This window comes from Nibrella viscosa (assembly GCF_039541875.1).
Taxonomy (GTDB): Bacteria; Bacteroidota; Bacteroidia; order Cytophagales; family Spirosomataceae; genus Nibrella; species Nibrella viscosa.
The window spans coordinates 115,343-346,028 of record NZ_BAABHB010000003.1 but is presented as its reverse complement, the minus strand read 5'-3'; the positions used below and the strand labels follow the sequence as shown (position 1 = coordinate 346,028).

Sequence of the window (230,686 nt, the reverse complement as noted above, 5' to 3'; positions counted from 1 at the left end):
ACCTCGACATTGAGCCGGAGCCGGACGGTGTGCTGGAAACCGCCGATGAATTCATCGACTGGTTTAACCAGTACCTGCGGCCCATCGGCATCGAACGGCTGAACGCCATTTTCGGCATGACGGTAGACGAAGCCGAAGAAGCCCTTCGCGAACACGTGCAGTTGTGCTACGATGTCTGCCATTTTGCCGTCGGTTTTGAGCGCCCGGACGAGGTGCTGGATAAGCTGAAGAAGAACAAGCTTCGGGTCGGCAAAATCCAGATCAGTGCGGCCCTGAAGGCAACCTTTCCGCCGGACAAAGAAGGCCGGGAACTGCTCCGGCAGGAGTTCACCCGGTTCAACGAGCCGACGTACCTACACCAGGTTGTCGCCACGAACGCAGCCGGCGAACTCTCCCGCTACCCCGATCTGCCCGAAGCGCTGGCTGCCTTTGGCCCGGCGCATGCCGAATGGCGGTCGCACTTCCATGTGCCTATTTTCGTATCGGATTACGGCCGGTTGCAATCCACCCAGTCAGATATCGCGGAGGTTCTCCGGCTCCAGAAAGAACAACCGTTTACCGAACAACTGGAAGCCGAAACCTACACCTGGGAAGTCCTGCCCGAAGGCTTGAAAATGCCCATCAACGACTCCATTGTGCGGGAGCTGAAGTGGGTTTTGGAAGAAATGAATAATGAATAATGAAAAAGACTGTCGTCATTGATGTAGTAGGCTTGTCGTCATCGCTGATTGGTGAGCATACGCCTTTCCTGAAAAACTGGGTAGCCGGCAAGAAATTGTCTACCATTGACCCCATGCTTCCGGCCGTTACTACATCGGTACAGTCTACCTACGTAACAGGCAAGTGGCCGGGCGAACATGGCATTGTGGGTAACGGCTGGTACGATCGCACCGACAGCGAGGTAAAGTTCTGGAAGCAGTCGAACAAACTGGTGCAGGGCGAGAAAATCTGGGACAACGCCCGCAGGCTGAACCCTTCGTTCACCGTCTCGAAGATGTTCTGGTGGTACAATATGTACGCCACCGCCGATTTCTCGGTAACGCCCCGCCCGCAGTACCTGGCCGACGGCCGCAAAATGCCCGATTGCTACAGCCACCCCGCCGACCTGCGCGACCGGCTGCAACAGGCCCTGGGTACGTTTCCTTTGTTCCAGTTCTGGGGACCGGGGGCCAATATCAAATCGACGCGGTGGATTGCCGATGCCTCTATGCTGGTAGATCAGTGGCATAACCCCACGCTGACGCTTATTTACCTGCCCCACCTGGATTACTGCCTGCAAAAGTTCGGGCAGAACAACTCGAAAAACAGCCGGGAACTGGGGGAGATTGACGATGTCTGCCGTGACCTGATTCAGTACTACGAAAAGCAGGGAGCCGAGGTGATTGTCCTCTCCGAATACGGCATTACCAACGTCAGCCGGCCCATTCACCTGAACCGGGCCTTCCGGGAAGCGGGTTTACTTCAGATACGCGAGGAGCGTGGCCTGGAACTGCTGGATGCCGGAGCCTCGCGGGCGTTTGTCGTGGCCGACCATCAGATAGCGCATATCTACATCAATGATCCTTCCTGCACAGCGCAGGTCCGCGCCCTTCTGGAAAAAACGCCCGGCCTTGAACTCATCCTGGACGAAGCCGGCAAGCGTGAGCACCACATCGACCACGAACGCGCCGGTGACCTGGTTGTCATGGCCGATGCCGAAAGCTGGTTTACCTACTACTACTGGCTCGACGATAGCAAAGCACCGGATTATGCCCGTACCGTAGAGATCCATAAAAAGCCTGGCTACGATCCCGTGGAGATGTTTATGGACGAAGCCAACCCAATGATCAAGCTGAAAGCGGGCTACAAGCTGATGCGCAAAAAGCTGGGCTTCCGCTACCTGATGAACGTCATTTCGCTGGATGCCACGCTCATCAAAGGCTCCCACGGCCGCATCGGCACTGCCCCCGAACACCACCCTGTTTTCGTCAGCAACCACTCTGACGGCAAACCTTTATCCGCCATAGATGTATACGGCCGGATATGGGAAATGATGGGCACTGGGGTGTTGGAGGGCAGCAAACAAATCGTAAAATAAAATGTATATTTGAGAGTAGGGGTAAGCATAAGTTAATATGCTTTCGAGCACAACATTTCCAACAATGAACACAATCCGTATACATGTAAATAAGCAAATGGATGGATACTCGTTCAGTATTACGCCGACCATCCGTGCATTTATAAAAAAACTACTTCCAAATGCGCATCCTGCTAATACTGTTTTTGTAAGCTACGATACAAAAAGTGACTTTGAAGTTTACGTGGACAAACTTGAGAATCACATCTATCCTGCACTGTTAGGGGTTAATGATGAGAGTGATTTGAAGAAGTTAGACGAAGTTCAATTTGTTGATACACAAACAGGAACTATTCTACACAGAGTAACGCCACGTGACGAAAAAGTTTAACCAGTATTTAGGAAAAGCGGGACATCTAACCATCATGTCCTAGTTTTTAATGCTCGGCTGGAACGTTGCTATTCCCGAAGTTGATACCGGTGACGACATTTTCGTAGTCCAGGACGATAATGGAACATTAAGGAGAGCACAGGTTAAAACGTCAACGTCTACCAGAAGAGAATCAGGGTTTAGCGGAAAATTCAATGTTTCCTTAAAGAACCTCCGTAATATTACAACTATTCTTGTTCATTATGTTTTTATTGTCAGGCATAACGATGAATGGACAAAACCAGTGATTATCCGTCAGGATTATTTACTGGACCATTTTGAAGCTAATCATGTCGGCTCTGAAGCAAACGGCAACTTAACTTTTTACTTTTCTTACGCGGGTGGGCGGGTTGAATGCTCAGGCCAGGACTTTACAAAGTACGTAAAAGACTTTTCTGATTTCCCTCAGCTATATCATTAATGCAATAAGTAATATAAATCCGCTCACTAAGAGAATTTAAAAAATAAGACGAAGACTGAGCACCCAACGGAAAACCATTCGATGCTGTGCAATTTATGCGAGAGCCGCGTAACAGATTGAACCAAACGTTAACTAAATTGGCCAAAGCTGAAATAGTTGATTACTTCAACAAGCGTAAAACAGAATCGACAGTAAAGCCTGGCGCATAACGATGATCTGGCGCAATTACGGATGAATGAATACAAAATGCCCCATACCCTACCACACCCTTTCGTCGGTAGCCGCCAATTACAGGTTACGGATGAATCCAATGGCCCTTCCTTTCCCGTTTTAGTCCACTATCCTACGCATACCCCCTCAGCACCAACCGCGTTTGGGCCGTACACGATGGATGTAAGTCCAGAAGCAGCGGTTAGCAAGGGACGGTTTCCGCTCGTAATTATTTCCCATGGTAATAGCGGCTCGCATTTGCTGTACCGGACCATCAGTATGCATCTGGCGCGGCATGGGTATATCGTGGCAATGCTGGAGCATTATGGCAATAACCGCAACGACAACTCCTTAGGGGATAAAGTCGAAAATCTGCAATACAGGCCCAGACACCTCAGTATGACCATGGACGCGCTACTTGCCGACGAGACAGTTGGCAGGCAGATCGATTCAGATAAGATCGCGGTAATTGGTCACTCCTTCGGTGGGTACACAGCGCTGGTAGTGGCAGGAGGGCAACCCTGGACCCGGGCCGGAGAACCGGTAGCCGTTCAGCATGATTTCCGGGTCAAAGCTCTGGTGCTGATGGCCCCCTCTGCGGGTTGGTTTAATGCACCGAATGCATTGGCCAGGGTAACGGCTCCCATTCTTTTGCTCCAGGCAGAGCACGATCCCTATACCCCGGCCTGGAACGCCGATGTAATTGTCAATGGCGTTCCTGATTCGTCGCAGGTAACTGTACGGGTGATTGAGAATGCCGGGCACTTTTCGTTTATAAGCCCGTTTCCGCCGGCGATGCAGAACCCAAACTTTCTCCCCGCTACCGATCCGCCCGGCTTTGACCGGGAGCACTTTCATACCCGGCTTCCCGAAGACATCCTTCGTTTCTTAAACGACAAGTTACAAGGCTTCTCTTCGGAAGAAAATAGTTAGTGGCCTAAATTTTTCAGCCTCTGGAAAGGCAATCTGCCCTTATTTTGGTTAATTAGTAACTGGTTGCCTGCCTGGTCCCGGTTAACGAATCAGCCGATGAACCACGCAACTATTTAACCAATCAACGAGGCATATGAAGCGTTTTGGTATCTTCCTCCTGACGCTGCTGTCGGCCTGTAGCACGACGCAGCAACTGCCCCAGAATACGCCCAACGATGAAGGCGAATACTACATGCCCTCTGGGGTGCGGGAAGTCGCCCGGAAGCGCCTGCTCCCCGACCCTACCAATGGCCTGGGACAAACCAATGACCCCAGCATCCGGGTGAACGACATTCGCCTTACCAGTAACTATACGGTGCTGTATATGACATACAGCAACAACGGCCCTTATTCCTCCGGTGCCAGCAGTATCTCCTTCCGGCCAGATGCTAAACTGGTAGCCGCCGACGGTGTTCGGACCTACTCGTTTGTCAAGGCGGAGGGGATACCCCTGTCGCCCCAGGACCGCTCGGTTCATGCGGGCGACAAGGTCGACTTTGTGCTGTATTTTAAACGGCTGGACCCCGATGTGCAGGAATTTGCCATGTTTGAGTGCAAAAGCGAAGAAACGGTCTCGTGCTGGAATGTGGTCAATATGAAAGTCAGCAGCGCCGGCTCGCCCACCTCAACACCCAAATAGCGGTTAGCGCTTCAGGAGTTTAAAGGCAATATTCCAGTTGTTTTGGGTCATAGCCAGACTAATCCAGAGGGCCGTCAGTTGTTCGAGCAGGCCAAACTTATCGTTTCCACCCACATCATAACAGTTACCAAAACCAGCGTCTTTGGCCAGTTGCATGGCAACCTCTTTGCCTTTCTGGCTGTCACCCGCCATAAACATATCGACACCCTCTCCGTTGTATACCGGATCGAGCATGTTGACGTAGCCGGTCGTGTTAAAGCACTTCACTACGTCTTTGCAGTTGGTCCAGTCCAGCAGGGCTTCCGTGGTATTGTTATAGGGCTCGGGGCGGGTCTGCAGTGAGTTCATGGCATCGATAATGACTTTCTGGCTAACGTCGCCCATAGTCTCCACGAGTTCTTTAGTGCCCTGCGGATAAATAGCAATCAGTACCACCGCTGATTGAGCCACAGCCTCCGGAATGGAATGGGCCGAAATGGCCGCTGCCGTCTCCAGGTCTTCTTTTCCTTTGTACGATTCAGGGTTCCGTACCCCTAATCGCACAGTATGGCCGGCTTTAGCCCAGGCCTGGGCCAAAGCACCGCCAACATTTCCAGTACCAATTACAGCGATATTCATGTTTTTTAAAGGGAATGATGGGAAGAAGGAGTTAAGAGTTATGAATTAAGAGTGAAGAGTTGGGCTTGCGCGAGCTAACTCTTCACTCTTAATTCATAACTCTTAATTCTTAAACGAGTTGTGCCTCTACGCTGATTTTGGCGTTCAGCAGTTTGGAGATGGGGCAATTCTTTTCGGCATTCGCTACCTGCTCATCAAACTGCTCCTGGCTCACGCCCGGCACACTAGCCTTCAGCGTCAGGTGCGAGTTGGTGATGCTGCCGTCTTCGAAGGTAAGGTCGCAGCGTACATCAAGGTAGTCGGGCGGGAAGCCGATGCCGCTCAGGTTGAAGCTGAGCTGCATGGCAAAACAACCGGAGTGGGCAGCCGCTACTAGTTCTTCCGGATTGGTACCCACCCCATCGGCAAAACGGGTGTTAAACGAATATTGAGTATCCTGCAAAACAGTACTTTGTGTAGTGAGTTTACCGTTACCGTCTTTGCCGGAGCCTTCCCAGCGGGCAGTTGCGAAGCGTTTGAATTTCATAAATCGAATTGGGTTTGAACATAAAATCAGATCGCCATAAAGCGCACAGCAAATTAAAAGAAAGCGCAACACAAAAGTAGTACCGCTTACGAAAGTTGCGTAAAGAGTGCATTGATTACGTAAACAGGCAAGAAACTAATCCTCAGCACCCTATTGTTCTTTCCACCAGTGAGGATACATAGTGACTACGGTGAATGTTCCCGGTGACACACTAACCCGTTCTGGATTCACCAGACCGTCAAAATTCCGTATCTTTGCCCCTCAATTTATTATCTCTGCTACCTTACGGGATGCCGTCCAGATGAACTACAAAGAGTATAAAAACCTCGACTACGCACAAGTCGCGGCCGAGGTGCTGCAACATTGGAATGAGATACAGGCGTTTGAGCAGTCCGTCGCGCTCCGCGAAGGAAAGCCTACGTTTACTTTTTACGAAGGTCCGCCGTCGGCCAACGGCAAGCCAGGTATTCACCACGTCATGGCCAGGGCTATCAAAGATATTTTCTGCCGGTACAAAACCCTCCAGGGCTTTCAGGTAAAGCGCAAAGGAGGCTGGGATACACACGGCCTGCCCATTGAGCTACAGGTAGAAAAAGAGCTGGGTATCACCAAAGAAGACATTGGCAAAACCATTTCCGTTGAGGAGTACAACCAGAAATGCCGCGAAGCCGTGATGAAGTTCACCGGTATGTGGGACGACCTCACCATGCGCATCGGTTACTGGGTAGACCTCGACAACCCCTACGTTACCTACCATAACGAATACATTGAATCGCTCTGGCAGTTGCTGAAGCGGCTGTACGACAAAGGGCTGCTGTACAAAGGCTACACCATCCAGCCGTACTCACCCAAAGCCGGCACCGGCCTCAGCTCCCACGAACTGAACCAGCCCGGCACTTACAAGGACGTGAAAGACACGACAGTGGTGGCGATGTTTAAGGTGAGAGCAACTGAGAAATCAGAAGCACTCCTAAACGCAAGTGCAGGTACCCCGGCCTACATCCTCGCGTGGACGACGACACCCTGGACCTTGCCCGCCAACTCGGCGCTGACCGTTGGTGCCAACATCGACTATGTGCTGGTGAAAACCTTTAACCCGTACACCCACGAGCCGGTGCATGTCATTCTGGCTAAGGCACTGGTGGGCCGCTGGCTTCCGGAGAAGGGTAAAGACGGCGATTTCGAGGGATATCCAACCAGTGATAAGAAGCTCCTTCCCTGGAGCATTGTGCAGGAGTTCAAAGGGGCTGACCTGGCCGGCATCGAATACGAGCAACTGTTGCCGTATGTGCAGCCCGAACAGCCGGCATTCCGGGTGCTGGTCGGCGATTTTGTCACGACCGAAGATGGTACAGGGGTGGTGCATACCTCACCAACCTTTGGGGCGGATGACTTCCGGGTGGCGCAGGCCAACGGCATACCCCCCATCATGGTTAAGGACGAGACCGGCAAAGAAGTGCCCATCGTAGACCGGCAGGGGCGCTTTGTCAAAGAAATTGGCGAATTCGGCGGGCGGTATGTGAAGGAGCAGTACTATACCGACGACGAGCAGGCTGACCCGGACTTTAAACCGACGGATGTCTTGCTCGCCATCAAACTAAAAGAAGAAGGCAAGGCGTTCCGGGTGGAGAAATACGAACACCCTTACCCGCACTGCTGGCGTACCGATAAGCCGGTGCTGTACTACCCGCTCGACAGCTGGTTTATCCGCACTACGGCCGTCAAAGACAAGCTGGTCGAACTGAACAAGACCATCAACTGGAAGCCGGAAAGCACCGGAACCGGTCGGTTCGGTAACTGGCTCGAAAACCTGGTCGACTGGAACCTGAGCCGCAGCCGCTACTGGGGTACGCCCCTGCCTATCTGGCGCTCCGAAGCCGGCGAAGAGGTTTGTATTGGCTCGGTGGCGGAACTGGTGTCAATGAGCGAAAAAGCGAATGAGCAAATGAGTAAATGGGTCGCTCAGGGCAAGACCGACTATCAAGCCTATATCGATAAGAACAGCGCGTTCCTGGCTGCTTATGCCGATGGCACCTATGACCTGCACCGGCCGTATGCCGATGAGCTTTACTTCATCTCGGACACGGGTAATCTGATGCAGCGCGAGCCGGACCTGATCGACGTTTGGTTCGATTCGGGGGCGATGCCGTATGCGCAGTGGCACTGGCCATTTGACGGGCAGGACACGTTTGAAAAAGCGTTCCCGGCTGATTTTATCTCGGAAGGTGTCGATCAGACACGGGGCTGGTTCTTTACGCTCCACGCCATTGCCGGTATGCTGTTCGATTCGGTAGCGTTTAAAAACGTTGTATCGACCGGGCTGGTGCTGGACAAGAACGGCAACAAAATGTCGAAACGGCTAGGCAATGCTGTTGACCCATTTGATACGCTGGACAAATACGGTCCCGACGCTACGCGCTGGTACATGATTACCAACGCCGAACCCTGGGATAACCTGAAGTTCAACATCGACGGCATTGGCGAAGTGCAGCGGAGATTCTTCGGTACGCTGTTTAACACGTACAACTTCTTCGCCTTGTACGCTAACCTCGATAAGTTTCAAACCAACGGGACAAGGACCATACCCGTTGCCCAACGGCCGGAACTGGACCGCTGGATTTTGTCGAAACTCCAGTCGCTGATTCTGGAAGTAGAGCAGCAGTTCGATGAGTATAACCCGACCAAAGCAGGCCGGGCCATTCAGGATTTTGTGAACGATCAGCTATCCAACTGGTACGTCCGCCTGTCGCGCCGGCGCTTCTGGAAAGGCGAGCTGACAGCCGACAAGCAGGCCGCTTACGAAACGCTGCACGAATGTCTGGCTACGGTGGCCACGCTGATGTCGCCCATTGCGCCGTTCTTCGCCGACTGGCTGTACGGCAACCTGAACGCCAACAATGAGCAGGCAGCGTCTTCGGTTCACCTGACGGACTTCCCCAAAGCGGATCGGAGTCTGATCGACAGCAACCTGGAAACGTCCATGGAACTGGGCCAAACCATCAGCTCCCTGGTTCACTCGCTGCGGAAAGGCCATAAGATCAAAGTTCGCCAGCCGCTGACCCGGATTCTGGTGCCGGTCTTGAACGAGACGACCCGGCAGCAGATTGAACACGTTGCGCCCATTATCCAGTCGGAAGTTAACGTGAAGGCGGTTGAGTTTATCGACGATACGTCGGGCATTCTGAAAAAGAAGATCAAGCCCAACTTCAAAGCGCTGGGCCCTAAGTTTGGCAAGCAGATGAAAGACGTAGCAGCCGCGATAACGGCCATGTCTGACGAAGACATCCGGGAGTTGGAAAAAGTTGGCAGTCGGCAGTTAGCGGTGGGCAGTATTGAGTTGGGAGATGTAGAGATTCTGACGGAGGATGTACCGGGCTGGATTGTTGCCAGTGAAGGTGGCATTACGGTTGCCCTCGACATTACCATCACCGACGACCTGCGCCGGGAAGGTATCGCCCGCGACTTTGTCAACCGGATTCAGAACCTGCGCAAAGACCAGAACTTTGAGGTAACCGATAAGATCAACATCCAGCTTGAGAACAACAATGTCGAGTTGGCCGAAGCTATCGAAGCCAACAAGCCGTATATCTGCCAGGAGGTTCAGGCCCTATCGCTGGATTTGGTTAGCGACCTTAATGGCCGGAGCGCCGGACCGAACGCTACCCGGAATGGATATTCAGAGATTGAAATGGATGAGTTTCTGCTGAAGGTGAAGGTTGACGTAGCCTAAAAGCGGAATTTAAAACGTAAAAGCCTCTGGCCAATGCTCGGCCAGAGGCTTTTTTGTGTAAAGCATTCAAAGAAGGAAGTTTTACAGCATCTATCGGCTGTTTCGGTCGGCGACCAGACTGGTGTCTTTCGCGGGTTCAGCCGATAAATACCGGGTCAGCAGGGACGCGTAATACGCATTGCCGTATTCAGACCAATGTCCATCGCAACTGATGAATAAGTCTGACACATCTTCCTGTTTGTCCGTTGCCGCCAACAAGTCCAGAAGCTGAACCTGCTGCTCCCGGCAGAACGAGGACAGCTCGTTGTACAACCGGCTCGTCGGGCGTTTTTCCTGACCAAACCGGATAAAATCAGACTTGATAGGGATCAGCAGCACCAGTACTTCTTTATCGCCGGCCTCTTCCCGAATCTGTTTCAGAGAGTATTTCAATTTGTTTAGTTCCTCCGCTGAGTAATCATAAAAGTAAGAGGGCATCAGATCACTCGTTGGTTCTCCGCCACGCTGCCGATAATAATTCACAATATTGAACCAGTACGTATAGGCTTTCAGAAACTCGTACAGCTTATAAGAAGTTGTTTCAATGGTCTGTTTCTGCTTATCCGGCGTAAAATCGGATTGGTTGACATCCGGCAGCGAGTAGGCCAATTCATACTTTGGATAGGTCCCGTTCCAGAAAGGCCGGTAGTGGGCATCCCCAAAAGCAACTTTATCATCCACAAAGTCATTGGCCGGCAGCACGCCAACAATAAGTCTATTGTGCGCAAACTGCTTAGCCAGGTGCTTGTATACCAGGTAGTACTGAGTAGGCCCAAAGCCGCCTGAGGTGGCAAAGTTCAGGCACTCTGCTCCGGTCTTTTTCTCCAGCAGGGTAGAGAACCGATCGGCTTCTTCAACACCAAAGCCCTCCATAAACGAGTCGCCAAGCACAACAATCCGGTTGGTATCACCTGTTTTTGTCCGCTCCCGATCACGCGCCCCGTACGAGTTGGTGACGTAATTGATCCGAAAGCAGGTATTCTGATAGTGTGTTCGGACGGAAGGCAAATGCCAGACGCCCCACTCCGGATTAATATCGGCAAACGGCGGTATCCAGGTACGGTCATACTGAGTGGGGGTAAACGACGGTTTACGGGCCGGTATGTAGCCGGTCTGGATCACGGCCCAACTGGTTACTTCGATCAGAACATAACAAACAACAATATTGATAATAGCTATTTTGAAAAATGCCCTCATATAACAATCGAAAAGATCCGCCTGCGAGTGGTAATAGACAGGTAATCAAGGGCGTACCTGCCTACTCCTATCGGCCTGGATTCATAAACAGAGTGTCCGTAGATTACTCCTGCAGTAACTTGTTTCCGCACAGGGTCAAAGGTAGGGGTGACTTCCGGAATTAACTATAGCTTTCGGTAGGTTTTATCACCCCCCGAATCATTGTAGGAATAACTCAGCGTAAGGCGGTCGGGGCAGATGCGGAGCAGCGGCAGGTCGGTGGCACTGGGCACAGCGGTGCCGTTCAGTTCTGTCAGGTGCAGATATAGGGTGGCTTCGCCCGGAACATCCTGGATGGTGTACCGTTGGGTGGCCAGCAATTGGCCGTTGCGGTAAGACTCAACGGTGCCTCCTGGGTTAAACACCAGTTCCTCCGAATACCCTGCCGACTGCGGGGTTTCGATCCGGGGGGCGGTCATACCCCGTAAAAACGTATAGGTCTGCTCCCATTGCCAGCGACCCAGAATTAAGGGGTTAGCCTCAGCCGCGGTTTTTACAAAATCGTCACAGGAAATCCGTTGCGGCTCTGCGTCTTTGCGCCGGCAGGCCCCTCCCACCAGCCAGCATATTGCCAGTATAATCCATAAATTTTTCATAGCCGGAAATCAGTACGCTCTCTATTATACTACGCTGATTTCCGGAAATAGTTGGACAAACCGGCAACTTTTCTGCCGGACCGGGGCTTACAGCCGGTGTGCCGCCCGGTAATTGACCGCCCGGCACACCGGCTGTACCGGATAACCGGCTTACTTAACCAGCAGTTTCTTTACCTGCCGGCTACCTTCACCCAGCACCCGGATAAGGTAATAACCCGGCGACAACCGACCCAGGGCCACTTCTTTTTCCGGACTCGTGAGCGTTAGCTGAACCTGCTGCAAGGACCGGCCCTGAAGATCGGTCAGAGTCAACTGCACCTCCTCGTTTGGCCGGAAACCTATAAACTGCAGCGTCAGCGCCCCCTGCTGCCCGTCAACCGGGTTCGGGTATATGCGCACATCTGGTCTTCCTGCTGCCAGGCTTCCCGGCGTTAAGCCAACACTTTCCCGGGCGGTAGCCGAACTGGCCAGGTAAATCTGATCCAGATAAAAGACAGGTTGCTTAGTTGAACCAAGTCCCTCCTGAAAGTACAGGTCACTCAGAGCGGCCGGATTACCAAGTACCGACAGCGGAACGGTGACCAACGTCCAATTGTTTTTGGGGATCGTCAGCGAATACACATTGCTGTTGTCGCTGTTCATTTTTACGGTGATTTTCTGCCCACCCTGTTTACCGCCGTTCACCCAGAACTTCAGATGCGAGAAGCTGCTCAGGCTCACCGGCGAGTCGGTATGCAGGTATAAGCCGCCCCAGGCCTGGGTATACGTAACCGAAATAGACCGGCTGCCGCTCTGCACAAGTGAGGTATTGCTCAGATTTCGGGTGGTGCCCCACGACCAGTCGACCCATCCCGTTTTCAGCGCATCATCGTAGATCAGGTAGGTACTGGCCGACACACCGGTTACTGTTACGCTGGTTGTGGCCGTGCTGGAACAGCCGTTCAGGCCGACCGTCAGCGTGTAGGTACCTGCGGCTGCGGTTGTGACGTTAGCAATTGAAGGGTTCTGGACCGTGGCGGTCATGTTATTAGGTCCCTTCCAGGAATAAGCGGCTCCGGTTCCGGCGGTAGCGGCAAACAGATTCAGCGTCTGACCGGCAGCCACCGGGCTGTTGCTCGACGCAGAAGCCGTTGGTACCGGACTCACCAACACCCTGGTACTGGCCGTATAACGGCTGCCATTGCTGGTGGCGGTAACTGAATAGGTGCCCGATAGCGCCGTAGTGGCGTTCGGAATCGTCGGATTCTGGACAGTGGCCGAAAAACCGTTCGGGCCGCTCCAGGTATACGTGATTGAACCACTCAGGTTAGCTGGGGTAGCGGTCAGATTCAGGGTCTGACCGGCACAGATAGGGCTGTTGCTCGACGCGGTCAGGGAAGGCTGCACGGGGGCCGGTTCTGCAAAATACGAGGAAAGAAACACATAAGCCGCCTGGTAGTAAATAGCGGGTTCTGTCACCTCCCACGAGGGGTCGGGATAATCGGCATTCCAGGCGGCAAAAGCTTTCATCGGCGGATTTCCTTTGGGGGGAGTAGTGGTACCACTGTAGTTCTGGTTTGGCCCACCCACCACGTAGCCGGGAGCCGCCCCAAACTGCGAGCCGGGGCCGTCATACCGGGCCGAACCGTTGCGGAACCAGCTATGGTAAAACTCTTCGATGTTCTTATCACCGCCCACATTGGCTCCCCGGCTGCCCATATTGCTCAGGTATACCCACGACAGCGGATTACGGCCGTGGAAATAGTGCAGATACTCTTCGGCAATCTCCCGGTACAAACTGTTTTTAGCCGAATTTACACTGGCCTCCAGGGCTATAACCGCCAATTGCCCCCAGCGGGCTTTTAACTGGTTAGACCCCCAGGTGTAATGACCGGTCCACATATACGCCAGATAAGGGTCATCTTTCCGGGTGTAATACGGCTCATGAAACCAGTCCATCGTTGTTTTGAGCGTATTTTTCAACTGCGAGACAATAGTGGTATTAGCCCCAGGCGTTGCCCAGTAAATGATAAATGCCTGGTTAAGATCCCAGCAGACAGAAGGGTCCATGTAGCCGTTCGATAAGGGGTGAAAGCCGTTCTCGCTGGTGGCAGTGGTGTTGTTGTAATTGCTCTCGAAATACGTTTTGTATTTAGCCGTACCGGTAGTGCGAAACAGTTGGGCGGCTGCCAGAATCCGCAATCGGCGGTCCTGGTTGCTGTTCGAGCCGGCATCGGCGGCCGCCATCGATGCACCGTCGGTACCCGTTGAAGGACTAATGTTCGGATTATTCTCCAGGTATGTCCAGGCATTCTCGGCGGCTGTCTGCAACGTAGTGGCATAGTTCGGGAACTGAGTCCCGTAGGCACCGAAAACCCGCGAGGCATGGGCCATAATGGCCGCAAACGTAGCTGTCGACCAGGTGGTAATGTTCGTGTAATAACGCGGCTGGGTATCCGTCGAGGGGTCATCGGTACCATTACTGTAGCTGGTTACGGCTACCCGGTTGTGTACCCCGCCATTGGTAGCCTGCATGCGCAGCATCCAGTCCAGTTCCCACTTCAGTTCATCCAGCACATCGGGTACGCCATTGCCCGACTCCGGGATGTTGGTAGCGTCGATAAACGCATTCGGCCGTAGTTCATAGGCCATCAGGAGGTCCCACATCGGACCGGCCAGAAACGGAATGTATTTGTTGTAATCGCCGGCATCGTACCAGCCGCCGGTCACGTTGCGGGTAGTACCCGATTGAGCCGAGCTTGTATACAACAATGCATTGGCATCCTGGCTGTGAGCCAGCGGGTGGGTCCAGTTGCCTCCGTACTGGGCAGGTATGGCCGTACCGCTGCGCTGGTAGTAAAACACTTTCACGGCCGCCTGCAAAACAGGTCCGTAGATATTGTCGCGGATTTCGAAGTCGTAGGAGCGCAGGTTGCGGGTGGGGTCATAGATATGGTATGTACCGGGCGTGGTGACGCTGGTAAAATCACCGTGCCAGGCCTTATCGCCCGAATCGGTATGGGTGTTTCCGCTGTTCCAGATGACGGTGGTGCCGGTGAAGACCACACTGTTATCGGCCGACCGACGTACCTGAAACTGACTGCCGGGCGTATAGGTGTTGCCGCTGTTCTGACCCGAAACCGGATTGGCAAAAACAACGGTTTTGCGGGCATTGGTACGCCAGCCAAACTGGTCGACAATAATCTGCTGGGTGATTGCCTGCGCCCAGACAGACGCCGTTCCCAGCCAGGCCAGGAGAAAGAAACCGACACCGTGGGCGATAACAGCCCGTAATGTAGCGGATAGAGAGAACATATAGACGGGGAGATCACTTGATGTTATTAAACCGGCTTAAATGTAAATTCTTGTGGATAAAGTACCAAGTCGTTTGTCGATAAATCGGGGCGTTTATCACAGACAGGGCCGGCCATAAATATATCTTTCTGAGAGGCTTTGCAGATTCGGGCCAACTAATACCTTTACGCACGCAACTAGCATGGTATCACCAATGAAATTTCGTTACTGGCTGGGCAGCCTTCTGCTTGGTCTTACACTTCAGGCCGCCGGACAATCGGGGCCGGCTCTGGTGCGGGGGCCGTATCTCCAGGTTATTACGCCTACCTCTGTGGTTGTCCGCTGGCGAACCAGCCTTCCAACCGACAGCCGCGTTTTTTTTGGACGCACCAGCGGTTCGATGACTCAGCAGACTACCGACGCAAAACTAACGCAGGAGCACATTATTACCCTTACCGGTCTGCAACCCGCCACCACGTACGCCTATAGTGTAGGGCATGCCGGCAACAAAGCCGGCGACTGGCCGGCCTATCAGTTTAAAACCGCTCTCCCCAAAGGCAGTACCGCTCCCTTCCGGGTGTGGGCGCTGGGCGACTTTGGCATCGGTAGCGAAAATCAGTTGGCGGTTCGGGATCAGTATCTTAACTACACCAAAAGCCGCCCTGCCGATCTGTGGCTCTGGCTGGGCGATAACGCCTATTGCTGCGGGCGAGACAACGAATTTCAGCAATATGTGTTCGATGTCTATCCGCGTTCGCTGTTTGGAACCACCCCCGTTTGGCCAACTCCCGGCAACCACGACTACCACGATGACGTCAACGACTTTTCTATCGATTATTACAAACTATTTAGCATGCCACAACAGGCTGAGGCTGGTGGTGTTCCCTCCGGCTCCCAGGCTTACTATTCCTTTGACTATGGTAATGTGCATTTTATTTCACTGGACTCCTTTGGCAACGAAGCCGGTAAGCACCGCTTGTATGACACCACCGGAACCCAGGTTCAATGGCTGAAACGGGATCTGGCAGCCAATCAGTTGCCGTGGACAATTGTGTTTTTTCACCACCCGGCCTACACCAAAGGGTCGCGCAATTCCGATACCGAAGAGGAACTTGTTCTGATTCGCCAGAATCTGCTGCCCATTCTGGAGCGGTACAACGTGGATCTGGTTCTGAACGGCCACAGCCATATTTACGAACGCACCTACCTGCTCAAAGGGCATACCGGGGCGGCCGGCACTTTCGACCCGGCGAAACATATCGTTTCGGCCTCTACCGGACGTTACGACGGTTCTGTCAATTCGTGCCCCCTGGTGAAAGGACAGGGTACAGTGTATGTGGTAGCCGGATCGGGGGGAGCCCTTAGCTGGCGGGCTACCGATTATCCGCACCCAGCCATGGTGTATGCCAACCGGGATATTGGCGGTTCGCTTATTCTGGATATGAACGACAACCGGCTAAACGTTCAGTGGCTCGCCACCGACGGCGTGGTTCGGGATCAGTTTACCATGCTTAAGAATGTGAGCAAGACCACGTCGACAACAGTGGCGTTGGGTGATACCGTGCGGCTAACGGCGTCCTGGCCGGGTCAGTATAGCTGGTCGGAGGGGCAAACAACTCGCTCGGTAGTTGTCCGACCTCCTGCTCCCGGCACCTACCGCTATACCGTAAAAGACCAGCAGGGTTGCCTGCAGGATGCGTTTACCGTAACCGTTGGTGCCATAACAGGGTTGGAGCCGCAACCGGAAGAAGCGGTGCTGGTCTATCCGAATCCGGCCACCGACCAGATCACGGTGGAACTACCGCTGAAGCAGCCGGCCGACATCATCCTTCGCCTGACCGACCCGACGGGCCGGCTGGTATACCAGGCAGGCTATAAAGCAACAACTCAATCCCGCTACCAGGTTCCGCTCCCTCAGACTACCGGGCTATATGTGGTTACGGTTCAGCTTGGGCAGCGGACCATTACCCGAACGGTGATGCGCAGATGAGGTTTGAGATTCGCCGGGTATATAATTTAGGTAAAGAAGCGCTTTCACCAAACCTGCCCAACCCCAAACAGCAGCACAAACAGCAGCGTGGTCATGGCCAGTTGGCCTAAACGGGGGTTCAGTTCCGCCGGTTGCCGGTGAGTTGCTACTTTATAACCGTTCAGGATAAAGAGGGGAAAACTGAGCAGATAAAGCCAGTCGAGGTAGCTGTTCCAGCCGGTCAGCAGCGTGTAGGCAACGGCGCAGGCCATACCGGCAATTAGCAGCGACCAGTGGTAGCCCGTTGCCCGCTGCCGGCCCAGCCGCACCGGAATAGACCGCTTGCCGGTTTTGGCGTCGGTTTCTATATCCCGGATATTGTTTACGTTTAACACGCCGGTGGCAAACAGCCCAACGCTGGTGGCCGGCAGCATGGTGGCAAAACTAAAATAATGCGTATGCAGGAAATACGTACCCAACACGCCAACCCAGCCGAAGAAGATCAGGACGGCAATGTCGCCCAGACCACTGTAGCCGTATGGTCGTTTGCCATTGGTGTAGGCAATGGCTGCGCCGATACTGAGCAAGCCCAGCCCTAAAAACAGGTAAAACGTCTCGGGCGAAGCGTCCCAAAAAGCTTCGACCAGCAGCCAGATGCCGGATATCAGCGCCAGCAGGGCCGTCACAACCATTCCCCACAACATGGATTTTCGGGTAATCAGCCCGGTAGCCACCGCCCGCTGCGGACCAACCCGCTCGGCGGTGTCCTTACCCGAAACCGCATCGCCGTAGTCGTTGGCGAAATTGGAGAGGATCTGCAAAAAGATGGTGGTCAGGGCAGCCAGCATAAAAATGCGCTGATTGAACTGCCCCGCAGCCAGCGCCAGAAAACTCCCCAGAATAATACTGGCCAGCGCCAGCGGCAACGTGCGCGGCCGCGCAGCTGCAATCCAACTTTTCATGAAGTTTGTAGTTTGTAGTTTGAGGTTTGTAGTTGAAGATGCGTCAGCCTAACTTTAAACCGCCAGGCGGCCCCGCTCAAACCTCAAACTTCAAACGAAATTAAATGCCTACCGCTTTCTTAAACTCCGCATCGGTGGGTTTGACCCCGGAAGCAAAGAAGTGGGTTAACTGACCGTTTTCGTTAATAACGTACTTGCAGAAGTTCCAGCTCGGGGTCTTGTCGTTCCAGCCGTTCAGCGACTTGGTCGACAGCCACTTGTACAGCGGGTGCTGGCTGTCGCCGGTTACGTCGATCTTCTCGAACATCGGGAAGGTTACGCCGTAGTTCTTCTGGCAGAAGGTCGCAATATCTTCGTTGCTGCCCGGCTCCTGGCTCATGAAATTGTTGGCCGGGAAACCCAGCACCACAATCTTGCTGCCGTGCTCTTTGTAAAATTTCTCCCAATCGGCATACTGGGGGGTGTAGCCACATTTAGAGGCTACGTTCAGAATGACTACTTTCTTTCCTTTAAACCCACTCAGGGCCACCGGCTTGCCGTCAATAGACTTCATAGTAAAGTCATACAGCGTTTTGGCCGGGGCCTCGGCATTGGTCGGACGGGCCAGCACTTCTTTTTTGTTGCCAAAGACATGGCCAAGCAAGGTGGAAATCATAAGGACAGCGGATACAAGCAACAGGGCTCGTTTCATACGGTTAGTGTTAAAATTGTTTTTGGAGTAAAGCTACGGCCATTCATGTACCGTTGACTCAGTTGCATCAACAAAGTGTCCTACATTTTTGTTGGCACGTCGATACATAATAACCCCATTGCTTTCCGGATCGTTTCAGCTACCACGGTTGACAAAGCCACCCGGTTTAGTTTTTTACCGTCATCCGGCTCCGACAGAATAGATACTTCTGCGTAAAACTGGTTGTAGGTCTTGGCGAGTTCGTAGGCGTACTGCGCCAGGTAGGAGGGCGCGTAATCGGTACCCGCTTCGGCCAGGCGCTGCGGGTATTGGCTCAGCAGGTAGATCAGTTGCTGTTCGGTCGGGTGCAGGTCAACCGCCGGCAAGGCGTTTGCCGGCCGAATGCCTTGCTGTTCGGCCTTCCGCAACACCGAACAGATCCGGGCGTGGGTGTACTGGATAAATGGCCCGGTATGGCCCTGAAAATCAACAGACTCCTGCGGGTTAAAGAGCATGCGCTTTTTCGGGTCTACCTTCAGCAGAAAATACTTCAGGGCACCCATTGCCAGCATATGGTACAGCGTACGGGCCTCGTCACTGTCGAAATCCTCAATCTTGCCCAGGTCGCGGGTCCGGGTTTCGGCCGTGTCGTACATCTCCTGAATCAGGTCATCGGCATCAACAACTGTTCCTTCCCGCGACTTCATCTTACCGCTGGGCAGGTCTACCATACCATATGAGAGGTGGTACAGTCCATCGGCATAGGAACGGCCCAGCCGGCGCAGAATGGCAAACAACACCGCAAAATGGTAATCCTGCTCGTTACCCACTACCCAGATATAGCGGTCGTTATGGAAATCTTCGTACTTCAGGTCGGTGGTACCCAGGTCCTGCGTCATGTACACCGAGGTACCGTCGGAGCGCAGCACCAGCTTCTGGTCCAATCCTTCGTCGGTCAGGTCGATCCAGACGGAGCCGTCGTCTTTCCGGTAAAAAACGCCTTTTTGCAGCCCCTCCTCAATCACATCTTTGCCGAGCAGATAGGTGCTTGATTCGTAATACGTCTTATCAAAGCCGACGCCGATTTTCCGGTAAGTTTCGTTGAAGCCGGCATACACCCACTCGTTCATCTGCTTCCAGAGGGCAACCGTTTTATGGTCGCCCTGCTCCCATTTGCGCAGCAGCGCCTGTGCTTCCAGCATCAGCGGAGCTTTTTTCTCCGCTTCCTCTTTCGCCATTCCGTCCACTACCAGTTCCTCAATCTGCTGCTTATACGCCTTATCGAACAAGACATAGTATTTGCCGATAAAATGATCGCCTTTCAGCCCCGCCGACTCGGGCGTTTCGCCGTTGCCGAAGTGCTCATACGCCAGCATCGATTTACAGATGTGAATACCCCGGTCGTTGACCAGGCAGGTTTTCACCACATCGTAGCCGTTGGCTTTCAGGATTTCGGCTACCGAAGCACCCAGAAAGTTGTTGCGCAGGTGGCCCAGGTGCAGCGGCTTATTGGTGTTGGGCGACGAAAATTCCACCATCACCGACTGCCCTTTGGCCGGCAGCGTACCAAATGAAGGGTCCTGCAGAATGCCATTCAGGACATCGAGCCAGACCGCATCGGCAATGCTGATGTTAAGAAAGCCCTGCACCACATTGAAGCGGCTAACCATAGGTGAATGCTCCTGCAGGTAGGCTCCAATGGCCTGCCCGATCTCAACGGGCGATTTGCGGAGTGTCTTCGTAAGCGGAAACGTAACGAACGTATAAAGTCCTTCAAATTCTTTTTTGGTGGGCTGTAAGGCTACCTCATCGGGTTGTTCGACCCCAAAAAGGGTAGCAATGGCCTGTTGTATATCCTGTTTCAGTTGCGCGTGTATATCCATTCGGCTGTGGCCTGATTTCCGGCTGCAAAAGTAGCGGAAAACCGGCAACTCCGGTAAATTACCGGCCGGTTTGCGCAACCTTTATGTTGTTTTACCGTTTGAAAGGATAGACGGACAAGTTTGTAAATCACCGGCCATTGTGTACATTTAAGCAACTCATTCAGATTACAGTATGTCTCCATCGAAGGTCATCGGATGGTTGCTGGTGCTAAGCCTGCTGCCGGCACTTGTCTGCGCACAACTGGCCCACTCCGTCCGGCTTGAACTGACCACTAATCAGAATATAGAAGAATCCTTTGACGTAACCCCGCTGGCCCGGCAGGGTGTCCTGGTAACCGTACGCCGGGGTGATTATTACGACACAACCCCCGCCCGGTTTCAGTTTAGCAAATACGATACTGATCTGAAACCCCTGTGGACTACAGAATACAAACAGGACCCGCGCTTTGAGCCAACCCTGTCGTACCACAACGACCATTATCTGTACTGGCTCTTTCGCGAGAAAGAGTCGGCGGCCATTCAGGTAAGCCGGCTCAGTCTGGACGACGGCCTGATCGAACACTTTCAGGGTGAGCTGATCTCCCAAATGGACATGCAGCATTTTAAGGTGCTGGGCAATACGGCTTACGTAGGCGGGTACTACCGCAACCGGCCGGTGGTGATGACGTTCTCGTTCTTCGACCGTACCAACCGGGTGCTGCCAGGTCTGTATACAAACCATCTGGAAATCAACAGCCTGGAAATTGATGAAACCCGCCAGGAAGTACACGTACTGGTGCATTCGCTCCGGCGAAACTGTCAGTTCTCCATCCGCTCGTATTCATACGAGGGAAAGCCACTCCGTACCGTTACCTTCGACGGCTCGAAGTACAGTCTGATTTCGGGTAAGCTGGTGCCCGCCGGCGATAATGAAATGCTCCTGGTAGGAAATTATTCAACCGACTGTACCCCTTATTCGCAGGGCATTTACGTCACCCGCATCAGGCCCGGTGAACCGGGGCGGCCGGATGCCGTTACGGTTCATACCAACGACATTCGGTATATCGAATTCTCGCAGTTGCAAAACTTTTTTAACTACCTGAAGCCCAAGCGTCAGGAGCGATTACTGGCCCGGGTTCTGAAAAAGAAAGAAGAAGGGAAAGACGTTAAGTTCCGCTACCGGCTGCTGGTACACGACCTGATCCCGACCAAAGACGGGCTCACCCTGCTGGCCGAGGTGTATTACCCGCAGTACCGGGGTACCTCGCTCCCCTATTCCGGCGGCATGATGCGCTCGACCGACCGGTATTTTGAGGGGTATCGCTACACCCATGCCTTTCTCTGCGGGTTCGATAAGCAGGGAAAACTGCTCTGGGACAATTGCCTGGCCATCCAGAACCTGAACAGCCCCGAACTCACCGAGATGGTGCAGGTATCGCAACAGGGTGATCTGATGGTACTGGCCTACCCGCAGGATGGCGAGATTCATACCGAGGTAATCCAGGGCAGCAAAGTACTGAAACCGCGCGAGAACTATACGCTGAAGACCAATTCTGATAACGAGAAGGTGCTGTATTCCACCCACGAAAATTTGGCGGCCTGGTACGACCATTATTTTCTGGCCTGTGGTTTCCAGAAGATTGGTGAAAAAGGATACAGCGGTTCACCCCGCGAAGTGTTCTACATCAATAAGCTCAACTATAGCCTGACCGATTTGCAGAACGGCCCGGCTACCGATGCCACTCCCGCTAAAAAGAGAACCGCCCCCAACGGAGCGTCGGGCCGGCAGTCTAGCCGAAAAACTTCCGGATCAGAACAATAATCAGGTTCAGCAGGATACTCAGTACAATGCAGGTCACAATCGGGAAGTAAAAGCCACCCCCGTTGCGGCCCTCCACCCGAATATCGCCCGGTAGCCGGCCGAGCCAGCCGAATTTATCGCCGAAGAAGAAAACGACAAGTCCGATCAGCACCACCCCGGCACCAATCAGCATTATGAGTTTGCCAATCGAAGGACTCATTGAAGCAGCACTAAAGCTTGATTTGTCAATATACAATCTAACGGCTACAACCGCAACTTGGTTTGTGTACAGACAAGTTGTTCCGTTCCGGATCCCGAGATTTCAAAACTTGCCGTACCTTTGCGGGTTATAAACGTATGATACCAACCGCCCGCGATACTGCTTTTCTGCTCCGGCAGGGGAAACTGATTGGACTGGCCGACGAAACCGGCTGGTCGGTAGCCGCCGATCCGATCAACGATGCTGCCGTAGAACGCCTGCTGCAACTGCACCAGGGTACCCCCGGTGCCTTACCCCTGACGGTGCTTATCGACAAAACCGATCTGCTGGGCATGTATGTGCAGAACGTGCCGGAGGTGGCCTGGGACATTGTGGAGTTTGCCGAAAAGCCGCTAACGGTCTTGTACGGGCCGGGCAAGAATTTGTCGCCGGTATTGCTGAACCAACAGACTACTATTGCGGTTCGACGGGTATTGCAGGCCGACGTGCAGCGGCTCATCAACAGCTTTGGGCGGGGGTTGCTGACCCTGTCGTTTGAAGCGGCCGCCCTGCCTCCGGCCGCCGTTGAACTTACAGTCGGCACCTATGGCACGCCGGCCACTCCCCTCCGGAAGCCCCGCATTATGCGGCTGGGCGTAAACGGAGAACTTGAATTTATCAGGAAATAATGAATTTCGCAGATACCTTACATACAAATCCTATTTTTGAACAGATTGGCAGGCAGGCGGCTGCGCTCCAGGTGCAGGCGTATGTGATCGGCGGTTTTGTGCGCGATCTGGTGCTGAAACGACCCTCCAAAGACATTGATGTGGTTTGCCTGGGCAGCGGCATCGAACTGGCCGAAGCAGTCGGGCGGGCGTTCGACGTGCCGGTTACGGTGTTTAAAAACTTCGGGACGGCCATGCTCCAGGTCGATGACTGGGAGGTGGAGTTTGTGGGTGCCCGCAAGGAATCGTACCGCGCCGACTCCCGCAAGCCTATCGTGGAAAACGGAAGCCTGGAAGACGATCAGAACCGCCGGGATTTCACCATCAACGCCATGGGCATCAGCCTGAACGAAGGGCAGTTTGGCCAGTTGCTCGATCCGTTTGGCGGATTGGCCGATCTGAAGCGGAAACTGATCCGGACACCCCTGGAGCCCTCGATTACGTTTTCCGATGACCCGCTACGAATGATGCGGGCTATTCGCTTTGCCTCTCAGTTAAACTTCGACATTGAACCGAACACCTTCGACGCCATCATTCAGATGAAAGACCGGATCGGTATTGTGTCGAAGGAGCGGATCACCGAGGAGCTGAACAAGATTATTCTGTCGCCCACACCGTCCTACGGCTTCAAGCTGCTGTACCATGCCGGCCTGCTGGAACAGATCTTTCCGGAACTGCTGGAGTTGAAAGGGGTGGAGACCGTTGACGGCAAAGGCCACAAAGATAACTTTTACCATACCCTGCAGGTACTCGACAACGTAGCTACCCGGTCCGACGATTTGTGGCTGCGCTGGGCGGCCATCCTGCACGATATTGCCAAACCGGCCACCAAACGCTTCGACCCGAAGGTGGGCTGGACCTTTCACGGTCACGAAGACCTGGGAGCCCGCATGGTGCCCACCATCTTCCGCAATCTGAAACTGCCGCTGAACGAGAAGATGCGGTTTGTGAAGAAGCTGGTCCGGCTGCACCTGCGCCCCATCGCGCTTGTCAAGGAAACCATCACCGACTCGGCCCTCCGGCGGCTGCTGGTCGAAGCCGGCGAAGATCTGGAAGCCCTGCTGGCCCTCTGCCGCGCCGACATTACCTCCAAGAACTACGAGAAGGTACAAAAGCACCTGCGGAACTTCGATAAGGTGGAGCGGAAGCTGCACGATTTGGAACAACGCGATAAACTGCGCAATTTCCAGCCCGTAATCACCGGCGAACTCATTATGGAGACCTTTGACCTGAAACCCTCCCGCGAGGTGGGCGAGATCAAAGAAGCCGTACGGGAGGCCATTCTGGAGGGAACTGTACCTAACACGCTGGAAGCAGCCTACCCCTTTATGGTGGAAGAAGGCCGGAAGCGGGGGCTGGCGGTGGTGAAAGAGTTAACCGTGGGTAGTGAGCAGTAGGCCGTTTGCCCTGGGCAGAACAATCAAAACAGTATATACTTCTGACAATGGATAATAGCAGTTTCCGGCGCTTTTTTGGCGCTCTCCTGACAATTCTGGGTATGATTGTCGTTCTTTTTGCCTGCGTGGCTTTCCTGTCTGACAACAACCCCATTCTGGGTATGCGAATTACCAAGTGGGAGTCGCTTTTCCCTTTCTTTGTCGGTTTGGTTTTTCTGCTGTCGGGCATTAACCTGATCCGGCAGCTTTAAGCAGCTACGGCACAACCTGAGCCGCTACCAGCCAGTCGTACGGATTACGCGGTTCGGGCAGACCATTGGACAGAATTCGGAGATACATCAGATGCAGGTGCGTGGGTGAGCGGGTTTTAAAGGCATTGAAGCCCGTTCGTCCTACTTCAGCAATTTTCTGCCCGGCATGTACCCATTGCCCTGGCAAGACATCTACCACATGGTTGTGGGCGTAATAAAACAAGCCGTGCTGCACCGGATCATAGATCCAGATCCAGTTGCCACCCCGGTACTCGCTCCCCGGCTGCCAGGCAGTTTCTATTCCAATAACCAGACCGCTGCTCATGGCAAGCACATCAACCGGCTGCCCGGTTCGGTCGTCGATATTGTCCTGGTCCCGGTCACGCACAAAAATATCCTGGGCGGGGTGACTTCCCTGCACCGTAAAGTCGAACAGGTCGAAGCCGCGGGCGCGGTAGCCTTCGCCCCGCGTTCCGCCAATAGCAGGAGCCGAATAGCCCCGTAACGGAAACACAAACGACGCTGCCGGCTTTGCCAGGCTGTCCGAAGCGGCACTCATCAGACTGTCGGCCTGGACCGGAACGGGAGTTGGGTAGCGATTTTTCAGCGCCTGCATGATGGCACTGAAACGCGCACGAGCCGAATCAGGGGCGATTCGCTGCTCCCGAATCTGGGTGTACAGCGTCTGAAAATCCTGACAAAGGCCATAAACCGTCTGCTCCTGATAATTAGAAAATCTGACCTGAGCCGATGCGATCTGAACGCTCAGGAACCATACTGCTATCAGGCAGGGTAACCGATGCCTGACGAAATCTGATGCTGCCATCAATTATTTACTGCATTTAACCCCAAACCTACAGAATGCTGCGCCTTTATAGAAAAGCCAGGTTGTCTTGTAAAGCAGGAACCTCTTCAGACCGGCCGCTGTGCTTAAAATTGAGTACCGTCCGGACAGGTAATGCGGTAGAAGGTATAGAAGAGACTAATGCCCGTATAGGTGTAATGATCCTTGCGGGCCGGGTTGCCCTGTAGCCGTTTGTCAGTAGCCGTTGCGTCGCCCAGACCATCCAGATAATCGTTGTTGGTGAAACGGGTGCCAAACTCAAACCCCACACTCCAGGGGAGTTTAAATTCATATTTAACCCCAACCCCAAGCGGGTACGCTATTTTTCCGGCAAAGCCTTTCTCCCGGTTTACCCGGTCGCGGGGGCTTACGGCATAAAGCGCTACCCCACCAAAGACATAGGGCGTCCAGTTCTTTATCTTCCGAAGCGGCCGGTAATCCAGAAAATTATACTCCAGGTCAATACCGGCCTCGGCTACATTGGTTTTGAACTGGTAATCTCTGGCTTTCTGAAACGGATCACTTGAGCGCCGGTCGGCGGCTCCGAACTGCCCAATCAGCCCACTCGCCCGCAACGACAGCGAGGGAGTAGCGTTGTATCGTAAAAATAACTGACCAGCCGGCCGGTAAAAAAGCGGGTTCATGGCGGGGGCCACATCTCCCTTATACAACAGGCCTCCCAGACTACCGCCCAGCTCTAGTTTCTGCGCCTGAGTAGCCACACTGATAAAAAGCCCGGCTACGATAAGCCAGGCTGTATTGTTTGCCGATAATTTCACGCTTGCTTGGTCTGTTGCGTCAAAGATAATACCAATATGGGTTGATTAGCAATTCTTTTAGAAGCCAACCCGTGGCTTTCGCATCTATTTAATGGGCGGACACTTAATTCGGCCGGGAATAATGTAATGAATCTGAAAGCTGGTCAGCAGGTACGAATCCTGCAGCATTCCCTTGGCACCCCGCCCCGACTCCGCAGCCGTGCTGCCCAAAGCGGCCGTTGCCTGCGCAATACCGGCGGTTCGGTCTCCTTTGCCTTTCCGGGCAGGAATTGGCTCACCACTTCTGTTCGATAAATCCTTTGCTAACTGACTCTGGAGATCCGCCGGATTCGGATAGGCCCCTCCTACATCGTCCAGGTAGTCGGAAAAGGTGTACCGATACCCTATTTCGGCTGCCAGATCAAAGTTCTCGTTCAGTTTATACCGTACCCCAATACCAACCGGTATCGCCAGTGTAACCAGCGAGTAAGGCTTCGGGTAACCCGGCTGCCCCTGCCCTTCGGTACCCAGCGGCTGCAATTTTACCCACTGCTGGGGCTGGTCAGGCTGGGTTCCGGCCCCAACCGGTGTACGGGCTTCCGGACTGTGGGCCAGCAATCCTAACCCACCAAACAGGTAGGGCGATAGTTTTACCCGCTGGTTCGATGTCCGTCCATCGCCAATGATCTGGTAGATACCTGTGATGGCAAACTCTTTCAGATCATTGCGGAAATGCAGGTTGCGTAAATACTGCACGGGGCTGCTGCCGGCATCGTTCCTGTTGAACGTGTAATCATCGCCCGAAATACGAGCCCAGGTAAACGAAGCCCTTGCCGCAAAATTGGGCGTAAACTGCCGGGTATAGGCCAGCCCGACATTCCAGCGGGGCATGATAAACGTGGATTTTAGAATTTTCCGGTAACCAGCCAGGTCGCCATAGTAATGCGCTGACCCCACGCCGATGCCGACCTTGGAGTACGGCAAGAATTGCTTATTCACCTGACGCTGCGCGAATCCTTCCTGCGCGTTTCCGCCCAACAGCAGCGCCGTCAATACACCTGATGCAACAAGGTGAGTATGTTTCATAAAATTTTGTAGGTCCTGTTTCCGTAACGCAAATCCGGCTATAGAACCGGCCTATTCACGAAACGGCTGAGATTTTGATTTATTGGCAAGAACTGCTTTAAAATTAGCGAGCCGTCAATTTCGGATGTCGAAACCCCAGTTCAGTTTGCTTCGCAGCGTATTGAGAAAATTATCTTCGTTGAGTTTTACCAGGCGGGCACCAAACTTTTCCTTTTGCACACTCAGCCGGGTCGACACATCTACCGTTCGTGACCGTGAATCCAGGGCGGCCAGAAAACTACCGCTCCGGCTTTCGACCTCAAACGATAACTGGCAGGTATCCATCACAACCATCGGCCGGACGTTCAGGTTGTGGGGGCTAACGGGCGTCACAATAAAGTTGTTGGTATGGGGCAGCAGCACCGGCCCTCCGCAGCTTAAGGAATAGCCGGTGGAGCCGGTAGGTGTTGAGACAATCAGACCATCGGCCCAGTAGGAGTTCAGAAATTCGCCGTCGATATAGGTATGCACCGTAATCATCGATGAGGTTTCGGTGCGGGTGATGGTAAAGTCATTGAGCCCAAACGGCAGTCCATCAAACACATCCCGGTCCGACTGAACGCTGACCAGAGAACGTTCGTCAAGCGCGTAGTGATCGTGAAAAAGGGCGTGCAGCATGGCGCTGATGCCACTTGGCGAAACCGTTGCCAGAAAGCCCAGGCGACCGGTGTTGATACCGACAATAGGTGTCTGGCGGGCACCAACGTGGGTAACTACCTCCAGCAGGGTCCCGTCTCCACCCAGGCTAAAGGCAAAGTCGGCGTCGAAAACACCCTGGGGCGTATAATAGGTATGCTGGCTACTGTGTTCAATGCCGGCCGATTCGAGTACCTGCCGATAGCTATGAGAAAGTTGTACTTCAACGTGTCGGGAGGCCAGTTCATCAAACATTTCCTGGATAAATGGCTTTGCCGGTTCGGAGAAGGCACGTCCGTGAATGGCAATTTTCATAAGATAATCGTTAGTCGATAGTCGTTAGTCATCAGTCGTTAGTATACAAGATCCACCAACGACTAATAACTATCGACTATCGACTATTACGTATTCAGATACCGGAGCAGCAGGTCGAGCCGCTCCTGGTCGATACTTTCAATGGGCACATTGGCAAAGGCCGCTTCAATATGGTATCCGAATCGCTCAAGGGTAGATACCACAGGAGTAATATCCCGGCGGTTCAGTTTCAGGGTCAGGCGCGAGCGGTCGGGCATTCCATAGGCCGCGCTGGCAAAGTAGCTGCCCACAATTTTGATGTTGTTCGATTCGACCAGGCGGCTGATTTCGGCCATGGAATAATCCCGTTCGTCGATGTTCAGCACCAGAATTGCACCAACCTCCTGCACACCAAGCTCCTGGGCAAACTGTTTCAGCAGTTCATTGGCAGACACGCTACCGATGAATTCTTTAATGTCGCTGATCACCGCGATCACCTCCAGGGGATTTTGCAACACCAGGCTGAGCATTTCCAGCAGGTGCTGATTTTCGTAGACATACACCTGCTCGTACAGGCGCATGACATCACTGAGTGGCCGTTCGTCGTCGGCAACATCCAATAACAAATCTTCGCTTACCAGTCCCTTATACGCTCCCTGATCAGTCACGGCTAGCTGCCCGATGCGATGTTCCTGCATCCATTCCAGCGCTTGCCCGACCGTATCGGTCAGCTTCAGAGCCGGCAACATCGGATCAATGAGTTCGGCAGCAAGCATACTCTTCGACAGTAAGTATTTTTGTATGTCAGAAAACTAAGAAATATTTACCTTAGTTCACAAATATTATCCAAAATTCTTACTACTGCCAAAACACTATCGATTTACATCGTCAGGCAGTGGTAAGGGCTCTTTCGTACATTGGATGCTTTTCGAGCCAGTTCAGAAGCAGTTTATTAAACCGGCCGGGATGTTCCATCATGGGAGCATGACAACACTTATCAATAAAATACAATTCTGTATTGGGTATTAACCGGTCAAACTCATAAGCAACTTCGGGAGGGGTAATGGTGTCATTCAGGCCCCACACCAGTAAGGTGGGCACCTTAATCTTCGGGATGTCTCTGGCTACATTGTTTCGCTGAGCCGATTTGGCAATGGCCACAATCCGCATGCAACTGGGAATGCTGCTTGTGATCTCGAACACTTCGTCGATGAGTTCTTTCGTGGCCACCTTGGGGTCATAAAAGGTATAAGCCACCCGCTCGGCAATATAATCGTAGCTTCCCCGCTTTGGAAACGAGCCACCCATCGAGTTCTCGAACAGGCCCGAACTACCCGTCAGCACCAGCCGCTTCACCATGTCCGGGTGTTTTAAGGTATACAGAATGCCAACGTGGCCACCCAGCGAGTTACCCAGCAAGGTCAGATTGTTCAGGTTTTTAAAGGCAATAAAGTCTTCGATAAACGCAACCAGTCCTTCCAGACCGGCTTCTTTGATCGGCATGGTGTAAATAGGCATGACCGGAATAATCACCCGGTAACGGTCCGAAAACCCGTTAATTACGCCATCCCAGTTGCTCAGGGCGCCAAAGAGGCCATGCAACAGCAACAACACCTCACCTTTTCCTTCATCTACGTAGCGAAATCCCGCTTCCTCACGAACCTGATAATTCATAATGCTCGAAGACTTACAGTACTGTTTCTTTTAAACCTGAACCTATTACAAAGGTTCTAATTTTTAGCAAATTAATACAATTTTTCACTAATTCAAACCCAAAGTCAGTTAAAGCTGCTTCAGGGTGGAATTGAATCCCCCAGAGCGGCAGCGACTGATGCCGCAGAGCCATAACTTCATTCTCGCGGGTGGCGGCCAGCATCTCCAATTCTGCCGGCAAATCGGTCACCAGCAGGGAGTGGTAACGCGTAACGGTAAACTGATCAGGCAAGCCGTCAAACAACGGATCAGCGACCAGCACCCGAATTGCAGACAGTTTACCGTGCATTGGCTTAGCCGCCCTGACAAGTTTAGCCCCGAAAAATTCGGCCAGTGCCTGATGCCCCAGACAAACCCCCAGTATGGGCAACTTTTGGTGGTAATACGCAATCACATCCATCAGGTAACCGGCTTGCCGGGGTGTACCCGGTCCGGGCGATAACACAACGGCGTCGACATCCTGCCTATACAGCAGCAACGGCGACTCGTCATTACGAACAACCTGGCAATCGGCTCCTGCCTGCTGGAGGTAATCCACCAGCATATAGGTAAAGGAATCCTTATTATCAACCACCAGAAGTTTCATGCCTGTGCCAGGTTGTAACCCGCCGTAAAAATAACAAAATCTAAGAAAAAGAAATCATTGATTTATTTAACTTCCTGATTATGAGTTTATTATTTTTTTGTTAACTATGTTAAAGTCAATTTTTCTAAAAAAAGTACTAAATCTTTCATTTGTCACTGATCTTTAGGGCGGCTTGCCCGGAACTATTATTTTTGAGACCAAATCCAAGCAGGTGTCTCTTATGTCTCCGAAATTCCCTGTAGTTATCATTGGTGCCGGTATGGCCGGCCTGACCTGTGCCGTTTACCTGCAGCAGGCCGGTATTGAAGCGCTTGTGCTGGAAGCCTCCGACGGGGTGGGCGGACGCGTCCGTACCGATATTGTAGAGGGTTTTCGACTCGATCGGGGCTTTCAGGTGCTGCTGACTGCCTACCCGGAAACCAAACAGTTGCTTAACTACGCAGCCCTGGATCTGCAGGCGTTCCGGTCAGGTGCCCTGATCCACCACGAAGACCGATGGATGCGGCTGATTAACCCGCTACAGGAGCCACAAAGCGTTTTTCAGACCCTTGTATCGCCCGTGGGTACCCTGCCCGATAAGCTGAAAATTGTGGAACTTATCCGGCGGGTGCATGGCCTTTCTACCCACGATTTCTTTCAGCAACCGGCTACCACTACCATTGATTACCTGGTTGACTTCGGCTTTTCGGAGGAAATGATCGTGCGCTTTTTCCGGCCATTCTTCGGCGGCATCTTTCTGGAAGATGCGCTGCACACCTCCAGCAACTTCTTCGAGTTCTGCTTCAAGATGTTTTATTCCGGCGACGCAGCGGTCCCGGCTCTGGGTATGGAACAGATACCGCTTCAACTGGCCGGTCGCCTGAAACCGGAGCAACTCCGGCTGAACACAGCGGTTGAACAGGTTACCGGCAATCAGATCACCTTATCGGCCGGCGAAACCCTGCAGGCGGGTACCATTGTGCTGGCCGTTGATGCCGCTCAGGCAGCCCGGCTTTTGAATCTGTCCGTTCCTACCGAAGAAGCGTTCAATCATACCACCTGCACGTATTTTGCCGCCAATCGCTCGCCCAATCAGGAGCGGCTGCTGATCCTCAATACAAAACGATCGTCGCCTGTGCACAACATTGCCATTATGAGCGACGCAGCTCCCACCTACGCGCCCGACGGGCAGACGCTGATTTCGGTGAGCACCCAGGGAGTAGAGATTATGGATGAAACCCGGCTAACCGAAAATATCCGGAAAGAGATGGTCGACTGGTTTGGCAACGATGTAAAAACCTGGCGGCACCTGAAAACCTACCACCTGCCCCACGCCCTGCCCGACTACGGCCCGAACGCCGTTCACCTCCCGCTACGACTCGCCGATAACCTCTACCAGTGTGGCGACCGCACCGCTTACCCCTCCCTCAATGCCGCTATGCAAACCGGCCGCGAAGTAGCAGAGCTGATAGTGAAGAGTTAAGAATTAAGAGTTATGAGTTAAGAGTTAGCTGGCGCAAGTAATTTATAGCCGCTGGGCGGCCCCATCATCACTCATAACTCTTAACTCCCTATCTCCATCCCTCCGGAATGTCGCCTGGCAAGCGGCCGGTTGGCGCATACACCGCTCGACAATCACCCTGGGGGATAATAATGGTACTCAGAAAACCCCGGACCTGTGGCCGGTACGTTTCTTCGCCCTCAATGCGGCTGCGGGCCACCACTACCGCCGACGCCCCGAAATAGCCCAGCGCCAGATCGTCCGGATCAGTTGTGTTGACAACATTGCCGGTGATGGGTGCCGGCAGCGGATCGAAAATGGTGCCGACGCGGGTCTGCTGCTCACCAAAGCGCTTCCAGAACTGATAGGCCTCACGGGTCAGTGAATATTGCCTTACCTCAAACAACTGCGGACCCGTGGCAAAGACCAGCGACTCCATGATGAGTCGTTTCTGAACCGTATTGCCGTTGACAAGCTGATCGGAAGAGATGTTGACCGTTCGGATGGTCACCGGCACCCAGCACCGATCATTGCAGATATCCCGGCTAAAAGGGGTACACGGAGAACCCGTAGAGGGCCTGAGGCTGTAAAAAAGACCCTCCCACCGGTAAAAATTCGGCTGGTCAGCCGGGTCTTTGGTATCAATGTAGACCCGGTAGCGGTAGGGCGTTTGTACATTATCGGTGCTGATAAATTCGGAATAAACGGTATCAATAGCCGGTACCGGCAGCATCTTTTCTGGCCGGGACATATAGCGCTTGCCGTTGGGCAGAGTTACCGACAGCGTATAGGTACGCCCAACCTGGCCGACAAACGATGGATCGGTTGTCTGGTAATAGCCCGGCTGACCAGTGATGCCGATCAGCCCGGTCGACTGCCCGGCATCGTCCCGGATGGTCACCACGGCATTAGAGATTGGCGTTTCTTTAGGACGCAGACTTATATTCTCAAAGGCACCGGTATAGGTTAGCCTAACCATATACGGAGGGGACTCATTGGTGATCGTTCCCTCTACCACCAGTTGCGGTTCGGCCTGCCGGATGGGCAACTGCACTTCATCGACGCAGGATAGCAGGATTCCCGCCGGCAATAGTCCGATAAGTAGCCACTTTTGCATAGGCCGATCAGAGATAAAAGTTATAGGTAATTGACGGAATCAGGGTGCCAAACACCGCCAACCGGTACGAACGGGTCTGCCCCAAACTGCGGGTGAAGTAGATAGAATACGGATTTTTTCGGGCATATAGGTTGTAGATGCCCAGATTCCAGATACTATACCGCGTTTGCCGGTTGTTGCGCCGGGTATCCTTGGAAAACGAGACATCGAGCCGGTGGTAGTCCGGTATCCGGTCGGCATTACGGCGGGAATAATTCAGCACCGGCTCCTCATTGAATGAATACTGCCCATCGGGGTACGTAGCCGGAATACCCGTGCTGTACACAAAATTAGTTGAGAAGGCCCAGTTGTAGGGCAGCGCCCACCGCGCCTGTAGATTCAGTATGTGCGGCCGGTCGATGGTGGCCGGATAATAGGCTCCCCGGTTGATCTGTAGTTCGCTGAACGTTGTCTGCACCGCCACCAGCGACCGGGCGTAGGCGTAATTGAACTGCCCCGTAAGCCGGCCTTTGCTGTTGCCGATGCTGAACTCAATGCCGTAGGCCCGGCCTTTTGCCGGCAGCAGATCGGTTTCCAGCGTGCGGTTGAGCAGCAGCGTGGCTCCGTTCCGGTATTCAACCAGATTACTCAGCGAGCGGTAATAGGCTTCCAGGCTTATTTCAACGGCATCGTCACGCAGGTTCCGGAACAGTCCCACGGCAAATTGGTCGGCAACCTGATTGGGCACGTACTGGTCGCTGACCTTCCAGAAATCGATGGGCGTAATAGCCGTGGTGTTGGAGATCAGGTGAATGTATTGCCGCAGCCGGCTGTAGTTAACTTTTAATGAAGCTGCCGGGCCAAGCTGCAGCCGCATCCCCAGCCGGGGCTCCCAGCCGCCATACGACTGTACAGGCTGATTGGCGGCATAGCGCACAGAATCCGTAATCGTTTCCGGCGACCGGGGTACAGTAGCCTCATACCGATACACCGTCTGCGGCCCTACCTGGCTATAGAGCGAATACCGCAGACCAGCCTGCACCGTCAGCGCTGGACCCACCACCCACTCCGTTTGTACGTACAGACCGCCCTCACGGGCATATTCCGGCTCGAGCCGCTGCGGATTTACGTTCGATTGGTTGCTGGTGGGTTGCAGGTTGCCTTTCTGCACCTGATACAGAATACCGTTGGTACCCACCTGCAGGCGGTGCTTCCGGGCCAGGGTATAAAACAGGTCGGCTTTAACTTCCCGATGACGGATGTACGAATTCAGCCGGAAGGTAAGCCCTTCGTCCAGGCCGTCGATCTGGTACTGGTAACCGCTGTAGAGAGCATTGACGTTGAGTTGCAGATTCGGCCGGAGCAGGCTGCTCCACCGTAACGAAGCCACATCTGACTGCCAGCCGTAGAGCGTATCGCCCGGAAACCGGAAGCTATCCTGACTGCGGTAAGCCGATAGCGATACCGTATTCCGGTCGTTGGGGGCATATTGCAGCTTTATGTTGCCGTCGTAGAAAAAGGCCCGGCTTTGCCTGACGCTATTGGTCGGAAACAGGCGCATGATGTAGGTAGGGTAAGCGATACGCCCACCAGCCAGTAACGTCAGTTTTTTGGAGATGGGGCCATCTACCAGCAGCCGGGTGCTGACAGGACTTACGCCACCCGACACCCGCCAGCCTTCGCGGTTACCGGCGCGGGTGTTCATCAGCAGCAGTGACGACGCCCGCCCACCGTACTGCGCCGGAAAACCGCCTTTAAACAGATTGACGTCCTGCACCGCATCGGCGCTGACGCTGGTAAAGAAGCCCAGCAAATGCGAGGTATTGAATAGCGGAGCGCCGTCGAGCAGCACCAGGTTCTGATCGGCCCGCCCACCCCGAACGTTGAAGCCACCAGCTCCTTCCCCGGCAGTGGATACCCCCGCCTGAAGCGTGAGCGCCCGCAGAATGTCCGGCTCTCCCAGCACTACCGGCATCTTTTTCAGTTGCGGCATACTAAGCTGAATCTGGCTCATGCGAACGCTCTGGACATTTTGCCCCGGCTCTCTGGCCCGGATCTCTACCTCATCCAGCTCAAAGACCCGGCCGGCGATGCGGAAAGTAACGGTACGGTCGCTGGTCAGCGTCACGTTCTCGCGGCCCGACACATAGCCTACCGCCGTGATATTAACCGTAAAGGTACCGGCACTTAGCAGCAGCGAAAAGCGGCCCGATGAGTCGGTAGCGGTTCCGGCACCGGTCTGCGGAACGTACAGCGTGGCACCCGGCACCGGTTTGCCGGACACCGACTCCAGCACTACCCCGCGCAGTTCGTAGCGAGACTGGGCAGCGGCCGTTATTGATAAAGCCAATAAAGCAAACAGATAAACAGATTGAATCATAAGGTGTGGCTCGTAGAGGCAACCGGCTACCATTACCTCCTAAAGGCGAAAGGTACTAAAGAACACCTGAAGAGTCTTTGCCTTACACTAGATTTACACCTTATGCCCGCACAAGCGGAGCGGATCCCCGGCTTACCGCCGGTTTAGCTTAGGCTGCCCAAAAGTGACTGAGCCATTGCCAGCCCCGACAGATAAGCGCCTTCAACATTGCCGATGCCAAAACCATCGCCCCCGAACAGCAGCGGATTTGGGGTATTAGCGGCCAGAAACGTTTCCGGGTGCCGGTGTTCGGCGTTACTGTACCGCCACCGGTGTACCTGCACAGAGTCGACGCTGTCGGCGGGTAGCCACTCACGCAGGTGGCTCACTAGTTGCTGCCCGACGCTGTTCAGATCATCTTCCAGATGAGCCTGGCTGTAGGGGTGGCTGGCGTGGATCGTGACCGACGACAGATTGGGGGAGATTCCTTTCTGATAGTTATCGGCCACCCAGGCTATCGGCCCCTCGTCAAACTTAAGATACCCCGGTGCCGGTATGCGGCTCGGCCGGTTCAGCAGCGCCATCACCGCCAGACACGGTTGATAATTTATCTCCTCCAGTACCGCAAGGCCGGTGCTGGTCAAATCAATACTGCTATCACGAAGTAAGGTCAACGCCTGCGGAGCCGGTACGGTAATCAGCAGCGCATCGGCCTGATACAACGTCCCTGCTTCGGTTTCTACCTGCCAGCCGCTGGCCTGGGCCACCAGCCGGTTAGCTCGCTCGCCGGTACGGATGTCCAGGCCGCGGGCCAGGTATTTGGCAATGGCGTTCATGCCGTCGGTGCCAACGTAGCGCGGGTGCTGAAAGTGGCCCGGCGCTTCTTCCAGATGCCACTCCTTTACCAGCCCAACCTCCATCCAGTTGCCCACCTCGGCCTGAAATACGGGGATTTTAGCGGAGAAATACTGGGCACCGTGGTCGGCGCGGCCTTGCTCAATCCGGCGGGTAGCCAGCCGCCCTCCTACCCCGCGTCCTTTATCGAGCAGAGTGACAGTAACGTTATGGCGGGTTAATTCGCGGGCGGCCGTCAGTCCGGCCAGCCCCGCTCCGATAATCAGTACAGAATGCATAGAAAAAAGCCGGTCATCCGGCCGGCATAGGAGTGCGTTACGGAAAGTTTTATTTTTACCGTCAACAACCTGATGAAGCAGATTGTTAATCTTTTCATGCGACAGAATGTTCTGATCCGGTATGTTTTACCCCTGCTTATTGCGCTTCCTCTTGGCTATGCCCTGATATATCCGGAAATTCTGCGCTGTCACCTGATCGGCTACTCCCCCCGCTTTATGCCGCTGGCTGATACCACCCGCCGGATTTACGTCAGCGCCGGTACGCCCGTTTCGCAGCAAAAGCAACTGCGCCAGAATGTTCGGCTAGCCCACGAACGGCTGCGCCGGTACTGGCATCCGCTCGAAGGGCAGGCCGTGCTTATCTATTGCCGTACCCAGGAAGACTACATTCAATACTGCGTTGGCGGAGAAGGTGCGGGGTGCAGCCTGGGCACCCCCTGGGGCACTTCCTTTCTGGTATTAGGACCGGATGGCAATAATGTGGATGTGATCGCACACGAACTCTGCCATGATGAATTATTTGCCCGGTTAGGCTGGCTGACGGTGAAACGGCAGATTCCGCAGTGGTTCAACGAGGGGCTGGCCATGATGGTCGATTATCGCTTCACCCCGCCCAACCATTCCGGATCGATAAACCGCGTGCAGCGCTACCGCGACTTTCGGGACGAATGGCTCTACTATACGCACGGACGGCAACGGGTGGTGGCCCTGACCAACCTGGAAACGACCCGCGATTTTTTTGCGGGCACGTACCGGCAGGTCATGCTGGCGTATATGACCGCCGGTATGGAGGTTTCGCGCTGGCTGATGTGGGTAGGACCGCAGGGGGTAGCGCAGTTGACGGAAACCGTGGCCGATGGGTACGATTTTCCGGAGGTCTATGTGCGGCTTGAGAGGCAGGCCCGTAGCCGCAAAAAATGATTGCGGTCAGGCCGGCCCGGCACGACGTGTTACTGAATAGCCATCTCATGCGAGGTGGCGTAGGCCTTGCCAAAATCGACCTTCTTCACCTGACCGGCTATGTAGCGCATACCCTGGAAGATATGCTGCACAAAGGTCGGGTCCTGGTAGTCTTTCTTGTCGTGACCGAGGGCGGTACACCAGGTATAGCCGCCATCGTAGTTGTAGTACCAGGCCGCCGGGTATAATTCGGTGTATGTACCCCGGTTCTGGTTTATTTTTTCGGCATCGGCCGGGTTAAGCACTGTCAGGTCGTGGGCCATGATAACGGTAGGGCCGGGTGACATTTCCTTGGCAAAGTAGCATTCATCTTCTTTCTCCCAGACTTTCGGCAGTCCTTCCATCGACGGGTGACCGGGGTCGAGTACGTGGACTTTCAGCTGCTGGAAACGGGGGTGCCAGGCAAACGTACCACCCAGCATACGCTTGAACCAGGTCCAGTTCCGCTCGGTACCCATGACCGAGTGAATGCCCACAAAGCCACCGCCGGCTTCGATGTACCGCCGGAACGCCAGCCGCTGTTCGTTGGTGTCGAACACATCGTTGTTGGTGCTGGGAAACACCAGCATGGTGTATTGCTTCAGGTTGGCCTCGGTAAACACCGCCGGTTGGTCGGACACCTCAACGCTGAAGCCGTGCTCCTGCCCCAGTTTCTGAATAGCGGCTACGGCAAAGGGAATATTGTCGTGAACATAGCCCTTGCCGTTTTTGGTGTACACCAGCACTTTCACTTTTTTCCAGTTAACCGGTGCCTGCTTCTGCCGGCTGGCTACCATTGTCAACAGGCAAAGTCCGAGCAGTACAACGGTGAAAAGTCTAGCCATTACTCCTTTATGCTTTAAGGTTGATTTTTTGGGCCTGCTGCTGGGCTTTCAGAGCCAGTTCGGTAGCCAGGAAGCAGTGTTCCTGCGACATGGCCGTTTCGGTCCGGTTCACCACATCATCCACAAGCTGTTCGCCGTAGGGCAGCGGCTGCTTGCTGCAATCAATGTACTGCGTTCCCTTATTGTCGACCAGAAAGAGGTGGTTACCGCCATCGCGGCCGGCAATATCAATATTCTTGCGGATCTCGATGTAGCCGTCGGTGCCGAGAATGGTCAGTCGGCCGTCGCCCCAGGTTTTGAGCCCGTCGGGCGTAAACCAGTCGACGCGGATATAACCCATACCGCCGTTACCGCGCAGCATGACATCGCCAAAATCTTCAAATTTAGGATACTGCGGATGGTGTACATTGCCCACCTGCGAAGCAACTACCTGGGCCTGGCTGGAGCCGGTAAAAAACAGATACTGATCGAACTGATGGGAGCCAATATCGCAGATGATACCGCCGAAGCGCTGCCGGTCGAAGAACCAGTCGGGCCGGGTGCTGGTACTCATTCGGTGTGGACCCATTCCGATGGTCTGGATTACCTTGCCGATGGCACCCGCCTTCACCAGTTCGCCGGCTTTTATGGTAGCCCGGTTTTCCAGCCGCTCACTGTACATGATGGAGTAAATGCGCTTGGTCTCTTTCTGCACCTTACGCACCTGCGCCAGTTGGTCAAGCGTGGTAATGCCCGGCTTATCAACCATATAATCTTTACCGTGGCGCATCACCTGAATACCCAGCGGAGCCCGCTCGTCGGGAATACCGGCGCTCAGAATAAGCTGGATGCTGTTATCCTCCAGCACCTCCTTTTCGCTGCGAGCCTGTTTTGCCATCGGGAAGCGCTTGGCAAACGCAGCCGCCAGATCGGGCTCTTTAGCATAAAACGAAACAAACTCACCGCCCCCGCGCCGTACTGCTTCCACCTGCGAATTAATGTGTCCGTGGTTGATGCCGATGACACCGAACCGGATACGGTCCGCTTTGGGCGTTTGCCCGAGGCTGCTCACGATGGGTTTGCTGCCATAGACTTTAGGGGTTGCGGAGACTTCGGGCAGGGTCGACAAGGCGACCAGCCCGGCGGCTGTAGTGACGGACTGTTTCAGAAAGTCCCGCCGGTTGGCTTGGTCTTCTTTCATGTGTTTGGGTTGGTTAGGGGGTAATCTTATTTCCCACTCGCCGTGTTCTGACCCTGCTTGGCCAGTTCCAGCGCACGCGTGGTGGTGTAATACTTGGCAATCATATTGGGTACTTCCCACTCCGGTAGTTTGCCTGCTTTCAGGTATTTCAGGAAGTTTTCCATTACCCGTGCGAAGTGGGCTTCGTGGCCTTCCTTATACGATTCAGGAATAATCACCTCCCAGCCCTTTTCCAGTTTTTTCAGTTCCACACCGGGGTACTTTTGCTGAAGCGTTTTCAACGATGCCGCCAGTTTGGTGTCATAAGCGGCACCGCCCGCAATCGGCTCAATGTATAACGTCGGCTTATACTGCTGCTCGGCTCCCTGCCGGATAATCAGGTTGGCTTTGGTACCGCGCATTATGGAGTAGTGCGTATCGCCGGCCCCTTCGGGTGCCTGATACGCCCAGATGACGGATACTTTGGCGTTGACACCCCGAACCTGGTAGTTGATCTCGCCGTTGCTGTAGACTTTCAGCACGCCATCCGGTCCTACGTCTTTTTTGAGGTAGTCCGGATAGCCGTTAAGCTTCGTAATGGTGTTGAACTGCTCGCGGGTCATGTCGGTAGTCCACCGGCGGGCATCGGTCAGCCTGATGTCCTTCTTGTAGTCGATGATTTGGTTGGGGAAGCACTCCCACTGAACCAGATCGACCAGGTGCGTGGTCACGTCGACAATCCCCTCTCCCTGCTGGGCCACATCCATAAACCAGGCCGGGCGCGTCAGCACACTGCCGGAAACGTATTTGTAGAAGTGGTGAACGCTCTCCTTCGTCACAGCCGGGTTGTCGGGCGTTCCTTTTTCCAGCGTCCCGAACACGTCCGGCAGCATGGAGAACTCCCGCTGCAGCAGGGTCGAAATCTCGAACCGCTCGGTCATGATGTCGTACAGCATCACTTTGTTTTTGGCGGCTACGGCAAAGGCATCTTTGAGCTTATCAAAATTACCGGCATTAATTACCATCGGCTTATCGGCCAACACGTTAAAACCGGCCGCTACCGATCGGTGAATGTAATCGGTCTTCAGCCGGTTGTTACCGGCCATTACCACTACATTGCCGGCCTTGCCCGCCAGCATTTTTTCCATGAAGTCATTGCCCGTGTACACCTTCTCCTGCCAGGTCGTTGGGTTCTCCCGCCGACTGTTATAGCTCAGAATCCGGTCGAGGTGCAGTTGCAGATCGGGGCCGGCGGGTGTGTATACATGCACCAGCGGGTCTACATCCGGGTACATACTCTTCTGCACCAGAGCCGCGTGGAAGTGGCCAGGGTCGAGCGTAATCAGTTTGACAGGCTTAGTGGCTGCCTTATTCGGCACCTGCGCAGACAGCGACGTAGAGACGATAGGCATGACTAACAGAGCCGCCACAGACAAAAACTTCATAGGTTGTGCTTGGTTGTTATTTTACTTTGCTGCTGGCCACGGCCTTAATCGCATACGGTGTCCGCTGCGGCCGCGACAACAGTTTATTGGCTTCGGGATCGTTCTTAAATACTTCTTTCTTCGGATCCCAATATAGTTTCCGGTTCAGCTTCATGGCCGCGTGGTGCAGCAGACAGGCGGTGCAGGAGCGGTGACCTACCTCGGCTGGGGCAATCGGCTCTTTACGGCTCACAATGCTTTCCAGCCAGTTGCCGTGGTGCTCTTTGCTGACCGGCAAATGAATTTCGCTGGGGCCAATTACGGAGGTAAGCAGTTTCGGATCGCTGGCGTCCAGCTTTTTGGCGGCCTGCTGCTTCGCCACCGGATCACTGGCTGTTACCGAAGCATCCCCGCGTGATACAAAGATCCAGCCATTAGTACCTTCAAACCGGATGCCGTTGGGCAGTTCGTTGCTGACGATCATGTGAACGCCGTTTTCATACAGGGCTTCGGTCTGGAAAATGCCGTGTACATCCCACAGCCCTTTCTTCGGAAAGTCGGCCTTACCCCAGATTTCCACGGGGCCGGTGTATTCGGTATTCATGGCCCAGTGGGCGCAGTCGATATGATGCGAGCCCCAGCCGGTAATCATACCCGCGCCAAACTGCTCGCAGCGCAGCCAGCCCGGCCGGTCGTAATCGGCCTGCGGGTGTACGCGCTTTTCGGTATAATACACCTCCGGCGTAGTACCCAGCCACATATCATAGTTGAGGTTTTTCGGGATGGGCATTTCCGGCTCCTCGTCGCCCGAGGGGTCACCCGGTAAGCCGACATACACTTTCTTCAACTGCCCGATGCGGCCGTTGCGCACCAGTTCGGCCGCGTAGCGGAACTGCTCCGACGACCGCTGCTGACTGCCCACCTGCATAATCCGGCCTGAGCGCTTCACGGCATCGGCCATGGCCCGGCCTTCCGAAATGGTCAGCGACGCGGGCTTCTGCATATACACATCCTTACCGGCCTCCACCGCATGAATGGCAATGGGTGCGTGCCAGTGGTCGGGCGTACTGATAAGTACCGCGTCCACATCCTTGTTCTGAAGCAGTTCCCGATAGTCGGTGTACACCCGAACACCGTCGTAATCCTTACCGGTTTTCTTCGAGTATACGCTGTTGACCAGCGTTTTGGCATCGTTGGCGCGCTTGCTGTCTACATCGCAGACCGCCATAATCAGGGCGTTATCGTACCGCCATACGCCCGGCATATCATGCGTGCGGGAGATACGGCCGGTGCCGATAGCGCCGATATTGATGCGGTTGCTGGGTGCATTTTTGCCAAAAACGGAGGCCGGCACAATGATCGGGAACCCGCTGAGGATGGCCGTGGACAAGGCCCCTTTGGCGGCCGTGTTCAGAAAGTCTCTTCTGGAAACACCTGTTTTTTTTTCGTCTTGCATGAGTCAGGATGTTAGGGTTCAGATCGGTTTAGTGCCCAAAAAAGCACCGAAAAGCCGGTAATCTACTCGTACGTGCGTTGGTGTCAGGCTACCGGCGATACCGGTTCCGGCGTTTGAGTGCCCGAGAAGTTGACCAGTTTAAACTTCGGCACCAGGAAGTGCATAATGCTCCAGGCCGTCAGGTAGGCAAAGCCACAAATAATGAACATGATGTAATAGCCTGTTTCAATATGGCCCTGGCCCTTGTAATAGTCGAACAATTGACCAGCCAGCCGGGCGATAAAAATACCGCCGAAGGCCCCGGCCATACCGCCAATCCCCGTTACCGAAGCAACGGCCCGGCGCGGGAACATATCCGATACGGTCGTGAAAATATTGGCGCTCCAGGCCTGGTGAGCCGAGGCTGCAAAGCCGATTATCAGCACCGCCAGCCAGAGGTTCATGCTACCCAGGTACTGGGCAAACACCACCGGCAAGGCACATAGGGCGTAGATAAACATCGAGGTTTTACGCGCCCGGAACACCGGAAAACCTCTCTTGATCAGGTTCAGCGGCAACCAGCCCCCGAAAACACTGCCTATACTGGCTATCGTATACACCAGCGCAACCGGCAGGGCCATGTCTGTACCCTGAAGCCCATATTCAGCTTTCAGGAACGCCGGTAGCCAGAACAGATAGAACCACCAGATGGGGTCGGTCAGCAGCTTGCCGAAAAAGAACGCCCAGGTCTGACGGAAGGTCAGCAGCCTGAACCAGGAGACTTTTTCGCCTTTGGCGGCTTCTTCCTCCATCCGTTCTTCTACATCGCTGTTGATATAATTCAGTTCTTCGGTTGTCACGTTTTTGTGCCGGGCCGGCGTGTCGTAAATGGTCAGCCAGAGCACCAGCCAGATAATACCGGTAGCCCCCGTCAGGATAAACGCCCACTGCCAGCCCCAGTTGGTGGCAATAAACGGCACCGTCAGCGGGGCCAGAATAGCACCCACATTGGTACCGGAATTAAAGATCCCCGTGGCCAGCGCCCGCTCTTTTTTGGGAAACCATTCGGCCACGGTCTTGATGGCGGCCGGGAAGTTACCGGCTTCACTTAAGCCAAGAGCAGCCCGCGCAATCCCGAAGCCAAAGGTGGTTTTGGCCAGGGCAGTAGCCATGCCTACAATACTCCATAAGGTCAGTGAAATAGCGTAGCCGGTTTTGGTGCCGACCTTATCAATGACCCGGCCGATACCTAGCATACCTAAGGCGTAAGCCGCCTGGAACACAACGACCAGATTGGAGTAATCCGTTTCGGTCCAGTTAAAGTCTTTCTCCAAATTGGGTTTTAAGAGACTGATAACAACCCGGTCGAGGTAATTTATGGTTGTCGCAAAGAAGATAAGACCACAAATCGTCCAGCGGTATGAGCCAATAGATCGTGATGTCATAAATGAGGTTGGTTACGTACTGTATAAAAAAGAGACTGAAGTGCTGAACTACCCGGACTAAACACCGGAGAAAATATGAAAACCGCCGTCGACGCAGATTACTTCGCCACTGACAAACCGTGAGGCATCGCTCAGCAGCCAGATCAGGGTGCCAATCAGTTCGTCGGGTTCGCCGAAACGTTTGTAGGGTGTGTTGCGGATAACGGCCTCACCCCGGGCGGTATACGTGCCGTCTTCGTTGGTGAGCAGCCGCCGGTTCTGGTGCGTGACAAAGAAACCGGGGGCAATGGCGTTCATGCGAATCCTGTCGCCGTAGCGCTGCGCCAGTTCTACCGACATCCAGCGGGTAAAATTATCGACAGCCGCTTTGGCCATCGAATAGCCCAACACCCGTGTAATAGCGGTCTGAGCCGCCATAGACGAAATATTGACGATGCTACCCCCTTTTTCGGTCAGGTGCTTACCGAAAACAACCGTGGGCAGAATAGTGCCGTAAAGATTGAGATCAAACGCCTGCTTCAGCGCGGGCAGGTTGACCTGGAAAATATCCTGATCGGGCCCAATCACAGCCTGCGGAATATTACCGCCCGCTCCGTTGACCAGGCCATCAATACGGCCGTAGGTTTTCAGGATTTCCTCGCAGGTCTGATTCAGTTCGTCTTCGTTGAGCACATCGGCCTGTATGAACAGCACATCACCACCGGCCTGCCGCAGTTGTTCGGTCCGCTCCTCGCCCACTTCGCGGTTGCGGCCCAGCAGCACCACGCGCCCGCCGGCTTCGCAAATGCCCTGGCAAAACGACCCACCCAGGATGCCGGTACCGCCCGTTACGATAATCACTTTTTCCGCCAGGCTGAAAAGGCTGCTAAGCCCGCTACCCGACGTTTTTTCTGATACTTTATTCATTGAACTGCCTGCTTATTTACTGTAAAGACAGCAAGCCGCCAGAAATACCTTAGTTAACCGGAAGTTTACACGAATATCACACGTCAGCTTATCCCTTTAGCTACCAGATACCCCGATGTACCGGCCAGTCCAGGTCCGGGATGCGTTGAGGCTCCGATGTGAAACAGGTTGGAAAAAGGCGAATCAAGGGTCAGATGAATCACAAAATCACCCCGACCGTAACGGTATTCTCTGGCTTCGCGTCTGATGCCGGGCTTTACCGGCGCTTCGCTTATCAGCAGGCGCGTACAACTGTATTGACCATATTACCGTTGCCGGGCGTATGCCGGTTGACCTCAGCGATGGTTTTCTGGCGGTCCGTAAAAAAAATGATGCTCTTCGCGTCGTCCGGAGACTTACCTGGCATACTAGAGGCTGTGGGTGCCGGAGTATTCCGATACCGTAAGCCATTAGCGGTCAGCTCCTCTTTAAACTTTATGTAGGCCGGCCCCGTTACGAACATCGTGTGGTAGGCAGACAGTATATCTGTTTTGAAGCCTGGGAAAACGGTTTCTTCCGTCAGAATATTTCCTCCGAGCCAGTCGTTTCGTTCAAAAATGGCAACGCTCTTGCCCTGTCTGGCTAAAACGACACCGGCGGTGAGGGCATTGACACCGCTGCCGATGATGACATCGTATGCGTTCATGAGCTTCGTGTAGTTGACATGGTATTGCAATAACCCCGCCCATTATCCGACGCAGCCTTTTGCCTATTAAGCGGACCTGACTATTGAGGTAAACCGAAGCAAATCCCCTTTTAGCCTATAGATTTATCGAAATTTTTTTGACCAATTTTCCGGCTTTCACATATCTACCTAACCTGCTGTTAATCAATTAGTAAACAGATACACAAAAAAGATTTAAGTGTAATTCACTACCGAAGTCTTGTGCAAGTTAGTCTTCATGTGTTTGGCTCGCCGGGAATCCGGGCCTAGTTTTGGGGACCGTAACCTGACTTAATCTATCATTGAAGGCGAGAAAACTACTCCTGTCAGCCTTGACGGCTGCTTGTTTGTCCGCGTCTGTTCAGGCCAAGCCAACGACGCCCCACGTAACCAAATTTGCCCACAAGTATGTGTCTGTACGCTACGTCTGGGGCGGCTCTACGCCGAGAGGCTTCGATTGCTCCGGTTTTACCAAATACTGCTTTCAACGTTTTGGTATTCGATTGCCGCGTGCGAGCTGGGAGCAGGGAAAAATGGGGACACCTGTAAAAAAAGAAAAAGCCAGACCGGGTGATCTGATCTTTTTCAGGGGAAAGATCAATAAAGGCAGCCAGATCCAGCATGTCGGTATCATTACAGACGTTGACAGAGGGCGCATCCGGTTCATCCACTCCATCACCAACAAGGGCGTCCGGTACGACTGGCTGAGTGTCAGCTACTACCAGAAGCGAATGCTGGGGATTCGCCGGGTTCTCAAGGTCTGATAATTCAGGAGAGTGTCAGCGTTGTCCCGGCATTACCTTCTTTTACAGCCTGCACAACCTGATCGGCGTGGCAGATGATGACCTTGGCCACGCCATTGCGCAGGGCCTTGAAGGCATTGTCGAGCTTGGGTATCATGCCTTTGCTGATGATGCCGGCGGTTTTGTGCGACTCGTACACCTGGGGTGTCAGCGACGAGATTACGCTGCTATCATTGGCCGGGTCCAACAGCACTCCTTTTTTCTCAAAGCAGTATACCAGCGTGACCGTGTTCTTGTGAACCATATCGACGGCAATGGCCGAAGCCATTGTATCGGCATTGGTGTTGAGCAGATTACCTTCCTCGTCATACGTCAGGGGCGCAAAAACCGGCACCAGGCCCTGCCGCAGCATATACTGAATCTGCCCGGAATCGATTTCGACTATATCCCCGACGAAGCCATAGTCGATTTCGCCGACGGCCCGTTTTTTGGCCAGCACCGTACTGGCATCAGCTCCGGTCAGGCCAATGGCGTTCACCTCCAGCGCCTGGAGTTTGGCCACAATCTGCTTATTGACCAGGCCGCCGTATACCATTGTCACCACATCCAGCATAGGCTGATCAGTAATACGCCGGCCCTCGACCATCGTAGTAGGTACGCCCAGCTTTTCGGCCACCTGCGTGGCAATCTTCCCCCCCCCGTGAACCAGAATCTTGTGGTCCCGTATCTGAGCGAAACTGCTCAGAAACTGGTTCAGGGCCCCAGGCTTGTCGATGACGTTACCGCCAATTTTAATGACTGTAAGATTATGCATATCGAAGCGATGTACGCTGAATCAAACGTTGTGGCTTCAGCTATTCCATACCGTGTAAAAGCGTTTTCAGCACCGCCTGCGCCGACCACTCCCGGTTGGCCGCCTGTTCTATCACCAGCGACTGCGGACTATCCAATACCTCATCGGTCACTTTCATATTCCGGCGTACGGGCAGGCAGTGCATAAACTTACCGTTATCGGTCAGTCGCAGCTTGTCCATGGTCACCATCCAGGTGGGGTCCTGCGTCAGCACCTGCCCGTAATGGGTATACGACGACCAGTTTTTGCCGTAGATGAAATCGGCTCCCTCAAAGGCTTCGTTCTGGTTGTGCGTCACGAGCGCATGGCCAACAAACTCCGGAGCCAGTTCGTAGCCTTGCGGATGCGTCACCACCAGCTCGACATCCATATGGTTCATCCACTCGCAGAACGAATTGGCTACCGCCTGCGGCAGTGGTTTGAAGTGCGGTAGCCACGTGAGTACCACCTTCGGCCGCCGTTTCACTTTAAATTCTTCAATGGTAATGCAGTCGGCCAGCGATTGCAGCGGATGCCGGGTGGCCGATTCCAGGTTGACGATGGGTACACCGGCGTATTTTTGGAACTGGGTCAGCACCTGCTCGCGGTAGTCTTTTTCCCGGTCCTTCAGTTCGGCAAACGCTCGTATGCCGATCATATCGCAGTACCGGCCGATCACAGCGGCTGCTTCTTTGACGTGCTCGGCTTTGTCGGCGTTCATAATAATCCCTTCTTCCATTTCCAGACCCCAGCTATCCTGCCCGACGTTCATAATCATGACGTTCATGCCGAGGTTTTGGGCAGCTTTCTGGGTACTTAGCCGGGTGCGCAGGCTGGAATTGAAGAAGATCAGGCCAATGGTCTTATTTTTACCTAAGGCCTGATCGGCGAAGGGGTGCTTTTTGACATACAGGCCTTCGTGGATGAGGGCGTTCAGATCGGTGACGTCGGATATAGAGGTGAAATTGGTCATTTATTTTTAACCGCAAAGGCGCTAAGGTGGGCGCTAAGTTCGCAAAGAAAAATTACAGGTTATTGGCTAATGGGCGGATGCCGTCTTTTATCAAGGCTACATTGAAGTTGATGAGCAGGCCGAGTTTGCAATGGGATAGCTTTAAATAGGTGATTAGTTGAGCAGTATGTACATCGTTGAGTGCGTCAACGGCTTTTAGTTCGATGATAACTTTCTGGTTTACCAGTAAATCGACGCGATAGCCAACATCCATTTTGATGGCATCATAATACAGAGGCAAGCCTTTCTGCCGCTCAACAGACATTCCCGCGTTGATTAGTTCATATGCCAGGCATTCCTCATAAGCCGATTCGAGCAAACCCGGTCCCAACGCCTTATGCACCTTAAAAGCATAATTAACCACAACACAAGCAATATCATTCTCTCCCATCTTCTCTTTTCTTTGCGACCTTTGCGCCCCCCTTCGCGTCTTTGCGGTTAAAAGTTATAGCACCACTTTTACTTCTTTACTTAAAGCCTCCAAAAACAGATCAGCCTCCTCATTCCCAATCGCCAGAGACGGCAGCAACCGGATTGTGTTTTTGCCGGCCACACCTGTAAAGATATGATGCTCGAACAGTAGCGTATTGCGCAGCGTCTCCACCGGAAAGTCGTACTCGATACCGATCATCAGCCCCCGGCCACGCAGTTCTTTATAGCCGCCGATCTGCCGGATACCATCCATCAGGTAGTCACCCATCCGGGTAGCATTCGTCATCAGTTCTTCGTCCTTCATAATATCCAGCACGGCAATAGCCGCCGTACAGGCCAGGTGATTGCCGCCGAAGGTGGTACCCAGCAGGCCATAGCTCGCTTTGAATGTCGGTGAGATCATAACCCCGCCAATCGGAAAACCGTTGCCCATGCCTTTAGCCATCGTAACCAGGTCCGGCTCAATGCCGCTGAACTGGTGCGAAAAAAAACGCCCCGACCGGCCATAGCCGCACTGCACCCCGTCCAGAATCAGCACCGCGCCGGTCTGGTCACAGCGCTGCCGCAGCGCCTGCAAGAACTCGTCGGTGGCCACATGAATCCCCCCCACGCCCTGGATACCTTCAATAATGACGGCGCAGGTCTCCTCCGTAATAGCCGCTTTAGCTGCTTCCACATCATTATACGGCACAAACTGCACATGCTGATTAAAATTGACCGGAGCCACAATGGCCGGGTTGTCGGTAGCCGCTACGGCCCCGGCAGTACGGCCGTGAAAGCCTTTTCGGAAAGCCACCACCTGTGTCCGGCCGGTATGAAACGATGCCAGTTTCAAGGCGTTTTCGTTCGCTTCGGCCCCGGAGTTGCACAGGAAGAGCGCAAAATCGGGGTAGCCTGAGAGTGCCCCCAGTTTATCAGCCAGTTCCTGCTGCTGCGGAATCTTTACCGAATTGGAGTAAAACGATATTTGCTGCAGCTGGTTGGTCAATGCCTGTACATAGCGCGGGTGCGTATGGCCAACGGAGATCACGGCATGGCCCCCGTAGAGGTCCAGATAGCGGTCGCCGTTCCGGTCCCACACATAACTTCCCAACGCCCGTACCGGCTCAATATCGTATAGCGGATATACATTAAATAATTGTGACATGACTTTGATAGCTTTCGCCGTTTAAGAGGATGGCAGCGACTGCCAAATAATCCTGCAAGTTTACTCAATAACGGGCAATTAGATTGTTAAAAACAAAAAAAACGGCGTAGCGGCTGTCCCGAAGGAAAGCCACTACGCCGTACTCGAAAATCAATACCAGTATTGGTTTGTCGGGCCTGTTAGGCTTAGGTTGCTAAGCCATATTGATCAGGCCGAGAACGATAAATACCACACCGGCGATACCAGCAATTGACGACAACCACCATAGGCCCGGAATCAAAGCCAGAACAATAGCAGCCAGCAGCAGGATCAGACCGATACGGATGTTTGAGTTCAACGCCTTGGCTTCATCAGGCGCTACTTTATTCTTGATTTTCTTATCGATCTTCTTCAGCAACATCTTCTCCACCATATTCAGCTTCTGGGGAGCGTTGCTTGCCTGCGGTGCCAGCGCGTTCTTCTCAGCGGCAGCAGTCAGCAGATTTTGTACTTTTGCCATCCGCTTTTCCAGCTTCTTATTGGCAACAGCCTTGTTCTCTACCGAGGCCAATGCTTCAGTTTGTACCGGAGCGGCTACCGTAGCCGACTCTGTTATTTGAGCTACCTGTACCTCGTCCTGCACCGGCGTTACCACAGCCTCAACTTTCTGGGCGTGGAAATTCTCGTGCTGGGTTCTCTGGAACGTAGCGTAGGGGCGGCTGCAGGCACTCAGTAAAGCGGCTGTGGCGAGGGCAAAAAAGGCATTTTTAGTCAAAGTTCTCATGCTACACATGGTTTTTTGGTTGGACATTGATTTTTTGCATGAACGCCTAAACATACACTTTGTTAGAAACAAATGAAAAAAACAGATAAAAAACTGAGTTAACGAAAAACCCGGCCTGAAATCAGGCCGGGTTTTTCATCTTCTTCCCGTATTTAGTCACTTAGAAGCAGACCTACGCCACTGACTTTAGCAGGTGTAGCGTGGACTTCCCGAACTTCTCCATCGCGTACTGTCGCGTAATGGTAAATTCCTTTGTATCTTCATCGGAGGGCAGCTCAAACATGGCATCGGTAATGATGGATTCGCAGATGGAGCGCAGCCCTCTGGCACCCAGTTTGTACTGCATGGCCTGGTCGACAATATACTCCAGCGCACTATCATCCCAATACAGTTTGATACCCTCCATATTAAAGAGCTTTTCGTATTGCTTAGTCAGGGCGTTACGCGGCTCGGTCAGGATACGAAGCAGCGCATCCTGGTTCAGCGGCTCCAGGTAGGTCAGCACCGGCAGGCGGCCGATCAGTTCCGGAATCAGGCCGAACGACTTCAGATCCTGCGCAGACACATACCGCATCAGGTGGCCTTTCTCAAACGTTTCGTTCAGCCGGCGGTCGCCGGAGAAACCAATAGGCCGGGTGTTGATTCGCTTGGCAATGTGCCGGTCGATACCATCGAAGGCCCCCCCGCAGATAAACAGAATGTTTTCGGTATTCACCGCAATCAGTTTCTGGTCAGGGTGTTTGCGACCTCCCTGGGGCGGCACATTCACCACCGAACCTTCCAGCAGCTTCAGCAACGCCTGCTGCACACCCTCTCCGCTTACGTCGCGGGTGATGGATGGGTTATCTGATTTGCGGGCAATCTTATCGATCTCGTCGATGTAGACGATGCCGCGCTCGGCAGCTTCTACATTATAATCGGCCGCCTGTAGCAAGCGGGTCAGAATGGTCTCTACATCTTCGCCCACGTAACCGGCTTCAGTAATCACGGTCGCATCGGCAATGCAGAATGGTACCTGCAGAATTTTAGCAACGGTCCGGGCGAGGTACGTTTTACCGGTTCCCGTCTCGCCCACCATGATGATGTTCGACTTTTCAATTGTCACTTCATCATCGGTTTTAGGCTGCATCAGGCGCTTGTAGTGGTTATATACCGCCACGGTCATCACTTTTTTAGCCTCGTCCTGACCAATGACGTACTGATCCAGGTATTTCTTCATCTCAATAGGCTTGATCAGATTGAACGAGGCCTCGGCCGTGGTTTCATTCTGACGCGGCTTTGTTTCCTCCAGCACTACCTGGTGACCTTGCTCAATGCAGTAGTTGCAGATGTGGGCATCGATTCCCGACAGCAGCAGGACTACTTCATTTTTACGTCGTCCGCAGAACGAGCAGTTAATTTGTGGCATTCTATATAGAATTTATAAGCTGGTTCAAAGTGCAAAAATAAACCGGGTTTACCATCTATTGTTGCAGTTGGTATAACAAAAAAATACGACCCAAGTTTCCCCAGGTCGTATTGGAAGAGTAAATTTATTATGCGGCATACAGTTTACCAAACCGATTATGTCGTAGCAGGGCGATCCCGGCGCAGTACTTCGTCGATCAGGCCGTATTCTTTAGCCTCATCGGCCTTCATCCAGTAGTCGCGGTCGGAGTCTTTCTCGATCTGCTCAAAGGTTTTGCCGGTATGCTGCGCCAGAATATCGTATAGCTCGCGACGCAGCAGCACAATCTGCTTGGCCGTAATTTCGATATCGACCGACTGACCCTGCGCCCCGCCCGACGGCTGGTGAATCATAATCCGGGCGTGCGGCAGCGCCGACCGTTTGCCGGCCGCACCACCCGCCAGCAGCACGGCACCCATCGAGGCCGCCAGACTGGTACATACGGTGGCCACATCAGGCCGGACGTACTGCATAGTATCGTAAATACCCAGACCGGCGTATACCGAACCGCCGGGACTGTTGATGTACATCAGGATATCTTTCTTCGGGTCGGCCGACTCCAGAAAAAGTAACTGCGCCACCACAATGTTGGCAATGTTATCGTCGACGCCCATGCCCATAAAGATGATCCGGTCGGCCATCAGACGCGAAAAAACGTCGACCTCGCGGAAGTTCATCGGCCGCTCTTCGATCACGGCGCGGGTCATGTTTTCAACGGTGTGGTTTACGTAACCGTCCACCGTCAGGCCGTTCATGCCGAGGTGATGAACGGCGTATTTGCGGAATTCCTGTCCGTAATTCATGCTTGCGTTCTCTAGTTTTATTTGGCAACGAAAATAGACAAATGTTGGTTAAACATATAGTTTCGACAAAAATGCATGATCCTTACAGAAATGCTTGTCGGCATGAGTTAAGATTTTATCGACTGGACTTGAGATGAAGACAAAAACCACCCACCGCTCACCCGGCGAACGCATCCGGCGGCTGCGCCTGCAACGGGGTTATTCTCAGGAGAATATGGCCGATCTGCTCAGCCTGTCTACCACCGCCTACGGCGATATTGAGCGCGGCAAAACGGAACTGACCCTGAGCCGCTTAGAGCAGATTGCAGACGTACTGAACCTGTCGGTAACCGAGCTACTGACCGAAGAGGCCATCACGGCCCAACCCGTAGAAATAATTGATAACGAAGTACGGCACGAACTGGAGACGCTCCGGCTAAAGCTGGAAAAGCAGCAGGTAGAACTGGATAAGCTCCGGCTGGAGGCCGAGCACTGGAAGCGTAAATACGAAGAGCGCGTTATGCTGGACCTGGTGCGGGCCATCGGTACCGATGTAGAGCAGCCACGGGAACGGGAGCGAATCGGATTTAAATAATTCGTTTAAAACGATAAACACTTACGCAAACAGGTCCGCGACCGTAAACTGGAAATCTGGCAGCACAGGGGACGCAGAGATTGTTTGCTGGCCCTTAATTACCGTAGAATCGTCGGGTGACGTGTAGGCATAAATTTTCTGATGTTTGGGAACAATGTACCAGCCCAACTGCGCTCCACCGTCGAAATAATCCTGAATCTTATCCAGCACTTCCTGGTGACTCTCCGAGTCTGACAGAATTTCGATGGCAAACAGCGTATTGACCCGCTCACCCCGCCGGATAGCCTGCCATTGCTCTGCCGTGAAGTAGCTGAGGTCCGGAATGCGCTTGCGGGTGGCGTCTACGTATGAGTCCAGTTCTGGATACAATATATGCTTTTGCTGATAGGCATTCGTTTGGGTAAACCGGCGGGCCAGAAAATCGGCAATGTCGATCTCATCCTGTTTCATGGATTTTGGAATGATGCGCCCCCGGACGAACTCGAAGCTACCGTCGTTACCGGGTTGCTTCTGCCACTGCTCAAACTCCTCGACAGTTTGCAGATGCGTCGGCAGGGCGGGGTTGGCGGCTGGATTTGAGATCATGGCGATTTTCCGGTTGAGTTGAGCTATAAAGATACCAAATTCCCTCACATGAGTTGCTATCCAGCCTTACGCACGATAAGCGATCTATACAACGAAAAGATGTGAAAAAGAAAGGGCCAGCAGAGATGCTGGCCCGGACAATTAGCGGTTGTTATTCGCTGCGACGAGTTCTTTAAACTCATCCAGCGTTACGGTCTGCGGCTGAAGCTCCACCTGCGTTTTGGCGTATTCGATTACTTTGTCGTCGTACACGCGGTTAAACATGTTGGTATAGTTCTGGCCGTTGCTCTTGTCATCCATCAGGTAGTTACGGGCAATACGGTCGATGGTTTCGTTCATCTGACTATCGTCACCGTAGAAACCAAACTGCTCGCGCACCATCTGGCGGGTTACGCCCATTACCTCTTCAAATTCTACCTTGATGTCGGCCTGCTCGGCAATCTTGTTCTTGATGAGCTGCAGCTTCACCGATTTAGTGAAATCATCGTACTGCTCTTCTATCTGCTCCGGCGTAAACTTACCCTCGTTCACTTCCAGCAGCCACTGCTTCAGAAACTCATCGGGCAGCGTAATAGGGATATTCTCCAGCAGGGTTTTCTCAATAGTAAAACGCAGCAGCGTGTTGGCTTCGCGCTCGTAGTTATTTTTGATAATCTCCTGCACCCGCTCGCGGAACTGCTCTTCGCTCTCTACATTGCCCGGTCCTAGCACCTTATCAAAGAACTCCTGATTCAGGTCGGCCGGTTTGTTGCGGGTGATGTCTTCGATGGTGAAGATAAATTCGCCCTGAAGGTCGGCGGCTTCTTCCTGCTTAATGCCGGTTGCCAGCGAGCGGTCTTTCTCATCCGGAAACGCAGCCTGAATGTCGAACGTGATGGTATCCTCTTTTTTCTTACCGATAAACTGTGGCAGGGCTTCCTGGGCTACTTTGTTCAGCGGCAGGGCGGTTTTGGTCGAGAAAGGCTCGCCTTCGGCCCGCGCCTGGGTCAGTTCACCGTACAGCATATCCCCTTCAGCCGATTCGTCGGCATGTTCGTGGCCGTGAAACTGGTTCTGCAGGTTGGCAATTGTTTCATCTACCTCCTGAGTACCGGCTTCAATCTGGTAGTTGGGCACGGCCGGTAGCTGGTGGAAATACACCTCGAAATCGGAAGCCAAACCGAGATCATACTTAAACTCAAACTCCGACTGGTTATCCCAGTCGATGGTATCGGCCTGCTCACGGTTGGGAATCGGGTCGCCCACTACCTGTAATTTATTTTCGCGGATATAGCTGCTAACGGTCCGGCTGAGCAGGTTGTTGATCTCATCGACCAGGATGCTCTTGCCGTACATTTTCTGAATCAGCGAAGCGGGCACTTTGCCGGGGCGGAAGCCCTTCATGGCCACCTTACGGCCGTAATCTTTCAGCTTTTTATCGACCTCCGGTTTATAATCTTTCGGTGTCAGTTTGATCTTCAGCGACGCGTTGGTTTCGCTGGCTTTTTCTAGTGCAATATCCACAATCGTAACCGTTTAAAATGATAAAGAGTGAATGAGCGAATGAGTGAAAGAATGGCATTTGTGTTCGCTCTTTCACTCTTTCACTCTTTCACTCTTTGGGTACTTTGTACGGGCGGAGGGACTCGAACCCCCATGCCTTGCGGCACCAGATCCTAAGTCTGGCACGTCTACCAATTTCGCCACGCCCGCTTTTTAGGTTGGCAGCAGGCAGTTTGCAGTCGGCAATTGCCCTTCTGCTTTTTCTCAGTAATGGGGTCAGTCTTAATCTGCCTATTGGCAACTGCCAACTGTCTGCTGAGTACTGCCTACTAAATTTCGGAGTGCAAAAGTAAAAAGAAGTTCGGACAGCGCAAAACATAGTTCCCTACCTTTTTATTTTTTACCGTTTAGTAATTGGAGCCCCGATTTATTTGTTATATTGGTAATACGTACAACAGAGACGCCAGTCTGAATGACCTACCCTATGAATACAACTGCGGAACCCGTTATTGATTTCGAACAGGAGCGCAGAGAAATCTTGAAACGCTACCGGCGTCTGCTCAGGGCGGCCAAACCCCTGCTGAAAGATAACGACGCCAAGCTCATAAAGAAAGCGTTCAATACGTCACTCGACGCGCATAAAAACATGCGTCGGCGCTCAGGCGAGCCGTATATCTACCACCCACTGGCGGTGGCGCAGATTGCCGTTGAGGAAATTGGCTTAGGCACCACTGCCATTGTGGCGGCCCTACTGCACGATGTTGTTGAAGATACCGATACCACCATTGCGGATATCGAACGGATGTTTGGGCCGAAGATCGCCAAGATCATTGACGGCCTGACCAAAATATCCGGCATTTTTGAATACGGCACCTCGCAGCAGGCAGAAAACTTCCGGAAAATGCTGCTGACGCTGTCGGACGACGTTCGCGTGATTCTGGTCAAACTCGCCGACCGGCTCCACAACATGCGGACGCTGGACTCGATGCCCCGCGATAAGCAGTTGAAAATTGCCTCGGAGACCATTTACATCTACGCCCCGCTGGCACACCGGCTGGGCCTGTACGCGATCAAAACCGAGCTGGAAGATCTGTATCTGAAGTATGTAGAGCCCGACACGTATAAGGATATCGCCCGGAAGCTGCGGGAGACAAAAGCGGCCCGGGATAAGTTTATTGCTAAGTTTATTGAACCTATCGAGCGAGACCTGGCCGAAACCGGTATGTCGTTTGTCGTCAAAGGCCGCCCCAAATCAATCTACTCCATCTGGAATAAGCTGAACAAGCAGAAAAAGCCTTTTGAGGAGATCTATGATCTGTTTGCGGTACGGGTTGTGGTTGATGTGCCGCAGGAGAGCGAGAAAGCGGCCTGCTGGCAGGCATATTCTATCGTAACGGACCATTACAAACCCAACCCCGACCGGCTGAAAGACTGGATCAGTACACCTCGTGCCAACGGGTATGAATCGCTGCATACCACCGTTATGAGCAAATCGGGGCAGTGGGTAGAGGTGCAGATTCGCTCGGCCCGCATGAATGAGATTGCCGAGAAAGGATATGCTGCCCACTGGAAGTATAAAGGCAACGACACCCAGACCGGACAGGGTATTGAGACCTGGATCAGTCAGGTGCGCGAAATGCTGGAAACCGCCGGGCAGGGTGACAAAACGGGGGCCATTGAGTTTCTGGACGATTTTCGCAGTAACCTCTACAGCGAAGAGGTCTTTGTTTTTACACCGAAAGGGGATCTGAAGGTACTGCAACGGGGAGCCACCGCCCTGGATTTTGCCTTTGAAATCCATACCCAGATCGGTGCCCGCTGCATGGCCGCCAAGGTGAACAATACGCTGGTGCCGCTCAGTCATGTCCTGCATAATGGTGATCAGGTCGAGATCATTGCCTCCAACAAGCAGAAACCCAACGAAGACTGGCTCCGGTTTGTGGTGACCTCTAAGGCCAAGACCAAGATCAAAGACCTCATCAAGGAGGAGAATAAGCGGTATATCACCGACGGCCGCGATATGGTCGCCAAAAAGCTGAAAACGCTGCGGGTGGATATGTCCAACGAAACGCTAAATCAGCTTCGGGCTTACTTTGGCTCCAAAACGGTCAATGACTTTTTTTACCGGGTTGGTAAAGGCCACGTTGATGTTCAGGAACTGAAGAAGTTCAAAGCCGATAAGGACGCGAAAGAAAACCGCCAGAACAAGATCAATACCGATGCCATTCAGGACGGTAAGACGTTTGAAAAGGAGCTTAAGAAAATTCACGGTGAGCGGGCCGATGCCGATATGCTGCTCATCGGCGAGGATATGGACAAGATCGACTATACCCTTGCCCGGTGCTGCAACCCCATCTCCGGCGATGATGTATTCGGCTTTGTAACCGTCAACGAAGGTATCAAGATTCACCGCGTCAGTTGCCCCAATGCCGTCGAGCTGATGTCGAACCACGGCAACCGAATCATAAAGGCCAAGTGGACGTCGCAGAAAGAACTGGCATTTCTGGCGGGCCTGCGCATTACAGGCACCGACCGCGTGGGGCTGGTCAACGACGTGACACGGGTCATCAGCAATGAACTGCACATCAACATGCGTTCTATCACCATCGACTCCAAAGACGGGGTTTTTGAGGGTATCATCAAACTGTATGTGCACGACACCGGCCACCTGGAGACCCTGATGGGGAAACTGGAGCGGGTGAACGGTGTTTTTGAGGTGGTCCGGTTTGATTAACCCAGGTAAGAATTGGCCCTCTGCTCTTTGCTGACTAATTTTGTGTTTTAACCGAGATTGATCATGCCTGTGCCGAAAGAAGAAAATCTGGCAGCCGCTAAGAAGATATTTACGGCGTATCTGGAAAACAAGGGGCTTCGGAAAACACCGGAGCGCTTTGCCATTCTGGAGGAGATTTACAACCGCGAAGACCACTTCGACGTGGATGAATTGTATATCTCCATGAAAAACAAGAAGTACCGCGTCAGCCGTGCCACCGTATACAATACGCTGGATGTGCTGGTCGACTGCGACCTGGTGACCAAGCATCAGTTTGGCCGTAACCTGGCGCAGTACGAAAAATCCTACGGCTACAAGCAGCACGATCACCTGATCTGCACCGACTGCCATCAGGTGATGGAGTTCTGCGACCCACGGGTACAAACCATCCAGACGATGGTGGGCGATATGCTGAAGTTCAACGTCATGCACCACTCGCTGATCTTCTACGGAAGCTGCGTCCGTAACAATTGCGAAAACCGCCAGCGGTACGGCGACCATCAGGCGATGCCGGCCGCTATGTCGGAGCGGGGAGAAGCGTAGCCTTCAGATTGAACACAACAGGCGTATGGCGAAGGCTAAAGCGAAACGCATGTGCTAACAACAAAGATTCTTATTTTAAAACATGGTAGATGTATTACTTGGCCTCCAGTGGGGCGACGAAGGTAAGGGTAAGATTGTAGACGTACTGGCTCCACAGTATCAGGTGGTGGCCCGTTTCCAGGGTGGTCCCAATGCCGGCCATACGCTGGAGTTTGAGGGTTTCAAACACGTATTGCACCAGATTCCGTCGGGTATATTCCGAAACGATATTCAGAATATTATCGGCAACGGCGTGGTACTCGACCCGATTGTGTTTAAACGGGAAATAGACGGTCTGGCCAAGTTCAACCTCCATCTGCAACAAAACCTGCTGATTTCGAAAAAGGCCTCCATTATTATCCCAACGCACCGGCTGCTCGATGCGGCTTATGAGCAGGCCAAAGGCGCGTCTAAGATCGGCTCTACGCTGCGGGGTATCGGCCCAACCTACCAGGATAAAGTAGCCCGGCAGGGGCTGCGTGTCGGCGATATTCTGTCGGCTAACTTCCGGAAGAAATACGACCAATTGGTAGCGACGCACAAGACCATTCTCGATCACCATCAGTTCGATTACCAGTTGGTACTGCCCCAGGCCGAAGAAGAGTTCTTTGCTGCCGTAGACTTCATGAAGCAGTTCCAGCTGACCGACAGTGAGTACGCCATCAACAACGCGTTGAAGGCCGGCCAGAAAGTCCTGGCTGAAGGGGCACAGGGTTCACTGCTCGACATTGACTTCGGCTCATACCCCTTTGTGACCAGTTCAAACACTATGACGGCCGGTGCCTGCACGGGCCTTGGCGTAGCCCCCCGGCAGATTGGCGACGTATACGGCATTTTCAAAGCGTACTGCACCCGCGTAGGCAGCGGCCCTTTCCCCACCGAATTGCTGGACGACGAAGGCGAGCGGATGCGGCAGGAAGGGCGGGAATTCGGCTCCACTACCGGTCGGCCCCGCCGGTGCGGCTGGCTCGATTTGCCCGCGCTGAAATACGCCATCCTGATCAACGGGGTAAGCCAACTGGTTATGATGAAGGTAGATGTACTCAATATTTTTGAGACCATCAAGGTCTGCACCCATTACCGCCTGGCCGACGGCACCCTGACCGAGCAGTTCCCTTACGACCTGTGTGATGCCGATGTAACGCCGGTTTATAAAGAGTTCAGAGGCTGGCAGACGGCGCTGACGGATTTTCACTCCTTCGACGAAGTGCCGGCTGAACTAGCTAATTACATTGGCTTCCTGGAAGAATCACTGGGCCTGCCCATCAGCTTTATTTCTACCGGCCCAGACCGCGAAGCGATCATTCACCGGGAGGCTGTCGTGTAGTATACCCACTCAGTGTCAAAAGGTTACAAAAGCTGCCGCAACATGGGGTAGCTTTTGTTTTTTTCAGAAAAATACTCAGGTAATGCTTGAAAGTAGCTTACATTTTTTTGTAACTTACCGGCGACACCACCTTATTTAAGCCTAACCTACTATATGCTACCTAAGAACATCGGCTTCATCGACCAGTTGGTGCGAGGGCTTATTATTGTTGATCTGCTTATTCCCTGCCTGCTGGGCATCGTCTCCGGACCGCTTCTTTACCTGTTCGTAACCCTGTCGGTTGTGCTGGGCTTTAGCTGTCTGACCGGCTTTTGTCCATGCTATGGGGCCTTTAAATTTTCGACCCGGCGCGAATGGGATTAGGCGCCAGCCGGCTGTACTCACCACGCACTGCCCTGCTTATTTCGGTAAGCGGGGCTTTTTGTTGGCTGAAAAATCATCGGTATTGCTTATTTTTGACCTACGCGTACACACATGATGACCTTACCAGATTCTCCTGATAGCTTGTTTGACCGCCGGGGCTTTTTGCGCAAAAGCGTTCTGGCTACCATGGCCGGCCTGCTCGGCACCGATATTGTCTTTGCCGGCCGGCTTCCCAAAACGTACCTGCCGCTGGTGTTTGATGGTAACCCCATGCTTGCCAAACACAAAGACATGGTTGTGCTAAACGATAAGCCCTGGAATGTGGAGGCTCTACCCCATCTGCTGGATGATGCCGTTACGCCAGCCGATAAAATGTTTATCCGCAACAACGGCCTGATGCCAGAGAAGATAGATCTGAGTACCTGGTCACTGACCATCAACGGCGAGTCGGTAAAGGCCCCAAAAACATACAAACTCAGCGACCTGAAGAAGCGCTTTAAGCCCTACATCTACCAACTGGTGCTGGAATGTGCCGGCAACGGCCGGGCCGGTTATGTGCCCCAAACGGCCGGTAACCAATGGACCGATGGTGCCGTAAGCTGCGCCGAATGGACCGGGGTCCGGTTGAAAGATGTGCTGGCCGATGTTGGTCTGAAAGACGATGCCGTTTACATCGGCTACTACGGTCGAGACCTCCACGTGAGTCAGGACCCCACCAAGCCCGTGATTTCGCGGGGGGTTCCGATGCGCAAAGCGCTGGAAGACGAAACGCTGATTGCCTGGGCCATGAACGGGCAGGATATTCCGCTGGCGCACGGTTTTCCCTTGCGGCTGGTCATTGGCGGCTGGCCGGCATCGGCATCGGGCAAATGGCTGCACACGATTTCGGTGCGCAATAAAGTACACGACGGTGCTAAAATGACCGGCAAAAGCTACCGGGTGCCTATCAACCCTGTTGAGCCGGGGGTTGACCCGCCGGAAGATCAGTTCAGGATCATCGAGTCGATGCCGGTGAAGTCACTCATTACGTTTCCGAAAACCGGGGCCATGCTGAATCAGGGGCAACCGCTAGCTTTGCGCGGCCATGCCTGGGCGGGCGACCGCAGCGTAAAAGAAATGTACGTTTCCTACGATTTTGGTGCTACCTGGCAACGCTGTGATCTGAAGTCGGCCAAAAACCGGCTGGCGTGGCAGCACTGGTCGGCCAATGTGAAGCTGCCGCAGAAAGGCTATTACGAAATCTGGGCGCGGGCGGTAGACGAGACCGGGGTTTCCCAGCCAATGGTGATGCCACAGTGGAACCCGGAAGGATACATTAATAATGCCTGTCACCGGATTGCAGTGAAGGTGGTTTAACCTAAGAATAATGAATGCATAATGATGAATGATAAATGGTGGGGAGCTTTGGTGCTGATGGGGTGCCTGATGGTATTCTCAGGGTTTGAAACGGCGGTACCCTCTGGCTCGTCGGCTGTGGCTATGGCGGATAGTCTGCAGAAAGATCCGGATACGGGACTGGTAATAGCCGAGCAGTTGAACGTGGTTAAGGCGCATTGCACCTCCTGCCATTCGAGCAAATTGATTCTGCAAAACCGCTTCACCCGCGACGGCTGGAAAGAGAAAATCCGCTGGATGCAGCGGACGCAGAACCTGTGGGACCTGCGCGATTCGGAGCCGGTGGTGCTGGACTACCTGGCAAAATACTACGGCCCGGAGCAAAAGGCGTTCGACGGTCGCCGAAAACCGTTGCAGGCTGTTCAATGGTATACCTTATAGTTGATGTCGAATAAAGCATTTTACCAGGCGCTGTACCAGAACGACCAGCTATTCCGGCTGAACGAAGCGCCTATCCCGGTCAGGGTAGCACCGGAACTAGTGACGCTGCCGGCGGCAGAAGCCGTTACGGCCAAGCCGGAGCCAGTTGCGGTGCCGGTCCGGTCCACCACTACGGCCACTGTTGAACCAGTCGCCGAGCCAGTAAAGGTGATTATACCGGAGCCGATGGATGTACCAGCCGGCATCGCCGAAAAAGTAACGGCGCCCGCTCAGCCGGTTGCGCCAAAAGCGGTACGGACCGTGCCGGCCACTCCATCCGTAAACCAGAAAGTCCTGATTCTGGTGGATGAAGATTTAACGCCGAGTGACCACCTGTTTTTGGAGAAAATTCTGAAAGCCGTCAATCTGAACCTGGAAGGGGCCGAATTGTACAATCTGCACAACTCCCAGCCGTCTGAGATCAAGGCCATGCTGCAGGGTAAGCTAATCAACCACTTCTTTACCTTCGGGGTGCCGTTCAGCCAGATACACCTAGACATTATGATGGACCGCTACCATCCGGTGCGGTTCGAGGGCATTACTTTCATGATGGCCGATTCGCTGCCGGCCATTGAAGCCGATAAGGATCTGAAGAAGCGATTGTGGGGAGCCTTGCAGCGGATATTCTTTAAATCATAAGCGAAAGAGCGGTGCAACAGTCGCCCGCTCTTTCGGGCTACGCGCCACGCTCTTTCACTCTTTTTCATCCTGCATGACACAACCACCAGACGCCCCGCCAGCCCCCGGTCTCCGCAAAGTTATTACTACTATCCAGCTCTGGGCTATTGGCGTCGGGCTGGTTATCTCTGGTGAATATTTTGGCTGGAACTACGGTTGGGCCGTGGCCGGCACTATCGGCTTTCTGATTGCTACCCTGCTGGTGACCCTCCTGTATATTGCCTTTGTTTTTAGTTACACCGAACTCACCACTTCCATTCCGGATGCCGGTGGTCCCTTTGCCTACGCCTTCCGGGCCTTTGGACCCATTGGCGGTTTTCTGGCCGGCTTTGCCACCCTGGTTGATTTTCTGATGGCTCCGCCCGCCATTGCGGCCGCGCTTGGGGCTTACACGCATTTTCTGAACCCGGATATTCCGGTGCTGCCGGTGGCCGTTGCCACGTACATCGTCTTTATCGGCGTCAACATTCTCGGCATAAAGGAATCAGCAAATCTATCGGTGGTCGTGACGATTCTCTCGGTAGTCGAGCTGCTGGTGTTTATGGCCCTGATTTTCCCGTTTTACAAGACTGAAAACTTCCTGGCGCATAACGAGACCTTCACCGTCGGTGGCATCTTCGCGGCCCTGCCGTTTGCCATCTGGTTCTATCTGGCCATTGAAGGGGTGGCGATGGTGGCCGAAGAGGTAAAAGACACCCGTAAAACTATTCCGCGTGGGTATTTGCTGAGCATAGCTACCCTGGTCCTGCTGGCGCTGGGCACCATGCTGCTCACCGGGGGCGTCGGCGACTGGCGACAGCTCAGTCAGCTCGATTACCCCTTGCCCGAAACGCTGGCGATGACAATGGGCCGCCAAAGCCACTGGTCCAAACTCTTTGCCAGTCTTGGTTTGTTCGGGCTGATTGCCTCATTCCACAGCAATACCATCGGCTACTCCCGGCAGATCTATGCCCTGGCCCGGAGCGGATACCTGCCGGCGTTTTTATCCAGGATTAGTAGGCGATTCCGGACGCCCCACTGGGCCTTGATTGCCGGCGGTCTGGTCGGTTTTCTGGCGCTCTTTACCGGCTCAACCGACGAGATTATCATTCTCTCGGCACTCGGGGCGGTGGTGATGTATATCATCAGTATGCTCAGCCTGTTTGTATTGCGGAAGAAAGAACCGAATCTGAGCCGGCCTTTTCTGGCTCCGCTATATCCCTGGGCTCCGCTGGTGGCCCTGCTGCTATCGGCGGTTTGCCTGGTGGCCATTATCTACTACAATCCCAAACTAAGCCTCTTATTTGTTGGTTTACTGGTAGTATCGCTGATTTTGTTCCTGCAAATCGGCGTTCAGAACCGGGAAGTGAACGTGGAGATAAATGAAGAATGAACCTCTTACTAAAGCAATATTTCTACATATTTAGGAGTTCTACAGTAATAGTTTTTTGATTCGACCGAATAACGCTGCCCGCTTATGGCATTGTTCAATAAATTGTTGGCTCCGTTTCGAAGGAAGGAGCCTGTTTCCGATGTAGCCTCTGCTTCATTCCTGCCGGAACCGGTCTCGTCAGGCTCGGCCACGGCCGGCGTTTCCCCGCAGCCGCCGGCTCTTCCGGCTATACCGACGCCGGTGGCCGAAGAAATTCCGGCCTGGCTGGAAGATGAGGATTTGCTCCGCGACGAAGGCGTAATTTTTGGTTTATCGGACGCTAAACCGGAAGAGAAGATTGCCGCCATCCGGACGTATTTCGTACACCGTTGCGCCGATCTGGAACGGGATATTGACCGCTTTAACGAAAAAATTGGGGAGATTAATCTGTTCATCGAACAGAAGGAAAACCGCATCGGCGAACTCGACCACCGGCGGCACGAACTGGCCGGTCAACAGCCCGGCGAGCACCACTTACCCCGCACCCTCATTGGCCTTGGCTTATCAACGGTCATGTGCGTCGGCAATTTCTTCCTGATCGACGAAACCCTGCGCCCGGCCTTTGAGCAAAGCCGACTGATTTCGGTGGGTGTTTTTCTGGCGGGTATGTTCAATCTGTTCAGCCGAACGTCGTTTTTTCACGAGAGCGGCTCACCCGCCACTCGCCGGCGGCTGCTGGAAGAAGTAGGCTTACCTCTGGCGGCTGCCTTGTTTGTGTTTGCCCAGGCGGTACAACGGCAACCGTTTTTGCAGGCCGTAGCCTTGCTGCTTTTTGTGTTCTTCCTGTTTTTGCTGTCGGGTAAACTGCTGCTCGGCACGCTCACAATCTTGCGCAACGACCTGCGTACCTCTTTCCGGAACAAACAGTTGAAAATTGAACAGCAAACCCGATCGGCACAGTGGGACACGGAGATTGACACCCTCCGGAAAGAGATTGATGAGCTACGCGTGCAGAAATGGCAGATCATCCCCGAACTGAACCGCGCCGAGGCTGAGCTCAGCCGTATGAACGCCAAACGCGATATGCTGATCAAACTCTTCGAAAGCGAATACAACCTCGCCCGCACGCTTAAAACGCAGCTAACCGAACGGCAACGGCAGGCAATTTTACGAGGACGTTAAAAAATGTTTCAGGTTTCAGGTTCCAAGTTTAACGAAGCAGCAAAGCAACATGGAACCTGAAACTTGGAACCTGAAACCTGAAACTTATGGAACAGGACAAACAACCGGTCAATCACTTCGATTTTCAGCACGGCTATACCAGCGGTCTTGAGGGAGTGACCCGCGATACATACGAAGGATACCTATCGAGCCAGGTCAACCACGAATGGCTCACGGAGCGTATCGATGAGAAGCGCCATGAACTGCAGCGGCTGGAACAGCAGGTGAACGAAACGACGGTCAACCGGAAGTCGGCCTACAACCAGTTGCAGGAACACATTCTGAAGCTCAGCGTCCAGTCGAAGCGGGTGGAGCGGCTGGAGAAAGACCGCGATGCCATTGAGAACGAGCAACTCTCGCTCCGGGAGCGCCGGTCGAAGGCTTCTCCGGATTATTCGCTACTAGCTGGTCTGTTGTTCCTCGTAGCGGGTATTTCTTTTCTGGCCGGTGACCTGATTATCTCCCACGAGATTGTCGCTTATGCGCTGAACATCCGCAACAATATGGAAGCCTGGGCCTTTGCGGTCGGCCTGGCGATGGTTTCCATCCTGCTGAAACCCGCTTACGACCGGCTCATCGAAAAGCCTTATCTGGAAGAACCCGAACACAACCGGACCAAGTATGAACGCTTTAAGGTGGCACTGGCTATTTTCTCGGTGATTACGCTGGCCATTCTGGGCTGGTTCCGGTACGAAGCCTACCGCACCGATCAGATGAAATCGGCGATCAATAAATCGATCCGGCAGTTGCAGATGAACGGGGCACCGGTAGACCCAACCACGGGTGTACAGCAGTACGACCCGGCGCTGCTCAACAAAATTGAACGGCAGTTGCAGGAATCTGACGCCCTGAACCAAACCCTGGTGAGCAGCCCCTTTGCCCTGCTCTCGTTTGTGCTCAGCGGTATTCTGTTTGCGTTGGCGGGAGCGGTCTGCCTCGGTATTGCCCTGCCGGTACTGCAGGCCTTCTGGTTCCGGTGGTTACAGGCCGACATCCGGCTCTGGAAACTGCGCCGACGCATGAAGCGGGTTATGCGGGAACTGACACCCGCTGAGCAGGAACTGGCGGCCCAGATCACCCGAAAAAACGTGCTGGAACATGAACTCGACCTGCTGCCAAACCTGGATGCCCTGCAAAAGCAGCAACAAAGCGTTATAAGTGAACTGAACCATCTGCTGGCAGAAAGCAAACTAGCCCGCGCCGACAGCCGCATTGCCAACTACAACGATGGATTCTCAAAAGGCGAAGTGGCTCGTACGGCCATGACTGATGAAGAGTATCAGCAGTTCCGCAGCGGCTATTTTACTACTCAAAACTTAGCGAATAAGGCGAAAGCCAATGCATCAGAGCGGTCGGTAACAATGAACTCATCGCGGAACCGCGGTCTCCGGCCATACCAGGCCATCCGGAAATTCATTGCCGATGATTTTGAACAGGGAGAACGGGACGAGTAATGCTAAAAAACAACTCCCAATGCTAACCCACCCAGAATCAGCCAGTATGCCGGAGTGCGGGTAAACTCCAGCAGTAGAATAGTAGCCAGCACAACGGCAACGGAGGGCCAGTGCGGGGCCATGGGTTCAAACAGGGCGACTGCCGCAGCGGCCGTGAGCCCCGTACTGGCCGCATTGATGCCTTCCAGCGACGCCCGAACAGGGCGATATTGCTTCAATTGGCCCCAGAACCGGTAAACAAAAAAGATCAGAAACGTGCCGGGCAGAAAAATGCCGGCCGTAGAAACCAGACTGCCCAGAAGCTGTCCGTGAAAACCATCGCCCCGCATCGATAACGCCCCGATATACGAGGCAAAGGCAAAGACCGGCCCCGGAATGGCCTGCACCAGCCCGAAGCCCGTCAGAAACTCCTCGCGGGTCAGGTAATGTTTAAAGGCGACAAATTCGTTATACAAAATTGGCGTTAAAACCTGCCCTCCCCCAAAAACGAGGCTACCGTTGCGGTAAAAGTTCTCGAACAGGCGCACGGGCAGCAAGCGGGTAAAGTGCCCCAGCAGAGCCGCCACAATCAACACCCCCAGCCAGAGAAAAAAGTTGGCCCACTGAATACGCAGGGGCGTTTTGGCCATCTTCTCCTGCTTCTGGTACGTCAGGCCCGTAATCACGCCCCCGCAGGCAATTACAATGGGCGTCATATACGGCGACCGGAAGATATAAGCCGCCAGGGCCGCCACCGCCGTCAGCAGCAGCGTAAGCCGGTTGGTAACTACCTTTCTGCCTATACGATACCCCGCCACAATGAGCAACCCAACCGCCATAGGCTGAATAAACCGCGCGAAATGAAGCGACAGGTGGTGGCGTTCGAGGTAATACACGCCAATGGCCGCAGCCGTCATAATCAGTACACTGGGCATTACCCACACCAGCAGGCTGAGGTAGGCCAGATTGGGGCCGCCAATTTTGAAGCCGATAGCCGTTATGGTCTGCGTAGAGGTGGGTCCGGGCAACACCTGGCAAAGGGCGTAGAGTTCCAGCAGTTCCGCTTCGGTCAGGTACCGGCGTTTGGTGACCAGGCGGTCGAGCATCATCGCCAGATGAACCTGCACCCCGCCAAACGTTGTTACGGCCAGCACGAAAATATCCTTCAGAAAAATGAAGTAGCGGATACGCCGGACCGGGACAACAGGCTGTGGTGACGGATAAATTTGCATAGGAGGAGCCTACAGCACAAGCTCAGAGACGGGTTCAGGAATAAAATGAATCAGCGGTGCGAAGCTTGAGCTTCGCACCGCTGCGCCGTGGTAGCTACTGCTTTTTCAAGCCTAATTCAATCAGCCGCTCATTCAGAAACTCGCCGGCCGTCATGTCTTCGTACAGTTTGGGATGGTCTGAATCAATACAACTTTCCAGACAGGTCAGGTCCATATCCCCCCGTGGGTGCATAAAGAACGGAATCGAATACCGCGAGGTATTCATCTTCTCCCGCGGTGGGTTCACCACCTGGTGAATCGTTGATTTCAGTTTGTGATTGGTCAGCCGGTCGAGCATATCGCCAACGTTGACGATTACCTGATCGGGCAATGCCGTGATGGGTATCCACTTGCCGTCGCGACGCAGTACCTCCAGGCCATCGGCACTGGCCCCCATCAGCAGGGTAATCAGGTTAATGTCGCCGTGCGCGGCCGCCCGTACGGCGCCTTCCGGCACCAGGTCCGGATTCAGCGGGAAGTAATGCAGCGCCCGCAGGATGCTGTCGCCGTTCTTTACTTTGTCCTCAAAATAATCTTCGGGCAGTTCCAGATAGAGCGCAATGGCCCGCAGGAGGGTTTTACCGGCATTCTCCAGGGTGCGGTACGTCTCCAGCGTCAGTTCAGTGAAGGCCGGGTATTCGTCCGGCAGCACATTGGCCGGCATCTCACCAACCGGCTCCGGCTGGCCTATATGGTAAAATTCTTTCAGGTCGGCTACCTTAAAGCCCTTAGCCGTCTCTTTTCCTTTGCCGATGTAACCGCGCTGTCCGTGCAGTTCCGCCCGTTCGTACTTCTTTTTAACATCGTCGGGAGCCGAGAAGAACTCTTTTACCGCTCCGTACAGTTGATCTGTCATTTCCTGGGTCAGGCCGTGATTCTTTATCGCCACAAAGCCGATGTTATTGAAAGCCGCCCCTAATTCCTGCACAAATCTGGCCCGTCGTTCCGGGTCACCCGACGTAAAATCCGCCAGATCAAGCGACGGAATTTCGTCATACAACCTATTGTCAATCATACTCTGAAGTGTTTGCGCAAAGATACAAAAAAGACACGGTCCGCCGTTACGGTTGAACCTTAGACGTAGAATGTTAGACGGCTCCGCATGGAACTACCCAAATGTCCAACATCCAGCGTCTAGCGTTCTACTACCGCGCATTCGCGAAATTCTGGCCGATCTTATTCCAGTCGAACACGTTCCAGGCTGCCGTCACGTAGTCGGCCCGACGGTTCTGGTACTTCAGATAGTAGGCGTGTTCCCATACATCGAGACCCATGACCGGTGTTCCTTGCTTATCGGCCAGTTTCATCAGCGGGTTGTCCTGATTTGGGGTAGAAACGATGTCGACGCCGTTGCCGTCGCGAATAAGCCATACCCAGCCGGAGCCGAATCGGCCGGCAGCCGCTTTAGCCCATTCCTCCTTGAATTTGTCGAAGGAGCCGTATTTCTGATTGATGGCCGTGGCCAGTGCCCCCGTGGGCGTTCCTCCGCCCTTGGGTGATAGGATAGTCCAGAAGAACGCATGATTCCAGTGCCCGCCCCCGTTGTTGCGAATAGCCGCCGGGGTGCTGCTGCTGATGTTCTTCACCAGATCATCGATCGACATTTTAGCCATATCGGTACCAGCAACGGCCTTGTTCAGGTTATCGACGTAGGCTTTATGATGTCTATCGTGGTGAATTTCCATGGTCATTTTGTCGATATGCGGCTCCAGGGCACTCGCATCATAGGGTAAGGGAGGCAATTTAAACGGGCCTTCGGTCTGAGCGGGACCAAAACCCAAGGATTGAAGGGCGGTTAAACCCAACGAAGCGCCAAAAGCCAGTTTCAGAAATTCACTACGGTTCATGAGGGTATTTTTGTTTGAAGGTAAGATAATCCGGTTTTCCTAAAAACAACGCATTGTTTACCGCTTTGTTTTCTGCCGCAAAATAAGGGTAAGTTTTAGAAAAAAGGCCGGCAAGTTGCCGGCCTGTATATTATTCGTAAGCGATTCGGCTGAGGATACTGCGGCCGAGGGTGACTTCGTCGGCGTATTCGAGGTCACCGCCGATGGGAATACCACGGGCAATGGTCGAAATCTTCAGCTTGAAGGGCCGTAGTTTCTTTTGCAGGTAGAAGGCCGTAGTGTCGCCCTCCATGGTCGGGCTAAGCGCCAGAATCACTTCTTTCACCTGTTCATTCTCTACAGTACTCAGCCGCTGCACCAGCGACTCGATATGCAGGTCGCTGGGGCCAATACCCTCAACGGGAGATATAATGCCGCCCAGTACGTGATACAAGCCTTTGTACTGGGCCGTGTTCTCAATAGCGAGTACGTCGCGGGTATCTTCTACGACGCAAATGAGCGAATTGTCACGACGGGGATTGGCGCAGATCGTACACAGATCCTCGTCGGAGAGGTTATGACATTTCCGGCAGTATTTTACCTTCGTCCGCATGGCCACCAGTGTGTCGGCCAGGGCCTGCGTCTGCTCCTCATCGCGTTTCAATAAGTGAAGCACCAGTCGCAGGGCCGTTTTCTTTCCGATGCCCGGCAACTTTGCCACCTCATTGACCGCTTCTTCTATCAGTCTGGACGGAAACTCCAAGGGATTTTTTGAATTAAGAGTTATGAGTTAAGAGTTATGAATTATAAAGAGCGTGCAGCAGCAATAACTCTTAATTCTTCACTCTTAACTCTTAATTAATTTAGCACTTCGGCGGAGATGCCACGGCGGCAGATTTCGTTGCGCATAGGGACGAGTTCTTCCCAGGAGCCGTTCTTAACCGTGCATTTGCCCCGGTAATGAATAATCAGGGTACACTGCTCGGCCTGCTCCGGTGTGTGAGCACATACGTCGATGAGCGTATCGATGACGTGGTCAAACGTATTCACATCGTCGTTGAACACGACGAGATTATATACGTCTGTTTCAATCACTTCATCGAGTACTTCTACGTTGGGATCTTCAAAAGGTTGCATCAGACCGAAAATTGTATTTGTTTAGCAAATTTACGAAAATCTGACCGCTTTCGGAAGCCGTTTTCCGTTATAAAATAACCCCATTCCGGGCCAAAAAGTTGCCCAGCCTCCTATGAATACCTCCATTGCATTAACTATACTGATCGCCTACTTTGCGATGCTGATTGCCATTTCGTACTATACATCGCGGGGAGCCGATACCCAGACCTTCTTCACTGCCAACCGCCAGTCGCCCTGGTACCTGGTGGCGTTCGGGATGATTGGCACCTCGCTCTCGGGGGTTACATTTATCTCGGTGCCGGGCGCGGTGGGTCGTATTCAGTTCTCGTACTTTCAGGTCGTATTGGGCTATCTGGTCGGCTATTTTGTGATTGGTACGGTACTCATGCCGCTGTACTACCGGCTGAACCTGATTTCCATCTACGGCTACCTCCAAAAGCGGTTCGGCTATTGGGCGTATAAAACCGGTTCGGCGTTCTTTCTGCTGTCACGCACAGTGGGCTCGGCGGTGCGGCTGTACGTGGCGGCCGGGGTCCTGCAACTGGCTATTTTCAACAACCTGGGTATTCCGTTCGAGGTGTCGGTGCTGATTACCATCGGTCTGATCTGGGTGTACACCTTCAAAGGCGGTATCAAGACCATTATCGTTACCGATACGCTTCAGACCACTTTTCTGGTAACGGCCGTTATCCTGACCATTATCCTGGTTACCCGTGAGCTGAACTTCTCCTTTGGCGAAATGGCCAGTGCGGTGCAGAACAGCGGCTACTCGCAAATTTTTTACTGGGACGCCAACGACCCGAAAAATTTCTTCAAGCAGTTCTTTGCCGGGGCGTTTATTGCCATTGTCATGACCGGCCTCGATCAGGACCTGATGCAGAAAAACCTGACCTGCAAGAACATCGGCGAAGCGCAGAAAAACATGTTCTGGTTTACGGTCACGCTCACCATCGTCAACTTCATGTTCCTGTCGCTGGGTGCCCTGCTCTACCTGTACGCCCAATCCAGGGGCATTGCCATCCCCGAAAAAACGGATGATCTTTACCCTATGCTGGCCCTCGATCACTTTGGTTTTCTGGTAGGAATCACCTTCCTGCTGGGTATTACGGCCGCCACCTACGCCAGTTCCGACTCGGCGCTGACGGCCCTGACCACCGCCTTCTGCGTTGATTTCATGAACATAGAGAACCGGCCGGAATCGGAGCGATCCCGCATTAAAAACCTGGTTCATATTGGGTTTTCGCTGCTATTCTACCTGGTTATCATCGTGTTCAACCAAGTCAATACCAAAGAGGTTATCACGGCCGTTTTCGATCTGGCGGGGTACACCTACGGGCCGCTGCTGGGCCTGTTTGCTTTCGGCATTTTCTCGAAGCGGCCGGTGCGCGACAACCTGGTGCCGTTTATCTGTATAGCCTCACCCTTTATTACCCTGTTCATCAACAACAATTCGGCCGAGTGGTTCGGCGGCTACAAATTCGGATTTGAACGGCTGATGCTGAACGGTCTGATTACGTTCATTGGGTTATGGGCCGTTTCGCGGAAACGGACGTTAGAGCCGGTAGCGGTGTAAACACGTAATGCAAAAAAGTAGCCGTAAAGTCATATTTTTCGGAAATAGCTGCTATCTTTGCTAAGCTGGTGAAGGTGTGTAGTCGCCAACAGGTTTATGAAGCGAGTTTTATCCATCGGATTACTGGTGTTGCTGGTCTACAACATGCTCGGGTACGCGGTAGTACTCGTCAGCGTGTGGTGGCAGGAAGAGCACGAGCTTTCCGAACGGGTAAAGGTGTACCAATCGACCGACCATCTGGTTGAGTTTCATATTCCGCTGAAACAGCACCCTTCCGAAGCCGCTCTGACCCGAAAAACCGATCAGGGTTTTAAATACCGGGGCAGCTACTACGAAATTATCCGGGCCGAAGTTTCCGGTGATACGCTGCACATTACGGGGTACGAAGACCCGCATTACTCCTTCTGGCAGGATGACCTGCTAAGTTTTATTCAACGGGAAATTACCGGCTCCTCCGACACGCAGAAGAAGACGAATCAGTTGCTGAAACTGCTGCTGAAAGAGTATTTCCGGCCAGATACCCTCATCTGTCCAACGCATTATGCCGGACATATAGAGAACTCTATTTCCGTCTACAACGCTTCCCTGATCACCACTTCGATACGCCCCCACTCGCCCCCACCCAGACAGGTTTGTTAAGCTGATTTTTGGGGTACTCCTGTACTCTTCCGACTCGTCGGTAAGAGGCTAACTGTATGCATTGCAACAGGTGGGTTTACCGTATGGCTTTATCGATGTACGCTACTCATCATCAGGCAGCGGCAGCGTGGCTATACTCTACAAATAAGCTTTTCAACTTTCCATCGATTTTCTGTTTATGAAACCGATATATACCAGTTTACTGGCTTCAGCAAGCCTGTTACTTCTTCAATTATCAGCCTCGGCACAGGGCTGCGTGGCCGTACGCCACATGAGTTGTGCCGCACCGGGTGGAGCCGCTACGTCCGCCGATTTCTTTAAACAACGGACCGGTCACTGGCAGATCAACATGGGCTACCGGTACTTCAAATCGTTCCGCCACTTCAGAGGTGACAAAGAAGAGCACGAGCGCCTGGAGCAAAACACAGAAGTAATCAACCTGTCACATGCCGTTGACCTCGGCATCAGTTACCTGGCTACTACCCGGCTGTCATTCTCTGTCAATTTGCCTATTCAGTACAACGACCGGTCGTCGCTGTACGAACACTACGGGAATTCCGTAACGGCCAATCCCGAGCAAAAGCGTTTTCATACCGGGTCGCAGGGTATTGGCGATATGCGGATTTCGGCATCTTACTGGCTGGTAAATCCCTATAAGCTGCCGAAAGCCAATGTAGCCCTGGGCTTAGGCGTTAAACTGCCTACTGGAAACTATGCTGTGACCGACGATTTCCACAAGCTCGACAAAGAAAAGCGGGATTACGTGGTGAATAAACCAGTGGACCAATCCATTCAGCTCGGCGATGGTGGTGTAGGTGCCAGTTTAGAAGCACAAGGCTATGTACAGGTAGGTAAGCATTCGACCGTTTACTTCAATGGTTTCTACCTTTTTAATCCCCGCGAGACCAACGGTGTGATTCGCAATCCGGAAGCAACTACCATCGACCTCGTAACCGGCTCGTTTTCGGTAGCCGACCAGTTTGCCGCCCGTGTCGGTTTCAGCCAGTCCGTATCCGCAATACCCGGCCTGGCGCTGATGCTGGGGGGTCGGGTTGAGGGCGTTCCGGCGTATGATGTGTTCGGTGGCAGTAAAGGGTTCCGGCGGCCGGGGTATATTATATCGGTAGAGCCGGGCGTGGCCTACATGAAGGGTAAATATTCAGCCGCGCTTACGGTGCCTATAGCTCTGTATCGCAACCGCATCAAGAGCTACGCCGACCGGCTCGATCCGCAGGGATTACGGCATGGCGATGCCGCTTTTGCTGATTACCTGGTTTCGGCCTCCTTCAGCCGTTGGTTCTAATTGTTTACCAGCCGAGCGGGTGTCATCAGCCAAGTCTGCAGGCACCCGTTCCTGCTCACCTACTTGTCAATACTTATGAAGTACATAAAAAATCACATGGCCATAGCCGCCATGTGCGTATCGTTACACGCCGTCGCGCAAATGCCGACCGACGCTATTTACATGCCGCGCAAAACAGCCTGTGTGGCCCTCATTTACGGCAAAAGCCATTGGAATCAGTATTGGGAAAACACCCTTAAGCGGGATAATCTGAACATTGGCACACATACCACCCAGTCGGTGATGCTGATGCCGGCCATCGGCATCACCAACCGCTTCAACCTCATCCTGAGCCTGCCGTACGTCTGGACCCAAACCAGCGCCGGTAACCTGATGGGCCAAAAAGGCATACAGGACCTGGCGGGCTGGCTGAAATACAAGGCGGTGTCGGTCGGTGGCTTTTCGCTGAACGCCCTGGCCGGGGCCTCCATTCCGGTGAGCAACTACGTACCGGATTTTCTGCCGATGTCGATCGGGTTGCAGAGCCGCACCGTGACCGGTCGCCTGCTGGCCAATTATACGCATCGGCAAACCGGCCTGTATCTGACCGGTCACGGCAGCTATATGTGGCGCAGCAACATCCGCATCGACCGGGATGCCTACCAGGCCGACAACCGCATCTACTATACCAGCGAAGTACGGGTGCCCAATGCTGTAGATATGGGTGTACGGATCGGAATCCTGCGCTCGAAGTGGCAGACCGAACTGTGGGCGGAGCGCTTTGCCTGCACCGGTGGCGACAACATCCGCCGGAACGATATGCCCTTCCCAACCAACAACATGCAGGCCACTTCGGTGGGCTGGTACGCTAAGATACAGCCCAAAAACATCGGCCTCAATGCTCGCATCGGTTACGTCACCAACGGCCTCAATGTAGGCCAGAGCACCAGCTACATGCTCGGTCTTCTGTATCAGATCAACGGCAAATAACCTCCTCTAAACCGCAGCCGGCGCCGGCAGGCATAGGCTGCATTGACCTGTTTCCTTATGAAAAGACATACAACTTTACAAATACTGGGTGGTCTGGCGATGGCCTTGTCCCTCAGCCTGACGGCCTGCGATAAATCGATTGAAGAGCCGCTCCGCGTCGGCTATACACCCGCCGGCGCCGACGAAAAAGCCGGCACCTGGAAAACCTACATCCTGACCTCCCCCACCGCTGTAAGCGTGGCAGCCCCAAAGGCCGTAACCTCGGCGGACTACCAGGCAGAACTGGTTAGCCTGAAGCAGCAGTCGGCCAGTCTGAGCCGCGAGCAGCAGGAAGCGGTAGTGTACTGGGGTGCCGGTGCCGTGTACCGCTGGAACGAGATTGCCCGCGAACTGGCTGCCCGTTACAACCTGGCCCCGGCCTCTACACCCGACGGCAAGTATCCCGTGCCGGATGCCGCCAACCCGCTGGCTGATCCTAAGTTCCCCTTTGCTAATCCGCCCTACACGGCGCGGGCGCTCGCCTACCTGAGTGTGGCGCAGTACGATGCGCTGGTGTCGGCCTGGCATTACAAATACCAGTATAACCGACCGGCTCCGTCACGCACCGATGCCGCCATCCGTGCAGCCCTGCCAGTGTCGCAACTTCCCGCCTACCCCTCCGAAGATGCCGTAGTGGCAGCCGCGTCGGTCACCATCCTGAAAGCCATGTTTCCGGGGGAAGTTCCGTACCTGGAAGCGAAACTGCAAGAGCACCGCAACAGCCGCCTGTGGGCCGGCATGAACGTGGAGAGTGATTTGACAGCCGGTCTGGAATTAGGCAACGCCGTAGCCGCCAGCGTAATGGGTCGCGCCCGCACCGACGGCATGAGCGCGTCCAACAACCAGACCGTTACAACCGCCATGATTGAAGGAGCCAAAGCCATGGGACTGACCGAAGTATGGAAAAGCCAGGAATTGCCCGTCCGCCCCCCCATGCTGCCCAACTACGGCGCGGTGCAAACCTGGAACTTCGACCGGGCCACGGCTATCAAACTGCGGCCGCAGGCCCCGCCGGCCATCGGTAGTGCCGAGTATAAAAAGGCGATGGACGAATTGCTCGCCATCGCCAAAAACCAAACTCGTGAGCAGGCCCGGATTGCCAACTACTGGGCCGATGGCGCGGGCAGCTACACGCCCCCCGGTCACTGGCACCGCATAGCCGCCAATGCCGCCCACGACGCCCGGTACAGCGAGGTACGCATGGCCCGGACGCTGGCGCTGGTGGGTACTGCACTGATGGATGCGGGCATATGCTGCTGGGATACCAAATTTTTCTATTACTACCCGCGCCCGCAGCAGATGGATGCCCGTATCAAAACATCGGTTGGCCTGCCTAACTTCCCGTCGTATACGTCCGGCCATTCTACGTTCTCGTCGGCAGCCGCCACCGTATTGGGATCCATCTTCCCCCAGCAGGCCGAGGCTTTTGCTGCGAAAGCTTTGGAAGCATCCAACTCCCGGATTTATGGTTTAATCCACTACCGATTCGACTGCGAAGCCGGGCTGACCTGCGGCCGCAACATTGGCAGCTACGCCGTAGCGCGTGGCAAAGCCGACGGCTCTGGCTTGTAATTAGCTGACCTACAATCGTATACACCAGAAAAAGACCGGCCTAATCCGGTCTTTTTCTGTTACCAACAATTTGAAATTGTGCCCTAAAACAAATTTTTACCGAACAATGACCGGCCCAGGCAGTTCCTTAAACAAGGAAAAGTCATTCTGTTACTTCAGGTAATGATATTATTGTAATTTCGCTCCGAATGCCGGTGAGCGTTACCTCCTGATGGCCCGCCCATTCGCCGATTGCGTCAACCTTGTCCTTACTGTATACTATGCCAACCATAACCACTCCGTCTACCATTAAGCATACTACGGTTACATTCAACGGCGCTGATATTCCTTTCGACGGGCAGAAACGCGTTGTCATTGAACGGGTAAGCCCGGAAATCGACAAAGGTCGCTACCCCATAAAAGCTGTGCCCGGTGAGCTTATTTCCGTTGAAGCGGACATTATTACCGACGGCCACGACAAAATAGCCGCCCGCCTGCTGTACAAACACAACGCCGAACAGCAATGGACCGAGGTACCCATGACACTCATCAACAATGACCGCTGGGGGGCCACATTTACGGTCGAAAAGCAAGGGCGGTATCTATATACGATTGAAGCCTGGGTCGATCATATTGCCTCCTGGCAGCACGAGATCATCCTGAAGATTAAAGACGGGCAGTACGTCAACAGTGAGTTGCTGGCCGGTGTGCCTTATGTAGAGGGCATGGCGCAGCGGGCTAAAGGTGACGATAAAAAAACCCTGAAAGCCATTGCCAAACTGTTTAAGGACAAAAATCAGTACGGCGATGCCATCGCCATTGCGCAAAGCCCACAGTTTACCGAGTGGTTCAACACTTATCCGGAACGCCAGCACCCAGCCCGCCACGAACCGATACTGGGCGTGGAGGTAGACCGGGAAAAAGCCGGTTTCAGCACCTGGTACTGTTTGTTCCCGCGTTCGGCTTCGCAGGAGCCGGGTCGCCACGGCACCTTCCGGGATGTAGAGATGTTACTGCCCCGGATTTCCGGCATGGGCTTCGATGTGCTGTACCTGCCCCCAATTCACCCCATCGGTACCACCTTCCGGAAAGGCAAAAACAACTCGGTAACCTCCGCACCAGGTGAGCCGGGCGTTCCCTACGGCATCGGGTCTGAACTGGGCGGGCACACGGCCATTCATCCCGACCTGGGAACGCTGGATGATTTTAAACACCTGGTGGAGCGGTGTAAAGAGTTTGGGATGGAGGTGGCTATGGACCTGGCTATTCAGTGTTCGCCCGATCACCCCTGGGCCAAAGAGCATCCGGAGTGGTTTAAAAAACGACCCGACGGTACGATCCAGTATGCCGAGAATCCACCGAAGAAGTACCAGGATATTTACCCGGTTTATTTTGAGACCGACGAATGGCGGAGTCTCTGGGAGGAACTCAGGCACGTGATGCTGACCTGGGGTTCGTGGGGCGTTCGGATGATTCGGGTAGACAACCCGCACACCAAGCCCTTCGCCTTCTGGGAATGGGTCATTGCCGAAGTCAAAAAGGTGTACCCAGACATGATTTTTCTGTCCGAGGCCTTCACCAAACCGAAGGTGATGCAGGAACTGGCCAAGCGTGGCTTTGCGCAGTCGTACACCTACTTTACCTGGCGCAACACCAAGCTCGAACTGGAGGAATACCTGACGGAACTCACGCAGACGGACATGAAATATTACTACCGTCCGAACTTCTGGCCCACCACCCACGACATTAACCCGTCGATCCTGCAACAAGGCCACGAGCCGCAGTTTCTGATCCGGTATTTTCTGGCGGCCACGCTATCGGCCAACTACGGCATTTTTGGACCGTCGTTCGAACTGATGGAGCACGTACCCATTCCAGGCAAGGAAGAGTACCTGAACTCCGAAAAATACGAAGTCCGGCATTGGGACTGGAACGAAACCAACAAACTAACGTACCTGATCTCGCTGGTCAACCGTATCCGCAGAGAGAACCCGGCGCTGCAAAAAACCAGTAACCTGCATTTCTGCCGCGTCGATGACGATGCCCTGATGGCTTACCTGAAGGTGGACGGCACTAACCGGCTGCTGATGGTGGTGAATATGGATGCCTACAACCGCCGGGCCAATATGGTGCAGGTACCGATCTGGCAACTGGGCATTCCCGACTGGAAGGAGTACACCGTTCACGACCTGCTGACGGGTGCCTACTACACCTGGCGGGGCGAGTGGAACTACGTAGAGCTGGACCCATACGTATTGCCCATGCACCTGTTCCGGATAGAGGTATATTAACCCGACGTTATCTCCTAAACTCGCCGACCGATATGAACGACATGGCTGTAACGAATCTGACCAGCACCCACGTCTGGACCGACCTGCAAAATGACCCTGAGCTGATTCAGTCTCTGGAAACGGCCGTACTGCCGCCCTATATCAATACCTGTCGCTGGTTTGCCGGCAAAGCCCGTCAGCAGGAAGCATTCCGGATACGGGTCGTACACGAAATTGGCCTGAAAACGTCTGTAACCTACCTGCTCATTATTGAGGTTCGCTACGCCGACGGCGAAACCGAAAATTACCAGTTGCCGCTGTCTTTTGTAGAGACCGACGGCCCCAACGTTCCGGAAATTCTGCCGAAGGGCATTATTACGGTAGCCTATTTTAACCGAACCCGTGGGCTGTTGGTCGATGCTATTTACGACGAGCGTTTCCGGCAGGCATTGTTTCAGCACCTGGTCAACCAGGACTGTCTGGCGCAAGCGGAGGGTCAGCTCTGCTTTTACCGGGGGCGTGGGCTGGCCGGCGAAGACATGAAAGGCCAGATTACCAACCGGGTGCTGCCCGTCGACTCCAGCAACTCGGCGCTGGTGTTCGGGGAGAAATACTTTATGAAGCTCTACCGCAAGCTGTTCCGGGAAACCAACCCGGAGGTAGAGATGGTCAGCTTCCTGACTGAGCAAAGCAATTTCCCATACATACCGGCGTATGCCGGCAGCATCGTCTGGCAGCGCGATGATGCGAATGCTGCGTCGAACGGACGCGCCAGCGAAACCGATGTAACGCTAGGGCTGATGCAGCGCATGGTGCCGAACGAAAAAGACTGCTGGGACAAAACCGGTGATAACCTCAACGATTTTTTGTTTGCCGTACCGACCCGCCATTTCTCCATTAAGGAAGATGTGTTTGATATGGTGGAGACCCTGGGCCGGCGGACGGCCGAGATGCACCTGGCCCTCTACGAACCCGATGCCGAGCCCGCTTTTGCCCCGGAACCTATCACCGGCGAGTACCGTGAATTTATTATTGGCCGCATTGAGCACCTGCTCGACCGCCGGTACAATCTGGTAATCGACAACTACACCAAACTGGACCCTCAGGCGCAGCGGCTGGCGTGGATCTTTATGGAAGCCAAAGAGCTCATCGACCAGTTTATTACCGAGTTCCGGACCCGGCCGCTGGAGTCACTTCGGATTCGTATTCACGGCGATTACCACCTGGGGCAGATTTTATCGACGGGGCGGGATTACATCATTCTCGATTTTGAAGGGGAACCCGAAAGCAGCATCTCCGATCGAAAGATCAAGCATTCTCCGCTGAAAGATGTAGCCGGTATGATTCGTTCGTACCACTATGCGGTTAGTGCCAAGCTGTTCAACAGCGTCGAAACGGCGCATATTGATCCGACCCACCTCCAACGAGTGTCAAATCGTTGGTTCAAGCTGATCCGCGATACCTACATGGACGCCTATCTGGAGACATTCGGGCATCCGCACCCCTTATTTAAGGATAACAGCGAAGTGAATTTCCTGCTACTGGTGTATCTGCTGGAGAAAGCGGTGTACGAACTTGGTTACGAAATCAGCTACCGACCGGCCTGGGTCAAGATTCCGCTAAACGGCATTGTGGATGTAATCCGGGAGATTGAAAAACTGGCGCTGTAAAAAATCAGTTAATCCAACTGGAGATTTTCTCTAACTTCGACCTCGAACCTCTAAAAGAACTATTGGCAAACCCATATGGCGAAACGTAAATCCACAGAATCAACTCCTGAGGAACCTAAGGTGGCCAAAGCGTCCCGTTCCCGTAAGCCAAATACGGCTACCCCGGCTGCGGTATCCGATATTCCAACCATTGAGACTTCCCCTATGAAAAACGATTCGCTACCCGATTATGCATTGGCCCCCACCCGTGAACCAGCGGCCTATTCAGGCCCTTCGGTGCAGGGGTACACCCGTTTCACCGATTTTGACATTTACCTGTTCCGCTCCGGCAAGCACTATAAATTATACGATAAATTAGGCTCCCATGTAGTCGAACACAACGGCGTTGTCGGTACTTATTTCGCCGTTTGGGCTCCCTCAGCCAAATCGGTCTGCGTGATCGGAAACTTCAACGGCTGGAACAAGTCGAGCCATCCGCTATACGTGCGCTGGGACAGTTCGGGCATCTGGGAGGGCTTTATTCCCAACATCGGCCGGGGCGAAGTCTATAAATACTTTATCCAGGGTGAGCATGGCAACTACTTTGAAAAAGGTGACCCCTTCGCGCTTTGGTGGGAGACCCCGCCCAAAACAGCCTCGGTTGTCTGGGATACCTGGTACGAATGGAAGGATACCGACTGGATGGAGAGCCGCCGGGAGCGCAACGCCCTGAACAAGCCCTTTTCTGTATATGAAGTCCATCTGGCCTCGTGGCGACGCGATCCGGCCAACCCCAAGCGCATTCTCTCGTACGGCGAAATTGCCGATGCCCTGGTGCCTTATCTACAGGAACTGGGCTTTACCCATGTTGAGTTTATGCCGGTGATGGAATTCCCATACGAGCCATCATGGGGGTACCAGATAACGGGCTATTTTGCGCCCAGCAGCCGATTCGGACGTCCGCAAGACTTTATGTATCTTATCGAGCGACTGCATCAGGCCGGCATTGGCGTAATTCTGGACTGGGTACCCTCCCACTTCCCCGGCGACGCTCATGGCTTATACCAGTTCGACGGCTCGCATCTGTACGAGCACCCCGATAAACGTAAAGGCTATCACCCCGACTGGAAGAGTTACATTTTCAACTACGGCCGCAACGAGGTTCGGGCGTTTCTGATCAGCAATGCCCTGTTCTGGCTCGACCGCTACCATGCCGACGCCCTCCGGGTCGATGCGGTAGCCTCCATGCTCTACCTCGACTACTCCCGTAATCATGGCGAGTGGGAGCCCAATATCTTTGGCGGCCGCGAAAACCTGGAAGCCATTTCGCTCTTCAAAGAACTGAACGAGACCATTTACCGGGAGTTTCCCGATACTCAAACCATAGCCGAAGAGTCGACGGCCTTTCCCGGCGTATCGCGACCGGTCTTCACGGGGGGGCTCGGGTTTGGCATGAAGTGGATGATGGGATGGATGCACGATACGATCCAGTATTTTGAGCGGGATCCCTTCTACCGACTTTACCATCAGGATAAGCTCACCTTCAGTACGGTATACGCCTTCACCGAAAACTTTATGCTGCCGCTCTCGCATGATGAGGTGGTATACGGTAAAAAATCGCTGATCGGGAAAATGCCGGGCGATGAATGGCAGCGGTTTGCCAACCTGCGAACCATGTTTACGTATATGTTTACGCACTCCGGCACAAAACTGCTGTTTATGGGGGGTGAATTTGCCCAGACGTCGGAATGGAAATACGACGCCAGCCTGGATTGGCACCTGACTGAATACGAACCCCACCAGGGCATCATGGCTTGTCTGAAAGCATTGAACAAACTTTATCGGCAACAGCCGGCTCTTTACGAGCGTAGTTTTACGGCCGACGGCTTTGAGTGGATTGATACCACCGACCGGGCGCATAGCGTGTTTACCTACGCCCGCCTGGGCGATACGCCCGAGGAGGTAGTGGTTGTGATACTCAATATGACCCCCGTACCGCACCACCACTACCGGATTGGCGTTCCGCTCGCCGGCACCTGGACCGAACTCTTTAACAGCGACGCCAAAGACTATTTTGGCAGTGGTATGCTAAACAGCGGACCCTTAGTTACAGAACCCCAGAAATGGCATGGTAAAGCCCAGTCGCTCAGCCTGACGCTTCCCCCGCTGGCGGGTGTTGTATTAGGCTATCAGCGTAAAAAATGACCAGCACTGTATGCTGCCGGATAGGGGGAGCGGGCTACATGGCCCCGGCCTTCTGTTGGGCAGCATACGGCGTTTTGTTTACCCGCTTCCTCTTATTTTTTTGCCCACCGTCTAATTCCGGTTAATTTTGCCCGGTTCGTATCGACATACCTATTCATGAAACAAAGTTTTCTGGCGCTGTTTTTTCTGCTCACTTTTCAACTGCACGCCCAATCCCTGGTTTCTTCCCGAATTGCCGCCGGTGCCGATGCGCAGGTCGCCTTTGGAAAAGGCACCATTGCCCCATCGGTCAGCTACTTTCAATTGCTGAATGTGGGGCCCAAAAATCAATTCTCGGTTGGCTGGACGGCTCGCTTTGGTACCTTTTACGGCAATAACCTTGACTATATAACTGCCCCGGCCCGGTTGACCAGGGGAAAAACCGGGTTGTATGCGCTGAATGCACCGCTGATCGAAGCTAATATTGATACTATGCAATTTGGGCGGGCAACCCTTACCTCCCTTAATTTTGGCCTGCGGGCTCAGGTGAATATCGGCATTGTGCAGATCGGGGGGAGCGCCGATATTTTCGGATTGGCGTTTAGCAGTAACCGCCGGGGCCTGTACCGATCCTCCACCGGCCGGTTTGTCCGGCAAACCTCCCTGGCTACTGATACCCTGTCGTTGCAGGGAGCCTCTGTAGCGGCCGTGGCACCACGTTTCAACGCCCGATTGCTGGGCGACAATAACGGCGGTACGCTGGCTACCGAAGTGTTTGTCCGGGTAACAATCAGTCAGCGGGTATCGGCCAAAGTCGGTTATCAGTGGATGATTACCGAAATGAAAGCCTACACCCTCAACATCAGCGATAACAACGACCGGTTCCGCAACCGCATGGGAATGCCCTACATTGGTCTTACATTTCCCTTCTTCAACTAACCTACTCTTAATTCTTAACTCTCCACCGGCTTCAGGTCAAAATAAGTCTCAAAAATGGCCTCGCCGATCTCGTTGTTGCGGGTCTGGAACTGATCGAGGTATTGGTGCAGCCCAATTTTGAAGATGTCGGCCGATTCGGTAAATTCAATTTCCGACCGCAGTTTACTGAGCTTTTTTTCGGCCGGGTTGGTGAAGCCGGAGGTAATTACATTGCCGCCAATTTCGTACAGCGACAATTCGGCCTGGCGGATCGAATGCTCCACCGCCCTCGGAAACAGCTTGTCCAGGATCAGGAACTCAACAATGCAGGCCGGCGTGAGTGACGGATACTGCTGCCGGTACATATTGTAGGCGCTGACCGACTTGAGCACGGCCGTCCAGATCATCAGGTCCAGGGTTGAGCCTACGCCATCGGCTTCGGGCAGCAGCGTAAAATATTTTACATCCAGAAAGCGGGAGGTTTTATCGGCCCGTTCCAGAAAGCGGCCCAGCCGCCCGAAATGCCAGGCTTCGTTGCGGGTAATGGTGGCGTCGATAATGCCGTAGAAAAGCTGCACTCCAGCTTTGATCTCGGTAAAGAACGACTGCATCCGGTTCAGGTTCCACTCGACCTCCGGTGCCGAGTCCCGCACTTTCAGGTAGAACTGGTTCAGGTGCTCCCACATATCTTTGGATATGGTTTCGCGTACGGTGCGGGCGTTTTCGCGGGCGTTGCCGAGGCAGCTGATAATAGAGTTCGGATTCCGCTTATCAAACGTCATAAACTCCAGCACATTGTCGCGGGTAGGCTCCTGGTAGTATTCATGAAACAGGTAATTGTCGGCGGTGGCAATCAGCAACGGCTCCCACTGCTGGTTGACGCTGGGCGGCAGATCGAGGGCCAGGTTAAAATTGACACTCATAAAACGGGCGTAATTTTCGGCCCGTTCAATGTAGCGATTGATCCAGTAAATCGAGTTGGCAACGCGGCTCAGCATAATAAACAGAAGTAGCTTTTAACAAAAATATGGTTAAAAGCTACTTCTCCAAACTAATCGTTGGCCAATTAGGCCAATTACCAGATTATTGCCGCCATTTACTTACTAAATACAACTTTTTCTTTTTCCGGTACAAGCTTGCCTAATTTGGTAATAGTCACCTCCGTAAAATCATCGATCACCCAATCGGCACCTTTCAGTTCGTCGGCAGTATGCGTGGTTGTGAGCACCACCACCTTCATGCCGGCCGCCTGAGCCGCTTCTACGCCGGCTTTGGAATCCTCAAAAACGATGCACCGCTCGGGTGGGAAACCGAGTTTACGCGCTGCCTTCTGAAAGACTTCCGGAGCCGGTTTCCCTTCCTTAACATCCGTATCGTGTACAAGGTGGGGGAAATACTCGCCTAAGGGAATGTGTTCAAAGACAAAATCGATGTTCATCTTTGGTGCCGACGTCGCCAGCGCCATAGGAATATCTTTTTCCTTTGCTTTTTTGAGGAAGGGCATCAGCCCCTTTATTGGCTTCAGTTTGGGTTCGAACAACTCCTGGAAGATTGACTCCTTCTCGCGGGTTAAGGCATTTATTTTCTGTGAACTTATATCGTCGCCGAAGAAGTGCTTCATAATATCAGGATTCATTCGGCCCGACACATAATTGACAAAATCCTCATCGGTCATCTCAATATTGTGTTTGGCAAAGAACTGCTCAAAAGCTTCTTTATGCGTGGGGTTACTGTTGATGAGGGTACCGTCCATGTCGAAAATCAGGGCAAACGGCTGCGCGTTGTTCTTCATAAAAATGAGGTATGTATGGTGCATTAAACTGCTTACAATATGAATAGGTTGCGTATAAAACGAGTAAATTAGCTGGTGTTTTTCGTTTTTACGTAGCTATGAGATATCACAAAACCCTACTTCTGTCGATTACGCTGCTGGCGGCTTTCTTCACAGCCGCAGCCAAACCCAAACCCGATACGCGCTTGTATGAAATGCGCATTTACCATCCTAATCCGGGTAAATACGAAGCTATTGTTGACCGGTTCCGCCAGTACACCCTGAAAATCTTTGAGAAACATGGTATGGAAAACATCGGTTACTGGACGCCCACCGACACCAGCCGCAAAGAGCTGATTTATATTCTGGCTTACCCCAACCGCGAAGCGCGGGATGCAGCCTGGAAAGCCTTTTCTGGCGACCCAGCCTGGAAAGAGGTAGTCCAGAAAACCGAAGCCAACGGTAAACTGGTTGCTAAAGTGGATCAGATCTTTCTGACGGCTGCCGATATCTCGCCCGAAATTAAGACCCAGAAGGGCTCTACAGATCGGGTGTTCGAACTTCGTACCTACTCGGCCGCTCCGGGCAAGCTACCTGATCTGCTCAGCCGCTTTCGCAACCATACCATCGACCTGTTTAAGAAACATGGCATGAAAAACATCGGCTACTGGCTGACGGAAAAGCCCGACGAAACCGGCCAGTCGAAACTGGTGTATATCCTGGCTCACCCGAGCGAAGCCGCCGGCAAGAAAGCCTTCGATGAGTTCCGGAACGACCCGAAGTGGGTAAAAGCCAAAGCCGAATCAGAGAAAAACGGCCCGCTGACCAACAAAGTGGAGTCTGTATACATGAAAGCTACCGACTACTCGCCGATGCAGTAAGGCAACTTTCGCCCGAACTGAATGTTCTGTATTGTAACGATCTGCCGTTAAGCAACAGGAGGCAGTCGCGACAGATACAGAACATTTTTGTTTATTGTTAAGACCTTACAGGAAACGCTATGACAGAGTCGATAACTGCTGCATCAGCCAGAGTTTGCCAACGGATCAGGTTCCGGCCTATCTGATTTACGAAACACTCAACGGCAGGCCCCTTTACTACAGGGGCTATAAAGAGGTATTGGCTAATCAGAAAACACCCGGCGAAATCATAGGAAGCAGCGACATACAATCAATCTTAGTGTTTTTGTTGAGTGGTTTTCTATACACCCACATTGACCGCAAACAGTATTTAGTTGCCACAAATGAGCCAGGGCTGCATATTGCGACAGGTAGTAATCTTTCCAATGATATTGCTATCTACGCTAAAAGCGAGGTTACTATAAAAGGTAAATTTTTCGACATTCCACCTAAGGTTGTCATTGAGGTAGATATAAAAAGATGAATGATAAATGGGCTGACGCGTCTTTACGCTCCTCCGAAGCGATTCATTCATCGTTCATCATTCCTATTGATACCCCCGCGCCTGCAACTGAAACAGCTCGGCGTACCGGCCGTCGTGCTCCAGCAATTCTTTGTGGCTGCCGATTTCGAGGAGTTGACCACCTTCCAGCACCAGAATCCGGTCGGCCATGCGGACGGTGGAGAAGCGGTGGGAGATAATAACCGACGTTTTGCCTTCGGTCAGCCGGGCGAAGCGCTGAAATACTTCGTACTCGGCGCGGGCGTCGAGGGCCGCCGTGGGTTCGTCCAGAATCAGGACCTGCGCTTCGCGCATGTAGGCCCGGCCCAGGGCGACCTTCTGCCACTCTCCGCCCGATAACTCAACACCTTTGGCAAAGCTCCGGCCCAGCACCTGCTCGTAACCACCCGGTAGTTTGGCAATCACAGAATCCGCCAGACTTCGCTGCGCCGACTCTTCAATGCGGGGCTGGTTGGTGCGCTCGTCGATGTCGCCCACGGCAATATTGATCCCCGCCGACATTTTGAACCGAACATAATCCTGAAAAATAACGCCCACGTTGCGCCGGAGGTCATCGAGATCGTAGTCGCGCAGGTCGCGGCCGTCGAGCAGAATCCGCCCTTCGGTGGGGTCGTATAGCCGGGCCAGTAGTTTGACCAGCGTGGTTTTGCCGGCCCCGTTTTCACCCACCAGCGCGAGTTTTTCACCGGCTTCCAGTTTGAAGCTCAGGTTGCGCAGCGCCCACCGCTCAGAGTTGGTGTATTTGAATCCGACGTTCTCAAACACGAATCCTTCCCGCACCGGCTGCGGAAACGGCAAGGCCCTGGCCTGCGAATCAATCAGCGGTTTGATGTTGAAGAAATCAAACAGATCCTGCAAATACATAGCTTCCTGCGTGAGGCTGCTGAACTGCAGCAGGATACCTTCCAGCGACGAACGCACCTGCCGGAATGAGCCGGCCAGAAACGTCAGATCGCCAATGGAGATAGCACCACCTACCGCCCGCGCTACAATCCAGACGTAGGCACCATAATACCCGGCCGTGCCGAGCGCCGTCAGTACTGTTCCCCACCCCGCCCGGTTAATGGCCAGCGTCCGGTTTTTGAGGTAATACTGCCAGGACAAAGCACGGAAGCGGCCAATCAGAAAACCCGACAGACCAAAGATCTTTACTTCCTTAGCCGTTTCATCGCTGGCCCCTACATAACGCAGGTAATCGAGTTCGCGCCGTTCGGGCGTCCAGCTCCGCGACAGGGAATAGCTTTTCTGGTTGAAATAATTATCGCCGATAAACGAAGGGGTCACGGCAACGAATAACAGGAGCAGCAGCCACGGATTGTATACCGCCAGACCACCGGCCAGGAATGCGACCGAAATAATCTCCTGCACCTGCCCAAATACCTGCGAGAGCAGAAACGACCGGCCGGTGGTCTGCCGCCGGGCACGTTCAAGTTTATCGTAAAAGGTAGCGTCTTCAAACTGTTCCAGGTCCAGCGTAGCCGCGTGTTCCATCAGCCGCACCGAGGTCCGATTGGTTACCAGGTCGCCCAGCAGTCCGTCGAGCAGCGAGGTGGCCCGGCCCAGCGCTGTTGAGAGAATAGCGAGCCCAAATTCGGCGGCTACCAGTTTCCACAGGTAGGTGGTATCACCGGCTCCCGAAAGCCCGGCCAGCCGGATGACCTCATCGATAATCAGCTTGCCAATATACAGCACAATGGCCGGCATAGCCGCCCGCACCAGACGGATCAGCGCATTGCCGATGAAGAGCCCCGGTGAGGTCTGCCATACCATTCTGAAGAAAGCCGGCAGATTACCCAGCGCGCTAAATCGCTCCCGCCACGAGAGGTCTGGTTTATTCGGGTCAGTAGAAGTAGTTGTTTGAGGATCAGGTCGTGTAGCCGCTTTTGCCATACCTCTGTTACAATAGCGGCCTAAAATTGGTTCGTTCCTGCGCAAGCCGTTAGAACCTTACACCAACTTGTAATTCCGGTACTCCCCTACCCGCCAACCGGTTACTGCCTCAACGATACTCAGCACACGGTTTTTAAATGATAGTTTCTTTTGCCGGATATCGTATTGAAAATTCCAGTTGGTGCGGTTGATGCGCTCCTGCATAACCTGCGGGTGCTGCCCGGTAAATAAAGCGAGGGAGTCGATGCCGCTATAGTCAAAATCCTTCAGCTCCTGCCGGACCTGCTCCATCTGCTGGTCGGTATGCCAGTAGCGCCCGAAGTTACTCAACTTACCGGCCTGTTTCTCCGGCGGCTTCACCCAGCCGTAATGATGCATGTACGCATCAATCAGCTTAACGTTCAGCTTCCGGTTGTCGCGGGTTCGGAAGCCCTGCGCGTCGCGGTAGGCGACTACATTGCCGGTATTACGGACAATCCGGACTTCGCGCCGGTACCACTTTCTCGAATCGGCCACGTAGCGGTACGAGCCGTAGAAGTGCCGGTACTTAAACAGCAACCCTTCTACCTGCGGCTGATCGAGATACTGCGCCATTGCCCGGCGCACCTCAGGCAGGTATTCTTCCGGCAGCACTTCGTCGCCCTGGATGTAAAATGCCCAGTCGGCATCGGGCGATATGGCAGCAAGTGCTTTGTCGGTCTCTACCGCCAATACCCGGCCACCTTCCCGCAGCGTATCATCCCAGACGGTCTCGATAATTCTGATTTTAGGCGAGTTAATGGCCTGGATGAGCGCCAGGGTAGCATCATCGGAGCGGCCGACGGCAATCACAAACTCATCACAAATCGGCAGGACAGACAGAATGGCTTCAACAATGGGGTAATCGTATTGAATAGCGTTACGGATAAAGCTGAAGCCGGCGACTTTCATGAGCAGAAACAAACACGTTACAAAAAGACAAATCTACAAGGTTTTGTCCGTTCATGACCGCCACCACCGGGTAAACTGCTGCGCACTTCGCTCAAACCTGTTCAACCGGCTGTACCGTACGGTCCAGTACGGCTGCCCGACGGCCCCAAAGCTCTGGTAAAATCCGGCGATGGATGGCTTGTCGGGACTTTCAAAGTCGAAGAGTAACGGCTGACCAGCTTTTTCCTGTAATAGCTGGTCGATCAGCAGGGTTCGGGCGTTGCCGTGCCGGCCGGTAGCGGTAGCCGCGTTGAACAGGTAAACAATTCGGTGGCCCTCCTGCACAAAGAGGACACCAGCTTCAATGACACCGGCCCGGCGGGTGTACCGGAGGGTTGTTAGTCCCCGGCTGCTCAATGACCGATAGAGGGTTCGCAGGCGGTCGTACGCCCAATCGGCTACGGTGCCGGGTATGGTATCGGCATGGTTCTGCCGGAACATACGCAGCAGAGGCTCAATATCGTAATCATCCGTAACCGTCCAATTGGCGGCTTCGGCCCGACGCAGGTTCAGTTGGCGGTCACGGTTGTAGTGTTGGCGGATCAGGGCATAGTCGGGTGAAAGATCCAGTACGTGGGTATAGTGCTGCTGTAGCTGAAAATCCGACCGGTCGGGCGGAGGCTGAACCGTGGCATAAATCGAGCAATACCGAAAATGCTGCTGCATGGCCTCCCAAAAAGGCATTACCGCGCCCTGCCCAAATACGCCCAGAAACTGGCAGAAGAGTGGTTGATGGACTACCCACCGACCAAATTTCCGGCGCAACGGCACCGGCATTACCGCCTGATACGCCCCGGCATGCCCCGACACAACGAACCCTGTCCAGCGCCAGGCCACACAATCCAGATACCACGTATAGCCATACATCACCCGCTGCGGTGACTGCTCCACGCACCGGTTCCAGGCAGCATCGTTGATTTCGGAACGGGGGAGGAGTTGGATGTTCACAGTAGGCAGTTCTCAGTAGGCAGATTGCCTACTTAAAATACGCTTTCAGCTTCTCAATAGCCTCGCGGGTGGCCGGATTCTCGTTAATCATGTCGTTGACGGCCTGGATGGCATGAATAACCGTACTATGGTCGCGACCCCCGAAGTGGTAGCCGATCGACTTCAGCGGCAGGCCCGTTTTCTCCTTCGCCAGAAACATACCGACCTGACGCGGATACACCAGTTCCCGTTTCCGGCTCTTCGATTTCAGATCTGCTACGGTTACCCCAAAAAAGTCGGCCGTTACCTCCTGCACCGTATCAATGTTGATCTCCTTATCCGAATCAACAACAATGTTCCGCAGGGTCGTTTTGGCCAGTTCCAGGTCGATCTCCCGGCGGTTCAGCGAGGCCTGGGCCATGAGCGAGACAATGACGCCCTCCAGTTCGCGCACATTGGTATTGATACTGTGGGCCAGGTATTCGATCACGTTATTGTCGATATACACCCCTTCGGCCTGTAGTTTTTTCTGGATAATGGCGATGCGCGTTTCCAGGTCCGGCTGCTGCAGATCGGTTGTGAGTCCCCATTTAAAGCGGGACAATAAACGATCCTCCAGCCCACCCAGATCGCGGGGTGAGCGGTCGGAGGTCATTATGATTTGCCGGCCCGACTGATGCAGGTGGTTGAAGATGTGGAAGAAAATCTCCTGGGTCTTCTCTTTTTTCTGGAGAAACTGCACATCATCGATCACCAGCACATCTACCTGCATGTAAAACTGGGTAAAGTCGCGCAGCGAGTCGGTTTTAATGGCATTCAGGAACTGGTTGGTAAACTTCTCCGACGTTACATACAGCACAAACTTATCAAGGTTGTTGTTTTTGATGTAGTTCCCAATAGCCTGCACCAGGTGCGTTTTGCCCAACCCTACCCCGCCGTAGATCATCAGCGGGTTAAATGAAGTCACCCCCGGCCGGGTCGCTACGGCATAGCCGGCATTGCGGGCCAGCCGGTTGCAATCGCCTTCTACGTAATTATCAAAGGTATACGTTGGGTTGAGGTACGAATCCAGGGTGAGCGAATCCAGATCTTTCAGCTCAAACGGGCTACGCAGCAGGTCGGGGCTTACGTTGTCGGGCTTGGCCGTCTGGGTCGATTTGGTGGTCGGCACGTTCACCGTCAGCGGGCGATTCTGTTCATTGCCCTTATCCACAATAATGGAGTACTCCAGCATACCGTCCCGGCCAATGGCCTGGTCGAGCGCCTTCCGCAGGATATGCACAAAGTTATCCTCCAGCCACTCATAAAAGAATTGGCTGGGCACCTGGATCGTCAGCACCTTATCGTTCAGCCGCAGGGGCACGATTGGCTCAAACCAGGTCTTGTAACTTTGCTCGGGAATACTTTCCCGGATGACGTGCAGACAATGATTCCACACCGTCCGAACTTCACGCTGCATTACGGTTTGTGCGGGTACATTCACAGTGAACTTCGCTTATGCGATTTCGCAAAAGGGAGACAAAAGTAGGAAAAAATCCCGCATAGCAAACGGGTTCCCGTCCTACCTTTAGTTAAAAATAGAGGGAAAATCTGAACCAGTCAACGCAATTTTATAATCCCTTCGAATAATACAAGGTCCTTTATCAAACGGTAGGAACAAACCTGCTTTGGAAGCGGAAAAGAGAAAGCGTAATTTTACAAGCCTATCAATACCGCTACGTATGAGCCTGCTTCTTGCCGATTTATTTCCGCCCACCGATAAGGCCCAATGGCTGGCGCAGGTCCAAAAAGACCTGAAAGATCCCACCCTTTCGGCCGAAGCTATCTACGAGGGCCTGCGCCGGCCCACGCCCGAAGGTTTTCGTGTAGAGCCGTATTATACGGCCGAAGATCTGGAGGCTTTACCCCTTGCTGAGTTACAGGCAGCCCAGAAAAAACAGCCCGGCTGGCTGAATACGCCCGAACTCCGGGTGCAGGACGAAAAAAGCGATAATACTACCCTACGGGACTGGCTCAGCCGGGGGGCCGATGCCCTGCTGCTCGATCTGGCAGACAGGCAAGCGAATGGAACCGACCTCACCCGGCTGCTGAACGGCATCAAACTGAGCAACACCCCGGTATTCTTTCGCGTTACCGGTGCCGCTACCGACTGGCTGACGGCCCTGCAGCAAGTAGCGCCGTATCAGCTCAAAGGCGGTTTGCTGACCGACCCGCTCGCCCACTGGACCACCACCGGCCAATCCTACGCGCACGGCCTGACCGCTGTTGCCGAAGCCACCCGGCTCTCGGCCGGTTCTCCGCAGTTCCGCACCCTGACCGGCAGCAGCCAGGCTTTCCATAATGCCGGGGCTACCGCCACGCAGGAACTGGCCTTTTTGCTGGCCTCTCTGGCCGATACCTACGACCAACTGACGGATGCGGGCTTGGCGGTTGAGCAGTTGGCGGCCAAAACAATGCTGTCGGTCCCGGTGGGCACCAGCTATTTTATAGAGATTGCCAAACTCCGGGCGTTGCGGGTTCTGTACAGCCGCTTCCTGGCCGCCTATATCAATGCTAACCCCGCCCCCTGCTACATTCACGCGCAGACATCTGTCTTTTACGACGCCACCGCCACGCCCTACACCAACCTGCTCCGGGCCACCACCGAAGCGATGGCGGCAGTCATTGGCGGCTGCGATGCCCTCACCGTGCATCCGTATGATACGGCCTTCCGGCAACCCGACGAGTTCTCGCACCGGATTGCCCGCAACGTATCGATCCTTCTGAAAGAAGAATCGCACTTGGACAAAGTAGCCGACCCGGCCTCCGGCACCTATTACCTCGAACGCCTGACCCATCAGTCGGTTGAAACTGCCTGGACATTATTTCTGGAGATAGAGCAGTTGGGAGGATTTACGAAAGCCTTTGAGCAGGGCTTTGTTCAAGAACAGATTCAGCAGGCGTACCAGGCCAAGGTAGATGCAGTACAAAACGGCCGGGTACTGGTCGGGGTAACTAAATTCCGTTTTGATGAAGCGGCTGTCGAAAAAACAGAAAAGCCTTCTGCTCCCGCTCAGACAGACAACATCCCGTTATTGCCTGACCGACGATTAGCGAATGAGTTTGATTAGTTTCAAGTTCCAGCTTTTAGCAGAACTGCCCGGCTGAAACTTGAAACATGAAACCTGAAACTTAACTATGCGCCCTGACTTCATCAACGTACAGCCCCCTAAACCAGCACCGGCTGAATCGCCGGCACCCTCTACCCCCTACCGAACAGCGGAAGGCATCAAACTCAAGCCCCATTACGAAGCCGCCGACCTGAACGAAGCCGAACACCTGCACTATGCCGCCGGTATTCCACCGTTTCTGCGGGGACCCTACGCGTCTATGTACATTCGGCAGCCGTGGACCATCCGCCAGTATGCCGGCTTTTCAACCGCTGAGGAATCCAATGCTTTTTACCGGCGCAATCTGGCCGCCGGGCAGAAAGGACTTTCCGTTGCTTTTGATCTGGCGACGCACCGGGGCTACGACTCCGACCACCCCCGCGTAGTGGGCGATGTGGGTAAAGCCGGGGTCGCTATCGATACCGTTGAGGACATGAAGCTGCTGTTCGACCAGATTCCGCTCGACCAGATGTCGGTATCAATGACCATGAACGGGGCCGTGATCCCGATCATGGCGTTTTACATTGTAGCGGCCGAGGAGCAGGGCGTACCGCCCGAAAAGCTGTCCGGCACTATTCAGAACGACATCCTGAAGGAGTTTATGGTGCGGAATACATACATCTACCCGCCCGAACCCTCCATGCGCATCATCGGCGATATTTTTGCGTTTACCAGCCGCCACATGCCGAAATTCAATTCCATCAGCATCAGCGGCTACCACATGCACGAAGCCGGCGCCCCCGCCCATATCGAGCTGGCCTACACGCTGGCCGACGGACTGGAATACATCCGGACCGGCTTGCGGGCAGGCATGAGCATCGACGATTTTGCGCCCCGGCTGTCGTTTTTCTGGGGCATCGGCATGAATCACTTCATGGAAATTGCCAAGATGCGGGCCGGTCGGTTACTCTGGTCGAAGATTGTGAAGCAGTTTGCGCCAAAGAACGCCAAATCGCTCGCCTTGCGGACCCACTCCCAGACTTCCGGCTATAGCCTGACCGAGCAGGACCCGTTTAACAACGTTACCCGCACCTGCGTTGAGGCCCTGGCAGCCGCCCTGGGCCATACCCAAAGCCTGCACACCAACTCGCTGGACGAAGCCATTGCCCTACCCACCGATTTCTCGGCCCGCATTGCCCGCAATACCCAATTGTACCTCCAGCATGAAACCGACATTACCCACGTGGTCGACCCCTGGGGGGGATCCTATTATGTGGAGTCGCTCACCAAAGAACTGGCCGAAAAAGCCTGGGCGCTCATCGAAGAAGTGGAGCAGTTGGGGGGCATGACCAAGGCCATCGAAACCGGCCTGCCGAAATTACGCATTGAAGAAGCGGCCGCCCGCAAACAAGCCCGGATCGACGGTGGCAAAGACGTTATTGTGGGTGTAAATCGGTACCGACCCTCGTCTGAACGAGCCATTGACCTGCTGGAGGTCGACAATCAGGCTGTAAGGGAGGCTCAAATCCGGCGGATAAAAGCCGTCAGGGAAAAAAGGAGTCAGCAGAAGGTAGAACAGGCATTAGCGGCTATTACCGAAGCTGCCCTTACCTCAACGTCAAACCTATTATCTCTTGCCATTGAAGCTGCCCGACACCGGGCTACGCTGGGCGAAATCTCAGACGCTATGGAAAAAGCCTTTGGCCGGCATAAGGCCACCATCCGGGCCGTATCCGGCATCTACTCCGCCGAGGTATCCGACGACGAAAACTTCCGCATCGCCCGCCAACTGACCGACCGCTTTGCCGAACTGGAAGGCCGCCGGCCGCGCATTCTGGTTGCCAAAATGGGCCAGGACGGGCACGACCGGGGGGCGAAGGTCATTGCCACCAGCTTTGCCGATCTGGGCTTTGATGTGGATATGGGACCGCTGTTCCAGACGCCCGAAGAGGTAGCCCGGCAGGCTGCAGAAAACGATGTACACATCATTGGGGTATCCAGCCTGGCCGCCGGGCACAAAACGCTGGTGCCGCAACTGATCGGGGAACTCCGCAACATTGGCCGTGACGATATTATGGTCATTGCCGGGGGCGTAATTCCCGCGCAGGACTACCAATACCTCTACGATGCCGGTGTGAAAGGCGTTTTCGGCCCCGGCACGGTTATTTCGGTGGCAGCCCAGAAGATTCTGAAGGAGTTGATGCCGGAGTTGAACGAAGAGTCGGCAGTTGACAGTAGGCAGTAGGCAGGAGCGGATTTGGGATGGAGCAGGCTTTTTCGTATTTTTAGCTTATTTGCCAATCATGACGAACTTCATTGGGAACCGGGTTGCCGATCTGCTGGATGCTCCCGACGCGAAACTAATAATTGAACGGGTACAAGCCATCCTAAACGACGAGGAACAACGTCGTAAAGAATTCCGGGAGTGGCTGCGCGACGATTTTAAAGCCGAATTTATCAACGGTGAGGTGATTATGCATTCCCCGGCGAAACGTCGGCATTTAAATGCAACCGATAATTTGGCGACACTGCTCCGGATATTTGTTAATTTACATGAGCTAGGTGAAGTAAACACTGAAAAAGCGCTTGTGACTTTGACCCGCAACGACTACGAGCCGGACATTTGTTTCTGGAATGTCAAAACCGCTGAGGCCTTTCATGATGATCAGATGGAGCATCCGGCCCCCGACCTGGTTGTTGAAGTGTTATCCAAAAGTACAGCAGAACGGGACCGGGGTGTCAAGTTTGAAGACTATGCCGCCCATGGCGTAAAAGAATACTGGATTATTGACCCCACCCGCCAAACGGTTGAGCAGTACCAGTTAGACGAAGAGTTTATGGCGTTTGAATCAGTCGCCACGCTGACCATTAAAGAGACTATTATCAGTAAAACAGTATCCGGGTTTCAGATACCAGTGCGAGCCATTTTTGACCGGAAAGTCAACCTGACCGTTTTGCAGGAACTACTGAACCGGTAAACTCTACTTCTTTACAAACGGCAACGCGCCACCCGTCTAAACTGGTGGCGCGTTGCCGTTTCAGGAGAGTACTCTTTAGTTTTTGGTTAGTACACTATCCGGCAGCACTTTTACGTCCAGACCGGTAGCTTTTTTCAGCAACTCCCAGTTGTTGCGGCCATCGGCGTAGGCGGGGTTCACAAGCATCGACTGGTTGTAGTAATACGACGCCAGTTGGTACTTCCCCTCATTCTGATAAATCACACCCAAATTGTTATAAGCCGGGGCATAGTTATTGGCCGCCCGGATTGTCTGCTTGTAATAATACACGGCCGAATCCCGATTGGGGGTAATCTTCTGAAAAACGTAGGCCATCGAGAAATAAGCCTCGCCAAAGTTCGGGTAGATCCGGCACGACTCCTGCAGGTGATTCAGGGCCAGCCGGGCGTACTTACCGGCATCTTTATCAAAAACGGTGTAAGCCGCCTGCGCCTTCTGAATGGAGTCTGCCTTGGTCCGGGTACGCAGCACCATACCTGTAGAATCTGCTTTGGCCCGTGTTTTTACACCCTTATCAATCCACTCGTTGGCAACGTGCCGCTGCACCTGGCAGCTTTTCGGGGCATTCAGCAGGTCTGTGTTAAATAAGGTAAAATTATCTTTCCAGGCTTTATTCCGGTCCACCGTTTTAAACGAATACAAACCAAATACCACCACCACCAGCGCCAGCATGGGCGCATACCGCACCAGCGCCGGCCGGGGCGTGTCTGTTTGGGTACTCTGCAGGCGGTCAAACAACTTTTTCAGCGCCCAGACAAAAATAATGGCAAACGCCAGGGTAGGCGCATACAGAAAACGTTCGGCCAGGATACCACCCCGTGAGAAGATAAAGCCCAGGGCCGGTACCATAGTCACAAAAAACCAGTACAGCCCGAAGCCCCATAGGGTGCGCCGACGAAAACCAATCCAGGCGAGCCAGACTAATACGAGAAAGGTGAGAAAGCCGGTCAATACCATAACCCCCGATTTTTCGGGTGGGATTACATTGTAGGAGTAATCGTACACCAGTGGGTGCGGAAATACCAGCAGCCGAATGTAGTACAGCAGGAATTTAAAGGTGGTAGGCACCTGCGTTTTGGTCATGGCATAGGGATAATTGGCCCAGTCCATCGGCGGATTGCCGCTCAGCGTGCCAATCATCATCTTCTTCTGGAAAAAGAACACAGCCGCCACCAGCAGGAACGGCCACAGGCTCAGCAGCGACCGCCAGACACTCCGCTTGGCAAAATAATACTGCATGGCCGGCAGCAGCGCCAGACTCACAATGGATGTTTCTTTAGACAGGAAGGCCAGGTAGAGCGTGACCGAAGCGGCCGTTATCCAGATGGGTTTATCTGTTTCCAGATACCGCCAGTACATCAGCAGCATAGAAATAATAAACAGAAAACTCATAATTTCGTCTCGGCTCTTGATATTGGCTACCACCTCGGTATGAATCGGATGGGCAATGAACAACAGGCCGATCATAAACGCCATAATGGTTCTGCCCGACAGCCATTTTTGCAGCAAAATACCTAAAACCAGCCCGGTTAAGCCATACAGCACCGCATTGACGATGTGGCTGATTGAAGGGTCATTTTTAAAATACTCCTGCTCAATGGCGAAGGTAATCAGCGACAGCGGCCGGTAGTATCCGAGAGAAATGTTACTGAAGTGCCAGAACTCTACTTTCCACAGATCGGGAATACCCTCCAGCCCTTTCTGTACGAACAGGTTCTGGCTGATAGCCGCAATATCGTCCAGTACGTAGCCGTGTCCGAATGTGTTGATGTATAAAGCAAATGCGACAACGGCCAGAATTGCCGAGGGCCACCAGGAAACCGGCCGGGTTTCTATCGGCAGGTCGGGCTCCGAAGGCGGGGCAGCCGCTTTGGTGGCAGTAGGCTGGGGCCGAACCGGGGCGGTACGAACACCGGCAGGTCGGGAGACTGTCGGCACACCCGTAGAGGACGAGTTGGGAGCAGGTTTAGCCGTTTTGGGGAGTTGCTTTTTTTTAGACATAAAAACCAGTACTATCCGTTCTTTCTGCAAGATTTGTGAACCCTTCCGAATATTCCGGGTTCAGAGTTTATCTTTCTGTTAATCTTTTTGCTATGGTAACGAGAGTCATCAACAAATTTACGCATTCTTACGCAATTGTCAGCGTACTCGTGCTGTCCGGCTGGTTATATAGTTGTTTACCCGGCCCGGCCACCCGCCCGCCCAGCACCAGTACGGGTACCTCCTCTACCCAACCGACCCGCGATGACAATCTGGCCCTGGGCAATCCCAGCCGCGCATCAACCAGTGATCCCGACAATTACCTGATGGTGAAGCCCGGTTATGTGCTATCATATAACCGCAGCCGGGGCATTGCCAACTGGGTAAGCTGGCACCTCAGCGAAGCCTGGAAGGGAAGCGGCACCCGCAGCAATGATTTCCGAGCCGACCCCGCTATGCCCTCCGGCTGGTATGCCGCTAAAACATCCGATTACACCAATACCGGCTTTGACCGGGGCCACCTCTGCCCTTCCGACGACCGCGACGGCTCACAGGAAGACAATAGTCTGACGTTTCTGATGACGAATATTGTACCGCAGGCTCCCCGGCATAACCGCGAAGTCTGGAAAAACCTGGAGGATTATACGCGCACCTTACTGACCGGCAACAACGAAGTATACGTGATGGCGGGCACACTCGGCACGGGCGGAACAGGAGCCAACGGCCCGCAAACGGCTATCGCCAACGGCAAAATTACCGTACCGGCCTCGCTTTGGAAGATCATTGTGGTCCTACCCACCGGCTCCGATGATGCCCAGCGGGTATCGACCAATACCCGCATTATCGCCGTTAACATCCCCAACACACAGACGGCCGCTGATAAACCCTGGCGCAGCTACCTGGTGAGCGTCGACGAACTGGAACGCCTGACCACTTACGATTTTCTTGCGAATGTACCCGTAGAGGTGCAGCGGGTCATTGAAGCGAGGGTGGATGGGAGTATCTAAAGCAGAAGCGGGATGCCGGCCGGCATCCCGCTTCTGCTTTAGGTTACAACTGCGGTATCCGCAGGACCTGACCGGGGTAGATGAGGTCAGGGTTTTTAAGCATGGGTTTGTTGGCTTCAAAGATGACACCATACTTCATGGGGTCGCCGTAGTATTTCTTGGAGATTTTAGACAGCGTATCACCGCTTTCTACCGTATGGAACTGAGCCTGCGGCTGCTGCGGCTCAGCTACTGTCAGCCGGTTGTCTACGGTTGCTACCCCATCGACGTTACCCACGGCAAGCGCAATCTTTTCGGCATCTTCGTGCGACTGTACCTCGCCTTCAAGCACTACCGTATCACCGGCTGTTTTTACCGTCAGTTTGTTGTAGCGCAGGCCCAGTTGTTTGACGTGGTTCAGCAAAGCGCCTGCCCGTAGCGGCTCCACCTCAGCCGATTTTGCCGGATCATTGGCGGGGGCCTGCGGCTCTTTATTCATAACTTTTTCACCGACTCCTTTTAGAAACGTAAGAAGACCCATAATTGCATTGGTTTAAAGATACATGAAGAAAATGGATAGCAATCAAGAAAATTCAATTGAAACATACAACCGGGCCGGGCGGCTATTGTTAGCCTATCCTATTGTAAGTATCAGACCAAACCCCTAAAACATTGTATCCAGCACAGGCAGGTAGCCTTTTCGACCGGTCTCAAACCAGCCCATTCCTTTTATATTACAATTAAATTATTATTAAACATAGGCATTGCCAATCGGTTAGGCATACTCCTATGCTTCCAATAAGGAAGTGACTATGGAACAGCGATCAACACGTAATCTTCATCCATTTTCTGGAGCCGGTAACGGAGGGTCCGGCTGCCGCCGGTTGGTTCGGCATTGCTGTCGCCGGGAAGGTAGATAGGAAACTTGCGGAAGAGATACGGCTTTTGTACCCAGATGCTATCGTGGCCCATATAGCCATTGACGGCAATACTCTCCCAGTTGACCGGAAAAATGTCGCCTTTGTTACTAGCCAGAAACTGCCAGCCATACACGTTGCCGAACGAACCGCTGCCGTAACTGGTCGTGTATATGTACAACTCCGGAAAGCGGTTGTTATCCAGGTCCGCTATCTCGGCATCAACCACAATACCGTCTGTTTCAATCCAGATATTTGTCAGTAAAACCACACCCCGATAAGCCCGAATGTTGAGATCCCGGATTGGACCACTCCCCCCGGCGGTTATGACAAACGAATAGGTATAGTAACGCAGCGTATCTTTATAATCGACAGACCGATAGGCGTAGGTGTCCTGTGCCTTCCCAGGGTTTGTTAACAGCAACAATACTACCAGTCCACCCCAAAATACGTTTAGTGGCATTGCCCATATTGGTTTTCCAAATATAGAAATAGAAATCAAAAAGCCAGCCCGAAATCTCCATTCCCACTTCTCAAATCGTTTACAGCCTGTCGGCCTTAGCGCCTATCCTTGTCTTTATTTAACTTTGCCTGCCATAACAACGGGATATGGAAAAAACCCTGCTGGTCATTGCCGGCCCTACCGCCGTGGGCAAAACGACCCTGTGTGTTCGTCTGGCAAAGGCGTTACAAACCGATGTTGTCTCGGCCGACTCCCGCCAGCTCTACCGTGAGTTGACCATTGGCACCGCTAAACCCACACCGGCCGAGATGGATGGTGTAGTGCATTATTTCATCAATTCACATTCCATGGCGGAGCAGGTTAGTGCCGGCGATTATGAGCGGGAAGCCATGGCCCTGCTGCGTAATCTGTTTCTGGAAAAAGACATCGTGATTTTATCCGGGGGTACCGGCCTGTATATCCACGCCCTATGCGTTGGTCTGGACGATATTCCGCAAATTGACCCTTCGTTCCGTGAGGAGCTTGAGCAGCGGCTTGTTACGGAGGGGCCGACTCCCTTACAGGATGAACTGCGCCGGCTGGACCCGCTATACGCGCAAACAGCCGACCTGCAAAACACGCAACGCGTAATCCGGGCGCTGGAAGTGTGCCTGGCAACGGGGCAGCCATTCTCATCGTTCCGGCGGCAGCAAACCGCCGAACGCCCCTTCCAATCGCGGCTGGTGGCGCTCGAACGCCCCCGCGACGAGCTATACGCCCGTATCGATCAGCGCATGGACGCCATGCTGGACGCCGGGCTCGTCGAGGAAGCCCGCGCCCTGCTGCCCTACCGCCACCATAATGCCTTACAAACGGTAGGCTACAAAGAAGTATTCGGCTACCTGGATGGTGCCTATGACTACAACGAAATGGTACGCCTGCTCAAGCGCAACTCCCGACGCTACGCCAAACGCCAGCTTACCTGGTTTCGGCACCAGGGCAACTACCAGTGGTTCGCTGCCGATGACCTCGCCGGCATTCTTCAATTAGTTAAGAGTTAAGAGTTAGCTGGCGCCCGCTCCTTAATTCTTAACTCTTAACTCCTAAATCGCCCGGTAGGCCAGGATGCCGCCGGTGAGGTTGCGGACGTTGTTGAAGCCGTTCTCTTCCAGAATTTGCTGGGCGCGGGCACTCCGGGCACCTGAGCGGCAATGCACAACAATTTCTTCATCCTGAAGGCCATCCAGTTCATCCATCCGGTAGGGCAACTCACCGAGCGGAATCAGCTCGCCCCCGAGATTATCGTCGGCATATTCATTAGGCTCCCGTACATCAATCAAATGCACTTTTTCTCCCTGGTCGAGCCGGTCTTTCAGCTCCTGTACTGTAATGTCCATGTTTGAAGTTTAAGGTTTGAGGTTTGAGGTTTGGAGTCTGTAGTTGCTACGCCTACAAACCTCAAACTACAAACTATTTCTGAATAACTAATTTCTGGACGACCGTCCGCTGCCCATCCGAGAGCCGAAGGAGGTAAAAGCCACTGTTGAGGTGACCCAGATCGGCGGTTCGGCGGCCAGACGCGGTTGGGATGCTGTGGAGCAGGCGACCGCTCAGATCCAGCACATCCAGGCTGCTGATTGTGTCGGTATCCCACCGAATAGCGCCGGCTGTCGGGTTCGGGTACACCTGCATCGAAACAGGCGGCTCGTCGCGACCGGTTACAACCAGGCTGGCCGTACCACCCATCACCGGACGTATCATCGGCACTCCCCGGATTTCGGAATAGGCCTCCCATCGGCTGCTCAGATTAACCAGCACCTGACCACCAAACGGACTGTTGCGGTCAAAGCCGATGGGTATGGGTGTATCGTTTACCTGCGTAAAAATAATGTAAAATGTATCTTTTACCGCTACGGCATTATCAAACGTAAAATCAACAAACCCATTACGAACAGTAGGGTATTTTACCGTAAAGGCTTTCTGGTAAAGCGCCCGGCTACCCGGCGCACCCCGCTCGTTTGCGTATACGCTGAGGGCAAACAACTGACCCGTCTGGTCGGTCTGGTACGGCAGAAAACACAGGCGAACGCCGGTGACCGCGTCCGGCTCGTTGGCAACAAACCGCATAGCCACCCGCGCCTGCCGCTGGTTTGTCTGAATACCGATTTCGGCTGATCCATCATCGTACGCATAGTAGTTGTCCAGCACAACCTGCCCGGAGATGGTGTCGTTCATACGCAAATTAATGGTTGGAATCGACGGATTCTGATCGTCGGTGGTCAGCACGTCGAAGGTATACCGCAATACCGCCCGGCCGGTAGCGGGTACCCCGGTCAGCGGAGCCGGGCGAATGCGCTTAGCCTGTGAACTCAGCGAGGGAATCAGCACCGACAGGGGCTGCGGTTCGTCCTGTATAGTACGGCCGGTTACCAGTTCCCGGACACGGAAGCGGAAAGTCGTAAAATTGAAGTTGTTGAACAGGTTGTTGATGTCGGTCGTGACCGAGTCGGCGGTTTCGGCAGCCGGGTTAGCCAGGTACTGGCGCAGTGGCATGGCCGTGTATCGCTTCAGGTACGAACTTACCGCCTGCCGGGTCGCAATATCCCTGATATACCGGTCGAACCGCGACCGGCTCCGGTTCAGGTAAATATAGTCGAGATGCCAGGAGTCAAACGCTCCGACCTGGCGATCGAAAGACTGAAAGCGGAACTGAAAACCGGCGTGTAAATACCTCAGATCGGTAACGGCCACCAGCGTTTGGGTAAAGTTGTTGTTCAGTATGCCCCCGCTTTCTTTCCAGACGGTGCGCCACTGTCCGTCGCTCCCCCGAAACTGCAGGCGGAGCGAATCTTCAACGTCGGGGAGTTCGCCCAATCCTTTGCGTTGCCAGTAGAAGCTCAGGTACACCGAATCGGCCGGGGTATAGCCGCCAAGGTTGATAGGCCGCGACATCAGGGTATCTGTGGGGCCGTTAGCGGCAATGGGCACCCTGTTGAAGTTATACGGCCGGCCGCTGGCGTTAAGCCCGTCGAACGTAGCCACGTTAACCGACGGGTGATTGATCGGCATTGTATTGTTGATGTAAACGCCACTGCCCGGCACCCACCGCGCCGGATCGGGTCCGTTGGGCGATGTTGAAAAGTCGTCAAAAAATGGCAGGCTGAGCGGCTGCTGACTCCATGCCGGCGGGGCTGTGGCGGCCAGGAACAGAAACAGCAGTCCGCCACAAAGCATACCCTGCCGGCTCAGCCGTCCGGCAAGGCGTTTATACGGTGGACCAAACGGAAAAAGTATCAACATAGGTGGCGACAGCCTGCTCATTGTTCGTTTTCAATCGGCCCGACAACCCATAAGTCAACGGTTTCACCAACGCGGATGCGGTCACCGGGCCGGGGTTCCGGTTTCTGCCGGACCACCGTTCCCACTTCTTTATCGGGATCGTCTACGGAAATGACCGCCCCGATCTGGAGATTAGACCCTTTGATAATGAGCCGGGCTTCGTCGAGTGGCTTACCTATAACGTTTGGCACCTCAAACGTGGTATTGCCGAGGCCGTCGCCGAGTACCAGATCTATTTTCGCTCCTTTCGGAACGGGTGTACCGGGGCCGACCTCCTGGCCGTTGTACAACTGCTGAAGCACCGAGTTCTTCGCCAGATCGGGCTTGTAGCTGATCGTGCCCAGATCAAGCCCGTTCGACCGCAGAGCCAGTTCCGCGCTGCGCTTGGTCAGGTCGACCAGTTTCGGCATCGGCACCATAGGGGCGGTCAGCTTGGTAACGGTCACATAAATCTTACGACCTTCTTTAACCTTGGCACCGGGGCGGGGATACTGCGTGTATACCGTCAGCGGTTCCATGCCGGCTACATAGGTGCAGTCACTGACTTCGTAGCGCAGATCACGGTCGTTCAGCAGCGCCTTCAGTTCATCGACACTCAGACCCGATAGTTCCGGTACGGTGATGGTTTGGCCGTGATTGGTCGTAAATGGAAGATAGACAAAGAAAAATCCCAGAAAAAGTACGGCCAGCAGCGCCAGAACAATGCCGATATGAGTCAGCAGATCGCTGGCTCTACGGGTGCTTATATTTGCCATTCGGTAGCAATGTCTCCATGTAAAGCTATACTATTAACGCAGTAGGGGCGCTCAGCGGTATTGCTCCAGCATTTTTTTGATGTACTTCCCTACTATATCAAATTCCAGATTCACCTGATCGCCGGCCTGCAAATCGCGGAAGGTCGTATGCTCGTAGGTGTACGGGATAATCGTCACCCGAAAGCCGGTCGGCCGGGAGTCGAACACGGTCAGGCTTACACCATTGATGCAGATAGACCCTTTTTCGACGGTGATATTGCCGGCCTTCGGGTCGTATTCGAAATCGAACAGCCAGCTTCCGGTCTGGTCCTGAACCTGGGTACAAACACCCGTCTGATCGACATGCCCCTGCACGATATGGCCGTCAAAACGCCCATTGGCCGGCATACACCGCTCCAGGTTCACCAGGCTACCAGGCTGTAGCCGCCCCAGATTCGTTTTCTTCAGCGTTTCGTCGACCGCTGTAACCGTGTAGATCTCACCGTCGACGGCTGTAACCGTCAGGCAAACTCCATTATGGCTGACGCTCTGGTCAACCTTCAACTCATGCGTTATGGGCGACGCAATATGAAAGGTAAGGTTAGTACCTTCCGACTCTATATGCTGCACCGTTCCCACCGCTTCTACAATTCCTGTAAACATATACGTATTCCTATAAACCAGAAGGGCTGCCCCTTTCCGCAACAACAGACAATCCTTTTCTGCCGTTCATTCTGCCTACTGCCTGCTGCCGACGGAAGACTTCCTCACCATCTCGTGCTTCACCACATACGGTGGCAGCCCGCTCTGCATCATAAACAGTTTACCGAGGTACTCGCTCAGCATTCCCAGAAACAGCAGTTGCAGGCCGGCCAGCAAAAATACGGCCCAAGCCACAATATACCACCCCCGCACCGAAAACCAGCCGGCCGCTGAGCTAATCAGCAAGCCGAAACCCACCAGTATACCTAACAGAAACAAACCGGCTCCTACGAGCGTAAAAACGCGCAGTGGCCATACAGAATAGCCAATCAGCACGTTCAGAAACAGCGAAATCAGCTTTTTGAGGGTATAATTGGACTGCCCCTCCTGTCGGGGATGGTGGGGCACTTCTACGCTGCCGACGTTTCGGGTAGCCCGGAAAATCAGCCCGTCGATATACGGATACGGCCCCGTATACCGGATGATCTCCTGTACTACCTCATACCGGATCAGCTTAAAACTAGACAGGTACAGTTCGTCTGGTTTACCAATCAGGTGCGTAGCCAGCCTGTTGAGCAGCCGGCTGCCGGCATTCCGGAACCAGGCATGCTGCTTGCGGGCGTACCGGCTATATACTACATCATACCCACCCGCATCGGCCGCATCAACCAGCGTCAGAATAGCCTCGGGCGGATTCTGAAAATCATCGTCGATAATAACGATATACTGCCCGCTTACGTAGTTCAGGCCACACAGCACCGCATTAAACTCCCCGAAGTTCCGGCGCAGGCCAATAAACTGCACATTGGCGTAGCGGTGGGCCATATCCATACAGACGGCTTCGGAGCGGTCGCGGCTGCCGTCGTTGACCAGCACAATCTCGAAGGCATCTCCGCTCAGGCAACCCTGCAACCGGGCCACCAGCGGAGCCAGCGTTTTTTCGCTGTTGAATACCGGGATGACAATGCTCAGTTTCATGACCTCAGGCAGCATACCCGTTGATGGTGTCAATGATGTATTGGACCTGCGTATCCGTTAAGGCCGTGTTCAGGGGCAGGCTCACGACCTCTCGATGCAATTGGTCTGAAATGGGTAACGACAGGTGGGCGTAGGCGGCATAGGCCGGCTGCTTATAGGGAGCCACCGGATAATGCGTATCGGTACCAATACTCCGCTCGTGCAGGTAGTTCCGGAATGCATCACGCTGCGGGTGCCGTATAACAAACAGGTGCCAGACATCGTCAATAACCCCATCAGCCGGCGGTAACAGCACATCGGGATGGGTGATACCGGCCAGATAGCGGCCAGCCAACTGCCGCCGTCGGGCGTTTTCGGCATCCAGATAAGGCAGTTTAGCCGATAATATGGCGGCCTGCACCTCATCGAGCCGGCTGTTGAAGCCGACGTAAGCGTTGCGGTATTTCTGACCGGAGCCATAATTCCGGAGGTAGCGGAGCCGCTCGGCCAGGGTATCATCGTTGGTTGTAATGGCTCCGGCATCACCCATAGCCCCCAGGTTTTTGCTGGGGTAGAAGCTGAATCCGGCGGCATCCCCCAGATTACCGGCTTTCTGGGTCCGGTATACAGCCCCCTGCGCCTGGGCGGCATCTTCCAGCACCTTCAGACCGTACCGGCGGGCCATGGCCGTGATCGGCTCCATATCGCAGCACCGGCCGTAGAGATGGACCGGCAAAATGGCCCGCGTCCGGGCAGTCAGCACAGCTTCTATAGTTTTAGGGTCAAACACATACGTTGTCGGGTCAGGCTCTACAAATACCGGACTCAGGCCGGCATGGGTAACGGCCAGGACCGAGGCAATATAGGTATTGGCGGGCACGATCACCTCACTGGCAGGCGGAAAGTCCCAGGCTTTGAGCACGAGCGTCAGCGCATCCAGTCCGTTGGCAACCCCGATGCAATGCCGGGTACCGCAATACCGGGCAAAAGCCGCTTCAAACCCGGTCACCTCGTTTCCTAAAATATACCATCCCGACTGAATGACTCGTTGAACGGCCTGCGCGATCCGCTCAGCATGGGGCGAATTGACGGCTCCCAGATCCAGAAAAGGGATCATAGCGACGTAGCCAGTTGCGAATTGGGATAAGGCTCATAGATATAATCGGCTTTATCATAACGTTCGTTGGAAAGGACGAGCAGAATGGCGTTTTCGGTGAAACTATCCATGATATGCCAGTCTTTGGGCTCCAGCACCAGACAGGTACTGGGGTTATCAAGGACAAAGGTTTGTTCCCGTACTCCATCATTCGAGTACACCCGGCAGCTACCCGCCAGGCACATCAACGCATTCCACGCCTTGCGGTGGCGGTGGCCCGCGCGGGTTGCATGCTCGGCCCCGTAGATGTAGAAAGCTCGTTGTATAGTACCAGGAATGGTATTCTCAAAGACCGTTAAAGATCCCGATTCAGAGGAAAACGTCTTTAGTTCCAGCAATTTAGCCATACAAACAAAGTAAAGAATATTCTCAAACCCTTAAATGTTGATGCAAGAATGGATATTTGTCACCGATCAAGTAATATTGACCCATTTACTGATTGAGAGAATGAACAAAAAAAGTCATTTTTTCTGAAAGGTTTAGCCCGGTCAGAATCTTTTACATATTAATAAAAAATACCTGATTTTTTTTACCCTGTTTAGCCTATGTTTCGCAACAGAATTTTTCAGATTGGATTACTGCTTACGGTGCTGGTTGTCTTATACTTCATTTTCTTCGATGGGGGGGGCTCAGGCTCGTCCGGCAACGGCTCCGAACGAATTGATCCTGAGTCCTACCGCCGGCAGGTGACGGAGGAACGACAGAAAAAAGATGAGTACTTCCGTACCAATTCGGCCTCGCCCCTGTCCGATAAAGCGGCATTCAATGGCCTGACCTACTACGCGCCCGACCTCACCTATCGCGTATCGGCGCGGGTGGAGCCGTTCGCCGATAAATCCCAGAAGCTGATCATCCGGATGACAGACGGCAGCGAAGAGGTGTATACCAAATACGCCCATGTAGCCTTTAGTCTGGAGGGCTCGGTACACCGGCTGCTGATGCTGCAGCACGACGGAAACCTCTCAATCCTGTTCCGGGATGCCACCTCCGGCAAAGAAACCTACGGTGGTGGGCGCTACCTGGATGTGGAGCCGAAGGAAATCAATAACAACCGGGTCGTGCTGGACTTCAACGCAGCGTATAACCCCTACTGCGCGTATAATCCTGACTATGCCTGCCCGCTCCCCCCCGCCGAGAATACACTACCGGTGGCAATCCGGGCCGGAGAGAAATATGTGGATAGTCATTAGTGGGTAATCGACCAACGACGTATTACCTTTGTCTTTTATTTGCTTTGCCGCCGTATGGAAATTTCTTATAAATGGCTTACTCAGTTTATTGAATTATCCGAATTGCCGGACGAAGTTGGCAAACGACTAACGGCAACCGGTCTTGAAGTTGAGGGAATTGAAAAAATAGAATCGGTACCGGGCGGACTGGAAGGCGTGGTAATCGGTGAAGTGCTCACCTGCGAACGCCACCCCGACGCCGACAAGCTCAGCCTGACCACCGTTGACGTGGGTACCGGGCAGCCGCTGCACATTGTCTGCGGAGCGCCCAACGTGGCCGCCGGGCAACGCGTGGTGGTAGCTCTGGTAGGCGCTACGCTGCACCCAAGCAGTGGCGAACCGTTTGTTATCAAAAAGGCGAAGATTCGCGGAGCGGCTTCTGAAGGGATGATCTGCGCCGAAGACGAAATTGGTCTGGGTACCTCCCACGCGGGCATTATGGTGCTGACAACCGATCTGCCCAATGGTACGCCGGCTGCCCGCTATTTCAACCTCGAACCCGATTACCGGATTACCATTGGTCTGACGCCCAACCGGGCCGATGCAGCCTCGCACCTCGGCGTGGCCCGCGACCTGAAAGCCGTGCTGAACCGGCCGCTCACCTGGCCGTCGGTCGATGCTTTTCAGGTGCAGAACACAAATCTGTCGCTGGATCTGCGGGTTGAGGATACCGAGGCCTGCCCCCGGTATTGTGGCCTAACCCTCAGCGGCCTGACCGTCAGAGAATCCCCTGACTGGCTGAAACAGCGGCTGCTGGCTATTGGCCTCACTCCCATTAATAATGTGGTGGATGTGACCAATTACGTCAACCACGAACTCGGGCAACCCCTGCACGCCTTCGATGCAGACCAGATTCAGGGAAATCAGGTAATCGTTAAAACCTTACCGGCCGACACTACATTCGTTACGCTGGACGGCGTGGAGCGGAAGCTGTCGGCAACCGACCTGATGATCTGCCATGCCGAAGGGCCAATGTGCATTGCCGGCGTATTTGGTGGTCAGCAGTCGGGCGTTTCGGAAGCAACAACCAGCATCTTTCTGGAATCGGCATACTTCTCGCCGGCTTCGGTTCGGAAGACCTCGCAGTATCACGGGCTAAAGACTGATGCCTCCTTCCGCTTTGAGCGGGGGACCGACCCCAATATGCCGCCGTTTGCTCTGAAACGGGCTGCCCTGCTTATTCAGGAGGTAGCCGGTGGCGTAATCAGCTCCGATATTGTCGATATTTACCCGCAGCCAATTGCCGACTTTACCATTCCGGTTCGTTACCTGAACGTTGACCGGCTTATCGGTATCCGCATCGACCGCGCCGAGATTCACCGCATCCTGGAATCGCTGGATATTCGGATCAGTGAAGCCACCGACGAAGGGTTTACCGCGCTGGTGCCGCCTTACCGGGTAGATGTTACCCGCGAGGCTGATGTGATTGAGGAAATTTTGCGGATTTACGGGGTCGACAACGTACCACTGTCGGCGCATCTGGGGGCCGAATCATTGTCGGAGTTCCCGGAGACCGATCCCGATCAGTTGCAGTTCCGCATCGGGCAGTTGCTGGCGACCAACGGCTTTTACGAAACGGTTACCAACTCCATGACCCGCCCGGCTTATCACGAAGCCATCCGGAACGGATTACCGGGTGAAGATGTGGTACTGCTCAACCCGCTCAGTGAAGACTTGTCGGTGATGCGGCAAACACTGCTGTTTTCGGCACTGGAGACGATGGTGTACAACCTGAACCGCCGGCAGAAAGACCTCCGGATTTTCGAGTTCGGCAAGGTGTATCATAAGCGGGAAGGTAAGTATATTGAAAACATGCGTTTCAGCCTCACGCTTACCGGCAACAAAGAGGCTGAAAGCTGGCAGCAGAAAGGAACCGCCGTTACTTACCACGACCTGGCGGCCGCCGTGCAACGGGTGCTGAACACGATGCGCGTTCGCAGCTACGACACGCAGCCGGCCGATACCACGCTGTTCCAGTACGGCCTGACCTATCTGGTCAACAAAAAGCCGATTGTGAGTCTGGGCCTGGTTAATCCGAAACTGACGAAACTGGTTGACCTGAAGCAGCCGGTCTTCTACGCCGATTTCGACTGGAAGGCACTGGTGCGGCAGTATAGCAGCAAGGTGGTTTATGAAGAAGTATCGCGTTTTCCGGAAGTCCGCCGAGACCTGTCGCTGGTGCTGGATAAGGCCGTTACCTTTGAGCAGATCAACCGCCTGGCCAATCAGACTGAGCGGAAGTTATTGCGAGCAGTCAATGTTTTTGACGTATACGAAGGCGAAAACCTGGGGGCAGGCAAAAGATCCTATTCTGTCAGTTTTATCCTGCAGGACCCGGCGCAGACGCTCAACGACACGGTTATCGACAAAACCATGCAGCGACTGATGAGTGCTTTTGAGCGCGACTTAGGCGCGGTCATTCGGAAATGAGTTTGAGGTTTGAAGTTTGTGCGCGGCCACCCGGCGGTTGCCCCTGCGAAGCAACTTCAAACAGCAGCGGCCGTCCGTCTCATACCTCAAACCAACTTAAAGTTCTCCTTCACCTACCGTACACTATGCTTAGTGAGTTTCAATTATTTGCGTTGATGGATGACCTGGAACGGAAGGTCAATCTGCTGGTGGGCATCAATGCCGACGCCCGGCGACGCATTACGCAGTTGGAACTGGATAAAGCGGCTCTGGAGGAGAAGATACAGGAGCAACAGGCTCAACTTAAACAGTTACAAAAAAAAGCAGGAGAATCACCACAAATCTTTTTAAAACCAAAAGATTTTGGTAAGATTGTACAAAACAATCTGACTGATACAGTCAATAGTGCCGAGATTAAACAAAAGCTCGACGAGTATATACGGGAGATAGACCGGTGTATTGCTCATTTGAGTAGCTTGTCATAAACCAAATTAAGGCTCCGCGACATTTGTCAGCGAGGCCGGCTGAAGCGATGGAGAAACTTTCTATCCGCATCAAAGTTGCCGACAGAGAGTACGGAATAAAGACGCTTCCCGACGAAGAGATATTTCTGCGGGAAGCCGGTAAACTCATTCGGGAGCAGATACAGAAATATCGGGATCTGGGCGTCAAAGACACCCAGGATATTCTGGCCATGATTGCTCTCGACTGTCTGGTAGCCCGGCTCAAAGGAGACGAACAAACACGACGATTACAAAAAATGGTGTTTGACAAAATGACTCAACTGGACCAAACCATAACACCGACCTTATCGGCCTAACCCGCATTTACTACGAGAGCCGGCTATTGCAGCCGCGCATTCATCTTTTCGTCCCGGTTCTTTCCATACACGCTGTATCGGCAGGTTGTACATGTTTTATTGTTCAACCCAAACGATATATGATCCATGAACAACTCGTTCTGGCTGATGCTGCTAACGGACCTGCTGGCCTTAGCCATCGGCATTTACGTAGGCCGAAAATTACTATATAAAGCGTTTAGCAAACGTGAACAGGAGGCCGAAGAAAAAGCGGCTACCATCCTTAAAAACGCGGAAATCCAAGCCGAAACGATTAGAAAAGACCGGATACTGGAAGCTAAAGAAAAGTATTTGCAACTGAAAAGCGAATTTGAAAAGGACTCGAATCAGAAGAAAAATATACTCCTCCAGAACGAAAACAAACTGAAACAGCGCGAACAGCAGCTCAATCAGATGCTGGAGCAGAACAAGCGCCGGGAAACCGAACTGGAACAGCAGCGCAACACGCTGAATCAGCAAATCGAAGCGGCCAACAAACGCAAAGAGGAGGCCGACAAACGGCGCGAAGAAGCTGACCGGATGAAAGCGCAGCAGGTGGAACAACTGGAGAAAATTGCTAACCTTACCGCCGAACAGGCCCGCGAACAACTCATCGACGCGCTGAAAGCCGAAGCCGAATCCCGGGCGTCTTCGTACGTCAAAAACATCGTTGAAGAGGCCAAACTGACAGCTACCAAAGAAGCCAAGAAGGTCGTGATCGAGACCATTCAGCGGACGGCTGCCGAACACGCCATTGAAAACTGCGTATCGGTCTTCAACATCGAATCCGATGATATCAAGGGTAAAGTAATCGGTCGCGAAGGCCGCAATATCCGGGCGCTGGAAGCCGCTACGGGTGTTGAAATCATTGTAGATGATACCCCGGAGGCCATCATTATCTCCGGCTTTGACCCGGTACGCCGGGAAATTGCCCGTCTGTCGCTGCACCGGCTGGTGCAGGATGGCCGCATTCACCCCGCCCGCATTGAGGAGGTAGTGGCCAAGACCCGCAAGAACATTGAAGACGAGATTGTGGAGATCGGCGAACGAACGGTTATTGATCTGGGTATCCACGGCCTCCACCCCGAACTTATCAAGATGGTGGGCCGGATGCGCTTCCGGTCGTCGTACGGGCAGAACCTGCTGCAGCACTCCCGCGAAGTGGCCAAACTATGCGCCACCATGGCCGCCGAACTGGGCCTCAACGCCAAACTCGCCAAGCGGGCCGGGCTGCTGCACGACATTGGTAAGGTATGGCATGAAGAGGCCGAACTGCCGCACGCCATTCTGGGCATGGAGATGGCCAAGAAATACAAAGAACATCCGGAAGTCTGCAATGCCATCGGTGCCCACCACGACGAAATTGAAATGACCACTATGATCTCGCCCATCGTGCAGGTATGCGATGCCATCTCAGGCTCGCGGCCAGGGGCCCGTCGGGAGATGATGGAGTCGTACATCAAGCGGCTGAAGGAGCTGGAAGAGCTGGCAATGAACTTCAACGGCGTGACCAAATGCTACGCTATTCAGGCCGGCCGCGAACTGCGCGTCATGGTTGATGCCGACCACGTAACCGACGACCGCGCCAACGCTTTGTCATTTGAGATCTCGCAAAAAATCGAGAAGGAAATGCAGTACCCTGGCCAGATCAAGGTAACGGTAATCCGGGAGATGCGGTCGGTGGCCTACGCTAAATAAGGTCGTTTGACGTTTGAGCGGGGCCGCCCGGCGGCCCCGCTCAAACGATCTTACAATTCTAAAAGCTCCCGCAGGTTATCATGAAATGTGGTGCCGGTGACGATCTGGGCGCTTTTCTTATCCCGCAGCACAATCAGGTATTTGCCGCCCATATACCGCTGTATCTCCTTAATACATCGGGTGTTTACGATTACGGCCCGGCTTACGCGCACAAAGACGTCCGGCAGCTTTTCTTCCAGCGCCGTGATGGTGTAGTTGGTCAGGTATTGCTGGCTATCTACGGTATTCAACAGGACGTATTTTCCTTCGGCTTCAAAGTAACTGATGTCTGTCAGAGTAATCAGCAGAATGCGTTCTCCGCTCCTGACCGAGATCGAATGCAGCTCTTTTTTAGGCTTCAGCAGTTCCAGCATATGCCGCAGATCAGGCATTGCGGCAGTTGGCGTTTGTTGGGATTTCCGGATGCGCTCAACGGTTTTTTCCAGCCGCTCGGGCTCAACGGGTTTGAGCAGGTAATCGATAGAGTTTTCTTCAAACGCCCGCACGGCGTATTCGTCAAAGGCCGTGGCAAAGACCACCAATGGCATATAACTCAGCCGCGCCAGCATCTCAAAGCCGTTTAGTCCCGGCATTTCAATGTCCAGAAAGATCAGGTCCGGGTGCAGTTCTTCTACAACTTTCAGGCCTTCAGCGCCGTTGGCTGCGTTGCCCACGATCTCGAAGGTATCGGCATACGGTTTCAGCAAGCGCCGGAGCCGGTTGATAGCCAGCGGCTCATCGTCGATGAGCAGGGTGCGAAGCGGGAAATTGGCCATGACTACGTGTTTTTACAAGCAATGGTCGATTCGGTATTCAGGCCGGCATCGGCCCAGGCATTCATACCTACCGGTACCGCCGACGTTAACCGCTCGATCTTCAGTTGAATGACAATTTCTTTTTGCGGTTGGTTATGCACCAGCATCCGGCCGTCGTCACCGTACAGCAGGCGTAGTTTATCCTGAATACTCTGTAAGCCGTAGCCGGACATCAACTGCTCCGGAAACGAGGGTCCGGAATCATGAATGCGCAGGTTGAGCCAGCCCGCTTCGGCCTGAATCCGGATGATGATCCCCCCCGGACCGGCTATCTTGGCAATACCATGCTTGATAGCATTTTCGACCAGCGGCTGAAGCAGAAACTGCGGAATCGGCAGATCGGTCAGGGTCGGGTCGGCAATATCAATGCGGTACGACAGCCTATCGCCAAAGCGTACCTGTTCTACTTCCAGGTACGTCCGCACCATCTCCAGTTCGGTAGCAATGGAGCTGAAGTATTTATCCTTCAGGCCGGTCGTGTACCGAAACAGTTTGGAGAGCAGCAGCACCATCCGCTCGGCGCGGTCGGGTTCGTCGTGAACCAGGCCAGCAATGGAGTTGAGGGCATTGTACAGGAAATGCGGGTTGATTTTAGCCTGTAGAGCCTCCAGTTCGGCTCTTGTTTTTAGTTTTTCGAGGGTTAGCAGTTGGTACTCCTGCTCCGAAATTTTGCGGGTAAACGTCTGCGCCTGCCGCTGAAAATAATAAAAAATATTGGCAACCAGTATTGGGGCCATCATGTAAGCCCACGAACCACTGGTGTTGACTTCGCTCTGGTTACCCCGAATCATATCTAGCAGCCAAAACCGCCACAAAAACCCATTAACAATAAAAATGAGTACCGCCACAATGAGCGAGAGGTATAAATGGTGTAAGCCGGCTGATTTAATTTTGGGCGCTACCAGTCTGAACAGAAAGCAGCACACGATCACAATAAAGGCATTCGTAAAGTTGCTGATCAGTACGGCCGTAAACGCGTTGCTGAACGGGTTCTGCGGGTTAGTCATCTGCAAGGTAAAGTAGATGATACCGCTCACACCGTACACCATCATCATACAGACCAGAATGGACAGCAGCCAGCCCTCCCAGCCACGCCTAAATAATCCTCGAAATACGCTTACGCCCGTCATAACTCATCACTCTTAATTCATCACTTCCCATCGCACTGACTCAGGAAGTATTTCGCCGTATCACTACCCCAGTTCGGGTAGATGGACGATATGGGTTTGAAGGTAGCAAATTTTTCGGCGCTCTGCTGCAATACCGGCTTAGCCACCGCTTTGCCTCCACCAAACTGCTCCGGCGTGAAAAACAGCGATTGCCCCCTCAGGAGAAACGTCCGGGGGTTATCCGGATTCTTTTTCTGGGCCGATGCCAGCGCCGTCTGGGCAATGCCTCCGTACTGCTGCCAGCGATTCTGCGGATCAACGGTCATTCGGGTCTGCGCCAGGTATGCCTGTAGCACCATCAGCTCATCGTTATCAGGTTGCTGAGCTACCGCTTTCCGGTAAAAGTTATCCGCCTTATCGAGCAGGGCATCCTTCTGACCAGCTTCCGTTTGGTTGAAAGCCAGCATGGCGTAGGCATAAGCCGCCCAATAGTTCGGCAGCCACTCGCTGGTTTCTACGGCGCTGATGCGCTCAAACTGGTTGGCAGCTTCCTGTAGGTCTTCTTTAGAGGCCGTATACCGGAGTTTGCCGATAGCGCCCTCCATAGCCCGAACATACTTCTCATTCTGCGCCTGAGCCTGCATTAGGGCGCCTACCGTAAAAATCAGGGATAACAAGATACGTTTCATGATTGATTAGATGATTGGTTAATTGGTTTGACTGGTTTATCTGGCTTCGTCGGGAAGGGCCATCTTTTGGCCGATGTTCAGGCTGAAACCAACGAAGAAACTGCGGTATACGGGTGGTATGATCGGAAATTTCTGCCCACCGTCGGCCGAGTACCGGTAGCCAAAAATGTTGCGCGTACCCAGCAGATTATCGACACTGGCGTAAATCACCAGGAAGTTGCCGGCCAGGCGGGTGATGTAGCTGGCACTCAGCCCTACGCTGCTGAAGGCGGGGGTGCGGTCGGCCAGAAAGCGCTCTCCCTGCGGGTTGTAATAGGGCCGGCCGGCGGTATACGCATAGGTGGCACTGAGGTTGGTTTTCAACGCAGGTATATAATGCTTGTACACTATGTTCAGGTTGTGCCGGGATGCGAAGGTTGGCATGGCCGGCGTCGGGTAGTTGGCAAACAGGCGTTTGGTATCCAGGTAGGAATACGACACCCAGTAATCGGCATATCTGAGTGTTTTCTTGTCGCGCCAGAATACCTCTATCCCCTGCGCATAGCCGTGGCCGCTGTTGTCGATCGGGCCGGTTGGGTAGCGGTACCGGTTCGGGTCGAAAGGGCCGTTGGCGTATTCGCGGACCAATTGCGCGTAGTTTTTGTAGTAGCCTTCGATGCGGAAGGTTCGGTTGTTCCTGATCAGCTGATAGTTCAGAATCAGGTGCCGGGCCTGCTCAAACCGCAGCGGTTGCCTTGTCAGCAGGTACCGGTTTTCGGGTGTCTGGTAAAACTGCCCGGCGGCCAGCGCCACCTGACTATACATTCCTGTTTTGTAGGCCATCGACAAGCGGGGTGCCATGTTGAATCGGCCAAGTACCGACGAATGCTCTCCCCGAACACCCAGCCGAACCGCCAGTTGCCGGGTAAAATACACTTCGGCTTCAGTAAACAGAGCCGAGTAGTAATCCGTCAATGTCCGGATCCAGACATCATACCGGTCACTGTAGCGATACTGGTTAACCTCCCCTCCGCCCAGCAGGCTTACCTTGTCGGACAGGATGCGGGTCAGTACCAACCGGGCCTGCGTGCGCTGCTCATGCCGCTGCACGCCGAGGCTGTCGATCCCAATCCGCTCGTTGTTGCGGCTGTAGGAAATACCGCTCAGCAGCAACCAGTTCCCCTCGTCCCAGGACGTCTGGTAGGTGGTGGTAGAGAACAGATTGGTAGCCCGCACCCGGTAGGTATTCAGCGCGTAGTCGGCCGAAAAGTCACCGAACTGCATAGCCATATACCGGCCGTCGAGGTTGGTGTAATGCTTCAGCAACCCGTGCTTACCAACGGGCTGGCGGAAAGTGAGCGAACCCCCACCCGTTTCGGGAATATGCAGCCAGTTGACATTTTGCGGCACCAGCGCAAATAGGGGTTTCAGGTTGTTGTAGAAACCGGTTACCGCCAGTTTGTCCCCGGCATACGCCGTTGCGGCCACGCCGGCCAGGTTTACGCTTACGTTGGCTCCCACGCTCTCGGGCAGTTTGTCCTGCGTATTGAGCAACAGCACACTCGACAGAGCCTGACCGTACTGCGCCGAGTAGCCGCCCGTACTGAAGGAGGTACCCTTGAACAGAAAGGGCGAAAACCGGCTGCGTTGCGCCATATTCGGCCCGCCGGAGTAGAACGGATTCTGCACAACCATACCGTCAATGATGGTGTTGGTTTCGGCGGCCGAACCACCCCGCACAAACAGACCCTCCTGCTCCCCCACCCGCGACGCCCCCGGTAGCAACTGCATCACCGAGAAAATATCGGCCCCTCCACTGGCGGTGGTTACAATATCCAGGGGTTTCAGAATCGTTATGCGTTTTTCGTCGCTGGCCTCAAACGCACCGGCGGTGATAACCACGGTGTTCAGCATATTAGACACCTCAGCCAGGCGAATGTTCAGTTGCGTAACCGGCTGAGTCAGCCTGATCGCCTGCTCGAATGATTCGTAGCCGACGTAGCTGACGGTTACTGTAGCCGTATCGCCCTGATCGGTCCGGAAGCGGTACCGGCCCGTAGTGTCGGTGCTGCCACCGTCGTAGGTCCCTTTGATGAATACATTGGCACCCGGCAGCGGAACGCCCTTGCGGTCGGTCACTTGGCCGGTCAGGGTGGTTTGCGCCCAGACGAACCGGCAAAACAGGGAAAGCAAAACAATGAGTAACGTTTTCATGGCGGATAGGTAGTCAGTTGGCTACAAGCCAGCCGAACTGATGGTTCAAAACTATCCGGATGAGTTACCGAAATAAAGAAGATTCCGACAAACGTGGGTTTTGCCGGCATAAACCGGGGTATGTACCGGAGTGAATTAGCGGCTATATACCCTACAATTTCAGTCAGGCATGACTAAGGTTAATGACGGCCATTGGTGTTGCAGCACATTACGCAATGCCCGCAGGCCCCAGGCCTCACTGCGGCCGTGGCCCACGGCAATTACGCTCATTCCGGTTTCGGCAACTGCCTTACCAGCCGAGGGGCGATACTGACCGGTCAGATAAAGCTGCGCTCCCCGACCGGCGGCTTCGCGGATCAGCGCGTCGTTCATGGCTCCCACTACGGCTACCCGGCTAATCAGGGAATCAGCTCCTTCGCCGACGGAATCGTAGCCACCAAACTCCCTGGTCACCAGACTAAGCCAATCGGCCAGGGAACGTTCGGCCGCCGAGCCGATCATACCGATAGGCCGGGCCGCGATAGGCCGGGCCGCGATAGGCCGGGCCGGCAGACCCGGTGCCTGCTTATAGCCCAGTTCTTCCGGCGAAGTCATTCCGAAGACCTCCGCCATTGGCCAGTTAAAGCCCATAGTCAGGTGCTCATCGAAGGGCAGGTGGTGATACAGGATTCCTATATCGGCAGGCAAACAATTCGGGTCCAGTTTCCAGGGGCGGTGAATCCAGAGGGCATCGGGCTCATGGCGTATAAGCCAATCGTTCATTCCCGGCCAGGGTTCAACGGCCATCCCAATGCGTTGGATTGGCCGGTCTGAAAACCGGTAAATCCCCCCCTGTTCGTCGGCCGGGTAATTGGCCACCCGCAAGCAGGCGGCTAAAAAATTTACCAGTGAATCCAGAAAAACCGTTTGCATATGGCTACGCAAAAATACAGCGCAATGTTAGGTAAACTGCTACTTTTCAGCTATTTTACCACTCCTTTTTAGTCAAAAACTCATTCGCAGAATACAATATGAACATCCCTCTACGGCACCGGCAGCGTTACGTCTTACCCGTCTGTTTGCTGGTTGTGTTTATAGTTAGCTGTGAAGAATGGGACCCGCCCCGCCGACAGTTTGCGGATATAACTACCGGACTGGTGGCCTATTACCCGTTTTCGGGCACAGGCCAGGATGTAAGCGGCAATCAGATACACGGGCAATTTATGAACGGCGCAACGTTTGGTGTCGATCGTAAGGATAATAGCAATTCGGCTTTATTTCTCGACGGCATCGACGATTATTTTCTGATACCGGACCATCCGAAACTCCGCCCCGACGTAATATCCATCAGTCTCTGGATCAAGCCCAGAGTCGTAACCTCTACCTGCCATATTTACAACAAAGCTACCTACGCCGATAACACCAACCAGCAGTACAACGCCTATATCCGGCCACCTTATTTGCAACCCCCCAAAAGTTCGGGTGTCGAATTGGTAGCGGATGGCAGCCAGGATGGCTCCTGTGCGCTGGAGCAGCCCATACAGGACTTTGTTTTGCACTATGACCCAGTGTTCAGGATGAATGAATGGTATCATTTTGTGAGCGTCATTGATCGGAAAGTGGGCAGAATTTATCTGAATGGGGTTGAAAAGCAGGTGAATGCCAACCTGCCGGACAGACCGATCGACAATTGCGTGGGCGGCACGCTCCGGTTTGGTATGCATACCGGCTACGTCACTGATTACAATTATTTCGACGGGTTAATGGACGACATCCGCATCTATAACCGGGCGCTATCGGAAGCCGAAATTAAGGCGTTATACCAGAAATGAAAGCTGTTGCCACCTATCTGATCGGGCTTATTGGCCTTTTAGCGGTGCTTGCCCCAGCCCGGTGCCTGGGGCAAAAGGCCCCGATTGCCAACGTCCGGGTTGAGTGGGATGCCACCCGCGCCAAAATTATGTACGACCTGGCCGATAACGTTCCGGCAGATTCGATATATATACAGGTAGAGAGCCGTAGTAAAGGCCTGCTGGCCGCCAGAACCGTCTCAGGAGATATCGGGCGGGGTGTGATGCCGGGGCAGAACAAAACCGTTTACTGGGACTACCCCCTCGACCGGGTGGTCATTGGAGACAAAGACCAGCTACGGGCCGAAGTATTTGTAAAATCACCCGCTACGGGCGGAGGACCGGCCAATGCACTTGCGTCGCTTCTGGTGCCTGGATTGGGGAATGTTCTGGTGCAGCCCAACCGCCAAATTGGCCTGCGGCCGCTGATTACAGCCGGCTACGGCGGCTTACTGGCCTATGGCCTGATCCAGCGCAGTCGTGCAAACCGGCAATACAGCCTGTATGAAAGTCAGTTAACGGCCGAAGACGCCGAGCCGTTTTATCAGGAATCGGCCCGGTTGCGGCATCACTATCTGATTACCACCCGGGCGGCTGCGGCTGTACTAGTGGCCGATGTAGTGTATACCTTTTTCAGAGGCCGCAGCAATCTGAAGCAGCAGGTCCCGAAGCGGGTAGTGTTTCACTACCTGGATGAGACGCCGATCGTTGGAGTTCAGTTCACCTTTTAGGGGTACACTATGAAACCAGTTCTTCCTTTACTGATTTGCCTACTGCCGGCCGGCTCTGTACTCGGTCAGCATAAAACAACCGTTACCTCCGCCCGGAGTGAATGGGCGTTGATCACTAAAACGCCGGCTGTCGCGCCGGTCATTGCCTGGAAAGTACCCGAAGCAGCCCAGACTACCGTCGGCCAGCCAGCCTATACTGTAAAGGCCTGCATCCAATCGGCAGACTCGGTGCTGAGTTATCAGGTTATTCTGAATGGCCAGCCAGTTGGTGGGTTGCAGCGGGGTTATAAGCGGGTAGTCTGCGGCCAGGAGATTACAACGGCGGTGCAGTTGAAGGCCGGTCAGAACGAAATTCAGGTAAAAGCCACCAATGCCGCCGGCACCACAACATCCGAGTCCCGCTTCATTACCTACCAGTTGCAGAAGTCTCCGACGATAGCTCAGCAAAAAAGGGTTGCGTTAGTATTGGCCAACAAAGACTATAAAACACATCCGCTCAAGAATGCCCTTAACGACGGCAGGCTGATGAGGGATCAACTGGAGAATCTGGGCTTTTCCGTTACGTACAAAGAAAACCTGGCACTACAGGATCTGGAAAACACCATCGACACGTTTGTAAGTACGTTAAGCGGCAATCACATCGGACTGGTCTACTACGCCGGGCACGGCCTGATGGTCAACGGAGACAACTACCTGCAGCCAATAGACGCTAGCCCGGCCAAAGAATCGGATGTAAAATACAAATGCTACCCCATGAGCCGTCTCATCGCCGGCATGGAAGACGCCAATCAGGCCGGAGCTAATTTGATTTTCTGGGATGCCTGTCGCAACAACCCCTACCGATCCTGGCTGAGGGGGCCCGGCGATCAACTTTACGCGGCAATGCGGCCACCGGTAGGCACATTTATAATTTACGCTACTGAGCCCAACAAACCAGCTTATGACGGAGACGAACAGAACGGCCTGTTTACTAGCGAACTAGTCAAGCATATAAACCAGCCTAATGTCGATATTCGTGACCTGCCAGACCTAATTGAGCGAGGTCTGGAGGAGCGGGGGTTCAATCAGCGGCCTTATATTGAAGGTACTTTGCGGGGCAAGTTTTATTTTAAGCGTCAGGAAGACGTCACAGGCGCAAACGAGCAGGGCAATAAAGGAGAACGGTAATTTTTTAGATAATTATGGAAACGAACCGCACGAAAAGGACCTGGAAGTACCGAACGCTAACGGTACTGTTATGCCTTTTGGCTGCCGGTTACAGCGGCCGGGCGCAGACGTTTCATGCCTTAATCGTAGCCGATACCCAGGACCCGGAGCTGACAAAAGCCTGCGAACGGGATATGATCACCCTGCACCGGCAGTTTACCGTTATAGCCTCCGCCATCAAGTACCAATTGAAAGAACAATATTTTGCCGGTTCGGCTTTCGGCCGGAAGCAACTTGACGAAGCGCTCCGACAACTGACTCCTCAGCCCAATGATGTTGTGTTTCTGTACTATACCGGCCACGGCTACAATGCCCCCGGCCGCAGCGACCGATTCCCAATTCTGCTGCTGGAGAAAGCCGAACATAACCTGGGGCAGAATCCGGGGCTGTCGGCAATCCACGACATGCTAAAAAGCAAAAAACCACGCCTGTGTGTTACTATGGGCGACTGCTGTAATCTGCTGATGAACCTCACCCGTGGGATGACGGGCAAACGCGTGGCATTAAAACCGCTGCCCAGCGATTCGCTGAACGTGGCTTACCGGAGTCTGTTTCTGGACGTGAAAGGCGATGTGCTGATTGCCAGCAGTCAGCCCCCGCAGCAGGCCTGTGCGCACCCGGATTCGGGCAGTTTCTACACCCGTGCGTTCGACGACGCGTTGCTGCATGCTGCCCGGACCAATAAACCCTCAACCTGGGAAAACCTGTTGAGTGACGCCCAGAACCGGCTGATTCTTTTTAAGGCTACCCAAACCAAGCAGTCGATCTACGCGGTTCATGTACAGGAGGTTCCGGTGCCTGAACTGGCGCAGGCTCCGCTGCCGGTAGACCGTAACCGGATTGTACAGGAAAACAAATTAAGTGACCAGCAACTGCGGGAATTCCGGACACAAACAGAACACAAGGTAGCCGAATTCCAGCGGTACCTCACCATTGTAGCAGACCCCGACCAGCAGGATAATATCCGGGAGCTTGCCATCGAAAACGCCCTGCGCCTGTTCATGCCCAACACGAGCATGCAGGTGAGTTCAACCCGAGACAAAAAGGTGAAGGAATATGCGCTTGACAGTTACCTGCGCCGGCTGAAGAACCTGAACCAGGAAAAGAAATACGTCGACATCAATCTGACGTTCTACGATGTTGCCCTGATTGGCGATTGGGAGCCAACCAAAGAAGGCTATTCCACCACGGCCACGTACTTTCAGCAGTTCCAGGCATTTGACCGGAAGGGGCAGATTCTGTACGGCGATAAAACCGCCAAGCAGGTTGAGGTGGACCTCCGCGACCGGAAAGACCCCTTTTATGAAGAACATAAATGGATAGTCCTGCTCGGTAACGTCCGCATCACGGAAGCTACCCCTAAAAAATCGGTGCAGTAACATGAGCGTTCGGTCTGGCATGCTGTGGCTAATCGCTTTTATGGTAGGGCTCTATACGCCCGCTGAGGCCCAGCCATTCTCCCAATCCGACAAAATAAAGATTGCCCAGAATGCCTGCCGGCTGATTCAGGACAAATACCTGGTCAATATGGAGATTCTGACCCGCTACGAAACGGATCAGCCTATTGAAGCCCTGCGTAACCATATCAATGGCCTGGTTCGGGATGCTTTTCGCAGCCGGGATGTGCTGGTATTTAATGAGTTCAGAAGTGCCGCCAACGCGTACACGACTATCGACGAGTACGTCAAAGACTGCCGCATCTTCTCCGGCGGCAACCCCATTATCAATAACCTGGCATTCGATGAAGCGCGTTACGACATGCAGCGTACCCCCGATGGTATGCCTTACATCAATGTATACCTGGACAAACAGGTAAAGGGGGCTGATAAAAAAGGGAAGGCGTTCCAGTTTCAGAACCTGACCGAGTTCCGGGTGATGTTTGTCTACGATAAGCAGTTAGACCTGTATCATACCTTTAAAATCGCCGGTATCAATAAGGTAGAGACCTGGCCGTCTACGGCCTTTACAGTTACGGCCAGGGACATTAAAGCGGCTGAACATAAATCGAAAGACCTGACCGCCGTTCTGACTACGCTGGCCCAAAAACTGAAAGCAGCCCTGCCGGTCTCTGCTCAGCGACTGGTGCTGGAGATGTTTACGTATAACCGCTGCGGCATCAACGACGGTTTGTCCGACCGTATTTTTGCTACGTTCAGTAATTGTCTGGAAAAACAGAATGTTTCGGTGGTGTCGCCGGCCCGGAGCGAAGACGGCAATCTGGTTGTCAGGGGATATTACCAGGAAGACCTTAATTCGCTGCGGCTGGTAGCCGAGCTTGTCGACCTGCATGCCAACCGAATCCTGGCGAAAGTCGAGAATGCTGATTTACCTCTTTCCTGGATTAGTGAGCATAACCTGAGCCTGAAGCCTGCACACTACCAGCAGGTAGCTGCCATCCGGGATACGCTTCAGCAGCATACCCCACCCGCGAAAATCGCTCTGGCTGTAGAGCTTCGGACGGATCGGGGTCGCACCAGCATCGAGTATTGGGAGGGGAATCAGTTCTTTTTTGAAGCCAAAGCCAACCGCCCCTGTCACCTGCGCCTGCTCTACCTGCTGGCCGACGGCACCAAAACGCTGCTGGAAGCCAATTTTGAAATCAAGCCCGGTCAGGAAAACCGTTTTGTTCGCATAGCGCCTGGCATCAAGTTTATCTGCGCAGCCCCGTTCGGCACCGAACATGTGCTGGTTTATGCCGCCGAGGAGCCGTTCTGCCCGATACCAACTACCCCAAACCGGACTGCCTATGTACGGAAAGAACGCGACTACGATGAGCTGGTAGGCTCCCTGCCCGAAATCATGAAAGCGGCTAAATGTACCCGCAGCAGAAAGGCCGTAGCCGAGGACCGGCTTCAGATTACTACCCGGCCCATCACCAAAGCGGATTAGGGCTGCCGGATGGTGAAGCCATAGCGGGTAAAGCGGGCCAGATCGCGGTAACTGATCCAGCAGAAGCCCCCATCGCCCCAGGCCGGGCCAAAGCTGTTGACTACCCGGAAAGCCCCCCCGTACCGTTTGTCGTCGTAGCCAATCACGCATAAGGCATGGCCCTGCAACTGCTTATCGGTTGGGTCATCATTCTGAGCAGGCTCCCAGCGGGCACCGGCAAAGTAGAATGACTGCGGCACTACTATACCGATCACCACCGGACTACCCTCCGCCAGGGTCTTTTTGATTCGGTATATTTTTTTCTGTTCTTCATCCTGCACGCTGAACAACCGCTCATAATCATTAATGCGGTAACGGGCGGCTACGGCATCAACGGTGCCGGTCTTCTGCCCGCAGGCAGGGTACGGAAATTGCTTAAAGGGTGCTACGCCTACTCCTTTCAGCACCTCAAACGCTTTGGACAGGTAAACACCCTGGGTGCAGGCATAATCGCCATCCAGTTTGGCTTTTTCGTAGAGGTAGCTGGGCGAAAAGGCCAGCTGATTTATCTGAACCTTGTTTGTGATACCTTTGTTTTTTGCTTCCAGGATGGTCCGCATGTAGTAGGCGCAGGCAAAACCGACGCAGGTGCTATAGGTGCCCTGCTTCTGCACGGATGGGCAATACGACTCATACGAAACCCTGGCCGGCAGTGGTACTTTGGTAACTATCTCCTGGAAGGGAGCCTGCTCATACCCCTCATCATCCAGCAGCATACCCGGATTGATGGACGTCTGAGCCGCTGCCGGCTGAGCGTGTATCCACCCAACCAGCACCAAAACCCCAAAGCCGATAAAGGTAGCAGATTTCATATCAATCGGATAGGGCTAATTGCCCGATAAGTGCCCGCGCTTCCTGCTGATACGGATGACCGTTCAGCGCGGCAATCTCACTAAGCGTCTGCCGGGCCTGCTCGGGCTGGTTGTTTTTCAGATAGGCCAGCGCCAGGTACCACTGCGCACTGGCCTGCCAATGCCCGGGGGCACGTTGTACCATTGGCCGAAGCCGCTGGATGGCCGCCTGCGTTCGGCCCTGACGGAGCGCCGTAACAGCCTCCTGCAAACGTACCGAATCCTGCAAAGTGGCCGGAGTGATTTCAGGAGCGGCCACACGGTCGGGGTCGGTTGGCAGTATGGGTGCAGGTTTAAGGTCCGTGGCGAATACCGAATTGAAAAGTTGCTCATTGCGGGCTACCTGCTGCCCACCTGACTGATCCCGGAAGAACATCCAGCCAAGCCCTACTACCAGCACAATGGTAGCGGCTGCCGCCCAATAGGTCCAGTTTGCCCGGAATACGGATTGTCTGGCCGGAAAGGAAATCACCTTTGTTTCTTCAGCCGGAGCAGCGATGTTATCGTTCTTCAATACCGAATTGTCAGTTTCGGTTAGCAGTCCTCGTTTTTCCAGGTCGGCATGCAGTTGCCGGAACCGCTGTTTCTGAGCAATCATGGCAATGCCCTCTTTGATTTCCCGCTGCGAGGCTACCTCCCGCCGAAGGTCGGCATCCTGCCGCAGTTGCGTCTCGAACCGGTCCTTTTCCGCCACCGCCATCCGACCCGACAGGTAGGCGTTGATCTGTTCCAGTAGTTCATCCGATAATTCCATATTGGTCTCCAGTTTACGGGTCGAGGGTTACCAGGACCTTATTCTTGATTTAGTCACGTCTGTATTGGGTGTACAGGGCTTTCATGCGCTGGGCGCACCGGAAGCGCTTTACTTTCGCGGAATTTTCCTGCAAACCGATGCGGGCTCCGCACTCACCCAGCGACCTCTCTTCGACATAAAAGCAGTGCAGCATCGTCCGGCAATCCTCACCCACCTCAGCAAAGGAACGGTTCACGGCCTCCCAGTCCACTTCACTATCCTCCCAGATGGAGTCCCGCGCTTCCAGGCTGTTTTCACTATCATCGTCTTCCGGATCATCATCCCGCCTGAACATAGTGACCATCTGTGGCTGCTCGCTGGAAGCAAACAGATCGTCCTCATTGGCTTCCATCTCCAGGTCGACATTGCCCTTCCGAATCGGATTTTTTTTCATAAAGCTGACCCACCGGTTGCGACACACGGTAAATACATACGCTGTCACCGGCTTACCCTGAAAAAGGTACTTCCCATTTTTCAGTTTTACCGCAAATTCTGCCAGCCCCTCCTGCAGAATGTCAAGCGCATCATCCTCCGAAATCAGACTCCGCTGCCGGGCATACGGAATGAAACTCCGGTAAGCCTTTATATATAAACACTCCCAGGCCGGCTGACTATCGCGGAAAAGCGCCTGGTAAAATCCTTCGGTTTCCTGGTCAAAACCCAGGCAGGGGTTATCAGCATTGGTGGCCATACAGCCCGGCTTTTCATGATGCCGGTAAAGCATAGATACTCATTTAAATGCCAAAAACCAATGCCATCAGGTCAGAATCACTGTAATCCATCTAGGTATCTTCCTTTCCCGGCTTGAGTTATCAGCCTCACCTGAATTTTTATTTCCGACCATATTTCAAGAATTTTTCTCTTCACTGTTAACCTCTCGTCCACTTCTGGATATACAGCCAGATGACCGGCTCCCGGCCGGCTTCTGTACAATTCATTCAATCCAGTTTCATTCACATTAATCCGTTAATTACCATGAAAAAAACAATGCTTTCGCTCCTGGCGGCTGCCTGTACGGCCACCGTCTTCGCCCAGTCCAATACGCTATCCCTTAGCCAGACAGGTAATGGCAACCAGGCTCCCGTTACGCAACGAGGATTAGGTAATACGTTAACCCTCAGTCAGACCGGCGATGCAAACACGGTCAGGTTGTATGGTCAGGTTTCTCAGCAAGGTCAGAACAACACCGGCGCTATTAACATCACCGGAAACAGCAACCAGTTTTCGTTTTCCCAGGGTGGCAGCAGCAATACCGGAGATCTGTCGGTAACGGGTAATAACAACCTCAGTAGTATCTATGCTTTCGGTAGCGGCAATGAAACCTCGATAAAGCAACTGGGTGACAACAATCAGGCGGGAGCGACTTCGTCAGACCTCATTGGGGGACACAGTCAGATCAGCATTGAGCAGATGGGCAATGGCAATGTAGGCAATGTGTTGTTCGGCAACGGCGGGAATAACAAGGCGACCATTGCACAGACCGGCGAGAATAACCAGAGCAATGTGACAGCCAGGGGCTATGATTCGTACACGCCTGCCTTCTTCAGCAGCAATAATCAGGTAAGTGTGACACAGAATGGCGCTGATAACCAAAGCAATGTAAACATCTGGTATAGCTCAGACAATCAAATAACCATTGAACAGAATGGCAATGGCAATTCGGCTGTTACCAGCCATACGGGTGGCATAAATTTCGGACAGGGGAACTATAATCAGACGTATATCGCCCAGACCGGCGAAGGAAACCTGGCTAATGTATCGCAACCGGGTAACAGTAACACGGCCAGCGTTACCCAACAGGGTAACGTCAACACGGCCTATCTCTCTCAGAACGGATCATTGCACGCAGCCACCATACGTCAGGAGGGTAACAGCAACACGTTAACGGGTCTTACGTCTTCCTTTGCAAGCCAGAGTGGGGTGGGCAATACCCTGACTCTGACCCAAACGGGTGACGGCAACATGCTGCGGTTTAGCCAGACCGGCAACGGCAACACGGCTACGGTGACGCAGGGCCGGTAACAGCCAGTTTTCTTTCGTCTTTTCCTCTAAACGTTCCTATCACTATGAAAACGGTAATTCTATCGCTCCTGGGGCTTGGCTGTATATCTGCCGTCTATGCCCAATCCGACACGCTGCCGCTCCGCCGGAGCGGCAGCGGCTCCCGTGCTGCCGACGGTGATACCAGCGTGGTTGCTCAGGCCGGCAATCGCCCGGCAACCGCTAACGTGATCAGCATTCAGCAGCAGGGACACGGCCGCTCGGTGGCGGTGACACAAACCAGCCAGGGTACCCAGGTACTTATCCGCCAGGACGGCGATCAGTCGGCAACCGTTTACCAGACCGGGCAGGGCAACCAGGTGAGCATCATCCAGTCTGACGAGACCGGCACCCGCATCAGCGTACAGCCCCTGGACAGCCTGCCGCCGGGCCGACCGAAACGGAAGAGCCCACCGCCTTCGGCCGGCCCTAAGTGGTAAGCCGCTACGTTTAACACATTTTACCCTATCTCCTATAAACAATTACCAATCATGAAAAAGCTAATTTTATCCGCGCTGGCAGCTAGCGCTATGTCTGCCGCCTATGCCCAGTCGAACACCGCGTCCCTCAGCCAGAGCGGCAACAGCAACCAGGCCCAGATTGCCCAGCAAGGCAGTGGTAATCAACTATCGGCAAGCCAATTGGGCAGTTTTAACCATATGGACCAACAACTGCCTATGCTCCAGAAGGGCAACAACAACATAGGCTCAGTTACGGTGGTCGGTGATGACAATTCAACGTTTTTAATCCAGGAGGGAAACAGTAACAAAGCTACCGCTTCGACGAAGGGTAATGGTAACTATGTGGCTGTGGGTGTTGCCTGGTCGGGCAATCAGAACGAGGCTTTTGTCTCACAGACGGGAGATGCTAATTATGCGGTGGCCGGCGGTAGTGAGGGGAGTTATAACATAACGACAGTGAAGCAAACCGGTAGCCGGAACGCAGGAGAGGCCCTATTTTACACGGGAAATAGTAATAACGCCACCATTACCCAAACTGGTGATGGTAACTCAGGCTATGCTACGGCTATCGAAGGCAGTAATAACCAGTTGAGTATAGCTCAAACCGGCAATAATAATGATGCAAACGTTAATACCGGCTACAGCAGTAACAATCAACTGACCATTACGCAATCCGGCAACGGTAACACGGGATATGCTCAGGTACAGGGATGGGGGGCTGGCAATCAGGCAAGCATTTCTCAATCGGGTAATGTCAACACGGCCAGACTTGAACAAACATCGTATGGAAATACAGCCACGATTATCCAGGAAGGCAACAGCAACACACTTCAGGGTTTTGCTCCGTCAAGCTATTTCCCATACGACAACAACGCCAGGCAATCAGGAGCCGGCAACATGCTGAATCTGACCCAAACCGGCGACGGTAATACCTTACGTTTCGGCCAGACCGGCAACAACAACACCGCTACGGTGACGCAAGGCCCTCAGAATTAGGTCTGCTTCCAGTCTTGAACATCTTTCACAATGTAATCTTTTATTCACCATGAAAAAACTAATGCTTTCACTGCTAACGGCTGCTTCTATGTCAGCCGCTTTCGCCCAATCAAACACCCTTTTGCTCAGCCAGACGGGCAATGGTAATACTACTCCCGTTACACAAAAAGGAACGGGTAATACCGGTGCGATCAACGTAAAGGGAGATAATAACCAAGTTTTTTATACTGTTCAGGGCACCACTACAAAAGGGGATGTATCAAGCACAGGTAACAACAATCAGGTCTATCTGAATGCCAATGCCGTTACAGGTAGCGAAGTTTCTATTTCTCAGGTAGGCGATGCCAATTTCAGCTCAGCCTCACTTCAGTACGGAACCGGAAACAAAGTAAGTATTCAACAGGAAGGCAATGACAACTCCAGCATTGCTAATGCTAAAGGGTCAAATAATCAATTTAGTATTAGCCAGCTAGGCAGCGAAAACAAAAGTAGTATTCAATACGCTGAAGGTAGCAACAATCAGTCTTCTAGTGTTCAGACAGGCACCGGAAATTTCAGTCTGGATAATTCTTTTTATGGAAGTAATAACCAAACCTCTATTGCACAAACGGGTGATTACAACTCTGTTCTAATCAATAGGGATGGATCATACAACACGGCTACCGTTGATCAAACAGGAAACCAGAATTCGGTTAATGTTCAACAATGGGGTGAAAACAGCCTAACTGTTACCCAGACCGGACTGAGCAATAGCGTAGCGCTCACTCAGTCAGGAGGAGCGAATGCGGCTACCATACTACAGGAGGGAAACAATAACAAGCTTATACCTATTCAGCCCACTGATCTATATGGTATGCAACAAGGCTATGGGAATGTGCTTAACCTCATCCAAACCGGCGACGGCAACGTGCTGCGCTTCAGTCAGGTTGGCAACAACAATACGGCTACCGTTACGCAGGGATTACATTGAACCATCAACGCCGGCTCCTTTGTACGGAGCCGGCTTAAACCAACCATCACACCGCCATGATACGATTTTTCTTCCTCCTCCTGTTCAGCCTGCTATCGGTAGCGGCATCGGCTCAGTCAGAGTTTACCTGTAAGCCAGGTGTGCAGCCAGCTCTAAAAACTCCGCTTAGTAACGAGATTATCCTGCTGCAAAGCGGACAACTGAACCAGATCCAGCTACAGGACAAAGGAGCCGGCAATCAGATCAACCTCCAGCAGCAGGGTATCAACAATGTACTGGACCTGGACATTTCGGGTAACGATAACCAATACTCCTTCTCGCAGCAGGGCGACAACAACCTGGCTCAGTGGCATTCCCGCCAGCAGAACCACCGGCAACTGGAGGTGCTGCAACGGGGCGACAACAACCGCCTGATTCAGGATGGCGGATCACTACCGGGCGGAATACCCATGCGCATTGAGCAGACCGGTGGTATGCAACTCATCATCAAAAACAACTTCTGACCATGAAACCATTACTCTTCCTGCTACTGATTGCCCTGCCCTCTCTGGCGTTTGCTCAGGTATCTCATATGGGCAAAAGTACGGATGGCGTTCGAAACCCGGAAGAGCCTGCCCTGGCCGATATGGGCGGCACCAGCCTTGTGGTCGACAACTCCCGCTCCAAAGTGGGCCGGGACTTCTACGACCTGTTTTATCAGCATTGGACAGCCCCAACTGCCGAGGGCGATACTGCACAGGTGTGTAAGCAGACACCGGCTGTTAAAATGGCCAACTGGATCGTTATCGCCATTGAAGAAATCCCCTCACCCGGCACCGCCTGCCAGATTCAGATTACGATTGACGGCGAACCGGTCTGGCAGCAGTTTGTGCAGGCCCGCCAGGACCTGCTGGCAGACTATGCCCTCAACGCCGTAGAAATCGTCCGCGAATCGCTGACCAGCTACCAGGAGGTGCAGCAGCAACTGAGCAAGTAGAGTCAGCTTAAGAATTGCTGGCGTCATCGGACGGCCGAAGCCGCATAACTCATAACCGTCGGGCGGCCCCGTCTTAACTCTTCACTTATAACTATTTCCTCTTCCCCTGTTAACCTCCCCCCACTCTACCATATATACAGTCGGAACAACACTCAATATCGACTGCATATGAAAAAGCTATTTATCCTCTTTCTCTTTTCGCTCGGCGCTTACAAGGTTCAGGCGCAGGGGCTCACCTACCGGCCCATGAACCCGGCCTTCGGCGGCAATACCTTCAATTACCAATGGATGCTCAGTTCGGCGCAGGCGCAGGATACGTTCAAAGATCCCAATGCCGCAAAAAACGCCCCCGGTTTCGGCTCGCTGAAGCGCTCCCCCGTCGACGAAATGACCGAGTCGCTGCAACGCCAGCTTATGAGCCGCATCACCCGCGATCTGATCGACAAGCAATTCAGCGAAGGTGGCCTGAAAGAAGGGTCGTACCAGTTTGGCGACATGCAGGTGGTTATCTCTAATTCGGCCGAAGGCATTCTGATTCGGGTCACCGACGGCAAAGGCGGTGAAAGCACCATCACCGTACCCTACTTCTGACCTTTCTCATCGTCACAAACTCCTTAAACAAAATTAGCCATGTTACACATATCTGGCATTCAGGGCATTCTCCTGCTAACTTCTTTATCACTGCTGACTGGATGCAGCACCTACTTCAACCAGCCAACGCGCACTCAGTCGGCCCGACTTGGCGAAGAGACAACCATCACCCCCGAACTTCGCAAACTGCCCGCCCCAAAAGAGAAGATTGTTGCTGCCGTCTATAAATTCAAGGATCAGACCGGGCAATACAAAGCCTCGGAGACCGGTGGCAACTGGTCGACCGCCGTTTCGCAGGGTACCACCAATATCCTGCTGAAGGCGCTGGAAGAAAGCGGCTGGTTTGTACCCATCGAACGCGAAAACGTTAGCGACCTGCTGAACGAGCGGAAGATTATTCAATTAAGCTCAAGCCAGTACCAGAAAGAGGGCATAAACCTCCCGCCCCTACTGTTTGCGGGGGTCATTCTCGAAGGCGGCATTGTGTCGTACGATGTCAATACTATTACGGGCGGGGCCGGTATGCGCTTTTTCGGCACGGGTGGTTCCAGTCAGTACCGGCAAGATCGGGTGACCGTATACCTGCGGGCGGTAGCGACCAAGTCCGGCAAAATTCTGAAAACGGTGTACACCTCTAAAACGCTGCTGTCGCAGGCGGTTGATGCCGGTATTTTCCGCTACGTTCGTTTCAAGCGGCTACTGGAAGCCGAGACAGGTTACGCTACCAACGAGCCGTCGCAGATGGCCGTGACCGAAGCCATTGAAAAAGCCGTGCAGGCGCTGGTGCTGGAAGGCATTCAGGATGGCCTGTGGGGTGTCGACGACAAACTGGCCGAACAGGCAGAGCAGGCACTGGCCGCCTACGCCCGCGAAAAACAGGAAATGAGCCAGACTGATGTATACGGTGCCCGGAACACGGTAGAACCGTCGCGTCTGACGCTGCACCCCTACGTAGCAGCCTGGCGCTACCACGGCGACTACGCTACCCAGGGTATCCGCACAGGTTATGGATTAGCCGCCGATGTGTATCTGACCCGGCATTTCGGGCTACAGGTAAATGCCGGAGCCGGTACGCTCGGCAGCGATCAGCGATTCAATTGCCCCGTCAGTACCCTACAGGGTAACCTGGTGTACCGGTCATTGCCGCTCCGGCGCATTACGCCCATACTGTATGCCGGTATCGGCATGATCGCCTGTCGGGCCGGCACCTCACCCGTCGAGATCAAAGGCAAAAGTCATTTGCTGCTGAACGGCGGCATGGGCACAGAAATCGCCCTGAGCAACAAAGTCGGCCTGCGCACTATGCTCGAATACCAGCAGCCTATGACCGACGCTCTGGATGGAGTCGTATCCGGCCGCTATTACGACTACTACCTGCGCGGCTCGGCCGGCCTGTCGTTCTATCTCGGCCGCTCAGCCAGTCGCCAACTCCCTGTTCGGAAATAATTTGATAATCAGTCAGTTAACCGACCAACACATTAACCAATCAACAACATGAAACCGTTTACTAACCTCCTCCTGATTGTCTTTCTGCTAACGCTGATCTGGGGTTGCAACGAAGACTTCACCGTAGAGCCGCAGCGGTACGGTGCCGTCAGCGGTCAGGTAATCGATAAAAAAACCGGCCGCTTCGTCAGCAAAGCCGTAGTTCGCCTGAGTCCCTCGGGGCGCATCACCAAAACAGATACCACCGGTCATTTCCGGATGGATACCATTGCGGTTGGAAAATACACCCTGCAAGCCACTAAAGAAGGGTATCAGGACCGCTCAGAGACGGTGGATCTTACCCAGAGCATGACCGCAACAACGGTAATTTACCTGGCGTACAACGACCGTGCACCCACGGAACCGATGCTTGTCAGACCAGCCAGCGAAGCCAAAGCGGTACCAACGACCACGACCCTGATGTGGAAATCGACGGACCCCGACAATGATCCGCTCACGTACGACATTACGCTAATCCGGGAGGGCAGCACCGACGCCCCCCAGGTATTCTCCGGCATCAAAGCCGATTCACTGGTAGTCAAAGGCCTACTGTACGGCACAACGTACACCTGGCAGGTTAAGGTATCGGACGGTAGCAACAATGTAAACGGCAAGACCTGGCGGTTCCGCACGATGGAGTTTCCCGACTTTGCCTACGTATATGCCAAAAAAATAAACAGCCGCTACCAGATTTTTACCTCCAACGGCACCAGTGAAGAAATTCAGCTAACGACCGAAGGCAGTAACTGGCGGCCGGTCGTCAGCCCGGACCGGAAGCGTATCGCTTTTATCTCGAACGCCCAAACTGATCTGCACATCTACCTGATGAACCGCGACGGCAGTGAGCTACACCGGCTTACCTCAACACCCGTTGCCGGAATAATGCCCCTGGATCTCTCGTTCTGCTGGTCGCCGGACGGCACCCAGCTTCTCTACCCCAGCAACAACAGACTCTACGCCATAGGAACCGACGGCAATGGCTTACGGCTGGTATCTGAACTGGCAACGGGCTACTTCTTCGCCGGCTGCGACTGGACCTCACAGGGCAACCGCATTGCCGCCCGCCTGACCAGCTACAGTGTATATGACAACCGCATTGTGCTGATGTCGCCGTCCGGCAAAGATACCACCACGGTGTACCGTCGGAAAAGTAACCGCATGAGCAATCCGGTATTTTCGGTCGATGGCACCAGGCTGCTCTTTGCTACCGATTATGGCTCACTTCAGGACTGGCAGGGCCGCCAGCTCGACTCGCAGCTTCTCCTGTACGACATAGCCAGGAAGACAACTACAAACCTCTCCGCCGGCACGAGCACTGCCACCGGCTACAAAGAAGCCGGTACCAACGACCTGGAACCCCGCTTTTCGCCCAACGGTGCCCGAATCATTTTTACCAACGCCGATAACACCGGCACGGGCGCTGTTCAGCTTATGACAATGGACGCAGACGGCAAAAACCGGAAACTGCTGATCGCTAAAGCTGAAATGCCGTTCTGGAAGTGACGCGGGTAGTCTCCTCAACCCTGGTGTATCCCTCCTAATGCCCGGTTCACGCGTAACCTTGTCGTGAACCGGGCATTTTCGTAGACAATTGATAAAATCTGTACCTTAGTACCTGTTTTTCCAAATAACAGTCTGGTTTTTACAGGTGAGGCACCAAATTGCGCTATTTACGGTATGTATCCTGCTCCTGCTGGCAGGTGGTTTGTTTGTGTCTTTTGTCGGCGAAGAGCCGAAGAAACCGGAGGCTAACCGGTTTACGCCGGTAGTACTGACGCCGGAAGGCTCGCTGAATGAGCCAATGGTGTTTGAAGTACTGAAAGACGGTACTGCGTACATCATCGAACGGCACGGTCGGCTGAAAAAATTTGATCCGGTGACGCAAACGGTCAGCCTCATCGCCACCATTCCTGTCTTTACCGGTAATGAACAGGGACTGGTGGGGTTTACCCTCGATCCAAATTTCGCCAAAAACCACTGGATTTACCTCTATTACGCCCTGCCCACGGAAAGCAAGATGGTGCTGACCCGCTGGGACCTGGTTAATGATAAGCTGGTCGAAAGCTCCCGGAAGGTCCTGCTGGAAATACCCGTCGACCGCGAGGGAACCAGCCATACCGGGGGCGGCATGGTCTGGGATGCCAACGGCAATCTGTACCTGACCGTCGGCAACAACTCCGGCAATTCATACGTTGCACAGACCGACGAACGACCGGGCCGCAGCAAATGGGACGACCAGCGCGGAGCCGCCAACACCAACGACCTGCGCGGCAAAATCCTTCGCATTCACCCGGAGCCTAACGGCACCGCAGGGGCGGCCCCCTATACCATTCCCGACGGCAACCTGTTTCCGAAAGATACCGACGCGTCGGACCGCGACGCGTCGGTGGTGCGGCATACCGACCGTTCCAAAACCAGGCCGGAGATCTACGTAATGGGTATCCGCAATGCCTGGCGACCATCCCTGGACAGCAAAACGGGCTGGCTGTACTGGGGTGAAATCGGCCCCGATGCCGACAAGGATACCGAGAATGCCCCCCGTGGCTACGACGAGTTCAACCAGGCCCGCAAACCCGGCTTCTTTGGCTGGCCGTATTTCATCGGCGACAACTACGCTTACCCCATTTTTGATTTTGCCACCAACAAGCCAGGGCCGAAGCTGGACCCCAACAAGCCCGTCAATCGCTCACCCAACAATACCGGCCTGACGGAGCTGCCCCCGGCGCAACCGGCATTTATCTACTACCCTTACGCCGTGTCGGAGAAGTTCCCGCTGGTGGGGTCCAGTTCGCGGGCAGCCATCGGTGGCCCCATTTATCGCCGGTCTGATTTCCGGAACCCGAAGCGGCCTTACCCGGCCTACTACGAAGGTAAATGGCTGGCCGCCGATCTGTCGCGCTTCTGGATTATGGCCATTGCGATGGACGCCAACGGCAATTACGAGTCGATGGAGCGCTTTGCGCCGGACTATCACCCGCGCCAGCCCATTGATCTGAAATTTGGCCCCGATGGTGATCTGTACGTGCTGGAGTACGGCGGCAACACGTCGCTTTCGGCCGTTGAGGCCCGGCTGGTGCGCATTGAATACAATGCCGGTAACCGCAAGCCGGTGGTACAGGCATCGGCCAGTAAAAAAGGCGGAGCCTTGCCGCTTACCGTAAGTCTGTCTTCCGCCGGCACTAAAGACTACGACGGCGACGCTCTCAAATACGAATGGAAGGTGGCTCCGGCCGGTGGCGCTCCCAGGGTATTTACGACGGCCAACCCGACCCTTACGTTTGATAAGGCCGGAGTGTACACCGCTACGCTGACGGCGACCGACGCCAAAGGAGCCAAAAACAGCCAATCGGTCCGTATCATTGCCGGAAACGAACCGCCGGTGGTGACGCTGGCACTGGCCGGAAACAGCCGTTTCTTCTTTCCCAATAAACCGATAAACTATCAGGTAGCGGTAAGCGATAAGGAGGATGGAACACTAGCCAACGGCCAGATTAACCCGGCGCAGGTGGCCATGAGCATTGACTATGTGTCTGAGGGCTTCGATCTGGTGGATGTGCAGATGGGGCACCAGCGGGTCGATGCTGCCACCCAGTTTGCCGTAGCCAGGACGCTGATGGGCAAGAGCGACTGCAACACCTGCCACGCCATCAACGCCAAAGCCGTAGGGCCGTCGTTCACCGATATTGCCAACAAATACAAAGCCGACCCGACAGCAGTAGACCGGCTGGTAAAGAAGATCCGCGAAGGCGGCTCCGGCGTCTGGGGCGAAACGGCCATGCCGGCCCACCCGACCGTTTCGCAGCACGAAGCCCGGACCATCACAAACTACATCCTGAACATTACCAATAAAGCCATTAGCACCCTGCCGGTGCAGGGTACATTTACACCCAGTATTCCGGAGGGCGAAAGCGGCAACGGCTTTTACATCCTGCGGGCGGCCTATACCGACCGCCCCACGAAAGTACCGTCGCATACCGCCGAAAGCATGGTGGTGCTGCGCCGGCCGCAACTCATTCCCACCGATGCCGATGTGATCCAGGGCGGAGCTGTGCGGGATCAGCTGGACGAATTTACCTTTCTGACGACCAAACCAAACTCGTACATCGGCTATAAGCAGATTGACCTGACCGGCATCCGGCAAATTGAGTTCCGGCCCAACTGGCATTTGTACGACATCTACACCGGTGGTGAGGTAGAAATCCGGCTCGACTCCCCAACCGGCCCTCTGCTAGGGACCGCCGAGGTGAAAGAGGAGTATTTCAACATCAACAAGATGCCGGGTGGCCGGGATAGTTTCTGGGGTCGCGAACCGCGCAACGACAAAAATGCCAAGACTACCCCCGCCCGCGTCATCATACAAGAAACCAGCGGTAAACACGATTTGTATTTTGTCTTTAAAAGCGCGAAAGCATCCCCTAAAGATGCCCTGTTCCCGCTGGCAACCATAAACCTGTATGAGTAAATTCTGTAACTGCCTCTGGCTGCTGCCGCTAACGCAGCTATTCGCGCAGGCACCAACCTACACAAACCCTATTGGCATGGAGTTCGTGCTAATTCAGCCGGGCAAGATGGTGGTGGGCCGGTTTCAGCCCACCTACCCCAAGCCAAACGAGGCAACCCAGGGCAGAGGGCTCAACTGGACGGCAGCGGACTACAAATTGGCCGAAAAGCTGGCCACGCAGGATGCTTCGCCTGGCTTTCCGGTCACCATCAGCCGGCCGTATTATATCGGCCGGTTCGAGGTGACTCAGGCGCAGTGGCAGCAGGTAATGGGTAACAACCCATCTGTTTTTCAGGGCGATAAAGTCAGCGACGATGCCGGCCGGCATCCGGTCGAGAACGTAAGCTGGCAGGATACGCAGGCGTTTCTGAAGAAGCTGAACCAGCTCGATAAAGCGCATACCTATCGCCTGCCGACCGAATTTGAGTGGGAGTATGCCGCCCGCGCCGGAGCCGACGATGAAATTGCCTGGTCGGAGATCCGGCAGGTAGCGCAGATGGGTACCCGCACGACAAATCCGGTCGGCCAGAAAAAACCCAACGTCTGGGGCCTATACGATACGCTGGGCAATGTGTGGGAGTGGGTGCAGGATTATTACAACGTAAAGCTGTTTGCCGATCCGGTACCACCCCGCTCCGGCAAAGAGCACGTGCTGAAAGGTGCTTCCTTTGTGGGCGATGTCAAAAACGCGACCTATACAACCCATGCCGCCGGTCCGGGCAATGGCTGGGATGTGGGGTTTCGGGTGGTGATGGAGGTGAAGGAATGATGAATGATAAACGATGAATGTATGCGATTGGGGTTCTCTATCTTTTTGGTTCTGCTGGTCTGTGTGGCTGGGGTAGTGCGGGCGCAGGGGGTGCCGGCTGGGTTTACGCCTATTTTTAATGGCAAAAATCTGAAAGGCTGGCATATGAGCCGGACTACCCACCAGGGTACTACCGGCAACTTTTATGTAAAAGACGGCGTCATTACACTGAAACAGCACCCTTACGGGCAGGGCGGAGTGCTGCTCACCGATAAAAAGTACAAAAACTTTGAGTTGTATCTGGAAGCGAAGGTCGATTCGTTTTGCAACGGCGGCATCTTTCTGCGTTCTACAGAGAGCGGGCAGGCGTACCAGGTAGAACTGATGCTGCCCGGTGGCTTGGGCAACCTGCTGGGCGAAATGTTGCCGATCAGTCAGGGTGCTCAGGCGACTAATATCGCCAGGGTCTGGAAAGCGGGAGACTGGAACGCCTTCCGTATCCGAATGGAAGGCGAGATACCGCACCTCACGCTCTGGGTAAACGGCGAGCAGATGTGGGAGGCAACCCAGCCCAAAAACGACTTCACCGCCGGTGCCACCGAAGGCATGATTGGCCTCCAACTGCACTGGTCGGCGGTGTACTCCCCGGCGGCTCAGGCCTTCAGCATGGCGGGTTCCTGGAAACCGGGGGGCGCTCACCGCTTTCGTAACATTGCCATTAAGGAGTTGAAGTAGCAGCCTACGCCGGCAACCACTTTGCGGCCGTTGCCTCTACGCCCAGCGTTACCATATCGGACAAATACTCCGTAACAGTATCGGCAAAGTCGGGTAAGCTCGACAGGTCGGCACCCCACAGCATCGTATCGGCGCAGACGCTGTGAACGAACTGCCGCACCGACGCCGGATCATGCACATCCACGGTTTGCCATAATTGGTAGAAATAATCGGCTTTCTCGTCGCGAATCGGGTACGACTGCGTTTGACCGGCAGCACTCCGCTCGCCGTAATACGTATTGCCTTCCACGTTCACAGCCTTCATGTACAGCAGATAAGCCGCGAACCCCAGCGCCATATGCTGCGGCAATTTGCCGAATTTATCGTAGTATCGCTGAATGGTAGCCACGTTGCGGGCCTGCATCTTGGAGGTCTGCTGGGTCAGGATGTTCGGCAGCAAGTGTACGATATGCGGGTTGCGGAACCGATCCAGCACATCCCGCGCAAACTGCTCAATGGCAGCCGGACCCGCGTCGGGCATGGTATCAGTCGGGACGGTCGGGACAATTTCGGTCAGCATCAGTTGCTGTACGAACCGCGACATGACCGGGTGGTGGTTGTTTTCATAAACCGTTTCCATTCCCATCAGGTAACCCAGCGGCACACTCAGGGTATGCGTGCCGTTCAGCACGCGGAGTTTGCGCTCCCGGTAAAACGTGATATCTTCTTCAATGATAATGCTGGAGTCTGCCTGGGCGAAGCTCAGCATTTCCTTCACCCGGTCGTCGCCCTCGATGGCCCAGAGCCGGTAGGGTTCGGTCATGGTCAGCAGGTTATCCTCATAGCCCAGTTCCTGCCCGAGCTGCTGGTACCGCTCAGCGTCGGGCCGGCCGGTCACGATGCGGTCGACAAGCGAGTTGCAGAAACGGACGTGGTATTTCAGCCATTTCATAAACAACCGACCCAGTTCGTTGTACTTTGCCAGCTTCTCGACCGTATCGCGCAGCTTCAGCCCGTTATCGGTAATGAGTTCGGTGGGAATTACCACCATCCCGCGCTTTTTGGAGCCGCCGGAGTTCTTAAATACTTCATACAGAAAGGCGGTCAGCTTCGCTGGATAAGACTGGGGCGGATGCTGGAAAATACTCTCTTCGACATACTGGATACCCACCTCCGTGGTGTTGGAAATGATAATCTGGAGGTCGGGGTTCTGCGCCAGCCGCAGAATTTCCTTCCAGTCGGTTTGGGCAGCCCATACGCGGCTGATGGCCGTTACCACTGTATTTTCGGCAATCGGCTGCCCCTGCTGAACGCCCCGCACCACCAGGGTATACAGGTTGTCCTGCCGGGCAAACTCATCCGTAGAACCATCTGTCGACTTTACTACTACAATGGAGCCATTGAAGGTACCCTGCTGGTTGGCTTTATTGATATAATAATCCGGCAAACCGCGTAGTAAAACGCCAGTGCCGAATTGCAGCACGCGTTCGGGGGGGGTATCAGTCGGAATCAACGCTTTTGACAGTTTATCCATCGTACTTATAGGGGTAACGGTGCTGCTATTCATGGCGAAAATACATTAACGATTGGTGTCTTTGGTGCATTTCTGCACCCGCATCATAAAAAAGCTATTGATTAACGATAGTGTTTACAAGTTGCACGGCCTGCCGGACGCTCTGCTCAAGTTCGTCAAACTTCCGGTTTTCCAGCAGGTGTTTCGGAAATAATTGGGAGCCGATACCCACGGCCGTTACGCCGGCATTAAACCAGCTTTCCAGACTTTCCTGCGTGGGCTCTACCCCACCGGTCACCATCACCTTCGTCCACGGCATCGGGCCGCGCAGCGCCTTCACAAATTTAGGACTGAGCGTATCGCCGGGGAAGATCTTCACCACCTCGACGCCCCACTCCTCGGCATGACTGATTTCGGTCATGGTGGCGCATCCCGGCATATAGGCCACCTTCCGGCGGTTACAGAGCTTAGCCACATCCGGGTTAAACGTTGGCGCCACTACAAAATTGGCCCCCGCCTGGATGTACAGAGCCGCCGTGGGCGCGTCGAAAATGGTACCTACGCCCAGAATCATGTCCGGCCATTCACGAGCCGCCCGGCGGTTGATCTCGGCAAAGACCTCGTGCGCAAAATCCCCCCGGTTGGTAAACTCAAACGCCCGGATACCGGCGCGGTAACTGGCCGCCAGTACGCCGGCGCAGATTTCCGGGTCGGCATGGTAAAAGACCGGCACCAGCGGCACCTGTCGGATGGTTTGGTAAACGGTTAGTCGATCGAAACGCATGGTTGTTCGTTTGAGGTTTAACGTTTGAGGTTTAACGTTAATTAGGCGAAGCAACCTTAAACGTCAAACGTTAAACCTCAAACGACTCTATCTTTTCAACTTCCCCGACGTATCTCCCTGCACCAGGGTGTTTACTTCGGAAACGGACGCAATATTGGCATCGCCCAGAATGGTATGCTTTAGTACGGAAGCGGCAACGCCAAATTCCAGTGCCTGCTGGGGATCAGCGTAGGTGAGCAGACCATAGATCAGGCCGGCCATGTACGCATCGCCCGTGCCGATTCGGTCGACAATCGGCTGAATATCGTACGTCCGCGAATGGTATGCCCGCTCCTTATCGTACAGCCAGGCCGACAGCCGGTTGTGCGAGGCACTGAGCTGCTCCCGCCTGGTATCGGTCACGTACCGCACATTCGGAAAGCGCTGCCGCAGGGCCTGGGCGCTTGCTTCGTTATCGCTTTCGTGAATATCGTACAAATGAGCAAACAGGCCGGCATTACCGAGTACCAGCGTACAACCTTCGGTTAGTGCCGGGATAATCTCCTGTGGGTGCTTTCCATACTGCCAGAGGTTGCTGCGATAAACCGGGTCGCCGGAGACCGGTACGCCCAGTTGGTTGGCCGTCTGGATAGCCGCCAGCAGGCAATCGGCCGCGCCTTGCGAGAGCGCGGGGGTGATTCCCGTCCAGTGGAACCAGTCTGCTCCCTGTAAAATCGTCTCCCAGTCGAACTCATCCGCCTGCATGCGCATAAATGCCGAATCGGCCCGGTCATAGACAATCTGGCTAGCGCGACTGGCGGCTCCTGTTTCCAGAAAATACAAGCCCAGGCGGCCCTCGCCGTAGCGGATATGCCGGGTATCAACCCCAAACTGACGGAGGTAGCTGACGGCCGAATGGCCCAGCGGATGGTCGGGAAAAAGGGTGACATGCGCGGCTTCGTACCCGAAATGCGCCAGCGAAACGGCGACGTTCGCTTCGGTGCCGCCAAAGGCAATATTGAGGGTGGTGGTCTGCGTGAATCGCTCGAAGCCCGGCGGACTCAACCGCATCATAACTTCGCCAAACGTTACAATCTTCTTCATACTTAGAGTTATGAATTAAGAGTTAAGAATTAAGAGTTATGGCTGATGCACCAATCCTTAACCACCGGGTGGCCCCGTCTTAACTCTTAACTCTTAATTCTTAATTCTACACTACTACGCTTTCCAGTTCCTCCACGCTCACCGGCTCCAGTTTCGGCAGAACAAGGTGGATAATGGCGAGGGCAATCAGGTAGGCACAACCGGCAATAATGAACATAGGCAGGTACCCAAATGCAGTTATAATCCGCCCGGCTAGCAAGGCCAGCAGAATACCGCCTACCGCACCAAACATTCCGCCGATGCCAGTAACCGACGCAACGACACTTTTTGGAAAGAGATCGGAGGCAAAGGTATACATATTAGCGGCCCAACCCTGATGCGCGGCCGTGGCCACCGAGATTAAGGCAATGGCTACGTACAGGCTGCTGGTTTTAGCCGCAAAGAATATGGGAACTACGCACAGGGCACAAATGAGCATCGTGGTTTTCCGGGCGCGGTTGGCCGTCCAGCCCAGGTTCATGAACTGGGTGCTGAGCCAGCCAAAAAAGACGCTGCCGGCATCGGATACAATGTAGATGATGAGAAACGGGATACCAAAGCTTTTCAGGTCCAGCCGCTGTTCGAGGGCGTCGTTAGAATTAAAGAAATCGGGTAGCCACGTCATGTAAAACCACCAAATGGGGTCGGCCATGAACTTACCAACGGCGAAGGCCCAGGTCTGCTTGTACGAAAGCAGCTTACTCCAGGACACCTTCAGCGGCTGCTGCTCCTGCTCATCGTCGCTGTGAATGTAATCCAGTTCTGCTTTGGATACCCGGGGGTTCCGGTGAGGTTTGGTGTAAGTAAACCACCAGAACGCCAGCAGGACAAAACCCAGTACACCCGTCACGAAAAATGAACTGCGCCAGCCAAATTTCAGGATCAGCCAGGGCACCACCAACGCCGTCAGAATAATACCTACGTTGGCTCCCGCATTAAATACCCCACTGGCAAACGAGCGCTCCCGCCGGGGAAACCATTCGGATATGGTTTTGACGGCCGCCGGAAAATTGGCAGCTTCCCCAATACCAAGGCTGGTTCGAGCCAGAGCAAGGCCCCGCATCGAGCTGACAAATGTAGTGGCTACAGCCGCAATGCTCCAGACGTAGATCCCCAGGGCAAAGCCCCGCCGGGTGCCGATACGGTCAATGAGCCAGCCTACCACCAGAAAGCCGATAGCGTAGGCAAACTTAAAGGCGGCATCGACATCGCCGTACTGAATCCTGAACCGATCCAGCGCTTCCTGCGTCAGAATCTGGTTCGGGCCGATGCCCATCATCTCTTTCCGGAACAGCTCGTCCGTCATGGTAAAGGAAAGTACCTGCCGGTCTACGTAGTTGATCGTAGTCGCCAGAAACAGCAGCGCCACCATACGCCATCGGTAGTTTCCAGGAGACGGAGCGGTAATATTCATGAATTCTCAACTCTATTTGTTAGAAAAGCAGATGTCACTGCTTTTTTACCCAAAAGCTCCCACTATGTTAGAACAAACCTGGCGGTGGTACGGTCCCAACGACCCCGTAACCCTGTCGGATATAGGCCAGGCCGGTGCCACCGGCATCGTTACCGCGCTGCATCATATTCCCAATGGGCAGGTCTGGCCCGTCGACGAAATCCGGAAGCGAAAAACCGAGATCGAAAAAATGGGCCTCACCTGGTCGGTCGTCGAAAGTATTCCGGTCCACGAGGCCATTAAGACCCGCACCGGTGCGTACCGGCAATACATCGAGAATTACAAGGAGTCGATTGCCAACCTGGCCGAGTGCGGCATCGATACGGTTTGCTACAACTTCATGCCCGTGCTCGACTGGACCCGTACCGATCTGGACTTCCCCATGCCCGACGGCTCCACAGCTCTGCGGTTCGACGCGGCCGAATTTGCCGCTTTTGAGCTGTACATTCTGAAGCGCCCCGGAGCCGACAAGCATTATACCGCCGAGCAGGTGCAGAAAGCCAAAGCCTGTTACGAAGCGCTGGACGAAACCCAGGCCCGGCGGCTGCTACGCAACATCATTGCCGGTTTGCCCGGTTCGGAGGAGAGCTATACTGTGGAGCAGTTTCAGGAGACGCTGAATACCTACCAGCATATTGGTGATGCCGAACTGCGGACCAGCCTGTACAGCTTCCTGCGCGAGATTGTGCCCGTGGCCGAATCCGTAGGCGTACGGCTGTCTATTCACCCCGACGATCCTCCGTACCCGATCCTGGGCCTGCCCCGCGTAGTGAGTACGGAAGCCGATGCCCGGCAGTTACTGGCTGCTGCGGAATCACCCGCCAACGGGATCTGTTTCTGTACCGGCTCCTACGGAGTGCGGCCCGATAATGATCTGGTCGGTATGGTGGAGCGGCTGGGGCCGTGGGTGCATTTTATCCACCTGCGCAGTACCCGGCGCGATGCCGACGGCAACTTTTACGAAGCCAACCACCTGGAAGGTGATGTAGATATGTTCGGTGTGATGCGGGCCTTGCTGCAGGAACAGAAACGCCGGACCGACGAAGGCCGTACTGACCTGCGCATGCCGTTCCGACCCGATCACGGCCACCGGATGCTGGACGACCTGAACTCCGGTAAACGAACCAACCCCGGCTATACCGCCATTGGCCGCCTGCGGGGGCTGGCCGAGCTGCGAGGCCTGATGCTGGGTATTGACCGAATGAGTAACCAACCGACTGCTGCCATATGAATATAGATACCCTTACCTCCGTAAAGCCGTTTCTGGACGATGATTTTCTCCTCCAGACCGAAACGGCCCGGCGGCTCTACCACGAGTACGCCAAAGACATGCCGATTATCGACTACCACTGTCACCTGCCACCCGACCAGATTGCGACCGACAAGCGGTTTGACAACCTGACGCAGATCTGGCTGTATGGCGACCATTATAAATGGCGGGCCATGCGCACCAATGGCGTGCCGGAGCGCTACTGTACCGGCGACGCAGGCGACTACGAGAAGTTTGAGAAGTGGGCCGAGACGGTGCCCTATACCATGCGGAACCCGCTGTATCACTGGACGCATATGGAGCTGAAGAATCCCTTCGGTGTGGAAACGGTATTGAACCCGGATACCGCCCGCGAGGTGTACGACACCTGCACCCAGCAACTGCGTGACCGCTGGACCACACGCTCGCTGCTGCAGCACTTCAACGTACAGGTCGTCTGCACCACCGATGATCCGCTCGATTCGCTGGAATACCACCGCCAGATTGCCGAGAGCGGGTTTGCTACCCGCGTGCTGCCCACCTTCCGGCCGGATAAAGCCATGAACGTGGATGATCCGGAGGTATTCCGGGCCTATGTGCAGCGGGTGGGCGAGGTCTGCAACTGCGATCTCCGGACGTTGAACGACTACCTCGACTGCCTGAAGCAACGACATGACTACTTTGCCGAAATGGGCTGCCGCCTGTCTGATCACGGTCTGGAGACCATCTCATCTGTTCCCTACACCGACAGCGATATTCAGCGCATCTTCCGGAATCTGCTGAACCAGACACCCATTACGCCGGAAGAAGCTGAGCAGTTCCGGTCGTTTATGCTGGTGCAGTTTGCCGAGTGGGATTGGGAGAAAGGCTGGACGCAGCAGTATCACCTGGGTGCCCTGCGGAACAACAACCGTCGGCTACTGCGCGAACTAGGCCCGGATACGGGCTGGGACTCCATCGGCGATTTTGCGCAGGCTCGTTCCTTATCCCGTTTTCTGGGTGGGCTGGACGATCAGAATAAACTGGCCAAAACCATTCTGTACAACCTGAACCCTGGGGATAACGAAGTGATAGCCACCATGGCGGGTAACTTCAACGACGGATCAGTACCGGGCAAGATTCAGTTTGGCTCGGGCTGGTGGTTTCTGGATCAGAAAGATGGCATGGAGAAGCAGATGAACGCCCTCTCGAACATGGGCCTGCTGAGCCGCTTTGTGGGTATGCTGACCGATTCGCGGAGTTTCCTGTCGTACCCGCGCCATGAGTACTTCCGCCGGATTCTGTGCAACCTCTACGGCAACGATGTCGAAAATGGGGAATTGCCGAACGATGTTGAGTGGATCGGCAAACTGGTGCAGGACATCTGCTACAACAACGCAAAGGGATATTTTGGGTTTTAACAAGAAGGGGCGTCACTAACGCCCCTTCTTAATTTACGGTATCACCTCAAACACCAGAAATTGCGTAATCTGGGCAGCGCCAAAGTTATCAGTTGACTTAGGCAATTTGCTGATGATTATACATCTCCGCGTACGTATTTCCCATCGCCAACAAGTTCTGATGCGTACCACTCTCTACCACAGCTCCATCCTGAAGGGTAATAATCAGATCGGCGTGCTTGATAGCCGACAGACGATGGGTAATGATAAAGACTGTTTTTTCAGATGCTACCTTATTGAGGGCGGCAAAGACCTGGGCTTCGGTGAGTGCATCCAGTGCCGACGTGGGTTCATCTAAAATCAGTATCGGTGCCTGCTTCAGAAAAGCACGGGCCAGTGATATACGCTGCTTTTCTCCACCCGACAGCGACGTACCTGTCTCTGTAATAGGCGTATCATAGCCGAGAGGTAGCTTCTTGATAAAGTCGTGCGCCTGTGCGGCCTGTGCGGCCTTTCGGATCTCATCGGGGGTAGCATCCGGCTTTCCAAAAGCGATGTTCTCGCTGATGGTCATCGGAAATAGAAAAGGATCCTGTAGTACCAGGGCGACATTCTCCCGCAGGAAGCCGAGCGGAATGGTACGCAGGTCATGCCCATCAATAGTTATTCTACCCGACCATGGATCATAAAATCGGGACAGAAGGGAGATAAGCGAGCTTTTCCCGGCACCGGTAGGTCCCACAATGGCGACCGTTTTGCCGGCTGGAACATGAAGATTTATGTTCCGCAATGTCAGCTTTCCACTGGTTCTTAACCCGTAGCCAAAATCAACATTTTCGAAACTAATATTGCCCGATAAACGCGCCGGTGCGGTACTGGACGGTTTATCGTTCACGAACTCTTCCGAATCCAGAATATCAAATAAACGCTTGCTCCGTGAACTGATCACCACACTGGTGCCAATAGCAATAGACAAGGAGTTTACAGGGCCGTACAGCGCCGTGATATACCCCAAAAAGACGAAGAGATCACCCGCCGAGATCACTCCGTTCATTCCCTGGTGGGCTCCAAATCCAACCACAATTACGGCCACTAAACCGGTAATCAGGGCCGAAAGCTGATTATAGCCTGCCGACACCTGCGTTGCTTTCAGAAAGGCCCGGTTATACTCCATCACATGCGTTTCCATCTTTTTCTGCATCAGACTCTCCCGGGCAAAGGCCTGAATAACCCGCATGGAAGCCAGGCTTTGCTGTACAAAGGCTGACAAATTGCCAAAGCTCTGGTATTGCTTATCGGTAGTTGTCTCCATTGGCTTAGTGAATACTACCAAAGCAATCACCAGCAACGGTACTACCGACAGAGCGACCAGCGCCAGCTCCAGATTGATACAGGCCATGATGTAAAACATGGCACCTAACGAAAGTAATGAACTTGTAGCGGGAACAATGATCTGGGCCACCAGGTAGTAAACGACAAACACATCACTGCTAAGCCGCTGGAGCAGATCACCTATTTTATTTTTGAAATAAAATGTCACAGAAAGCTGCTGAAGCTTATGGTACAGTTCTATAGACAGATCCGTGACTAATCGCTGGCAAAAACCCGCCATAAAGCTGGTCACCCAAAACGCAAACAGCGCACTTCCGGCCGCACTCACGGCCATAACCGCCAGACAACCTACCAGCAGAGCGCCTTTATCGGCCCACCAGATAGATTGCCCGGCTAAACCAATTAATAAAGGGGGTAACGGCTTACTGCTCAGAACGGAGTCGATAATTATTTTTACCGGCAGTGGCTTCAGCACCTCGAACCCCACCCCAACCAGTGCAATAAGGATAAGTCCTGAAAGTTTCAGCTTGTAGCTGACTACATAACGCAATAACCGGAGTAGAAGTGATGGTTTTTTCATAGGATGACGGGCGTCCCCGTTACTATGTTATGCTTCTGCCGTTACGGGCAAATAAGTAAGTAGCTCATCATTTGACGGTAAGGATTCTTCTGGCAGTATTTCAGTAGCTGACTGCTGAAACGCATCGGTGAATGCGGCTAGCGCCCGCGCCTTGCCGGTAAAGAAGCTCACCAGGAGCAATACCGAAACTAGGCCGAACACAGCACTGATTACGTATGATTGACTGGCAACGGCGAACCCACAAAGGCTAAGCATACCAATCAGCAGACTACCACTTGCCGCCGAATACGTTGGCCAGCATTTAAACCGGACAAGTTGCTTACCTCCCCCATGTTCTTCAACCGTCAGTAAGCCGCGCACGGACGAAAACAGGCTACCACTCACCTGCAAATCCCAGGCGTCAAATTCTCCACCAGATCGGACCCGGGTATCAAATGCCTTGAGTCGGCTCTCGACTTCTCCTAACCAGTCTTCGGCCGATCGCCAATTTTCCGACCATTTAGTCAGGATAATTCTGCGGCTGAATAAATGGCTCAGCCTATAACTGACCGGGCCCCGCTTTCGCCATGGCGTAAGTCCGTATGTCAACCGCCCGTATAAACGAGCCATAGGCTGAATAGCATGGAGGGCGGTAATCAGCGCCCAATAGGCTAGCCGTTGGGTCTGGGGCACGTTCAGGCGGGCCTTTGCCGCGCTAACGCCAGACTGTATCCAGATAATGACAAACGCAGCAATAAAGGCGGGTAACACCCACAGCAAGGGTGACCAAACCAGGCCCAGGAATGTAAGAAAGCAGAGGAAACCCGTCAGCAAGTACCACTCCGGCATTAGGGGCAGGTAAGAAATAAGTCCGGAAGCCGGCTGATACACCGATTGGAACGGAGCCGACCCCCATACGCCATGAAATATCCGGCTGCGCCGGAGAGAAAGCGGCTGTGTTACCCCATTACCATAGATACGGCCACCCCAACTTACATGGCCCATCCCATTATACTTTTCAGGCCACTTCTGCTCCAGCAGTGCCTCGGCCCGGCCGTAGCCTTGCTGCTGTTTCCAGTAGGCCTTCAGCGAGTTGCGCCGGTGGTGCCATACCGTTGCCGAAGGATGAAAACCAATGGTGTAGCCCTGCTGCTGCACCCGCCAGCACACATCCACGTCATCGCCGGCCGCCCGATAAATGGGATCAAACCCGCCAATCTCCAGCAGCACCTCCCGACGGAACGACATATTGCAACCCGGTATGTGTTCGGCAATCTCGTCGGTGGTCAGCACATGTACCGGCCCACCCGGTGCGTGAAAGACGCACATAGCTATGGGACCATCGTTCCCGGGCAGCAGGTTGGGACCGCCTACACCGGCATGATTGGTGTTGAGGTAGCTGTAGGCCAGGTAGTGCAGCCAGTGGGGATCGGGATAGGCATCATCGTCGATGTAGGCCACAATTTCGCCGGTGGCGGCATACAGACCTGTATTACGGGCATTGCTCAGCCCGCGGTTAGGTGTTGAAATAAGCCGGAACGGGTATTCACCAGCAATACAGGCCAACTGATCGGTTGATCCATCATTGACGACGATCACTTCGTAGTTGGGGTAGTCCAGTTTCAGGAGTCCGTCCAGCGTATCACGAATGGTCGCAGAACCGTTATAAGAACAAACAATGACTGAGATCTTGGGCAGAACCGCCCTTGCTGTGGCAAAAGGAGCGTCTGAGAATGCCCGTTGAACGGCTTCTAGAGCTAGTTTAGGTTCCCGCTGCCGGTCTACAATACCAAAATCCCAATCTTCAATCTCAAAGCCGCCCCGCCACCACTCGTCGGTCCAGGCAAAGACAAACGTTCCGGCGCAGCCCTTGCCGAAGATGGTGCGAATCTGCCAGTCCAGCACCGCTGCCTGCTTCTCCTCACCATTGCGCATGCTGTCGAGGCCAATCTCTGCCAGCACCAGCGGCCGATCACCCGTCAGGTTATGCAGCCGCGCCAGGTAAATGCTTAACTTTTCCTCGGTCTCCAGATAAACATTGAAGCAATCGAAGTCGAGAAAGGGTAATGAAAGATATTCGGTAGTGGGATAATTGACGTAGGTTACCAGCCCTTCCGGATCTACCGTTTTGACTGCCCGAAAGAGCTGATGAAGAAAGCGTTCAATGCGTTTGGGACCGTACCAGCGGACAATCTGCGCCGGAATTTCATTGCCGATGGTGTAACATAGTACGGCCGGGTGGTGGGCACAGGCCTGAACACCTTCCTGAACACGCTGAATAATGCCCTGGATTCGGGTGCGTTCATCCAGGAACGTAATATGCTGTTCCCAGGGCAGGCCAACCATTACCTTGAGGTTGTGTTGATGAGCAAGGTCCAGCAGGTAGCGGGGAGGAACGGTGTAAGTACGTACCGCATTGACACCGTGGCTTGCCATCTGTGAGAAGTCCTTTTCCACATCCGCAGCTAAAGGGAACTGATTACCGTGTTCGCCGGGCTGAAACGTACCGTAGGTTACCCCTTTGATGTAAAACGTTTCTCCGCCTATGGTAATAAATTTACCGTCAACCCGCGGCCGGGCACAGAAGCCTGCTGCTGCCTCAGACGCTACGTGTTTCTTCATTGCTAAGTAATTAAGTAGAAATCCCCTCCTGCTTTGTATAGAAAATAAATCAGGGCATACGTTGAGCTTTCAATAAGCTCGTGAATTAGAAAATGACTGGCGACAGCCGTCTGCAGAAAATGGTGTGTTCGTAATGCGTGCTGCACAGGCTTGGACGTATTCTAGCCTGTAGTGTCAGCCTCTGGCAGCAGTATATGAATAGAAAATTTATTCTATCAGGTAAATTTATGTTGAGTGATTTATATATAAATGAAAACAGAATTAAATTTTTCCGGGATAGGCAAAAAAACAGCTTCAACTATAAACCGTGTGGTTACACAAATCTATAGCTAAAAATACCTATTTTTAGCTATAGATTTGTGGCAGGCCAACGAATTCTGGCGTAAGCCAGATTGGTAATTTTTAAGGAGAACGTAACTACCCGGCGACCCGTGGATCTGAACCCCCAATTGCCTAGCTTCAGGTCCATAGTTTACCGCCCTTCTGAATTTGATGGGGTTCCGGTAAGCAAACAAACGGTTGTAATTGTTCTGATGTTAATGCGTTTGATTGATCCGCAACCCTGCAACGCAAAGGCGACCATGTAGTCATTCTGCGACAACCCTTATCCCCCTAGTTCAGGCTCGCAGGTCGTACATTTCTATGCGTTCGTTCTTCAGCATACACTGAAAGTTTGTCCGCAGGTGCTGCGCAAAACGGGTATAATAATCGAGCCACCAGAAGGCCGGCCACGCAATAGCAATGAATCCGGCTTTGTTCTTCCGCATTTGCGCTAAAGCCTGAATAGCGGCATCATCATCGACCGGAGGACCAAGGTACCCCTGCTCCTGTCCTGAGAACGGTATAACCGTGCCGGCGTTCAGGTTCAGTTCCGTCCGAATCTGATCTTCATCGACCAGAATAAATGGCTGACCGATACCGACACAGGCCAGAATATCCTCTCTGGTCTGATTAAGTTGAGTCTTCCACAGCAACTTCGCTTTTTCTCCTGCCGTAATCCAGCCAGTCTGAGTTTCCATAGACGCTTTCAGACGGCCGACCAGCCGATCAAGCGTTGTCAGGTTGATCCCTTTAGTTTGGAGGACATCCCGAAACCGGGTATCCGAAAACGCTGTATTGACGACCTCCTCCGGCGAATCGGCCCAGCAGGTCAGCTTGTTGTCCCTGGTCCAGGCCTCGTAAAAGCCCCGCACTTTTCCGTAGTTATTGTCCATCAGCACGTGCGGAATGTCGAGCAACAGGCACATAATGTGTCCGTGCAGGCGGTCGGTGACAACCACATGGCCCTGGCTCAGAGTGGTTATCCCCCGCAGAAAGCGCTCCCGGGCAATGGGGTCATAGGTCCCTACAAGCCCGCGGTACAACTCCGGTGCTTTATCAGGAAGCTGCTTTAGATCACGGCTTAGCTGCTCATTCAGGTCGCGGAGAGCACTGTGGGGCTCCTCCAGCCAGTCGGTGCAGATGAGACCCAGCTCATTCTGAGGAGCCGGTTTGTTCTGGGTCTCCTTATCGGTTCTCGCCAACCAGACCATATCCGTTTGGGCCTGGTGGGGTCGTTCCACGGGACCAAGGGCAAAGGCCATGTCGGGGCATAGCGTCGCCGGAACCGCAAACTGCTGCCGGGCAAAATCCAGACTGGCCTGGTCGCGAACAAGCAGCGTCAGGTCAGGGTGAGCTTCCAGAATCAGGCGGGTTCGGGCAATACTGGCCTCCTGTCTGAAATGCAGGGTTTGAGGTAGCTGAATGATCTTGTTGCTGGGAAAATCCTGTATGACGCGCTCCCGAAAATGCTGCAAGTCAGTCCAGATGTCTCCAAAGTTGCCACCGCCCTGCAACAGAATAATACCGCTGCCCAATTGAGCAGCCATCAACTCCCGCGAGTAGGTCTCCTTATCGCAGCTATAGACAACGGTATTGCGGTTTCGGCGCAGCCAGGCTTTGGCGCCCAGCCAGATTACACTATCGCCCGAGTTGGCGTAGTTCGGAAACTCCAGCAGGGCGCAGGAGGCACCGGCCGGGACCAGTGGCTTTAAGACTTTATCAATGGTTGAAGCCAGTTTATCGATCAGTTGTTTTCCGGAAATCATGCTGTAGTTTGGCATATACGTGTGAAAGGGAGCCGTTTAGGCCGGTTGCAGATTAAAGATGATCAGCCGGTCATTCTCCAGCATACACGGGTATTGGGTACGCAGAAATTGATGCAGCTCGCGGTAGTGGTCGAGCCACCAGAAACTCGGCCAGGCAAACACCACCGTAGCCGCTCCGTTGCCACGCTGCCGCTCAATCTCCCGAATGGCCGCAGCATCATCGGCCGGGGCGCCCCAATATTGGCCATCCTGCTCCGGGAACGGTATGCACCGTCGCCCCGCAACCAAATCGCCGGTTCCCCAGTAATTCTCGTCGACCAGAATAAAACGTGCTGCAGGTGGTACTGCCGCGTCGATCTCCTGGAGGGATAGATAAATCCGGTGAAACCAGGAGTCCCGTTTCCAGATAGTGATATCGACGGGCACACCCGCGACCGACAGGTGCTCGTACAGTGCCTGCCAGGCGTGGCCGAACCAGCCGAAATAAGTTTGAAGGTAGGGTTCGATTGATTTCAGGGTGTCGTTACTGCCGTGTACGCGATAGAAGCCCTGAGGCTCGGTTAACCTTCGAATCGGACCATAAACCGGAGCCAGCACGAACAGGTAGAAATCGACGCCACCCGTTCTAAAATCGGCTTCTGGTAACGGAAATACCTGGTTGAGAAACCGGCGCGACCAGGCATTGCCGCTGGTCGGAGCGCCATAGGCCGTACCGCAGCAAAAGGCCGGCCCGTGATGTACAAGCCCCTCCCGCAGATCACCCTCCGCCAGCGGATGAGCCGGAACAACACCGCCACTTCTTCGGCCTGCCCCGTCGATGCGCCACATCGGCCAGTGTACCTTAGCCACCTCCGGGCTGTCGAAAGCATTAACCACCTGTTCGATCGCGGTGGGCAGCAGCGTATCGTCGGCGTCGAGAAAGATAATTATTTCGCCCCTACTGACTTTGAAGCCCTCATTGAAGGCTGATGCCTGACCACCGTTTGCTTTTAGGATAGCGGTAATGGCATTGCCATATTCCCGAATAATGGCGGCCGAATCATCGGTTGAGCCATCGTCTACCACAATCACTTCCGTATGGGTGTAGGTCTGCTGACGTGCACTGTCGATAGCCGCCCGCAGAAAGCGCCCATAATTATAATTGTCGATGATGATGCTGACTAGTGGGGTTTTGTTCATACCAATGTGCTAAAGACCCAACTCATCCAAAAACTTACGCAACACGTTCTTAGCCTCCAGGTACTCACAGGCTATTTCAAACGCTTTGTCGCGGTGCCATTGGTAGTTACGTTCAATGGCTTCAATGGCTTCCTGCGCTTCGGCCACATCGTTCACGGCAAACAGTCCTTCACCGACCGGCAAATGCCGGCTGAAGCCGGTATCCTGCACCACGACCGGCCGCCCACTGGCCAGATAGGCTGCACTTTTATCGCTGAACCACCCCGAATCAGTAGCCGTATACATGTTCTTACACACACTAAACTCCCCCCGGCAACCGTACAGATACTGCCGGAAGGTATCGAACGTAAAGGTTACCCGCTGGGCATTCGTAATGGACCAGCCTTTCTCTCTCAATATCCTTTCTTTGTCTTCCTCCAGACCGGAAACGGCGACCTCCAGCGGAGTGTCGACCAATCGCGGCAGCGCCATAAATTTCTCGAATTCGATGTCTTTGTGCCCGTATACCACCCCTTTGTAGGTCACGCAGTCGTACGACTTCCAGTTCATGATGGTCGAATAGGGGGCCGCAGCCGGTGGGGCCAACCGGCTGAACAAACGAGTATTGACCGGGTTGAAAATGTATCCCCAGTCTATACCTCCCGTGGGTATGATGTTGTGGTCTTTGCCTACATTCATGCCGTTGGTAAAATAGCGGTCGTAGGTCGGCAGGGGTATATTCTCGTCTTTCTCCTGCTGCCATTTGAAATGCGAATACGCCGGGTCTACGTCGATATAGACCCGCAGGCCGGCCAGGGCGGATTCTTCCTCCCAGCTACCGTGCGCTCCGGACTCGATATATACATCGGCCCGGCGAAAAACTGCATTTACCTGCTCCCTGGAAAGGCCGTGGTAGATATCACCCTTTTCAACATAACACCAGTTGTTTTCCAGGCCATACCGCGCCAGCAGATCCGAAACAACATTCAGACCGTAGGTGCAGTCGTCGCTGAGCACCCCTTTCACCGGGTCGTAGCAGGAGTCCGGGTACGCATATTTCTCAACCATATACACCTCATGCCCGAGTTCTTTAAAACCCACCAGATACTGCAACGCCCAGGACAAATTGCCCCCCAGCGGATAGCGCACCATATAGGAGCCAATAACAAGGGTTGCCATGCGTTCTCCTTAATTCACATGCGCCAGCATATCCGAGAGCACTTTCCCGCTGTCGAAGTATTCGTGGGCAATGTCGCGGGCGGCTTTCGAATGCTTTTCATAATTACCGGTAACCTCAGCCACGGCCTGAGACGCCGTTTCCAGATCGCTGATGGCCAGAACGCCTTCTCCCGCCGGCATATAGCGCGACCATTTAGTGTCCTGCGTTAGTACTGGCCGGCCCGAAGCCAGGTATACAGCCGACCGCCCCGAGAACCAGCCGCTGTTTGATTTAATGTAGGTCTCTTTGGTGACCGAGAACTCCGCAAACGATGACTGCACAAAGTCCCGGTAGTTATCTTTGTCGGCAATCAGGTTACCAGGACTCAGAATATCCCAGCCGCGAGCCGTCAGACTGTTCATCGACTGCACAGTTTCGGCGTCTTTCGGCCGGTTGATGATGATCTCAAATTTCCGCTTCGAGGCTGTAGGCAGTTCAAAGAACTTCCGGAACTCCTTGTTCTTCTGCCCCCAGGTTTCGTTATCGTAGATAAAATCGGGGCGCTCGGTCCAGTTCATAATCGACGTAAAACCGAACGAACTCTGCTTCGCTACGGGCTGATCCCAGAAGTCAACACAGATCGGCTTTTTGGTCGTCAGCCAGTTGTAGTCAAACTGCGGAATGCGGCAATCGGGCTGGCCGATGTTCAGGCCAAAGGTGAAGAACAGGTCATGTTCCTGCATGTAAACGCGGGAGTATTCGGCTTCCGATCCACCGGCTTCCATTTTCAGATGGTACTGGTACTGGGTAAACATCGGGTCGGTATCAATCAGGATTTTCACCGGTATCTTCCGGTACTCATCCCGCCATACTGTTGACGAAGAGACGTTGATGAACACATCAGCCGTTTTGCAGACCTCCTTCAGCCTCGTCTCCGACATACCGAATGTCTTTCCGGTAGCCACATCGCGGTAGGCCCAGCGGTCTTCCATGCCGATCTCGGCCATGGCCTTCTTCAGGTACTCGACGCCGAAAGTACAATCATCCCAGCTATCGCCCGATGCCTGGTAAACCGGGTAAAGCTGGGTATCTTCAATGTAATATACATCGTGGCCGAGCAGCTTCAGGCCCAGCGGATATTGCAGGTAATCCCAGGTGGCTCCGCCAGTCGGAAACAGGCCAATAAAGCCCCCTACCACTATTTTCATCTTTTCCATAATCGTTAAGTTTATTTATTAGTCGATAGTTGATAGTCAGTAGTCGGTAGTCAATACGGGGCTGCCGGGCGGTCAATAATGCTGACGCCTGCAACTATTGACTATCGACTAACAACTACCTTCACTCTTTCACCTCTACATCCGTCGGCTCCAGATACCGCACCACCCGACCGGGATTACCCACTACCACTGCGTAAGGCGGCACATCTTCCGTAACAATGGTTTTGCAGCCGATGACCGCTCCCCGGCCAATGGTCACTCCCGGCAGAATAACCGCTTCAAAACCGACCCATACGTTCTCCTCAATAACAACCGGCTGCGGGTCAGTCATTTCCAGATGCCGGTTCGGCGAATGAGCGGCTGCTTCGAGCATTTGCCGCCGAAGAGCCGGGGCCTGAGTCTGTTCGGTCAGCCAGCTATCGGTCAGCACCGAACCCCACGAAAACATACAATGGTCATGTATGGAAACCAACAGGTTGCTGATGATGCGTGTACACTGGAGCACAACGTACCGGCCCACGCGGATTTCACCGTTTTTACCGGTTGTAAACATGCTGTGGCCGTAATTACCACTGGCATATCCCAACGAAAAACCCACCGGCTTCTCGGAGAAGAAGGTGGTGAACGAATACGACGTATCGGGGTAAGCCATGTCGGCCAGCTCGATATTGGCCGGCAGCGGATTCGGGAACCAGTCGCCGTCGATGAATAGTCGGCCGGTATCACTTTCGGTCACCGATTGAGCCAGGTGTTTATGCATAATCAGGAATTGTAATTTGGGCTGGATTGCCCGATACCACCGCCCCTGCCGGAACATCTTTCAGCACCACCGCTCCCGGCTGAATCACGGCTCCCTTACCAATGGTTACCCCTTTCAGGATTGTGGCGTTGAAGCCAATCCAGACTTCATCCTCAACAATGACCGGCGCCGAGTCGAACACCGGCCGCAGGGCTTTGTTGCCGACCGGCGAAATGGCGATGGTGTCGGCAAGGCGGGCGGCCGGGTCGAGCGGGTGAAAATCGGTATCGACAATGGTTACGCCCCCGGCAATGAACACATACCGGCCAATGCTGATTTGGCGGGAAGCCGCCAGACAGGCCCCGGAGATATAGCTGTAGTCGCCGATCTCGATAAAGCCGTTCTCTTCGGTAGCCAGCGCCGAACTTAGCAGCGTTACGTGGCTACCCACCTTCAGCCCAACGGGCAGTTTCGAAAAATACTTCTTGAAACTGGCGGATGAGTCAATTACCACATTATCACCAACCTCTATGTTGAGGGGCACCGGAAAACGACACCAGTCACCCTCAATGGCTCCGCCCGGAACCAGTGGCTGAAATACAGGCCGATTTGTTGTTTGTGTTTCCATACGCTATTGAGCTACCTCCTGATATTTATATAATTCGGCGTACACTTTGCCGCCGTTTACCAGCACATCATGCGTACCGGTCTCGGCAATAGTGCCGTCTTTGATCGTAACAATCAGATCGGCGTGCCGAATGGTAGACAGCCGGTGCGAGATGATGAAGATGGTCCGGCCCGACGAATAAGACGATAGGGCCTGGAATATCCGGGCTTCGGTCTGCGCATCCAGGGCCGAGGTCGGCTCGTCGAGGATCAGAATCGGGGTGTTGCGCAGAAACGCCCTGGCCAGTGAAATCCGCTGCTTCTCGCCACCCGACAGCGATACTCCGCCTTCACTGGCAACCGTATCGTAGCCGTCCGGCAACCGGCTGATGAAGTCGTGCGCCTGGGCAGCTTTGGCGGCTTCAATAATCTCTTCTCTTGACGCGTGCGGATTGCCGAATGCAATATTATCGGCCAGCGACATGGGGAAGATAAACGAGTCCTGCAGAACCAGCGTTACGTTGTTGCGCAGTGACTGCAGTGTTACATCCTTCAGGTTTATGCCGTCCAGCAGCACCTCGCCCCCCCAGGGGTCATAAAAACGCAACAGCATCGAAATCATCGACGTTTTACCGGCCCCCGTCGGGCCAACTACGGCCACAATCTGCCCCGGACTAACCTCCAGGCTGAAATCCTCCAGCACCCTCAGCGCCTGCGCCGATTGGCCGTAGCCAAAGCTGACATTCCGGAACTGAACATGGCCCTTCACATCGGTCAGGGGTCGCGCATCAGGCTTTTCGGCAACTACCTCGTCCGAATCGAGAATCTCAAATACGCGTTTTCCCCGGGCGCTGATGGTGATAGCGGTCTGAATGGTACCCGCCAGCGAGTTGACGGGCCCAAACAACGAACCGATATAGCCGATAAAGATGTACAGTTCACCAATGGAGATAGCCCCTCCCAAACTCATGTAAGCCCCTACCCCGATGACGATGGCGGTGGCCATACCGGAGAGCAAAGCCGTAAGCGTATTGTAAATGGTCGATATTTTGGTCGAGTTGACCGACGCGTCGTTATGCTGCGCCACAACGGCTTTAAACTGCTCGCTGGTGTCGCCTTCCCGGGAATAGGCCTGAATGATCTTGATCGACGAAAGGCTCTGCTGGATAAACGACCACAGCTTACCCGATTCTTCGTACTGCCGCTGCGTCGATTCGGTCATGGGTTTCCGGAATACCACCAGCAAAACGGCAAAAATCGGAACGATGGACATAGCGATGAGCGCCAGTGTGACGTTGATGCTCATCATGATATACAACATGGCAAACAGGGTTACTATCGCGAATAAAGTCGGCAGCAGAATACCCCCGATTATGGAATAGATCACGTAAGTGTCGCCCGATAATCGCTGCATCAGCTCGCCGATCTTGTTCCTGGAATAAAAAGCCAGCGACATCCGCTGTAGTTTATCGAAAACCTGCGCCGACAGGTCCAGCACCATTTGCTGACAAACGCGGGTGGTCAAGTGGGTAGATATAAACGTCAAAGCGGAACTACCAAGCACGATAAGGACCGATACCACAACAAAGACAACCAGCAGGCTGATTTTATCGGGTATCCCTCCGGCCGCAAGAAAAAACTGCTGTAATTGGGTGGGCAGCGGGTGATCCGACAAGACATTATCGATCACGTATTTCATGGGCAATGGCCGCAGCACATTGAACCCCACGTTGGCGATCCCGATCAGAATCAGCAGCAGGACTTTCCACGTATAAGGTGCCGTGAACTGCGTCAGCCTCAACAGGACATCGTATTTGATGGATGGCAATTTCACTGATTTCATACTTTCAACGTTGCGTAAATCACTTTTTCCGTACTCCTCATCCACTCACCGCCGGGGTATGTCGGCCTTATCGTCGTTATTGATTTTTTTGGTTTGTCTGCTGCTGCTGCTTTGCCCGAACTGCCAGTAAAATGTAGCCAGCACCGACCGGGTTACGTTTGCCGAAGTACCGTACGACGTGAAGGTGGGAGCTTCCCGGACGTTCTCCTGCCGCACCACCCGGTTGAAGGGTGTAGTCGCCGATAAGGTCAGGCTGGCTTTTTTATCCCAGAGTTCTTTCCGGGCAGAGAACGTGTACCCATACCAGCCGGACGTTCGCCCCTGCAGAATAACGCGGCCCGACGTATAATTGCCATTAGCCTGCACGATAATCCCTTTCGGCAGCCGGTACGACATATTGGCGGTAGCGTTCCAGACAAACCCCCGGTTGCCTTGCCCGAGGGCGGGGCTGTACGACTCTACCCGCTGCAGCGTACTGCCCCCGGCAATGGTCAGGTTCCGGCGCGGCTGCACATTGGTGTTGATCTGAAGCCCCGAGACACTGCGCCGGGCTATGTTCTGCGGCCGTGACACGGAAATGCCTTCTGCATCGACCGTGCTGACGGATTCAATGGCGTTGTTGGTCTGCCGATGGTACAGGGCCGTATTCAGAACAATACCTTTGCCCACAAAGGTGCTGTAAGCCAGTTCGGCCGCGTGCGCCAGCTCCGGGTCCAGGTCGGGATTCCCGGTGACCAGATTTTGTGGATTGCTGAAGTTGACGTAGGGGTTGAGGTAGCCCACCAGCGGCCGGGTAATGCGCTGGGTGTAACTCATCCGCAGGGTACGCTTGTTTTTGAACCGGCGGATAAGCGACAGATTTGGAATCAGGTTCTGGTATTGCTGACTGATTCGGGTATTCGTACTGGCAAAGTTCCCGTTAATAGCGGTATGCTCCAGCCGGGCACCGATCACAGCTACCCAGTTCCGGCCGGGAGCCAGCCTGATTGAGGTGTATCCCGACAATACCTGCTGGGTATAGTCGAACTTAGTAGAGCGGGTGGGGTCAGGTACAAAAATATATGAGCCGTCCAGCGCCTGATCGAGGCTGTAGTCGCTGCCGATGTCGCGCAGAATGACTTTGGCACCCACCTCCAGGGTAGCCTGAGTGGTATCAGTCCTGATCCGAAACCGGAACGGATAGGTGTAATCAGTCTGGACCGTCAGTTCGTTATAGTGGCTCAGGTTGATGCTGCGCTCCCGGTAGGTGACCAGGTTTTCCTGCGTGTACTGATCGGCGGTGTAGTTATTGCGGTCGGGGGTGTGGCTGTACTGCGCCAGAACAGACAGTTCCGGCTGCGGACCCGTTTCGGTAACGTAGTGACCAATAGCCAATTTATCCCGCAGGTTGGGGGCAAGCACGTGGCGGTACACGACCTTTCGTTTCTGAAACGTTTTGGTGTAGCCCAGATTGGCTTCGCCGTTGCGGTAGTAGTCACTAAACTCAATAGCCCGCCGGAACTCCTGAAGGATATTGCCGGCCGGGGTGTAGAGCCGGCTGTACAGGCTGCTGTTATTCGGATAATTGCCGCCCCAGCCACTCAGCCACAGGCTGATGCGGGTGGTCGAATCGGGATCGTAATCCAGGTTGATACCTATATTGCCACCCATCCCGGTATTGTCCTGGCGGCTGCTCTGGAAAAGAATATTGATCGGTTGGCCGTTTACCAGGGTAGTCCGGTACGATTCGGTTTCGCTAATGGAGCGGTACTGGTAAAGGCCCCCCGTCACCGATACCCCCAGCTTTTTCCCCTGTACGTTCACACTCGCTCCTGCCGACTGCGACAAATTACCTGCCGAGACATACGAACTGCCGTTGAATCCCTCCCACCGTTTTAGGGTAACGATGTTGATGATCCCGGCCACACCCTCGGCATCGTATTTAGCGCCCGGACTGGTGATCACCTCCACCGTTTTGATCGTGCTGCCGGGGAGTTGCCGCAGCGCATCGGCCTGGTTGCGGGCCATCAGAGCCGACGGTTTACCATTGAGGAAGATTTTAAAATTGCCACTCCCCCGAAGCTGCACATTGCCGTTCAGGTCCACACTCAGCATCGGCACTTTCCGCAGTACATCGGCCGCCGACCCACCCACGTTGGCCATGTCTTTTTCGGCATTATACACCAGCCGGTCGCCCTTATCCTCGATCAGCGCCCGCTGACCCGTCACCACAACCTCTTTAAGCATTTTGGTGTCGGGACGCAGCCGGATACCCGTCAGAGATAACCCGGCCTCGCCTTCTCTGACCAATAGATTGGGTATAGTTTTTGCCTGGTAGCCTACACTTGTTATTACCAGTTTATAACTGCCGTACGGAATCTGCCCCAGTTGAAAGGCCCCCTGCTCATCGGCAACAGTACCCACTACCAGTTTACCGGCCGGACTCATCAGGGCCAGGGTGGTAAACGGTACCGGATTACCCGTGATCGAATCTACAACGCTACCTGCCAATTGGCCCGGTGAATAGTGCAGAATTGGGACCGCAGCAGCTGCCGGAATTACGCCTACAGACGTCTGCGCCATTGCCGTTGCCGTGACCAGTATCCCCCCCATCAAACAAAAAAGAACCTTCATTACCGAATTGAATCAGATACAGACTTAGAGGACACCGGGCGTAATTTTTTGCGGATGCACCGTGACAAGGGTTTCGCCGGCAAAAGGCAGAGACAAGAGTTCGGGCTCCTTTTCGGGCCCGTCGGCTGCTGTATCCTGGTCATCGGTTTCGGCAGGAGAATCGGTCACCGGCTGCTGAAATGCCTCACAAAACGCAATCATTGCCCGTGCCGTGCCGGTAAAGAAACCCACCAGCAGCCCCAGGCTCATCAGGCCAAACAGCAAACTGATAAGGTATGCCTGATGCCACACTGCCAGGCCCCCTAAACCAATCGAGACGAAAAAGAGCCATCTACCAACCATTGAGCTCCGGGCGCGGCACCGGAGCCGCAGCAGTTGCTTGCCGCCCCCATGCTCCTCAATGGTCAGCAAACCCCGCACGGCCGCAAAGAAACTACCGCTCACCTGCAGGTCCCAGGCATCGAATTCCCCCCCAGAACGTACCCGAACGTTGGTCGCTTTCAGATGCCGCTCCATATCGGCCAGCCAGTCTTCGAGCGAACGCCAGTTTTCAGACCAGCGCGTTACGTGGCTAGTACGGGCAAACAGGTGGTGCCACTGATACCGGGCCGGTCCCCGCTTCCGCCAGGGTGTCAGGCCATAGGCGAACCGGCCATACAACCGTGCGAGTGGCTGTATAACATGCAACCAGCTCGTCAGCAACCAAAACCAGCCCTGTTGCTTTCTGGTGGGAGCCTTGTAAGGAGCCCTGGCGGCACTCACCCCGGCCTGAATCAATACAATGGCCAGGGTAGCCACAAAACCGGGTATAGCCCATAGCAACGGCGACCAGACCAGCCCCAGCACCGACAACAGGGCCAATCCCCCCGTCAGCAGATACCACTCCGGCATCAGCGGCAGACACGCCAGCAGGCTCGGTGCCGGCTGATACACCGATTGAAACGGCGCACTCCCCCAGATACCGTGGAAGATTTTTCGCCGGCGCAGCTCCAGCGGCTGCGTTACACCATTGCCGTAGATGCGGCCGCCCCAGCTCAGGTGCCCCAGGGTATTGTATTTCTCCGGCCACTTCCGCTCCAGCAGCGCTTCGGCCCGGCCGTAGCCTTGCTGCTGTTTCCAGTAGGCCTGCAGCGAGTTGCGCCGATGATGCCAGACTGTAGCCGAGGGGTGATACCCAATGGTGTATCCTTTCTGCTGCACCCGCCAGCATACATCCACATCATCACCGGCAGCCCGGTAGATCGGGTCAAAACCGCCGATCTCCAGCAGTACTTCCCGACGGAACGACATATTGCAGCCGGGGATGTGCTCGGCAATTTCGTCGGTGGTCAGCACGTGTACCGGCCCACCCGGTGCATGAAAAACACTGGTAGCAATGGGGCCATCGTGCTCCGGCAACAGGTTGGGACCACCCATACCGGCATGCTTGGTGTTCAGGTAGCTGTAGGCCAGGTAATGCAGCCAGTGCGGGTCCGGATAGGCATCATCGTCGATATAAGCAACAATGTCGCCGGTGGCCGCTTCCAGACCGGTGTTGCGGGCGTTGCTCAGGCCCCGGTTTGGGGTACAGATCAGGCGGAAGGGATATAATCCGACAATTCCGGGAGTCTGATCGGTAGAGCCGTCGCTAACTACAATGACCTCAAAATCAGGGTAATCCAGTTCCAGCAGGCCGTTCATACAGTCGCGGATAGTAGCGGCACCGTTATAGGTACAAACCACCACCGAAATCTTCGGCAGTTGGGTTTTCGAGGCAAAGGGCGCATCGGCAAAAACCTGCGCCACCGTAGCCAACGCCCGTTTAGGCTGTCGCTGCCGGGTTACAATGCCAAAATCCCAGTCTTCAATTTCGAAACCTCCCCGCCACCATTCATCCGTCCAGGCAAAGACAAAGGTTCCGGCACAGCCCTTGCCAAAAATGGTGCGAATCTGCCAGTCCAGTACCTCCGCCTGACGCTCTTCGCCATTCCGCATACTGTCCAGGCCTATTTCGGCCAGCACCAGCGGCCGGTCGCCGGTCAGGTTATGCAGCCGGGCAAGGTAAGCGCTCAGCTTTTCTTCCGTCTCCAGGTACACATTAAAACAGTCGAAATCCAGAAACGGCAGGGAAAGGTACTCGGTTGTGGGATAGTTTACATAGGTGACCAGCCCGTCGGGATCAATGGCTTTGACGGCGTTGAATAGCTGATGCAGAAACTGTTCTATACGCTTAGGACCATACCAACGCACAATCTGCGCGGGTATTTCGTTGCCGATGGTGTAACACAGCACCGCCGGGTGCTGCGCACAGGATCGTACGCCCTCCTGTACCCGACCGATAATCTCCCTGACCCGGGCAGCCTCATCCAGAAACGTGATGTGCTGTTCCCAGGGTAACCCCACCATAACCTTTAGTCCGTAATCGCCGGCGAGTTCCAGCAGGTAACGCGGAGGCACCGTATAGGTTCGAACCGCATTGATACCGTGACGGACCATCAGGGAAAAATCATGTTCTACCGTTCTGGGGGAGGGAAACTGATTACCTTGTTCATCCGGCCGAAACGTGCCGTAAGTAACGCCTTTGATGTAAAACTTCTCTCCACCAATAGTAATAAACTTACCCTCAACACTGGGCCGAAAACAGGCCTGCCCGATTTCTTCACAAACTTTCATCTTACCACATTGAGTATATAGAACAAATAGTATTTTAAGCCGGTCTTTACGCTGAAAAACCCACAGTTCCGGGCCTGAACAGCCACCGTTATGTGGCAGTTCCTTTTAAATTAAAGGGCTTAAATACGTTTGAAAAGTTACTAAGGTGGTACAACTACATCATATATTAAGCTTTGCAGGTAGAGCGCACGGCTGAGCATCTATTTTTCTACATGAGTCTATAAACATTAGAAACTCCTTAGAAAGGCAACAAAGGTATAAGCCAAATCTGAAAACAAATTGAACTATTTAAAGAACTTTTGTAAAATGGAGTTAAAACTTTTAAACGGTCCAGAAAAAGATAAGATCAAAAAGCACAACTATGGAAACATATTAAAGCGTGTAAGACGTACTTTTACTCAGGCTTGTTAGTACTTAATTTACCCAGATCTGAAGCGTTCGGCTGCGCTATCCGGCGTACTCCCGTTCGGGCAGTAGGCAAAACTCCGGTTACCGCATATACCTATACGTTATCAAAAAGTAAAACCGTGATTTAAGGGTTTCTTCACGCCGTGTTTTAGACATTTTACAGGAAAAACACAGACCGGCAGTTGCCTTTCCAGATCGTGGGTTATCCGTAAATTTACTGAGTATAAACCAGCGTTGCCCCTATGAGTCGTTGCTGCTTACCCGCCGGCTTCTGATAAACGCCCAGCCGACCAGCACACCCAAAATCACCCCGAGTGCGTCGGCGAGTGCATCGCGCCAGTCACAGGTGCGGTTGATCGGGGCCACCCCCTGGAAGAGTTCGATGCCTATACCGTACAGTATGCCGGTTATCAGCACTACTTTTGGCCGGTAGCCCGCCAAAACCCACAAAACGCCATACGGCACAAAAATGACCGTATGCATCCACTTATCGTTGAACTGCTCCGTAATAGGCGGCAGGTCAGGACCGGGAACCGAGCAACCTAAAAAGATAATAATCGTCCAGATCAGGGCAGCCCACCAGAGAAGAGACTTGTTTTTCATAGTCGATAGTTGTTGGTACTTATTGGCGGGGGGTCAGGCGATAGGTGGTGAGCCAGAGGAATACGCTTGTGAGGGAGAGCAGATAAATCACATTGCGGGAGTCGATAAGGCCGCGGCCGAGCGATCGGTATTGCTCATCCAGGGCCAGGTAGGAGAGCCAGTACGCAGCGCTGCCGTCGCCCAGCAGGCCCGTTAACGAGCTCAGGCCTACATAGAGCAGAAAGCAGAAGAATACCCCCAGCACAAAGGCCACTACCTGGTTTTCGTTGATCGACGATGCCCACAGGCCAATTGCCACAAACACACCGCCCAACAACAAAAGGCCGATGTACGAACCAGTCACCGAGGCCGAATCGATATTGCCGGGCGGGTTACCCAACTGGTACAGCGTAATGTAATACAGCAGCGTCGGCAGCAGCGTCAGGGCCACCAGCAGCCAGTTGGCCAGGAACTTGCCTCCCACTACGCCCCAGCGACTGACGGGCTTAGTTAACAGCCATTCGAGTGTGCCGGTGCGGACCTCCTCAGCAATGGCACGCATGGTCATAGCCGGCACCAGAAACAGCATCACATAGGGTGTCAGGTTAAAAAAAGTGCCCATGTCGGCGTAGCCGTAGGCGAGCAGACTGGTGTCCGGAAACACCCATAGCATCAGCCCCACGGCGGTCAGAAACACCACCATGATGATGTAGGCAATGGGCGAACTGAAAAACTGGTTGATTTCTTTGCGAAAAATGGCTCCCATCAGTCAAAAACCGGCCGGTTCCGGCGCAGGATAGCGGCTATTACCAACGAAAAGATGAACCCCATGAAAATGGTACCCAGCACCCCAAAGATGAACAGCAGGCCCGGACTCTGAAACATCTGGCCAAATTCCATTGCCTTGTCAATCTGGTCGTCGGTCATACCCCGCTCCTCGTACTGCACCCGCATTTGGTCCATCATCCGGTTCTGAAACTCGGTGTCAATCATGTTCGTATACAACACGCCGTACAGACTGGACAGGATACCGGCGACGCCCGAAGTCAGTGCGCCTAACCCCAGGCCTTCGCCGTAACTCATATAGTTATTATTCAGCGAACGGTATTCGCGCATGGCCATGACCAGACCGATAATGATGATAGCGTAGGCTACAATACTTAGCGCGGTATTTCCCACCTGATCGGTCACGTACAGAATGGTGCTGAACAGGATGGAAGCAATACCGATAATAAGACCCCATTTCAGGGCAAGACGGGCGGAGGAGGGTTTTTCTTCCATTGTCGACTAAGTGGTTTGGGGGAAAGTAGGTGTTATAACCGAATATTGATTTGTTTATTGAAGCACATTATAATCCTGTTTCCGGAACAGCAACGAAATGATAAGTACCGGCAATACGGCCAGCGCCGTTTTTTTCCATAGCTCGTCGATGATAAGGTCAGCCGGCTGTACATTGTTGACTTCCTGCAGCAGGTTCTGAAACTGATCGGCTCCCAGTCTTTCGCTGATGTCGGTTTGTCCCCTCAGCAGCAGTTGGCGGGAATTGGCCACGTATTCCTGAAATACGGCCGGGTCAATCTGGGTCACAAAAAAGTAAATGAGCCAGCCGGTCACCATAGCCGCTATTGTATTCAGGATATAGCAGATACCCAGGGCTTCCCACAGGTGCAGGTAGCCGTTGCCGACGTACTTTCGGTAATACCAGACGGCGGCCACCATTAAGATCAGGTGGATACCAAAATCCAGCGATTTGTGGTTGCCCAGCGGAGGGATACCCACGGCATACAGCGCCAGAAAGTATAGAAACGCCAGAATGCCGGTAAGCAGTCCTGCCAGCAGCGGCACCTTTAGCAGGGGAGTGTTAAAATAGCCAATTACTCGATTCATGCCGTTGTATGATGCTGGTCCTGGTGCAGAACACCCACTACCCGACCGGTAAACGTTTGTCCCAGAAACGGGGTATTTTTCGATTTCGATACGCTGCGGGCAAACGTCCAGGTCTGGTTGGGGTCGAAAAGCGTCAGACTGGCGGCCTGCCCTTCGGCAATGCTTACCGGCGACAGCCGCAGAATCTGCCGGGGCCGAATGGCCAGTTTATCCACCAATTGCTCCAGCGACAGTCCCTGATTATACGTTAGTAGGGCAGCAAAAGCTGTTTCAAGCCCTGTAATGCCGAACTCTGCCACGTCGAACTCTACATTCTTGCACTCCTCGTCGTGCGGGTTATGGTCCGACACAACGGCGTCGATAGTACCGTCGGCGAGCCCCTGCCACAGGGCATCTACATCGGCGCGGGACCGAAATGGCGGATTGACCTTCAGGTTGGTGTCGAAGCCGGCCATCGCCGAATCGTCGAATACCAGTTGGTGCGCAGCCACATCGCAACTCACGGGCAATCTCTGCCGTTTGGCCTGCCGGATCAGCTCCACCGAGCGGGCCGACGAAAGCGTGGAGAAGTGCAGCACCGTAGTGGTGGGTGGCTCTTTCTCCAGGTACGCATATTCGAGCAGCCGCAGATCACGTTCAACCATCAGTTCTTCGGCCAGCGCGGGCATGCCTTTCATACCCAGCAACGTACTCTGCACCCCTTCGTGCATCTGCCCGAAGCGGGTGAGCATGGCCTCTTCGGGCCGGTTCATCAGCAGCCCGTTGAATGGCTGGAGGTACTGCAGTGTTTTCAGCAGCAGGTCGGGGTTTTGCAGCGGGTGCTCGCCGTCTGAGAATGCCACAGCCCCGGCATGGTGCAGGTCGATCATCTCGGTCAGGTCTTCCCCTTCGGCCCGTCTGGTCACGGCCGCAATCGGATGCACCGCCACCGGTTGTCCTTCGGCCATGCGCCGGAGGTACCCCAGCGTATCTTTGGAGTCGACCACGGGTTTGGTGTTGGGCAGCACGGCAATATCCGTAAACCCGCCGGCTGCGGCTGCCTGACATACGCTGGTGAGGTCTTCTTTATGCTCGTAGCCGGGGTCTTTGGCCGACACCCGCAGGTCAACCCAGCCGGGCGACACGTGTACATTCGGCCAATCGATAACCCGGGCCTTCTCATCGGTGGTCAATTCCTGCCCAATCCGGAGAATGATGCCGTTCTCCACAAGAATATCGCATCGCTGTCCGGTAAACGACGACTGCGGATCTATAATACGGGCAGAGCGTATAAGAAACTGCATGGAATCTTAATTTCGGTGCTGCTTAAAAAAAAAGCCCCTATCGGAGCTTCACAAAAGGACCGGTTGGGTCACTGACCCACCAGCTCTTTATAGGCTTCGGCTGATAAAAGCCCGTCTTCGCCGGCATCACCAGTCAGTTTTACCCGCACAATCCAGCCGCGGCCATACGGATCTTCGTTCACCAGTTCCGGCGAGCGCTCCACCTCCGGGTTCAGTTCCAGCACTTCACCCTCAATAGGCATAAACAGGTCAGACACCGTTTTTACGGCCTCAACCGTACCGAACACATCACCTTTGGCGATGGCCTGACCGACCGTCGTAATATCCAGAAAAACGATATCACCCAGTTCATGCTGGGCAAAATCAGTGATGCCTACTACGGCCGTACCATCGGCTTCTAATCGAATCCATTCGTGGTCCTGTGTGTATTTGAGTTCCTCAGGGAAGTTCATGCTATCCGCTCTTTCGGTTGCTGACGATTTGATGCCGCAAGTTACAAACAGTTTTTGAATTGGTTTGAAGTTTGGGGTTTGAAGTTTGAGGATGATTGGTTAACTGGTTAATTGGTTCATTAGTTGATTGGTTGAATGGGTATGGTCGGTTCCGGAAAGGCAACCATTCAACCAATGAACCAGTTAACCAATCAGCTAATTTCCAATCTTCTCCTGCTTCACAAGCGTTTTAAACTGCCTGGTATCGGCCTGGGCGTTTGCCAGTAGCTGCCGGGCCAAAGCCAGTAAGTTCTGGTTTTTGCCGTACTTCAGGTAGTTCTGGGTCATATCGATGGCGTCACGCTGGTGCTCCAGCATGATGGTGGCGTAATCTTCATCCACCCGGCCCGTCAGCTTTTTCTCCAGCATACCGTTCTGGAAGTTCAGCTTCATGGCCGCCAGTTGCTGATTCTGCGCCTGCACAAAGGCCTGGTTGGCGCGGCTCGGCCGGATTTGTTTCAGGGCATCCTCCAACTGGTTAACCTCTTTCTGCTTACGGTTGATCAGCGCGGTGGCCAGCTGCTGTAGCGAATCACTCTTTACCGTATTCACTACCTCCTGCGACAGGTCAATCTCCGCCAGGTGGTGCGTACGGACCATAAACACATAATCGAAATCGGGGTCTCCAGAGAAGCGCATGGTGTTGAGCTTATCCATCATGTGGGTAACGGATTCCATGAGTTGGTCGGCTACCACCCCCGTTTTGGCCGTGGCCATCGTTTTACCGCTCACCTTTGGCGTCGGTTTTAGTTGGGCCAGACTGGCTGAAACGCTAAACCCGGCCAGGCTCAGGCCAACCAGCCCTATGGCATACAGGCGCTTAATGTTTATTGTCATGCTCATGATAATGGGCTACCGGTTGTATGTTTCACGTGCCGGCCGGTAACACTATTTCTTTGATTGTTCTCAACGGCTTTGGTTTAGTGTGACTTACAGAAATTTGCCGCGGTAAGGACGAGCCGGCAGGCGTTCGGCAAAATTAATATCTCATTAATTCTATAGACACAATAATCTCATATCTTTGTAGAAATTTCACTGTGATTTGTGCTGGAGATGGAGCAGATTATTTACCTGGTAGACGATGATGATGACGACTGCTTTCTGGCGCAGCGGGCCATTAACCCGCACATCAACTGCGTACTGAAAATTTTCCATAACGGCCAGGAACTCATCAATTATTTAACGGCTCATCCTGCCCTGCCTTTACCCACCTTAATCCTGTTAGACCTGAACATGCCGTTGCTGAACGGGTTTGAAACGCTTGGTTTCCTGAAATCGCATCCGGTCTGGACCCAGATTCCGGTGGTGGTGCTTACCACATCCAGCGATGTTGCCGACCGTGAAAAATCGTTTGACCTGGGTGCCGAAGCGTTTCTGACCAAACCGACAAACTATCAGACACTCAGCCAGGTTTTAGCCTCAGTCAGCAGTTGCTGGCGAAAGATGTTCAGCCCATCGTAAAGCTAGTACTGATAGTTTTGCACCTCATTTTACCAGTACGTCTTCATGGAATCGTCTCCTGATGCATCATCTGCTTCTTTAGCCGGTTTAGCTACCTTTCTGGCCGGCCGACGCGATGCCCTGCTGAACAACTGGCGTACCATCTGCGAGAAAGACCCTGCGTTGCAGAATACCCCCAGCCTCAGCCGCGAAGAGTTCAACAACAAAGTGCCGTATATGCTCAATGTACTGGAGCAAACCCTCCGGCAGGAGCCACCAGAGGCCCACATTCCCCAACTGGCGGCCGAACATGGCTTACACCGGTGGCAGAAAGGCTATGCCCTGCACCAATTGCTCAGGGAACTGAAGCACCTGAACCAGGTGCTTTTAGCCGAACTCCGGCTGTTTTGGGAGTGGAACGGCCTGCCGGACCTGAACTTCATAGCAACCGCTTACGAGCAAATGGCCTGGTTTGGCAACCTGACCATCGACGGTAGCGTAGAACAGTACAGTGACCTGCAGCGCATGGCCGCCAACAGCCGGGTCGAAACCCTGCAAAAAACCCTCGACCAGCTTAATGAACTGGCCCAGGAGCGGGGCGATCTCATGCGCCAGTCGGCCCATGATCTGCGCTCCAGCTTTGGGGTGATTCAGGGAGCGGCTTTTCTGCTGAAAATGGAAGGGGACTCGGTCCAGATGCGAAGCGATATGCTGGAGATGCTGAATCGTAACCTCACGGTGGTGCGCACCATGGTTACCCAGCTGATGGACCTGGCCCGGCTGGAAGCCGGCAAAGAACCCCTCACCATTGAGTCCTTCAATGTGTCGGAACTGCTGCATTCGCTGGTCGATAGTGTCCGGCCCTTAGCGCAGGAGCGCCACCTGCTGCTGAAAGCCGATGGTCCGGACGAAGTATTTATTCACAGTGATGCCGTCCATCTCCTGCGCATTCTGCAAAACCTGTTGCTGAATGCCTTTAAGCACACCCAAAAGGGGATGGTGTCGGTCTCCTGGAGCCGGGAGAATGATTACCGCTGCATCATTAGTGTGCAGGATACCGGCTCTGGCTTACCCAACACAGGTGCCGGCACGTACTCCCAGGTGCTAAGCCCATCCCCCGAAACCCCGAGTGTCTACGGAGCCGGGCTCCCTCCCACCTCCTCGCAGGAGAATCAAGCCCTGAACGCACCCCACGATTATGCCAACAAGGGTGAGGGTATCGGTCTGTCCATTGTCAAACGGCTGTGTGAACTGCTGAAAGCCAGCCTTGAAATTGAGAGTACCCCACAGGCGGGCACCCTATTCCGTATCCGGATACCAATCCACTGGCCGGCTTAGGTGTCGTACGTAAGTAGCTCCAAATTTGACTAAACCCATCACAGCCCCAAGCCTGATTGGGAGTTGACTTTGCATAACACGGCCTTGTTTGGCAGAAATAGTGAACTGCATCGCTCCTTTCCACGACCCTTGCAAGGGTTGACTCCGGATAACCCCGTCCGCAGGGCGGAGCTGAGGACAGTTGCACCCTCACCACAACCCTGAAGGGGTTGACTCCGGATAGCCCCGTCCGTAGGGCGGGGGACAACGGGCGGTGGCGCTTCTGCCGGCAACCCTGAAAGGGTTGACTTTGCCATATCCTGGCCCCAATGCGTTGTAGAAATGTGTGGACAAAACGGGCAGGCCCTCCTCTGCAAATCGGACCTATCCAAAGTCAACCCTTTCAGGGTTGTGGTGGAGGGGCCACCGTCTTTGGCCCCGCTCTACAGAGCGGGGTTATCCAAAGTCAACCCTTTCAGGGTTACGGAAGGGTATTTATCGCCCTGTCGGGGCTGAGGACAGTTGCACCCTCACCACAACCCTGAAGGGGTTGACTCCGGATAGCCCTGTCCGTAGGGCGGGGGACAACGGGCGGTGGCGCTTCTGCCGGCAACCCTGAAAGGGTTGACTTTGCCACATCCTGGCCCCAATGCGTTGTAGAAATGTGTGGACAAAACGGGCAGGCCCTCCTCTGCAAATCGGACCTATCCAAAGTCAACCCTTTCAGGGTTGTGGTGGAGGGGCCACCGTCTTTGGCCCCGCTCTACAGAGCGGGGTTATCCAAAGTCAACCCTTTCAGGGTTACGGAAGGGCACTTATCGCCCTGTCGGAGCCCGACCCGAAGGTCGGAGTTATCTGGAGTCAAGCCTTTCAGGCTTGGGTATTGGATTAAGGATAGTCACGCCGTGATTGGGTGTCTTATGTAATGTCCGTGTATCAGGTCCCTGGCCAAATCCCTGTCAAGTATTATCGGAACAGATACTCTTCCTCGTACGCTATGCCGAATTCGTCCAGCAGGGCTTTGTACTCGTCGGCAAAGGATACCTGCTGGTGATGCACCTTTTGGTTTTTAATGTAGTTGATGACCGCGTCACGTTCCCGAACCGAATAAGTAAACGCACCGTATCCGTCCGCCCATCCCTCGAAAGCGGGGAACAGGCCGCTCTCTTTCATCCACAATGAACTACCTACTTTGATGTCTTTCACCAGATCTGCCAGGGCCACGGTGGGGTGTAAATCGCAGAGGATGTGAATATGGTCTTCGACCCCGTTGATGCGAAACAGTTTACACTTTTTGTTTTTGATAACGCCCCAGATGTAGTTGTACAGGTCGGCACAATGGGTTTCGTTAATCGTGGGTTTTCGGTGCCTGGTGCCGAAAACGATTTGGTAAAGAATCTGGCGGTAGCTCATGACGGTAAGCTACGCATCGGGAAGAACATAATCAACCTGCCTGGCTTGAGGAACTCTCTATACCTAACTCCGAACCTATAAGTTGGTACCCGCAGGACCATATCCCTCACCTTCCCCCCAAGCCTGAAAGGCTTGACAGCGAATAAGCCGACCCGCAGGTCAGAGACCAGAAGAGCAATAAGTACCATCCCACAACCCTGCAAGGGTTGACTCCGGATAACCCCGCTCCACCGAGCGGGGCCGAGGACGGTTGCACCCTTACCACAACCCTGAAGGGGTTGACTCTGCATAGCCCCTATTCGCAGCGGGGTAGATGCCTTGCACGTCTTGTCCACACCTTTATGCAACGCAAAGGGTCTGTGGTGGCGAAGTCAACCCTTTCAGGGTTGTGGTGAGGGTGCAACCGTGCTCAGCCCCGCCCTACGGACGGGGTTATTCACAGTCAAGCCTTTCAGGCTTGGGGCAGGCGTACAACCTTTTAGCTCCGACTTATGAGCCGGGTTATTAAAAGTCAATTCTTTCAGGATTGGGGAGGAGCATAGCCCGTGTCGGCTCTACCCTGCGGTCTGAGGCAGTAAGGGACAGGTCTCTCTTTTCTAACCCTAAAAGGTGACTATCGATAACCTCGACCAGCAGGTTGGAACCGAAAGGACTATCAGTACCCTCCTGCAACCCTGCAAGGGTTGACTGTGAATAACCCCGTCCGCAGGGCGGGGCTGAGCACGGTTGCACCCTCACCACAACCCTGAAAGGGTTGACTCCGGATAACCCCGTCCGCAGGGCGGGGTACAACGGGCGGTATCGCTTCCGCCTGCAACCCTGCAAGGGTTGACTTTGCCACATCCTGGCCCCAATCACGATAACCGTTTGCCTGGCCATAATCAGTTATGCTGCAATAGAAAACGCTGCGCAGGCAATCCAGCCATTTCAGCTAATACCCTAACCCAACGCAACAGATACTGTTTTTTACCAGAATTAACTACTGCATAGCCAGAGAAATGTTTTGCAAATACCGGATTTATGCGAATGAACTGAGTATTTTTTTAACGGCCGTAAATGTTTAGATTTACGTTTTTTCTTTTACTCCGTTATATACCCTTTTAATGATAGCGTCAAAATTGATAGAGCCGGTAATGCCTACCGGCTCTATCAATTTTGACGCCGGCACTACTCAGACATGAGCTCAACAGAACAACCGGCCGACGGTCAGCCGACAGCCAAATCAGTACCTGTGGTGGCGATTGGCGCATCGGCCGGGGGGTTCGAAGCCTTTTCCGAGCTGTTGAGGTCCCTGCCGCCCGATACGGGCCTGGCCTACGTGTATATACAACACCTGGACCCGACTTACGATAGCCGGCTCGCCACGCTGTTGGGTAAAGAAACCAGGATGCCCGTGGCCGAGGCTCAGCACCTGATGCGAGTCGAGCCGAACCATGTCTACGTTATTCCGCCCAATACCAACATGGAAATTGTGGATAGTGTGCTCACGCTGCAACCGCGTCAGTTGCATCCGACGATCCACATGCCCATCGACGAATTTTTTGTCTCGCTCTCCGAACGGCAGAAAGCAGGCGCTATCGGCGTTTTGCTTTCCGGCATGAATGCCGACGGCATTCTGGGCCTGAGGGCCATCAAGGCCGTTGGCGGTCTTACGTTTGTGCAGGACGAAACGGCCAAATACCGGTTTATGCCCCAGGCGGCCATTGTTGAGGGCGTGGCCGATCTGGTGCTATCGCCGGCGGAAATTGCCCGGGAACTGGGGCAGTTAAGCAGCAAAATGGACCTGTTTCAGTTAATGACCGAGGCTGAAGAAGCCGATATTCCGGTCACGCAGGAAGAAGAACTGAAATCCATTATTCAGCTCCTGCGAAAAGTTACCGGTGCCGACTTCAGCCAGTACAAAATGACCACCGTTCGTCGGCGCATTATCCGGCGCATGCTGCTCTTCAAGTTCGAATCGCTCAGTGAATACGCCCAGCACCTCCGGCAGCAACCCGAAGAAGCCGAACTCCTCTACGGCGATCTGCTCATCAACGTAACCAGCTTTTTCCGGGATCCCGAAACCATGGATTACGTGCAGAAGATAGTGCTGCCCCAGATCCTGAAAACCAAAAAAGAAGGCGACCCGATTCGGATCTGGGTGCCGGCCTGCTCTACCGGCCAGGAGGCCTACTCGCTGGCCATGATGTTTCTGGAGCTATTTGGCGACAAAGCCATAACGGTACCGATTCAAATCTTCGCCACCGACATCAGCGAGTCTGCCATTATCAAAGCCCGTCAGGGGGCCTATACCCGCAGCGAAGTCATGGAAGTATCCCCCAGGCGGCTGCAGCGGTTCTTTACCAAAGTAGACGACCAGTACCGGATCAACAAAGCCGTGCGCGACCTCTGCGTCTTTGCGCCCCATAACCTGTTTAAAGATCCGCCGTTCTCCCGGCTCGACCTGGTCAGTTGCCGTAACCTGCTGATCTACCTGGACAATTCGCTCCAGAAAAGGGCTATCAGCGCCTTTCACTACGCCCTTAATTCCAACGGTTTTCTCCTGCTGGGCAAGTCCGAATCAGTCAGTTCGGCTACCCAACTCTTCTCTCAACTGGAGAAACCCTATAAGGTGTTTTCCCGCCGGAGCGATGCCACCAGCCACGCTTCTTTCGACATGAGCCCCCGCCTGCGGGAAGCATACGCGGACAATGACGGTAGAGTACAGGCGGTCCGGCCCAGAAAGACGCCCGCGGTAGCACCACAGGCCGTTGATCTGGAACAGATGGTCGATAACCTGCTGCTCCGCCAGTACATACCACCCAGCGTACTGGTCAATCAGGACATGGATATTCTCCAGTTTCGCGGCTCTACCGGCCTGTATCTGGCGCATACGGCGGGCAAAGCCACCCTGAACCTGCTGAAGATGGTCCGTCCTGAGCTGGTATTCGATCTGCGCAGTACCATTCTGAAAGCCCGGAAGGCCGGGCAACCGGTCCGGAAGACCGGACTGAAATTTGAGGTTAAAGGCAAACCATACCACGTAGCCATCGAAGCCGTTCCCATCCGCACCGATACCGAAGACCAGCTTTACCTGATTATTTTTGAGGAAGACTTTCCGGTAATAGCCCCGGAATCAAGATCGCTGTCGGCCCGAAATCAGCGTATCAAAGAACTGGAAGAACAACTGGCGAGCCTCCGCGAAGATATGCGCTCGGTGATTGAAGAGCACGAGGTCAGCAATGAAGAGCTGCAATCGGCCAACGAAGAGATCATCAGCAGCAACGAAGAGCTGCAGAGCATGAACGAGGAACTCGAAACCTCCAAAGAAGAGGAAGAGATCGAGTCGACCAACGAGGAGCTGATGACGATCAATCAGGAGTTGCAGCTCCGTAACGACCAGTTGTCGGAGGCCTATCAGTTCTCGGAGGCTATCTTCACCACCATTCGGGAGGCTACGCTGATCCTCGATAAAGACCTGCGGGTGCTGAACGCCAACAAAGCGTTTCACGAAAAGTTCCGGACCGAGGAGAGCGAAATTGAAGGCCGGCTGATCTACGAAATCGGCAACCGTCGGTGGGATATCCCGCAGTTGCGGCAGTTGCTGGCTAATATCCTGTCGCAGGCGGCAGACTATCAGCAGTATGAGGTCACGCACACCTTCCCCGCCATCGGCGAGAAAGTGCTGATGTTCAGCGCCAGCCGGGTAAGCCGGCAAACCCGGCAGGACGCCATTCTGCTGGCGATTGAAGACCTGACCGATCACCGGCGGGCGCAGCAACTGCTGGAAGAGCGCGAAATATGGTTTCATACCATTGCCGACAATGCCCCATTTCCGACGTGGGTGTCTGGTCCCGACGGCCGGTACACCTTTGTGAACCAGGCCTGGCTCACGTTTACCGGAAGCACCCTGGCCGATGAGATCAGTTATGGCTGGGCCCGCAATATTCATCCCGATGACCGGGAAAGCTACCTGACCAGCTACCATAGCAGTCTGAGAGACCGAAAGCCGTTCAGTGCCGAGTACCGGCTGAAACGGCACGACGACACCTACCACTGGATGCTGGAAAACGCCAAGCCCATGTTTTTCCCCGACGGCACCTTTAACGGCTATATCGGTACCTGCGCCGATGTTCACCTGCAAAAAGAGCTGAATACCGAACTGGACCGGCGGGTGCAGCAGCGAACGCAGGAACTGGATGAGGCTAACCAGAGCCTGGAACATACCAATCTGGATCTGACCCGGACCGCCAACAGCCTTCAGGCGGTGCTGGACAGCTCACCGGCGGCTATTGCCTACCTGAAAGCACTCTACAATGAGCAACACGACATTACCGATTTTCAACTGGCATTCTGTAACGAAAAGTTTGCTCAGGTCAATCAGAAGCCGATGGAGGATATACTCGGCGGCAAGCTCTCCGAGGAATACCCAGCCCTGTACACCAGTGACACGTTTGAGCAGTTCCGGCATGTTACCCGAACCGGCGTGCCGCTTTACCTGGAGTTTCCGTACCAAAATCAGGACAAGGCATCCTGGCTGGCGGTGACCATCATCAGGCACGATGAAGGCATTATTCTGACGGGTCTCGACGTTACGGCCCTCAAGGAGTACCAGCACCAGTTGGAGGACCGTAACCAGGCGTTGCAGCGCTCGAACCAGACGCTGGAACAATACGCCTACGCAGCGGCGCATGACCTGCAGGAGCCGCTGCGTAAAATCCAGACCCTGGCCGACCTGCTACAAACCCAGCTTTCCGCCGATCTGGCCGATCCGGACGCTAAGCTGATCGGGCGCATTCATACCGCAGCCAACCGGATGCAGGCTCTGATCAAAGACCTGCTGACGTACTCGCGGCTTTCTGCGGAAAAGCCCGAACAGAAAAAGATCAACCTGAACAGTCTGCTGGCGGAGGTAACCGACGATTTCTTTACCCTGATCGAAGAGCGCAGGGTAACCCTTCACCGGGAAGATCTGCCGGAAATCAGGGGCAGTGCCTCGCAGTGGCGGCTGGTTTTTCGCCACCTGCTCGACAATGCGCTGAAGTTTTACCGATCGGGGGTTGCGCCGGAGGTAACCATCCGCAGCCGCACGGCACCGGGCTGGGCGTTTGAGACAGTAGCGGGGCTACATCCGGACACAGCGTATGCCGAGATTATGGTTCAGGACAACGGCCTGGGTTTTGATCCGCAATATACCGACCGGATCTTCGATCCTTTCAAGCGGCTGCATCCGGCGGGGCAGTATCCCGGCACCGGTATCGGGCTGGCCCTCTGCAAGCGTATTATCGAGAACCATGATGGCGCAATCACGGCCGTGAGCCGGCCGGGCGAGGGGACAACGTTTCTGATTTACGTACCGGTGAAAGCTGCAAGAAAGAATGCCTGATCAGGTACCGATTACCACGAAAACCAGTCTGAAAGCAACCATTTATCGGGAAAAGTGGTTACCTTTACCAATATTCCAAAATTTAACCCGGTTTCTTTTCCGCCTACTTTTGGTAAAGCCGACGGATAGCCGCTTAATCCCGTCGATATGGCGAACCCACAAGATCTTTTCATTATTGTAGTAGATGATGATGAAGATGATTTATTGATTCTGACCGAAACCTTTAAAAAGACTTTTCCAGATTGCCAGATTGAAACTTTTTCCAGCGGATCCGGGCTACTCACTGCTGTTGGTGCTATCAATCGTCCCCCGCAATTAATTATCCTAGACTGGATGATGCCCGGACTGAACGGCATAGAGCTACTCATTGAAATTCGCCGGGCGGTGCAGTTCGCCAGCGTGCCCATCATTTTACTGTCTGCGGTTATAGAGCCGGAGATTCAATTACAAATGGCCACGTATGGTGGTAACGGCTATTTTGTAAAGCCTGCTACCTTTAGTGAGTGGCAAACGCTGGTTAATGAGCTTACGGCTCAATATGAGTTGCACTAATCCTGCCGGGGAAAGAGAAGTTGGATACCCTGCTGAGCGCGTTCAAGCTGGGAACCAATCTGGAGAACAGGCTGAATTAACCTAACAGGAACCAAACGGGCAATTGGCCACTGCATGATGTCTACTGAACTATTTACGATTCCTTTGTTTTTCGGACTCAATGAAGTCGATCTTCCGGTCGGCTCAGAACTGGTAGCCATTCATATCAGTCAGAACGACGTAGAAGCCCAGTTTAAAGGCCTTGCAACGGAACCGCTGCAGCAGCGACGCTTCTATGTAGCGCTGGGCGACGAAAAGATTCCGTCCGACATTGGGGTTTTCCGGCATCTTAAATCCATACAGCTTCAGGACAAAGGTTATACGGCCGAGGTGTTTGAAGTCTATCAATGACCACGCAACCCAAAATTCCGGAAATAAAAAAATAATTGTATCTTGTCTGGCAATACCAGGCTTAGGCGCCGACACCGGCAAATTCTTTTCATGCATAATACGATTCATTCTGTTTTTGTTGCCACCGGCTGTTACATTCCAACCACTCAGGTTACCAACCACGCGTTTGCAGATCATTGCTTTTTTGACAAAGACGGGGCCCTGATTACGCAGGACAAGACTACCCTGGTCCGAAAATTTCAGGAAATTACCGGCATTGCCGAGCGCCGGTATGCCAAGCCCGCCCAGAAAGCATCGGAATTGGGGTTTCTGGCTGCCCACCAGGCCCTGGAAAGTTCCGGCATCGATCCCGAATCTCTTGACTATATCATTGTTGCCCATAACTTTGGAGATGTCACCCACGGCAGTAACCGGGTCGATATGGTGCCCTCCCTGGCGTCGCGCATCAAAGCCCGGCTCCAGATTACCAATCCGGATTGCGTAGCTTACGATATGATTTTCGGCTGCCCCGGCTGGGTGGAGGGGCTCATTCAGGCCGATTATTACATCCGCTCCGGCGATGCCAGACGCTGTATGGTGATCGGTACCGAAACCTTATCCCGCATTGTAGACCCGCACGACCGCGATTCGATGCTGTTCAGTGACGGAAGCGGGGCAGTTATCCTCGAAGCGTCTGACCAAGGTTCGGGTGGTATTCTGGCTCACCATACCCAGACTCACGCCCACGAGTATGTTGAACTGCTCCGGATGGATCACTCGTTTGCCCCCCACGCAGCCGGAAACGGAAATCTGTTTATGAAAATGAACGGGCGGAAGTTGTACGAGTTTGCGCTTAACTACGTTCCGCTGGTGATAAAAACGGCTTTACAAAAGGCAAAGACTCCGCTCACCGACATCCGGAAAGTGCTGATTCATCAGGCCAACGAAAAGATGGATGTGGCAATTTTGCAGCGATTGTTTAAATTGCATGGCCAGACTGTACCATCTGCCGACCTGATGCCGATGACCATTTCGTGGCTTGGTAATAGTTCGGTCGCCACCATTCCTACCTTACTGGATCTGATCCGGAAAGGGGAATTGGCGGATCACGAAATTAAGCCCGGCGATAAGGTTGTGATTGCTTCGGTAGGTGCCGGCATGAATATTAATGCCATCATTTATCAGTTCTGAACACGCCAACATTTGCTTTGTGTTTCAATCCATGTTACATTTATAAAAAATACAAGTATGCCAACAGGAACAGTTAAGTTTTTCAATGAAAGTAAGGGCTTTGGTTTTATCACACCATCCGATTCAGGGCCCGATGTGTTTGTCCATGTATCAGGACTGAAGAGCAATGTCATCTTACGAGAAAATGATAAAGTCCAGTATGATGTTGAGCAGGGCAAGAAAGGGCTCAATGCCGTTAATGTAGAGGTTGTTCGGTAGTCTATACCTTATACAATTACTACATGACAACGGTAGAAACATGCTTCAGGGCATGTTTTTTGTTTTACGGCAGCATTGACGAGGGAGACGCTCCTCTGAACTTAATCCGTCAAAAAAACCTTACTAAATAAGGTATCTGTACGCGGTCGCGTATATCAACCAACCTTTAAAGCACATATGGCTAAATCGCAGGAAACATTCAACAAAAAAGAAAAAGAAAAAAAACGCCTTAAAAAGCAGCAGGACAAAAAAGACAAGAAAGAAGAGCGCAAGGCCAATGCCGGAAAAGGTAAAGACCTCGACGACATGCTCGCTTACGTTGATGAAAACGGCAACATCACGTCTACGCCCCCTGATCCGAATAAAAAGCGAACCATTAATTCCGAAGACATCCAGATTGGCGTTGCCCGCCAGGAGGATATTGATCCGGCCAGCCTGATCCGGACCGGCACCGTTACGTTCTTCAACGAAGCGAAGGGGTATGGCTTCATCAAAGACCTAAAGTCGCAGGATAGTGTCTTTGTCCATGTAAATGCGCTAAAAACCCAAATCAAACAAGGCGATAAAGTTTCCTTTGATGTGGAAATGACCCCCAAAGGACCCAGTGCCATCGGTGTAGAGCTTGTCCAGTAAAAGCGCTGCGCACCAGGTTCATCACGACCGTCTGCCATACTAACTCTACTCACACGCTGTACAAATACAATTAAATGCAGCGTGTGGCGTTAGTAGAGTAGGTTTTGCCCCTCTCACCAAACTACCGCTGATTTAACCCATCAGGCCAGTCTATTACGGCGACTCCTCTCGTGTAGCTCTGCTTTATTCGTTATCTCCAATCCTCACCGGTTGCAGAGCTTATAAAAATGCGCTTTTGCGAACAAACAACATGTACCGACGCCGGGCAGAGCCGGGCGTTCAAACTCTTTTTTGCATTTAACCCATTGACCTAGTATGGCAAAAGCGCCTATCAAGTTTCTGAACAAAGACAAATCGGATTTTTTTCCGGTCCTGAAAAAAAGGGTTGACCTGTATTTTAAAGAGAAGGCGATCAGCCGGTTTGGTACCTCAACCATGATTTATAAGAGCCTGGTCATGCTCTCCCTGTTTATTGTTCCCTACCTGTTGATTCTGTCCGGCTGGTTTCCGGTGTGGATCATGCTCCTGCTGGCTATTTTCATGGGTGTAGGTACGGCCGGTGTGGGTATGGCAGTGATGCACGATGCCGGTCATGGCTCCTTATCGGCCGTACCTCGGATCAATAACCTGCTTAGCGCGTCGCTCTACCTGCTGGGAGGAAATGTGTATAACTGGAAGGTACAGCATAATACGCTGCACCATACCTATACGAATATTCACGAGGTAGACGAAGACATTACCGGCAAGTTTTTACTCCGCTTCTCGTACAGCGAACAGATTAAGCCGTACCACCGCTTTCAGCATATCTATGCGTTTTTCCTGTATGGGCTCATGACGATTTCCTTCTTCGGTAAAGATTTCCGGCAGGTGTTCAAATTCCGGAATCATGCGGTGGCCAAACCGTTCTCAACCCAGGATATTGTAATTCTGATCACTACCAAGGTACTGTATGGCATCCTGATCTGTGCATTGCCCTTGCTGCTTACCGATCTTACGGTTGGGCAGTGGCTGATTGGCTTTCTGGCTATGCATTTTACCTCCGGCCTGATCCTGAGTACCATTTTCCAATTGGCGCATGTTGTAGAGGGCGTTGAACACCCGGCGTTCGACGAGCAGGGTAATGTAGAGAATGCCTGGGCCATTCACCAGCTTTATTCCACCGCCAACTTCACCTGCAGCCGGCCGATGTCGTGGTTTATTGGTGGTCTGGATTTCCAGATCGAGCATCATTTATTTCCGTCTGTCTGCCATATTCACTACCGGCAGCTATCCCGGATCGTACAGGCTACAGCCGAGGACTTTGGTATACCGTACAATAACAAAACGTCGTTTGCGGCAGCCATTCGCTCCCACATTGAGATGTTAAAAAGCCTGGGCCATGTTCAGGAAAACAGTTCGGCTTTAGCATACGCCGATCAGCACTAAGCATTAAACTCTATACGTAAACCAGTAAATTACCCTATATCATTTTCTATTTAATGGTCTTTTAACCGGTAAAACTCGTCGTATATTGCTACCGGTTCAAAATAATTGTACACAAACAAAACAATTATCTACAAAACCTCTATAATATAAATAGTAAGAAGGTGAACGTGTAGAAGGGATGTGCTTATGAACGCTTACGAAACAGCTTCGGCTTTTAATTATCTATTCCAGCCGGGCGATATCTTATTGGTTCAGGATGCTTTTGGCGGTAAATTTTTGGATACTTTAACCCGTCCGGCGCGGGTGCTGGGCGAAGAGCCTTATATTGAACTTCAGTCGCACCGGTATATGGTCAATGTCTCCAATGTTGTCGGTAAGTTTGAGAACGACACTGGCCTGGGGAGGATTTCTTAAGGCCTTCTCCATTGATGCACCACGGGCACGCCGGAGTTGATAGCCGTAATGATGCGCTCAGGAGTATGCAACCGGTATGACCGGCGGGCATCGCCTATAACGCTGAAACCGGTTTGGTCGGGGCCTATCGCCGTAAAGCCTCCCCGTCCGTCTCCTTTAAGCAACAGCCCCCGGGACGCATCCTGCCGCCCCATATTGGCTTCGTTGCCGAAGAAGTTGCCGGTTACCAGGGCATCCGGATGGCCGTCATGGTCAAAATCCTCCACTAAAAAGCCGAAGACAGGAGCCTGCTGAGCCGGTATGGGCAGCGGCCGGAGTTTGAACTGACCTCCGCCCAGGTTTTCGGCATAACAGCTTCGTAGCTCGGTTACGTCGCCCCGGAAGGCATCCTGTAGTTCCTCTGCCGGGAACAGTTGGTCGAAGTTTGCGTTGGCGTAATCGGCATAATGCTGGTACTTGCGCCGGAACTGGATAATCTGCTGGTTCAGGGTCTCGCGTGGTAAGGCCGGATAGCGGGTACCGTTGATGAAGTAGCCCATAATGGGGTCAAACTGCCCATCCTGGTTAAAGTCCTTGCCGTATACGCGAATAGGCTCCTGCTCCGATGCCCGGTACAAAGTGTTTAACCCTTCATTGCCCAGCAGCAGGTCCAGGTCGCCGTCATGGTCAAAGTCTCCGGCGGCCAGGCAGTTCCACCAACCCGGATGAGTTTCTGCGGGGCCGCCCGGCGGTTTACGGTCTACACGTTGCAGTTTACCTCGGTTGTTTTTCAAAACAGTTGGGGCCATCCATTCGCCAACGAGGATAAGGTCATTATAACCGTCGCGGTCAACATCAAGGGGTAGCGCGTCGCAAACCATGCCGATGGTAGTCAGACCGGGGGCAACTTCGGCCGTTACGTCGGTGAAACGCAGGACGTTCGGTGCAGGATACAAAGCAGTTGATGCGGTAAATTTTACCTCCTGCTTTGCCCCTTGCGGCCTGCTCTCATTCCGGAGCAGATAACTGCGGGCGGGCAGCGGGTATTGGCCGGGTATCTGACGACCGGCGATGAGAATGTCCAGATCACCGTCTCGGTCGTAGTCGATGGCCCGGACGCACTGGCTGCTGACGGCGAGTTGGGGCAGCGCAGCGGTTGGTTCAAAGCGGCCGCGGCCATCGTTCAGATAAAGAATAGGCTGGTAAGCTTCCGTAACCTGGAGCGGCCGTTCGTTACCCCCGCCCACCACCAGCAGGTCGTTATCGCCGTCATTATCGGCGTCAAAGAGCAGAATATCGCCGACCTCCATGGGTGTATTCGGCATCCAGTCGGCACGGGTGAACTGCCCGTTGGCTTTGCCGAAGAACAAGGCACCGGCACTACCCCGGTACGATGCCCCTACGGCAACGTCATCAATTTTGTCTCCGTTGAGATCCCCTACAGCCATTGCCACACCCTGACGGGACAGCATCTTGTGCAGGGCGGGCGTTGTTTTAAAATCGACAAAATCCGATTCCTGATGGGCATAGTCGATCACATCCGGTAGCCGGCTAAACAACAAATTCGGTTTTTCGGCCGAACGCCGGGGGGGCGGTCCGGCATCGGCAGCGCGGAACACCAGCTTCTGATTGGCCTCAACCCGGTAGCGCATTTCGGTAAGGCCACCCGGCCAGACTACCCGCACCGAATCGGCCACCGGCGCGGTCCCTAACCCCACCACCAACTCCTGACCGACCGACGACAGGTAGCCGCGCACCGGATACTGCTCAAAAACCTGCTGTTTTCCGCCCCCCGCCCACACGGTCAGCGTAGCGCCGATTCCCGCCCGATTGGTGGCAGACCCGTCTAACATCACCGACAAAAAGCCGTTTTTCTGCCGCTCCCGGCTATTGTTGCGAAACAGCGACGCTTCTTCGTCAACATTATTGATAATCAGGTCCAGATCACCATCCTGATCGAGGTCGGCGTAGGCGGCTCCGTTGGCGTACGAAAGCTCATCGAGTCCCCAGGCGGCCGACACATCCTCAAAGGTCAGGTCGGAGCGGTTGCGGAAGGCATAATTGCGAAGTTTGATTTCAGGCACCTTCTCCAGCAGTTTCTTACGAACCTGCTCCCTGGCCTGGTCGGTGCCGAATAGGCCGAACTCTTCTGAAAAACTGATGAAGTCTTTATCGGTAACATTTTTACGATAACCGTTGGTGATGAACATATCTTTCTGCCCATCCTGGTCAAAATCTGCCAGTAAGGTCGCCCAGCTCCAGTCCGTCTGCGCCACCCCGGCCAGTAAACCAAGATCGCTGAAATAGGGCGTGGGGCAGGGGGCGTGGAGCAGGGGGAGCATGGTAGGATTATTTACCCCACGCCCCTTGCCCCACGCCCCTTGCCCCACGCCCGTGTTGATTTGCAGCATATTCCGCATGTACTGAAGCTGGTAGCCGTACTGCGGTTGCCGGCTGAGTTCTTTTTTATCATAATCCTGACCGCTCAGCATCATTTTTTGCCGGGCGTTGTCGAGCGGTAGCATGTCGAGCTGCATTAGGTCGATGCGACCGTCGTTGTTGATATCGGCGGCATCGATACCCATTCCGTACAGGCTTGTATGCGCCAGCGATGCACGGGTGGTATTGCTGAATGAGCCGTCGCCGTTGTTGAGGTACAGTATATCGCTGCTGATAAAGTCATTGGAGCAATACAGATCCGGATAGCCGTCCTGATTCACATCCGACACCACCAGCCCCAGCCCTAATCCTTCATAGCGAATACCCGCTTCCCTGGAAACGTCAACGAAAAGCGGCTGATGTCGGGACTGACCTTCCTCCTTTTCTCCTTTACTTCTCTCCACTGTCATATTCCGGTACAACCGATCGGTAGACGGATAAGTACCATCGTTGGTGGCCGGGCGCAGGTAGTTGGGATTTTGCAGATCGGGGGCGGTGTTGAGCAGGAATACATCCAGGTCGCCGTCCAGGTCGTAATCGAAGAAAGCGGCCTGCGTTGTAAACCCATCGAAGTCGAGGCCATACAGGGCCGCTTCTTCGTTGAAGGTAGGCGAAGCCGTGCGTTGATTGATGAAGAGTAAATTGCGGCTCTGCGGCATGATTTTGTGAGCCGCTACACTTACGTAAATATCATCCCAGCCATCCTGGTTAATATCGACCACCGACACGCCGGTACACCAGCGGTTGGTACGCACGCCGGCGGATTCGGTTACATCAACAAACTTGAAATTCGATGTTCCGGCGGGTGGCCGGCCAGACTGGGTCTGATTGATGTACAACCGGCAGCTTTCCTGGTTGCCGGTGAAAAACAGATCGGGCTTACCGTCCCGGTTAAAATCACCGACGCCAACCCCACCTCCATTATAAAAATTGGTAAAAGTAAAAGCATTCAGTGAGTCGGTATCCTTCAGGTTGTTGGCAAACCGTATGCCCGAATCACGCCCTTCGACTTTTTCGAACAAGGGTTTAGGCCCGATCCGGCAACCAATCAGTCCACCTCCTACCAGCAGCGCCAGCCATAAACCCAAGCGCATCCGTTTACCTCTTCTCATCAGCAATAATAATGAAAACTCCCTTCCCATAGAACGAGGGAAGGGAGCCTGTTTGTGTTGAACGCTAACCGTCAAACCTCAAACTTCACTTAATACCCCGGATTTTGATCTTTCTGGTCTAACGACGGGCTGTTATCGATTTCCGACTGCGGAATCGGCAGAAACTCGTGCTTATTGGCCTGGAAGTATGAGATCGGCTCAGCTTTCAGCTTTTTGTTCTTCCGCCAGCGCACAATATCGAAGTTGCGGACCTGCTCACCTGCCAGCTCAACCATACGCTCGTGGACAATGGCGTCGAATACCTGGTCTTTATTACCAACCGGAAAGCGGGCGGTCGGATACGGCGGCATGTCTACTGATTTGCGGGCGCGTACCTGATTTATCAGTTTGATGGCTTCGGCTGAGTTGCCCAATTCGTTTTCGCATTCGGCCAGCATCAGCAGCACATCGCCATAGCGCATGATCCGCTGGTTAATACCGCTTTGCTGGTTGGCCGCATTGGATTTGTACATCAGGGAGTACTTCCGCCAGCTTACTTTCAGCGTTTTACCGTTCACCACCGATGTATTGCCCTGCACCATATCATCGGTGAGCAACGTAGCCCCGTTATTGAACATATCACCAACCGACCAGTACGAGAACGCGTAACGTGGGTCATCTTTTGCGTCGCCTTTCACCTTCATCTCATACTCGTTCAGTATTTTGTTGGACGGAATGAGGTTACGCCACGCGATGGCAGCGTACTCCTGCGACCGAACCGTTTCTTCCTGCACGGCCGTACCATCGCTGTCGCCCCCCCAGTTGTAAGCTCCGCCCGAAGGGATAAACACCACCTCGAGAATAGATTCTGCGTTGAACTCACCTTCTTCGTTGGTCAGGTCCGTGTAATTATCCACCAGTTTATACAAGCCGGAGTTAACCACTTTCAGCAGTTCTGTTTTGGCGCTGGCGTAGTCGCCCAACTGCAGGTAAATACGGGCCAGCAGGGTCTGCGCAGCGGCTTTGGTAGCCCGCCCCAGGTTACGGGCATCGTACGAAGCAGCCAAACCGGTTTCGGCCGCCTTCAGATCGGCAATGGCAAAATCATACACTTCCTTTTGGGTCGAGCGCTTCAGCGAACCATTTACCGACTTCACAAATTCCTTATACAGCGGTACGCCCCCAAAAAAGGTAGCCAGTTCGTAATACGCCCAGGCCCGCAGAAAGCGGGCTTCGCCCAGCAGCCGGTTCCGGGCAGCATCCGAAATATTTTTTACCGACGGCCCTTTTTCCAGCACCACGTTGGCTCGGTGAATAGTCCGGTACCAGCCCCGCCAGATACTGCCGACCAGCCCGTTATTGGGGTCATGTACCCCAATGAGCAGTTGGTTACGGGGGGTTTCTAACTGCCCACCGCCCGAGGCCACCTCGTCACCACGCAGGTCGTGGGTAAAAAACCACTCCCGCGACACCAGGCTGTTCGACTGCACCAGGGCATAGATGGAGTTAACACCCGCCGTCAGCTCGGCTTCATTGTTAAAGTAAGTATCAAAAGTTACCCCGTTGGGGTTTACTTTATTAAGGGCATCCTCGTTGCAACTGATAGCCAGCCCAATCAGGAATATACTACAGAGAATTGTCTTTTTCATATTTGGTTAAAAGCTTAGGTTTATACCGGCCATGATTGTGCGTGCCTGCGGGTATTGTGCATAATCGATACCGTTGGTGAGCAGACCGTAGTTCCGCGAAGCCACCTCCGGATCGAAGCCGGTGTATTTGGTGAGTGTCAGCAGGTTTTGGCTCGATACATAGACGCGGGTCCGGCTAACTACGTTACCGGTCAGCTTGCCGATGGCAGTCGCCGGAATGGTGTAGCCGATGCTGAAGTTTTTCAGGCGCAGGTAGGAACCGTCTTCGAGAAACCGGTCAGACGTGCGGGTGTTCTGATTCGGGTCACCACTAACGGCCCTCGGCACATTGGTGTCTGTATTCTGGGGTGTCCAGGCCCGCAGCACATCGGTACTCGCGTTGAACAACCGCAGCATACCCTGACCAATCACCTTGGTGCCATTGTAAATTTTGTTACCCTGTACGCCCTGGAAGAACAACGTAAAGTCGAAGTTCTTGTAATTACCACTCCAGTTGAGACCATAGCTGAACTTCGGAATAAAGCTACCGAGGAAGGTCCGGTCACTGGCGTCGATTTTGCCGTCGCCGTTCAGGTCCCGGAAGCGGATATCGCCCGGTGATGTTTTGTCGTTCTGGTAGAAGCCGCTCGGGCCGGCCTTGGCGTTATACTGCTGTATTTCTTCTCTGCTCTGGAAGATTCCGTCTACCATCCAGCCAAAGAACGATTGAATCGGGTAACCGGCCTGCGTCCGCGTAATGTCGGACCCGCCAAAATCGGCATTTGAGCCGGCGTTAATGGTTGCATTCGGGGTTGCCAGGCTCAGCACCTTGTTCCGGGTCATGTCAAACATACCGGTCAGGTTCCAGGTAAAGTTTTTACCCGAATGGTTGTAGCCGGTCGACAGTTCGAAGCCCCGGTTCCGCATACTGCCTACGTTGGCCAGCGGACTCACCGAGTAACCCATCGATTCCGGCAGAGGCACACTCAGCAGCAGGCCGTCGGTCTGGCGGTTATACACCTCAGCGGATACCGTAATTTTGTTGTTCAGCAGCGAGGCATCGAGACCGATGTTCGACATGGTAGTGACCTCCCAGCTCAGGTTACTGTTACCCAGGCGGTTGAAGAACGATCCCTGTTGGGTTTGGTTACCGAATGGATAAATGGTGGCGTTCGCCTGAATCAGCGGCTGCCAGTCGTAGTCGCCAATGGCGTTATAACCTGTCTGACCGTAGCTACCCCGGAGCTTCAGTTCGGAGATGGCCCGGACGTTTTTCATGAAGCTCTCTTCGCTGATTCGCCAGCCGGCCGAAACTGCCGGGAACGTTCCCCATTTACGACCGGGAGCAAACTTTGAGGAGCCATCGCGCCGGATAGACCCACTCAGCAGGTAACGCCCCCCAAATTCGTAGTTCAGACGACCTACGTAGGAGATTAGCGAGTTCTCGTTCAGCGAGCTGCTACCGTTCGGGTTTGACACGCCCTGAATGACCCGAATATTATTATCGGGGCGCTGACCGCTGGCACTGATGTTCCGCGAGGTGCTGTTCTGCTGCTCGGCAACGGCCGTTGCGTTGACGTAGTGCTTGCCGAACGTTTTCTCAAAGGTCAACTGATTGGTCAGCACGGTTGAGAAATACTCACTGCGGTTTTCGTTCACCCCGGCAATCAGACGGCTCCGGTTACCGTCGTTATAAATCGGGTCAAAGCCATTATAACGTGAATAGGCAAAGTCACCGCCGAAGTTGAAGCGGTAGCGGAGGAAATCGGTGAAGCGTACTTCGGCAAATATGGTACCCAGCAATTTAACCCCGCGATCGGTCTTAAACTGCATCTCCTGCTCGGCAATCCGCAGCGGGTTTTCGGGGTCGGTCGCGTCCAGACCCTGAGCCGTTGTGCTGAAGCCCCCGATCTTTGTCGGGTCACGTACCGGCCAGTACGGAATCATGCGCATTGTGTTCATGACCAGGCTCCGGCCTCCGCCGTCGCGCTCCAGCCGCCGGAAGTCTGTAGCCGCCAGCAACGTTTGGCCGATGGTGAGGAATTTGCTGATTTTGTGGTCGGAGTTGATCCGGAAGCTCTGCCGGTTGTAATTGGTAAACGGCATGATACCATCCTGCTTGAAGTAGCCGACCGAGGTATAAACCCGCGATACAGCGTTACCGCCCGAAATAGAGATCTGGTTGTCGGTAATGGGAGCCGCCCGGAACATCACATCCTGCCAGTCGGTATCAGTCTGGGCAAACGTTTGCGTAGCGCCGTCGTAGATTGGTGTATTCAGGTTGTTGAAGCGGCCCGGCACCGGCTGCCCCGAAGCGGTCAGCAACGCCGTTCCGTACCGGATGTATTGGTCGCGGTTTAGCAAATCCAATTTACGCCAGGCCGACTGAGAGCCGTAGTAAGCGTCGACATTGACGGTTAATTTGCCATTGGTAGCTCCTTTTTTAGTCGTAATCAGGATAACCCCGTTGGCCGCCCGCGACCCGTAGATGGCCGCAGCGCTGGCATCTTTCAACACCTCCAGCGATTCAATATCCTTGGGGTCCAGGTTGTTCAGACCACCCGACGGTACACCGTCAATCACGTAAAGCGGGTTCGGGTTCAGGCTGATGGAGCCGACGCCCCGAATCCGGACGACCGGCTCACTTCCGGGACTGCTGTTATTAGTGACCGACACCCCCGGCACCCGGCCCTGTAGTGCCTGCGTCGGGCTGATAACCGGCAACGCCCGCAGGTCTTTGGGGGCTACCGACGATACGGCACCCGTCAGTGACGATTTCTTCTGGGTACCGTAACCCACAACTACCACTTCACTCAGCGACTGCTCATCGGCGGTCAGCTGAACACTGAGGGTAGAACGACCACCCACGGCTATTTCCTGCCGGACGTAACCAATGTAACTGAACACCAGCGTAGCCTGCCGGCCCACGGTCAGGCTATACTTGCCGTCTTTGTCGGTAGATGTTCCGTGGCTGGTACCCTTCTCCACCACGTTTACGCCCGGCAGCCCCTGGCCGGCCTCATTGGTAACCGTACCGGATACAGTCTGCTGAGCCAATACTGTTCCCGAAAGGCTTACGAAAGCGAGGAACAAAAAGCGTTGAAGGAGGGTTCTTAGCGGCACAAAGCTAGCGTGCCGCATGGGTATACGTTGTTTCATTAGATAAAGGTTTAGTAAAATAAAGGTATTTAACAGAGAAACTTTTGCAAGAAACCTGTTAACGACAAATCTACTTAGCTTAGCAGAAAAAGCAAGCGTATATGCTTAAAAATAAAGAGTAGCAAGCTGTTAGCCCCCGAAAGTCTTTATTAACCGGTTATGGTGACAAAACAGGATACGGGCTGTTGACGGTACGCATATACCCGCACCTGGTAGTGTAAAATATAGGGGGGGGCAGCCTTGTTAGCGGCTAAAAAGCCAGATCAGGATCGTTGGATATTATACGCCGACCCCGGCCTTAATCGGCCAGGTTAAACTTCAGTTGCACGCCACCGGCGGTGGTGGCCCGGCGGAAGGAGTTGGACACGAGCGGGTCGTTGAAGGTCCGGTCGAAGTAAAGGTTCAGGTTTACCCGGCGACTGACGATGTAGCTGATCTGCGGCCGTAACTGGAAGTTGACGTTCCCGGCCGTAATGATCTGCTCGGCATCCAGTTTGCGCTGAATAGCGCGGGTGTCGCGCAAGGTCAGGCTGCAACTGAACGTCAGATCGTTTTTAAGCTTCTGGTAAGCTCCGTTGATCCGGAACGGTATCCGGATGTTGTTGCGGGTAAAACCAACAGTAGCCGTCAGGTCTTTGTTGGTCAGCTCGGCCACCTGCGAGTTCGACAGGCTTAAGGCAACGCTGCGGTCCTGGTTATATTCCAGCCGGCCGGTGATGCGGCTCCGCGTCTGAAACTGCACCCCGAGCAGAGGTGCAAACCGCTCCGACATGGTAATGGTGCTCATGATAAATACCGGAATGTAATTTCCCTGCGGATTTATGAAAGCCGATGGGGGATAGCCGGTAACCGCCAGGTTTACGTATTGCGCATTGTACTCCAGCGACGACACAAAGTTACCCACGCTGTACGTTGAGTTGTAGCTGTGCGCCAGCGTAACCGAGCTGAACCAGCGCTTAAAGAACGGCAGGTTCGACAAACCATTGTAATCAACGCGCCAGTTTGGCAGCGGGAAATTATAGAAGGGCGACAAACTTGTTTTTTGGGGGTCTTCGCCACTATAGGCAGCAAAGAACGCCGGAATCAGTACATCCTGCGAATTCTTATTGTACTCACCACCGGGATTAGGGTTTTGCAACCGAACCCGTCGCAGAATAATTTCGCGGTACTCTTCCAGCCGCTCAAATGTAGGCGACGTATTATCCCGGCGCTGTTTGGTAAAGGCCGTGCGGAACGACAGGAACGACATGCTGAACTGACCATTGCGCACCGGACTCTGGCTTTCAAAAGTGCCTCCGGGTATTGCGGGCCGGTAAAACTCCTGGTAGTTATCGGAACGGGTCAGTCGGGCCTCGATCTGCATCCGGAAGTCTTTAAACGGCTCCAGCGTGGTGCGGGCGTTGAACGTTTTGCTGATGGTCTGCGTAAACGGCACATTCTGGATTGTACTCGGCGACAGCCAGCCCCGCTCGGCGGCTTTGTAATGGATCCGCCGGTCCTGATCGCCCAGTACAAATGGCAGACCGGGGGCAATACCGGTCTCATCGAGTCCGAACAATCGGGGTGTTCGCAGGAAACCGGGAAGAATCGTCGACTCCTGCAGGGTGTAGGTGAAGTTGATACCCCGCACCGTCAGCAGCGCCCGCGTGAAGTTCTTCAACAGTTTACTGTCCTGCCGCTCGATCTCTTCAATGTCGCCGGGGCTGCGGGCAAAGTTCTTTCTGACCGGCGAGGGCGTATTGGCAAACCGCAGGTACCGGATTTTGTTGTAAAGCCGAACAAAGTCGACGCGTCCCGTCACTCCCCGCTCCCGGTTGTTGCGCACCACATTGCCGAAGGGTACTTCGAGCGTATCGGTAATACCGAACGAATTGGCCTGAAACTGGTAGCCGACGCGGTAATTGGCATCCGCCTGCACCCAGTCGAGCAGCGGAAACTTGTCGAACGGTATGCGGTAGGTTGCATTCATCTCCTGGAGATAATTTTTCATCCGGCCCAGTTGCTGAACGCTGCGCCAGACGGAGTCCTGCTTCGCCTGCGTGTTGATTTCTCCGAACGGCTCATCGATAATGGAATTGGCAACGGCCTTGTAGGTAAACAGAAGGTTACGGGTCAGGTTCCAGGTCAGGTCGTAGTACCGGTTAAACAGGAAGTATTTTTCGAACATCGGCGTAATACCGGCGGTTGTCAGCTCTGAGTTGCGCAACTGCGTTTTTACGTAGCTCCGGTCCATATCAGTCCGGATAGACACCAGCGTCGGCAGCAGCGTCAGGTTAAAATCCTTGAGCCAGAGCAGGTAGCTACGCTCCAGGCTCTTTACGTTCTTAAAGGGTTCAAACGGCTTGGGCTGGCTGCTGTAGGTGTAGGCAATGCCCCCCCGAATCTGCCGCTGCGTGTATTCATCCGTCTGGATGTTCGACCGCCGGGCTTCGTTGAAGGCGTAGGTAAACGAGAAATTTTCAATATCCCAGAAGTGCGTTTTGCCGTTGGAGTTCAGCCGCACCTTGCGCACGTTGGAGAAGTTAATTCCCTTGCGGACGCTGTTCTCCTCCACCAGTCGCCGGTACCGGGCGCGTTCGTCGCCTTCGGCCAGGGTCGAGAGCGAGGTCTCCAGCGGAGTATCCGGATCGAGCGGGTTAAAGTGCGGGCTCACCCTCCGGTTGTCGTAATTCAGGTACACCGGAATCCGCAGGCCCCAGCGTTCGGGCAGCAGTTTATCTACGGCTACGGCCGAGGATATGCCAAATTCGGTTGTACTCTCCCGCGTCCGGTCGCCCACTTTGGTCTGCACCCCACCGAAGCCAAAGGAGGTATACCGGCCCGAAGCCGTTACGGTCGCAAAATCGGCCAATTTGGCGTTCACCGACCCCACAGCGGCATTGCCGGCGGTCTGATCGAACCCCGACGCCCGGAATTCATTCACCCAGATACAAAAGCTCTGCGCCTGCTCGTCGGACGTTTTCGGATTGCGCACCCCGATCATGATGGTCTGCACCGAACTCAGGTCGGGGTTTCCCACCACCGTCAGTTTATAGCGACCGTTCAGCGATTGCAGCGAGAACGGCAAGGTATACGCCCGGCTCAACTGCCGGTTGCGTTCGGCTTTCAGGTTAATGAGTTCTTCAATGGCCAGATCCAGTTCGTTCTCGGCCGGCCATACCGTGAGCGGATCATTGACCCGCTCAGGCGTCGGCTGCAGGTTTGATACTTCGATCTCGTAATAGTTGTCCGTAAAATCGGTACCCACCCGGATAAACGCCGACACCTGCCCTACAACATTCTGATCGTTGTTAGGGTGCATATGGATGAACATCTTCAGCCGCTTACGAAACAGAAAATCGAAATTCGTATTGCGGAAGGCCGCCCGCGAGTCGCCGTCGCGGAGGTTGGTGACGCAGAGGCTCATCGCCTGTTCGTTCAGTTCAACATTGTTCAACTGCGTAAAGTCGCGGTCGCGCTGAAAGCCCGGCGGCACCGTATACACATACTTGTTGGTATTGGTCTGGCTGTTCTCTTCGATGTTCACCGTCGAGACCACAAACTTGGCGTCGTACGGTTCCGGCACCTCCTGCAGGCCACGGGCCGAGAGGTCGCCGGTGTACTTGCGGTACTGGTTGGCTTCCATCTGCAATTGGGCAAACCGCAGCACCACCGGCTCTTCAAAATCGGTCAGGTACATGCGCATAAACCGGATGGACTTAAAGCCGTTGATGTTACCCACTTTGCGGGCGGCTTCGCGCACCGGAATCCGGAACAGGTACCAGGTAGCACCGTCGGCTTCTACTTTATCAATGATGTAGCCCTGCCCGACCGCCAGCTTACCCGGCCGCAGGTCAACTTCATATTCGTAATACGCTTCGTTGTCGTTGATGGTATTATCGAGGTTCAGGTCTTCAATATCCGGGAGGTTGGTCGAGGCCGGCGTCAGGAACTGATCGCGGCTGTCGTTTTCGGGCGAGTTACCCTCCATACCCATAAAGCGCTTGTAACGGGCCACAATGTATTTGGCCGAGTCGGCGGCCGGCCCGAGGTAGAACTGGAAGTCATCGTTGGCCGGGTCTTTTGCTATTTCCTGAAACGCTTCGCCACTCACGCGGGGCCGGATGGCGTTGAGGTAGTTGCTGAAGTAGCGCTGCTCATCGGCACTGCTCAGGCCGTCGAGGCCTACGTCCTGCTTTTCACGGGCACCGGGCTGGTTGGTAAAGGCATTGGTAATAAACTGCTGGCGGGGCACACGCCCCCAGGCGGTGGTATCGGTGCCGCGCTCACGGGTGCCATTCTCCAGGGGCAGCCCGTTCTCGAAGTTGAAGCGGCCGTCTTTAACAACGTCTTCCGATATTTCGCCCAGGTTAAAGAACAGTTTCCCCCCCGTGGTGTTCGGTTTGTTTTTGCTGTCGTCCGGATAAGCCCGAACCTTGCCCCGCTCCCCGCCAATGAAAGGGTCCATCATCCAGAAGGTGATGTTCTCAATATTAGCGTTGTCGAAATCAATATCCGACGTAATGGCCCTGGTAACCGCCCCGAAATTCCGCCGGGGGTTACGCAGATTCCCTTCTCTGGTCAGATCCGGATTGAAGTTGTACATGCCCCGTTCGCTGGGGAAATAGGCCACATCCAGTACGTTCTCGGGTAACTGAATCTGCCGCACCGACCGGCCGGGGAAGAGTTGCTGCGGCAGGAAGTACCGTTCGTAATAATTCTGCTTATCATCGGTCGACAGGTTTATATCTACCGTGCGCAGACCGGTTCCCTGGCCATAGATCGTCTGGTCGACGGAATACACCGAGATGCGGGCGCGGTTATAGGCATATTCCAGCGGGCGCTGGAACGTCCCCTGCGGAAACTGCTGCGGGGTAGCGCCCAGCCGCCAGCGGGTCGGCTGGCGCGTCAGGTCGAATATGGTCCGGGCGGCTTCAAAATCGTCGATAAAAGCATTGTTGTTTACCCTGGGAGCCACACCGGGGAACAATTGCGCCACCTCGCCCTGGAAATGAATGGTGGATACCTCTTTGGTTTGCAGCAGCGGCAGCCGGTCCAGAAAGCGCGTCAGCGCCCGCGACTCCTTCCGAATGTTGGCATCCAGGCCCACAATGGTGTTGTTAACGGGTTCGTTACCGATGGCTACCCGCGTCAGAAAACCGGCCGGCGTTTCGCGGAGGTGCATGGCCGTCATCCCCAGATTGATGTCGGGGCTAAGCTGATAGTCTAATCGGGTACCGAGCAGCGTCCGGATCTGGTTCTGGAACAGATCGGGCCGTTCGTAGGTGATCCGGATTTCGCGACCGGAGTTGAGCACCCCCTCGTTGATAATGCGCAGCCGGCCAATCTGCGCTTCCAGTACGTAATCCTGGCCCGGCATCAGCGGTACCCCTCCCGCCGTTACCTGCACGGAGTTTTCGTTGACGCCGTAAGGCAGGGTAATCTCCTGACCGGTAGCCGACTGGAACGTTCCCCGCAGGAAAAACTTGTTTTTGTCGGCCACCTGAATGGCATCGGCCTGGGTTAAGCGGTAGAGTTGCGGAAAGACATACTTCGCCCGCAGGGCTTCTTCATCCGCGTCAAACTGCCGCTCCAGGTACGAGCCGAACGGCTCCAGCACCGGAAACATAATTTTACCGTAGCGGGGATCGACCGTAACGTTCTCGACAAAGTCGAAGTTACCGTCGGGCTGCTTGTCCAGTTGCTGGTTAAGCTGGTCCATGTTGAACACCTGCACCAGTGGCCGGTTCTGCAGCCGGCGGCCTTCCTGCAGGTTCGGGTTGTCGATACCCGTCAAGTCATCTTTATACAAAATGCGCAGTTGAAAGCCCTGCCGGTTGAGCTGCGTCGTATTGAGGGAATAGATGTTTTTCATCATCAGGTCCCACATCGGCAACTGAATATTGTTGCGGATGGTCGCCGACTTCAGCAGCTTCAGGAACAGCACCTCATCGTCGCCCCGGTTCTGGTAATCTTCGGTCAGTTCCCCCACCTGGTACCGCCGGCCCTGGTAAGTATACTCATAGGCTACGGCCAGGATCTCATCGTTGCGCAGGGGCGTCACCAGCGAGATATAACCCAGTTCCGGCTGAAATTTATATTCGGTCTCCGACAATCGCTTAGCCCCCCGCAGCAGGTCATAATCGACGCCTTTGGTAAAGCCGAAACTGCTTTCCAGCTCAGACGTGGTGCGGTCTACCTGCCGCAGGTTCTGATTGGCCTGTAGCCGTGCGTACAAGCCGTTGGCGTTGTTGGAAGCCGGCGAGTTAGCCACAATCGGCTGCAGACTCGGGTTGTTACGGTTGTGGGGATTGGCTTCGGCCAGATCGGCAAAACCTACAATGTTGCGCAGGGTAGCGGTAGTGTTGGTCCGGTTGGTCACGTACACCTCCAAACGCGTAATGGTTACCCCCGACATCACCACCGGCAGATTTTTCAACGCCCGCTCGTAATTGTTCCTGAAAAACTGCGACAGGAAGAAGTGACGGTTTTCGTCGTACTGATCGGCGCGTATCTCAAACTGGCGGCTCATAGCCCCACCCCGCAGCACAATACTCTCCTGCTTGGAGCGCTGCTGCGAGGCCACGACCGTTGCGTTCAGCCGCCCGAACTTCAGTTGGGTTTTCAGGCCGAACAGGTTCTGCACACCGGGGATTAACTGGCTGTTGATAGGCCAGCTCAGGTTACCGGCTTCAATTTTCTGGATGATGTTTTCCTCGTTTGTTTTATAATTCAGCCGCAGGGCGTTTTCGAAGTTGAACGAGGCTTTGGTATCGAAGTTGGTCAGCATCCCCAGCTTCTCGCCGATCTTACCGTTGAAGTTGATGCTGATCTGCTCGTTGAAGATAAAATTTCCCTGCCGGCGCAACCGAACCGGTACGGTAGGATTGTCGATAAACTGGTGGAGGTACCCAAAATCCAGCATAACAAAGCCATTGGGCAGAAAATCGACCAGATTGCCCCCAAAGATGCGGTCGATGGCCGGGGGCAGGTCGAGCCGGGGCATCAGACCGCGGCCGCTCATGGCACTCTGCCCATCGCGCCGGCTCCCGTACTCCCGCCAGATATTCTGCCGTACCCGCTGGGTCTGAAGCTGCTCGTAGGTAGAAAACGGTATACTTTCGGCGGGTCGGTACGGCAATCCGTAGGCCGACGGCGGCAGGTAGGTCCCGGGAGCAGGCAGGCCACCGGTGGGCTGCGTTACCGACATACCCGGCGTAACAACGGCCGGGGGACCCGTTGCGGGTCGGGGACCGGGAGGCCCCGCCGGGCCGGCCGGCCGGATTTGCTCATAAACTGTAATCCGATCAGCCGAATCGAGCCGAATATCCGTAGCTACTGATTTAGGATCGCGCAGGATAAACGGCGACCGGGGCAGTTTGGTGGAAAGCCGGCTGGTATATCGGTCTACCCAGTTGACAGTTGGCCTGCGGGCCGCACTCCGGGCAGTCCGCAGGCTATCGGCCCGTTCCTGAGCCACCCGACGGGCCGAATCAAGGGCAGCCTGCCGGGTGCCGGCAGGCTGGGCCGTGGTCGATGAGGGAGCCGTGCGCCGGGGAGCCCGCTGCGCAAACGCTTCGGTGGGTACCCCATCCAGTATTGCCAGGGAAAGAAACGTAAACAGCGCCCCGCCCAGCTTTGGCAGCCGGCCCGATAGCTGATTGGCGTAAGCAGACCGTTGCACATACAAAAACAGCCACAATCCAGGTGCTCGTAAACGCAACCGGCGCATACGATTTAGTAAAAGACGGAGATTGTGAACAGTATATCGGTTCACCATGCAGGGTACTTCAAGTCGGTAGTTAGTAAAACTGGCTTTCGCACAAGTCTTTTCTTCAAACGGCTTACCCCTTATCTGTAGTCTGTAAAACAAGGGCTTTTTTTCAACCGGTCAATAAAACAAAAGCCGGGTGCTGAAACAAACAGCCCGGCTCATGGTTACCGTAAAGCCATACGGATCAGGTCTTCAACGCTGAGGTCATCGCCCTCTTTTTTGAGAATGGTATCGATATTTTTTTCGGCAGCCGGTCTGGGCAATCCCAGCGCTACCAGGGCGGCCAGGGCTTCTTCCCGCACCGGATTGGCAGCCCCCTGCCGGTAGTTCGGCGCATCGGGCACAATACCCGCTTTTTTCATTTTGTCTTTCAGCTCCAGAATGACCCGCTGCGCTGTTTTGGCCCCAATGCCTTTTATGGCCTGCACCGCCCGCACGTTCTCGCTCAGAATGGCCAGCCGCAGATCCGACGGACTCAGCGACGATAGCATGCCCAGTGCCGTATTCGGCCCGATACCCGACACCGAGATCAGGTCCAGAAACAAGGATTTCTCATCGGCTGCAGCAAACCCAAACAAGGTGTGGTTATCTTCCCGAATATGCTGGTGGGTAAACAGTTTGCAGCGCTCTCCGCCACCCGGTAATGTCGAATATGTCTGGAGAGAAATATGCACTTCGTAGCCTACGCCCCCAACGTCGATGATCGCCATAGTGGGTTCTTTGTAGGCCAGCTTGCCGTCAATGTAAGCAATCATTAATGCAGTAGAAACTTCTTTTTAAACAAGTTACAAGACTGTAAATATACACAAAACCCACGGCATTCCAGCATTGGCCGTGGGTTTTGTCCAGGATTTAACACTTGGCTGATAGAGTAAATCAACATCTATTTAACCGATAAGCAGACGCTGCCCCCGGCGTAGTTTGTTCCCCCGGATATGGTTCAGCTTCTTAATTCGTTCAACGGAGCGGTCGTACCGCTCGGCAATGCTCCATAACGTATCACCCGCCTGCACCTGGTGGTATTTCGGCTTAATTTTCTTTCCGGCGGATCTGGCTATGCCAGTTTCTTGAGCTTTCTCTTTTTGCACCTCTGGTTTCGGGGCCGCGGCTTTCTCGGCCACCTGCACCATACGGGTCTCTGTAACCTTGACCTCTTTAATGATTACCAGTTCCTGACCTTTGCGCACACTGGCTGAGCGCAGGTGATTCCAGCGCTTCAGGTCGTTGACCGACACATCGAAGCGGTCGGCGATGCGGTGCAGCGTTTCGCCTTTCCGGACGGTATGGGTTTGTTTTTTGGTTTTCCAGACCGTAGTCTTTTCTGCTCTTACAGCCGGCTTTTCAGCCTCTTCGGCCAACAGTTCATCTACCGGAACGGCATCTGGTAGCAGACCTGCCTTTTCATCGATAAAACCGGCATAGGCAAACCAGTGGGCTGCGTAGGCAGCAGCCGGGCGGTCAGGGTCTTCGCTTTCGGCCAGCAGCATATGCTCCATCGCAACCGGCAGCCGGGTGGCCGAATCCAGAATGGCCGTTCGGTTCTGCTGAAAGGTATAATAATAACTCGACGGCATACGCACCACCACATTGCGGGCATACTCCGGCAGGTTGATGGTGGTAATACCCGGATTCAGCCGCTGTAATTCTTCAATGGGCATACCACACTGTTTGGCAAACGTTTGCAGGCAGAAATAGCTGTTTACCTGAATGGTATCGAACGGCACCGGATGATCGGGCCGCTCTGCAAACAGCCCATGCTCATTGGCAAAGTGCATCATATAGGTGGTGGCAATGTAAATCGGTACGTAGCCCTGCGTTTCTTTCGGCAGCGCATCATAAATCGCCCAGAAGGAGCGGCCACCGGTGCGGTTCATGGCCCGCTTTACAGTACCCGCACCGCTGTTGTAGGCGGCCATTACCAGATGCCAGTCACCGAAGATGTTGTACAGCCCTTTGAGGTGACGACAGGCAGCCTCCGTCGATTTTTCGGGGTCCATCCGGTCGTCGACATACTCATCCTGGTACAGCCGCAATTCTCGACCCGTTGCCGGCATAAACTGCCAGAGGCCACCGGCACCAGCATGCGATACCGCCCGCGGGTTCAGGGCCGACTCCACAATCGACAGATATTTCAGCTCGTCGGGCAGACCATATTTGGCCAGATATTTCTCGTATAGCGGAAAATACACCGCCATTCGTTCCAGCATCCGCCTGGTATAATGCGGCTTGCGGTAGGTGAAAATATCGATGTATTTGTGAATGATCTCGTTGTAGGTAAGGGGGATGATCTTCTCGATCTGCTTCAGCCGCGGCCGCACCTGCGATGCGTCTACGGTGTTGATCTCTGCAATGGAGTCCAGCACGACCTCCACATCGGAAGCTCCATACAGGGTAGTGTCCAGTTTAACAGGAATGGCGATCCGGGTAGGAAACTGAGCGAAAGCCGACTGGCTCAGCAGCGACAAACCGGGCAGACACAGCGCTCCAACAAGGCACGCCCCTCTCAGGCTACGCAGGCGACGGTTTATTTTAACCATAAAATTGTATAGTTGAATGGTCGGTAATTTTACTCAACTCTGGGCACACAGAAATCACTCGCAGTGACTTCCTGTTTGCTTATGTACTGAAATCCAACAAATTAACCGAAAATACGATCAAATCGGGTACTGAAGCGTTGCGTGCATCCCTAGTAGACCATCAAATCTACCGGAAAATAGCGCTATACGCAAGTAGTTACAGTGTTTTTGCCAACGCCAGCAACAGACCCTCCTGAAACGGGGGAGCCATCACCTGCAGACCAATGGGCAAACCATCGGCATCGGTGCCGTTTGGCACCGAAATGGCCGGGTAGCCGGCCACGTTGGCCTGAACCGTAAAAATATCGGCTAAGTACATTTGCAACGGATCGGCGGTTTTCTCCCCCAGCCGGAACGCCGTCGAAGGGGTTGTGGGCGATACCAGAAAATCGTAGCGGGCAAAAACCTGCTCTGTTTCCTGCCGAATCAGCCGCCTAACCTGCTGAGCCTTGGTGTAATAGGCGTCGTAATAACTGGCGCTGAGGGCAAATGTTCCCAATAATATTCGCCTGCGGACCTCGGTGCCGAAACCCTCCGTCCGGCTCTTTTTATACATAGATATCAGATCCGTAACGGCCGGTCCGGTACTCCGGTAACCATACCGCACGCCATCAAACCGCGACAGGTTTGAACTGGCCTCGGCGGTCGTTAAAATATAATAGGTCGGCAACAGATACGAAAGAAGCGAAAAGTCAACCGGCTCGACGGTATGTCCAGCCTCACGCAGCGCATCGAGCCGCTGCCGGGTAGCCTGCCGGATCTCCGGCGCTACGCCTTCACTTTCTACCCCATCGCGGAGGTACGCAATGCGCAAGGGTCGGTCGGGCAGGCTTGCCTGGGTGTAGGTATCAACGGGTTTGGCGGAGACGGTGCTGTCGAAGTCGTCCGGTCCGGCCATAATTTCCAGCAGCAGAGCGGCATCGTCGACGGTATGGGTAATGGGGCCAATACAGTCGAAGGAAGACGCATACGCTACCAGTCCGTAGCGACTGATGCGGCCGTAGGTTGGTTTCAGGCCCACCACCCCGCAGAACGCGGCCGGCTGCCGTACCGAGCCACCGGTATCGGAGCCAATCGAGGCCAGACACAGACCCGCCTGCACCGCTACCGCCGAGCCACCCGACGACCCACCCGGCACCCGCTCCGGATTGGCCGCGTTGCGCACCGGTCCGAAGGCCGAGTTTTCGTTGGAGGAGCCCATGGCAAACTCATCGCAGTTCTGCCGACCGATGATAATGGCATCGTCGGCGAGCAGCCGCTGCACCGCCGTAGCGGTAAACTGAGCCGTAAAGCCGTCGAGAATGCGGCTACCCGCCTGCAGGCCATGCCCGGCATAGCTCAGCACATCTTTCAGGCCGATGACCATGCCGGCCAGTCGCCCGGCCGTTCCTTCGGTCCGCTTTTGGTCAATGGCTTCGGCCTGCTGCCGGGCTTCGTCGGCATACACCTCCGTGAATACGTTGAGCAGACGGTGTTCGTCGATGCGGGCCAGGTAATAATCGACCAACTGGCGGCAGGTGGTGGTGCCGGCCTCCAGGGCCGACTGCACCTCCGCGAAGCTACGGTATAACATGTAGTAAAAAGTTAGGCGGGTACTAATACAAAAACAGACAACCGAATACCCGGCGGGTATTCAGTTGTCTGCTTATCAGAACACCATGTTATTTCGTTTCTTTCAGCCCGTCCTCGATGTTATCGCGAACTTCTTTAGTAGCATCCTTGAACTCGCGGATACCTTTGCCCAGACCGCGTGCCAGTTCAGGCAGCTTCTTTGCGCCGAAGAACAACAACAGCGCCAGGAAAATCAGCAGCATTTCCTGTCCGCCTAAACCCATGATCAAATAAATGGAGGCAACGTTCATAATCTTGAAATTTATAAGTATGCAAAAATAAAAACAATTCAGCAAAAAACTATTAAAACCAGCTTAAGATTACCCTATTTGAATGGTAGTCTTTTTACTTTCTTCCCACTGCCGGAACTTGTCAATGTCGGTACCCATAGCCGATGCCAGCCAGAAAATCAGCGCAATATCATCGGTCACGCCGATAATCGGCAGAAAATCGGGAATAAAATCCAGCGGTGACACAAAATAGATCAGCACGGCCACCATCCGGATCAGCGATTTCCAGGGAATATTTTTGTATTCACCGGAGGCATAGGCTTTTACCATACGCGCCATCAGGGCGATTTGATTTCGAACATCCTGTATATTACTACCGGTGAGGTTTTTGCTTTTTAAAACAGCCTGCTGCACAAGCCCGAACAAGCTACGACTGTTACGAGCGTAACGGGCAGCTTTATAATTGGCCCGCCGGAAAAATATGGATGCCAGTACCTGGGTAATCAGCTTGCGGTTCGCCATCTATAGACTAAAAGTTAGTTGGTGCCCTTTTATAACAATAATTTTCAGATAAATATTTCCAGGTTGCAAAAAATCTGAGGGTGGGGTTATTAATCCGTTGGTTTCTGACGCCCGGCTTTCCTAATTTTACGCCCCATTAGTTTTCATGTATTCACCTCTATAATTCCTCCTGATATGAAGATTACCGTTGTAGGAGCTGGTGCCGTCGGAGCAACCTGCGCCGATAATATTGCCCGCCTGGAACTGGCCGAAGAGGTCGTTCTGCTGGATATTAAAGAAGGCCTGAGCGAAGGCAAGGGACTGGATATGCTCCAGACCGCTACCCTGCTGGGCTTCGACACCAAAATCACCGGCTCTACCAATGATTACGAAAAAACGGCCGGTTCAGATGTGGTGGTGATTACGTCGGGGCTACCGCGTAAGCCGGGCATGACCCGCGAAGAACTCATCGGCACCAACGCCAATATTGTAAAAGGGGTTACCGAAAACATTCTGAAGCACTCGCCGGAGGCTATTATCATTATTGTTTCGAACCCGATGGATACCATGACCTACCTGGCGCTGAAAGCCTCCGGCTTGCCGAAGAACCGCATCATTGGTATGGGTGGTATTCTGGACAGCGCCCGCTTCAAGACCTACCTGGCCCTGGCGATGGACTGCCCGCCGAATGATATTCACGCTACGGTGGTGGGTGGTCATGGCGATACCACCATGATTCCGCTGACGCGCCTGGCTACCCGCATGGGGGTACCCGTCAGCCAGTTTCTGAGCGCCGAGCAGTTGCAGAAAGTGGCCGCCGATACGATGGTGGGTGGCGCTACGCTGACAAAGCTGATTGGCACCTCAGCCTGGTACGCACCGGGGGCGGCCGTAGCGGTACTGGTCGAGAGCATCATCCGCAACCAGAAGCACGTATTCCCGTGCAGTGTGTACCTGGAAGGTGAGTACGGTCAGTCGGACATTTGCCTGGGTGTACCGGTGGTAATCGGGCGCAACGGCTGGGAAGAGATTGTGGATATTCAGCTGAACGAGGAAGAGAAAGCTACTTTCAGCAAATCGGCGGATGCCGTGCGGAACATGAACGATGTGCTGGCCACACTGGAAGCCTAAGGTATAGTACCACGAGTACCACGGAGTGCCACTCCGTACGGCCGCAGGCCGAACCATTTAGACGGAGTATAACTCCGTACTACATACACAAAAAGGAGCCGGGCCGGCTCCTTTTTGTGTATGTAGCCCTGTATCCCGGACCGGGTGGCCGGTGCCATGCACCTCCGGCTGTTTCTTTTAGCTCTTAACCGCCCGGAGTACCACTCCGGGTTACCCTTATGAAAAAACTGCTTTGCCTCCTCAGCCTGCTTATCCGCTGTTTACCGTTATCGGCCCAGCCACTCAACTGGACTGAAACCGCACCCGGAATCTGGAAACTAAGCGTAGGAAAACCGGAAGCCTATAACCTGCTGACGGCTGCCGAATCACAGCCCAACCTCAGCGCGATTAGCCGGTTAGGGAAAACGGCTTTTCCGCTAGCCCAGAACGACATTGTGGCTACAGTAGTCAACGGCAAAACCTATCTGCGCTTTCCCCTTGACCGGGGTGAGCAGTTGTTTGGTTTTGGACTGAACTTCCAGACGGTACACCAGCGGGGGAAAATCCTGCAACTGCACGTAGACCATTATGGCGGCAAGGACAACGGCCGGACTCACGCACCCGTGCCGTTTTATGTATCGGCCAACGGGTATGGTGTATTTGTCAACTCGGCCCGGTACATTACGGTGTATGCTGGAACGGCCGCCCGCAAAGACAGCAAAAATCCACCCGTGGCGCAGGACCGGAACACAGATAAAAACTGGTCGGCGCGGCCTTACTCCGATGCCGTAGAGATGCTGGTTCCCGCCGAAGGAGTCGAAATGTATGTATTTGGTGGCCCTACCCCGCTGGACGCGGTACGCCGGTTCAACCTGTTCAACGGCGGGGGCTGTCTGCCGCCCCGCTGGGGTCTCGGCTTTACGCAGCGGGTCCACCGGCTCTACTCCGCCGATGATGTCCGGAAAGAGGCCGCCGAATTTGAAGCCCGCAAGTACCCGCTGGACTTCATCGGACTGGAGCCCGGCTGGCAGAGCAAATCCTATCCCTGCACGTTTGAGTGGGATAAGACCCGCTTTCCGCAACCTGAAGCGTTTGTAAAAGACATGCTGAGCAAGGGCGTCCGGATTAATCTCTGGACCAACCCCTACGTCTCGCCCGAAGCCTCGGTGTACCCAAAGATTGCACCCTACACCGGCTCACATACCGTCTGGGTAGGGGCCGTACCGGATCTGACCATACCCAAAGCCAGGGAACTGTTCTGGGATGTCTTTGCTAAAGACCATATCGGCATCGGCGTCAGTGGCTACAAAATTGATGAAACCGACGGGTATGATTATTACCTCTGGCCCGATGTCGCTACGTTTCCGTCCGGACTCAGCGCCGAGCAGATGCGGCAGACGTATGGCTTACTGGTCCAGAAACAAAGTGCGGACCTGTTCCGCAATCGCAACCAGCGGACCTACGGCCTGACGCGGGCATCCAATGCCGGCGGCTCGTCGCTGCCGTACGTCCTCTACAACGATTATTACAGCCATGAAGATTTTATCACGGCTCTCATCAACAGCAGTTTTTCGGGGGTACTCTGGACACCGGAAGTACGGGCATCGAAGACCAGCGAGGAGTGGCTGCGCCGGTTTCAGTCGGTATGTTTTTCGCCGATGGCGATGATCAATGCCTGGGCCAGCAGTACCAAGCCGTGGACGTTTCCGGAAGTGGCCGATCAGGTGCGGGACATTGCCCAGCTCCGGATGCAGATGATGCCGTACTGGTATACCGAATTTGCCAAATACCATTTTGAGGGCACTCCGCCGTTCCGGGCCATGAACCTGGAGCCCGGCTTTCAGGCTGAGGTCAAAAAAGAGGTGGTCACAGCCAGCCTGGAAGAAAATCCATACGCTGAAGCCGTCGGTAAAGAAATAAAAGACCAGTACATGGCCGGCGAGTACCTGCTGGTGGCTCCGCTTTTTACCGGACAGACATCGCGTAAAGTAATCCTGCCGAAAGGGAAGTGGTATGATTTTTACACCGGCCGGTTTGCAGGCGAGGGTGAGGTTATTACCGTTACGCCGGGGCTGGATAAGATTCCGGTATTCGTTAAGGATGGAGGAATTATTCCGATGATGCCGCCCCTGCTGCACGCACCCAAACCGGGCCAAAAAGTAGACCTCGACATCCGGCACTATGGTGAGAAACCCGGCCAATACCAGCTCTATGATGATGACGGGGAGACCTTTGATTATGAAAGAGGACAGTACTCCTGGCGTACCATCCGGGTTGAACGCCGGAAAAACGGGCAATGGACCGGAGCCGTTTCGGCAGCCGAAAAAGGCAAACCCGATACCATTGGCAAAGTTACCTGGCGTTTTATGACGAAGTAGCGGCTATAAACGAAGAAAACCAGACGGCCTGAGCCGTCTGGTTTCTTAAATTCGCCTGGTAGACAGTTTGGTTGTAACGAATACGTTTCAAGTCTTCTGTCAGTAAGCGAAATACAGGTATATAACAGGGTACCGGGCAGACTTGTTTAAAAAAATTTTCACTTTATATTTCGGTCTGTACTTACCGGTTATTATCCAGCTTATCCTCAGCCTTCTTTAACCCCTGTTCGGTCTTGTTAAGGGCCTTTTTGGTCGTACGCTTTGTTGCCGTTCCGGCTTTCCGGGCACCGTTCTTTATTCCACGACCAGTTGCCCTAGCCCCCCGTTCCACTTTATTTCCTACTTCCGTAGAGGTCTCCTTGATTTCTCTACCCGTGTTACGGGCTCCCTGCCCGATTTTTTCACCGGCGACTTTCGCCGTCCGCTTGGCCTGACGGCCCGTGGCTTTGGCACTCGCCTTGACATCGTCCTGGGCAGAAGCTACCGTAAACGAGGCCAGTAGCAGAGCCGCCATCATAATTACCTTTTTCATAAACGTTGATTATCTATACGTTAAAACCCAGCAGCTATAACCGGCCAACCAATGGTTTGTTCAGTTTCCAGCCGGGTTTATTTTCCGTTTACCGCAATCCACTGTACGGCATCGGCAACCACGGTTCCGTCGGCCTGCTGGTTGGTAATTTCCACGTACGACTGCTGCCCCGCCGGCAGGGTAAACCGACCAATTTTTACCCACGTACCGGAGGTCTGGCCTGCCACCTGCACGGCATCGCGTTTTAACACGACCGGCTGGGCCGTTTTGCCCGTACCAATCAGCAGCGTCGTTTGCGAAGTTGCATCGGCCCGGCGGGGAACGTAGGTGTAGACATCGTACTGACCGGCTTTGGGCAGCATGGGTGTAAACCGAACCGCTTTGGGAGTTTGCCCTTTGGTATCGTCAACAACCAGCGAGCGTCCGTACCCGCCCCGGCTGTCCTGCTTCCAGTCACCGGTGAGCGTTACACGGCCGGCATCTTCGTTGTCGATAACAACATCTGGGAGGCTGCCATCGAGCAGCGGATTGTCGCGCAGGATTTTCTGAACAGCCGCCACGTTGACCCGCTGCACCGGCTGTTTTTGATCGATAGCCAGACTGGCCGCTACAGCCGCCGACTGCCCCAGCACCATAAACACCGGCTCCATCCGGATAGAGCCGTAGGCAATATGGCTGGCCGAGAGACAGACCGGCACCAGCAGGTTTTTGCATTCGTCCTGCTTCGGTACCAGCGACCGGTAGCTGATCGGATACGGCGGAAAACCGCCTACCTCTACATTACCTTCGTTCTTGACCATTTTCATACCTTCTTTTTCGATCACAATCCGCTGGCAGTTGTGCGAATCCATGGTGTAAGCAGCCATACCCACGGCATCATTCACTACCTCTTTGCCTTCGCAGTTTGCCTGTGTCATTACATACTCCCCAACCAGCCGCCGGGCTTCGCGAACGTACATCTGCGGAGACCAGTGGCCGTTATCGGTATACTCATCTTTCGGGTATCCCCAGCGCAGCATCTCTTTACGGAGGTGCTCCGGCATGCGCAGATCGTGCCCGATAAAGTACAGTAGTCCTTTGTTATAGAATTCATGTTCTTTCTGAATCTGCGCCCGGCGCTCATAGCTTGCTTCCGGGAAATCATAATTCATGCCGATCATGTCGGTGGAGAAGGGGCCGTTGTTATTAATGTCGGTCTTATTGTTGGGCATCAGGTCGAACTTGAGAAAACCCCACAGGTTTTTGGCCGGTTTCTTCTCCAGGTAGCGCAGGAGCAGTTCATACCGGGCCGGATCATACCCTTCGGGCTGGGTGATCGGAAGCATGTTGGCGGGATCACTGGTCAGGCAAATCCGGAAATTGTAGGCCTGTACCTTCTTGTCGCCGGCTCCCGTTTCAGACACCTGTTCCGGGCTTATCCCCCACAGCAGTCCGCTCTCCGGCTTCCCCGGCACCTTATACGGATCAACACCGTCGGGAAATTGGTGACCGTGGAGTACCTGAACGCCGTTCCAGGTCTCGTTGTACCGGCTGTTGGCTTCCCGGCCTATGGTATAGCTCACGCCCGCCCTGGCCAGCAGATCGCCTTCGTACGAAGCGTCAATAAACATTTTGGCACGAACGGCCCGTACAGGGTGAACTACCGACGACAGGGGTGTCTCCAGCGTAATTTCCTCAATAGTGCCGTTCACCTTCTTTGCCGACACAATCCGGTGGTTGAAAACGACAGGTACATCGGCCCGTTTGATGTATTCGTTAAACAGCTTTTCGGCTACGCCGGGCTCGAAGATCCACTGCTCAAACGTACCGTAGTGCTTACCCAGCCGCCGGTAATAGTCCAGCGCCAGGCCGGAGATGGCGTATTTATTGCCGATATCGGTATAGCCCAGACCGCCGGTGGTTAGTCCACCCAAATGCCGGCCCGGTTCAATCAGCAGGACCGACTTGCCCATCTTTTTAGCAGCATACGCGGCCATGACTCCGCCCGAGGTACCGCCGTAGACACAAACATCGACGGTCTTAACAACGGCCTGGGCGAACAGGCTGCTGCTGACCAGGCAAAAAAAAGCTGCGAGAATGGGGTTGAGGTCCTTCATTGGAAAAAAGAGTTGTTACACAGACCGGTGCGCCGGCCGGATACGCAGAGCGAGAAGAGATTCACAGAGAAGTCCTTAATCGCTCTGCGTAGTAGGGTGGATATTTTATTGCTGCAACTCCAGCCGCTGACCGTCTTTGAGCAGCACGGCGCGGAGTTTTTCGTAGGGCAGTTGCTGCGGAGTTACGTTATTTTCGATAGCCAGCACAGCCGCCGTTGCCGCCGACTGCCCCAGAATCATGAACACGGGCTCCATACGAATAGACCCGTAGGCAATATGTGAACTGGATACGCAAACCGGCACCAGCAGGTTACGGCATTCCTGCTCTTTGGGCAGAATGGAGCCGTAGGCAATGGAATACGGCCGGTCGGGATGCACGCCGATGTCGCCCTCGTTCTGTACGTACCCATCTTTGGTCACGTAGCGTTGCGCGTTGTGCGCGTCCAGCGCGTAAGAGCCCATTCCAACGGGATTCGGCACGTTGGTTTTACCCAGGGCGTCCGCTTCTTTCATCACAAACATGCCCAGCATACGCCGGGCTTCGCGGACGTAGATCTGGTGCGGCCAGTTGCCATTATCGGTAAACTCGTCTTTGGCCAAACCCCACTTCTTCATCTCCGTCTGCACATCGGCGGGGATGCTGGGATCATTTTGCAAAAAGTACATCAGCCCCTTCTGGTAGCGCTCATGGTCTTTAATGATCGCTTTCCGGCGTTCGTAGGTAGCTTCGGGATAGTCGTAGTTCTTACCCAGATAGTCGGTGCTAAACGGGCCATGGTTGTTGGTATCGGTCTTCCGGTTCGGGATGGGGTCAAACTTGTTGTAGGTTTCGCGCCAGCCGCTTGCAAACACCCGCGCCATCAACTCATACCTGGCGGGGTCGTAGCCATCTGGCTTAGGGAAAGGAATCCGATTATCGGGGTGGTTGCTCAGGCACATGCGGAAACAGTAGGCCTGAATTTTGTTATCGCCCATGCCTTTCTCGCCCGGACCGGTGGCCGAGACCTCCGGCAGCAGTCCACTTTTGGGGTCGCCGGGCACTTTATACGGACTGATCTGTGCCTTGAAGAAATGGCCGTGGTGCCGGGCATCGGGCTGCACGCCGTTCCAGGTTTCGCCGTAAACGCTGTTGGCCTCCCGCCCCACGTGGTACTTTACCCCAGCGGCCGCCATCAGGTCGCCTTCGTAGGTGGCATCAATGAACATCTGCCCTTCGTAGACATTGCCGCTCAGGGTCCGAAACTGACGGATAGCACCGTTGCGCTTCTGCACGCCACTAGCGGCCCGGTCGAGCCACTCGTCGCGGTAGACGGTAATCTGATTCTCCCGGATAAAGTCTTCAAACACCTTCTCGGCTGCGTGGGGCTCAAAGATCCACATGGTACGGGCATTGCCGTCAATGGCCGGCGTTCCCTGCCCTTTGTTGCCGTATTCCTCCCGCTTCTGCCACTTCCAGGAGGCATCCTGCTGGTAGTGCTGGTACAAGCGCTGGTAAAACTCCCGCGACAAGCCGCCAATAACCTCCTTATTACCGGTATCGGTAAAGCCCAGGCCGCCCGATGACAACCCGCCCAGGTGCTTGTCGGGAGAAACCACAATGACGGATTTACCCATCTTTTTGACCTGCACAGCCGCCGTCACCGCAGCCGAGGTTCCGCCGTAAATAATCACATCGGCCCGCCGAACCGCAGCCCGCCGGTTTTCACCTGAATGATGGGGGGCAGAGAAGCTCGTCAGAATGACAGAGCCAAGCAGTATTGGTAAAAATGTCTTTCGTCTCATAAGGGATCAATAAAAAACTGTTCGGCTGCTGACTGAACGGCACTAGCGTACCTGACACAGAAAGCAGCCGAACGCTAATTCCTAATAGCCAGGGTTCTGGGTCAACTGCGGATTTACGTCAATCTCACTTTGAGGAATGGGGAACAGACTATGGTTGGCCGGCACAACAATGGTCGGGTTCTGCGCTTTAATGGCTTCGATCAGCCGACCCGTACGCGCCAAATCATACCAGCGGTGGCCCTCAAACGCCAGTTCGAGCCGCCGTTCGAGCAGCACGGCATCGCGGAACCGGTCTTTTGTCAGGTCAGCCAGGTCGGGCAGGCCGGCGCGTTTGCGCAGGCGGTTCACGGCTGCGTACGCTTCCGGTGTTGGTCCGTTTAGTTCATTAAGGGCTTCGGCGTACATCAGCAGCACATCGGCGTAGCGGATAATGGGGTAGTTATTACTGCCTTCTCCGTTTGAGGTCGCCGACGGGTCCAGATACTTATACACGTAAGCCGGATAAGCTACGCTGGCCGGAGCCGCCGGCGTGGTAGTGGCCGAATACAGCTTAATGGTCACATCGCGCCGTTTGTCTTCCGGTTTGTAGGCTTTATACAGGTTTTCAGTCACCGGATCATCACCGAAGCCGGCAACGCCATTGACCCGGTCAAACGGCGGACGCATATAGCCCTGCATCAGACTGCCTTCCCCGAAACCACCACCCAGCGCCTGCATCTCGAATACGGCTTCCTTGCCGTTTTTGTTGGCAATCAGGAAAGCCTCCGAAAAGTTGGCCCACAGATCGTACACACCGGAGTCAATCACCTCTTTAGCCTTGGCGGCTGCTTTAGCCCAGTCTTTTCGGGTTAAATACACTTTAGCTAAAAACGCCGAAGCAGCTCCCTTAGTAGCCCGGCCGCGATCTGCCACCGTATACGAGGCCGGCAACACGCTTTCGGCATCCGTAAAATCCTTGATGACCTGGTTATATACTTCATCAACCGACGCCCGTGATACGGCCAGATTATTGAGCGATGTCGTTTCTTTCAGCATCAGCGGCACCCCACCGAACAGCCGAACCAGCGTAAAGTAGTAGAAGCCCCGCATGAACGTAGCTTCGGCAATGTACCGGGCCTTCAGGGTTTCATCCATAGCAATTGGAGGCACCCGCTCAATAACGGCATTAGCCCGGTTGATGCCCTGGTACACCGTGGTCCACAGCGACTGAAACGTACTGGTAGCGGGCGTAAAGGTATGTTTGTCAAGGTCGTTTTTGGCCTGGTTTGCCGTCGAGCGGCCTCCCCCCCATTCGGCATCATCAGTGGCCTGGTCCTGCAATATCCACATGACCTGCCCGTACATATTGGAGGTATTCAGCGGGTCGTATACGGCGCTGACGGCCGCTTTGGCATCATCGGCGTTGCGGTAAAAGTTGTCGGGCGTAAAGCTCGATTCGGGGGTTTGGTCAAGCACCTCGCAACCCGTTATGGAGAACGCTAGTAAAAAGCCTGCTATAAGAATCTTTTTCATGAGGTCAGAATGGATTAGAAACCAACATTAAGCCCAAGCATCCAGGTCCTGGCTGCGGGGTAACTGGCATAGTCGAAACCCTGGCTGCGGCTGTCCTGCCCAAACCGGTTTACCTCCGGATCGTAGCCGGAGTACTTCGTCCAGGTCAGGAAATTCTGGGCAGTAGCGTACACTCGCAGCGAGCTAATTTTAAGCGCACCGAGTGCCGGTGCCGGCAAATTATACGCCAGTTGCAGGTTCTTCAGCCGCAGGTACGAGCCGTCTTCGATCTGCCGCGTCGAGATGCGGTTGGCCGGGCGGGTGGTCGACGCCCGTGGAATATCCGTATTCGTGTTGGTAGGCGTCCACCGGTTTAGCATATCGATGTCCTGATTGTTGGTGCCGTTCAGGTATTCCAGTTCAAAGCGGTTGGCATTCAGAATCTGGTTACCGTATACGCCCTGGAAAAAGGCGGTTAGCTCGAAGCCTTTGTAGGAGAAGGTGTTGTTGATACCGCCGATGAATTTAGGCTGTGCCCGGCCGATGATGGTCCGGTCATTATCATCAATTTTCTTATCTCCGTTCAGGTCGAGGTACTTGCGGTCACCCGGCTTGCGAGCCTGCGCATCTGCCAGCGCCACCAGTTCATCGGCTGATTGATACAGGCCATTGGTCACGTAGCCATAGAACGATCCCAGCGGCTCTCCTACCCGGATAATGCCCGAATTGACATTCTGCGCGATGTTGGCCACCTGACCGGCAAAAATTTGCGGAGCCCCGCCAATGTCGAGGACCTTATTCCGGTTCAGCGCAACGTTCACGTCCGTATTCCACTTAAAGGCCTCATCGATGTTGCGCGACGAAATGCTAAGTTCTACGCCTTTGTTCTGGACTTTACCCAGGTTTTTGATGGCGCTCGAAAAACCCGACGTACTCGGAATGGTCACGTTCAGCAGCAGATCGCGTGTCCGCTTCTGGTAAAAATCAGCGGTCAGCGTAATCCGGTTGTTGAGCAAGCCCAGATCAATACCAAAATCGGCCTGGGCGGTTGTTTCCCAGGACAGGTCGGGGTTGGCAATCTGGCTGGGGCCAATACCGGTCGATACGGCATTGCCGAATACATAATTCTGGGTGCTCAGCAGCGAATACGCCGGATAGTTACCGATACCGTCCTGGTTACCGGTTAAGCCGTAGGTGGCCCGTAGCTTCAGATCGCTCAGGGCAGAGACATTTTTCAGAAAATCCTCTTCGGAAACCCGCCAGGCTACGGCCGCCGAGGGGAAGTAACCAAACCGCTTGTTGGTTCCGAATCGCGAGGAGCCATCGGCCCGGAACGAAGCCGTAATCAGGTACCGGTCGCGGTAGCCGTAATTAACCCGCGCCAGGTATGACTCAAGCCCCCACGTGCCGATGCTGGACGATGGCACCAGCGCCACCGAACCCGCTCCCAGGTTACCCGTGCCCAGGTTATCGTTCACGAAGTTGCGGGAAGCTGCGGTATTGGCTTCCGACCGGTTTGCCTGTTGCGTATAACCGATCAGGGCCCCGATGCTGTGTACTTCGCCAATGGTTTTGTTATAGGTCAGCAGGTTTTCGTTCAGCCAGGTGGCCGACTGCCGGTTGGTCAGCGAGGCCACCCCGCCCTGCGCCAGCCCACTGGATACGCTGCGGGGCAGGTATGAATCCTGTTTTTGCAGAATAGCATCTAAACCCAGCAGGACCTTCAGGGTTAAACCATCGATGATCTGGTATTCGCCAAACACGTTGCCAAAGATGCGGTAAGCGGTATTGAGGTTCTTACTTTCACGCGCCAGCGCTACCGGGTTGTCGGCCGTAAAGCTCAGCGCAGGATTGGTAATCAGGTAGGACCCGTCTGGGTTGTAAACAGGCAGGATGGGCGGAAACTGCAAAGCCGCCATGGTAACCAGACCGGCACTGCCCAGATCACCGTCGGTGCGGGATTGGTTGGTCTTGGTCCGGTTCACGGTCAGGCTGTTGCCAATCTTGATTTTACTGGTCAGCTTCCGGTCCAGATTCAGCCGGAACGAGTAACGTTCAAAGTCGGAGTTGACCACAATACCCTGCTGGTTGAAGTACCCGCCCGCAATGGCATATTGGGTACGCTCATCGCCCCCGCTCATCGATAGCTGGTAATTGGAAATCGGAGCAGAGCGGAAAATTTCATCCTGCCAGTCGGTGCCCGCGCCGAAAGCCTCTACCTGCGCCGGGGTGTACACGGCCGCCCGCCCTTCGTTGGTGTTGGCATCGTTCACAAACTGCGCGTACTCGCGGGCGTTCAGCACCGGATATTTACGCCGTACCTGCTGCACACCGTAGTATGTTTCCAGGTTAATGGCCGACCGGCCCGCCTTACCCCGCCTGGTGGTGATGATCACCACACCATTGGCTCCGCGTGACCCATAGATGGCTGTTGAGGAAGCATCTTTCAGGACCGATATTGATTCAATATCGCTCGGATTCAGCGTACTCAGCACGTTGAAGCTGGACCCGCTACCGGCTCCGTCGTTTTTGAAAGGAATCCCGTCGATGACATAAAGCGGCTCGTTATCCCCCTGGATAGAGTTGCCCCCCCGAATCCGGATGGTGGTTGTTCCGCCGGGCGCACCCGAGTTCTGGGTGATCTGCACCCCGGCCGCCCGGCCCTGCAGCGCCTGGTCCAGTGACGTTACGGCCACTTTGCGGATTTCATCAACGGGTACCGTAGAAACCGCGCCGGTCAGGTCACTTTTCTTTTGGGTTCCGTAGCCGATAACAACTACCTCATTCAGCGAGCGGGTATCGGCCGCCAGTTGCACATCCAGCGTCGACCGGCTGCCTACGGTGATCTCCTGGCTGGTGTACCCAACAAAACTGAATACCAGTACGGCGTTCCGGTCGGGTACGTTGAGTTGATAGCGGCCGTTCGGGTCAGTTGTGGTACCGCGGGTAGTGCCTTTCAGCACCACGCTTACGCCCGGCATAGCTTCCCCGCTTTCGGCCGTAACCCGGCCCGACACCCGGACCTCAGCGACAGTCAAAACCACTTCCCGATCTATAGAAAGCGGACTCAATCCCGATTCGATAGCGCTGCTGGCCGACGCCGGAATGGTGGCCGGAGTAGCCACCTGACTTGTTGACTTCGGCTCTGGTTTTGCCGCTACAATCAGGTACGCATCCGGGCGGAGCTTCCGGAAATACAGGCCCTGCGGCTCCAGCAAGGCGCCCAGATTTACTTCCAGTTTGGCTTTAGGATTTACCGATACGGTGGTCGACCGGTCACCTACGACAGTTTCTTCGAACAGAATGTCGACGCCGTACTGATTCTTCAGGTCCAGCAGTACCTGCTTCAGCGACTGCGCCCTGGCAGAGCGCACTGATTCAGCTGCACGCTTTTTAGGCTGCGCAAAGGCCAGGGTCTGGCCCGTGACTGCCGGCGGCAAACCCGCCAGCAGCAGTCCGGTTGCCAGGGCTAAGGGTAATGTTCGTCTCATTATGAACTAAGGTTATAGATTGGTTACAGGGGTTGAGAGCACGATTGTCTTGTTCTGGCGCTCCATGCGCAGGTCGAGCAGCTGAGCCAGGGCTTCGAGCAGATCCTCGGGCGTACGGGCGCGAAAGGTGCCGGTCAGCGTGCGGGTTGCCAGCTTATCGTCAGCGAGTTTTATGGTGTACCCGTAGGTTTCGTTAAGCATCGTGATTACCTCCTGGAGCGGGGTATTATCGAATTCAAAACGCTGCTCCCGCCAGGCGGCAAATTGTTTCGCGTCTTTGTGGCTGCCGCGTTTCAGCGCTCCCTGCTCATCCACCGCTATCCAATCACCGGGCTTCATCACCAGTTGCCGCTCCTGCCGGTCGGTATCCTGGTAGTGTAGTTTGACTTTACCCCGATTCAGCGCCACCTGGGTGCCGTACGGCCGGGTATTGACTGAGAACTCGGTACCTAATACTTCTACATCGAGGTTGTTGAGCGTATGCACCACAAAGCGCTGGCTGGAGACGGTATGCTTCACGTCAAAGACCGCTTCCCCTGATAACCGCACCCGCCGGAGCGACTCACCAAAGCCGAAGCGGGGCACCCATAGACTTGAATGCCCGTTCAGCGTCACGGCCGAGCCGTCGGGCAGCACCAGGGCGTAGGTCTGCCCGTAGTCGGTGGCGTAGGTTTTGTACCAGATGTAGTCCTGCGCTATATAACCGAGCAGGCCTACAATCAGTACGGTACCGGCGGCTACCCACCACATCCGGCTCCAGAATTGGCGGCCGGGCATACGTTGGCCCGAATCAGAAACCTGTTCAGGAGCGGAGGCAGGCAGGTGCTGCCCGTCTAAACGTTGCCGGAAACGGTCAACGGCCGTATCGACATCCGGCGCGTACTGTGGTACCCGGCGTTCCCACTCCTCCAGCCAGTCGAAATACAACTCCTGGTTGGCCGGTTGCTTCAGCCAGTCGGCAATCATTTGTTTCTGAAACGGAGTAGCCTGACCGGAGAAGTAAGTTCGTAGTAATTCCTTAGTTACTGTCATGACAGTGAAGTGCGTAACGTCAAATATGGATCAAGTTTACCGGAATAGCGTGCAGCCTGGCAGCAGCAGCACCAACAGCAGATTTTTCTCTGTCAGGATTGTTCGTAGGGTTGCCAGCGCCCGGAGCAGGTGATTTTCTACCGTTTTGGGGGCCAGGCTCAGTTCATCAGCAATCTCTTTCTGTTTTTTGCCTTCAAACCGGCTTAGCAGCAAGACTTTCTGCCGTTGCGGAGGTAACTGTCCGATGGCCTCTTCCAGAGCAAGATAGAATTCATCCTGCACCATCAGGTGATCAGGTTGGGCTGCTTCAGCATCAGCCCAATCGGCATCAGTGAGGAGGGGTTCCTGGCGGCTCAAATCCCACCTGATATAGTTATACGCCCGGTTGCGCACCGCCCGGAAGAGATACGAACGATACGATGTGGTAATCTGGCGGTGGAGCTCCTGTGTGTAAAAAGCATAGAATACGTCGGCGACCAGGTCTTCGGCCACCTCCCGGTTGTGCACAAACCGGATAGCATGGCTGCAAAGAGGAGCATAGTACTGCCGGAACAACTGTTCGCAGCCGCGTCGGGGATCATGCCCAAAAGCCTGCCGGATAAAAAACTCCCGGTCTGGATGGACCCGGTCTGGATGGACCCGGTCTGGATGGACCCGGTCTGGATGGACCCGGTCTGGGGGTTGGGGTGACGCAAAGGGCTCTGCCGGAATAGCAGGCTCTTTGAATTCCTTTTCCGACCGGTTGGGCGAATGAGTATTCTGGGAAAGCCGGGTTGGTGATGAGTCGGCAGACATGTCGTTAGATTTATGACAATCTAGAGACAAGTTTGCACTATAAATCCACCATCGGAGTTAAAAATAATTTGCAGCTTTGTAGAGCTGGGTAGTTTCCTGAGCGGCTTCTGCCTGTTTTTCTTTGGTAGTGCTACAGGTACGCACCGTGTCCAGCAGCATTACCAGCAGCAGAATGACCCCGATCAGCCACAGAAACATGCGATCGAATTCTTTTCTGGACAACTGCATCTTCACCGGCTCCGGTGGCCTGGAGGTATTCTTGTTTCCCAAACCACTATCCGGCTCAACAAGCAGGTCAGGTACGGCCTCAGTTAAGCGGTCCGGAACCTGTTCGGCTATATGGTCGGTTTCGCTGCGCAGCAAATCGCCGATCTGCGCTTTGGTCAGTTGCCGTTTATCAATCTGGTTGTGTAGAAAACTTAGTACCGCAGCCCCCACCAGCCCCATCAGACCGGCCGCCGACGTGTACCGAACGCCACTAAGTTCGGAGGTGGTATTGATCAGTCCGCTCACCGGTAGTCCTACCAGACTCTCCAGAAACTGACGGCCCTGTTCGGCCACGTTCTGCCGGGCATCATTATGATTGGCCAGGTGAGAAATATCGAATTGATGAGACCAGTCTCTCGCCCAGGTGTATAGTTTGGTCAGGGCATCGCCATCGGCCCGGCTGGTCACCGCGCCCGTAACGGCCGGCACCAGCAGGTCCAGTGCGTTGCGCACGTTCTCCGGCTTTTCGTCGAGTTTCGGACTTAACCGATCAATAATAGCCGTGGTGAAAAGGGCCTTCACCGGCTCCAGGGTTGTTGTCGCCATAGGTCAGTTTTGTGTCGGGTTCTGCGGCAGCATAGCGATATATGACATGTATTCGGACAACCCGCTTTGCCGCCAACAGTTTTTATAGGTTATTTTACGGCAGGTACATCCAACAACCATAATCGCCCTCTCCCATGCGACTTTTCTTCTCCCTGCTGCTGTTCCTCTACGGTCTTTCTCCCCTATTCGCCCAGCACTGGTACAAAGGCAACCTGCATACCCACTCGCTCTGGAGCGACGGCGACGACTACCCCGAAATGATTATGAGCTGGTACAAGGCCAATGGCTACCAGTTTGTGGGATTATCAGACCATAACATTCTCCAGGAAGGCGAAAAATGGATAACTGTCCCCCGCCAGAAAGACCGCCGGCAGGTATTTGCCCGCTACCTGCAAACCTTCGGACCCGATTGGGTCACCTACCGTCAGGGGCCGAACGACTCGCTGACGGTCCGGCTCAAAAACCTCAGCGACTACCGGAGCCACTTCGAAGAGCCGGGCAAATTCCTGATTCTGAAAAGCGAGGAGGTATCGACCGGCTTTCAGGGCAAACCCATTCACCTCAACGTCACGAACGTACAGAGCCTGATCCGCCCCCAACCCGGCAATAGCGTGGCCGAGGTAATGCAGAACAACATCGACCTGGTGGTGGCCCAACGGCGGCAGACCGGTCAGCCGATGTTCTCACACATCAACCACCCGAACTTCTACTACGCCATCACCGCGCAGGACCTGATGCAGCTCCGGCACGAGCGTTTTTTCGAGGTATTCAACGGCCACCCAATGGTCAACAATTACGGCGACGCTACCCACGACAGTACCGAGGTGATGTGGGATAAGATTAACTTTCATTTTCTGCGGCAGGGGCGTCCGTTCATGTACGGACTGGCCACCGATGATAGCCACAATTATTCGTTTTTCGGGCCGACCTACAGCAATAGCGGCCGGGCCTGGGTGATGGTGAATGCACCGGAACTAACCCCAAAGGCCTTGATTGAAGCGCTGGAGGCCGGCCGGTTTTATGCCACTACGGGCGTAGAGCTAAAGCAGCTACCCCAAAGCGCCAATACACTTACCGTCCGGATCAAAGCAACGCCCAAAACCAGCTACCGGATTCAGTTTATCGGCGTTCGAAAGGGCAACGAACGGGCGGAGATCCTTCGGGAAGTGGCCGACACCACCGCCCGCTATACCCTGCCGGCCGATGTCTGGCTGGTTCGGGCCAGAGTTATTTCCAACACGCCCAAGTTTAACCCGTTTATGCCGGGCGATGTCGAAATGGCCTGGACCCAGCCGATTGCTCAGGCATACGTACCATCCTCCGTTGCGGGTGTGGTGGCCCTGCCGAATGCCCACGCGCATAACGACTACGGGCAATCCCGACCGCTATGGGATGCGCTGGATCACGGCTTTACCAGCCTTGAGGCCGACGTACACCTCATTGGCGATACGCTGTACGTAGCCCACGACCGCCCGTCGATCCGGAATCCAGCCGCCACGCTGGAAGCGCTGTACCTCAAGCCCCTGGCCGAGCGCATCCGGCAAAACGGGGGCCGGGTACTGACGGACTACAACGGACCCTTTTACCTGATGATCGACGCCAAAACCCAGGCCGATAGTACCTACCGGGCCATAGAGGCTGTGTTGCAGCGGTATCGCCCCCTGTTAGCCACCAACAAAGGCCCGATTACGGTAGTCTTATCGGGCAACCGGCCGGTACAAACCGTAGTAAAGACGAAGAACCGGCTGCTGGCCATAGACGGCCGTCCGGCCGATCTGGGCAAAAGATACAGCCCGGCCCTGATGCCAATCATCAGCGATGCCTACTCCAACCAGCTCTCCTGGCGGGGAAAAGGCGATATACCCGCCGACCAATTCCAGAAACTGCGCCAGTTGGCCGACCGCGCCCACCGGGAAGGCAAAAAGCTCCGGCTCTGGGCCAGTCCCGAAGACCCGGCGGTCTGGGCCAAACTGCGGGAGGCCGGTGTCGATTTTCTGAATACGGACCAGTTGACGCTGGTCCGGGATTATTTACTTCAGGATAGCGCCAAATGACGAGTTTGATCTTTCGTAGCTGTTCACTCATTTTTTGAGTAAGTATACCTGCTCCTCTGCTTATATGGACATTGGCGGCTTAGTATGCCCCGCTGGTTTCCTGATCCAAAATGGCCGTTTGGCCGACCACATCGGTTCTCCCTGACGTATGAAGTTCTCTCTATTTTCGTTCCTGGCCGGCTTTGGCCTGAGTGTATCAGCCCTGGCCCAGACCATACCGGCTCAGCCCCCCCCGACGCCAGGCCAGACAAACGCGCCTGCCCCAACTTCGGCCAAAGGTAAAATTACCGGCACCATCACCGACGCCACCACCAGCAAACCGGTTGAGTTTGCCACCGTAGCCCTGCTCGACCCGGTTACCGGCAAGCCCATTGGCGGCACGAACTCCGACGAAAATGGCCGCTTTACCATCAATCAGGTTACCTACGGGCAGTACCGGGTAATGATTAGCTTTGTCGGTTACGACAGCCGGATGATCGACAACGTCTCCGTCAGCGTCGAAAAACCGGATGTGTCGCTGGGTTCGCTGGCGGTACAGGCCAATACCCAGACGCTGACCGAAGTGGTGGTGACGGGGCAGAAAGCGCTCATCGAAGATAAAGAAGACCGGCTGGTATACAATGCCGAGAAAGACCTGTCGAATACGGGCGGCACGGCCATCGACGTGATGAAAAAAGTGCCGATGCTGACTGTCGACCCCGACGGCACCATTACCCTGAAAGGCAGCACCAGCATCAAGGTACTGATCAACAACAAGCCATCGAGCATCATGGCCCGGAGCGTCAGCGAAGCCCTGCAAATGATACCGGCAGAGGTAATTAAATCAGTGGAGGTGATTACGGCTCCGTCCGCCAAATACGATGCCGAAGGTACGGCGGGGGTCATTAACATCATCACCAAAAATCAGCTACAGGGGTTAACGGGCGGGGTCAATGCCTCGGTCGGCAGCCGGTCGAACAGACTGAGCGGCAATGTCAACTACAAGCAAGGCAAGCTGAGCGTTGCCGGTTATGGCGGGGGCAACCGCAACAACTACTACGGTGGCTCGGAGTCGGTGCGGCAAAACCTGCGCGAAGGGCAGGTCATCAGCGTTGTAGAACAAAACAACCGGTACCGCAACCGGGGAAATTCCGGGTTTGGCTCGGTCAATATCGACTACGAACTGGACTCGACCAACCGCATCGGCGTGGATGCTTCCTTCGGGGGTGACGGCCGGAATACATTTTCAACGCGGGATACGCGGGTTATCTCGGCTAATCCGCAGGAGTTCCGGCGGTATACCAACAGCGAAAACGATAACACGCATATGGACGTCAACTTTAACTACACCAGGACGTTCAAACGCCCGGATCAGGAGTATACCTTTCTGGCCCAATACAACCGCAACGACAACCACAGCAATTATAACCTGACCCAATACCCCCTGCCGGAAAGTGAGGTAATCAACTACCGCGAACGCAACACGAACGACAACTGGCAGAACGAGCTCACCATCCAGACGGATTATACGCACTCGTTTTCGACCGAAACCCGGCGCCTGCTGGAAGTGGGTCTGAAGGCCATCCGGCGCGATGTGTCCAGTAACTACCTGTTGGAAAATGCACTTGACGGCAGCCTGGATTTTCAGGAAGACCCCAGCCGCGCCAATAGTTTCGAGTACCAGCAGGTAGTGTGGTCATCATATGCCTCGTTCCGGATGCGGACAGATAAACGGTGGGGACTCAACCTGGGCGGCCGGTTTGAAATGACCGACATCGACGCCAACTTTATCTCCACCCAAACCCGGTTTGCCGACCGCTACCAGAACTTTCTGCCAAACCTTACCCTTTCTAAACGCTTCAGCGACAGCCACCGGCTGCGGCTCAACTACAGCCAGCGCATTCAGCGGCCGTCTATCTTCTACCTGAACCCCTACGTCAACTACGCCGACCCGAAAAACATCTCATCGGGTAACCCCTATCTGGACCCCGAACTGGCCCACTCCGTAGAGTTATCGTACAGTGCTTATACGCCCAACGGCTCTTCATTCAACGCGATGGTGTTTAGCCGGCAAACCAACAACGCCATCGAGCGCGTCACCACGGTCGATACCAGTGGCGTATCCAGCAGCACCTTCCGCAACATCGCCCAGAATGCGACCTATGGGGTAACGATTTTCGGCTCTGTCCGCCCCGTGAAGCAGTGGAACATCAACAGTTCGGTAGGTGTAAACTATAACCTCCTGAACAGCCCGGCGCTGCAGGTCGAAAACGAAAACATCAGCTACCGCTTCAACCTGAATACCTCGCTGCAACTGCCCAATCATTTCAGCCTGCAGGCCAACGGCTCCTTCAACTCGCGCCGGATTCAGTTGCAGGGACAATCGTCGAGTTTTTATTACTATGGCTTCTCGGCCCGGAAAGAGTTCAAGAAGCAGAACGTAACGGCTACGGCCAATTTCGAGAACCCCTTCCGACGCTATAACGTCATCGACAACGAGTTCCGGACCAACACCTTCATCACCGACGCCACCAACTACAATGTTATCCGCAATATCCGGCTGTCGGTCAACTGGCGGTTCGGCAAAATGGGTACCACCCCCGACCGCAACCGGAAGAAAATAGCCAATGACGACGGCAAGCAGAGTTAAGGGCCAGACGGTAAACCAACCGGTAATTTGTTGGTATTTTTACCGATAGTGGGTATCTTTTACCTACCCATACTGAGAGACCCATGCATGAGGTGGTCGGGCGGCCGGCGTCTGATGGGTTTCCCGAAGACCGGATAAACGGTACCTTTGACCGCTTTGCGGAAGTAGCTGAAACCGGTGTACCGCAGCGGTATAAGATGGTCTGGCGACCCAACGGTCAGTGATATCACCGCCAACCAGCTCAGCCTGCAACGTATAGAACAGACCAACCTAAACCTGCGACTGTCTAACAATAACCTCCAGCAGATTGCCTACGTAGCCAGCCACGACCTGCAGGAGCCGCTGCGAAAAATTCAGCAGTTTGGAGATTTGCTGCAGGCCGAATTTGCCCCGCTGATCGGTGAGAACGGTGCCGACATGATCCGGCGGATAGCGCAGTTGCGGCAACTTTTCAAGAACCTGCTCAGCAATGCGCTCAAGCTTCTTCAGGCGGGCTACATCACCGCCACCAGCCGGCCGGGCCAGGACGCCACGTTTTTCGTGTGCCTTCCGGCCTGATTAAAAGTGCCGGTATACGCAACGCTGCCTGTCTGTGATGCGTACTTGACGCTGATCGTTTGTTTGTTCCGGCAAAGCAACTTATCGAAACCACGAAAGGGAGAGGTATGAAAAAACTGTGTACGCTGGTATGCCTGTTTATCATCAGTACGAACCTGGCGGTTGGTCAGGCAACCTGCAGCAATATTGGTTTTGAGAACGGCTCCTTAAATGGCTGGACACTCACCAACGGCGTGGTAATAAATGCCGGTACTCAGACCTTATACCAGGATGAAACACCGGGCATTTTCGAGAATGGGCATATGCTCACCCGCATCAGCGACGGCAACGACCCGAAAATCATCGGTGCTGCTATTCCTATGGTAGCCCCCGGCAGTAACTACTCCATCCGGATCGGCAACGTAACGCGGGGGTCGCGGTTCGACCGGATCAAAACGTCCTTTGTCGTAACGGCCGATAACACCCTCTTCCAGTATCAGTTTGCCGTTATTCTGCAAAACCCCAACCACCAGATTCAGCAGCAGCCCGGCTTCGGTATCAAGATCAGCAACCAAAGCGGTACCATTGCCTCCTGTAGTTTCTACGAAGTGAAAGCCACCGGCACCATTCCCGGCTTTAACGCCCAGGACGACATCCGCTACCGCAACTGGACCATCGGAGCCGTTGACCTGCGCAACTACATCGGCCAGACCGTAACCGTAGAAGTGACCGCCAACGGCTGTACGGAACGACGCCATTTCGGCTATGCCTACTTTGATGCACAGTGCCTGAAATCCGAAATCAAACAGGAGTTATATTGTCTGGCCTACGATCAGACCATGACGTTGAAGGCCCCGGACGGTTTTGCCTCGTACCGGTGGAGTACCGGGGCCACTACCCCCACCATCAGCATCAAACCGAAACAAGGCGATAAATACTGGGTCAAAGTAAAGCCGTTTTCCAGCCTGGACGACGGCTGCGACTACCAAATGGACCATACGGTTCGTTTTGAGACGCCCGGTGAGCCCCCCCATCAGACGGTTTCTATCTGCGAGGGCGATGGTTATACCATCGGCGACTCTACTTACCGCAAAGCCGGCACCTACCTGACCCGCATCAAACGGGGGCCAAACGTATGCGATAGCCTGGTCCGAACGACCATCACCGTAAAACCTTTGGCCCGGAGTGCCCACAGCTGGACCATCTGCGAAGGCGAAAGCTACACCGTGGGCACCACGGTGTACAAAACGACCGGTACCTACGACACCCGGCTGAGCCGCAGGCCACCGCTCTGCGACAGCCTTGTCACCACCACGCTGACAGTCCAGAAAATGGATATGACGCTTAGTCCGGACGTGTTTATCCGGCCCGGTGATAGCGTACAGCTCAAAGCCGTGGTGCTGCCTACGGGGGCGTATCAGTACACCTGGTTGTCTCCGCCGGGTCTCCCCTGCCCCACCTGCCCAGCTATCTGGGTAAAACCGGATGAAACAACACGTTACACCCTGACGGCCGTTAATCCTGAACTAAACTGCCGGCGGACAGCCTCGGTGCTGGTGTCGGTGGGCACCTGTATCTTTTTTGCGCCAGACGCTTTTACGCCAAACGGCGACGGGGTAAACGATATTTTCTATGTTATTGGCACCCCCTGTATCCGCCAGATCAAAGACTTTGTGATTTATGACCGCTGGGGCGAGGTTGTTTTCCGGCAAACGGCGTTTCCGGCCTCGGAACCCGGCTTTGGCTGGGACGGCCGCTACCAGGGGCAACATGCCGGTGCCGGCAGCTACGCGTTCAGGCTCGAAGTGGAGTACGAGAACGGCCGAACCAGCAAGCACCAGGGTTCGGTCCTGCTGGTTCGATAATAAGGCTTGCTATCGGGTCCAGTCGCAATCCGGCTGCAGCCACTCCTGACCGGGGTCAATCGGCTGGCCGTCGGGGGCAGTCTGCGGGGTAGTCAGCGGCACCTGATCGGGATTTTGCTCATACTGCCGGATCAGCCAGGCGGTGAAGGAGTTGGCCGGTACCGTCGGCAAACCTTTGATCTTCATAATGCCGTTGTGGGCTGCGGCCCGTACCGCGCCGTCGGCGTTTTTATCTACCGCCAGTTGAATGAGCTGTTCTACAACCTTACGTTGCACCAGGCGGCTGATTTCGCCCTCGTAATTCGGACCGGATGGGGTATAGGTTTGTTTGACGAGTTCGTCGATTACCTCGCTAAGGCCGAGCTGATTGGGACTGAACAGTTTCTGTTGCACCAGCCGGGCACCCCGTTCCGGGTTCAGCATCAGCCGCAGTGCCATACCGGCCGCCACCTCGGCGGGTGCCATCGCGTCGAATACCAGACCGGTATGCCGCTTAAACACCTCGCGCGGGTTTGGGTCGTAGCGATACGCACGGGGCGGAATCAGCTTTAGCACGGCATCCGGTACGGCCAGAAAGGATGGATTCAGGGTAGCCAGGAGCGCATTCAGGGCTTTCTTCTGCTCGGCGGCCGGTACCGGCGACAGCACCGGCTGGCCATCCCCTCGCAGGGCAAAGGAGTAGTTGACGCCCCCCAGCACTTTGG

188 protein-coding genes and 1 tRNA gene (2 of these 189 cut by a window edge) are annotated in these 230,686 nt (G+C 54.1%); 83 read left to right on the top strand and 106 right to left on the bottom strand.

Annotation, left to right across the window (positions count from 1 at the left end; genetic code table 11):
* From eboE to ABD931_RS09980, 6 genes are all read left to right on the top strand, one after another.
* On the top strand, positions 1 to 680 hold the 3' portion of the coding sequence (gene eboE, locus ABD931_RS10005) for a metabolite traffic protein EboE (RefSeq protein ID WP_345266549.1). It extends 538 nt beyond the left edge of the window; only the last 680 of its 1,218 coding nucleotides appear in the window; the start codon falls outside the window, past its left edge; it ends in the stop codon at positions 678 to 680.
* Positions 680 to 2,077: an alkaline phosphatase family protein gene (locus tag ABD931_RS10000; protein ID WP_345266547.1), complete on the top strand. Its 1,398-nt coding sequence runs from the start codon at positions 680 to 682 to the stop codon at positions 2,075 to 2,077. Before eboE ends, ABD931_RS10000 begins: the two co-directional genes overlap by 1 nt.
* Positions 2,078 to 2,141: 64 nt before the next feature.
* The gene (locus ABD931_RS09995) at positions 2,142 to 2,447 is read left to right on the top strand and encodes a hypothetical protein (protein ID WP_345266545.1); all 306 of its coding nucleotides are present in this window, start codon (positions 2,142 to 2,144) and stop codon (positions 2,445 to 2,447) included.
* Positions 2,448 to 2,496: 49 nt separating this feature from the next.
* Positions 2,497 to 2,907, top strand: a complete 411-nt coding sequence (locus ABD931_RS09990) for a hypothetical protein (RefSeq protein WP_345266543.1) — start codon at positions 2,497 to 2,499, stop codon at positions 2,905 to 2,907.
* 231 nt (positions 2,908 to 3,138) lie between these two features.
* Positions 3,139 to 4,050, top strand: coding sequence for an alpha/beta hydrolase family protein (locus ABD931_RS09985; protein ID WP_345266541.1), 912 nt, complete (start codon positions 3,139 to 3,141; stop codon positions 4,048 to 4,050).
* 133 nt (positions 4,051 to 4,183) lie between these two features.
* A complete protein-coding gene (locus ABD931_RS09980; RefSeq protein ID WP_345266540.1) occupies positions 4,184 to 4,729 on the top strand; it encodes a hypothetical protein in 546 nt (181 codons plus the stop codon).
* A 3-nt stretch (positions 4,730 to 4,732) separates the two neighbouring features.
* On the opposite strand, the gene ABD931_RS09975 is transcribed toward ABD931_RS09980, so the two are convergent.
* Together ABD931_RS09975 and ABD931_RS09970 are read right to left on the bottom strand one after the other, a co-directional pair.
* Complete coding sequence (locus tag ABD931_RS09975) at positions 4,733 to 5,347, bottom strand: NADPH-dependent F420 reductase (protein WP_345266538.1); 615 nt, start codon at positions 5,345 to 5,347, stop codon at positions 4,733 to 4,735.
* Positions 5,348 to 5,456: 109 nt separating this feature from the next.
* The gene (locus ABD931_RS09970) at positions 5,457 to 5,873 is read right to left on the bottom strand and encodes an OsmC family protein (RefSeq protein WP_345266536.1); all 417 of its coding nucleotides are present in this window, start codon (positions 5,871 to 5,873) and stop codon (positions 5,457 to 5,459) included.
* A 301-nt stretch (positions 5,874 to 6,174) separates the two neighbouring features.
* Between ABD931_RS09970 and ileS the strand changes: the two genes are divergently transcribed.
* The gene (gene ileS / locus ABD931_RS09965; protein WP_345266534.1) at positions 6,175 to 9,603 is read left to right on the top strand and encodes an isoleucine--tRNA ligase; all 3,429 of its coding nucleotides are present in this window, start codon (positions 6,175 to 6,177) and stop codon (positions 9,601 to 9,603) included.
* A 90-nt stretch (positions 9,604 to 9,693) separates the two neighbouring features.
* Here the strand turns inward: ileS and ABD931_RS09960 are convergent, their stop codons facing one another.
* The 3 genes from ABD931_RS09960 to ABD931_RS09950 all read right to left on the bottom strand — a co-directional run bounded on the left by ABD931_RS09960 (position 9,694) and on the right by ABD931_RS09950 (position 14,768).
* Positions 9,694 to 10,839: a hypothetical protein gene (locus ABD931_RS09960; RefSeq protein ID WP_345266532.1), complete on the bottom strand. Its 1,146-nt coding sequence runs from the start codon at positions 10,837 to 10,839 to the stop codon at positions 9,694 to 9,696.
* 164 nt (positions 10,840 to 11,003) lie between these two features.
* Positions 11,004 to 11,474, bottom strand: coding sequence for a hypothetical protein (locus ABD931_RS09955; RefSeq protein ID WP_345266530.1), 471 nt, complete (start codon positions 11,472 to 11,474; stop codon positions 11,004 to 11,006).
* Positions 11,475 to 11,624: 150 nt separating this feature from the next.
* A complete protein-coding gene (locus ABD931_RS09950) occupies positions 11,625 to 14,768 on the bottom strand; it encodes a glycoside hydrolase family 9 protein (protein ID WP_345266528.1) in 3,144 nt (1,047 codons plus the stop codon).
* Between the two features lie 193 nt (positions 14,769 to 14,961).
* Here ABD931_RS09950 and ABD931_RS09945 point away from each other — a divergent pair, with 193 nt between their 5' ends.
* The gene (locus ABD931_RS09945; protein WP_345266526.1) at positions 14,962 to 16,737 is read left to right on the top strand and encodes a metallophosphoesterase; all 1,776 of its coding nucleotides are present in this window, start codon (positions 14,962 to 14,964) and stop codon (positions 16,735 to 16,737) included.
* Positions 16,738 to 16,781: 44 nt separating this feature from the next.
* Here ABD931_RS09945 and ABD931_RS09940 read toward each other — a convergent pair whose 3' ends face one another.
* From ABD931_RS09940 to argS, 3 genes are all read right to left on the bottom strand, one after another.
* A complete protein-coding gene (locus tag ABD931_RS09940) occupies positions 16,782 to 17,678 on the bottom strand; it encodes a 1,4-dihydroxy-2-naphthoate polyprenyltransferase (RefSeq protein ID WP_345266524.1) in 897 nt (298 codons plus the stop codon).
* A gap of 100 nt (positions 17,679 to 17,778) precedes the next feature.
* Positions 17,779 to 18,333: a glutathione peroxidase gene (locus ABD931_RS09935; protein ID WP_345266522.1), complete on the bottom strand. Its 555-nt coding sequence runs from the start codon at positions 18,331 to 18,333 to the stop codon at positions 17,779 to 17,781.
* Positions 18,334 to 18,449: 116 nt separating this feature from the next.
* Positions 18,450 to 20,231 carry an arginine--tRNA ligase gene (gene argS / locus ABD931_RS09930; protein WP_345266520.1) on the bottom strand — a complete coding sequence of 594 codons (1,782 nt, stop codon included), beginning with the start codon at positions 20,229 to 20,231 and terminating at the stop codon, positions 18,450 to 18,452.
* A 172-nt stretch (positions 20,232 to 20,403) separates the two neighbouring features.
* On the opposite strand from argS, the gene ABD931_RS09925 reads away from it, so the two are divergent.
* A complete protein-coding gene (locus tag ABD931_RS09925) occupies positions 20,404 to 22,032 on the top strand; it encodes a hypothetical protein (protein WP_345266518.1) in 1,629 nt (542 codons plus the stop codon).
* On the opposite strand, the gene ABD931_RS09920 is transcribed toward ABD931_RS09925, so the two are convergent.
* On the bottom strand, positions 22,001 to 22,231 hold the full coding sequence (locus tag ABD931_RS09920; RefSeq protein ID WP_345266516.1) for a DUF2905 domain-containing protein: 231 nt from the start codon (positions 22,229 to 22,231) through the stop codon (positions 22,001 to 22,003). The genes ABD931_RS09925 and ABD931_RS09920 overlap by 32 nt on opposite strands.
* A gap of 137 nt (positions 22,232 to 22,368) precedes the next feature.
* Here ABD931_RS09920 and ABD931_RS09915 point away from each other — a divergent pair, with 137 nt between their 5' ends.
* Genes ABD931_RS09915 through ABD931_RS09905 form a run of 3 tightly spaced genes read left to right on the top strand, consistent with a single transcriptional unit; the run spans position 22,369 to position 24,586 of the window.
* On the top strand, positions 22,369 to 22,899 hold the full coding sequence (locus tag ABD931_RS09915; protein WP_345266514.1) for an L-threonylcarbamoyladenylate synthase: 531 nt from the start codon (positions 22,369 to 22,371) through the stop codon (positions 22,897 to 22,899).
* A complete protein-coding gene (locus tag ABD931_RS09910) occupies positions 22,899 to 24,335 on the top strand; it encodes a CCA tRNA nucleotidyltransferase (RefSeq protein ID WP_345266511.1) in 1,437 nt (478 codons plus the stop codon). The genes ABD931_RS09915 and ABD931_RS09910 overlap by 1 nt, the downstream gene beginning before the upstream one ends.
* A gap of 47 nt (positions 24,336 to 24,382) precedes the next feature.
* On the top strand, positions 24,383 to 24,586 hold the full coding sequence (locus tag ABD931_RS09905) for a hypothetical protein (protein WP_345266509.1): 204 nt from the start codon (positions 24,383 to 24,385) through the stop codon (positions 24,584 to 24,586).
* A gap of 4 nt (positions 24,587 to 24,590) precedes the next feature.
* Here ABD931_RS09905 and ABD931_RS09900 read toward each other — a convergent pair whose 3' ends face one another.
* The 7 genes from ABD931_RS09900 to ABD931_RS09870 form a co-directional block, all read right to left on the bottom strand.
* Entirely contained in the window at positions 24,591 to 25,412 is an 822-nt protein-coding gene (locus tag ABD931_RS09900; RefSeq protein WP_345266507.1) for a M23 family metallopeptidase, read from the bottom strand.
* 104 nt (positions 25,413 to 25,516) lie between these two features.
* Positions 25,517 to 26,209 (bottom strand): type IX secretion system protein PorG, encoded by a 693-nt coding sequence (gene porG / locus ABD931_RS09895; protein ID WP_345266505.1) that lies wholly within the window; start codon positions 26,207 to 26,209, stop codon positions 25,517 to 25,519.
* Between the two features lie 84 nt (positions 26,210 to 26,293).
* A complete protein-coding gene (locus tag ABD931_RS09890; protein WP_345266503.1) occupies positions 26,294 to 27,274 on the bottom strand; it encodes a DUF6089 family protein in 981 nt (326 codons plus the stop codon).
* A gap of 114 nt (positions 27,275 to 27,388) precedes the next feature.
* Entirely contained in the window at positions 27,389 to 28,264 is an 876-nt protein-coding gene (locus ABD931_RS09885) for an NAD kinase (protein WP_345266501.1), read from the bottom strand.
* A gap of 86 nt (positions 28,265 to 28,350) precedes the next feature.
* Entirely contained in the window at positions 28,351 to 29,019 is a 669-nt protein-coding gene (locus ABD931_RS09880) for a CBS domain-containing protein (protein WP_345266499.1), read from the bottom strand.
* A 112-nt stretch (positions 29,020 to 29,131) separates the two neighbouring features.
* Positions 29,132 to 29,917, bottom strand: coding sequence for an alpha/beta fold hydrolase (locus ABD931_RS09875; protein WP_345266497.1), 786 nt, complete (start codon positions 29,915 to 29,917; stop codon positions 29,132 to 29,134).
* 13 nt (positions 29,918 to 29,930) lie between these two features.
* Positions 29,931 to 30,542 carry an anthranilate synthase component II gene (locus ABD931_RS09870; protein WP_345266495.1) on the bottom strand — a complete coding sequence of 204 codons (612 nt, stop codon included), beginning with the start codon at positions 30,540 to 30,542 and terminating at the stop codon, positions 29,931 to 29,933.
* Between the two features lie 220 nt (positions 30,543 to 30,762).
* Between ABD931_RS09870 and ABD931_RS09865 the strand changes: the two genes are divergently transcribed.
* Positions 30,763 to 32,004 carry a protoporphyrinogen/coproporphyrinogen oxidase gene (locus ABD931_RS09865; protein WP_345266493.1) on the top strand — a complete coding sequence of 414 codons (1,242 nt, stop codon included), beginning with the start codon at positions 30,763 to 30,765 and terminating at the stop codon, positions 32,002 to 32,004.
* Positions 32,005 to 32,092: 88 nt separating this feature from the next.
* Here ABD931_RS09865 and ABD931_RS09860 read toward each other — a convergent pair whose 3' ends face one another.
* The 3 genes from ABD931_RS09860 to ABD931_RS09850 all read right to left on the bottom strand — a co-directional run bounded on the left by ABD931_RS09860 (position 32,093) and on the right by ABD931_RS09850 (position 36,610).
* Complete coding sequence (locus ABD931_RS09860) at positions 32,093 to 33,139, bottom strand: DUF4249 domain-containing protein (protein WP_345266491.1); 1,047 nt, start codon at positions 33,137 to 33,139, stop codon at positions 32,093 to 32,095.
* 7 nt (positions 33,140 to 33,146) lie between these two features.
* The gene (locus ABD931_RS09855) at positions 33,147 to 35,498 is read right to left on the bottom strand and encodes a TonB-dependent receptor (protein ID WP_345266489.1); all 2,352 of its coding nucleotides are present in this window, start codon (positions 35,496 to 35,498) and stop codon (positions 33,147 to 33,149) included.
* 143 nt (positions 35,499 to 35,641) lie between these two features.
* Entirely contained in the window at positions 35,642 to 36,610 is a 969-nt protein-coding gene (locus ABD931_RS09850; protein WP_345266487.1) for an NAD(P)/FAD-dependent oxidoreductase, read from the bottom strand.
* 72 nt (positions 36,611 to 36,682) lie between these two features.
* Between ABD931_RS09850 and ABD931_RS09845 the strand changes: the two genes are divergently transcribed.
* Positions 36,683 to 37,531, top strand: a complete 849-nt coding sequence (locus ABD931_RS09845) for a hypothetical protein (RefSeq protein ID WP_345266485.1) — start codon at positions 36,683 to 36,685, stop codon at positions 37,529 to 37,531.
* Between the two features lie 29 nt (positions 37,532 to 37,560).
* Here the strand turns inward: ABD931_RS09845 and ABD931_RS09840 are convergent, their stop codons facing one another.
* The 7 genes from ABD931_RS09840 to ABD931_RS09810 all read right to left on the bottom strand — a co-directional run bounded on the left by ABD931_RS09840 (position 37,561) and on the right by ABD931_RS09810 (position 45,448).
* A complete protein-coding gene (locus ABD931_RS09840) occupies positions 37,561 to 38,394 on the bottom strand; it encodes a ThuA domain-containing protein (RefSeq protein ID WP_345266483.1) in 834 nt (277 codons plus the stop codon).
* Between the two features lie 7 nt (positions 38,395 to 38,401).
* Entirely contained in the window at positions 38,402 to 39,574 is a 1,173-nt protein-coding gene (locus ABD931_RS09835; protein ID WP_345266481.1) for a Gfo/Idh/MocA family protein, read from the bottom strand.
* 26 nt (positions 39,575 to 39,600) lie between these two features.
* Positions 39,601 to 40,998: a putative oxidoreductase C-terminal domain-containing protein gene (locus ABD931_RS09830; protein WP_345266479.1), complete on the bottom strand. Its 1,398-nt coding sequence runs from the start codon at positions 40,996 to 40,998 to the stop codon at positions 39,601 to 39,603.
* A 16-nt stretch (positions 40,999 to 41,014) separates the two neighbouring features.
* The gene (locus ABD931_RS09825) at positions 41,015 to 42,433 is read right to left on the bottom strand and encodes a Gfo/Idh/MocA family protein (RefSeq protein WP_345266477.1); all 1,419 of its coding nucleotides are present in this window, start codon (positions 42,431 to 42,433) and stop codon (positions 41,015 to 41,017) included.
* Between the two features lie 83 nt (positions 42,434 to 42,516).
* The gene (locus ABD931_RS09820) at positions 42,517 to 43,857 is read right to left on the bottom strand and encodes an MFS transporter (RefSeq protein ID WP_345266475.1); all 1,341 of its coding nucleotides are present in this window, start codon (positions 43,855 to 43,857) and stop codon (positions 42,517 to 42,519) included.
* A 57-nt stretch (positions 43,858 to 43,914) separates the two neighbouring features.
* Complete coding sequence (locus ABD931_RS09815) at positions 43,915 to 44,763, bottom strand: SDR family oxidoreductase (protein ID WP_345266473.1); 849 nt, start codon at positions 44,761 to 44,763, stop codon at positions 43,915 to 43,917.
* Positions 44,764 to 45,037: 274 nt separating this feature from the next.
* Positions 45,038 to 45,448, bottom strand: a complete 411-nt coding sequence (locus tag ABD931_RS09810) for an NAD(P)-binding protein (protein WP_345266471.1) — start codon at positions 45,446 to 45,448, stop codon at positions 45,038 to 45,040.
* 365 nt (positions 45,449 to 45,813) lie between these two features.
* On the opposite strand from ABD931_RS09810, the gene ABD931_RS09805 reads away from it, so the two are divergent.
* On the top strand, positions 45,814 to 46,230 hold the full coding sequence (locus tag ABD931_RS09805; RefSeq protein WP_345266469.1) for a C40 family peptidase: 417 nt from the start codon (positions 45,814 to 45,816) through the stop codon (positions 46,228 to 46,230).
* 4 nt (positions 46,231 to 46,234) lie between these two features.
* Here ABD931_RS09805 and argB read toward each other — a convergent pair whose 3' ends face one another.
* The 7 genes from argB to ABD931_RS09770 all read right to left on the bottom strand — a co-directional run bounded on the left by argB (position 46,235) and on the right by ABD931_RS09770 (position 52,645).
* Entirely contained in the window at positions 46,235 to 47,023 is a 789-nt protein-coding gene (gene argB, locus ABD931_RS09800; RefSeq protein WP_345266467.1) for an acetylglutamate kinase, read from the bottom strand.
* Positions 47,024 to 47,063: 40 nt separating this feature from the next.
* Positions 47,064 to 48,014 (bottom strand): N-acetylornithine carbamoyltransferase, encoded by a 951-nt coding sequence (locus ABD931_RS09795; RefSeq protein WP_345266465.1) that lies wholly within the window; start codon positions 48,012 to 48,014, stop codon positions 47,064 to 47,066.
* 52 nt (positions 48,015 to 48,066) lie between these two features.
* A complete protein-coding gene (locus tag ABD931_RS09790) occupies positions 48,067 to 48,444 on the bottom strand; it encodes a GxxExxY protein (RefSeq protein WP_345266463.1) in 378 nt (125 codons plus the stop codon).
* A 54-nt stretch (positions 48,445 to 48,498) separates the two neighbouring features.
* Positions 48,499 to 49,632, bottom strand: coding sequence for an aspartate aminotransferase family protein (locus tag ABD931_RS09785; protein WP_345266461.1), 1,134 nt, complete (start codon positions 49,630 to 49,632; stop codon positions 48,499 to 48,501).
* 193 nt (positions 49,633 to 49,825) lie between these two features.
* Positions 49,826 to 50,395 carry a hypothetical protein gene (locus ABD931_RS09780; RefSeq protein WP_345266459.1) on the bottom strand — a complete coding sequence of 190 codons (570 nt, stop codon included), beginning with the start codon at positions 50,393 to 50,395 and terminating at the stop codon, positions 49,826 to 49,828.
* A gap of 172 nt (positions 50,396 to 50,567) precedes the next feature.
* Positions 50,568 to 51,803 carry an ATP-dependent Clp protease ATP-binding subunit ClpX gene (gene clpX / locus ABD931_RS09775; protein WP_345266457.1) on the bottom strand — a complete coding sequence of 412 codons (1,236 nt, stop codon included), beginning with the start codon at positions 51,801 to 51,803 and terminating at the stop codon, positions 50,568 to 50,570.
* Between the two features lie 155 nt (positions 51,804 to 51,958).
* A complete protein-coding gene (locus ABD931_RS09770; protein ID WP_345266455.1) occupies positions 51,959 to 52,645 on the bottom strand; it encodes a ClpP family protease in 687 nt (228 codons plus the stop codon).
* A 133-nt stretch (positions 52,646 to 52,778) separates the two neighbouring features.
* On the opposite strand from ABD931_RS09770, the gene ABD931_RS09765 reads away from it, so the two are divergent.
* Positions 52,779 to 53,219 carry a helix-turn-helix domain-containing protein gene (locus tag ABD931_RS09765; RefSeq protein ID WP_345266453.1) on the top strand — a complete coding sequence of 147 codons (441 nt, stop codon included), beginning with the start codon at positions 52,779 to 52,781 and terminating at the stop codon, positions 53,217 to 53,219.
* Positions 53,220 to 53,240: 21 nt separating this feature from the next.
* Here ABD931_RS09765 and ABD931_RS09760 read toward each other — a convergent pair whose 3' ends face one another.
* From ABD931_RS09760 to ABD931_RS09750, 3 genes are all read right to left on the bottom strand, one after another.
* Positions 53,241 to 53,804: a Uma2 family endonuclease gene (locus ABD931_RS09760; protein ID WP_345266451.1), complete on the bottom strand. Its 564-nt coding sequence runs from the start codon at positions 53,802 to 53,804 to the stop codon at positions 53,241 to 53,243.
* A 141-nt stretch (positions 53,805 to 53,945) separates the two neighbouring features.
* Positions 53,946 to 55,307 (bottom strand): trigger factor, encoded by a 1,362-nt coding sequence (gene tig, locus ABD931_RS09755; protein WP_345266449.1) that lies wholly within the window; start codon positions 55,305 to 55,307, stop codon positions 53,946 to 53,948.
* 107 nt (positions 55,308 to 55,414) lie between these two features.
* Positions 55,415 to 55,496, bottom strand: a tRNA-Leu gene (locus ABD931_RS09750).
* Between the two features lie 274 nt (positions 55,497 to 55,770).
* On the opposite strand from ABD931_RS09750, the gene ABD931_RS09745 reads away from it, so the two are divergent.
* From ABD931_RS09745 to ABD931_RS09700, 10 genes are all read left to right on the top strand, one after another.
* On the top strand, positions 55,771 to 58,020 hold the full coding sequence (locus tag ABD931_RS09745) for a RelA/SpoT family protein (RefSeq protein ID WP_345266447.1): 2,250 nt from the start codon (positions 55,771 to 55,773) through the stop codon (positions 58,018 to 58,020).
* 63 nt (positions 58,021 to 58,083) lie between these two features.
* Positions 58,084 to 58,602 (top strand): Fur family transcriptional regulator, encoded by a 519-nt coding sequence (locus tag ABD931_RS09740; protein ID WP_345266445.1) that lies wholly within the window; start codon positions 58,084 to 58,086, stop codon positions 58,600 to 58,602.
* Positions 58,603 to 58,684: 82 nt separating this feature from the next.
* Positions 58,685 to 59,968 (top strand): adenylosuccinate synthase, encoded by a 1,284-nt coding sequence (locus tag ABD931_RS09735; RefSeq protein ID WP_345266443.1) that lies wholly within the window; start codon positions 58,685 to 58,687, stop codon positions 59,966 to 59,968.
* A 153-nt stretch (positions 59,969 to 60,121) separates the two neighbouring features.
* Positions 60,122 to 60,331 carry a YgaP family membrane protein gene (locus ABD931_RS09730; RefSeq protein ID WP_345266441.1) on the top strand — a complete coding sequence of 70 codons (210 nt, stop codon included), beginning with the start codon at positions 60,122 to 60,124 and terminating at the stop codon, positions 60,329 to 60,331.
* Positions 60,332 to 60,442: 111 nt separating this feature from the next.
* Entirely contained in the window at positions 60,443 to 61,687 is a 1,245-nt protein-coding gene (locus ABD931_RS09725; RefSeq protein WP_345266439.1) for a sulfite oxidase, read from the top strand.
* Positions 61,688 to 61,708: 21 nt separating this feature from the next.
* The gene (locus ABD931_RS09720; RefSeq protein ID WP_345266437.1) at positions 61,709 to 62,107 is read left to right on the top strand and encodes a hypothetical protein; all 399 of its coding nucleotides are present in this window, start codon (positions 61,709 to 61,711) and stop codon (positions 62,105 to 62,107) included.
* 3 nt (positions 62,108 to 62,110) lie between these two features.
* Positions 62,111 to 62,785 (top strand): hypothetical protein, encoded by a 675-nt coding sequence (locus ABD931_RS09715; protein ID WP_345266435.1) that lies wholly within the window; start codon positions 62,111 to 62,113, stop codon positions 62,783 to 62,785.
* Between the two features lie 73 nt (positions 62,786 to 62,858).
* Complete coding sequence (gene eat / locus ABD931_RS09710) at positions 62,859 to 64,196, top strand: ethanolamine permease (RefSeq protein ID WP_345266433.1); 1,338 nt, start codon at positions 62,859 to 62,861, stop codon at positions 64,194 to 64,196.
* A gap of 84 nt (positions 64,197 to 64,280) precedes the next feature.
* Positions 64,281 to 65,357, top strand: a complete 1,077-nt coding sequence (locus ABD931_RS09705) for a hypothetical protein (RefSeq protein ID WP_345266432.1) — start codon at positions 64,281 to 64,283, stop codon at positions 65,355 to 65,357.
* 86 nt (positions 65,358 to 65,443) lie between these two features.
* Positions 65,444 to 66,850 (top strand): hypothetical protein, encoded by a 1,407-nt coding sequence (locus tag ABD931_RS09700; protein ID WP_345266430.1) that lies wholly within the window; start codon positions 65,444 to 65,446, stop codon positions 66,848 to 66,850.
* Positions 66,851 to 66,852: 2 nt separating this feature from the next.
* On the opposite strand, the gene chrA is transcribed toward ABD931_RS09700, so the two are convergent.
* From chrA to ABD931_RS09675, 5 genes are all read right to left on the bottom strand, one after another.
* On the bottom strand, positions 66,853 to 68,061 hold the full coding sequence (gene chrA, locus ABD931_RS09695; protein ID WP_345266428.1) for a chromate efflux transporter: 1,209 nt from the start codon (positions 68,059 to 68,061) through the stop codon (positions 66,853 to 66,855).
* Positions 68,062 to 68,155: 94 nt separating this feature from the next.
* Positions 68,156 to 69,115, bottom strand: a complete 960-nt coding sequence (locus ABD931_RS09690; RefSeq protein ID WP_345266426.1) for an isopenicillin N synthase family dioxygenase — start codon at positions 69,113 to 69,115, stop codon at positions 68,156 to 68,158.
* 130 nt (positions 69,116 to 69,245) lie between these two features.
* Positions 69,246 to 69,947, bottom strand: a complete 702-nt coding sequence (locus ABD931_RS09685) for a superoxide dismutase (protein ID WP_345266425.1) — start codon at positions 69,945 to 69,947, stop codon at positions 69,246 to 69,248.
* Positions 69,948 to 70,077: 130 nt separating this feature from the next.
* Positions 70,078 to 70,689 carry a recombination mediator RecR gene (gene recR, locus ABD931_RS09680; protein ID WP_345266423.1) on the bottom strand — a complete coding sequence of 204 codons (612 nt, stop codon included), beginning with the start codon at positions 70,687 to 70,689 and terminating at the stop codon, positions 70,078 to 70,080.
* A gap of 95 nt (positions 70,690 to 70,784) precedes the next feature.
* Entirely contained in the window at positions 70,785 to 71,063 is a 279-nt protein-coding gene (locus tag ABD931_RS09675; RefSeq protein ID WP_345266421.1) for an ATP-dependent Clp protease adaptor ClpS, read from the bottom strand.
* A 112-nt stretch (positions 71,064 to 71,175) separates the two neighbouring features.
* On the opposite strand from ABD931_RS09675, the gene ABD931_RS09670 reads away from it, so the two are divergent.
* The 9 genes from ABD931_RS09670 to ABD931_RS09630 all read left to right on the top strand — a co-directional run bounded on the left by ABD931_RS09670 (position 71,176) and on the right by ABD931_RS09630 (position 84,179).
* Positions 71,176 to 72,636 (top strand): sodium:solute symporter, encoded by a 1,461-nt coding sequence (locus tag ABD931_RS09670; RefSeq protein WP_345266419.1) that lies wholly within the window; start codon positions 71,176 to 71,178, stop codon positions 72,634 to 72,636.
* A 96-nt stretch (positions 72,637 to 72,732) separates the two neighbouring features.
* Positions 72,733 to 73,275, top strand: coding sequence for a hypothetical protein (locus tag ABD931_RS09665; protein ID WP_345266417.1), 543 nt, complete (start codon positions 72,733 to 72,735; stop codon positions 73,273 to 73,275).
* A 178-nt stretch (positions 73,276 to 73,453) separates the two neighbouring features.
* On the top strand, positions 73,454 to 74,578 hold the full coding sequence (locus ABD931_RS09660) for a hypothetical protein (RefSeq protein ID WP_345266415.1): 1,125 nt from the start codon (positions 73,454 to 73,456) through the stop codon (positions 74,576 to 74,578).
* Between the two features lie 75 nt (positions 74,579 to 74,653).
* The gene (locus ABD931_RS09655) at positions 74,654 to 75,547 is read left to right on the top strand and encodes a hypothetical protein (RefSeq protein WP_345266413.1); all 894 of its coding nucleotides are present in this window, start codon (positions 74,654 to 74,656) and stop codon (positions 75,545 to 75,547) included.
* 57 nt (positions 75,548 to 75,604) lie between these two features.
* Positions 75,605 to 77,158, top strand: coding sequence for a vanadium-dependent haloperoxidase (locus ABD931_RS09650; protein WP_345266411.1), 1,554 nt, complete (start codon positions 75,605 to 75,607; stop codon positions 77,156 to 77,158).
* A 260-nt stretch (positions 77,159 to 77,418) separates the two neighbouring features.
* Positions 77,419 to 79,428, top strand: a complete 2,010-nt coding sequence (locus ABD931_RS09645; protein ID WP_345266409.1) for an alpha-1,4-glucan--maltose-1-phosphate maltosyltransferase — start codon at positions 77,419 to 77,421, stop codon at positions 79,426 to 79,428.
* A gap of 41 nt (positions 79,429 to 79,469) precedes the next feature.
* The gene (locus tag ABD931_RS09640) at positions 79,470 to 81,077 is read left to right on the top strand and encodes a putative maltokinase (protein WP_345267235.1); all 1,608 of its coding nucleotides are present in this window, start codon (positions 79,470 to 79,472) and stop codon (positions 81,075 to 81,077) included.
* 75 nt (positions 81,078 to 81,152) lie between these two features.
* A complete protein-coding gene (glgB, locus tag ABD931_RS09635; protein ID WP_345266407.1) occupies positions 81,153 to 83,261 on the top strand; it encodes a 1,4-alpha-glucan branching protein GlgB in 2,109 nt (702 codons plus the stop codon).
* Positions 83,262 to 83,417: 156 nt separating this feature from the next.
* Positions 83,418 to 84,179, top strand: coding sequence for a hypothetical protein (locus tag ABD931_RS09630; protein WP_345266405.1), 762 nt, complete (start codon positions 83,418 to 83,420; stop codon positions 84,177 to 84,179).
* A 14-nt stretch (positions 84,180 to 84,193) separates the two neighbouring features.
* On the opposite strand, the gene ABD931_RS09625 is transcribed toward ABD931_RS09630, so the two are convergent.
* Positions 84,194 to 85,156 carry an alpha-E domain-containing protein gene (locus tag ABD931_RS09625; protein ID WP_345266403.1) on the bottom strand — a complete coding sequence of 321 codons (963 nt, stop codon included), beginning with the start codon at positions 85,154 to 85,156 and terminating at the stop codon, positions 84,194 to 84,196.
* A 98-nt stretch (positions 85,157 to 85,254) separates the two neighbouring features.
* Positions 85,255 to 85,950 (bottom strand): HAD family hydrolase, encoded by a 696-nt coding sequence (locus ABD931_RS09620; RefSeq protein ID WP_345266401.1) that lies wholly within the window; start codon positions 85,948 to 85,950, stop codon positions 85,255 to 85,257.
* Positions 85,951 to 86,048: 98 nt separating this feature from the next.
* On the opposite strand from ABD931_RS09620, the gene ABD931_RS09615 reads away from it, so the two are divergent.
* Together ABD931_RS09615 and ABD931_RS09610 are read left to right on the top strand one after the other, a co-directional pair.
* The gene (locus tag ABD931_RS09615) at positions 86,049 to 86,810 is read left to right on the top strand and encodes an NIPSNAP family protein (RefSeq protein ID WP_345266399.1); all 762 of its coding nucleotides are present in this window, start codon (positions 86,049 to 86,051) and stop codon (positions 86,808 to 86,810) included.
* Between the two features lie 154 nt (positions 86,811 to 86,964).
* A complete protein-coding gene (locus tag ABD931_RS09610; RefSeq protein ID WP_345266397.1) occupies positions 86,965 to 87,312 on the top strand; it encodes a PDDEXK family nuclease in 348 nt (115 codons plus the stop codon).
* Between the two features lie 63 nt (positions 87,313 to 87,375).
* Here the strand turns inward: ABD931_RS09610 and ABD931_RS09605 are convergent, their stop codons facing one another.
* The 4 genes from ABD931_RS09605 to dnaA are packed head-to-tail and all read right to left on the bottom strand — an operon-like array spanning position 87,376 to position 92,596.
* Positions 87,376 to 89,241, bottom strand: coding sequence for an ABC transporter ATP-binding protein (locus tag ABD931_RS09605; RefSeq protein WP_345266395.1), 1,866 nt, complete (start codon positions 89,239 to 89,241; stop codon positions 87,376 to 87,378).
* Positions 89,242 to 89,298: 57 nt separating this feature from the next.
* On the bottom strand, positions 89,299 to 90,171 hold the full coding sequence (locus tag ABD931_RS09600) for a glycosyltransferase family protein (protein ID WP_345266393.1): 873 nt from the start codon (positions 90,169 to 90,171) through the stop codon (positions 89,299 to 89,301).
* Positions 90,172 to 90,222: 51 nt separating this feature from the next.
* The gene (locus tag ABD931_RS09595; protein WP_345266391.1) at positions 90,223 to 91,158 is read right to left on the bottom strand and encodes a GNAT family N-acetyltransferase; all 936 of its coding nucleotides are present in this window, start codon (positions 91,156 to 91,158) and stop codon (positions 90,223 to 90,225) included.
* Between the two features lie 28 nt (positions 91,159 to 91,186).
* Entirely contained in the window at positions 91,187 to 92,596 is a 1,410-nt protein-coding gene (dnaA, locus tag ABD931_RS09590; RefSeq protein WP_345266389.1) for a chromosomal replication initiator protein DnaA, read from the bottom strand.
* 262 nt (positions 92,597 to 92,858) lie between these two features.
* On the opposite strand from dnaA, the gene ABD931_RS09585 reads away from it, so the two are divergent.
* The 3 genes from ABD931_RS09585 to ABD931_RS09575 all read left to right on the top strand — a co-directional run bounded on the left by ABD931_RS09585 (position 92,859) and on the right by ABD931_RS09575 (position 97,204).
* Entirely contained in the window at positions 92,859 to 94,247 is a 1,389-nt protein-coding gene (locus ABD931_RS09585) for a methylmalonyl-CoA mutase family protein (RefSeq protein ID WP_345266387.1), read from the top strand.
* A gap of 67 nt (positions 94,248 to 94,314) precedes the next feature.
* A complete protein-coding gene (gene scpA, locus ABD931_RS09580; protein WP_345266385.1) occupies positions 94,315 to 96,471 on the top strand; it encodes a methylmalonyl-CoA mutase in 2,157 nt (718 codons plus the stop codon).
* A 58-nt stretch (positions 96,472 to 96,529) separates the two neighbouring features.
* Entirely contained in the window at positions 96,530 to 97,204 is a 675-nt protein-coding gene (locus ABD931_RS09575) for a Uma2 family endonuclease (RefSeq protein WP_345266383.1), read from the top strand.
* 75 nt (positions 97,205 to 97,279) lie between these two features.
* On the opposite strand, the gene ABD931_RS09570 is transcribed toward ABD931_RS09575, so the two are convergent.
* Entirely contained in the window at positions 97,280 to 99,244 is a 1,965-nt protein-coding gene (locus ABD931_RS09570; protein ID WP_345266381.1) for a tetratricopeptide repeat protein, read from the bottom strand.
* Between the two features lie 92 nt (positions 99,245 to 99,336).
* Here ABD931_RS09570 and ABD931_RS09565 point away from each other — a divergent pair, with 92 nt between their 5' ends.
* A complete protein-coding gene (locus ABD931_RS09565) occupies positions 99,337 to 100,230 on the top strand; it encodes a DNA/RNA non-specific endonuclease (RefSeq protein ID WP_345266379.1) in 894 nt (297 codons plus the stop codon).
* A 43-nt stretch (positions 100,231 to 100,273) separates the two neighbouring features.
* Here the strand turns inward: ABD931_RS09565 and lysM are convergent, their stop codons facing one another.
* Positions 100,274 to 100,750, bottom strand: a complete 477-nt coding sequence (lysM, locus tag ABD931_RS09560) for a peptidoglycan-binding protein LysM (protein ID WP_345266377.1) — start codon at positions 100,748 to 100,750, stop codon at positions 100,274 to 100,276.
* A gap of 269 nt (positions 100,751 to 101,019) precedes the next feature.
* Positions 101,020 to 101,589 carry a hypothetical protein gene (locus ABD931_RS09555; RefSeq protein WP_345266375.1) on the bottom strand — a complete coding sequence of 190 codons (570 nt, stop codon included), beginning with the start codon at positions 101,587 to 101,589 and terminating at the stop codon, positions 101,020 to 101,022.
* 146 nt (positions 101,590 to 101,735) lie between these two features.
* Here ABD931_RS09555 and miaA point away from each other — a divergent pair, with 146 nt between their 5' ends.
* Positions 101,736 to 102,629 (top strand): tRNA (adenosine(37)-N6)-dimethylallyltransferase MiaA, encoded by an 894-nt coding sequence (gene miaA / locus ABD931_RS09550; protein ID WP_345266373.1) that lies wholly within the window; start codon positions 101,736 to 101,738, stop codon positions 102,627 to 102,629.
* Between the two features lie 42 nt (positions 102,630 to 102,671).
* Here the strand turns inward: miaA and ABD931_RS09545 are convergent, their stop codons facing one another.
* The 7 genes from ABD931_RS09545 to ABD931_RS09515 all read right to left on the bottom strand — a co-directional run bounded on the left by ABD931_RS09545 (position 102,672) and on the right by ABD931_RS09515 (position 108,803).
* Positions 102,672 to 102,965: a rhodanese-like domain-containing protein gene (locus tag ABD931_RS09545; protein WP_345266371.1), complete on the bottom strand. Its 294-nt coding sequence runs from the start codon at positions 102,963 to 102,965 to the stop codon at positions 102,672 to 102,674.
* A 73-nt stretch (positions 102,966 to 103,038) separates the two neighbouring features.
* Complete coding sequence (locus ABD931_RS09540; RefSeq protein WP_345266369.1) at positions 103,039 to 104,868, bottom strand: T9SS type A sorting domain-containing protein; 1,830 nt, start codon at positions 104,866 to 104,868, stop codon at positions 103,039 to 103,041.
* A 17-nt stretch (positions 104,869 to 104,885) separates the two neighbouring features.
* Positions 104,886 to 105,662, bottom strand: a complete 777-nt coding sequence (locus ABD931_RS09535) for a PASTA domain-containing protein (RefSeq protein ID WP_345266367.1) — start codon at positions 105,660 to 105,662, stop codon at positions 104,886 to 104,888.
* A 51-nt stretch (positions 105,663 to 105,713) separates the two neighbouring features.
* The gene (locus ABD931_RS09530; RefSeq protein WP_345266365.1) at positions 105,714 to 106,304 is read right to left on the bottom strand and encodes a riboflavin synthase; all 591 of its coding nucleotides are present in this window, start codon (positions 106,302 to 106,304) and stop codon (positions 105,714 to 105,716) included.
* 75 nt (positions 106,305 to 106,379) lie between these two features.
* Complete coding sequence (locus ABD931_RS09525; protein ID WP_345266363.1) at positions 106,380 to 107,321, bottom strand: glycosyltransferase family 2 protein; 942 nt, start codon at positions 107,319 to 107,321, stop codon at positions 106,380 to 106,382.
* 4 nt (positions 107,322 to 107,325) lie between these two features.
* On the bottom strand, positions 107,326 to 108,417 hold the full coding sequence (locus ABD931_RS09520) for a DegT/DnrJ/EryC1/StrS family aminotransferase (RefSeq protein WP_345266361.1): 1,092 nt from the start codon (positions 108,415 to 108,417) through the stop codon (positions 107,326 to 107,328).
* A complete protein-coding gene (locus ABD931_RS09515) occupies positions 108,414 to 108,803 on the bottom strand; it encodes a sugar 3,4-ketoisomerase (protein WP_345266359.1) in 390 nt (129 codons plus the stop codon). Before ABD931_RS09515 ends, ABD931_RS09520 begins: the two co-directional genes overlap by 4 nt.
* A gap of 198 nt (positions 108,804 to 109,001) precedes the next feature.
* Between ABD931_RS09515 and ABD931_RS09510 the strand changes: the two genes are divergently transcribed.
* The 5 genes from ABD931_RS09510 to rny all read left to right on the top strand — a co-directional run bounded on the left by ABD931_RS09510 (position 109,002) and on the right by rny (position 114,630).
* Positions 109,002 to 109,646, top strand: coding sequence for a DUF1684 domain-containing protein (locus tag ABD931_RS09510; protein WP_345266357.1), 645 nt, complete (start codon positions 109,002 to 109,004; stop codon positions 109,644 to 109,646).
* A gap of 54 nt (positions 109,647 to 109,700) precedes the next feature.
* Entirely contained in the window at positions 109,701 to 112,115 is a 2,415-nt protein-coding gene (gene pheT / locus ABD931_RS09505; RefSeq protein WP_345266355.1) for a phenylalanine--tRNA ligase subunit beta, read from the top strand.
* A gap of 125 nt (positions 112,116 to 112,240) precedes the next feature.
* Positions 112,241 to 112,579, top strand: a complete 339-nt coding sequence (locus ABD931_RS09500) for a hypothetical protein (RefSeq protein WP_345266354.1) — start codon at positions 112,241 to 112,243, stop codon at positions 112,577 to 112,579.
* 47 nt (positions 112,580 to 112,626) lie between these two features.
* On the top strand, positions 112,627 to 112,914 hold the full coding sequence (locus ABD931_RS09495; protein WP_345245991.1) for a cell division protein ZapA: 288 nt from the start codon (positions 112,627 to 112,629) through the stop codon (positions 112,912 to 112,914).
* A 126-nt stretch (positions 112,915 to 113,040) separates the two neighbouring features.
* A complete protein-coding gene (gene rny, locus ABD931_RS09490; RefSeq protein WP_345266352.1) occupies positions 113,041 to 114,630 on the top strand; it encodes a ribonuclease Y in 1,590 nt (529 codons plus the stop codon).
* A gap of 50 nt (positions 114,631 to 114,680) precedes the next feature.
* Here rny and ABD931_RS09485 read toward each other — a convergent pair whose 3' ends face one another.
* From ABD931_RS09485 to ABD931_RS09465, 5 genes are all read right to left on the bottom strand, one after another.
* On the bottom strand, positions 114,681 to 115,445 hold the full coding sequence (locus tag ABD931_RS09485; protein WP_345266350.1) for a LytR/AlgR family response regulator transcription factor: 765 nt from the start codon (positions 115,443 to 115,445) through the stop codon (positions 114,681 to 114,683).
* Positions 115,446 to 115,447: 2 nt separating this feature from the next.
* Positions 115,448 to 116,539: a sensor histidine kinase gene (locus tag ABD931_RS09480; RefSeq protein ID WP_345266348.1), complete on the bottom strand. Its 1,092-nt coding sequence runs from the start codon at positions 116,537 to 116,539 to the stop codon at positions 115,448 to 115,450.
* A gap of 95 nt (positions 116,540 to 116,634) precedes the next feature.
* Positions 116,635 to 117,282 (bottom strand): tetratricopeptide repeat protein, encoded by a 648-nt coding sequence (locus ABD931_RS09475; RefSeq protein WP_345266346.1) that lies wholly within the window; start codon positions 117,280 to 117,282, stop codon positions 116,635 to 116,637.
* Between the two features lie 36 nt (positions 117,283 to 117,318).
* Positions 117,319 to 119,475, bottom strand: coding sequence for a TonB-dependent receptor (locus ABD931_RS09470; RefSeq protein ID WP_345266344.1), 2,157 nt, complete (start codon positions 119,473 to 119,475; stop codon positions 117,319 to 117,321).
* 159 nt (positions 119,476 to 119,634) lie between these two features.
* Positions 119,635 to 120,387 carry a Nif3-like dinuclear metal center hexameric protein gene (locus ABD931_RS09465; RefSeq protein ID WP_345266342.1) on the bottom strand — a complete coding sequence of 251 codons (753 nt, stop codon included), beginning with the start codon at positions 120,385 to 120,387 and terminating at the stop codon, positions 119,635 to 119,637.
* Between the two features lie 98 nt (positions 120,388 to 120,485).
* Here ABD931_RS09465 and ABD931_RS09460 point away from each other — a divergent pair, with 98 nt between their 5' ends.
* Genes ABD931_RS09460 through ABD931_RS09440 form a run of 5 tightly spaced genes read left to right on the top strand, consistent with a single transcriptional unit; the run spans position 120,486 to position 126,130 of the window.
* Complete coding sequence (locus ABD931_RS09460; RefSeq protein ID WP_345266340.1) at positions 120,486 to 121,286, top strand: LamG domain-containing protein; 801 nt, start codon at positions 120,486 to 120,488, stop codon at positions 121,284 to 121,286.
* Entirely contained in the window at positions 121,283 to 122,035 is a 753-nt protein-coding gene (locus tag ABD931_RS09455) for a hypothetical protein (RefSeq protein WP_345266338.1), read from the top strand. The genes ABD931_RS09460 and ABD931_RS09455 overlap by 4 nt, the downstream gene beginning before the upstream one ends.
* A 9-nt stretch (positions 122,036 to 122,044) precedes the next feature.
* Positions 122,045 to 123,202 carry a caspase family protein gene (locus tag ABD931_RS09450; RefSeq protein WP_345266335.1) on the top strand — a complete coding sequence of 386 codons (1,158 nt, stop codon included), beginning with the start codon at positions 122,045 to 122,047 and terminating at the stop codon, positions 123,200 to 123,202.
* A gap of 14 nt (positions 123,203 to 123,216) precedes the next feature.
* Positions 123,217 to 124,620, top strand: coding sequence for a caspase family protein (locus ABD931_RS09445; protein WP_345266333.1), 1,404 nt, complete (start codon positions 123,217 to 123,219; stop codon positions 124,618 to 124,620).
* Position 124,621: 1 nt separating this feature from the next.
* Complete coding sequence (locus ABD931_RS09440) at positions 124,622 to 126,130, top strand: hypothetical protein (RefSeq protein WP_345266331.1); 1,509 nt, start codon at positions 124,622 to 124,624, stop codon at positions 126,128 to 126,130.
* Here ABD931_RS09440 and ABD931_RS09435 read toward each other — a convergent pair.
* From ABD931_RS09435 to ABD931_RS09425, 3 genes are read right to left on the bottom strand one after another with little or no spacing between them, the layout of a single operon-like run.
* Complete coding sequence (locus tag ABD931_RS09435; RefSeq protein WP_345266329.1) at positions 126,127 to 126,981, bottom strand: C1 family peptidase; 855 nt, start codon at positions 126,979 to 126,981, stop codon at positions 126,127 to 126,129. The two genes, ABD931_RS09440 and ABD931_RS09435, sit on opposite strands and share 4 nt — an antisense overlap.
* 1 nt (position 126,982) lies before the next feature.
* On the bottom strand, positions 126,983 to 127,774 hold the full coding sequence (locus ABD931_RS09430) for a tetratricopeptide repeat protein (protein WP_345266327.1): 792 nt from the start codon (positions 127,772 to 127,774) through the stop codon (positions 126,983 to 126,985).
* A gap of 49 nt (positions 127,775 to 127,823) precedes the next feature.
* Complete coding sequence (locus tag ABD931_RS09425; RefSeq protein ID WP_345266325.1) at positions 127,824 to 128,537, bottom strand: RNA polymerase sigma factor; 714 nt, start codon at positions 128,535 to 128,537, stop codon at positions 127,824 to 127,826.
* A 251-nt stretch (positions 128,538 to 128,788) separates the two neighbouring features.
* Between ABD931_RS09425 and ABD931_RS09420 the strand changes: the two genes are divergently transcribed.
* The 12 genes from ABD931_RS09420 to ABD931_RS09365 all read left to right on the top strand — a co-directional run bounded on the left by ABD931_RS09420 (position 128,789) and on the right by ABD931_RS09365 (position 141,316).
* On the top strand, positions 128,789 to 129,835 hold the full coding sequence (locus ABD931_RS09420) for a hypothetical protein (RefSeq protein WP_345266323.1): 1,047 nt from the start codon (positions 128,789 to 128,791) through the stop codon (positions 129,833 to 129,835).
* A gap of 44 nt (positions 129,836 to 129,879) precedes the next feature.
* A complete protein-coding gene (locus ABD931_RS09415; RefSeq protein ID WP_345266322.1) occupies positions 129,880 to 130,293 on the top strand; it encodes a hypothetical protein in 414 nt (137 codons plus the stop codon).
* Between the two features lie 51 nt (positions 130,294 to 130,344).
* Positions 130,345 to 131,310, top strand: a complete 966-nt coding sequence (locus ABD931_RS09410; RefSeq protein ID WP_345266320.1) for a hypothetical protein — start codon at positions 130,345 to 130,347, stop codon at positions 131,308 to 131,310.
* Positions 131,311 to 131,359: 49 nt separating this feature from the next.
* Complete coding sequence (locus ABD931_RS09405) at positions 131,360 to 132,280, top strand: hypothetical protein (RefSeq protein ID WP_345266318.1); 921 nt, start codon at positions 131,360 to 131,362, stop codon at positions 132,278 to 132,280.
* Positions 132,281 to 132,336: 56 nt separating this feature from the next.
* Complete coding sequence (locus tag ABD931_RS09400) at positions 132,337 to 132,783, top strand: hypothetical protein (RefSeq protein WP_345266316.1); 447 nt, start codon at positions 132,337 to 132,339, stop codon at positions 132,781 to 132,783.
* Between the two features lie 2 nt (positions 132,784 to 132,785).
* Positions 132,786 to 133,256, top strand: coding sequence for a CsgE family curli-type amyloid fiber assembly protein (locus tag ABD931_RS09395; protein ID WP_345266314.1), 471 nt, complete (start codon positions 132,786 to 132,788; stop codon positions 133,254 to 133,256).
* Positions 133,257 to 133,424: 168 nt separating this feature from the next.
* Entirely contained in the window at positions 133,425 to 133,847 is a 423-nt protein-coding gene (locus tag ABD931_RS09390; protein ID WP_345266312.1) for a curli production assembly/transport component CsgF, read from the top strand.
* A gap of 39 nt (positions 133,848 to 133,886) precedes the next feature.
* A complete protein-coding gene (locus ABD931_RS09385; RefSeq protein WP_345266310.1) occupies positions 133,887 to 135,293 on the top strand; it encodes a CsgG/HfaB family protein in 1,407 nt (468 codons plus the stop codon).
* 48 nt (positions 135,294 to 135,341) lie between these two features.
* Positions 135,342 to 136,835, top strand: coding sequence for a carboxypeptidase regulatory-like domain-containing protein (locus ABD931_RS09380; RefSeq protein ID WP_345266308.1), 1,494 nt, complete (start codon positions 135,342 to 135,344; stop codon positions 136,833 to 136,835).
* A gap of 145 nt (positions 136,836 to 136,980) precedes the next feature.
* Positions 136,981 to 139,794 carry a PQQ-dependent sugar dehydrogenase gene (locus ABD931_RS09375; protein WP_345266306.1) on the top strand — a complete coding sequence of 938 codons (2,814 nt, stop codon included), beginning with the start codon at positions 136,981 to 136,983 and terminating at the stop codon, positions 139,792 to 139,794.
* A complete protein-coding gene (locus tag ABD931_RS09370; protein ID WP_345266304.1) occupies positions 139,787 to 140,602 on the top strand; it encodes a formylglycine-generating enzyme family protein in 816 nt (271 codons plus the stop codon). The genes ABD931_RS09375 and ABD931_RS09370 overlap by 8 nt, the downstream gene beginning before the upstream one ends.
* A 21-nt stretch (positions 140,603 to 140,623) precedes the next feature.
* Positions 140,624 to 141,316, top strand: coding sequence for a 3-keto-disaccharide hydrolase (locus ABD931_RS09365; protein WP_345266302.1), 693 nt, complete (start codon positions 140,624 to 140,626; stop codon positions 141,314 to 141,316).
* Positions 141,317 to 141,320: 4 nt separating this feature from the next.
* On the opposite strand, the gene ABD931_RS09360 is transcribed toward ABD931_RS09365, so the two are convergent.
* The 4 genes from ABD931_RS09360 to ABD931_RS09345 form a co-directional block, all read right to left on the bottom strand.
* Positions 141,321 to 142,829, bottom strand: a complete 1,509-nt coding sequence (locus tag ABD931_RS09360; RefSeq protein ID WP_345266300.1) for a tagaturonate reductase — start codon at positions 142,827 to 142,829, stop codon at positions 141,321 to 141,323.
* A 94-nt stretch (positions 142,830 to 142,923) separates the two neighbouring features.
* Entirely contained in the window at positions 142,924 to 143,592 is a 669-nt protein-coding gene (locus ABD931_RS09355; RefSeq protein ID WP_345266298.1) for a bifunctional 4-hydroxy-2-oxoglutarate aldolase/2-dehydro-3-deoxy-phosphogluconate aldolase, read from the bottom strand.
* An 87-nt stretch (positions 143,593 to 143,679) separates the two neighbouring features.
* Entirely contained in the window at positions 143,680 to 144,675 is a 996-nt protein-coding gene (locus ABD931_RS09350; protein WP_345266296.1) for a PfkB family carbohydrate kinase, read from the bottom strand.
* A gap of 106 nt (positions 144,676 to 144,781) precedes the next feature.
* Positions 144,782 to 146,128, bottom strand: coding sequence for an MFS transporter (locus ABD931_RS09345; protein ID WP_345266294.1), 1,347 nt, complete (start codon positions 146,126 to 146,128; stop codon positions 144,782 to 144,784).
* Positions 146,129 to 146,192: 64 nt separating this feature from the next.
* On the opposite strand from ABD931_RS09345, the gene uxuA reads away from it, so the two are divergent.
* The gene (gene uxuA / locus ABD931_RS09340) at positions 146,193 to 147,398 is read left to right on the top strand and encodes a mannonate dehydratase (RefSeq protein ID WP_345266292.1); all 1,206 of its coding nucleotides are present in this window, start codon (positions 146,193 to 146,195) and stop codon (positions 147,396 to 147,398) included.
* Positions 147,395 to 148,816, top strand: a complete 1,422-nt coding sequence (uxaC, locus tag ABD931_RS09335) for a glucuronate isomerase (RefSeq protein WP_345266290.1) — start codon at positions 147,395 to 147,397, stop codon at positions 148,814 to 148,816. Before uxuA ends, uxaC begins: the two co-directional genes overlap by 4 nt.
* A gap of 97 nt (positions 148,817 to 148,913) precedes the next feature.
* Here uxaC and ABD931_RS09330 read toward each other — a convergent pair whose 3' ends face one another.
* The 18 genes from ABD931_RS09330 to ABD931_RS09245 all read right to left on the bottom strand — a co-directional run bounded on the left by ABD931_RS09330 (position 148,914) and on the right by ABD931_RS09245 (position 172,876).
* Positions 148,914 to 150,707 carry an ABC transporter ATP-binding protein gene (locus tag ABD931_RS09330; RefSeq protein WP_345266288.1) on the bottom strand — a complete coding sequence of 598 codons (1,794 nt, stop codon included), beginning with the start codon at positions 150,705 to 150,707 and terminating at the stop codon, positions 148,914 to 148,916.
* Positions 150,708 to 150,734: 27 nt separating this feature from the next.
* On the bottom strand, positions 150,735 to 153,308 hold the full coding sequence (locus ABD931_RS09325; RefSeq protein ID WP_345266286.1) for a glycosyltransferase: 2,574 nt from the start codon (positions 153,306 to 153,308) through the stop codon (positions 150,735 to 150,737).
* Positions 153,309 to 153,925: 617 nt separating this feature from the next.
* A complete protein-coding gene (locus tag ABD931_RS09320) occupies positions 153,926 to 155,410 on the bottom strand; it encodes a polysaccharide pyruvyl transferase family protein (RefSeq protein WP_345266284.1) in 1,485 nt (494 codons plus the stop codon).
* Between the two features lie 21 nt (positions 155,411 to 155,431).
* On the bottom strand, positions 155,432 to 156,574 hold the full coding sequence (locus ABD931_RS09315) for a glycosyltransferase family 2 protein (protein WP_345266282.1): 1,143 nt from the start codon (positions 156,572 to 156,574) through the stop codon (positions 155,432 to 155,434).
* 9 nt (positions 156,575 to 156,583) lie between these two features.
* A complete protein-coding gene (locus ABD931_RS09310; protein ID WP_345266280.1) occupies positions 156,584 to 157,732 on the bottom strand; it encodes a glycosyltransferase in 1,149 nt (382 codons plus the stop codon).
* 9 nt (positions 157,733 to 157,741) lie between these two features.
* On the bottom strand, positions 157,742 to 158,929 hold the full coding sequence (locus ABD931_RS09305) for a hypothetical protein (RefSeq protein ID WP_345266278.1): 1,188 nt from the start codon (positions 158,927 to 158,929) through the stop codon (positions 157,742 to 157,744).
* A 121-nt stretch (positions 158,930 to 159,050) separates the two neighbouring features.
* Positions 159,051 to 159,689, bottom strand: a complete 639-nt coding sequence (locus ABD931_RS09300) for an acyltransferase (protein ID WP_345266276.1) — start codon at positions 159,687 to 159,689, stop codon at positions 159,051 to 159,053.
* Complete coding sequence (locus ABD931_RS09295; RefSeq protein WP_345266274.1) at positions 159,682 to 160,296, bottom strand: DapH/DapD/GlmU-related protein; 615 nt, start codon at positions 160,294 to 160,296, stop codon at positions 159,682 to 159,684. Before ABD931_RS09295 ends, ABD931_RS09300 begins: the two co-directional genes overlap by 8 nt.
* A 3-nt stretch (positions 160,297 to 160,299) precedes the next feature.
* Positions 160,300 to 162,117 carry an ABC transporter ATP-binding protein gene (locus ABD931_RS09290; RefSeq protein WP_345266272.1) on the bottom strand — a complete coding sequence of 606 codons (1,818 nt, stop codon included), beginning with the start codon at positions 162,115 to 162,117 and terminating at the stop codon, positions 160,300 to 160,302.
* A gap of 45 nt (positions 162,118 to 162,162) precedes the next feature.
* Positions 162,163 to 164,730, bottom strand: coding sequence for a TonB-dependent receptor domain-containing protein (locus tag ABD931_RS09285; RefSeq protein ID WP_345266270.1), 2,568 nt, complete (start codon positions 164,728 to 164,730; stop codon positions 162,163 to 162,165).
* Between the two features lie 24 nt (positions 164,731 to 164,754).
* Positions 164,755 to 167,382: a glycosyltransferase gene (locus tag ABD931_RS09280; RefSeq protein ID WP_345266268.1), complete on the bottom strand. Its 2,628-nt coding sequence runs from the start codon at positions 167,380 to 167,382 to the stop codon at positions 164,755 to 164,757.
* Positions 167,383 to 168,030: 648 nt separating this feature from the next.
* Positions 168,031 to 168,393 (bottom strand): VanZ family protein, encoded by a 363-nt coding sequence (locus ABD931_RS09275; protein ID WP_345266266.1) that lies wholly within the window; start codon positions 168,391 to 168,393, stop codon positions 168,031 to 168,033.
* A gap of 19 nt (positions 168,394 to 168,412) precedes the next feature.
* Positions 168,413 to 169,138 carry a gliding motility-associated ABC transporter permease subunit GldF gene (gldF, locus tag ABD931_RS09270; protein WP_345266264.1) on the bottom strand — a complete coding sequence of 242 codons (726 nt, stop codon included), beginning with the start codon at positions 169,136 to 169,138 and terminating at the stop codon, positions 168,413 to 168,415.
* Complete coding sequence (locus ABD931_RS09265; RefSeq protein ID WP_345266262.1) at positions 169,138 to 169,653, bottom strand: DUF4199 domain-containing protein; 516 nt, start codon at positions 169,651 to 169,653, stop codon at positions 169,138 to 169,140. Before ABD931_RS09265 ends, gldF begins: the two co-directional genes overlap by 1 nt.
* Positions 169,654 to 169,707: 54 nt before the next feature.
* Positions 169,708 to 170,259: a DUF4199 domain-containing protein gene (locus tag ABD931_RS09260; protein ID WP_345266260.1), complete on the bottom strand. Its 552-nt coding sequence runs from the start codon at positions 170,257 to 170,259 to the stop codon at positions 169,708 to 169,710.
* Entirely contained in the window at positions 170,256 to 171,542 is a 1,287-nt protein-coding gene (locus tag ABD931_RS09255) for a dihydroorotase (RefSeq protein WP_345266258.1), read from the bottom strand. Before ABD931_RS09255 ends, ABD931_RS09260 begins: the two co-directional genes overlap by 4 nt.
* Positions 171,543 to 171,610: 68 nt before the next feature.
* Complete coding sequence (gcvH, locus tag ABD931_RS09250; protein WP_345266256.1) at positions 171,611 to 171,994, bottom strand: glycine cleavage system protein GcvH; 384 nt, start codon at positions 171,992 to 171,994, stop codon at positions 171,611 to 171,613.
* Between the two features lie 195 nt (positions 171,995 to 172,189).
* Complete coding sequence (locus ABD931_RS09245) at positions 172,190 to 172,876, bottom strand: DUF305 domain-containing protein (protein ID WP_345266254.1); 687 nt, start codon at positions 172,874 to 172,876, stop codon at positions 172,190 to 172,192.
* A 210-nt stretch (positions 172,877 to 173,086) separates the two neighbouring features.
* Between ABD931_RS09245 and ABD931_RS09240 the strand changes: the two genes are divergently transcribed.
* Complete coding sequence (locus ABD931_RS09240; RefSeq protein ID WP_345266252.1) at positions 173,087 to 173,494, top strand: response regulator; 408 nt, start codon at positions 173,087 to 173,089, stop codon at positions 173,492 to 173,494.
* Between the two features lie 45 nt (positions 173,495 to 173,539).
* The gene (locus ABD931_RS09235; RefSeq protein WP_345266250.1) at positions 173,540 to 174,811 is read left to right on the top strand and encodes a sensor histidine kinase; all 1,272 of its coding nucleotides are present in this window, start codon (positions 173,540 to 173,542) and stop codon (positions 174,809 to 174,811) included.
* Positions 174,812 to 175,756: 945 nt separating this feature from the next.
* On the opposite strand, the gene tnpA is transcribed toward ABD931_RS09235, so the two are convergent.
* Positions 175,757 to 176,203 (bottom strand): IS200/IS605 family transposase, encoded by a 447-nt coding sequence (gene tnpA, locus ABD931_RS09230; protein ID WP_345266248.1) that lies wholly within the window; start codon positions 176,201 to 176,203, stop codon positions 175,757 to 175,759.
* Positions 176,204 to 177,380: 1,177 nt separating this feature from the next.
* Between tnpA and ABD931_RS09225 the strand changes: the two genes are divergently transcribed.
* The 8 genes from ABD931_RS09225 to ABD931_RS09190 all read left to right on the top strand — a co-directional run bounded on the left by ABD931_RS09225 (position 177,381) and on the right by ABD931_RS09190 (position 186,410).
* Positions 177,381 to 181,568, top strand: coding sequence for a CheR family methyltransferase (locus tag ABD931_RS09225; protein WP_345266246.1), 4,188 nt, complete (start codon positions 177,381 to 177,383; stop codon positions 181,566 to 181,568).
* A 147-nt stretch (positions 181,569 to 181,715) separates the two neighbouring features.
* On the top strand, positions 181,716 to 182,120 hold the full coding sequence (locus ABD931_RS09220) for a response regulator (RefSeq protein WP_345266244.1): 405 nt from the start codon (positions 181,716 to 181,718) through the stop codon (positions 182,118 to 182,120).
* A gap of 114 nt (positions 182,121 to 182,234) precedes the next feature.
* Positions 182,235 to 182,510 carry a hypothetical protein gene (locus tag ABD931_RS09215; RefSeq protein ID WP_345266242.1) on the top strand — a complete coding sequence of 92 codons (276 nt, stop codon included), beginning with the start codon at positions 182,235 to 182,237 and terminating at the stop codon, positions 182,508 to 182,510.
* Positions 182,511 to 182,600: 90 nt separating this feature from the next.
* A complete protein-coding gene (locus tag ABD931_RS09210) occupies positions 182,601 to 183,680 on the top strand; it encodes a 3-oxoacyl-ACP synthase III family protein (RefSeq protein WP_345266240.1) in 1,080 nt (359 codons plus the stop codon).
* Positions 183,681 to 183,737: 57 nt separating this feature from the next.
* Positions 183,738 to 183,938: a cold-shock protein gene (locus ABD931_RS09205; protein WP_345266238.1), complete on the top strand. Its 201-nt coding sequence runs from the start codon at positions 183,738 to 183,740 to the stop codon at positions 183,936 to 183,938.
* Between the two features lie 177 nt (positions 183,939 to 184,115).
* Positions 184,116 to 184,571 carry a cold-shock protein gene (locus ABD931_RS09200; protein WP_345266236.1) on the top strand — a complete coding sequence of 152 codons (456 nt, stop codon included), beginning with the start codon at positions 184,116 to 184,118 and terminating at the stop codon, positions 184,569 to 184,571.
* Between the two features lie 315 nt (positions 184,572 to 184,886).
* A complete protein-coding gene (locus ABD931_RS09195) occupies positions 184,887 to 185,996 on the top strand; it encodes a fatty acid desaturase family protein (RefSeq protein ID WP_345266234.1) in 1,110 nt (369 codons plus the stop codon).
* A gap of 186 nt (positions 185,997 to 186,182) precedes the next feature.
* A complete protein-coding gene (locus ABD931_RS09190; protein ID WP_345266232.1) occupies positions 186,183 to 186,410 on the top strand; it encodes a hypothetical protein in 228 nt (75 codons plus the stop codon).
* Here the strand turns inward: ABD931_RS09190 and ABD931_RS09185 are convergent.
* The 9 genes from ABD931_RS09185 to ABD931_RS09145 all read right to left on the bottom strand — a co-directional run bounded on the left by ABD931_RS09185 (position 186,407) and on the right by ABD931_RS09145 (position 207,398).
* Positions 186,407 to 189,940: a VCBS repeat-containing protein gene (locus ABD931_RS09185; protein ID WP_345266230.1), complete on the bottom strand. Its 3,534-nt coding sequence runs from the start codon at positions 189,938 to 189,940 to the stop codon at positions 186,407 to 186,409. The two genes, ABD931_RS09190 and ABD931_RS09185, sit on opposite strands and share 4 nt — an antisense overlap.
* An 89-nt stretch (positions 189,941 to 190,029) precedes the next feature.
* Positions 190,030 to 191,568, bottom strand: coding sequence for a RagB/SusD family nutrient uptake outer membrane protein (locus ABD931_RS09180; RefSeq protein ID WP_345266228.1), 1,539 nt, complete (start codon positions 191,566 to 191,568; stop codon positions 190,030 to 190,032).
* A 6-nt stretch (positions 191,569 to 191,574) separates the two neighbouring features.
* On the bottom strand, positions 191,575 to 194,706 hold the full coding sequence (locus ABD931_RS09175; protein WP_345266226.1) for a SusC/RagA family TonB-linked outer membrane protein: 3,132 nt from the start codon (positions 194,704 to 194,706) through the stop codon (positions 191,575 to 191,577).
* A 298-nt stretch (positions 194,707 to 195,004) separates the two neighbouring features.
* A complete protein-coding gene (gene sov / locus ABD931_RS09170; RefSeq protein ID WP_370469315.1) occupies positions 195,005 to 202,465 on the bottom strand; it encodes a T9SS outer membrane translocon Sov/SprA in 7,461 nt (2,486 codons plus the stop codon).
* A 158-nt stretch (positions 202,466 to 202,623) separates the two neighbouring features.
* Positions 202,624 to 203,214: a Holliday junction branch migration protein RuvA gene (gene ruvA, locus ABD931_RS09165; RefSeq protein ID WP_345266222.1), complete on the bottom strand. Its 591-nt coding sequence runs from the start codon at positions 203,212 to 203,214 to the stop codon at positions 202,624 to 202,626.
* A gap of 132 nt (positions 203,215 to 203,346) precedes the next feature.
* A complete protein-coding gene (locus tag ABD931_RS09160) occupies positions 203,347 to 204,996 on the bottom strand; it encodes a lytic transglycosylase domain-containing protein (protein WP_345266220.1) in 1,650 nt (549 codons plus the stop codon).
* A gap of 196 nt (positions 204,997 to 205,192) precedes the next feature.
* Positions 205,193 to 206,608 carry an Asp-tRNA(Asn)/Glu-tRNA(Gln) amidotransferase subunit GatA gene (gatA, locus tag ABD931_RS09155; protein ID WP_345266218.1) on the bottom strand — a complete coding sequence of 472 codons (1,416 nt, stop codon included), beginning with the start codon at positions 206,606 to 206,608 and terminating at the stop codon, positions 205,193 to 205,195.
* A gap of 88 nt (positions 206,609 to 206,696) precedes the next feature.
* On the bottom strand, positions 206,697 to 206,897 hold the full coding sequence (locus tag ABD931_RS09150) for a Sec-independent protein translocase subunit TatA/TatB (RefSeq protein WP_345266216.1): 201 nt from the start codon (positions 206,895 to 206,897) through the stop codon (positions 206,697 to 206,699).
* 69 nt (positions 206,898 to 206,966) lie between these two features.
* A complete protein-coding gene (locus ABD931_RS09145; protein ID WP_345266214.1) occupies positions 206,967 to 207,398 on the bottom strand; it encodes a YkvA family protein in 432 nt (143 codons plus the stop codon).
* 174 nt (positions 207,399 to 207,572) lie between these two features.
* On the opposite strand from ABD931_RS09145, the gene mdh reads away from it, so the two are divergent.
* Positions 207,573 to 208,508 (top strand): malate dehydrogenase, encoded by a 936-nt coding sequence (mdh, locus tag ABD931_RS09140; RefSeq protein WP_345266212.1) that lies wholly within the window; start codon positions 207,573 to 207,575, stop codon positions 208,506 to 208,508.
* Between the two features lie 218 nt (positions 208,509 to 208,726).
* Positions 208,727 to 210,865, top strand: coding sequence for a glycoside hydrolase family 31 protein (locus tag ABD931_RS09135; RefSeq protein WP_345266210.1), 2,139 nt, complete (start codon positions 208,727 to 208,729; stop codon positions 210,863 to 210,865).
* Between the two features lie 181 nt (positions 210,866 to 211,046).
* On the opposite strand, the gene ABD931_RS09130 is transcribed toward ABD931_RS09135, so the two are convergent.
* From ABD931_RS09130 to ABD931_RS09095, 8 genes are all read right to left on the bottom strand, one after another.
* Complete coding sequence (locus tag ABD931_RS09130; protein WP_345266208.1) at positions 211,047 to 211,397, bottom strand: hypothetical protein; 351 nt, start codon at positions 211,395 to 211,397, stop codon at positions 211,047 to 211,049.
* A 77-nt stretch (positions 211,398 to 211,474) separates the two neighbouring features.
* Complete coding sequence (locus ABD931_RS09125) at positions 211,475 to 213,493, bottom strand: FAD-dependent oxidoreductase (RefSeq protein ID WP_345266207.1); 2,019 nt, start codon at positions 213,491 to 213,493, stop codon at positions 211,475 to 211,477.
* Between the two features lie 105 nt (positions 213,494 to 213,598).
* Positions 213,599 to 215,275 (bottom strand): FAD-dependent oxidoreductase, encoded by a 1,677-nt coding sequence (locus ABD931_RS09120; protein WP_345266205.1) that lies wholly within the window; start codon positions 215,273 to 215,275, stop codon positions 213,599 to 213,601.
* Between the two features lie 81 nt (positions 215,276 to 215,356).
* Positions 215,357 to 216,787, bottom strand: coding sequence for a RagB/SusD family nutrient uptake outer membrane protein (locus ABD931_RS09115; RefSeq protein WP_345266203.1), 1,431 nt, complete (start codon positions 216,785 to 216,787; stop codon positions 215,357 to 215,359).
* Between the two features lie 14 nt (positions 216,788 to 216,801).
* Positions 216,802 to 220,257, bottom strand: a complete 3,456-nt coding sequence (locus ABD931_RS09110; RefSeq protein ID WP_345266201.1) for a SusC/RagA family TonB-linked outer membrane protein — start codon at positions 220,255 to 220,257, stop codon at positions 216,802 to 216,804.
* Between the two features lie 12 nt (positions 220,258 to 220,269).
* On the bottom strand, positions 220,270 to 221,289 hold the full coding sequence (locus tag ABD931_RS09105) for a FecR family protein (protein ID WP_345266199.1): 1,020 nt from the start codon (positions 221,287 to 221,289) through the stop codon (positions 220,270 to 220,272).
* Positions 221,290 to 221,325: 36 nt separating this feature from the next.
* Positions 221,326 to 222,084, bottom strand: coding sequence for an RNA polymerase sigma-70 factor (locus ABD931_RS09100; RefSeq protein WP_345266197.1), 759 nt, complete (start codon positions 222,082 to 222,084; stop codon positions 221,326 to 221,328).
* A 57-nt stretch (positions 222,085 to 222,141) separates the two neighbouring features.
* Entirely contained in the window at positions 222,142 to 222,897 is a 756-nt protein-coding gene (locus ABD931_RS09095; RefSeq protein ID WP_345266195.1) for a DUF937 domain-containing protein, read from the bottom strand.
* A gap of 134 nt (positions 222,898 to 223,031) precedes the next feature.
* Here ABD931_RS09095 and ABD931_RS09090 point away from each other — a divergent pair, with 134 nt between their 5' ends.
* The 5 genes from ABD931_RS09090 (at position 223,032) to ABD931_RS09070 (ending at position 229,982) form a co-directional block, all read left to right on the top strand.
* The gene (locus ABD931_RS09090; RefSeq protein ID WP_345266194.1) at positions 223,032 to 224,951 is read left to right on the top strand and encodes a histidinol-phosphatase; all 1,920 of its coding nucleotides are present in this window, start codon (positions 223,032 to 223,034) and stop codon (positions 224,949 to 224,951) included.
* A 148-nt stretch (positions 224,952 to 225,099) separates the two neighbouring features.
* Positions 225,100 to 227,580 (top strand): TonB-dependent receptor, encoded by a 2,481-nt coding sequence (locus ABD931_RS09085; RefSeq protein ID WP_345266192.1) that lies wholly within the window; start codon positions 225,100 to 225,102, stop codon positions 227,578 to 227,580.
* An 83-nt stretch (positions 227,581 to 227,663) separates the two neighbouring features.
* A complete protein-coding gene (locus ABD931_RS09080) occupies positions 227,664 to 227,804 on the top strand; it encodes a hypothetical protein (protein ID WP_345266190.1) in 141 nt (46 codons plus the stop codon).
* Complete coding sequence (locus ABD931_RS09075; protein WP_345266188.1) at positions 227,758 to 228,138, top strand: hypothetical protein; 381 nt, start codon at positions 227,758 to 227,760, stop codon at positions 228,136 to 228,138. Before ABD931_RS09080 ends, ABD931_RS09075 begins: the two co-directional genes overlap by 47 nt.
* Positions 228,139 to 228,245: 107 nt before the next feature.
* Complete coding sequence (locus ABD931_RS09070; protein ID WP_345266186.1) at positions 228,246 to 229,982, top strand: T9SS type B sorting domain-containing protein; 1,737 nt, start codon at positions 228,246 to 228,248, stop codon at positions 229,980 to 229,982.
* A 9-nt stretch (positions 229,983 to 229,991) separates the two neighbouring features.
* On the opposite strand, the gene ABD931_RS09065 is transcribed toward ABD931_RS09070, so the two are convergent.
* Positions 229,992 to 230,686: the 3' end of a zinc-dependent metalloprotease gene (locus tag ABD931_RS09065; RefSeq protein ID WP_345266184.1), read on the bottom strand. Its footprint extends 1,729 nt past the window's final position; only the last 695 of its 2,424 coding nucleotides appear in the window; the start codon falls outside the window, past its right edge — the gene reads right to left on this strand; its stop codon occupies positions 229,992 to 229,994.

Coding starts and splice junctions, on each gene's coding strand:
- ABD931_RS10000 (WP_345266547.1), top strand. CDS start 680: ATGAAAAAGACTGTCGTCATTGATGTAGTAGGCTTGTCGTCATCGCTG.
- ABD931_RS09995 (WP_345266545.1), top strand. CDS start 2,142: ATGAACACAATCCGTATACATGTAAATAAGCAAATGGATGGATACTCG.
- ABD931_RS09990 (WP_345266543.1), top strand. CDS start 2,497: ATGCTCGGCTGGAACGTTGCTATTCCCGAAGTTGATACCGGTGACGAC.
- ABD931_RS09985 (WP_345266541.1), top strand. CDS start 3,139: ATGAATGAATACAAAATGCCCCATACCCTACCACACCCTTTCGTCGGT.
- ABD931_RS09980 (WP_345266540.1), top strand. CDS start 4,184: ATGAAGCGTTTTGGTATCTTCCTCCTGACGCTGCTGTCGGCCTGTAGC.
- ABD931_RS09975 (WP_345266538.1), bottom strand. CDS start 5,347: ATGAATATCGCTGTAATTGGTACTGGAAATGTTGGCGGTGCTTTGGCC.
- ABD931_RS09970 (WP_345266536.1), bottom strand. CDS start 5,873: ATGAAATTCAAACGCTTCGCAACTGCCCGCTGGGAAGGCTCCGGCAAA.
- ileS (WP_345266534.1), top strand. CDS start 6,175: ATGAACTACAAAGAGTATAAAAACCTCGACTACGCACAAGTCGCGGCC.
- ABD931_RS09960 (WP_345266532.1), bottom strand. CDS start 10,839: ATGAGGGCATTTTTCAAAATAGCTATTATCAATATTGTTGTTTGTTAT.
- ABD931_RS09955 (WP_345266530.1), bottom strand. CDS start 11,474: ATGAAAAATTTATGGATTATACTGGCAATATGCTGGCTGGTGGGAGGG.
- ABD931_RS09950 (WP_345266528.1), bottom strand. CDS start 14,768: ATGTTCTCTCTATCCGCTACATTACGGGCTGTTATCGCCCACGGTGTC.
- ABD931_RS09945 (WP_345266526.1), top strand. CDS start 14,962: ATGAAATTTCGTTACTGGCTGGGCAGCCTTCTGCTTGGTCTTACACTT.
- ABD931_RS09940 (WP_345266524.1), bottom strand. CDS start 17,678: ATGAAAAGTTGGATTGCAGCTGCGCGGCCGCGCACGTTGCCGCTGGCG.
- ABD931_RS09935 (WP_345266522.1), bottom strand. CDS start 18,333: ATGATTTCCACCTTGCTTGGCCATGTCTTTGGCAACAAAAAAGAAGTG.
- argS (WP_345266520.1), bottom strand. CDS start 20,231: ATGGATATACACGCGCAACTGAAACAGGATATACAACAGGCCATTGCT.
- ABD931_RS09925 (WP_345266518.1), top strand. CDS start 20,404: ATGTCTCCATCGAAGGTCATCGGATGGTTGCTGGTGCTAAGCCTGCTG.
- ABD931_RS09920 (WP_345266516.1), bottom strand. CDS start 22,231: ATGAGTCCTTCGATTGGCAAACTCATAATGCTGATTGGTGCCGGGGTG.
- ABD931_RS09915 (WP_345266514.1), top strand. CDS start 22,369: ATGATACCAACCGCCCGCGATACTGCTTTTCTGCTCCGGCAGGGGAAA.
- ABD931_RS09910 (WP_345266511.1), top strand. CDS start 22,899: ATGAATTTCGCAGATACCTTACATACAAATCCTATTTTTGAACAGATT.
- ABD931_RS09905 (WP_345266509.1), top strand. CDS start 24,383: ATGGATAATAGCAGTTTCCGGCGCTTTTTTGGCGCTCTCCTGACAATT.
- ABD931_RS09900 (WP_345266507.1), bottom strand. CDS start 25,412: ATGGCAGCATCAGATTTCGTCAGGCATCGGTTACCCTGCCTGATAGCA.
- ABD931_RS09890 (WP_345266503.1), bottom strand. CDS start 27,274: ATGAAACATACTCACCTTGTTGCATCAGGTGTATTGACGGCGCTGCTG.
- ABD931_RS09885 (WP_345266501.1), bottom strand. CDS start 28,264: ATGAAAATTGCCATTCACGGACGTGCCTTCTCCGAACCGGCAAAGCCA.
- ABD931_RS09880 (WP_345266499.1), bottom strand. CDS start 29,019: ATGCTTGCTGCCGAACTCATTGATCCGATGTTGCCGGCTCTGAAGCTG.
- ABD931_RS09875 (WP_345266497.1), bottom strand. CDS start 29,917: ATGAATTATCAGGTTCGTGAGGAAGCGGGATTTCGCTACGTAGATGAA.
- ABD931_RS09870 (WP_345266495.1), bottom strand. CDS start 30,542: ATGAAACTTCTGGTGGTTGATAATAAGGATTCCTTTACCTATATGCTG.
- ABD931_RS09865 (WP_345266493.1), top strand. CDS start 30,763: ATGTCTCCGAAATTCCCTGTAGTTATCATTGGTGCCGGTATGGCCGGC.
- ABD931_RS09860 (WP_345266491.1), bottom strand. CDS start 33,139: ATGCAAAAGTGGCTACTTATCGGACTATTGCCGGCGGGAATCCTGCTA.
- ABD931_RS09855 (WP_345266489.1), bottom strand. CDS start 35,498: ATGATTCAATCTGTTTATCTGTTTGCTTTATTGGCTTTATCAATAACG.
- ABD931_RS09850 (WP_345266487.1), bottom strand. CDS start 36,610: ATGCATTCTGTACTGATTATCGGAGCGGGGCTGGCCGGACTGACGGCC.
- ABD931_RS09845 (WP_345266485.1), top strand. CDS start 36,683: ATGAAGCAGATTGTTAATCTTTTCATGCGACAGAATGTTCTGATCCGG.
- ABD931_RS09840 (WP_345266483.1), bottom strand. CDS start 38,394: ATGGCTAGACTTTTCACCGTTGTACTGCTCGGACTTTGCCTGTTGACA.
- ABD931_RS09835 (WP_345266481.1), bottom strand. CDS start 39,574: ATGAAAGAAGACCAAGCCAACCGGCGGGACTTTCTGAAACAGTCCGTC.
- ABD931_RS09830 (WP_345266479.1), bottom strand. CDS start 40,998: ATGAAGTTTTTGTCTGTGGCGGCTCTGTTAGTCATGCCTATCGTCTCT.
- ABD931_RS09825 (WP_345266477.1), bottom strand. CDS start 42,433: ATGCAAGACGAAAAAAAAACAGGTGTTTCCAGAAGAGACTTTCTGAAC.
- ABD931_RS09820 (WP_345266475.1), bottom strand. CDS start 43,857: ATGACATCACGATCTATTGGCTCATACCGCTGGACGATTTGTGGTCTT.
- ABD931_RS09815 (WP_345266473.1), bottom strand. CDS start 44,763: ATGAATAAAGTATCAGAAAAAACGTCGGGTAGCGGGCTTAGCAGCCTT.
- ABD931_RS09810 (WP_345266471.1), bottom strand. CDS start 45,448: ATGAACGCATACGATGTCATCATCGGCAGCGGTGTCAATGCCCTCACC.
- argB (WP_345266467.1), bottom strand. CDS start 47,023: ATGCATAATCTTACAGTCATTAAAATTGGCGGTAACGTCATCGACAAG.
- ABD931_RS09795 (WP_345266465.1), bottom strand. CDS start 48,014: ATGACCAATTTCACCTCTATATCCGACGTCACCGATCTGAACGCCCTC.
- ABD931_RS09790 (WP_345266463.1), bottom strand. CDS start 48,444: ATGGGAGAGAATGATATTGCTTGTGTTGTGGTTAATTATGCTTTTAAG.
- ABD931_RS09785 (WP_345266461.1), bottom strand. CDS start 49,632: ATGTCACAATTATTTAATGTATATCCGCTATACGATATTGAGCCGGTA.
- ABD931_RS09780 (WP_345266459.1), bottom strand. CDS start 50,395: ATGAGAACTTTGACTAAAAATGCCTTTTTTGCCCTCGCCACAGCCGCT.
- clpX (WP_345266457.1), bottom strand. CDS start 51,803: ATGCCACAAATTAACTGCTCGTTCTGCGGACGACGTAAAAATGAAGTA.
- ABD931_RS09770 (WP_345266455.1), bottom strand. CDS start 52,645: ATGAATTACGGACAGGAATTCCGCAAATACGCCGTTCATCACCTCGGC.
- ABD931_RS09765 (WP_345266453.1), top strand. CDS start 52,779: ATGAAGACAAAAACCACCCACCGCTCACCCGGCGAACGCATCCGGCGG.
- ABD931_RS09760 (WP_345266451.1), bottom strand. CDS start 53,804: ATGATCTCAAATCCAGCCGCCAACCCCGCCCTGCCGACGCATCTGCAA.
- ABD931_RS09745 (WP_345266447.1), top strand. CDS start 55,771: ATGAATACAACTGCGGAACCCGTTATTGATTTCGAACAGGAGCGCAGA.
- ABD931_RS09740 (WP_345266445.1), top strand. CDS start 58,084: ATGCCTGTGCCGAAAGAAGAAAATCTGGCAGCCGCTAAGAAGATATTT.
- ABD931_RS09735 (WP_345266443.1), top strand. CDS start 58,685: ATGGTAGATGTATTACTTGGCCTCCAGTGGGGCGACGAAGGTAAGGGT.
- ABD931_RS09730 (WP_345266441.1), top strand. CDS start 60,122: ATGCTACCTAAGAACATCGGCTTCATCGACCAGTTGGTGCGAGGGCTT.
- ABD931_RS09725 (WP_345266439.1), top strand. CDS start 60,443: ATGATGACCTTACCAGATTCTCCTGATAGCTTGTTTGACCGCCGGGGC.
- ABD931_RS09720 (WP_345266437.1), top strand. CDS start 61,709: ATGATGAATGATAAATGGTGGGGAGCTTTGGTGCTGATGGGGTGCCTG.
- ABD931_RS09715 (WP_345266435.1), top strand. CDS start 62,111: ATGTCGAATAAAGCATTTTACCAGGCGCTGTACCAGAACGACCAGCTA.
- eat (WP_345266433.1), top strand. CDS start 62,859: ATGACACAACCACCAGACGCCCCGCCAGCCCCCGGTCTCCGCAAAGTT.
- ABD931_RS09705 (WP_345266432.1), top strand. CDS start 64,281: ATGGCATTGTTCAATAAATTGTTGGCTCCGTTTCGAAGGAAGGAGCCT.
- ABD931_RS09700 (WP_345266430.1), top strand. CDS start 65,444: ATGGAACAGGACAAACAACCGGTCAATCACTTCGATTTTCAGCACGGC.
- chrA (WP_345266428.1), bottom strand. CDS start 68,061: ATGCAAATTTATCCGTCACCACAGCCTGTTGTCCCGGTCCGGCGTATC.
- ABD931_RS09690 (WP_345266426.1), bottom strand. CDS start 69,115: ATGATTGACAATAGGTTGTATGACGAAATTCCGTCGCTTGATCTGGCG.
- ABD931_RS09685 (WP_345266425.1), bottom strand. CDS start 69,947: ATGAACCGTAGTGAATTTCTGAAACTGGCTTTTGGCGCTTCGTTGGGT.
- ABD931_RS09675 (WP_345266421.1), bottom strand. CDS start 71,063: ATGCAACCTTTTGAAGATCCCAACGTAGAAGTACTCGATGAAGTGATT.
- ABD931_RS09670 (WP_345266419.1), top strand. CDS start 71,176: ATGAATACCTCCATTGCATTAACTATACTGATCGCCTACTTTGCGATG.
- ABD931_RS09665 (WP_345266417.1), top strand. CDS start 72,733: ATGAAGCGAGTTTTATCCATCGGATTACTGGTGTTGCTGGTCTACAAC.
- ABD931_RS09660 (WP_345266415.1), top strand. CDS start 73,454: ATGAAACCGATATATACCAGTTTACTGGCTTCAGCAAGCCTGTTACTT.
- ABD931_RS09655 (WP_345266413.1), top strand. CDS start 74,654: ATGAAGTACATAAAAAATCACATGGCCATAGCCGCCATGTGCGTATCG.
- ABD931_RS09650 (WP_345266411.1), top strand. CDS start 75,605: ATGAAAAGACATACAACTTTACAAATACTGGGTGGTCTGGCGATGGCC.
- ABD931_RS09645 (WP_345266409.1), top strand. CDS start 77,419: ATGCCAACCATAACCACTCCGTCTACCATTAAGCATACTACGGTTACA.
- ABD931_RS09640 (WP_345267235.1), top strand. CDS start 79,470: ATGGCTGTAACGAATCTGACCAGCACCCACGTCTGGACCGACCTGCAA.
- glgB (WP_345266407.1), top strand. CDS start 81,153: ATGGCGAAACGTAAATCCACAGAATCAACTCCTGAGGAACCTAAGGTG.
- ABD931_RS09630 (WP_345266405.1), top strand. CDS start 83,418: ATGAAACAAAGTTTTCTGGCGCTGTTTTTTCTGCTCACTTTTCAACTG.
- ABD931_RS09625 (WP_345266403.1), bottom strand. CDS start 85,156: ATGCTGAGCCGCGTTGCCAACTCGATTTACTGGATCAATCGCTACATT.
- ABD931_RS09620 (WP_345266401.1), bottom strand. CDS start 85,950: ATGAAGAACAACGCGCAGCCGTTTGCCCTGATTTTCGACATGGACGGT.
- ABD931_RS09615 (WP_345266399.1), top strand. CDS start 86,049: ATGAGATATCACAAAACCCTACTTCTGTCGATTACGCTGCTGGCGGCT.
- ABD931_RS09605 (WP_345266395.1), bottom strand. CDS start 89,241: ATGGCAAAAGCGGCTACACGACCTGATCCTCAAACAACTACTTCTACT.
- ABD931_RS09600 (WP_345266393.1), bottom strand. CDS start 90,171: ATGAAAGTCGCCGGCTTCAGCTTTATCCGTAACGCTATTCAATACGAT.
- dnaA (WP_345266389.1), bottom strand. CDS start 92,596: ATGCAGCGTGAAGTTCGGACGGTGTGGAATCATTGTCTGCACGTCATC.
- ABD931_RS09585 (WP_345266387.1), top strand. CDS start 92,859: ATGAGCCTGCTTCTTGCCGATTTATTTCCGCCCACCGATAAGGCCCAA.
- scpA (WP_345266385.1), top strand. CDS start 94,315: ATGCGCCCTGACTTCATCAACGTACAGCCCCCTAAACCAGCACCGGCT.
- ABD931_RS09575 (WP_345266383.1), top strand. CDS start 96,530: ATGACGAACTTCATTGGGAACCGGGTTGCCGATCTGCTGGATGCTCCC.
- ABD931_RS09570 (WP_345266381.1), bottom strand. CDS start 99,244: ATGTCTAAAAAAAAGCAACTCCCCAAAACGGCTAAACCTGCTCCCAAC.
- ABD931_RS09565 (WP_345266379.1), top strand. CDS start 99,337: ATGGTAACGAGAGTCATCAACAAATTTACGCATTCTTACGCAATTGTC.
- lysM (WP_345266377.1), bottom strand. CDS start 100,750: ATGGGTCTTCTTACGTTTCTAAAAGGAGTCGGTGAAAAAGTTATGAAT.
- ABD931_RS09555 (WP_345266375.1), bottom strand. CDS start 101,589: ATGCCACTAAACGTATTTTGGGGTGGACTGGTAGTATTGTTGCTGTTA.
- miaA (WP_345266373.1), top strand. CDS start 101,736: ATGGAAAAAACCCTGCTGGTCATTGCCGGCCCTACCGCCGTGGGCAAA.
- ABD931_RS09545 (WP_345266371.1), bottom strand. CDS start 102,965: ATGGACATTACAGTACAGGAGCTGAAAGACCGGCTCGACCAGGGAGAA.
- ABD931_RS09540 (WP_345266369.1), bottom strand. CDS start 104,868: ATGTTGATACTTTTTCCGTTTGGTCCACCGTATAAACGCCTTGCCGGA.
- ABD931_RS09535 (WP_345266367.1), bottom strand. CDS start 105,662: ATGGCAAATATAAGCACCCGTAGAGCCAGCGATCTGCTGACTCATATC.
- ABD931_RS09530 (WP_345266365.1), bottom strand. CDS start 106,304: ATGTTTACAGGAATTGTAGAAGCGGTGGGAACGGTGCAGCATATAGAG.
- ABD931_RS09525 (WP_345266363.1), bottom strand. CDS start 107,321: ATGAAACTGAGCATTGTCATCCCGGTATTCAACAGCGAAAAAACGCTG.
- ABD931_RS09520 (WP_345266361.1), bottom strand. CDS start 108,417: ATGATCCCTTTTCTGGATCTGGGAGCCGTCAATTCGCCCCATGCTGAG.
- ABD931_RS09515 (WP_345266359.1), bottom strand. CDS start 108,803: ATGGCTAAATTGCTGGAACTAAAGACGTTTTCCTCTGAATCGGGATCT.
- ABD931_RS09510 (WP_345266357.1), top strand. CDS start 109,002: ATGTTTCGCAACAGAATTTTTCAGATTGGATTACTGCTTACGGTGCTG.
- pheT (WP_345266355.1), top strand. CDS start 109,701: ATGGAAATTTCTTATAAATGGCTTACTCAGTTTATTGAATTATCCGAA.
- ABD931_RS09500 (WP_345266354.1), top strand. CDS start 112,241: ATGCTTAGTGAGTTTCAATTATTTGCGTTGATGGATGACCTGGAACGG.
- ABD931_RS09495 (WP_345245991.1), top strand. CDS start 112,627: ATGGAGAAACTTTCTATCCGCATCAAAGTTGCCGACAGAGAGTACGGA.
- rny (WP_345266352.1), top strand. CDS start 113,041: ATGAACAACTCGTTCTGGCTGATGCTGCTAACGGACCTGCTGGCCTTA.
- ABD931_RS09485 (WP_345266350.1), bottom strand. CDS start 115,445: ATGGCCAATTTCCCGCTTCGCACCCTGCTCATCGACGATGAGCCGCTG.
- ABD931_RS09480 (WP_345266348.1), bottom strand. CDS start 116,539: ATGATGATGGTGTACGGTGTGAGCGGTATCATCTACTTTACCTTGCAG.
- ABD931_RS09475 (WP_345266346.1), bottom strand. CDS start 117,282: ATGAAACGTATCTTGTTATCCCTGATTTTTACGGTAGGCGCCCTAATG.
- ABD931_RS09470 (WP_345266344.1), bottom strand. CDS start 119,475: ATGAAAACGTTACTCATTGTTTTGCTTTCCCTGTTTTGCCGGTTCGTC.
- ABD931_RS09465 (WP_345266342.1), bottom strand. CDS start 120,387: ATGCAAACGGTTTTTCTGGATTCACTGGTAAATTTTTTAGCCGCCTGC.
- ABD931_RS09460 (WP_345266340.1), top strand. CDS start 120,486: ATGAACATCCCTCTACGGCACCGGCAGCGTTACGTCTTACCCGTCTGT.
- ABD931_RS09455 (WP_345266338.1), top strand. CDS start 121,283: ATGAAAGCTGTTGCCACCTATCTGATCGGGCTTATTGGCCTTTTAGCG.
- ABD931_RS09450 (WP_345266335.1), top strand. CDS start 122,045: ATGAAACCAGTTCTTCCTTTACTGATTTGCCTACTGCCGGCCGGCTCT.
- ABD931_RS09445 (WP_345266333.1), top strand. CDS start 123,217: ATGGAAACGAACCGCACGAAAAGGACCTGGAAGTACCGAACGCTAACG.
- ABD931_RS09440 (WP_345266331.1), top strand. CDS start 124,622: ATGAGCGTTCGGTCTGGCATGCTGTGGCTAATCGCTTTTATGGTAGGG.
- ABD931_RS09435 (WP_345266329.1), bottom strand. CDS start 126,981: ATGAAATCTGCTACCTTTATCGGCTTTGGGGTTTTGGTGCTGGTTGGG.
- ABD931_RS09430 (WP_345266327.1), bottom strand. CDS start 127,774: ATGGAATTATCGGATGAACTACTGGAACAGATCAACGCCTACCTGTCG.
- ABD931_RS09425 (WP_345266325.1), bottom strand. CDS start 128,537: ATGCTTTACCGGCATCATGAAAAGCCGGGCTGTATGGCCACCAATGCT.
- ABD931_RS09420 (WP_345266323.1), top strand. CDS start 128,789: ATGAAAAAAACAATGCTTTCGCTCCTGGCGGCTGCCTGTACGGCCACC.
- ABD931_RS09415 (WP_345266322.1), top strand. CDS start 129,880: ATGAAAACGGTAATTCTATCGCTCCTGGGGCTTGGCTGTATATCTGCC.
- ABD931_RS09410 (WP_345266320.1), top strand. CDS start 130,345: ATGAAAAAGCTAATTTTATCCGCGCTGGCAGCTAGCGCTATGTCTGCC.
- ABD931_RS09405 (WP_345266318.1), top strand. CDS start 131,360: ATGAAAAAACTAATGCTTTCACTGCTAACGGCTGCTTCTATGTCAGCC.
- ABD931_RS09400 (WP_345266316.1), top strand. CDS start 132,337: ATGATACGATTTTTCTTCCTCCTCCTGTTCAGCCTGCTATCGGTAGCG.
- ABD931_RS09395 (WP_345266314.1), top strand. CDS start 132,786: ATGAAACCATTACTCTTCCTGCTACTGATTGCCCTGCCCTCTCTGGCG.
- ABD931_RS09390 (WP_345266312.1), top strand. CDS start 133,425: ATGAAAAAGCTATTTATCCTCTTTCTCTTTTCGCTCGGCGCTTACAAG.
- ABD931_RS09385 (WP_345266310.1), top strand. CDS start 133,887: ATGTTACACATATCTGGCATTCAGGGCATTCTCCTGCTAACTTCTTTA.
- ABD931_RS09380 (WP_345266308.1), top strand. CDS start 135,342: ATGAAACCGTTTACTAACCTCCTCCTGATTGTCTTTCTGCTAACGCTG.
- ABD931_RS09370 (WP_345266304.1), top strand. CDS start 139,787: ATGAGTAAATTCTGTAACTGCCTCTGGCTGCTGCCGCTAACGCAGCTA.
- ABD931_RS09365 (WP_345266302.1), top strand. CDS start 140,624: ATGCGATTGGGGTTCTCTATCTTTTTGGTTCTGCTGGTCTGTGTGGCT.
- ABD931_RS09360 (WP_345266300.1), bottom strand. CDS start 142,829: ATGGATAAACTGTCAAAAGCGTTGATTCCGACTGATACCCCCCCCGAA.
- ABD931_RS09355 (WP_345266298.1), bottom strand. CDS start 143,592: ATGCGTTTCGATCGACTAACCGTTTACCAAACCATCCGACAGGTGCCG.
- ABD931_RS09350 (WP_345266296.1), bottom strand. CDS start 144,675: ATGAAGAAGATTGTAACGTTTGGCGAAGTTATGATGCGGTTGAGTCCG.
- ABD931_RS09345 (WP_345266294.1), bottom strand. CDS start 146,128: ATGAATATTACCGCTCCGTCTCCTGGAAACTACCGATGGCGTATGGTG.
- uxuA (WP_345266292.1), top strand. CDS start 146,193: ATGTTAGAACAAACCTGGCGGTGGTACGGTCCCAACGACCCCGTAACC.
- uxaC (WP_345266290.1), top strand. CDS start 147,395: ATGAATATAGATACCCTTACCTCCGTAAAGCCGTTTCTGGACGATGAT.
- ABD931_RS09330 (WP_345266288.1), bottom strand. CDS start 150,707: ATGAAAAAACCATCACTTCTACTCCGGTTATTGCGTTATGTAGTCAGC.
- ABD931_RS09325 (WP_345266286.1), bottom strand. CDS start 153,308: ATGAAGAAACACGTAGCGTCTGAGGCAGCAGCAGGCTTCTGTGCCCGG.
- ABD931_RS09320 (WP_345266284.1), bottom strand. CDS start 155,410: ATGCCAAACTACAGCATGATTTCCGGAAAACAACTGATCGATAAACTG.
- ABD931_RS09315 (WP_345266282.1), bottom strand. CDS start 156,574: ATGAACAAAACCCCACTAGTCAGCATCATCATCGACAATTATAATTAT.
- ABD931_RS09310 (WP_345266280.1), bottom strand. CDS start 157,732: ATGGCAACCCTTGTTATTGGCTCCTATATGGTGCGCTATCCGCTGGGG.
- ABD931_RS09305 (WP_345266278.1), bottom strand. CDS start 158,929: ATGGAAAAGATGAAAATAGTGGTAGGGGGCTTTATTGGCCTGTTTCCG.
- ABD931_RS09300 (WP_345266276.1), bottom strand. CDS start 159,689: ATGCATAAACACCTGGCTCAATCGGTGACCGAAAGTGATACCGGCCGA.
- ABD931_RS09295 (WP_345266274.1), bottom strand. CDS start 160,296: ATGGAAACACAAACAACAAATCGGCCTGTATTTCAGCCACTGGTTCCG.
- ABD931_RS09290 (WP_345266272.1), bottom strand. CDS start 162,117: ATGAAATCAGTGAAATTGCCATCCATCAAATACGATGTCCTGTTGAGG.
- ABD931_RS09285 (WP_345266270.1), bottom strand. CDS start 164,730: ATGAAGGTTCTTTTTTGTTTGATGGGGGGGATACTGGTCACGGCAACG.
- ABD931_RS09280 (WP_345266268.1), bottom strand. CDS start 167,382: ATGAAAGTTTGTGAAGAAATCGGGCAGGCCTGTTTTCGGCCCAGTGTT.
- ABD931_RS09275 (WP_345266266.1), bottom strand. CDS start 168,393: ATGAAAAACAAGTCTCTTCTCTGGTGGGCTGCCCTGATCTGGACGATT.
- gldF (WP_345266264.1), bottom strand. CDS start 169,138: ATGGGAGCCATTTTTCGCAAAGAAATCAACCAGTTTTTCAGTTCGCCC.
- ABD931_RS09265 (WP_345266262.1), bottom strand. CDS start 169,653: ATGGAAGAAAAACCCTCCTCCGCCCGTCTTGCCCTGAAATGGGGTCTT.
- ABD931_RS09260 (WP_345266260.1), bottom strand. CDS start 170,259: ATGAATCGAGTAATTGGCTATTTTAACACTCCCCTGCTAAAGGTGCCG.
- ABD931_RS09255 (WP_345266258.1), bottom strand. CDS start 171,542: ATGCAGTTTCTTATACGCTCTGCCCGTATTATAGATCCGCAGTCGTCG.
- gcvH (WP_345266256.1), bottom strand. CDS start 171,994: ATGAACTTCCCTGAGGAACTCAAATACACACAGGACCACGAATGGATT.
- ABD931_RS09245 (WP_345266254.1), bottom strand. CDS start 172,876: ATGAGCATGACAATAAACATTAAGCGCCTGTATGCCATAGGGCTGGTT.
- ABD931_RS09240 (WP_345266252.1), top strand. CDS start 173,087: ATGGAGCAGATTATTTACCTGGTAGACGATGATGATGACGACTGCTTT.
- ABD931_RS09235 (WP_345266250.1), top strand. CDS start 173,540: ATGGAATCGTCTCCTGATGCATCATCTGCTTCTTTAGCCGGTTTAGCT.
- tnpA (WP_345266248.1), bottom strand. CDS start 176,203: ATGAGCTACCGCCAGATTCTTTACCAAATCGTTTTCGGCACCAGGCAC.
- ABD931_RS09225 (WP_345266246.1), top strand. CDS start 177,381: ATGAGCTCAACAGAACAACCGGCCGACGGTCAGCCGACAGCCAAATCA.
- ABD931_RS09220 (WP_345266244.1), top strand. CDS start 181,716: ATGGCGAACCCACAAGATCTTTTCATTATTGTAGTAGATGATGATGAA.
- ABD931_RS09215 (WP_345266242.1), top strand. CDS start 182,235: ATGATGTCTACTGAACTATTTACGATTCCTTTGTTTTTCGGACTCAAT.
- ABD931_RS09210 (WP_345266240.1), top strand. CDS start 182,601: ATGCATAATACGATTCATTCTGTTTTTGTTGCCACCGGCTGTTACATT.
- ABD931_RS09205 (WP_345266238.1), top strand. CDS start 183,738: ATGCCAACAGGAACAGTTAAGTTTTTCAATGAAAGTAAGGGCTTTGGT.
- ABD931_RS09200 (WP_345266236.1), top strand. CDS start 184,116: ATGGCTAAATCGCAGGAAACATTCAACAAAAAAGAAAAAGAAAAAAAA.
- ABD931_RS09195 (WP_345266234.1), top strand. CDS start 184,887: ATGGCAAAAGCGCCTATCAAGTTTCTGAACAAAGACAAATCGGATTTT.
- ABD931_RS09190 (WP_345266232.1), top strand. CDS start 186,183: ATGAACGCTTACGAAACAGCTTCGGCTTTTAATTATCTATTCCAGCCG.
- ABD931_RS09185 (WP_345266230.1), bottom strand. CDS start 189,940: ATGAGAAGAGGTAAACGGATGCGCTTGGGTTTATGGCTGGCGCTGCTG.
- ABD931_RS09180 (WP_345266228.1), bottom strand. CDS start 191,568: ATGAAAAAGACAATTCTCTGTAGTATATTCCTGATTGGGCTGGCTATC.
- ABD931_RS09175 (WP_345266226.1), bottom strand. CDS start 194,706: ATGAAACAACGTATACCCATGCGGCACGCTAGCTTTGTGCCGCTAAGA.
- sov (WP_370469315.1), bottom strand. CDS start 202,465: ATGGTGAACCGATATACTGTTCACAATCTCCGTCTTTTACTAAATCGT.
- ruvA (WP_345266222.1), bottom strand. CDS start 203,214: ATGATTGCTTACATTGACGGCAAGCTGGCCTACAAAGAACCCACTATG.
- ABD931_RS09160 (WP_345266220.1), bottom strand. CDS start 204,996: ATGGTTAAAATAAACCGTCGCCTGCGTAGCCTGAGAGGGGCGTGCCTT.
- gatA (WP_345266218.1), bottom strand. CDS start 206,608: ATGTTATACCGTAGCTTCGCGGAGGTGCAGTCGGCCCTGGAGGCCGGC.
- ABD931_RS09150 (WP_345266216.1), bottom strand. CDS start 206,897: ATGAACGTTGCCTCCATTTATTTGATCATGGGTTTAGGCGGACAGGAA.
- ABD931_RS09145 (WP_345266214.1), bottom strand. CDS start 207,398: ATGGCGAACCGCAAGCTGATTACCCAGGTACTGGCATCCATATTTTTC.
- mdh (WP_345266212.1), top strand. CDS start 207,573: ATGAAGATTACCGTTGTAGGAGCTGGTGCCGTCGGAGCAACCTGCGCC.
- ABD931_RS09135 (WP_345266210.1), top strand. CDS start 208,727: ATGAAAAAACTGCTTTGCCTCCTCAGCCTGCTTATCCGCTGTTTACCG.
- ABD931_RS09130 (WP_345266208.1), bottom strand. CDS start 211,397: ATGAAAAAGGTAATTATGATGGCGGCTCTGCTACTGGCCTCGTTTACG.
- ABD931_RS09125 (WP_345266207.1), bottom strand. CDS start 213,493: ATGAAGGACCTCAACCCCATTCTCGCAGCTTTTTTTTGCCTGGTCAGC.
- ABD931_RS09120 (WP_345266205.1), bottom strand. CDS start 215,275: ATGAGACGAAAGACATTTTTACCAATACTGCTTGGCTCTGTCATTCTG.
- ABD931_RS09115 (WP_345266203.1), bottom strand. CDS start 216,787: ATGAAAAAGATTCTTATAGCAGGCTTTTTACTAGCGTTCTCCATAACG.
- ABD931_RS09110 (WP_345266201.1), bottom strand. CDS start 220,257: ATGAGACGAACATTACCCTTAGCCCTGGCAACCGGACTGCTGCTGGCG.
- ABD931_RS09105 (WP_345266199.1), bottom strand. CDS start 221,289: ATGACAGTAACTAAGGAATTACTACGAACTTACTTCTCCGGTCAGGCT.
- ABD931_RS09100 (WP_345266197.1), bottom strand. CDS start 222,084: ATGTCTGCCGACTCATCACCAACCCGGCTTTCCCAGAATACTCATTCG.
- ABD931_RS09095 (WP_345266195.1), bottom strand. CDS start 222,897: ATGGCGACAACAACCCTGGAGCCGGTGAAGGCCCTTTTCACCACGGCT.
- ABD931_RS09090 (WP_345266194.1), top strand. CDS start 223,032: ATGCGACTTTTCTTCTCCCTGCTGCTGTTCCTCTACGGTCTTTCTCCC.
- ABD931_RS09085 (WP_345266192.1), top strand. CDS start 225,100: ATGAAGTTCTCTCTATTTTCGTTCCTGGCCGGCTTTGGCCTGAGTGTA.
- ABD931_RS09080 (WP_345266190.1), top strand. CDS start 227,664: ATGCATGAGGTGGTCGGGCGGCCGGCGTCTGATGGGTTTCCCGAAGAC.
- ABD931_RS09070 (WP_345266186.1), top strand. CDS start 228,246: ATGAAAAAACTGTGTACGCTGGTATGCCTGTTTATCATCAGTACGAAC.